Raw genomic sequence first — 210,910 nt, forward strand, 5'->3', positions numbered from 1 at the left:
AGCGGCGCAAGCCCGCAAAAAATAGGTGCGACTTATAATTAAGGTCGCTAGTGTTCTGCCGAGGGAGGAGGTCGCTTGTTGAGCGACCTCGGGAATGCGGCGGATATTTTATGTATTTTTCTGATCAGATTGACACCAAGCAGACTGTAGTTGGTTCAAAACGTGCGGAGCAGGGCCGGGTCCTCATCATTGAGGATTCCCGCGCAGTCTCGTCCGTCATGCGCCACCGATTGGAAAACGACTTTTTCTGCCAGGTTACTCAGTGTGCCTCGGCGGATGTCTTCCGAGAGGTGATGCGCGGCCCCGACACGTTCGACGTGGCGGTTGTCGATCTCAACCTGCCTGGTGCATCGGACGGCGAGATCCTCGATGCCGTGATTGCGCAGGGGATCCCGGCGGTCGTGTTCACCGCCGACTTCAATCGTGACCTGCGCGAACGTCTGCTGCAAAAGGGCGTGGCCGACTACCACGTCAAGAACAATGAAGGCGCGATCGATCTCGTCGTCTCGTCCGTCCTGCGTCTTCTCGGCAATCGACAGGTCGGCGTGCTCGTCGTCGACGACCTGCCTTCGGCCCGGGCGATGCTGGCCGACCTCTTGCGTGTGCAAAAATTCCAGGTCTACGAGGCGTCGACGGGATATCAGGCCATGGATATCCTGGTGCGTCAGCCGCATATCGAGCTCGTGATCACCGACTACAACATGCCCGACATGGACGGCTACGAACTGACACGCCGGATCCGTCGCGACCACAACAGCGACCGTCTCCGGATCATCGGTATATCCTCGTCGGCCGACCGGCTGCTTTCGGCAAGCTTCCTAAAGGCAGGCGCGAACGACTTCGTCTACCGTCCCTATGTCATCGAGGAGTTGCAGTGCCGCATCCAGCACAATATCGAGACGCTTGCGCAGCTCCGGCAGCTCCGCGTGGCCGCGTTTAGCGATTATCTCACGGGCTTGCCCAATCGCCGCTACTTCTTCGACGAGGGGCCGGCGCAAGTGGCGGGACGTCTGGAGCGCGGCGAGCCATGCTGCATCGCCATGCTCGACATCGATCACTTCAAGAAGCTCAACGATACCTATGGCCATGAAATCGGCGACCGGGTTCTGCAGGCAGTGGGTGCCAAGCTCGCCCGCCGGCTCGACGGCAGCGGTCACCTTCTGGCGCGGCTCGGGGGCGAGGAGTTCAGCGTCTTGATGTTGGGTCTCGATGTCGAGAAGGGCTCAGCCCTCTGCGAGACATTGCGGCGCGAGATCGAGAGCCTGCGGGTGGCGCTCGACGATCACGATATCAGCGTCACCATCTCGATCGGGCTTGCGGAAATCGCCGGACGGGAGAGTTTCAGCAATTATCTCGCCGCGGCCGACCAGTTGCTTTATCTCGCAAAGAGCTACGGCCGAAACCGAGTTTATTCCGAGACCATGCTTTCCTGATCTGAATTCCATTGCGCTCTGGTCGTGCCGCTGGTGCGTGCCTATATGTGTCCGACCTTCCGCAGCCCGGAGTGTCAAATGGCTCCCATTATTTCCATCAATTCTCTCTCCAAGACCTATTCCAACGGTTTCAAAGCGCTCGATAGCGTCAGTTTCGATATCGAAGAAGGCGAGATCCTCGCGCTTCTCGGTCCCAATGGCGCCGGCAAGACGACGCTGATCTCGATCATATGCGGCATGACCAATCCCAGCGGCGGTCAGGTGACCGTATCGGGCCACGACGTGGTCAAGGACTTTCGCAAGACCCGGGCCGAAATCGGTCTGGTGCCGCAGGAATTGACGACCGACATGTTCGAGACCGTCTTCAATACCGTCAGTTTTTCCCGTGGTCTGCACGGCAAGAAGCCCGATCCCGCCTATATCGAGCAGGTCCTGAAGGATCTCAGCCTTTACGAGAAACGCGACAATGCGCTTCGTGAATTGTCTGGCGGCATGAAGCGGCGGGTGCTGATCGCCAAGGCATTGTCGCACCAGCCGCGCATCCTCTTCCTCGACGAGCCCACCGCCGGCGTCGACGTGGCGTTGCGCAAGGACATGTGGCAGCTCGTCGAACGCCTGCGCAAGACGGGTGTGACCATCATTCTTACCACCCACTACATCGAGGAGGCGCAGGGGATCGCGGATCGTGTCGGCGTCATCAACCGTGGCAAGCTGCTGCTGGTCGAGGAGAAAAACGCGCTGATGCGCAAGCTCGGGCGCAAGCAGATGACGATCACACTTACCGAACCCATCCAGGCGATACCGGCAGAGCTTGCCGGCTATTCGCTGGCACTTGGCGAAGACGGGCGTGAACTCGTCTATGACTATGAACTCGGAAGCGAAGACGGAGAGATCGCACGGCTGTTGTCAGCGATCGATGCCGCGGGCCTGAAATTCGGCGATGTCTCCACGCGCCAGACGTCTCTGGAAGACATCTTCGTCTCGCTGATCGGAGAGGCTGCATGAACATCGAAGCAATCAAGTCCATCTATGTTTACGAGATGGCCCGGATGCGCCGCACCCTGTTGCAAAGCGTGATCTCGCCCGTCCTATCGACCGCACTTTACTTCATCGTCTTCGGGGCAGCCGTGGGCTCGCGCATGGAAGAGATCGGCGGCGTCTCCTATGGCGCCTTCATCACGCCTGGCCTGATCATGCTGGCGCTCATCACCCAATGCGTCTCGAACGGTTCGGCGGGCATCTATTTCCCAAAGTTCACCGGCACAATCTACGAGATCCTGTCTGCGCCGGTGGCGATGACGGAAATCCTGATCGGTTATGTCGGCGCTGCCGCCACGAAGGGCATGATGATCGGCCTCATCATCCTGGCAACGGCGATGTTATTCGTCGATCTCGACATCGCCCATCCGCTGCTCATGCTGTTCTTCATGGTGCTCACATCAATCACCTTCAGCCTGGCCGGCTTCATCATCGGGATCCTGGCGAAGAATTTCGAGCAGCTGAGCCTCGTGCCGTCGCTGGTCGTGCCGCCGCTCACCTTCCTTGGCGGCACCTTCTATTCGATCGACATGCTGCCGCCCTTCTGGCAGGCAGTCAGCCATCTCAATCCGGTGCTCTATCTGGTGAGCGGCTTCCGCTGGAGCTTCTTCGAGGTGTCGGACGTGCATCCGCTGATCAGCCTCGGCATGATCGGCATCTTCCTCGCCGCCTGCCTCGGTTTCCTCGCCTACATCTTCAAGACGGGTTACAAGCTCCGGCCTTGAACGAGGTCATCAGTCGCGCAGTCTGAGTTCGTCCGTCTGCATCTGTAGGGAACTCAGCGTCGAGAGAAAACTCATGCCGAGAAGGCTCTGGTCGAGCAGGCCTTCTTCGAGCACGACCGCATCCACGCCTCTGCGCACGATGGGCCCGAGGCGCATTTCCGGAATCCGCAAGGGGGCGGCGGAGGCGCGGCCGTTGGCGGTGAGCACCGTGCGGGTGAAGCTGAGTTCACCGGGATCGATCCCCATTCGCATCGCGTCTTCGTAACGCAGTGCGACGGAACTCGCCCCGGTGTCGATCAGGACGGGCACGGAGACGGGTCCAATGTCGACGGTGGTCTCGAAATGTCCGCCCAGAGCCTTGTGCACGATGACCTCCGTGCCGCCATCCGCGGTGGTCACGGTGACGGCCCGTCCCGGCATCAAGCCCGCGAGAACGCGCTCGCCAACGCTGCGGAAATCGCCGCGATAGAGATAGCCGGTGACAAGCACGAGAGCGATCAGCACCCAGATCGCCATCTGGCGCAGGCTCTGGCCCAGATTACGCCGACCGACCAGAATGCCGGCCGAGATCATCAGGAGGATCGGCAGCGCCACGACAAGGCGGCCGAAGGCCTCGTTGTCCAGACCGAAGCTCTGGCCGCTATCGTGGTTCATCACGAGAATGACGAGGCCGATGGCGAGAATGGCGATGCCGATAACAAACCGCATCAGCCGCCCTCGCGCTCACGCACCAGACGGGTGCGGCGGGTCTCGCGGCGGGGCTTGCGCTCGACATTTTCGAGCCGCGCCGGCAGTTCGGCCATGATGGTGCGGCGCTCGACGCCGCTATAGCTTGTCCACAGGCCGATCTCTTCGCGTGTGCGGCCGCAGCCGAAGCAGAAGCCGGTCTTGTCATCGATCGAACAGACGAGAATGCAGGGAGATTCCATCGCGAGCCCTTTGGTTTCGCCCCTATATCGGTTGCTCAGAGAATGATGGCAAGGGTGACGAGGAAGGCGATCTCGCAGAGTTGTTCACTGGCGCCGATCGTGTCGCCGGTCTGCCCCTCGATGCGCTTGCGGCAATGCCGGGTGAAAGCCGCCACCGTGCCGGCTGCGATCAGGCCGGCCGCAAACCACGCGTGAAACGGAAGAGCAAGGAGGCCGATGCCGGCGGTCAATACGCCACCGAGAACGAAGGCCATGCGCGTCGCCTCCGGATCGGGGGCGCCGGCCGATCCGGCCACACCATCAGGCCTGGCCGAGGGCAGGGCAGACCAGTGCCAGACCATCAGGCTTCGGCTGAGGATCGCCGTTGCCAGCCAGGCGAGAGCCATGGCGAGCGGTGGAAGGGTTTCGATCAGGATGGCGAGTGCTGCGACACGAAGCGCGACCGACAGGATCAGCGCCAGCGCACCATAGGTGCCGATGCGGCTGTCCTTCATGATCGCCAGGACCTTTTCGCGGCTGCGGCCGCCGCCCAATCCGTCCGCCGTGTCCGACAGGCCGTCCTCGTGCAAGGCGCCGGTCAGCATGATCTGCAGCCCGACACCCAGGAGTGCCACAAGGACTGGCGCGGCGCCGGAGGCCGAGAGGACTGCCATCATCGAGGCGGCGGGCAGGGGAATGATCAGGCCAGCCAACGGGAATCCAGCGACCGTCCGGCTGAGGCTTCCGTCATGGCCTGCAAAGAAGCGATCCGGGACCGGCAGACGGCTCAGGAAGGAAATGGCACGCGCCGTTTCCGTGATGAGGTTCTCGACGACCTGCATGGTTCCTTTCCGTTTTGTCCTCGACCGGCTGCGTCGCTTTTTTGAGTTGAGCAGCGCGGGTCCGGTCTCTATGAGAGAGGCCACAAAGCCTGATTTGCTGGAAGAATACAAGGAAGCCTGACCCATGAGCGTTACCGGCCTGCCATTCGACGATTTCCGCACGCTCTTGCGTGACCTGCCGGGACCCAGCACTGCGGCGCTCGTGGCTGCGCGCGAACGCGACAAGCAGCTCACCAAGCCGCCGGGTGCGCTTGGACGGCTCGAAGAGATTGCCATGTGGCTTGCCGCATGGAGCGGTCGCGCGCCTGCGGTTAACCGTCCGCTGGTCGCGATCTTTGCCGGCAATCATGGTGTCACCAAGCATGGCATCACCCCGTTCCCGCAGTCAGTCACCCAGCAGATGGTCGAGAATTTTGCAGCCGGCGGCGCTGCCATCAACCAGATCTGCGTGACGCATGATCTCGGCCTGAAGATCTTCGACCTGGCGCTCGACTATCCGACGGGCGATATTACCTGCGAAGCGGCACTGTCGGAGCGCGATTGCGCCGCGACCATGGCCTTCGGCATGGAAGCAATTGCCGGCGGAACCGATCTGCTTTGCATCGGTGAAATGGGGATTGGCAACACGACGATCGCAGCCGCGATCAACCTCGCTCTCTATGGCGGCGAGGCGGAGGACTGGGTCGGTCCGGGCACTGGCTCGGAAGGCGACGTGCTGGCGCGCAAGGTGGCCGCCGTCAAACAGGCGGTCGAGTTCCACCGGGAGCATCTGTCCGATCCGCTCGAAGTGCTGCGTCGTCTCGGCGGTCGCGAAATCGCGGCGATGGCCGGCGCGATCCTGGCCGCCCGCATGGAAAAGATTCCGGTCCTGATCGACGGCTATGTGGCAACGGCTGCAGCCGCAATCCTGAAAGCCGCCAACCCTTCCGCGCTCGATCACTGCCTGATCGGTCACGTCTCCGGCGAGCCGGGGCATCTGCGCGCGATCGAGCGACTCGGCAAGACGCCGCTTCTGGCGCTTGGCATGCGTCTTGGGGAGGGCACCGGTGCGGCACTTGCGGCCGGTATCGTCAAGGCTGCCGCGGCCTGCCATTCCGGCATGGCAACCTTCGAACAGGCTGGGGTATCCAACAAGTCGCATGAGTGATCGCACATCAAAGCCCGGCGATGCGGAGCCGCTCGCCTCGACCGTCATACGGAAGAAGACCGGTGTCGCGCATCTGTTTGCCGCCGCTCAGTATTCGGCTCAGGGATTTCGGCGTCTGATCCAGGAATCGGCTTTTCGGCATGAACTCCTGGGATTTGTCGGCGGCCTGGTCGTGTTCGGACTGGTCGGTGCCAGCCTCTTCGAATTTCTCGGCTTCGTCGTTTTGATGATGCTGATGTTTTCGGTGGAGGCGCTCAATACGGCGATCGAGGAACTGGTCGACCGCATCTCGCCGGAGATCTCGACGGTTGGCCGCAATGCAAAGGATCTCGGGTCCTTTGCCGTCTTCTGCCTGATCGTGGCCAATGGTGCATTTGCTGCTTACGTCGTGATCAGCCGGCTGTTTCTCGCCTGATCAGGCGAATTGCCGGCGGCGGGGCTCGACGGCCTTCACTTCCGAGACGGCCGGCAGGCTTTCGAGCACGCGGCTCGATGGCAGGATCGCAATGACTTCCGTGCCTTCCCGGAGCTTCGACTTCAGCTTGAATTCGCCGCCGTGCTTGGCGAGGATCGCCTGGACGATCGGAAGGCCAAGTCCCGTGCCCTGTTCGGCACTCTTGATCGCGATGGAGCCCTGACCGAAGGCGGAGAGGACGACGGGGATTTCGTTTTCCGGAATGCCCGGGCCATTGTCCTTGATCGAGATGTATTGTCCGCCGCCGGCAGTCCAGCCGGCCTTGACCATGATCTCGCCGCCCTGGGGCGTGAATTTCACCGCATTGGACAAGAGGTTCAGGATCACCTGGCGCAGAGCCTTTTCGTCAGCCCAGAGTGACGGCAGTGCCTTTTCGAACTGTTGGTCGATGCGGATGTTCTTCGACTTGGCGCGCAGCTGGATCATGCCGATGCAGTCTTCGGCGACCTCCAGGAGAGACACGCTTTCCTCGCTCAGTTCATACTTGCCGGCTTCAATGCGCGACAGGTCGAGGATCTCGTTGATCAGTTCGAGCAGATGGCTTCCCGAGCGGTGAATATCGCCAGCATATTCCTTGTAGAGCGGGTTGTTCAGCGGCCCGAGCACTTCCGTTGCCATGACTTCGGAGAAGCCGAGGATAGCGTTGAGTGGTGTGCGCAGTTCGTGGGACATCGAGGCGAGGAAGCGCGACTTGGCCATATTGGCTTCTTCGGCGCGACGTCTCGCTTCATCGGACAGGGACTTGGCGACTTCCAGTTCGGCGATCAGGTCGTCCTTTTCCGTCTGGAAGGACAGAAGCTTGAGATTGGCCTGATGCAGTCGGTTGGTGATGTAGATGAAGAAGATCAGCGCAGTGGTGAAGACCGCCGTCAGGCCGATGTCGAGGATGTTCCGGCCGGTGATCGACACGACAGTCAGCGCCACCACGGTAGGAAGGAACCCGAAGAGCACTGCCTGACGCAACAGCATGCTTGCCATGGCCGTGATGGAGAGGGCAACGAGGAGCACTGCGCCCTTGTAGAAGGTGAAGGCGGTGGGATTGCAGGTCGCGCAGTCCTGGAGCACGAAGATCGCCCAGGACAGCCCCATAGCCGCCTGCGCGGCCAGCAGGATGCGACGCCATTTGATCTGGTTCTCAGGCGTGATTTCGGTCTTCGATGCGCGCTTGACGATCAGGATGCCGATCGCATGCATGGTGAGCGCGAAGAGGCCCCAGATGAGGAAATGCGGCTGCGTGGTGAAATAGGCGCCGGAGGCTGCGATCAGCAAGATCGTGATCGGGATGACGGCCGCGCCCTGCAGGCAGGCGCCGACATGCATGGCGAGGATCTCTGCATCGAAGGCGGGGGAAGTGCCCGGACCCGTCTGGAGACGTTCACGAGTGGTGCGGACGGCGCGATTCGTTGCCCTGTTGCGATTGTGTCGCGTCAGGTGGAGAACGTTTTTGTCCGCCGATGTATCTACGCCGTTACTCATTGCGTTGCAGTCTTCCGCGCCTTGGTGAACCCTAGCGGCGAAATCTTAAGAAGATCCTGTCTTGGAAGGTTTTGTTTGCCATGTGTAAAAAGGTTCTGTTGTTGAAGTGGGTGGAAATGTGACGAGACACGTTCGGCGCCTGCGCGACCTGGTTCTAGGGCTTGCCATCCTGGCGCTCGCATTGCTTGTTATCGCCAAGCTCGAGAACGCACAGGCGCTGCGTTTTTCCGGCTCGTTCTCGGTGATCGATGGCGACACGCTCAGCGCAGACGGCGAACGGCTGCGCATCGAAGGGATCGACGCACCCGAACTTTCTCAGGTTTGCAAGGCGGCAGACGGGTCACCCTATGCCTGCGGCGAGGAGGCGCGCCTCGCCCTGATTGCGCTCGTATCCGGGCGTGGCTTCGAATGCAGCGGTACACGCCGTGATCGTTACGGCCGGTTGCTCGTGGTCTGCAAGCGGGGCCTCGACGATCTCGGCGATCTGCTGGTGCGGACCGGGGCTGTCGTTGCCGATGGACGTTACCTTGCGAGTGAGACAGAGGCTCGGCGGGCGGGCGAGGGGATCTGGCGGGGGGATTTCGAGCGCCCGGCCGACTGGCGGCGGCAACGACAGATCGAGGAAGCGGAACTCACGGGTTGGGTCGAGGCGTTACTGCCGCGATGGCTGACACATTGGTTTTGAGGACGAAAGAGAGCATGGCCGCTGACATTCCTTCGCCGCCGAGCATGGCCCGCGATGACTTGCCACCGACGATCGACGGCTTGTCGAGCGCAATCGCGCGCTGTCGCATCTGTCGTGATTGTCCGGCCGGTGGGCCCGAGCGGCGGATGCCACACGAGCCTCGACCGGTCGCCTGGCTTTCGGCGACGGCACGGGTGCTGATTGCCGGGCAGGCGCCGGGGCTTCGGGTGCATGATACGGGTATTCCGTTCAACGATGCCTCAGGCGACCGCCTCCGAAACTGGCTGGGCGTTGATCGCGACACCTTCTACGACCGCAGCAAACTGGCGATCGCACCGATGGGCTTCTGTTTTCCAGGTTATGACGAGAACGGACACGACCTACCGCCGCGCCGGGAATGTGCGCCGCATTGGCGGCAGACGGTGATGGATGCCATGCCGCAGGTGGAGCTCGTTCTGGCAATCGGGCAATATGCGCAGGCCTGGCATCTGGGACGCTTGCGCCGCAAGACCATGACCGAGACGGTCACCCACTGGCGAGACTTCCTTCTCGCCAATCGTAACGGCCCGCGCGTCTTGCCGCTTCCCCATCCGAGCTGGCGCAATACCGGCTGGCTGAAACGTCACCCCTGGTTCGAGGCCGATGTCGTGCCTGTGCTGCGACGAGAGGTTTCCTTGTTGATAGCTTGAAATGATTTTCCATAATTTTTATGAAATCGGCTATATCAAGAAAAATCAGTTTTTACAGGGTTTGCCATGGACCGCCTCGATCGCAAAATTCTCCGTATTCTTCAGGAAGATTCGACGCTGGCCGTTGCCGATCTCGCCAAAAAGGTCGGTCTGTCCACGACGCCTTGTTGGCGGCGCATCCAGAAGATGGAAGAGGACGGTGTCATCCGTCGGCGCGTGGCCCTGCTCGATCCGGCCAAGGTCAACACCAAGGTGACCGTGTTCGTCTCGATCCGCACGTCAAGTCATTCGATCGAATGGCTGAAGCGGTTCTCCGAGGTCGTGTCCGAGTTTCCGGAAGTGGTCGAGTTCTACCGCATGAGCGGCGATGTCGATTACCTGCTGCGCGTCGTCGTGCCTGACATCGCGGCCTATGATGCCTTCTACAAGCGGATGATCGCCAAGATCGAGATCCGCGATGTGTCTTCCGCCTTTGCCATGGAGCAGATCAAGTACACGACCGAGCTGCCTCTCGACTACATGATGATCGACAATCATAAGGCCGGCGAAGAATAGACCGCGCTGGCGATTACTTGAGCTTCGCAATCCGCTTGGGATCGCGCAGTTCCCGCAAGGCGTCATTGCCGACCCAGCGGGCTGTGGTGTCGCTCATTCCCGCCAGTTTTTCAGCCAGAAGGACCGCGCTCGTGTGGCAGGCGCGGCTGCGCTTGCCCGTGTTGCGCAGGGCCCAGTTCACGGCCTTCTTGACGAAGTTGCGGGGATCGGTCGCGTGTCGCTCAATCAGCGGCAACCATTCCAGGAAAGTCGCGTCCGGCTCATTCTTGTTGTGAACGGTCGCGCCTGCGATCATGGCAAAGGCGGTTCTGCGGATGAACTCGCGGTCATCTGCGGCGAAGTCTTCAACCAGTTTGCGCCAGCCGGGCGTCTCGGTGAGCAGGTCGGCCGCCGTGTCGACGATTTCCCAGGAATTGAATTCCTCGGCGAGCCGCCAGATGTCGTCCGATGACAGCATCCTCGGGACGAAAGTCCAGATCGCCAACAGGCGCGCCTCACGTATGCCGGATGCCCAGAGCTCTTCGGCACGCGCCTGGTTCGGGCCGATCACCTTGGCGATCTGCCGCAGGGCAGGATTGCCGATGCCAAGAGCATTGTCGGTGACAATCCCGTAGCGAGCCATGCCGGCGATGTTCTCCTCCGACCGCATCGAGCGCAGAGATGCGATGATCTCGGCTGCGGTGGAGGAGGGGCCGATCATTTTGTTTCCAGCCGCGCCAGCAGGGACGAGGTGTCCCAGCGATTGCCGCCGAGTTTCTGCACCTCGCCGTAGAACTGATCGACGAGCGCCGTGACCGGCAGGTTTGCGCCGTTGCGGCGCGCTTCCGAGAGGACGATGTCCAGATCCTTGCGCATCCAGTCGACGGCAAAGCCGAAATCGTATTTGCCCTGGTTCATGGTCTTGTGACGGTTCTCCATCTGCCAGGAGCCGGCAGCCCCCTTGGAGATGACCTCGATCACCTTTTCGATGTCGAGCCCGGCCTTCTTGCCGAAATGCACGCCCTCGGCCAGGCCCTGTACGAGGCCTGCAATGCAGATCTGGTTGACCATCTTGGTCAGTTGGCCGGCGCCGGCTGGGCCCATCAGGCCAACCATGCGGGCAAAGGAGTCGATCACGGGTTTTGCGCGGTCGAAGGTGTCCGGTTCGCCACCGCACATCACGGTGAGTACACCGTTCTCAGCACCGGCCTGGCCGCCGGAGACCGGGGCGTCGATGAAGCCGCAGCCTTTGGCAGCTGTGGCCTCGGCGAGTTCACGTGCGACCTCGGCGGAGGCGGTGGTGTTGTCGATCAGGATCGCGCCCGGCTTCATGGCGGCAATCACGCCGTTTTCGCCTGTGGTGACCGAACGCAGGTCGTCGTCATTGCCAACGCAGGTGAAGACGAAATCTGCGCCCTCTGCGGCCTCAGCCGGGGTCAAGCCATGACTACCGCCGAACTTTGCCACCCAGGCCTCTGCCTTGGCTGTCGTGCGGTTATAGACCTTCACCTCGTGGCCACCCTTGACCTTCAGGTGACCTGCCATGGGAAAACCCATCACGCCCAAACCGATGAATGCGACTTTTGCCATCTCGTCTCTCCTGCCTTGCGGTATGAGACATGCATAGTCGATGGCAGGGAAGGGTGAAAGGGCTGGGATCCCTCAATCCGTCGGGTCCTGCGCATCGGCTTTGGCGCCAATCTTGTGGTCCGGCGTCAATTCGAGGCTCAATTGTCCAAGGCGGCCTGAAATCTCGTTCCACAGGCGTCGGAGGCGGCGAACATGGAGGTCATCGCCGATCCAGTCCATCAGGTGCTCAACAGCCCGGGACGACATCGCCTTGGTCTCGCTGATGGTGGTGAGCGCCCAGATGCTGAAGTCCTTCGCGTCGACTTCCATGATCTGCCCATCTGCGCCGGGGATAAGAAATTTCGCCGTACTCTTCTCAAGGATAAGTTTCATCGGGCCGGTCGGTGCAAACAGGACGGCTGCGTAGATTCGATCGAAGGCATCGATCGCCAGTTTGTCGGCCTCGCTGTCGTCCTTGCGATTTTGCTTCAAGGCACGTTCGAGGTCGAAGATCGTGCGCACGTTGAATTGTCGCAGCAAAAGGAAGCGGTCGAGGCCGACGACGCAGCAGAGCTGTGCCTGGGCGATCCAGTCGACGGTCTGGTAGATCCCGTATGGCGTCTCGATATGCAGCATGATCGGATTGTAAGTGGCGAGCGACTGAACGTCTGAGATACCGCATTCTTCAAGGCGGAAGCGGGTGAAGAAGTCTATGCCATCGATGGCATCCAGAGGGACGACCCGGGTCATGTCGATGAACCGATTGTCCGACTGCTTGATCCAGTTGATCTGGGTGCCGATCTTGACCAGGATGAACTGCAGGACACTGCCCGGCAGCAGACCAAAGGCGAGGCCCAGAAGGATCCAGAGCGCTGGCAGGTCCCCGATCGGTGTGGTCCGGTCGATGCTCACGGCTGCCTGGAGAGCGCTCAAGTCGGGAATGGCGCGGTAGAGCGTGGCCGATGCCAGCACCGAAATCACGATCATCGCCGCCTGCCTTATCATCGTATAGCCGTTCAGGTCGAAGACGGCGAGCGCCTGGACGAGATAGCGCAAGGACGAGAGGTAGGCGCCAATGAATGTGATGGCGGCGACCGTCAGGACGTTTTCGGCAAGTTGCCTGACGTCAACTGCGGCGGTTTGATCCGAGAACTTCATGCCGCCTACCGTCAGCAGGTTGAAGGTCGTGCCATCAAGACAGGTTGCCGCCGTCTCGAAACAACCGAAACCCGAGAAGGCGAGGATGAAGCCAGTCGTGACGACGAGAAGATAGGGAATTGCAGCGGTCAGCAACCGCAGGTCGCCCCGGTTCAGAAAGACGCGGGTCCTAGAGATCGTATCATTGATCTCGCTGATGATGTCCTCCGCCGATCGGAGGTTGCCGCTCGAAGCTCTCACTTCCCGTTCGTCATCGCTGCTAACATCGGCGGCATATTTGCTGCGGACGAATTCGAAAGACGGGCTGGTGCCTTCCTCTCCCAAGTCGATGACAGGGAAGGTTTTCACATAATCGCGAATGAGACGGAGCCGTCGGAGCCTGATCTCGTATCGTCCAAAGATCAAGGCGAAGACGGTGATCAGGGATATGGCGAAGGCGACGACCACCGTCCATGTCAATGAGGGATCGGTGATCGCTTGTGCGGCAATTTCAGTTTGCATGGCTTCCCCCCCTTTTTCCGAGGGAAGCCTAAACTCTTGATGGTAGCTGACTACCAATTAGGCGCGATCTATGGTTGAAAATTCAATCCAAGATTGTCTATTTTGTCTTTTTCGCCACCACGAGATGACCTGGGGAGGGCTCACCGTCCTGCATGCGCACGTTGATGTCGGTGATCTCGACCACTTCGAAGCCAGTCGCGGCCAGCCGTTCACGCACATAGGCCTCCGCATGCACGAAGCGCTGATGCGGGCCGACCATGAAGGGACGGCCGGCCATGACGTCTTCCGGCCGCGTTTCGGAAGAGAAGACAAAGATGCCGCCGTCGGTCATGTTCTCGGCAGCACCAAAGAAGAGCGGTTCCAGCGCGCCGAGATAGGGCAGCACGTCGGTTGCCGTGACGAGGTCGAAGGGTTCGTCGTCATTGTCTTCGAGGAAGTCCTCGAGTTCCGCCACATAGAGCGTCTCGTAAAGGTCCTTCTCATGGGCGATCTCGACCATCTTTTCGGAAATGTCGATGCCCGTCATGTCGTCCACGACATCGCGCAGCGCGCCGCCTGTGAGGCCGGTGCCGCAGCCAAGGTCGAGCAGACGCTTGAACGGGCCGAGACCGAGCGTTTGCAGACGCTGGCGGACCATCATCGGCACGGTGTAGCCGAGCTGTTCGACGAGAATGTCCTCGAAGGCATCGGCGTGCTGGTCGAAGAGCGTCTCGACATAGGCGTCGGGCGCTTTCGGCGGGGCCTCGCCACGGCCAAGTGCGGCAATCCGCACCGATGCGCCGCCGTGGTCGTCGGGGTCGATCGCCAGCACTTCCTCATAGGCCTTCACGGCTGCGTCGATATCGCCGGACTTTTCGAGGGCGAGTGCGCGGTTATAGGCTTCCGCCAGGGCTTCTTCGTCGATCTTGGCCATGTGAGGCTCCTGTTCTCTCGGCCGCTCATCGGGCCTTTGCCGGTCGTCTAGCGGGTCGGGCCGGGCTTGGCAATGAAAAGGGAACCGAGCGGCGGCTCTTGGTGTTCTCCCGGCAGGGAGCCACCAATGGAACAAATGACACAAGACGAAGCCGGGATCCTGCCGTTGGAGAGCGCAACGCCCGCGCGCCTCGCGCCCGCCTTGCCGGCCAGTTCGGCTGAAAAAGCCAATATGATCATCCACTATTATCGCGGTGAGATCGGTCGGATGACGAGCTGGCGCGACCGGATAGATCGGACCACGAACTGGTCGATGACGGTGGTGGCCGGCCTGCTTTCCGTGTCACTGTCGACGCCATCGTCGCATCATGGTGTCGTGCTGTTCGCCATGCTGCTCGTCTCGGTCTTTCTTCTGATCGAGGCAAGGCGTTATCGCTTCTTTGACGTCTACCGGGCGAGGGTACGGCAGCTCGAGCGGCACTATTTCTCCCAGGCGCTGTGCCCTCAGGCGGAGCTGAAGGCCGATTGGGCCGAGGCCATCGCGGCCAGCCTTCGACGGCCGGTCTTCCTTATGGCGTACCGCGAAGCGCTTTTTCGCCGCATTCGTCGCAACTACATTTGGATGTATCTGATCCTGCTCCTTGCCTGGGCGCTCAAGATATCAAGCCCGAAGCTGCAACAGAACGAGGCGCCCGCCGAGTTCGTCAGCAGTCTGTCCCAAATCGTTCAGAACGCCCATTTAGGACCGCTGTATGGCGGGGTCGTGCTGGCGCTGGTCGGCGCCTTCTATGCCGCGTTACTCTTCACCATCCTCTATCGGAAGCCGAAAGATGGGGAAATTGCCCATGGCGAGGTGCATGTCTGAGCTCAGTGCAGGATGAACTCGCCTTTCAACGAGCGCCATTCGCTGGCCGCGATCATCTTCTTGTGCACATAGGTCACAGAGTGGAGCGGCCCCTCGATCTTGTCCTGCCAGAAGCGCAGGAAGCCACGCATCTCCGGAAAGTCGGGAGCCAGATCGTAATGCTGCCATATATAGGTCTGCAGCAGGGAAGGGTGATCGGGCAGGCGATAGAGGATCTGGGCGGTTGTCAGCCCGTAACCCTTCAGCATCAGTTCCATTTCGCTGTTCATGTGCCAGCGTTCCCCGTGTTCTCGTGGAAGACGGATCGACGCGGGCGGTGTCATCGCTTCCGCGACCGACCGGGGCCGCGACCGACGCGGGCCCTGACATGATGGAAACACCTGATGGTGAAGGAAGTGCTAATGAAGGTGGGCGGTGACCCAAGAGAGGGCCGCCGTCCCCAGGGTCAGCGTTTTAGGTGACGGGTCAGGCGAGCCTCGATCGCACCCCATGTGTGACGCAGGGCCTCGACAATGGCGAGATAGAAGATCGCCGCCCAGAGATAGGTCTGATAGTCGAAGGTGCGCGAGAATGCGTAGCGCGTCTGGCCCATGAGATCGAGAACGGTGACGACCGCGACGACGGCCGAGCCCTTGATCATGAAGATGATCTCGTTGCCATAGGGGCGAAGGGCGACGATCAGGGCCTGCGGCAGAATGATCTTCCAGAAGGTGACCGAGGTGGGCAGTCCAAGCGACTTGGCGCCTTCCGTCTGGCCGCGCGGGACGCTCTCGATTGCACCGCGCAGGATTTCGGCCTGATAGGCGGCCGTGTTCAGCGTCATGGCAAACAGCGCGCAATACCAGGCCTCGCGGAAGAACCACCAGAGGCCGATCGCCTCGATCTGCGGGCGGAAGGAGCCGAGGCCATAATAGATGAGGAAGATCTGCAGCAGCATCGGCGTGCTGCGGAAGACGTAAACATAGGCATAGGCGATCGTGTTCAGGATCGGGTTGCGTGCCATGCGCGCGAATGTGACGGGGACGGAGAGGAGGGCGCCGAGCGTGATCGACCCGAAGGTCAGGATCAAGGTCGTGGCGAGACCGTCCAGATACCGCCAGCCATAGCGCTCGATCTTTGCCGGGTCCCAGCTCGATGCGAGGTACCAGACCAGGGCAAGCCCGAGAACAGCCCAGAGAGTGAGGATGGCGTAGCCGGCGACGCGCGCCAGGTTGATGCGGCTTGCCTTTGTCGGCGGCGCGGGGCGGGCGGGGATCATGTCCAGCGCGTGGCTCATCGGCTTGCCTCCGCGCGGTTCGCCCAGCGTGCGATGGCGTTGAGGCCAATCGAGGAGACGGTGGCAAGCACGAGATAGAGAAGGCAGGCGATCCCGTAGAACATGAAGGCCTCCTTGGTGACGCGTGCCGCAACACCCGTTTGCCGCACGATGTCGGCAAGGCCGATGACCGAGACGAGAGCCGTATCCTTGAGGAGCACCAGCCAGAGATTGCTGAGGCCCGGAAGCGCGATGCGGATCAACTGGGGCACGATGATCAGCCACATGGTCTTGCGCTTCGACAGACCGACCGCACTGCCGGCCTCGTACTGGCCGCGCGGGATGGCTTGGAACGCCGAGAGCAGAACTTCCGAGGCATAGGACGAGAAGACGACGGAGAGCGCGATCATGCCCGCGACGAAGGCGTTGATCTCGACGCGCTGGTCGATGCCGAGCGAGGACAAGACGGACTGGACGAGAATCTGGAAGCCGAAATAGACGATGAACAGGGTCAGCAGTTCCGGCAGCCCGCGAAAGATGGTCGTGTAGACGCCGGTCGCAGCCCGCAGGCTCCATTCACCCGATTGGCGCGCCAGCGCAATCAGGAAGCCGAGGGCAAGACCGACGGGCAGGGTGGCAAGTGCTAGCGAGATCGTCACCTTGACGCCGAAAGCGATCTCGTCGCCCCAGCCGGTGTCGCCGCAGCCGACGAGCGTGTCCGCTGCAAACAGCCGGAAGAGCCCGATCGGTCCACAGAGCGGATCGAACGCGTAGTTGATCCAGTCCCAGATCGAGCCGAGCGCGGAAGACAATCCGCCCATGCCATTCCCCCTTGGCGGTTTTTTCCGCCTTTTTCGATGTCGTTGCAGTTCAAATGCAAAATGGCGGAAGTGTTCGACTTCCGCCACCTGGTTCTATTGGTTTATGCCGGGATCACTCGCCGTAGACGTCGAAATCGAAATACTTCTTGTTGATTTCGGCATATTTGCCGTTTGCGCGGATGGCCTCGATCGCAGCAGACAGCTTGTCTGCGAGTTCGGTTTCACCCTTGCGCACTGCAATGCCTGCGCCTTCACCATTGATCTCGACATCCACCTCCAGCGGGGTCAGGATTTTGCAGCAGGTGCCGGCGTCTGACTTCAGCCATTCCGACAACACGACGATGTCATCGACCACGGCGTCAACGCGGCCGCCTTCGAGGTCGAGCTTGTATTCATCAGCAGTCGGATAGAGCTTCAGCTCGCTGTCCGCCATGTGCTTTTCGGCATAGTTGGCATGGGTCGTGGAGGACTGCGCGCCAATTGCCTTGCCCTTCAGGCCGGCCAGATCGGTGATCGGGGAGTCCTTCGGAACGGCGACGGCCGGCGGCGTGTTGTAATACTTCTTCGAGAAGTCGACCTTCTCCAGGCGCTCTGGGGTGATCGACATGGACGCGATGATCGCGTCGAACTTCTTGGCTTGCAGGGCCGGAATGATGCCATCCCAATCCTGTGTGACGAATTCGCAGGAGACCTTCATTTCTTCGCAAAGCGCATTGGCGATATCGATGTCGAAGCCAACCAGGGTGCCATCGGCTTCCAGATTGTTGAAGGGCGGGTAAGCGCCTTCAGTGCCGATGATCAGCTTCTCTTGAGCCATCGTCGAGCCGGCAAAGAGCGACAGGGCAGCGATGGAAGCTGCGGCCAGAAAACGTGTCGGAATACGCATGAGATCCTCTCTGTTGGGTGGACGCCGTTTGTTGTTGTGAGGCGGCTGTCCGTGATCGTGTGGCATGGTCGACCACACTTGGGCCCAATATTCGTCCGGTTTTACAGCCGAAATCAACAACAAACCGCGTGATCGACAAAATTTGCCCCCTTAAATCCGCCGGGGGCTACGAAAGACATTTTTTTGTTCCATTCAGCCTTGTTCGTTGGAGCAAAAGCCGTTCCAACTCGTTCAGCCACGGTTAATTATGCGAAATCTAGTTTGGCCGCAGCTTCGGTTCGCACAATCGAGCATGCATTCAACAGCACGGACCCGGATGACACTGTCACCCACCCGTGCGTAGGGAAGGAAACGCAAGGTATGTTCAAGAAGAGATTGCTCAACACGGTGGCAATCCCGGTCCTGTCCGTCGCGGTACTGGCAAAACCGGTCGCTGCGTCAGTCACCGGACACCCAGAACGCCAGACGCAAACGCGGCAGGCTGAAGAACAGCTGATCCAGCTGGCCCAGGCCGTCACCTGCAATGACGGCTCGGAAGCGCCTGATGCCGAGACTTGTGCTGCCCGCGACGCGCAGGCGGCGGCCGAGGAAGAGGCGCGCCGCCAGGCGGAAGCCGAAGCGCAGCGTGCGGCCGAAGAGGAAGCCCAGCGCGCCGCTGAAGCTGAAGCTCAGGCCGCCGCAGAAGCGGAGGCACAGCGTCAGGCAGAAGCCGAGGCTCAGGCAGCCGCCGAGGCGGAAGCCCAGCGCGCCGCTGATGCTGAAGCTCAGGCTGCCGCAGAAGCGGAGGCACAGCGCCAGGCAGAAGCCGAGGCTCAGGCCGCTGCCGAAGCAGAAGCCCAGCGAGCCGCGGAAGCCGAAGCTCAGGCTGCAGCAGATGCAGAAGCGCAACGCGCTGCCGAGGCGGAAGCCGAAGCCCAGCGTGCCGCGGAAGCAGAAGCACAGCAGCAGGCAGAAGCCGAAGCCCAGCGTGCAGCAGAGGCCGAAGCCCAGCGCGCAGCCGAAGAGGCTCAGCAGGCCGAGCCGGCCGTCGAAGAACAGCCAGCCGTCGTTACCTGCGCCGATGGATCGCAGGCCGCTTCTGAAGCAGAATGCGCTGCACCTGCCCAGCCGGAAGAACAGCCGGTGGAAGAGCAGCCTGCGGAAGAGGTGCAGCCCACTCCGGATGCGGCTGCCCCGGAACAGACCGAAGAGCTGCAGGCCGAAGAGCAGCAGCAGACTGGCGAACAGCCTGTTGATCAGCAGCCGACCGAAGAGCAGGCAACCGGAGAAGAGGTCCCGGCCGAAGCCCAGCCGGAAGGCGAGCAGGTTCTCGTGCCCGCAGTCGAGCCTACGGAGAATCAGCCGGTTCAGCAGATCACCGATACCCGGACTGCCGAGGAGAAGGAGGCTATCGCCGAAGACCCGTCGCAGACGTCTGAAACCGTCGTGCTTCCGGTCGACAACGGTGCTGCCGTCCTCGACAGCGACAAGGATGCCGACAACAGCGGTGGCGAGAATGTCCGTCAGCAGCGCAGCGAGCTGAGGGCCCAGGAAGAGGTGGCTCCTGCACCGGAGACGGACGCCGACGCGCAGTCCGAGGCCGTGGCCTTCGATCCGCAGACGTTGCAGGCAACGGTTACTGAGCAAGGCACCACCATGGATGCCGCGCCGACCTTCGAAGTGCCGACCACGGTTACCAACGTGACTAACAGCACCGTGACCAATAACGTCACCAACAATGTCACGAACAACAACGTGACCAACAACACGGTCATCCAGAACAACGTGGTCAATCAGGTCACGGAAGTCCGGGTCATCGAGCAGATCGACAACCGTACCGTCATCAATGTCGGCAACCAGATCGTCGTGCGTGGCGATGATCGCCAACGCCTGCGCTACGATGCTCAGCAGACCTATTACGAGCAGCTGTCGCGTGGCCGCACGCGTGAGACCATCGAACGTGCCGATGGCAGCAAGCTGGTAACGGTCTACAACCGTTACGGCGACATCATCATCCGGTCGCGGATTTCGCCGGGCGGACGCGAATATGTCCTGATGTATTCGCCGGAAGCCGATGGTCAGCGCCCTGCCGTCTATGTCGACGTCGGGCTGTCTCTGCCGCCGATGCGTCTGACCATCCCGGTCGACGATTACATCGTCAGCACGACGCGTTCGCCCGATCGTGACTACTACGACTTCCTCGCCCGCCCGCCGGTCGAGCGTGTCGAGCGCGTCTACTCGATCGACGAAGTCAAGTCGTCGGCGCGTATTCGCGACAAGGTCCGTCGTATCGACCTCGATACGATCACCTTCCCGTCGGGTTCGGCGGAAGTCCCTCTCGAACAGGCCCGTACCCTGCGTCGCGTGGCCCAGGCCATGGAAAAGCTGCTTGAAAACGATCCGGGCGAAGTCTTCCTGATCGAGGGCCACACGGATGCCGTCGGTTCGGATCGCTCGAACCTCGTCCTTTCGGACAAGCGTGCAGAAACAGTCGCCAACCTGCTTACCGAAGTCTACGGCATCCCGCCGGAAAACATGTCGGTCCAGGGGTACGGCGAGCGCTTCCTGAAGATCCGCACGGAAGCCGCCGAGCAGCAGAACCGTCGCGTCGCGATCCGCCGCGTCACCACGCTGGTTCGCCCAGCAAACGTGTCGAGCAACAACTGATCGACCACGCACGAATAGATGAAGGCCACCGGAGCGATCCGGCGGCCTTTTCTTTTGGGGAGATGTCAGGTGTGGGGTGGGAGCTTCGTGACCGCGGCGATGAAGTCCGCAATCGCCTGGGTATCATCAAGGTCGAAGACCGGCAGATCGGTGTCCTCAATGCGGTGATCGGCCGCGATGGCGCGGATGTGCGGATCGGATGGCGCCAAGGCTTCTCGATTGGCGGATGCTTCCCGCCGCGCTTCGATTTTCGGCACGGGCTCACGCTTGTAGCCCTCGATCAGCACGAGGTCGCAGGGGCCGATACGGCCTAGGATTTCCTCGAAGCTCGGTTCTGGAGCGCCGCGCAGTTCGTGCATGATGGCATAACGGGTACCGGACACGATGACGACCTCATGGGCGCCGGCCTCCCGGTGCCGGTAGCTGTCGGCGCCGACCTTGTCGATGTCGAAGTCATGATGGGCGTGCTTGATGGTCGAGATCTTGTAGCCGCGGCGAGTGAATTCCTCGACGAGCCGCACGGCAAGCCCGGTTTTTCCGGAATTCTTCCAGCCGGCAATGCCGAAGATGCGCGGAGCGTTCGTCATACTGTACCCTGTTCGATGATGGCCTCGGCCATCGCGAGGTCCTCGGGCGTGTTGATGTTGAAGAAGGGATCGACGGGACCGAATGGTCCTTCGAGGGGTGCGAACTCCACTGTCTCGTTTGGGTGGCGGGCGACGAAGTCGAAGACGCGGCGGTGGTCCGGGTCATCAAGCCAGCGTTCGAGATCCTCCGCCAGCGTGACCGGCCAGAGCGCCGTAATCGGATGGGTGCGGCCGTTGCAGGCAGCCAGCATGATCGCGTCGCCTCTCACCCCGTCTTGCAGGCGCTTTAACAGATCGCGCGGCAGAAAGGGGGTGTCGCAGGGCGTGGTCAGAACATGTGCGGGGCCACCAGGCAATTCGGTAAATAGCTTCAAGCCTGCCAGCACGCCAGCGAGGGGTCCGGGTCGGTCTGGCCTCGTATCCTGCAGGAGTGGAAGGTGTGCGGCCAGCGGATGACCTTCGGACGCGTTGAGGTAGACCGCCGAAGTCTGCAGCCGCAATCGTTCGGCAGTCCTCAGGGCAAGCGGCGTCGTGCCCAGTATCAGTTCCGCCTTGTCCCGGCCCATTCGGCGCGACAGTCCGCCTGCGAGAATGACGGCCGGGGGGCGGGTGTCCTGGGTCATGGGGTCACCGCTCTTCGCCTGGGGCATAGCGCAGGAAAACCACTGCGACGAGGGCGAGAATGCAGCAGGCGAGCATGACGAGCAGCAAGGGCATGGCGCCGGTTTCGACCGACAGGATTCGGGATGCAAGCCACGAGACGAAAGCGCCGCCACCCATGGTGATTGCGCCGCCGAGGCCGGAGGCGGAGCCTGCGAGTTCCGGCCGGACGCTGACGATGCCGGCATTGGTGCTCGGCAGGGAGAGGCCATTGCCGAAGCCGACCACGACCTGTGGGGCGAAGAAGGCGAGCGACGAGTCGTATCCCTGAAGGAAGAGAACGATCGGGATGGCGGCGCCGACAAGCGCAACCACGCCGCCGACCAGCATCATCATGTCGATCCCGGCACGGCGGGCGAAACGTCCGGACAGATAGTTTCCGGCGATGTAGCCGGCTGCGATGAACATAAACTGCAGGCCGAGCATGCTGGGTGTCAGGCCCATCAGCGTACCGCCGACAAAGGGCGCGCCCCCGAGAAAGGCGAAGAAAGCGCCCGAGGTGAAGGTGCCCGCCATGGTGTAGCCCCAGAAGCGGGGAGAGGCGAGAAGTCTCGGCCAAGCCCGGAACTGCTCGGAAAAACTGCCGCTCTTTTGCCGGTTGGTCTCGCCGAGATCGCGATAGACAAGCAACAGGACGGCCAGTGCTGCAATCAGGATGGCGGCGAAGTTCGAGCGCCAGCCGAAATTGTCGCTGAGCACCCCGCCGAGCGTCGGGCCGATCATCGGGATCAGCGTCATGCCCATGGTGACATAACCGATCATCGATGCGGCTTCGTCCATCGGGACCATGTCGCGGATGATGGCGCGGGAGAGAACGAGACCGGCCACCACGGCCGTCTGGATCATTCGGGCGAAGGTCAGGACTTCGATCGAGCTTGCGATGAGGCAGACCAGCGAGGAGACGATCAGGATCAGCAGAGCGCCAATCATCACCGGACGCCGGCCGTAGCGGTCGGACAGAGGGCCGATGACCAACTGCACGAGGGCGGTCATCGCAATATAGCCGGAGACGAGGACCTGCACCCGGTCGTAATCGACGCGCAAGTCGAGCGCCATGGCCGGCAGCGCCGGCAGAAAGATGTTCATCGTCAAAGCCGACAGTCCGGCCACCGCCACGAGACTGACGATATGCGGGGCCGTGGTCCTGTCGAGAAACCGAGACTGCTGCTGCACGCTCAAATGTCCTTGCACTGCAAACGTGATCAGCCCGGAGAGGCTGGATCGGCGCGGCGGGCCAGAGCCGCCTTCCGCTTGCTCTCGCGATAGAATGTGTAAAGTCCGGAGCCGATGACAATAGAGGCGCCAACGACCATCCAGATATCAGGCACTTCGCCGAAGAAGAGCATGCCGAGCAGAACCGCCCAGAGGAGGCTGGTGTAGCGGAAGGGTGCGATGAAGGAGATCTCGCCGGTGCGCATGGCCATGATGATCGCCTGGTAGCCGGCAAACAGGAAGATCGAGGCAAAGGCGAGCTTGCCGAGCGCGCCGCCGGACATGGGTTGCCAGCCGCCAAAGACAGGAATGAGCAGCAGGCCGGCAAATGAAATCGAGGCTGCAGTGAACAGCGTGACCGAGAGCGACGAGATGCTCGGATCGATCCGGCGCGTCACGAGATCACGGCCGGCTGCCGTGATGACGCAGAAGACGATGTAGAGCGAGGCGAGCGTGAAGCCTTCCGGGCCGGGCTGGATGATCACAAGCACCCCAATGAAGCCAAGGCCGATCGCCGTCCATCGGCGCCATCCCACCGGCTCCTTGTAGAAGAGCGCGGCGCCAAGGGTCACGGCCAGCGGCAGGGACTGCAGGATTGCCGAGGCATTGGCGAGCGGCACCTGGCCGAGTGCGGCCAGGAAGGCGACCGCTGCGACCGTTTCGAAGGCGATGCGGATCAGGATCAGGGGCTGCAGGATGTTCCTGATGTGGTCGAGCGCGCCCATGCGACGCGCAACGATATAGACCAGAACGGCGGTAAAAGCGCCGCGCACGAACATTATCTGCGCCACGGTCAGTTCCGCGGTAACCGATTTCGTCAGAGCGTCGTTGAAGGTGAAGCCCGCCATCGAGATCGCCATCAAAAGGGCGCCTCGGGTGTTCTCGGATAATGCCATGCTCGATTCCCGTGCGTACCCGCTGGTTCTAAACCAAGCAGCACGCGCGAGAAACCTTATTCCCACTGTAATGCCCCTGAAACGATGCTGCAGTGCCAAAAACGCGGTGCCCGGTTAACCTTTGCTCAAACTCCGGAAGACAAGCTCCCCGATGGAACTGCATGAGGCGGCTCCTTTCCTTCGATCCTGCGCGATGAGCTCGCGGGATTTCGGCCTTTCCGAGGGTCTCATGAGTTTTATTGATCGCCTCCTGCAAAGTCGCAGGATCGTCACCAAAGTTTTGCTTTTTGTCGTTCCTCTTGTTCTGCTCATGGCCGGTGTCGGCCTTCTGGGCTATTGGACTGCCACCACCCTCAACGGTCATATGACCGTCACGCGTGCCACGATCGGCAATATCAGCGACCTGGAAAAGCTGCAGCAGGGCCTGCAGGAGTTCAGCCTTGATCCGACAGAGGAGAGCAGGACAGCTCTTCTTTCGGCCATCGACGGCCAGGACAGGGGGCTCGGCGTTCTGAACGGCGTGCTCGCCAAGCAGGCTCAAACGGCCGATCTCTCGGCGCTGACGCAGTTGCCGGCGCAGATGCGGGTTCAGACGTCGACGCTTTGGGACAACAAGACCGCGCGAGAACAACTGGATGCCGGCCTGAATGCGGCCGTAGCCGCATTGCAGGCGGAGAGCCAGCAGATCGTCAAGCAGGTCGATTTCGTCCGCAATGATCTCGCCGGCAAGGAGCGCTTCGCCAAGGAGTTGCTGTTCGACGCCTCTGCCTTCAAGACTCTGCTTGACCGCCTCGGCAAATTGCGTGTCGGCGTGCAGATGGCTTTCACTCCCGAAGAGCAGCTGGACGAAGCGAAACTCTATCTCGCACCGATGCAGAAGGATCTGGCCAAGGCCAACGAGATCGCTTCCGAAAAGGGCAAGGTTCTGGTCGGCGAAGTCGGTACCGCGATCGGCAAGATCGAAACGATCCTCGGGCAGACTAGCCCAGTTGATGCCAGGGCCCGGGAACTCGGCCTTGTGCTTTCGGAACTCGTCGAGATCGAGCAGAAGATTACGTTGCAGGCCGCCAAGAACAGCGATGTCGCGGCCGACCGCTTCGTCAGCCTCGACCGGCTCGTCGCGGAGCAGAAGGAGCTGATGGCCCTGGTCGATACCGCTGCACTCGGTGTGGCGACCATCGAATTGCGGGTGCAGCAGATGCTGGGATCGCTGGACGACGCACGCCGTGTGGTGGTCATCGGCGAGATGGAAGCACTCCAGACAGTGGCTGGGCGCATCTCCGAACTCGGTGCCAAGAACAGTGCACTTCGCGACTTCCCGCAGAAGATTGCGCCGCATCTGCTTGCGATCACCGAAAAGTCCCAGGCGATGCTCGACGCAGGACGGAGCTGGCAGAACGAACGGCTGGCCGCCAATGCGGCCGTGTCGGCCGCCATGGAATCGCTTCGCAATTTCGTCGCCCAAGCGCAGGAAATCGGCCGCGAGGACAGCGAAAGGTCCGCGACGATCTCCGTCATCACCATGGTCGTCGGGACGCTGCTTGCGATCATCGGCGGTCTGATGCTGGTCGAGACGTTGCGTGCGCCGCTGAAGCGGATCACCGGCGTGATGTCGAGACTGGCGAGTGGCGACCTCTCGGTTCCGATCGAGGGCCGCAATCGCGGTGACGAGATCGGCGACATGGTGCGCTCGGTTACCGTCTTCCGTGATGCGGCGCTCGAAAATCGGCGCCTGGAAGAAGAAGCGGACGCTGCTCGCGCGCGCTCGGAGGAGGAAAGCGCGCAACGTGCCCAGGAGCGGGCCCGCGTCGAGGCAGACCAGCGGTCTGCGCTCGAAGCTCTGTCCTCAGTGCTCGAGGCGCTGGCCAACGGCCAGCTCAACGTCTCCATGCGTGACGACCTGCCGGCCGATTTCGTCGCCATGGCCTCGACCTACAATCAGGCGGTGGAAGCCCTACGTGCGACGCTCGAAGAGGTGCGCGCGGCAAGCGTCGATATCAATGCCGGAACCGAGAATCTTGCTGTCTCCGCCGATGATCTCGCGCGCCGGACCGAACAGCAGGCGGCGGCACTGGAGGAGAGTGTACGAGCGCTCTCGCATCTGAGCGACGTCGTTCGCTCGACGGCCGATGGGGCAGGGCGCACCGCACAATCCGTGCAGTCAGCCCGCGATCACGCCCGCCAGTCCGGCGTGGTGGTCAGGAAGGCGGTCGAGGCCATGGCTGAAATCAGCCGTTCCTCCGAGAAGATCTCGACCATCATCGGCGTCATCGACGAGATCGCCTTCCAGACGAATCTGCTGGCACTGAATGCGGGTGTCGAAGCCGCCCGAGCCGGCGAGGCCGGTCGTGGTTTTGCCGTCGTTGCCCAAGAGGTGCGTGACCTTGCGCAGCGCTGCGCCAATGCGGCGAAGGAGATCAAGACGCTGATCTCGGTCAGCGGCAACCAGGTCAAATCGGGTGTCGAACTGGTCGAAAATACAGGCGTCGCGCTGCAATCGATCATCGATCAGGTCGAAGAAGTGCAGTCGCTGGTCGAGCGCATTTCGGCTGCGACCCGCGAGCAGTCGACAGGGATCAGCGAGGTGACCTCCGCTGTTCGTGATGTCGAGCTGATCACGCAGCAGAATGCCGCCATGGTTGAGGAAAACAATGCCGAGATCCAGGGCCTGCGTCAGCGCGTCGATATTCTGATGCACAAGATCTCGCGCTTCCGCACCGACACGGAGCGGGGCCAGCCGCAGGCCTATCGGCGGTCGGCGTAAGTGTGAAGAACTAGCCGGCGGCACTCAGCCGCCGGTGACGCTCATGTGGCGGGCCACCGCAGGTTTGCGGTGGTTGCGATCGATGATGAAGTCGTGGCCCTTGGGCTTGCGCGAAATCGCCTCATCGATCGCGGCAGAGAGATAAGCGTCGTCGTCAGAGGCGCGCAGTGCGGTACGGAGATCCGCTGCATCATCCTGGCCCAGGCACATGTAGAGCGTGCCGGTGCAGGTGAGACGGACGCGGTTGCAGCTTTCACAGAAATTGTGCGTGAGCGGCGTGATGAAGCCGAGACGTCCGCCGGTTTCCTTCACCTCGACATAACGGGCTGGGCCGCCGGTGCGGTAGGGAATTTCGTCGAGGGTAAACTGCTCTTCGAGCTTCTGACGCACGAGCGAGAGCGGCAGATACTGGTCGGTGCGATCTTCGCCGGTCTCGCCCATGGGCATGGTTTCGATCAGTGTCAGATCCATGCCTTCGCCATGGGCGAAGCGCAACAGCTCCGGGATTTCGTGCTCGTTGAAATCCTTCAGAGCGACGGCATTGAGCTTGATGCCGATGCCGGCTGCCTGCGCAGCACGGATGCCTTCGAGCACCTTCTCCAATTCGCCCCAGCGGGTGATTTCCTTGAACTTTGCAGGGTCAAGTGTGTCGATAGACACGTTGATGCGACGAACGCCGCAATCCGCAAGCTCTGCGGCATGGCGGACGAGTTGCGAGCCGTTGGTGGTCAGGGTCAGTTCGTCCAGACCGCTGCCGAGATGGCGGGAGAGGCCGCGTACGAGATGCATGATGTTCTTGCGCACCAGCGGTTCGCCACCCGTCAGGCGCAGCTTGCGCACGCCCTTGGCGATGAAGGCGGAACAGAGCCGGTCGAGCTCTTCCAGCGTCAGGAGATCCTTCTTCGGCAGGAAGGTCATGTTTTCCGCCATGCAATAGGTGCAGCGGAAATCGCATCGATCGGTAACGGAGACGCGCAGGTAGGTGACCGCGCGCCCGAAGGGGTCGATCATCGGGCTTGCTCGATCGACAAGCGGTTCTGCATGGCGCCAATCGGCGGGGCTATGATCCAAAAAACTCTCCCGGGTGTTTTGGTCAATGTGGTGCCAAGGCTAGCAGGCGTCAAGTTGACACCGCCTCGTCCCATCAATTCGGATTGCAAACGGCGCGGGATCGACCTAGGTCTGCGCCAACCGCCTGGAACACTGCGAGGACTGCATGACCGAGATCTGGCCGACCGAACTGAAGGTGTCCAAGGACAGGCGCCTGCTGACCGTGAGCTTCAATGACGGTGTCGTCGCCGCTCTTCCTGCCGAGATGCTGCGCGTGCTGTCTCCCTCCGCAGAAGTGCAGGGCCACGGACCTGGCCAGAAGGTCACCGTTCCGGGCAAGCGCAATGTCGGGATCCGGCAGATGGTGCCGACCGGCAATTATGCCGTCCGCATCGCCTTTGACGACGGCCATGATACCGGCATCTTCACCTGGAACTACCTGCGCGAACTTGGCGCGACCGGCGACGAAAAGTTCGCGGCTTACGAACAGGAACTGGCGGAGAAGAAACTCAGCCGCGATCCTCGCTAAGGTCAGGATCGACGAGCCCGTCCGAGGAAAGCATACGCTGGATCAGTAGATCCATCGTCTCGGCGAGGTGTTGGCACTCGTCGAGCGGCGTTGCAGAGAGCGTCCGCTCGATGAGCTCCGTCTGGATGCGCATCGCGTGTTCGCTGAGGCTCCGGCCTTCTTCCGTCAAGAAAAGTCTGAGCACTCGCTTGTCCCGCTGGTCAGCCCTGCGCTCGAGAAGCCCGCGCTTTTCCATCTGCGGCAGCAGCATGCTCATGTTGGAACGCCCGACAAGCAGCTTGCGGGCAAGTTCCTGCTGGGAAATCCCCTCGAACCGATAGAGATTGACCAGGATATCCAGGTGCGGTGGCTTGATGTCGAGGGGTGCCAGCGCGCGTGCGAGCGCCTGCTGCATCAGCTGGCAGGCGCGCGCCACCGATATCCAACTGCGAAAACGAGGATGGTCCCAGGGGAAGGCTTGCTTTTCGTTCATTCTTGTACTTTATTGTTCAGCATTGAACATTATGATGGGACTCTGACTATGCCATCCTTTCCTCTCAAGGTCACCCGCTTGGCTTTCGCGCAGCTGGAGAAGGTTTCGCCGACCGTCGCCGGGCGGATCGCCTTCGAGCTCTTCTGTCGAACCCCGAGCCGCCGCCCGAAAGGCGACAAAGCCAAACAGGTCTTCATCGTCGGACGCAGTCGGTTGAGGCAGGCTTCGACCGTCCGGCTGGCGCTGTCGCGCGGCATGGCGGCCGCCCATCACCTCAGCTCGGGACCGGAAAGCGGCAACGGCGCTCGGTTTCTCGTTGTTCACGGCTGGGGCTCGCGTGCGGAATATCTCTCCGACATGGCGCTCGGATTGCGCCAGACGGGGGCCGACGTGGTGGTCCTCGATCTGCCGGGGCACGGCGCCTCCAGCGGGCGGCGGCTCGACCTGAAGATCGCGGCCGAAGCCATCGTTGCCGCCGAGCGGCATTTCGGGCGATTCGACGGTGTTGTCGGCCACTCCTTCGGTGGCGCTGCCGTCATGATGGCGGCAGGGCGTGTCTTTCCCGATCAGCATCCATTGAATGCGCCCCGGATCGCCCTGATTGGCTCGCCCTCCAGCATGGGCGAGGTGTTCAATGGCTTTGCCTCCATGGTGGGGCTCGGGCGTGGCAGCGTCGGCGCGATGCGCAATCGGGCCATGGATCTCGTCGGAGCGCAGGTCGAAGATCTGGATGGCGTCGCGGTGGCGCGGCGTATCGATCGGCCGCTGCTCGTCGTTCATGCCGAGGACGACAAGGAGGTCAATGTCGGCCATGCGCAGCGCTATATCGGCGTGTCGCCGCATGTCCGCCATCTCTGGGCGAATGGTCACGGACACCGCAGGATCGTCAGCGCGCCTGAGGTGATCTCTGCTGTCGCCTCTTTCCTGGCTGGCGCCGAGGGTGTGTCGAGGGCCGGGAACCGCATGGTGTCATAGTGCCGTCATGGCTCTTGCCTAACCCGGGGCCGCCGCTAGGCTTGGCGGTCGGAGTGAGGAGTTCGGCATGACAGTGATAACGACGATCGAGGATCTGAAGGCCATCTACGGCGAGGCAGGCGAGGCATCGACCGCCAAGGTCACCGAATTCCTGACGCCCGCCTACAGGACGATGATCGAGCGCTCGCCCTTCGTGGCGCTCGCGACGGTCGGTCCGGAGGGCCTTGATTGCTCGCCCCGCGGTGATCGCGGCGCGGTGGTGCGCATCGAAGACGACCGGACGCTCGCGCTGCCGGACTGGCGCGGCAATAACCGCATCGATTCGCTTCTGAACATAGTGCGCGACCCACGCGTGGCGCTGATGTTCCTCATTCCGGGCTCGAACAGCGTCATGCGGATCAACGGCCGGGCGGTGGTCTCGGTCGCGCCTGAACTTCTGGAAAGCTTCAAGATGGATGGACGCCATCCGCGAAGCGTCGTCGTGCTGACGATCGAGGAGGTATACTTCCAATGTGCGCGGGCCGTGATGCGGGCGGAGTTGTGGAATGTCGAAAGACAGGTTGCTGCGCACGACCTGCCGACGCCCGGCGACATGCTGAAGGCTGCAAAGCAGGACTTCGATCGCGAAACCTATGATCGCGAATGGCCGGAGCGTGCGGCAAAGACGATGTGGTGATCTCCCACGGGGATTACCGCTTGTAGATCAGCCAGCTCTTGGTGAAGTCTTTCTTCATCCCGTCTTCATAGGGCTTCGTCCGGTTCCTGCCGGCATTCTTGGCGCAGTAGAGAGCAATGTCGGACTTCGCGTAGAGTTCGCCCGCATCTTCGGAATCAGCGGCCATGGCGAAGCCCAGCGAGATGGTGATCGGGCCGTAATTGACGCCGGTCTTGGAATTCTTGAACGGCGTCGTTTCCAGCGCGATGCGGATACGCTCGCAGGTCTGGTAGATTTCCTCTGCCGTGTTGCCCTCGACGATGATGGCAAACTCTTCACCGCCTGTGCGGGCAACGAAGCAGTCCTTTCGGACATTGCTGCGGATCACGGTTGCGACGGTCGCGAGGATCTTGTCGCCGACCGGATGGCCATAGGCGTCGTTGATCTTCTTGAAGTTGTCGATATCGGCGAGGACGAGGCCGGCCAGCGGTCTGGCGTCGCTCGAGTAGACGGCGGCAAGCTTCTCGTCGAAGGCGCGACGATTGGCAATGCGCGTCAGGGAATCGGTGTTGGCAATCCGCTTGTATTCATCGAGTTCGCGACGGACTTCGTCCATCTCCTTTGAACGCTCGGACATCTGTACGACGGTCTGTTCGCCGTGCGCCATGGTCGAGCCAGTGGCTTCCGTCAGGATGTTGATGGCGCTGCGCAGGATGTCGGCGCTGTTCGTGCTCTTCGAGTTGATCCGGTGATAGGTCTCGCCGAGGAGCCGGTTATAGCTTTGCAGCGATGTCTGTTCCTGCTGCAAAAGACGCAGCAATCCATCCAGTTCGCCGATCAGCTTGGAATGGGCATTCTCGATGGCGCGGCCCTGATGGCTGCCGAAATACTGCTCTCCGAGCGCGTCGAGTTCGTCCTGGTTGGCGCGACTGCCGAGCGCTGCCAGCTCGCGGGTGAGAGACGGGTTGGAGCCGATATAGGCTTCGTAGAACAGCTCGTAATTACGCGGGATCGGGGCGACCCCCATCGAGCGCATCGCATATGTGATCTGTGCCGCGACGTCAGGTGCCTGCGTCTTTGGCGGTGTTGCCGTGCTCATTCGGCCAACTCCAATGGTCGTCACTCGAGACATTCAAGGGTCCAAAGATTCAATTAGCGGCAAATGATTTGAAAATGTTTAATCTTCTCGCCATGAGAAGTGATGGGCGCGAAATGAGCATTTAGCGTCCACATGCGCAACCTCTTGTAAAACAAGAGGTAATTTGCTGTTGCGGAGGTTTCCCTCCGCAACGTGCGAGCATTATTTTCGACGAGTTTCAGCCGAGATTGAATTCCTGGAAGAAATCGTTGCCCTTGTCGTCGGTGACGATGAAGGCCGGGAAGTCTTCGACCTCGATCTTCCAGACAGCTTCCATTCCCAGTTCTGGGTACTCCAAGACTTCGACCTTCTTGATGCAATCCTGGGCGAGACGGGCGGCCGGGCCGCCGATCGAGCCGAGATAGAAGCCGCCATGGGTCTTGCAGGCCTCACGCACGGCGCGCGAGCGGTTGCCCTTGGCCAGCATCACCATCGAGCCGCCGAAAGACTGGAACTGGTCGACATAACTGTCCATACGGCCGGCGGTGGTCGGTCCAAAGGAGCCTGAGGCATAACCCGTTGGCGTCTTGGCCGGACCGGCGTAATAGACCGGATGGTTCTTCATGTAGTCCGGCATGCCTTCGCCCTTTTCCAGGCGATCGCGGATCTTCGAATGGGCGAGGTCGCGGGCAACGATGATCGTGCCGGTCAACGACAGGCGGGTCTTGACCGGGTGTTTGGTGAGTTCGGCCAGAATACCGCTCATCGGCTGGTTGAGGTCGATCTTGACCACCGAAGACGACAGGGCGGTATCGTCGATCTCGGGCATGTATTTCGACGGATCGGTTTCCAGCTGCTCGATATAGATGCCGTCCTTGGTGATCTTGCCCTTGGCCTGGCGGTCGGCGGAACAGCTAACACCGAGGCCGATCGGCAGCGATGCGCCGTGGCGGGGGAGGCGGATGACGCGCACGTCATGACAGAAATACTTGCCGCCGAACTGCGCGCCGACGCCCATCGACTGGGTCAGCTTGTGAATTTCCTTCTCCATCTCGATGTCCCGGAAGGCGTGGCCGCTTTCGGAGCCTTCGGTCGGGAGGTCGTCGAGATAGCGCGCCGAGGCGAGCTTGACGGTCTTCAGCGTCATCTCGGCGGAAAGGCCGCCGATGACGATCGCCAGATGGTAGGGAGGACAGGCTGCCGTCCCTAACGTGAGGATCTTCTCCTTGAGGAAGTCGATCATCCGGTCATGGGTCAGAAGCGACGGTGTGCCCTGGTAGAGGAAAGTCTTGTTTGCTGAACCGCCACCCTTCGCCATGAACAGAAACTTGTAGGCGTCCTCGCCCTCTTCGTAGAGGTCGATCTGGGCGGGGAGGTTGGTTTTGGTGTTCTTTTCCTCGAACATCTTGATCGGGGCGAGCTGCGAGTAACGCAGATTGCGGCGCTCATAGGCGTCGCGCACGCCTTTGGCCAGTGCAGCGTAGTCCTGACCATCGGTCCAGACGCGGCGACCCTTCTTGCCCATGACGATTGCAGTACCCGTGTCCTGACACATCGGCAGGATGCCGCCGGCGGCGATGTTGGCGTTCTTCAGGAGGTCGAAGGCGACAAAGCGATCATTGTCGGTCGCCTCGGGGTCTTCGAGGATCGAGGCAAGCTGTTTCAAGTGGCCGGGACGCAGCAGGTGATTGATGTCCGAAAGGGCGGTCTCCGCGAGTAGGCGCAGGCCCTCAGGCTCGACGGTCAGGATCTCCTGACCCTTGAAAGTTTCGACCGAAACATAATCGGATGTGATCTTGCGATAGGGGGTGAGGTCTTCGCCTAGGGGAAAGAGATCGTCTGCCATCACAGGGCCTTTCGTGGCATCAGCTTGGAGTTTGCGGTGGTTTAAGCGCAAGCCCTTAAGATTTCAATGCGGCGAAAGCCGAAGGCTCAAGCGTTGACAGGGCAGCCGCGTATCTGAAAAACCCCGGCTCGGACACGCGTCGCGTGCGATGGATTCGGAGGTGCATCATGAGCTTGAATGTGGCGAAGGGAACGAACTGGCGCCGATCGATCGTCGTCAAGATTTTTCTGGTCTGCTTCGTCTGCATCCATATCCCGCTGATCGCCTTGCTGTTGAACTTCGGTACGGGAGCCAGTTCAAACCCGCTGTCCGTCGGTCTTGTCGTTCTGGTGGCTACGCTGATCGGTACTGTCGCCTGCCTAGCGACAATGTGGTGGCTGACGCTCCCCTTGCGCAACCTGGCAAAGGCCATCAGCCAATATCGCGCCGGAGGCACCTTCGCCGAGGAGCAGTTGAGCAAATATGGCGAAGACGAAATTGCGGTGGTTACGCGCGCCGTCTGCGGGATGGTCGGGGAGATTTCGGCGCTTGCGGAACGGGTGAACGGAGAGCCGGGACTTGATCCGCTCACCGGTCTCATGAACGCCAGCGCCGTCTATGGCGTGCCGTTGCCGAGGCTTCCCGCACAAGCCGAGGGCGGCATCGACATCTATGTCGCCGTTTTCGAGTTGGAAACGATCGAGGCCGTAAGTGCCCGGCATGGCCGCGAGGTGGCCGATATGGTGCTCGTTGCCGTCGGAGATCTGGTGCGCCTGCACTTTGCGCCTCGACAGATTGCAGCACGCATGTCGGGAACGACCTTCATGCTGCTTTTTGCCGATGATCCGATCGCCGTCATCCACTCATGCTGTGACGCCATCCGAAAAAACGTGGAGCAACTCGAGGTTGGCCCCCTTGCGGCAGGCAGCCTTCGGCTGACCTTCGGCCTTGCTCCGCGTCGGACCGACGAAGCGATGGCCGACCTGCTGCACAGGGCAGACATGGCGCTTTTCAGGGCCAAGGATACGCTTCGCACCGGGTTGGAAACGCTGAAGCCCTGAGGGCGAGGGGCTCGCACCCCTCGCGTCTCGCGGACCTGATGACAGGCGTCACTGCGGTCCGATCATTAGTTCCGGCCGGACATATTGGTCGAATTCCTCGTTTGTGAGGTAGCCGCCGCCGACCGCTTCTTCGCGCAGAGTGGTGCCGTTCTTGTGCGCGGTCTTGGCGATCTTGGCGCAGGTGTCATAGCCGAGGCGGCTGTTGAGCGCCGTCACCAGCATCAGCGAAGTCTCCACTCCCTTGCGGATGTTGTCCTCGCGGGCCTCGATGCCGACGACACAATTGTCGGTGAAGGACACGGCGGCGTCGCCCAGAAGCTGGACCGACTGCAAGAAATTATAGGCCATCATCGGATTGTAGACATTGAGCTCGAAATGGCCCTGGCTGCCGGCAAAGGTGATGGCCGCCTGATTGCCGAAGATGTGGGCGCAGACCTGGGTCAGCGCCTCCGACTGGGTCGGATTGACCTTGCCCGGCATGATCGACGAGCCGGGCTCGTTTTCCGGCAGCGCCAGTTCGCCGAGGCCCGCGCGGGGACCGGAGCCAAGGAAGCGGATGTCATTGGCGATCTTGAAGAGGGCCGCTGCCGTCGCATTGATCGCGCCGTGGGCAAAGACCATGGCGTCATGGGCGGCCAGCGCCTCGAACTTGTTTGGCGCGGTGACGAATGGCAGGCCGGTGATCTTGGCGATTTCCTCGGCCACCTTTTCGGCAAAGCCGACCGGGGCATTGAGGCCGGTGCCGACGGCTGTACCGCCTTGGGCGAGTTCGTAGAGGCCGGGCAGGGTGATTTCGATGCGCTTGATCGATGAGGCGACCTGGGCGGCATAGCCACCGAACTCCTGGCCAAGCGTCAGCGGCGTCGCATCCTGCGTGTGCGTGCGACCGATCTTGATGATGTGTGCGAAGGCTTTCGCCTTGGCATCCAGCGCCGCATGAAGGTGCTTCAGGGCCGGGAGCAGATGATGGACGACATGCTCTGACGCCGCGATATGCATGGCCGTTGGATAAGTGTCGTTCGACGACTGGCTCATGTTGACGTGGTCGTTAGGATGGACAGGCTTTTTTGAGCCCATCTCGCCGCCCAGCATCTCGATAGCGCGGTTCGAGATCACCTCATTGGCATTCATGTTCGACTGTGTGCCAGAGCCCGTCTGCCACACCACCAGAGGAAAGTGATCGTTGAGCTTGCCGTCAATCACCTCCTGGGCCGCAGTGACGATCGCATCGCCGAGTGCCGGATCGAGCTTGCCGAGCGCCATATTGGCGCGGGCGGCGGCCTGCTTGACGATCCCCAGCGCTCGCACCACCGGCAGCGGCTGCTTTTCCCAGCCGATCTTGAAGTTGCCGAGCGACCGCTCGGCCTGTGCGCCCCAATAGCGGTCGGAGGCGACCTCGATCGGGCCGAAAGTGTCGGTTTCTGTGCGATGGGTCATAGGATTTCCTGCCTGTGGGATGGTGGATCTGGCTGGTCGTGAAGCGGTGCTTTGCATTTAGGGAGTGACGCATGCGATACAAGCCGATGAACAGAAGTCGATAATTTTGTTCAAGTATTTCTCGCGCCGTGGACGCTCGCCTCGTGTCGGGTGCCTGTGTCCTTTGCGGCACGTCTCACGACTATTTGTCCGCGGCTGGAAACGGTTCGCCCGCCGACGCTGTGCAGGATTTGTTAACGTCAATCAAAATTTAACGAATATTTCCATTTAGTTTGCGCGGAGGCGATGGCGGACATCGCCGGTCGGGTCACGCAAAGTTGAGGCCGACGGGTGAGCCCGCATGACATTGTCCAACTTTTCAATGAAATGCCGATCCGCTAGTGATCCGCGCATGACCAAACGTGCTTCGAGTCCGTTTGTGACTCGGACCGGGAAATGGAACAGAGAATGACGAGAAACAGGAAATTCGTAGTCACCGCGCTCCTCGCTGCGACGACTGCGGTCGGAACTCTTCCGGGCGATGCTGCCGCCACGACGCTTCTCGATCTTCTCCGGGGCGGACCAGGACGCCAGGCAAAACAGCAGGCGGCTCCCGCCTCTCTCGAAAGTCAGGCACGCGGTGGGCTCGAAATGGGCGATCCCGAGCCACTGCCGAAAGTCGCCGGCCCCCGTTACTATACCTACAAGCCCGAGGCGCAGCGCGCGATCAAGATCAAGCTGCCGGTGACGGAAGCCGCAGCCGAATCGACCGAAGCCGCCGCCACTGAAGTGCTGGGCGCCCGCCGCTTTCTGTCCGACGTTTCCGTGCGGGCCACGGACGAGGTCGCAAAGACCGTCGAGGGCTATTACGGCGATCCCAACAAGCCGCTGATCTGGACCAGCGAGGACGGCATTTCCGAGCGTGGTCGCGCCATGATCTCGGCGCTCGCAAGCGCCGACACGGTCGGTCTGTCGCCAGACGACTATCTTGTGGCGATGCCAACCGAGACCGCCGACCCCACGGATCCGGAAAAGGGTCAGCGCGAACTCATGGCCTTCGAGGTTGCTCTCTCCGCCAAGGTCCTCACTTACGTGCAGGACACGGTTCGCGGCCGTATCGATCCGAACAAGATCTCCGGATACTACGACTTCAAGCGCAAGGGCGTGAACATTGCCCCCGTGCTCGACATGTTGCGCAAGAGCCCTGATGTTGCGGCCTATCTGCGCAACCGCGATCCGAAGAGCCCGCAATTCGTGGCGCTGCGCGAAGAGTTGGCACGGCTGAAGGCCGAGGATGCCGAAGCTGGGACGCAGGCGATCACGATTGCGCCTGGCACACTGCTGAAGCCTGGCCAGAGCAAGCCGGAGACGGCACAGGTCATTGGTGCCCTGAAGCAGGTGGCGTCGGAAGCGGTGCTCACGCAGCATTCGGCGACGCTGACCGCCTATACCGGCACGCCGGACTACACGCCTGAACTCGTCGCTGTGGTCGAACAGTTCCAGGAAGAAAAGGGCCTGAAGCCGGATGGCGTCGTCGGTCCTGCAACAATCCGTGCGATGACCGGTCACAGCAATGCCGAGAAGATTGCCAAGCTCGAAGTCGCCATGGAGGCCCTGCGCTGGCTGCCGGCCGATCTCGGTTCGCGTTATGTCTTCATCAACGCACCGGCCTTTGAGGCGACCTACGTCAACGACGGCAAGGAGCAGTTCTCGATGCGGGTGGTCGTCGGCTCCAAGGCAAACCAGACCTACTTCTTCCAGGATCAGATCCAGACCGTCGAATTCAATCCGTATTGGGGCGTGCCGAAGTCGATCATCGTCAACGAAATGCTGCCGAAGCTCAGGGCCGATCCGTCCTATCTCGATCGCCTCGGCTACGAGGTTTCCTATGGCGGTCGCAAGGTGGCCTCGAGCCAGGTCAACTGGAACGCCACCCATGCCGTCGACGTTCGCCAGCCGCCAGGCGGCGACAATGCGCTGGGCGAGTTGAAGATCCTCTTCCCCAACGAACATGCGATCTACATGCATGACACGCCGTCTAAGAGCTACTTTAACAGGGATATGCGCGCGCTGAGCCATGGTTGCGTGCGTCTGGCCGAGCCGCGCGTAATGGCGGCCGCCGTCATGGGCACGACGGTCGAGGAGATCGGCAAGCAGATCGCATCGGGCCAGAACCGCGCCGTGCAGGTTCCGCAGAAGCTCCCGGTTTACGTCTCCTACTTTACGGCCTGGCCGAACAAGGATGGCGTGATCGAATATTTCGATGATGTCTATAGCCGCGATGACCATACAGCCAAGGCGTTCAAGGCGACGACCGATGCACGGGCGCCGCGGGTCTAAGTCGGCGATCAGATTGATGACATGACGGATGGCGGACCTTTGGTCCGCCATTTGAATTTTGTCGTGTCAGCCGACCAGCTGCTCGACGAGTTCGACTGTGAGCTCATCGAAATGCCCGATGATGTGCGAGGCGCCAAGCTCTTCGACGGCGACGTCTGAATAGCCGAAGGGCACAGCAATCGAGGGGATGCTGCCGTTGCGGGCGGCGAGGATGTCGTTGATGCTGTCGCCGATCATCAGGACCTTGCCAGCCTTGCCACCGGCCCGCTCGGCGGTTGCGAGGATATGCGCCGGATCCGGCTTGCGAAAGGCGAAGGTGTCACCGCCGGCAATCGCGGTGAAATAGCCGGTCAGATGGAGACGCTCGAGAAGCGGGAGGGCCAGCCTTTCCATCTTGTTGGTGCAGACAGCGAGAATATAGCCGGCAGCCTTCAGCCGCTCGAGTGCTTCGATCAGCCCGGGATAGGGGCGGCTCTTGCCTGGCATGCCGGCTTCGTAGTGGGTGATGAAGCGGTCGAGCAGGGCAGGGATCTCATCATCTGTAATCGGTGCGCCGCGCAGCGCAAAGGCACGCTGGATCATGACACGCGCGCCCTGGCCGACGAGATGCGTCAGGTCCTCGTAGCTCACGGGTGCGAGATCGCGGGCCGCGATCGTGTGGTTCAGGCTTTCCACGAGATCGGGTGCGGTGTCGATCAGGGTGCCGTCGAGGTCGAAAACGATGGTCGTGGTGGTCAAGCCGGTTCTCCCGAGGCAGTTCCAAGGTGTCGTCGGGTTATGGGAAATCCTTTGAAAACGCAATGTCGCATGGCGATGCAGGGCTTCCGCTCGGTCGAGGAGGCGTGTAAACAGCTTCCAACGAAACGGACGGGAGCTTTCGGCGCATGGACGCCCGCGAAATGAAGATCAAGGCCGCAGCTGCGGCGCTGGAGCATGTTGAAGACGGCATGCGCCTTGGGATCGGAACCGGCTCGACGGCAGAGGAATTCGTTCGCCTGCTGGCCGAAAGGGTCGCCGGTGGACTGAAGGTGCAGGGCGTACCCACTTCCGAGCGTACGGCGCGGCTCTGCCTCGAACTCGGTGTTCCCTTGAAGTCGCTCGATGAGCTGCCGGAACTCGATCTGACCATCGACGGCGCGGACGAGATCGATCCGCAGTTCCGTCTGGTCAAGGGTGGCGGTGGTGCACTGCTGCGCGAGAAGATCGTCGCTGCGGCCTCAACGCGCATGATCGTGATTGCCGACGAAACCAAGCTCGTCGAGACGCTCGGCGCGTTCCCGCTGCCGATCGAGATCAACACGTTCGGCCAGGCTTCCACGCGCTTGGCGATCGAGCGGCTCGCATCCGAACTGGGGCTTTCCGGCTCGATGAAGCTCAGGACCCGGTCGGACGAGAGCCTGTTCATGACCGATGGCGGACACCTCATTTTCGACGCATCTTTTGGCCGCATTCCTGATGCAGACGCACTGGCAAGCCGGCTCAATCAAATCCCCGGCGTGGTGGAACACGGCCTCTTCATAAACTTGGCATCGCTCGCGATCATCGCCGGACCGGCAGGTGCGCGTGTGATGGAGCCGAAGAACTAACAGGAGCATAGAATTTCATGATCAGCTTTACGCGTATGGGCCGCTTCGCCTCGATCGCCGTGATTGCCGGTAGCGTCATGCTGGGTGCGGTCTCCGCCAAGGCGCAGGATGTGCCGGCAGAGCATCTGCAGGCTGCTCGCGAGGCGATCAGCGCGCTCGGCGTCACCAATCGTTTCGACGCTATCCTGCCGAACATCGTCGACCGCCTGGCTGCCCAGCTCATTCAGGCCTATCCGAACCTGCAGGACGTCATCTCGGCGAAGGTCGAAGAGGAAGCCCTGAAGCTTGCTGCGCGCCGCGCCGATCTGGAGCGTGAAGCCGCGGTCGTCTATGCCAAGGCCTTCACCGCCGCGGAATTGAACGAGATCACTGCCTTCTACGGCAGCGAGACGGGCAAGAAGCTCCTCAAGGACGGTCCGATCGCCACCCGCGAACTGCTGAAGGCCGCTGATATCTGGACCGCAGGGATCGCACGCGATTTGGAGCAACAGGCGAACGAGTCGCTGCTTGCAGAGGTTCAGGCGGAACAGCCTGCGCCCGAAGCAGCGCAGCCTTAAGTCTATCAATGTTGATTTTTAAGCCCGGGCAAACACCCGGGCTTTTCTTTTTGTGCTCCCGCCTCCTATATCAGGCGCAGTTGCAAGCAGAGCCCGAACGGGCAGGAGATCCCCCATGAGCCAATTCGACTATGACCTCTTCGTCATCGGTGGTGGCTCTGGCGGGGTGCGCAGTGCGCGGGTGGCGGCCTCCCTTGGGAAGAAGGTTGCCATCGCCGAAGAATATCGGTTTGGCGGCACTTGCGTCATCCGCGGGTGCGTGCCGAAGAAGCTGTTCGTCTACGCGTCGCAGTTCCACGAACATTTCGAAGATGCCGCCGGCTACGGCTGGACCGTCGGAGAAAGCCGGTTCGACTGGCCTTCGCTGATTGCTGCCAAGGATAGGGAGATTGCGCGCCTCGAAGGCCTTTACCGCAAGGGGCTGGAGACTGCAGGCGTCGAGATCCTGGAGACGCGTGCCGAGCTGACCGGGCCACATGGTGTCCGCCTGGTGAAGTCCGGCAAGGAAGTCACGGCCGAGCGCATTGTCGTGGCGGTTGGCGGTGCTGCCAATCCGCATGCCGCACTTCCTGGTCACGAGCTCTGCATTTCCTCCAACGAAGCGTTCCATTTGGAAAAGTTGCCGCAATCGATCCTGATTGCCGGCGGCGGTTACATCGCCGTGGAGTTTGCCAACATCTTTCACGGGCTCGGCGTCGAGACGACGCTGATCTATCGGGGCACCGAAATCCTGAGCCGCTTCGACCAGGACATGCGGCGCGGCTTGCACGAGGCGATGGTCGCCAAGGGTATCCGTATCGTCTGCCAGGACCACATTCAGAAGGTGACGAAGTCGGCGGCCGGCAATCTCGAGGTCGAGACGATCAACAATGGTCGGCTTGTTGTCGAGCAGGTCATGCTGGCGCTTGGCCGCGATCCGAACACGACAGGTCTTGGGCTCGAGGCAGCAGGCGTCGAGACCAACGAGCGCGGTGCGATCGTTGTCGACAGCTATTCCCGCACCAATGTGCCGAGCATCTTCGCGCTTGGCGACGTCACCGATCGTGTCCAGCTGACCCCCGTCGCCATTCACGAAGCAATGTGTTTCATCGAGACGGAGTACAAGAACAATGCGACGTCCCCGGACCATGACCTGATTGCGACGGCTGTCTTTTCTCAGCCTGAAATCGGCACGGTTGGATTGTCCGAAGAGGCAGCGGCGAAAAAGTTCGAGGAGATCGAGGTCTATCGCGCGCAGTTCCGACCGATGAAGGCGACACTCTCCGGTCGCGCCGAGAAAATGATCATGAAGCTGATCGTCAATGCGGCCGATCGCAAGGTTGTTGGCGCACACATTCTGGGACACGATGCAGGCGAGATGGCCCAGTTGCTCGGCATCACGCTGAAGGCCGGCTGCACCAAGGACGACTTCGACCGGACCATGGCCGTTCATCCGACGGCGGCGGAAGAACTTGTGACGATGTATACGCCGAGCTATCGGATCAGGAACGGCGAACGGGTCTGATCCGTCGCTTCTTCCGACGATGAACGAGGCAGGGCGGGCCTCGACAAGGCCCGCCTGCGGCACTCAGAATTTCGAGATGAGGTCCAGGCCCAGAACGGGTGCCGACAGTGCGGCCAGGGTCAGGAGAGAGAGCAGGAGAATCCGGAGCCTGCGGGTCTTTCGGGTTTGTACGCCAGTCCAATCATACGCCATCACACGATCCTCATGATCAACGCGGGAAGCCTAAACTTCCCGAACACCACGCTACGCCCCCGGAGGCCGGGGTAGAGGTCGAGGCTTGCGTGAAGCTTGCCTCCGACCGGATCCATGAACGACTGCTTAGCTCACAGTGCCTTCAGACGTTGCATGCTGGCATCAATCATTTGCTTTGCAAGGAAATGCTGATGCGGCTGCGGGGTTGCCCCTGTGAATCATGTGGGTAACGATGATGCACCGCAACAGTTGCTCATTGCTTCAACCAGTCGATCGCAGGTTGCCACAGGGTATCCCTGAAGGCTGAACGAAAGAAGCCAAGGTGCCCGACGCTGCCGCCTGCGTCCTCCGGCGAAATCCAGCGGATCTCCTTGGGCGCGCGGTTGTAATATTTCAACAGCGCTTGCTGCGCCTTTGGCGTGCCCCAGGGGTCGTCCGTCAGGCCGATCGCGAGGATCGGGGTCTCGACCTCCGAAAAACGGCGGGCGGCATCCATCGTCGGGTCGGCGAAGAAGTATTCGGGATGACGGCCCCAGCGCGCCCATTCCCGGAAGATGGTGCCCGGTAATGTCTGGCCAAGGCCGATCCGCCCCGGCACTCTGCCGAGCAGTGTTGCCAGGGGAACGCCGACAAGGTTCATCTGGCTGAAGACACGAAAGCGCGGCTTGGTATTGCCCCAGTAGCCGGTCATCGTCGCCACCATCAGGTAGCGGTAGAAGCGCTCGGAGCGTCCGCCAAGGGCAAGCACCTGTCCGCCGAAGGATTGGCCGATGCCGACAAGCCGGTGGTCAGGCGCTTCCAGTTCAAGGCGATGCAGGGCGGCGGGCATGTCGAAATGCGCCCAGTCGCGCATCAGCAACGGACGCCTCCAGTGGCGCGGAGCCTGTGAGCCGGCGACCCCGCGATAGTCGTAAATGAGTGCCGCTCTGAAACCGTGCTGGGTCACGAGATGCTCGGCAAAGCGGGCATAGAAACCGCGGGGGACCGCGGCAGCCGACGAAATCAGGGCCAGCGGCCCATCACCGCTGCCGCGCATCAATGTGCCGTGCAGGGGAAAATGATCCGTCGTTTCGAACTGGATCTCGAATTTTTCCATCACGTGTTGCGTCATGCCGAACCTCCCGCTCCGGATGCCAACTCCGATCTTACGTTTACGTTCATGTCATATCAAGCACCGCGCGAGGTTCGTTCGGGTGAGGTCCCTTTTTGCCCATGTGGACGGTGCCCGTTCCCGGCGTCCCACCCTTCGAAAGTCCCTAAACTACGGCTTTGCAAGCGGTGATTAACCGTTTATAAGCCCCCATCCGATGCGGCCGGGAGGTTGCCGCAGTTAGTTTCAGACAGGTGAAGACCATGGCGCAGAATTGGACCCCGAGCAGCTGGAGACAGAAGCCCATCAAGCAGGTTCCGGCTTATCCGGACCTCGATGCATTGAAGGCTGCGGAGCAGCAGCTCTTGACCTATCCGCCGCTGGTCTTTGCGGGTGAAGCCCGTCGCCTGAAGAAGTCGCTTGCCCAGGTCGCCGAAGGCGAGGCATTCCTGCTCCAGGGCGGCGATTGTGCCGAGAGCTTTGCCGAGCATGGCGCGGACAACATCCGCGACTTCTTCCGCGCCTTCCTGCAGATGGCCGTCGTGCTGACCTTTGGTGCGCAGCTGCCGGTGGTCAAGGTTGGCCGTATCGCCGGTCAGTTCGCCAAGCCGCGCTCGTCCGACATGGAAAAGATCGGCGACGTGGAGCTTCCGAGCTACCGTGGCGACATCATCAACGGCATCGAATTCACCGAGGACGCGCGCATTCCGAGCCCGGAACGCCAGCTGATGGCCTATCGCCAGTCGGCGGCGACGCTCAACCTGCTGCGCGCTTTCGCCATGGGTGGCTATGCCAACCTCGAGAACGTGCATCAGTGGATGCTGGGCTTCGTCAAGGATAGCCCGCAGGCCGAGCGCTACCGCAAGCTCGCCGACCGCATTTCCGAAACCATGGATTTCATGAAGGCTGTCGGCATCACCTCGGAAAACAATCCGAGCCTGCGTGAGACCGATTTCTTCACCAGCCACGAGGCCCTGCTTCTCGGTTACGAAGAGGCGCTGACGCGCGTCGATTCCACTTCGGGTGACTGGTATGCCACGTCCGGCCACATGATCTGGATCGGTGACCGTACCCGCCAGGCCGACCATGCGCATCTGGAATACTGCCGCGGGATCAAGAACCCGATCGGTCTGAAATGCGGTCCGTCGCTGCAGGCGGACGATCTCTTGAACCTGATCGACATTCTGAACCCGCAGAACGAAGCCGGTCGCCTGACCCTGATCTGCCGTTTCGGTCACGACAAGGTTGCCGAACACCTGCCTCGCCTTATCCGTGCCGTCGAGCGCGAGGGCCGCAAGGTGGTGTGGTCCTGCGATCCGATGCATGGCAACACGATCACGCTCAACAACTACAAGACCCGTCCCTTCGAGCGGATCCTGTCGGAAGTCGAGAGCTTCTTCCAGATCCACCGTGCGGAGGGTTCGCATCCGGGTGGTATCCATATCGAGATGACCGGCAAGGACGTCACCGAATGCACCGGCGGTGCGCGTGCCGTCACAGGCAACGATCTCGCCGACCGCTACCACACCCATTGCGATCCGCGTCTCAATGCCGACCAGGCTCTGGAACTTGCCTTCCTGCTTGCCGAGCGGATGAAGAGCGGCCGCGACGAAAAGCGGATGATGGTTGCGAACGGCTGAAACATAGGTTCAACTTTCCGAGTTTGACGACCGGGCGGGCTTCTATGAAGCTCGCCCGGTTCGCGTTTCGGAGGTGACATCATGCAAGACAAGACGGGGCGCTGCCTGTGCGGCGCGGTGACGATCACCGTTCGGGGAAAACTCGGTCCGGTCAGCTATTGTCACTGCTCGCAGTGCCGTCGGCAGACCGGGCTCTATTATGCGACGACGGATGCCGCGATCTCCGATGTCGAGATTACGGTGCGCGACAGCATCGGGACCTTTCGCGCAAGCGCGGACGCTGAGCGTGCCTTTTGCCGCCAATGCGGCTCCGCGCTCTATTGGAAGGGGGACGGCGAGGGCCGGATCTCGCTGATGGCCGGGCTCTTCCCGAACCCGACGGAGCTTGAAAGCGGCTACCACATCTTTTGCGCCGACAAGGGCGACTTCTACGAGATCAATGACGGACTGCCGCAATATGCCGCGAGCCGCGACTGAGATCGGTCAGGCGGCGGCGGCGTTCGAGGTCTTGATCCCGAGTTCCGCCAAGGCTTTCTCGTAGGAGAGGTCGATGGCGGCGAACTTGGCGGACTGCCAGCCGAAATAGTCCTCGACGAAGGGGCTGCTGAGCATCAGGTCGCCCCGGCGTCGCGGCTGTTCCCAGTGCAGCAGGTTCTCGGTCTCGGCCTTCTTGAACATGCGCTTCAGATTGGTGGTCGAAACCTGGTAGGTGTCGCTGAGATCTGTCAGGCTGACCGGGCCGCAGGAATGCGCCTCGGCCGCCCGGTTCACGTCATCAAGCCGTGCGATCAGGTCGTGCAGGATAATGCCGCCGAGATCCGACCAGAGGAAATGGCCGATGGTGTCAGGCGGATCGCGCCACATTGGGTCGCCCACCATAATTTCAGCGCCAATCGGCTGAGCGATCAGGAAGATCCGCTCTTCCGCAAGCGAGGTCATTTCCCGGTTGCCGCCATCGAGGCGGTCGAGACAGGCAAGGTGGCCATTGAACCAGCTTCGAAGCCCGTTCAGGCTGAGTTCGGTGGGCTCCAGCACGCGCACGCGCTTGTCGGGCACTTCAGGGACATCTCGCAGGAACTTGTAGGCGACCAGCTCGGCGAGATAGCCTGTTGCGGTATTGCGGCTGGCTGCGCCGAGGCGCATGACCGTGTCGACGAAGCGGGTGGCCGTCAGGCCCGACAGCGGATCATCGGGCGTGCGGCGCAGCGCCAGCGCAAAGACCGACTGCGTCATCAGCCATTTGCGATGCGATGCCTTGAGGCGCGACATGCGCGGTGTGCGCATGTGGATCGCAATCAGGTGTTGGGCAATCTGTTTTTCGATGGCCGGGTAAAGCGGATGTGCAAATATTTCGGCGCGCGTCAAAAACGGCATGGCAATGGCTCGTCTCTAAACTTTGAGTGCCAGCAGAGGGGCCGGCTGCAAACACAGTCGGGCCATGACAGTGTTCGCAATACTGTCAAGAACTCTGATTTGTCGAACAAAAAAAGTCTATGGCCGAAATTGTGGTACGCTGCAATAGCAGCGTCCGGTCAAAATCTCTTTATGGATAATTGTGATCGCAAGTAACGGCGGGCTCAACTGCTCGGCTGAAGTCTACCCGATTGTTCCGGAAAGAAACGTTCCATCCCGTAGCCTTCGCCGAACATCACGTCATGCTGAAGCAGGCGGTAGTCACGGATGAGCGGATCGATCCGGCCGGACAGCGCCCAGTCAGCCTGGGCCTTGTTGTTACGGGCAATCAGCTGGTGGCGGTCGATGACTGCGTAACGTTCGGCCACGCGACCGAGCATGCCCGTGTAATAGGGGTGACGGTAGCCGGCCATATGGACGATATAGTAGGGCAGCTGCGATGGGCTGACCGAGCCGATATCCTTCTGCGTTCCCCGCTTCGATGACCAGATGACGAGCGGCGTTTCATGCTCGCGCTTCATCGTCTCGACCGAGGCCTTGCGGGTGGCGACCACGCTGGCCATGTAGCCGCTTTCTGTATAGACCTCGTTCAGCGGCGGCAGATGGTCGCCGAAGAGCACGATGATCGTTTCGCGGCGCCGCTTCTTGGCCCAGTCCATCAGATCCTTGAGGCTCTGGTCGGCTTCCTTCACCCCTTGCGTATAGGTCTCCAGCGCGCTGACGCTGCGATCGGACAGGGTGGGGGCATCAACGCCGATGGTGTTCTTCACATAGCGGTTGCGCTCGTAGGGTCCGTGGCCCTGCAGCGTGACGGCGAAGAAGAAGAAGGGCTCGTCCGTGTTGTCGGCCTCCTTGATGATGTATCGGGTGAGCGCGTCGTCGGAGGCAAAGATGCCGCGCTTGTCCATGGCCGGCATGGTCTCTTCCGAATGGAACTGCCGGAAACCGAGCGACTGGTAGACATTGTTACGGTTCCAGAACCAGCCCTGGAAGGGATGGAAGGCCTTCGTCACATAGCCCTTCGATTCAAAGAAAGTCGCAAGCGAGGGGACCGGACGGCGGATATACTGCTGATAGGGGATGCTGCCATAGGGCAGGAACGCGTTCGAGAAACCGGTCAGGGCCTCGAATTCGACATTGGCGGTCATGCCGCCGAATTCCGGCGAGAAGACGTGGCCGGACTGGCTCGCCCGGATGGTCGGCATCGGATCCGCCGAATAGCGGATGCTGCTCATGCGGGTCGGGTCCCACAGAGACTCGCTCATCACGACGATGACATCGGCCCGACGGCCGGAGAAGATGGAGGCAGGCAGCAGATCGGTCTGCATGTCGGTGATTGCGACATTGCTGTAGCCATCGGGTGCCGCGACATTGGCCATCGGCACATTGAATGCGAAGGCGAGCAGGAAGCCGTTGTGGCGATAGTTTTCGTTCTGGTCCCACATCATCGGCAGGATTTTCAGCCGATCGCGCACCGCCGAGAAGGCCATGGGATCCATGAGCGAGGCGAAGCCGACGAGCAGCGGAATGGAAAGCGCAGCGCGGAGGCCACGGCCCGTCAGGTTGAGGCGGGGAAACACCTTGCGGCTCTTCCAGATCAGCGCAATGAAGGCCGCAACGGCAACGAGGCCGCCAATCGCGAGAGCGACTGCCTTCATCGGTTCGGCGGCCACCATGGCTGGCAGGAGCTGCAGGATCTGGCGACCGAAAAGCAAATCGCTGGGATAAAGCGGATCCGAAAGGAAAAGCTGCTTCTGGCCTGAGAAGAAGGCGGGCAGGAGGGTCAGCGGGGCGATGAGAAGTGTCGACTGATAGGCCTTGCCAATGATCGCATCGGCAAAGGCGAGCAGCAGGAATACGACACCGACCGCCACCAGTCCGGGACGGTTCGAGGACGTCATGTATTCGACCACGTCGACCATGGTGCCGCGCGCCAGGATCTCGCTCAGCAGGACGATGGCTGCAGCGATCAGTCCGATATTGATCAGCTGTATCGCGAGCTGGACGATCGACGAGTTGCCGAGTTCGCGCTCGCGGACGCTGCCGAAGGCGCTGACAACATTCGCGATTCGCGATTTCGGGCTGGTTTGGACCACGTCGAACTCCAGATCATGGGGGGGTGTCATGAAAGGTTCGCATAGGTGTCACATAAACGTCATGAATGCTACATGAACCGCGGCGTATCAGCCTTTGTTCCCATCATTTCCTGCGCTTTGGTTCGTGCTGGGGTTGGTGCTGGCGCACCCAGCCGGTGGGGTCGCGAAGAAGCAGCGTTGCGAACCGTCCGGCGAGCCGCTAAATCGGTGTTATGAGCGAAGCAAAGAAGATCTCCGACGTCCTGCGCATAGCGGTGGCACAGTTCAATCCTGTCGTCGGCGATGTCGCTGGCAATCTGGCCAAGGCTCGCGCAGCGCGGGCGGATGCGGCCGGGCAGGGCGCTGACCTCCTCTTGCTGACGGAGCTCTTCATTTCCGGTTACCCGCCCGAAGATCTCGTCCTGAAGCCCTCCTTCCTGAAAGCCTGCCTGCAGGCTGTGGAAGCGCTTGCGGCTGACACCGCCGATGGTGGCCCGGGTGTCATCGTCGGTTTCCCACGTCAGGGCGAGGCGGGGCGGCACAATTCTGTCGCGATCCTCGATGGCGGCAAGATCCTCGCCTTTCGTGACAAGATCGATCTGCCGAATTATGGCGAATTCGACGAGAAGCGGGTGTTTACCGAAGGCGAGATGCCGGGACCGGTCAATTTCCGCGGTGTGCGTATCGGCGTGCCGATCTGCGAGGAGATCTGGAACGATCTCGGGGTCTGCGAGACGCTTGCCGAGACGGGCGCCGAAATCCTGCTCGTGCCGAACGGCTCGCCCTATTATCGCGGCAAGGTCGATGTCCGCCATCAGGTGGCGCTGCGCCAGGTGATCGAGACCGGTCTGCCGCTGATCTTCGCCAACCAGCTCGGCGGTCAGGACGAACTGGTCTTCGACGGTGCGAGCTTCGCCTTCAACGGTGACAAATCGCTCGCCTTCCAGATGAGCCAGTTCGAAGAGACGCTGTCGGTCACGACCTGGAAACGGACCGCGGATGGCTGGCGCTGCGATCAGGGGCCTATGTCTCGCATTCCCGAGAGAGAGGAGGCGGATTACCGCGCCTGCGTGCTCGGCTTCCGCGACTACGTCAACAAGAACGGTTTCAAGAGCGTCGTGCTCGGCCTCTCCGGTGGTATCGATTCCGCCATCTGTGCATCGATCGCGGTGGACGCGCTTGGCGAGGAGCGGGTTCGCACGATCATGCTGCCTTATCGCTATACCTCGCAGGAGAGCTTCGCCGATGCCGAAGCCTGCGCCAAGGCGCTCGGCTGCCACTACGACATCGTGCCGATCCAGGACCCGGTCGAAGGGTTTCTCTCGTCGCTGTCCGACATGTTCGAGGGCACCGAGAGCGGCATCACCGAAGAAAACCTGCAGAGCCGGACGCGTGGCACGATCCTGATGGCGATCTCCAATAAGTTCGGCTCCATGGTCGTGACCACCGGCAACAAGTCCGAGATGTCGGTGGGTTATGCCACGCTCTACGGCGACATGAACGGCGGTTTCAATCCGATCAAGGACCTCTACAAGATGCAGGTCTATGCGCTTTCGGCCTGGCGCAATGCGAATGTGCCCCCTGGGGCGCTGGGGCCGTCAGGCGAGGTGATCCCGGCCAATATCCTGTCGAAGGCGCCGTCGGCGGAGCTTCGCCCGAACCAGACCGACCAGGACTCGCTGCCGCCTTACCCCGTGCTTGACGACATTCTCGAATGCCTTGTCGAGAAGGAAATGGGTGTCGATGAGATCGTCGCGCGTGGCCATGACATCGCGACCGTTCACCGGGTCGAGCATCTGCTCTACCTCGCCGAATACAAGCGGCGGCAGTCGGCACCGGGTGTGAAGATCACCAAGAAGAATTTCGGACGCGATCGCCGCTATCCGATCACGAACCGTTTCCGGGATCGATAACAGTGTCGATAGATAGCCGCGACGCCCGGGCTGCTTTGCCTGATTTCACGACGGAAGAGCGCAGCTACATCTTTGCTGTTGGAGCGCATGACAATCAGGATAGCGGTGTTTACCGGACGCTCTCAAGTGCAGCCTACTTCCTGCCTTCGATGGCGATCGGCTGTTACGGTCTGTGGGAGGGGAGCTTCAAGATGCTCGGCATCGGCTTCCTCACGCTGATCGTCAGCTTGATCTGGGGTTTCTACACCGAATGGCGCAATGCTCACATTGAGCAGACGGGCCGGGCGATCTTCGCCAAACTGCGCCAGGCGATGGAAAATCGCTCCGGTGCTGACTGATTATTCCAAGGAGACCATGATGCGCAGTTCGGTCGAGATCTACGATATGGCGACCCGCGAATGCGAGGTCGTCTGGCAGACGGATGACCTCGTCGAGGCGCCCAACTGGTCGCGCGACGGCGAGTTCCTCGTCATCAACGGCGACGGTCTGCTCTATGCGCTGCCGCTCGACGAAGACGATCCCGAACCGGAGCTGATCGACACGGGTTTTGCCGTTCGTCTCAACAACGATCACGGGATTTCACCTGATGGCGCCTCGATCGCCTTTTCCGACCATACGCTTTTCGGCAAGTCCTGCATCTATATGCTGGGCGATGGTGACGACGAGCCGCGCCAGGTCACCGACAAAATGCCGTCCTACTGGCACGGCTGGTCGCCGGACGGTAAGGAGCTTGCCTATTGCGGCGAGCGCAACGGCGCCTTCGATATCTATACCATCTCGACCAAGGGCGGGTCCGAGCGGCGGCTGACGAACGGCGAAGGGCACAATGATGGTCCCGATTACACGCCTGATGGACAGTGGATCTATTTCAACTCCAGCCGTACCGGCACCATGCAGATCTGGCGCATGCGCATCGATGGCAGCGACCTGCAGCAGCTGACTTCCGACGGGTATGGTGACTGGTTCCCGCATCCGTCGCCGGATGGGAAGAAGATCCTCTTCCTCTCCTATGACGCCGATGTCGAAGGTCATCCGCGCGACAAGCAGGTGCGGCTTCGGCTGATGGACGCCGATGGCGGCAATGTCGAAACGCTGATCGAATTCTTCGGCGGTCAGGGCTCGATCAATGTACCGAACTGGGCTCCGGACGGATCGGCTTTCGCCTTTGTCCGCTACTTCCCGGTCGAGGCTTGAGCCTGTCGCATTCCACTCTGTCCTGCTGCTGGTTCTTGCGGTATTGATCCAGCGTCAGGTGCTTGCCGTTAGGTGAGAGAATCGGGAAGCCGGCGAAAATCCGGCACGTGCCCAACGCTGTGAGGCGGACTTGATGCGCAAGGGGAAACCCGGCCACTGGAGCGATCCGGGAAGGCGCGCGTCCTGGATGATGCCCAGTCAGAAGACCGGCCTGGCGAGATAGACCTTTCCCGCGTGGACGGCGGGTGGTTGCGCATTGTGGGGATTACGATGCACGACAGACCGAACGAGTTCCTCGTCCGGACGGCGCCTTTCGCCGATCAGGACAAACAGGCCGTCTACCGGGCCATCCACACACGGCGCGATGTCCGCGACCAGTTCCTTTCCGATCCGCTGCCGGACGATCTGGTGCGCCGGCTGCTTGAGGCAGCCCATGCCGCACCCTCCGTGGGCTTCATGCAGCCATGGAGTTTCCTGCTGATCCGCTCTGCGCGAAAGCGCGAGGCGATCTGGCAGGCGTTTCTGCGGGCGAACGAGGAGGCGGAGGCAATGTTTCCGGTCGAGCAGCGCGACGCCTATCGATCCCTGAAGCTGGAAGGCATCCGCAAGGCGCCGCTCAACATCTGCGTCACCTGCGATCCGGATCGTGCGGGGCCTGTCGTGCTTGGACGGACCCATGATCCCAGAATGGACGCGTTCTCGACTGTCTGCGCCATCCAGAACCTCTGGCTTACCGCCCGTGCGGAAGGGGTCGGGCTTGGCTGGGTCAGCATTTTTCACGAAGCCGAGGTGAAGGCGATCCTCGGCATTCCGGAGCGTGTCCAGATCATCGGCTATCTGTGCCTTGGCTTTGTCGAGGAGCTCTATGCGACGCCAGAGCTCGAGGTGAAGGGATGGCGCAAGCGATTGCCGCTCGACGATCTGATCTACGAGGAAAGTTGGGGGCAGGTCGGCGAAGGTCCCATCACTCTTGCAACGGCTGAGGACCTGACGTTGCCGGGTTCCTGAGGTCGATCGTGCCTTTGTCCGAAGGGAGGAAGGCAGGGCCAACGCGGCGAACGTTGAGGCTGGCCTCATCCAATACGCGCTCCGTGTCAGGTACAGTCGCTGACGCAGCCTCTCGTTTTCTCGGTGCAACTTCGATGACGGACGACTGATAGTCCGGCACGGCCGGACGCGGCGTCATGCGCTGGTAGTATTGCTGCAGGTTACAGGCGCAGGCGGGTTCCGCATCGCTGCGCCGATTGCGATAGAGAAAGGCGTTCGGCAGATCGCGATAGGGTTGGCCGGTGACTGCCGAGATCATGTCCACGGTCTCGCTGCGCTCTGGTGCGTGAAAAAACAGTTCCGTCTCCGTGCCCGGGCACATCTGCTGACATTGCGCGGCATCGCGGGCGAAGTTCATTGCCGAGGTTTGCGAGGAGATCGGGAAGAAACCGCCATCGCAGGTGCGGACACACAGCGTGCGCACATTGCCGCTGGGCATCATGCTGATCTGCGGGGGCGGTGCGGAATAGGCGGCTTCGGCTGCCCGGTCCGGGCGATAGGGTTCCGTCAGAGTGTCGAGGTAAGGAATGCGCTCGGCCTCCTCCGGGTAAGCCGCTTGATCCGGTCCACAGCCATTCGCCTCAAGTGCTGTGACAAGGGCTGCTCGCGCATCTTCTGCGCGGCTTTCGCGCAGATCCGAAAGCCTTGCTGCCAGGATGTCGCGATTGGCCTCCATGCGGGGGATTGCCGATGCCAGATCGCTGCAGTCATTGCCGCCATCGGGGCGGATCTGGACGATGGAGGAGGTCAGGCAGCGGAGCCGCCGCTGATCCTGGCGCGCCTTGCGCAGTTCGAGGTTCTGCTGGGCTATGGCACTGGCATAGCTGTTGATTTCAGGCGACTGTCCGCCCTGTTCGACCAGAACCAGCCTGTCGCGCAGTCGCTCGCAGAGCGCCGAGGCCTCAGCCCCGTTCGGCAGCGCGCTGCCGAGGGCGATCAGCAAGGCAATGGAACTGACTATCCTGCTCGGCACATCCGGATCCCAGTTGTCGTTTGCAAGGCATATGACGACCCTTGTGATCTGAAGATAGCCGAGTGACGGCCAAATGAAAATGACGGATGACGTGGCGGAAGCACGAGCGGCCATCCGCCACGTCTCGCGTCAGGCGGCCTGCGCTGCCGTCAGGGTGATCGGCGCTTCGAGCACGCTGCCGTCGATGGCGGCCACAGCCTTCATCCGCTCGAGCAGATCCTGCGACACCTCCCAGGAGACCGCCACCGCCTGGACCACGCCGATCCGCTGGGGCGCGCCGATCCGGATGCCGGGGCAGCCCATGCGCTTGAACATGCGCTCCAGGAAGACGTCAGTGACGGTAACGATGTGGCTGAGGCCGGATGCGAGGCCCAATTCGCCCACGCCACACATCAGTTCGGCTGCCGCAATCGTCACCTGGTTGCTCGCCCGGTCCTGGGAAATCTCCGGATCGATGCAGAAGCGACTGGATTCCCAGACTGCGGCGCTACGGATTTGCGGTCCATCACCGAGGAGGACGGGAAAGGTGTCGTCGAGCATGTTGGGGCCGAGCGTCGGCAGGAGGCGCAATGACCCTCGCAGTTTTCCCCCGTCGCCATAGGAGAGGACATAGAGAGGGTTGGCTCGGTCGTAGTCGTCGATCTCCCAGGCGTCACGCACCTGGACTTCCCAGCCCAAAAGGTCATGGAAGACCCGCTTTCGCAGCCTGTGCATGGCGTCGATATCGGCGGGAAACTGATTGCGACGCGTGCCGTTGATGATCCTGATCATGCTTTGCTCCTTCTTGCAGAACGGAACAGGCAGCATGCGTTACAGGGGAACGCGCTAAAACTGGCGGTGGCGCCAGCTTCCTGGAATACAATCTATGATATCGTGATGCGATTTGCCCTAATCACGGGAATTTGGCTCCACGAGCCGCGGGATCAGACCGCGCCAGACAGCTTCTGCGACGGCCTGGGCATTGTTGACGACGTCGAGCTTCTGACGCGCATTGGCCATGAAATGGCGGATGGTTCGTTCGGAGATACCGAGGATGACGGCCGTTTCCCAATAGCTCTTGCCAGCGGCGATCCAGGCCAGCGTTTCCCGTTCGCGGCGGGTGAGAGGACGGGCGCGAGCCGCCTCCAATTGTGCGTCGGTCGACGCTCTGGCCAGGCGCGCATTGAGCAGGGTGCCGAGGCTGAGCATGTCGCGGTCATAGGCGCGGCGCCAGGCGGACAGAGCCTCCGGAGTAGAGGTGAACTCGACCAACAGGCAGCTTTGGCGTCCCGGCAGCGGATAGCCGACAATCCGCTGGTGGCGATTGACGCTTCGCTGCCATGACGTAAGCTCGATGGGTTCGAGCCCGGCAAGGAGGCTGGCAACCTGTTGGAAAGCCACCCTACGGTTGAGCAAGCGCGCCAGGTGATGCGGGTTTCTTCGGTGACTATCTGAAACGTTGTGAGGGCGCACGCGTGCGCTTGCGATCATTCCATTGAGATAGGTGATCCGTCCCGTCCGGTAAGCGCTCTGAAGCCTCGATAGGAAGTCTCCGGGATCAGGCGTCTCCTGCCGATCCAGCCACTCCAGGAGATCGAAATACGCGTCTGACAGCCCCATCAACAATACCCAGCATTTCAAGGGCGCAGTGTCGGGGCTACAGCTTTGGCTTGTCCAGATGGCAAATTTCGCGAAAGCGAGCGGCAAACCGTTTGCCGCTCGCAAAAGCTTCGTCAGACTGCCGGCTGCGAGGCTTCCACGACGGCAAGCGCCGCCATGTTGACGACGCCGCGCGAGGTGACCGAGGTCGACAGCACGTGGGCGGGCAGGGCTGCACCGAGGAGGATCGGGCCGACATGCAGCGCGTCCATCATCATGCGGACGATGCCGAGCGAGATGTTCGCGGCATCGAGGTTCGGGAAGACGAGGAGGTTCGCTTCGCCGGTCAGCGTGCTGTCTGGCATGGCGCGCTTGCGCAGAACTTCCGACAGCGCCGAACCGCCCTGCATCTCACCGTCGACCTCGAGGTCAGGCGCGCCAGCGCGGATGATTTCGAGCGCCCGGCGCATCTTCGAGGCGCTGGCCGACGGCCGCGAGCCGAAGTTCGAATGCGACAGCAGCGCTGCCTTCGGCGCGATACCGAAGCGGCGGATTTCCTGGGCCGCCAGCATCGTCATTTCGGCGATCTCTTCGGCACTCGGGTCGTCGGTAACGAAGGTGTCGGTGAAGAAGATCGCACCGCGCTGCGAGATCAGAAGGCTCAGGCCCGAATAGTCGCGCACGCCGGCGCGCTTTCCGATGATCTGGCGAACGTCGCGCACGTGGCGGTCGAAACGGCCTTCGACGCCGCAGATCAATGCATCGGCGTCACCGCGCTTCACGGCCAGCGCGCCGATTACGGTCGTGTTGGTGCGGACGATCGTGCGTGCCGCTTCCGGGTTGATACCGGCGCGGCCGACGAGGGCGAAATAATCGTCGACATAGTCGCGGTAGCGCGGATCGTCTTCTGGGTTGACCAGCTGGAAATCGGTGCCCGGGCGGATGCGCAGGCCATAGCGCTTCAGGCGGGTCTCGATGATCTGCGGGCGGCCGATCAGGATCGGTTCGCCGATGCCGTCTTCAAGCAGCACCTGGGCGGCACGCAGCACGCGCTCGTCTTCACCTTCCGAGAAGATCACACGCTTCTTGGTTGCCGTCTTCGCGGCGGCGAAGATCGGCTTCATCACGAAGCCGGAGCGGAAGACGAAGCGGTTCAGCTGGTCGAGATAGGTGTCGAAATCGGCGATGGGGCGGCGGGCGACGCCGCTGTCGGCCGCAGCCTTGGCGACAGCCGGTGCGATGCGCAGGATGAGGCGCGGATCGAAAGGCGAGGGGATGAGATAATCGGGGCCGAAGGTCGGCGTTTCGCCGGTATAGGCCTTGGCCGCGACTTCCGAGACTTCTTCGCGGGCGAGCGCTGCAATCGCGCGCACTGCCGCCATCTTCATTTCTTCGTTGATCGTGGTTGCGCCACAGTCGAGCGCGCCGCGGAAGATGTAGGGGAAGCAGAGGACGTTGTTGACCTGGTTCGGGAAGTCGGAGCGTCCGGTGCAGATCATCGCGTCGGGACGGGCGGCGCGTGCCTCTTCCGGCATGATTTCCGGCTTCGGATTGGCAAGCGCCATGATCAGCGGCTTCGGCGCCATGCGGGCCAGCAGTTCCGGCTTCAGGACGCCGGCGGCCGAGAGGCCGAGGAAGACGTCGGCATCGTCGATGCTTTCGGAGAGCGCGCGCTTGTCGGTTTCCTGGGCGTAGACTTCCTTCCAGGGATCCATCAGCTCGTTGCGGCCCTTGTAGACGAGGCCCTCGATGTCGTGCACCCAGATGTTCTTGCGCTTGGCGCCGAGAATGACGAGCAGGTTGAGGCAGGCAAGGGCGGCAGCACCAGCGCCGGAGGCGACGATCTTGACGTCCTCGATCTGCTTGCCGGCGAGTTCGAGGCCGTTCAGGATGGCGGCTGCAACAATGATCGCCGTGCCGTGCTGGTCATCGTGGAAGACCGGGATGTTCATCTTCTCGCGAAGCTGATCCTCGACCTGGAAACATTCAGGCGCCTTGATGTCTTCAAGGTTGATGCCGCCAAAGGTCGGCTCCAACGCCGAGATGGTCGAAACCATCTGATCGACGCCGGGAGCATCGATCTCGATGTCGAAAACGTCGATCCCCGCAAACTTCTTGAAGAGAACGGCCTTGCCTTCCATGACGGGCTTGGAGGCGAGCGGTCCGATATTGCCGAGGCCGAGAACGGCCGTGCCGTTGGAGATGACGGCGACGAGGTTGGAGCGTGCCGTGTAGTCGTCGGCGGCTGCCGGATCGTCCTTGATGGCGAGACAGGGAGCGGCGACGCCGGGCGAATAGGCAAGCGCCAGATCGCGCTGGTTGCCGAGCGGCTTGGTGGCCTGAATCTCCAGTTTCCCGGGACGGGGATAGCGGTGATAGAAAAGCGCCTGTTCGTCGAGATCAGCGGTCGGGTTTGCAACTTGCGGCTTGTTCTTGTCCTGAGAAGTCATCGGTTCACCGGCAATTCCTGTCTTCACTTACTCCTTGTCGTCATACACGAATTGGCCGCGAGTGGTAGACTTTAGTTCCGTGATCCCCTGTCCGCGCGGAATGCATGGGCGAACCGGCGATCCACCGCAAATCTTCCGATGTCATCTTCCTGAAACACGAGTCTGATTTAGCGCTGATCAGACAGCGAAGAGGACCGTGCCGTGGAAGACGCCAGCGAAACACGCCATTTCAGGACCCTGTTTATCTCGGACGTCCACCTCGGATCGAAAGCCGCCAAGACCGACTTTCTCCTGGATTTCCTGCGCACCCACGAGGCCGACACCATCATTCTGGTCGGGGACATCGTCGACGGTTGGCGCTTGAAGCGCAGCTGGTACTGGCCGCAGTCCTGCAATGACGTGGTCCAGAAGCTGCTGCGCAAGGCGCGCAAGGGTACGCGTATCGTTTACATCCCCGGCAATCACGATGAATTCATGCGCGACTTCCCGGGCATTCACTTCGGCGGCATCGAAGTCGCGCAGCGCATCGTGCACGAGATGGCTGATGGCAAGAAGTATCTGGTTTTGCACGGCGACGAGTTCGACGTCGTCGTCCGCAATGCCCGCCTGCTCGCCTATCTCGGGGACTGGGCCTATGACACGGCGATTGCCATCAATGTCATTCTGGCAGCCGTCCGCCGCCGGCTCGGCATGCCCTACTGGTCGTTCTCGGCCTGGGCCAAGCTGCAGGTCAAGCATGCGGTGAACTTCATCGGCGAATTCCAGCGTGTGGTGGCCGACGAGGCCCGTCGCGCCGAAGTGGATGGTGTCATCTGCGGCCACATCCATCACGCCGTCATGGAAGACATCGACGGGATCCACTACGTCAACACCGGCGACTGGGTCGAGAGCTGCACGGCGATTGCCGAGCACCCGGATGGCCGTCTGGAACTGATCTCGTGGAGCCACAAGGTCAGCGAGGCGCCGGCCGGCAAGCGGGCGAGCAAGCTGGTACCGATTCTCTTGCCGAAGCCCCTTTCGGAACCGTCCCAGGACGACGGCGTGCGCGCCGCCTGACGCGATCTCTGTTGCAAAGCGGTCATGGCTGCGTGCAATCGGGCGGGAAAACGCAATTAACATTTCGCAAAGGATTTCTTCGCGGACACCGATGGTTATAGTGTGCAGCCATCTGTCACGTGATTTGCGGATCCGGATCATCCCGGCGCGAATTTGGAAGTAGTCGCCACTTTGAGTCCGGTTGAGCCCGAAAACGCCCGTATCGAGATCGAGGAACAGCCGGACGGCAACGGTCGGACGATCCGACTCGCCGGTCGCTGGAAAAACAACAGCCTGAGCTCGATGATCAAATCGGCCGGTCCGCTGGTGGATTCCGGTGCGACGGGCCGTGAGACGATCGATCTCGACGGCGTTTCCGACATGGATACCGCGGGTGCTTGGCTGATCCGTCGTTTCGTTACGGAGCGGCGCGCCGGCGGAGGCTCGGTCGAGATCGTCGGCGGCACGCCCGGTATGCGCGAGCTGATCGAATCGCTTCCCGAAAGAGTGACCGCACCCGAAAAGCCCGTCGACCATCGCAGCCGCTTCGAGCGGATCTTCGAACCAGTTGGGCGCGTGACGGTCAGCCTCTGGGGCGATACGGTCGCCATGATGTTCGTTCTGGGCTCCGCCGTGCGTGGCGCGCAGACCAAGCTTGGACGCGGTTCCGGCGTGTCGCCGGCCTCCGTCGTCAACCAGCTCGACCATATGGGGGTGAGGGCGGTGCCGATCATCGTCCTCATGTCCTTCCTGATCGGCGCGATCATTGCGCAACAGGGCGCCTTCCAGCTTCGCTATTTCGGCGCAGAAGTCTTCGTCGTCGATCTCGTCGGCATCCTGCAATTGCGCGAAATCGGCGTGCTCCTGACCGCGATCATGATCGCCGGCCGTTCCGGCAGCGCGATCACTGCGGAAATCGGATCGATGAAGATGCGCGAGGAAATCGACGCGCTGAAGGTCATCGGCCTCAACCCGATCGGCGTCCTCGTCTTTCCGCGGCTCGTGGCGCTGACCATCGCCCTGCCGCTCTTGACGATCGTTGCCAACTTTTCGGCGCTGTATGGTGCCGCCGTCGTCGCCTGGGCCTATTCCGGAATCACCTTCGACGTCTTCATCACGCGCCTGCATGAAGCGGTCGACTATTCGACGCTCGCGACCGGGATGATCAAAGCGCCGTTCATGGCGCTGATCATCGGCATCATTGCGGCCGTTGAGGGGATGAAGGTCGGCGGCAGCGCCGAATCGCTCGGCCGGCATGTCACCGCCTCGGTGGTCAAATCCATCTTTGTCGTCATTCTCGTGGACGGGCTCTTTGCCATGTTCTACGCAGCCATCGATTTCTAAGGGAGGGCCAGATGATTTTCACGTCCTCCGAAAAGCGCGAAGCCATCCTGTCGGTGAAGGATCTCACCGTCGGCTTTGGCGACAAGATCGTTCTCGACAAACTCAATCTGGACATTTACCGGGGCGAAATCCTAGGCTTCGTCGGGGCATCGGGTGCTGGCAAGTCGGTCCTGATGCGCACCGTTCTTCGGCTTCTGCCGCGGCGCTCCGGCACAATCGAGATCCTCGGTGCGGATTACGATGCGGTCGATGACGCACAACGCATGGCGCTCGACACACGCCTGGGGGTTCTTTTTCAGCACGGCGCCCTATTTTCTTCATTGACCGTGAAGGAGAATATCCAGCTGCCGATGCGAGAATATCTGGACCTGCCGCAATGGCTGATGGATGAGCTCGCTTATCTGAAAATCGAACTGGTCGGCCTCCATCCCGATGCGGCAGACAAGTATCCATCCGAACTGTCCGGCGGCATGATCAAGCGCGCAGCACTTGCGCGTGCCCTGGCGCTTGATCCTGATCTCGTCTTTCTCGACGAGCCGACATCCGGTCTCGACCCGATCGGGGCCGCCGAATTCGATGAACTGATCGCACAACTGCGCGATACGCTCGGATTGACCGTCTATATGGTGACCCACGATCTCGACAGCCTCTTCTCCGTCTGCGACCGTATCGCAGTGCTCGGTCAGAAGAAGGTTCTGGTCGAGGGCACGCTGGACGACATGCTCGCCTTCGATGATGCGTGGGTTCAATCCTATTTCCGGGGCAAGCGTGCCCGTTCCATTCCCCGGCCGGAGCAATCCGCCGGACATCCGGTAGAGTGAGCCATGGAAACCAAAGCCAATTACGCGATCGTCGGTTTTTTCACGATGCTGGTCATCGGGGCCGCCTTCGGGTTTGTCTATTGGATGGCCGAATACGGAAGGGGCGGAGAGATGGCGCCGCTTGCGATCCGCATCCCGGGCTCTGCGAATGGTCTCAGCATCGGTTCGCCGGTGCGCTTCAACGGCATCTCCGTCGGTTCGGTCCGCAATCTCTACATCGACAACGAGGACCCGAACTTCTCCGTCGCCTTCACGGAGGTGCGCGCTGATGCACCCGTGACGTCGGGGACGCGAGCCGTTCTTGAGATTCAGGGTCTGACCGGTGCGGCTTATGTCGAGCTTTCCGGCGGTGGCCCGGGTTCCGGCGACGCAATTTTGCAGCGGGCGCTCGATACCGGCGAGCCAGCCATTCTGACCGCCGACCAGTCCAGCGTGACGAATCTTCTCTCCACTGCTGACCGCATCTTGCAGCGCGCCGATGGCGCCGTGGCAGAGTTGCAGGGCTTTATCGAGGATGCGCGGACACCGCTGACGAACACCGTGCGCAACGCCGAGACCTTTTCGAAGTCGCTCGCCGACAATGCCCAGGGTATCGATCAATTCCTGCAGAGTGTCAGCGCCCTTTCCGATTCCGTTTCCGGCCTGTCCGGCCGCCTCGACTCGACATTGTCAGCCGCTGAAGATCTGTTCAGGGCGCTCAACTCCGACAAGATCGATCAGATCCTTACCAATACCGAGCAGGCAACCGCGAGCTTCGCGGAAGCATCGAAGAGCATCGGACCTGCGATCGACAGCTTCCGCGAGACGGCCGACACGTTCCAGCGCTTCGGCAACAATGCCGATCAGACGCTTGAGAAGGTCTCCAGTCTGATCGATGCTGTGGATAGCCAGAAGATTGGCCGGGTGGTTGACGATGTCTCTGTTGCAACGGCTGATGCGCGTGAGGCGATTGCCGGCTTCCGGGATCTGTCCACCAGCATCACCGGCCGCAAGGACGATATCGACCGTGCGATCGACGATTTCACGCAGCTTGCCAACCGCCTGAACACCTCGTCCGAGCAGGTTGACGGGATCCTTAGGAAGGTTGATGCGTTCCTTGGCTCCGGGGACGCAAATTCGCTCAGCGTCGAAGCCCGAAAGACGCTCGAGGCCATCCGTTTGACCGCCGAAAACCTCAACTCCCAGATCGGACCGATCGCCGCCAACCTGCAGCGCTTCTCGGCGACGGGCCTGCGCGATATCCAGACCCTGGTCAACGATACGCGCAACACCGTTCGCGGATTGAACGATGCGATCACCAATTTCGACCAGGATCCGCAGCGCCTGCTCTTCGGCGGCGATACGGTCAAGGAATTCGACGGACGGACACGCCGATGACGAGCAGCACCGAAAAGGACGACAGCATGGACAGGATCGGCGTGAAGCGGGTGGCGGGCGTGGCACGGTTCCGGCGGCTGCTTCTGGCCTCGGTGCTCGTGCCGGGTCTTGGCCTTGGCCTTGCGGCCTGTGGCTCGAAAGCGAACAACGACACATTCGATCTGACCGCTTCCGTGAGCGAGGTGGCGACATCTGCCAGCGCCCGCAACCGGCAGCTTCTGGTGGCCGATCCGTCGGCCCTCAAGGCGCTCGACAGCGAGCAGATCCTGGTGCGCGTATCGGGCGCCGAGATCCGCTATCTGTCCCAGTCGCAGTGGAGCGACCGGCTGACGCGGGTTGTTCAGTCGAAACTCGTGGTCGCCTTCGAAAACACCGGACGCCTCGGTGGCGTCGGACGGCCGGGGCAGGGACTGGCGATCGACTTCCAGCTGATCACCGACGTGCGTGCCTTCGAAATCTCTGCCGAGGGAACGGATCGTGGTGTCGTCGAGATCTCGGCGAAGCTGCTCAACGACCGCAATGGCACCGTCAAGGCGCAGCGCGTCTTCCGCGCCGAAGTCCCGTCCTCCGGCTCGGACAATGCTGCTTACGTCGCGGCACTCGACCGTGCTTTCGCCCGCGTGACGGCCGACATCGTTGCCTGGACGCTGCAATCGATCTGACCGACGGCAATTCCAATTCAGTCGAGCAAAAGAAAACCCCGGATCAATGATCCGGGGTTTTTCTGTTCGTCAGGTCGTAGCCGGATAACCGGCTCCTGGATCGATGGCTATCAGCTGAAACGGCCTGCCGCATGGGCGAGCATGGTGTAAACCTTGCCCGTGTCCGAGGTCAGGTAGGACTGGGTGATCGACTTGTCGCGGTCGGTGCGTGCCACGTCCGAAAGCAATTTCTCGAAATCGGCGATATAGCGATCCACGGCGACGCGGAATTCAGGCTCGCGGTCGTACTTGCGCTTGATCTCGTCGAAGGTCTGCTGGCCCTTCAGCGTGTAGAGGCGACGGGTGAAGATGTCGCGCTCGCCGCGCTGGTAGCGGCGCCACAGGTCGACCGAGGCGTCGTGGTCGATGGCACGGGCGATGTCGACCGAGAGCGAGTTCAGCGATTCGACCATGTGACGCGGATTGCGGGTGTCACCCTGGCGGGCCGGCTGGCTTTCGGCGACCGGGCGCTGCGGGGCAGGGGCCGGGCGGGTCGGAGCAGCTTCCGGCGGCTCTTCACGCGAGGCACCGCGCAGCAGATCGCTGATCCAGCCACCGCCTTCGGCGCGTGTCGTGGCCGTGCTCTGCTGGCCATAGGCTTCGGTTGCCAGGCTGCCGCGCAGGCCGAGGGTCTCGGTCTGGCGCACCGGCGGCTGTGGCTGCGGTGCGGGTGCTGCAGCTGGCTGGCGACGGACCGGTTCAGGCTGGGCTTCGGCCAGGCGGCGGGCGACCGGCTCGGAGATTTCCAGCGTCTGGCTGGTCCGGCCGACGAGCTGCGAGATGTCCTGCAGCGCCTTGATCTGCTCGGCCACGGCGCGGCGCATCTGGGCGGCACTTTCCTTGGCTTCCTCGGGCAGGTCGAAGGCACCGCGCTTCAGCTCGTTGCGCGTCAGGTCGAGTTCCTTGCGGATGTCGACGGCCGAGCGACGGATCTCGTCGGTGGCACCGGTGAAGCGGGAAACGGCCTCGGTGACGGCTTCCTGCATGGCCTGGCGCAGGGCAGCGGCTGCCCCTTCCGACTTGCGGCCGGCTTCGCCGAGCAGGTGGTCGATGTCGTTGAGCGAGACTGCCAGACCGCCGCGCAGGCGGTTTGCGAGTTCGCCCGAACGCTTCTCGGCCTCGGTCAGCGTCTTGTCGATGGAAACCTGCGCTTCCTGTTCGGCAGACAGCAAAGCGTTGCGCATGTTGGCGGCGGTCATCTGCGCCTTCTTCTCGGTCTCGCCGAGCATCTGGCCGACGTCGGAGAACGAGGCCTGGACGCTGTCGCGCATGGTGGCTGCCGTCGACTGGGCGCGCTTTTCGGTCTCGCCAAGGATCTGGCCGATATCGGAGAAGGAGGCCTGGACACTCTGGCGAAGGTTGCCGGCCATCTGCCCGGAGCGCTCTTCGGCGCGATCGAAGGCGGTTTCGACCATCTTGCCGAGGGTCTGCATCGTCGTCTCGATTTCTTCCGAGCGCTTGACGAGGCCGATCGATAGATCGCGGAGAGCCTGCTGGCGTTCTTCGAGCGTGCCCACGAGGTTCGACTGGGCGGCCGACAGAAGTTCGGAGGCCTTGCCCAGCACCTGGGTGTGGTCGCCGAAGCGGCTGACGATCGACGATACCTGCTGCAGCGTCTCGCCGGAGACGGCGGTTAGGCGGCCGAGCTTGTCGTCGAGCAGGCGGTTCGAGGTCGAAAGCATGTCGGTCGCCTGGTTCGCCGTTTCGCTGAAACGGTTTGCCGTTGCGCCGAGGCGGCTGTCGAGCGAGCCGATGCTCTGAACCGCCTGGTCGATCATCGTGGACAGGCCGACATTGCTGTCGCCGAGACGCTCGATGAGCTGCGAGGCACTGGCAACGAGGTTCTGTTCGGCGTTGCCGAGCGTCGCGACTGCGCGGTCTGTGCGCTGGTTGATCGCGTCGACGAGGGCTGCGTTTTCACTGCGCAGGCGCTCGGCGCTCTGTTCGGCTGCCGCAGCGATCTGCTCGGCGGCTGCGCGGCCGGTCTCGGCATAGGAGGCGACCACGGGCGCTGCCTTCTCGTCGATGAGGCGAGACAGTTCAGCCGAGCGTGTCGAGAGCATGGAGTTCAGCTCGCGGGTGCGATCATCAAGCACCGAGCGGATCGAATTGCCGCGGGCTTCCAGCGCCTTCTCCACCGCGTTCATGGTGGTGGCGAGCTCCTGCGTATTGCCCGAAATCGCGTCGCGGATGGAGTTGCCGCGAGCCTCGAGTGCCTTCTCTGCCTCGTTCATGGCAGCGGCCAGTTCCTGCGTGTTGCCGGAAATCGCGTCACGGATGGCGGCTGCGCGTTGTTCCAGCGTGGTGCTGACTTCGCCAAGAGTCCCCGAAAGGTTGGCCACCTGGGCGCTGACCAGCGCTTCTGCCTGGTTCACCTTGTTGCTGATGACATCGCCGGCCTGCGAGAAGGTTTCGGCGATCGTCGCGGCCTGTCCGGCGAGGCGGTTCTGGGTGTCGGTGATGCGTCGGGCGAGGTCCTCCGAGCGCTCCTCGACCGTACGGTTGAGTTCGGCGCTGCGTTCGCCGATCTGCTCGGCAAACTGCGAGGTGGTGGCGGCCAAGCGATCGACCGAGCGCTGTGCTTCGGCATCGAGGTCGCGGGCAGCATCGGTAACGGCACTGCGCAGTGCGGTTGCGAGACCGGCTGCCTTGCCTTCGATGGTGCGATTGACGTTTTCGAGGCCGATGTTGAGGGCACGGTCCATGGTCGCCAGGCGCTCTTCGATGACCGGCGTGCGGCTGTCGAAGGTTTCGGCGACACGGGTGGTGCCTTCATCGAGGACCTGAGCGACGCGCATGCTGGCTTCGGCGCCGACACGTTCGATCGTCGCAACCTTGTCGTCGAGGCGGGCAGCGAACTTTTCGCCGGCATCGTTGACGCGGGCATCGACGCCGTCGAGGCCGTTGCGTAGACGGTCTTCCAGCGTGCCGAGGCTCTGTTCGATGCGGGTGCTGGTTTCATCGAGGCGGCTGGTCATGCCGGAGACGGACTGTTCGACCGTGCCCGAGAAGCCCTGCGCCGAACGGGTGATGTCATCGGCGGCGTCGCGGATCTGTTCCGTCAAGGCGCCGGCGGTGCCACGCAGGCGCTCGTCCAGGGCACGGCTCGATTCGTCGATCGCCTTGCGCAGACTTTCCTCATGATCTTCGAGCGACATTTCGAGCATGCCGGCGCTCGCGGCGACGGAGGCGCCGATCGAAGTTGCATGTTCGCCGAGGCTCAAATCGAGCGCATCGCGCGCCTCGCCTATGGCTGCCGTGATCGCCTGTGTCCGGTCGTCGAGGGTAGCGCGGATCCGGTCATGGGTGTTGACCAGACGGTCGTCGATCGCGTTGACGCCCTGGTCGATCGTCTGGGCGATCCGGTCGGTGTTTTCGCCAAGTGTGGTTGCCAGAGCGCCGGTTGCGGCATCCAGGCTGGAGCGCAGATAGGCGCCGGTCTCGGCGATACGGCCGTCAATGTCGTTGACGCCGGATTTCAGCGTCTCGGCGATCTGGCTGGCATTGTCGGCAACGGTGTTCGAAATCGAACTCGATGCCGTGGTGAGCAGGGTATCCAGCTGCTGCTGGCTCGCGCCCAGTCGGGTTTCGAGCTCGGAGATGCCGTTGGCGACAGTTTCCGCGATATGGCCGGAGGCTTGGCCAAGGCTACGCTCGATGTCGCCGGTGGCATCTTCGAGCGTCGAAGTGAGATAGGAGGTGTGGCTGGCGAGCGAAAGCTCCAGTCGTTCCTGGTTTTCGCCATAGGCGCTGCGGATCGCTTCGGCCTTTTCGCTGAAGGCCGCATCGATGCGACGATCTGCATCGGCGACGGTGTCGATGATGGCGGAGGCGCGCTGGGTCAAAGTTTCGTCGATCCGGCGCTGGCTGTCGTTCAGCGTCTCGGAGAGATCCTGGGTTCGGGCGGTCAGCGTCAGGTCGAGTTCGAGGCTCTTGGTGTTGAGAGCGTCGATCAACTGCTCGCTCTGACCTTCGACCAGGCTCGCGATGCCACGGGCCTTGGTGTCGAGGGTTTCGGCGAAACGGTCCTGATTGGTTTCAAGCGCGTTGACGATGTGCTCGGCGCGGGACGAGAGCGTCTGCTCGAAACGCGACTGGTTGTCGGTCAGCGCATTGTAGAGCGAGCCACTGCGCTCTTCCATGACCTGGTCGATCCGCTTCTGGGCGCTTTCCAGGCTCTCGGTCAGAGCCGCCGCGCGTGCCGACATCGCTTCCGCGATTTCCTGGGCGCGGTCGGACATCGAGCCATCAAGCATTTCCTGGCTGGTGCTCAGAGTCATCGCAAGCGCCAGCGACTGGTCGGTTAGCGTCGACCCGAGACGCTCGATGCTCGAACTCAGGATGCCGCTGATCGAATCCGTTCCGCCGTTCACCGTTTCATTGATGCGGGCGAGGCTTTCCATCAGCTTGGAGTCGAGCGAGCCCGAGCGCTGATCGAAGGCGCTGGCAAACTCGGCGACCCGCTGGTCGAAGGTCGCGTTGATCTGGCCGATGGTGGTCTGGAAGCGATCCTCGAACAGGCCCGAACGGAGGTCGAGATCGACGATCGCGTCGTCGGCGCTTGCCTGGAGGCTCTGGCGGAAGCTGCGGCCACGCTCGTCGAGCGAGCTGTTGAGGCGTCCCAGCACGTCGTCGAGCGACGAGGTGATCGCGCTTTCGCTGCCCTTGAGGGTTTCGGCGATATCACGCGTACGCTCGACAAGCGTTTCGTTCAGCTGGCGGGCACGCTCGTTGAGGGCGGCGTTCAGCTTTTCCGTGTTGGCATCGAGGGTCGAGGCCCGGGTCTCGAATTCACCGAGGAGTTCGCGGCCGCGCTCACTGAGCGTCGAGGTCAGCGACTGCAGCTGCGTGTCGAACTCGTTCGACAGTGACATGCCGGACGCGGCCAGCGTCTGGACCATGCTCTCCGTCTTGTGCGCGAGCAGAGAGCCGAGTGCGGTCACGGCCGCGTCGGACTTCTCCATGATTGTTGCTGCGCGCGTGTCGATCATCGAGGCGAAGGCTTCGCCGGAGGTCTGCAGGCGGACGGAGATCTCTTCGGTGGCCAGAGACAGCTCTTCCTTGAGCTGTTCATGGGCGCCAACGATCGACGAACGGATGCGCTCGGCGTGGTTGACGATCGCGTCGCGCTCGGCGCCAAGTTCGTGAACCAGACCGCGGACGCGCAGTTCGTTGTCGGTGTAGCTGCGTTCGAGCGCGGTCACCTCGGAGTGAACGAGCGTTTCAAGTTCGGTGGCGCGCGCAATGGTGCGCTCGATGCCTTCGTTCATCGCCGACACTTCGCGACGGACGGCCTGACCGACGGTCATGATGCGTTCGGAGGCAATCGTTTCGGGTTCTGCCAGACGAAGGGCCACTTCCGCCATCGAGCGGGCGGCATTGCGCAGGTCATGGGCGCGGGCCATCATGATCGCGAAGGCGAAGAACAGCATGATCGGCAGGAAGGTGCCGATGACGATCGCGACCACGCCCGGCATGGCGACAATGTCGGCAATCGATCCAGCCTGCCAGATCGTGCCGCCGTAAAGAAGTTGGGTGAGGCCGAGGGCGCCAAGGACCCAGAGCGTCGACACGACGGCGGCATTGCGCAAAGCAGATGTCAGCGATGCACCATCCAGCGACTTTAGAATGGCGGATGGTGTGCGGCGAGAGCCGTCATTGGCCGGTGCGAAGGCGGGTGCCTTGGGGGCCGGTTCAGGATTGAGCTCGCCGGCGCGGGCGGATCGCCGCTCAATCGTCTTCTTTGCGGCGGAACGCGGAATACTATCGGACACATTTGCCTCCGGGGCGCGTGCTTGAGACCGTGCCTTGGGTGGCGCGGCGGCTTCCTCACCGTCGAAATCGATGCTCAGGGCCGCCTCGAGAGCCTGAAACGCGTTCTCGTCAATCGAGTCGGTCTTCTTGTTCGCCATAGGGTTACGCCTCGTTACCGCTTACTCTCGGGAGGACGGACTGAAGCGGCGATGCCGCTCATCGCCATGCCGTATCCGGACCTCACCGTTTACCTGAAACCCCGCCTGCCGCCACGCCAGACGAAATTCCTTCTTCTACAGTGCGGCCGCTGACAGCCGGCGTTCCCGCCGGAAGATCTAGCACCGACTGGCTTGCGGGCAAAGTTCACGCACTTTTGCCCAATCAACCGTATCGTACTGACACATTTGGTCATCCGATACAATTAATGCGCTTTCGCGGTGCGTGGTCCCGTGGCTCTTGTTAACAGTATTTCAATCAAGGTTGCGGCTGAAAAGCCAATCCCAGCCGGGGTTTAATTTCTGTTAACCATACCTTCAGCTTTTTGCCGCCATCCTCAGCATTTTTAACGCGATGCCCATAGGGCGGCCGCAAACTGGCGGCAGCAAAGAGCAAGAAATCAGGATCAAGGGCATGGCAGCAGCAGTCAATATCGCATTCGAGGCTCCGGACAACCTGCATGGCCTCACTCCCGCGCAACAGCGGCCGATCGATCTCGTTCATCTGGCGACCCAGACCAAGGGCGACAAGGCTGTGGAGAGCGAGATCCTGCAGATCTTCGCGCGTCAGGCTCGCGGTTGCCTGGTGGTGCTCACCGGTGATCGGAGCAAGGTAGAGGTGAAGGCCGCCGCCAACCGGCTTCGCAATGCCGCCATGGCCGTCGGTGCGCTGCGCGTTGCCGCTGCAGCCGATCTCGTCGAGACCAAGGGTGCCAATCCAGATGCACTCGCATCCGTTGCGGCTGCCGTGCTCGAAGCCGAACACTTCATTCTCAAGCTCGCCCGCTGAGCTGGAAACGATAGCGACGAGTAGCGATCCCATGATCGCTTCGCCGTGAGTTGACTGACTTTCCGATTTGGGAGATGACTTCGCCGGTTTTCACAAGGCGAAGTCTGGACAGGAACTCATGGCAAACATTAGCATCATCGCATTCGACGGCACACGTTTCGACATCGCGGCAGCCGACGGCTCCACGGTCATGGAAAACGCGGTCCGCAACTCGGTCCCCGGGATCGATGCCGAATGTGGCGGTGCCTGCGCCTGTGCCACCTGTCATGTCTATGTCGATGATGCATGGTCCGAAAAGGTCGGCCAGCCGTCGGCGATGGAAGAGGACATGCTGGATTTCGCCGTCGACGTCCGCCCGACCTCGCGGCTTTCCTGTCAGATCAAGGTGACGGCGGCTCTGGAGGGACTGGTCGTCCACGTACCCGAGCGCCAGGGCTAAGCGCGCCTGTCAGCGCTACCCCGCGCAAAAAAAGCCCCGCTTTCGTTTTCACGAAAGCGGGGCAAGCGGGCGCATCGCCAACCAGGCGAGGGAGGAAACACCTGTGGCACCAGGACGCGCCGGGAGAACGGGGAAATCGGTTACGCTCATGCAACGTATTCGATGACACTTATATTTCAGATTTGTATCAAGGGCCACGCCCAGAAATCGCCGGTTATTCACAGGCCATGACGCAAGCTTCGTGCAAGCCGAAGCGTCGCGGCAACACTTCCCCTCGGAATTCAGGGGTGATTTCTACTGATTTTCCTGGGATTCGCGGCGGTAGCGCAGGATCCGCTGCATGCGATCCTGAAAATTCTTTGCCTCTACACGATCGAATCGCATCTGCGCCGTGTCATGGGCTGCTGTCACTTCGTCGGTGACGACCGCGACCCGATCCTGCAGGATCTCGCAATTGCGCTCCGGCCGCAGCTTCATCAGCCTCTGTTCGAGCAGTTTTGCATGCTGGCGCGCGATTTCGGCATGACGCTCTTCATGCCGCTTGATGTCGGCCGACAGGGCATCCCACAAGAGCGCCATCTCGGTCGAGGCGCGTTTGCGGTTCTTCCAGCGCGGCAAGATGAGCTTTGTTTCGACAGTGACGCGCACGTCGTCGATCGCGCAACGGGTCCCGCGGCGCGTGTAGGTCAGGTCGCCGCCGAAGCGGATCTGGGTGGCACCAGGATGGCGACTGCCGCTTGACTGGGTGAAGGGCCCCTTGCGCGACAGTTCCGCATCGAGTTCGGCTGCCGTGCGTCCGCCGATCTGAAAGTAGGTGATGGACTTCTGGACGACGACGTCCGCGCTGGCCGAAAGCGGCAAGGATAGGCCGGTCAGGACTGCCATGATCACGGCGGCCCGAAGACGGCGGGAGTGCTTCATTCTTTTTTCCGCAATGTTGTATTCGCCGCGCCCTTGGGGCATAGCCAACCCGGTCTGCACTATCGCAGCTTCATGCTTTTCCGTCGAGGGGTCCGAAGGTCTGGTGGCCAGAGTTGAGCATACAATTTGGCGTGTAGGACACGGGCGCACGCTCGACCTCGCCGCGCGTGGCGCACTGATGGCCATCGTCAATGTGACGCCGGATTCCTTTTCCGATGGCGGTCTGCACAATTCCGTCGATGCGGCCGTCCGGCACGCACTGGCTTGCGTCGATCAGGGTGCCGAGATTCTCGACATCGGTGGTGAATCGACGCGCCCGGGTGCGGCTGAAGTCAGCGTCGAGGACGAGATCGGTCGCGTTGTACCGGTGATCGCGGCGCTCCGTGAAAAAACCGACGCGCTGATCTCAATCGATACTTATAGAGCAGCCACCGCGAAAGCGGCCGTCGACGCCGGCGCGCATGTCATCAATGACGTGCATGGCCTGCAGCGGGAGCCCGGCATCGCGAAGGTCGCTGCAGAGCATGGCTCCGGGCTTTGCATCATGCATACCGGCCGCGGCCGCGAGAAACTGGCCGATCCGATTGCCGACCAGCGGCAATTTCTCGAGCGCTCGCTTGCGATCGCCGAGCGGGCTGGCGTGGTGCGCGAAACAATCATGCTCGACCCGGGTTTCGGTTTCGCCAAGGAAAGCCCGGAGGAGAACATGGAGCTCATCGCGCGCTTCGAGGAATTGCACGACTTCGGTCTGCCACTCCTGGCCGGCACGTCGCGCAAACGCTTTCTCGGCGCGCTGACCGGTCGGGATGTCGCCGACCGGGATGTGGCAACTGCTGCGACAACCGTTGCGCTTCGCTTGAAGGGCGCCTCCGTTTTCCGGGTGCACAATGTCGCGATCAACCGGGATGCCCTGGTCATGGCCGATGCTATGCTCGCAACCGAGCGGCGGATCGCTGCCAGGAAGGATAAGACTGCATGAGCGGTGTTTTCACCATCACCCTGAAGAACTGTGCCTTTTTCGCCCATCACGGCGTTTTCCCGGAGGAGGGGGTGCTCGGTCAGCGCTTTTTCGTCGATGCGGAGTTCGACGTTGATGCGCTTGCTGCCGCAGAGACCGATACGCTCGATGGGACCGTGCATTACGGTATCGCTTTCGAGGTGATCCGCGACATCGTCACCGGCAGCCGACGGCAGTTGATCGAGGCGCTGGCGCTCGCCATTGCGCGCGGACTGCTCGATCGTTTCCCCGAAATGCTGCGCTGCCGGATCACGGTGCGCAAGCCGAGTGCGCCGATCGCCGGCATCCTCGACCATGTGCAGGTGAGCATTGAGCAATTCAGAAACTAAGCGCTGGCAGGCCGCCACACTTGGGCTCGGCGGCAATGTCGGTGATCCCGTCACAGCGATGGCCGAAGCGCTGCGCCGTCTCGACCAGCGGTCAGATTGTCGCGTGACCTCCGCGTCGCGTCTCTATCGTACGCCGCCCTGGGGCAAGACGGATCAGGCCGATTTCTACAATGCCTGTGCGGCGGTCGAGACGCTTCTCGAACCGCAGGAACTGCTGGCTGCCTGTCTCGAGATCGAGCGGACGATGAAGCGTGTGCGCGTCGAGCGCTGGGGGCCGCGGACCATCGACATTGACATTCTGACCTTTGCCGGGCGCATGATCGATGCCGAGCATCTGAAGATCCCGCATCCGCGCATGACGGAGCGCGCCTTTGTTCTGATGCCGCTCGCAGACATCGATCCGCAGCTTCCGGTCAAGGATCGGGCGGTCGCCGACTGGCTCGCGGAGGTCGATCAGACCGGCATTGCCGTCGCAAACGAAAACCGCGCCTGGTGGCGCGGTTGAGCTTCTAGCCGAAGGGTAACAGGCAGATCAGTCGTTCTCGGCCATGGCGGTTGCCTGGCGGTTCAGCTTGAGGCCGATCACAGGAATCATCCGGTCTTCGACCTTCACCGAAATTGTGATGTTCATCGCATCGCCCTCTTCGAGGCGCGCGACCATGGCGCCGTTCAGCTTGGCGCGATTGATGCCCATGACCGCACGGTTGCCGGTGACCTGGCCCGAGACGATGTCGAGGCCCTTGCCGTCTGCGCCATCCAGGAACTGGCCCTTGTAGCTGCCGCCGGCCTGAGAAATCACCGCTGACATCGGCTGGCTGAACATGCCAACGCGGCAGGTGCCGTCCAACTTCAGGCCGGTTTCCTTGCCCTCGGCCGGCAGGCCGATGAGATTGCAGGTGAACTTGGTGCCCTTGTATTTGCCGGCAACGATCTCGCCCGGGCCCTTCCAGGATCCGGCGACGGATTCGAAGAAGCGCTTGTCGCGCGAAGCAGCATCAGCGACCGTGACCGGCATCAATGCGGCAACGGCAAGGATCGCGGCGCAACGGCCGAATGTCGAAGAGCGAGAGAACATCGATTTGCCTTGGTACGAGAAACCAGAAACCCCGCGAAGACCCTAGCGGAAAAATGGTTAATGCATCCTTGCCAATACCCTCAAATCGGGTCTTCGACAATCGGCAAAACTCACTGGTTTCGCGGGTGTGGCCCGTCTGCCTCACCCGGTCTTTGTTCCATCCTTGCCCGCCATCGATGGCGTCAGGTCACCGATGAAGTCGCCGATGCCGGGGCGCTTGGCCGCGCGGAATGGCAGCGGCCGGCAGAGATCCATGGCGGCGATGCCGATTCTGGCTGTCATCAGGCCGTTGATCACCCCTTCTCCGAGGCGGGTCGAGAGGCGCGCCGCCAGGCCATGGCCCAGCACCTGCTGGGCAAGGCCATCGCCAATGGCAATCGAACCGGTGACCGCGAGATGGGCAAAGACGTCGCGGAGTAGCCGCAGCATTCCAAGAGAGCCGGGGCGGCCGCCATAGAGATCGGCCATGCTGCGGACGAGGCGCACCACCTCGAAAAGGACATAGGCGAGGTCGACCACTGCGCGAGGACTGACGGCGGTGACGACCGAAACCCGCTTGGCCGAATTCAAGATCAGGGCGCGTGCCTTGGCATCGAGCGGCGACAGCAATTCCCGTTCGGCAAGCTCGATCAGCTGCGGTGCATCGATGATATCGTCTTCGACAGCCGCGAGCGTCTTCTGACCACGCGCGGTCTCGGGACGATGCGCAACGAGTGCGGTCAGTTTCTTCACAACCGTGGCCGCCTGCTTCCGCTTGCCGCTCTCGGCCGCTGCTTCCGCCTCAACCTTGAGGTCTTGAACGGTATCGAGGCGCCAGAGCCCGACGAGCTCGCGCCCGACCGCGACCATCAACGCCAGAAGCCCGATGGCCAGAGCGCCAATCGCGAGGTAGCCGAGCCAGTCGGCCCGGGCGAAGAGATCCGAGATCAGACGGTCGACCCAGAGACCGAAGGCCAGCGAAAGGAGGATACCGAAGGCACCGGTCGCAAGCTTGGCGAAGGAGAAACGTCTGCGGCGCGGTTCAGCGACGGGCACTTCGGGCAGGGCCTCGGTTGCGGCGATGAAAGGGTCCTGGTCGTCGGGGACGATCACGATATCGCCGGCAAAGCTTCGCGGCGCGCGATTTTCGGCCGGACGGGTCCGCGGTGCCTCTGGCTCCACGGTGAAGGCTGCCGGCCGCCTCTGGGGATCAGAGTTGGCTGACGGAGATGGGCCGGTCGGAGGTACGGTCGGTTTCTTCATGCGAGACGGTCTCCGAGCAGGAATTGCAGCGCCCGGTCGAGGCGGATATGCGGCACGGACAGAGTGATGCCCTGCTTCTCGTCGAGCTCGGGCGGCCTGAAACGCACGATGCTGAGATCCGGCAGGGCAGCGGAGGCGTCGTTTTCGTCAACCGAGCGGAAATAGGCTTCCGGATCGCGCGGCAGATCGCCGGGGAATACCGCCGTTTTGCGCTTGCCGTCGAAGAGTTCGTCGCCGATCCGTTCGCCTACCATCGGGGTCCCGACGATGACCGGCAGGTCGTGGCCATCCTGTTTCACATTGGCTTCGCGGGTCGCCCGCACGGAGGCGAGCGCCATGACTTCGATGCCGGCGCCGCTCATGCCGATCGTCTTGATCGCGCGGTTGACGAGGCGTCGGGTGAGGATCTCCAGCCGGTCATGGCTTTCGTGGTGCAGATGGTCCGCCTTGGTGGCGGCAACCAGCACCCGGTCGATCCGGCGGCGCACGAGCGCCGTCAAAACACTGGTGGAGCCGGCACGGAAGCAGGCGAGCACGTCGCCGAGCGCCCGTTCGAGATCCTGGACCGCTTCCGGCCCGCGGTTGATTGCCTGCAGGGCATCGACCAGCACGATCTGGCGATCGAGCCGGGCAAAGTGTTCGCGGAAAAAGGGTTTGACCACGACGGACTTGTAGGCCTCGAAGCGACGCTCCATCATCGCCCGCAGCGACCCCTTGGGCGCGCGGCCTTCGGGCAGGATGGGAAGAGGAGCAAACGTCAGCGCCGGCGAGCCGTCGAGGTCGCCCGGCATCAAGAAGCGCCCCGGCGGCAGCGTCGACAGGGACCGCTCGTCCGACTTGCAGAGCCGCAGATAGGTGGTGAAGGCTTCGGCGAGGCGCTTTGCCGTCATCTCGTCGGCCGGCCCATCGGGATCCACTGCCGCTGCGAGCGCCAGCCACTCCCGCGCCAGTTCCGCGCGAACGCCCGAGCCCGCGAGGTTCACGGTGTTTTCGGAGAAGGTCCGATAATCCTGGCCCAGCAAGGGCAGGTCGAGAAGCCATTCGCCGGGATAGTCGACGATGTCGATCGACAGCTTTCCCGAGGACAGCATCCGGTTCCAGGTGCTGGCGCTCTTGTATTCGATCGTCAGCCGCAATTCCGAGATCGCACGGGTCGAGTCCGGCCACACCCGCTCCTCGACAAGCGCTCGGATGTGATCCTCGTACTGGAAGCGCGGCACGGCGTCATCGGGTTGCTCCTGAAGTGTTGCACCGGTCATGCGTCCGGAACGGAGCGGCTCGAACAGCGGCAGGCGACCGCCATGCAGGAGATTGTGCACCAGCGACGAGATGAAGACCGTCTTGCCCGCCCGCGACAGTCCGGTCACGCCGAGCCGGATGGTCGGATTGACCAGATGGGCGGCGCGGTCGGCGAGATTGTCGAATGCGATCGCGGCTTCGTCGGTCAGGCTGGTGAGGGAAGGGGGCAATGCATCGTCCTGCGGAGACTGTGGCGGGTCTGGCTCGTCGGCAGCACGCGGCCGTCAACGCCATTTCTCTACATATAGGCGGGGCGTGCAGCGCAAAAAAGAGGCGAGCCAACCGTCTCGGATGATCCGGTCAGCCGACGAGGAAATCGCGAAGCACATAGGCTTCTTCGCTGACGGCGTCGATCACCGCGAGGCCTGAGGTCGGATAGCCCTCTGGCACGGTCCGTGCCATGACGTCGTTTCCGCACAGCCGTGCGAAGACTTCCTCGATGGCAGGGTTGTGACCGACGAGCATCAGCGCCTCGACGCCGCGGATCGAACTGACGATCTCGAGATAGGCCTCGGCAGGGGCGTTGTAGAGTGCGTCGACATAGCGGAACTCGACGAGGCCGGAGAAGACGCGATTGATCGCCTCTGCCGTCTGTCGGCAACGCTTGGCCGTTGAGCATACCACTAGATCGGGGCGATACCCCCTGTCGGCTGCGGTTTCTGCCAGGATTTCCGCTTCGGCGAAGCCGGCATCCGAAAGGCTGCGGTCAAAATCGCGACCGCCGGGCTCGGCCCAACCGGATTTCGCGTGGCGCAGCAGATAGATGCGCTGGGGAAGCTGAATGGAGGGCGTCATCCTTGAAGGTATCCACATGCGATGGAGCTTGAGAATTGACGTACCGGTTCTTGGGCCTTGCCGTCAACCATGCCGCATCGAAGCCAGCATCAACCTATCGCGGTGGAGGTGTATGTATCGTTCGTCGGGATGAAAGCAATTTATGCTTAAAAAATAGAAGTTTAGATGAAAAATGTAACAGATTTAAAAATGGCTTGGAAACAGTCAGAAGGCTTGAACCGGTTGCCTTGAAAGGATATACAGCCGCCCATTGAGATGTTCTTCAGGAGAATCGCGTTGAGTGAGAAGATCAATCTTAGCAATTATGTGCTCTCGGAAGACGAAGAGTTCATGAACGCCAATCAGCGGGCCTATTTCAGGGCAAAGCTGATCGCCTGGAAAAACGACATCCTGCGCGAGGCGCGCGAGACGCTCGACCACCTGGCTGAAGAGAGCGCCAATCATCCTGATCTTGCAGACCGGGCTTCCTCAGAAACCGACAGAGCCATCGAACTTCGTGCCCGTGACCGGCAGCGCAAGCTGATCTCGAAGATCGACGCGGCACTGCAGCGGATCGACGACGGGACTTACGGCTACTGCGAAGAGACTGGCGAGCCGATCGGCCTCAAGCGTCTGGATGCCCGCCCGATTGCAACACTGTCGATCGAGGCACAAGAACGGCACGAGCGCCGCGAAAAGGTCTATCGCGACGAGTGAGGGCGAGATCTCAGCTCAGTCTTATGAACGAATTCAGACCCGCTCCGGCGGGTTTTTTCTTTTTGCGGCAAGCCGTCGCGACAGGTGCCCCGACCCGTCACGGATTGCGGCTGGCGGACATTTCGCCAAAGATCCGGGCGATTTCGTTCTGCAGATTGGGTTCCGGAGCCGGCTGCGGGGCGTTGGGCGAAGCTGGCGTTGCGCGGTTTGTTTCCGGCAAGATGGCGGCAATAGGCGGCCGCGGACGGTCGGCACGGGTTTCAGGTAGGATCTGGGGCGTCTGAGGCGCAGGCTGCGGCGCCGGCGCAGGGTCTGTCGCCAGATGCAGTGCCATCTCTTCTTCGAGGACGCGCTCGAAGTCGCTCATGTCACGCGCATCGGGTTCGCTCGGCCCGGCTGAGGGCTGGCTTTCCACCTGCGGGTCGATGCGTTGCGGTTCCACGAGACGCGCGCTGGCGGTTGGTTGAACCGGCACGAGCACCCGTTGGCGTGCCGCTTCCAGCAGATCTTCTGCAGCAGGCGCATCGATGACGCTGGGCGTTGCAACTTGTGGTTCGACCCTGACCTCCTCGATCTTCCGGGCATCGAGCTCGTTCCGCATGATCGGCTCGACAGGCTCGATCCTGAAAGCTTCAATCGGCGGCGTGCCGCTCGTCTTGGCCTCCATAGGGCTCTCATCCACGCCCATCATCGGCTCATTGCGGCGCATGACCGGTTCGATGTCGACCGGGGCGGTCGCGGTCGACGCTGATGCGACCATCATCGGTTCGAGGCTTGCAGTCGGCTGGACAGGCGGCTGCTCGACAGGCGGTTCGCGACGCGCGACCGGTTCGACTGCGGGCGCCTGGACCCGGACCTGAGGCGCCACTTCCGGGCGTGCAGTCATGGCCGCTGCTGCCACGGGGGCCGCTGCGGCGGTCGCAATTGCTGCCACCGGGGCGGCTGTCACCACGTTTTCGACAGCAGGTTCCGGGCCACGCATCGATGCGGCTTGCTGACGACGCGGCTCGGCGATCGGCGCATGCATGGGCTGAGGATCGACCTGCGGTGAAACGGCGGCTGGCCGGGGCGTTTCCGCGGCCATCGGGCGCCTGGCCGGCGCTTCTGCTGGTGCACTGGCCATAATGGCAGGGGACGCGATTGCCGGGGATGCAATCGGCGGTGAGGCCGGTTCGGTTGCGGCAAGGGCGGGTCGAACAGTCGTCTCGGCAAGATCCTGCTTATCCGCCAAAGCCTGGGGCTGGATCGGCCTTGCGCTGAGATAGGGGCGCTCATCGCCAATGCCGCTTTCGATCACGATGTCGGTCGGGCCGCCGATCATGACCAGATGTTCGACATTGTCGCGGCGCACCAGCACGATCCGGCGACGGGTATCGACGGCAGCAGCATCCAGCACCTGCAGACGTGGCTGGCGGTTGCGCCCGCCACGCACGAAAGGCGAGGGCGCCCGGTTGCGCAGGATCCAGAGCACGATGAACAGGCAGAGCAAAGCGAGGCTGACGCCGAGTGCCGCCACGAGAAAACGATTGCCATAGGCCGAGATCAGGTCATCCAGCATGTGCGTGCTCCTTTTGACAGGCTTTCTGGCAGAAGACGGCTCCTTCCGCAATCTTGCGTGCGACCGCGCCCTCGTCGCCGGGGGTGAAAGGTCGGGCAAGATCGGTCAGGATTGCGGCATTCCTGTGGGGGAGCGGCCGGGCGGGGCCGTCTGGCCTTTTCTTTGCTTTTTGCAGCTACGGCATATTGATAAACAGGTGGAAGCGCCGATTCTCGCTAGGTCGGATCTTCCGTGCGCTTAGGCAAGAGGCATCAATGACACGAAAGCAGTATGATCGAGATGGAGACGGCCCGCTGGTCGATCGCCGTAATGGCGTCGGCATGGCGTTGCGCATCCTGCTGCTGGCCCTTGCCCTGATCGCCGCATCCGCCGCCTTCATCTTTTTCCGCGACCAGCTCGACAATCAGGTCGTGCTTGGCGTTCTCGGTATCCTGGCGATGATGGGGATCTTCTTCATCGTCTCGGCAGTGATCGGTTTCATCGAGGTGATGCCGCAGTCGAACAGCGACACGCTGGCCCGCCGTTTCCTGTCTAGCCAGCCGGATGGCACGCTGATCACCGATAGCGAAGGCCGCATCGTCTTCGCCAATGTGGCCTATGGCACGATGACAGGTGCGCGCAAGGCAACCGAGGTGCAGACGCTCGAAGCGCTGCTCTCGCGCTACCGCGAATCGAGCGAGGCGCTCTACCGTCTGACCAATGGTCTGCGGGAAGGTCGCGACAGCTACGAGGAATTCCGGCTGCTGAAGCCGCTCGGCAATCAGACGGGCAACGGCTCGGGTGCCCACTGGTACCGGCTGAAGGCGCGGTTGTTGCCCGGCGAGGGACGCGGCAAGCCGCTGCATGTCTGGCAGATATCGGACATCACCGCCGAGCGTGACGATCAGGAGCGCTTCTTCAAGGAATTGCAGCACGCGATCGACTATCTCGATCATGCGCCGGCCGGTTTCTTCTCCGCCGGTCGCAAGGGCGAGATCTACTATCTGAACGCGACGCTTGCCGAGTGGCTCGGGGTCGATCTCACACAGTTCAATCCGGGATCGATGACGATCTCGGATCTCGTGGCCGGGGAAGGCATGGCGCTGATCGATTCGGTGCAGGCCGAACCGGGCCAGGCCCGCACGGAAACCCTCGACCTCGATCTCAGGCGCGTGAACGGCCAGAGCCTGCCCGTGCGCCTCGTTCACCGCGTCCGGGCCGCCCGCGACGGGGCGCCGGGCGAGAGCCGTTCGATCGTACTCGCGCGGAGCCAGAGCGAGAACGGCGACCAATCCGATTCGGTCGCCTCAATGCGGTTCACCCGCTTCTTTAACAATACGCCGATGGCGATCGCCTCCGTCGACGGCGAGGGCCGGATCCTCAGGACCAACGCCCCGTTCATGAAGCTCTTTGCCGATATCATCTCGCGCGACGAGATCGAACGGCACGGGCTGATCGAGGTGGTGCTTCACGAAAGCGAACGCGAGGGCTTCCGGGGCGCGCTCGCTGCCGCCATGGACCGCCAGGTCGACATTTCGCCGATCGACAGCCGTCATCCGACGAATGACGTCAGGCATTTCCGCTTCTACGTGAACGCCGTCATCGACCAGAGCGATGAGGCGCCGGAAGAGGCGGCGATCGTCTATGCCGTCGATGTGACCGACCAAAAGGCGCTCGAGGCGCAGATGGCGCAGACGCAGAAGATGAATGCGGTTGGCACACTCGCCGGCGGCATCGCGCATGACTTCAACAACGTGCTGACGGCGATCCTTCTGTCTTCCGACCACCTGCTTCTGCAGGCGCGGCCATCGGATGCGAGCTTTGCCGACCTCATGGAGATCAAGCGCAATGCCAATCGTGCCGCCGTGCTGGTGCGGCAATTGCTCGCCTTCTCGCGCAAGCAGACGATGCGCCCGAGCGTCTTGAACCTCACCGACGTGATCGGCGACTTGAGAATGCTGGTCGATCGCTTGATTTCGGGCACGAATGTCAAGCTCAAGGTCGATTACGGCCGCGATCTCTGGCCGGTGAAAACAGACCTGTCGCAGTTCGAGCAGGTGCTCATCAATCTCTGCGTCAATGCGCGCGATGCGATGCCCGATGGTGGTTCGATCACCGTGTCGACCCACAACATCACTGCCGAGCAGGCCGAAGGCTTCGGTTATCGCGGTCTGCCGCCGGAAGACATGGTGCTGGTCGAGGTTGCCGACAATGGCACCGGTATTGCGCCCGAGATCATGGACAAGATCTTCGAGCCCTTCTTCACGACGAAGGAAGTCGGCAAGGGTACGGGCCTTGGGCTTGCCATGGTCTACGGCATCGTCAAGCAGTCCGGCGGCTACATCTATCCCGAGTCCGAGGTGGGCAAGGGGACGACCTTCCGCATCTTCCTGCCGCGCCATGTGCCCGAGGTGCAGCCGGTTGCTGAAGGGCAAGCCGTCAACGCGACCGTCAATGGTGACACCATCACGGTCGCCCCGGCTAAAGGGGCAGCCGAGGCCCAGGAGACGCCGGATCTCACCGGCAAGTCTGCCGTCGTTCTGCTCGTCGAAGACGAAGAGGCGGTGCGGCGTGGCGGCAAACGCATGCTGGAGACGCGCGGCTACACTGTTCACGAGGCTGGATCCGGTGTCGAGGCGCTCGACATCATGGAAGAGCTGGATGGCGAGGTGGACATCGTGGTCTCCGACGTCGTCATGCCGGAAATGGACGGCCCCACCCTTCTCACCGAACTGCGCAAAAAATATCCGGATCTGAAGTTCATCTTCGTCTCGGGTTATGCCGAGGACGCCTTTGCCCGCAATCTGCCGGCTGATGCCAAGTTCGGCTTCCTGCCCAAGCCCTTCTCGCTGAAGCAGCTGGCTGTGGCAGTCCGCGAAATGCTGGATGGCGAGAGCTGAGGCTTTTCGTGACTGTCCATCAACAAAGAAGCCCGCCGGAGCGATCCGGCGGGCTTCTTTGTTTGACGTGAGTTTGGCCGATCAGCCGTTCATGGCAACCGCTATCTCGGCGGCCAGACGGGCATTGTTCTCGACCAGTGCGATATTGGTCTTCAGCGAGCGACCACCTGTCAGGTGGAAGATGTTGTCGAGCAGATAAGGCGTCACTGCTTTGCCGGCGATCTCGTCGCGTTCGGCATTGGCAAGCGCCCGGCTGATATAGATTTCCATTTCCTCGCGCGGGATCTCGTCGGCTTCCGGAACCGGGTTGGCAATCAGCATCCCGCCATCGATGCCGAGCTGGTCGCGCATCTTCTGGAAGTTTGCGATCGCAGCCGGGCTCTGCAGGTTGAGGAGGCTCTTCAGGCCCGAGCTGCGCGACCAGAATGCAGGGAAGTCTTCGCTGTCATAGGTGACGACGGGCACGCCACGCGTTTCCAGCACTTCCAAGGTCTTCGGAATGTCGAGGATCGCCTTCGGGCCCGCCGAAACGACGATCACTGCCGTGCGCGCCAGTTCTTCGAGGTCGGCGGAGATGTCGAAGCTTTCTTCGGCGCCACGATGCACGCCGCCAATGCCGCCTGTCGCAAAGACATGGATGCCGGCGCGGTAGGCAGCGATCATCGTTGCCGCGACAGTGGTCGCGCCGTTGCGGCGCTCGGCAATCGCAAAGGCGAGATCGGCGCGCGAGAGCTTCATCACATGCTCCATCTGCGCCAGCGCCTCGAGCTCTGCCGGTTCCAGTCCGATATGCAGCACGCCCTTGATGACGGCGATCGTGGCGGGCACGGCGCCCTGCTGGCGGACGATGTCCTCGACGCTGCGGGCCATCTCCAGATTGCCCGGATAGGGCATCCCATGGGTGATGATGGTGGATTCGAGAGCCACGATCGGTGCGCCGCGCTGTTTGGCGGCGCTGACTTCGCTCGAATAGGTGATGGGCAGAAGTGGCGATATGGAACGGGTCATGGGGGGATCTTCCGTTAGAAATTCAGGGTCTCATGACAGGAAACGGGCCGGCGGGACAAGAGCCATTTGACGTGCAAGCTTCTCGCATGAGAGATTTTCATCCGTCGCATTGGGGCAGGCGAGGGTGATCGCAGCACTTGCCGTGCCCTGGCGCAGTGCCACGTCCAATGTCGCGCCGGACAGGCGGGCATGCAGGAAACCGGCGGCGAAGGCATCGCCGGCCCCGGTGACATCGGCGATCTGCTCGAGCGGTTCAGGCACGATCAGGGCTATGTCCTTTTCATCGAAGACGACGGTGGGACCACCGCCGCTCGTGACGCTGCCGCCGCGCAAGCCCTTGGCGCGCAACAGATCCGGCCAGTCTTCAGGCCGTTGGGGGCGCTGGCCGGCAATCGCTTCGGCCTCCGTGCCATTCATGAAAAGATGGGTGAGAAAGGGCAGGGCGCGCGCGAATTTCACCACCTTGGCCGGCGAAATCGCGATCGCCGACAGTCCCTTGCCGGCCGCATGGCAGGTCGCCGCCAGAGCGGTCAAGGTGTCCGCCGGCAGGTTGGCGTCGGCCAGAACGTGATCTGCCTCGGTGAGGCTGTCGCGCATTGACCGCGCCCGCATCCGCCGTGCCGAGAACGCGTCGTAAAGCGCCATGTCGGCGAGGGCGATGACCAGATTGCCGTCCCGCTCGAGGACGGCCGTATAGCTCGGGGTGGCGCGATCGAGAAACATCACGGGCTGGTCGTCGAGACCGGCGCGTTCGGCTGCATCCGCCACCGTCTGACCTGCGGCATCGCCGCCGCGCGGCGCAATCAGGCGGACCGAGCGGCCTAGGCGGGAGAGATTGCATGCCGCGTTGAAGACGCCGCCTCCGACTTCCTCGAACCATTGGCCGGGATTGCTCGCACCCGGCTTCGTGTCGCCGAATATGCGGCCGCGCCGGTCGATATGGGCGCCCCCGATCGCCAGAATTTCAGTCGTCATGGGCATGCCTCCAGCATTGGCGAAACACGAATCGAACCGGCGCTTGCCAGGGTCTGCCTTGGATGTGCGCCCCGCACAGCCGTGCTCGCACTGCGGCGCGGAACATCATTCGAACACGCGCTCGAAAACGATTGAGATTCAACCGCTTCGCCTGCTCTTGCAAAATGAGAACAAAAAGAGTACATATTCCCCATCGGCGGCTTCATTGCCTATGCGGCCTCAATAACCTAAAGGTGGATCAAATGGCACAGAATTCTTTGCGGCTGGTAGAGGACAAATCGGTGGATAAAAGCAAGGCATTGGAAGCGGCGCTCTCGCAGATCGAACGGTCGTTCGGCAAGGGCTCGATCATGAAACTCGGCGCGAACGAGAGCGTGGTCGAAGTCGAGACGGTCTCGACGGGGTCGCTCAGCCTCGACATCGCGCTCGGCATTGGCGGCCTGCCGAAGGGGCGCATCATTGAAATTTACGGGCCTGAAAGCTCGGGTAAGACGACGCTTGCGCTGCAAACCATTGCCGAAGCGCAGAAAAAGGGCGGCATCTGCGCCTTCGTCGACGCCGAACATGCCCTCGATCCGGTCTATGCCCGCAAGCTCGGCGTCGATCTGCAGAACCTTCTGATCTCGCAGCCGGATACCGGCGAGCAGGCACTCGAAATCACCGACACGCTAGTGCGCTCGGGCGCGATCGACGTGCTCGTCGTCGACTCGGTTGCGGCGCTCACCCCGCGCGCCGAAATCGAAGGCGAAATGGGCGACAGCCTGCCGGGCATGCAGGCCCGCCTGATGAGCCAGGCGCTGCGCAAGCTGACCGCCTCGATCTCCAAGTCGAAGACGATGGTCATCTTCATCAACCAGATCCGCATGAAGATCGGCGTCATGTTCGGCTCGCCGGAAACGACGACCGGCGGTAACGCTCTGAAGTTCTACGCTTCCGTGCGTCTCGACATTCGCCGCATCGGCGCGGTCAAGGATCGCGAAGAGGTCGTCGGCAACCAGACCCGCGTCAAGGTCGTCAAGAACAAGATGGCACCGCCCTTCAAGCAGGTCGAATTCGACATCATGTATGGCGAAGGCGTCTCGAAGACCGGTGAGCTCGTCGATCTCGGCGTCAAGGCCGGCATCGTCGAGAAGTCCGGGGCCTGGTTCTCCTACAACAGCCAGCGTCTCGGCCAGGGGCGTGAAAACGCCAAGCTCTTCCTGCGCGACAATCCTGCCGTGTCTCAGGAGATCGAGATGGCACTGCGCCAGAATGCCGGTCTGATCGCCGAGAAGTTCCTGCAGAATGGCGGGCCCGATGCCAATGACGCTGACGGTGCCGACGACGCGTAAACTGCCGTCCATCTTCGACTGATTTGTCGGCCGCGTTTCCTTCGAGACGCGGCCGGTTTTCGTTTCGGCTGCTGGACAGGGATGAAGCCGGGCGATAAAAGCCATTGATTTTGCAAATTGGCCGGGTTCCGGCCTGAATGAAGGGCGTGACATGAGCGGTGTAAACGACATCCGGTCGACTTTTCTCGATTACTTCAAGACGAACGGTCACGAGGTCGTTTCCTCCAGCCCGCTGGTGCCGCGCAACGACCCAACGCTGATGTTCACCAATGCCGGCATGGTGCAGTTCAAGAACGTCTTTACCGGTCTCGAACAGCGGCCGTATACGACGGCTGCGACGGCGCAGAAATGCGTGCGCGCCGGCGGCAAGCACAACGACCTCGACAATGTCGGCTATACCGCCCGCCACCACACCTTCTTTGAAATGCTCGGCAATTTCTCCTTCGGCGACTACTTCAAGGAACGCGCCATCGAGCTTGCCTGGAACCTGATCACCAAGGAATTCGGCATCGACCGCAACCGCCTTCTGGTCACCGTCTACCATACGGATGACGAGGCGCATGGACTGTGGAAGAAGATCGCCGGCCTCTCCGACGACAAGATCATTCGCATCCCGACCAGCGACAATTTCTGGGCGATGGGTGACACCGGCCCCTGCGGTCCATGCTCGGAAATCTTCTACGATCACGGCGATCACATCTGGGGCGGCCCTCCGGGCTCGCCGGAAGAAGACGGTGACCGGTTCATCGAGATCTGGAACCTCGTCTTCATGCAGTACGAGCAGGTGACCAAGGAAGAGCGCATCGACCTGCCGCGGCCGTCGATCGACACCGGCATGGGGCTCGAGCGCGTCGCGGCCCTCCTGCAGGGCAAGCACGACAACTACGACATCGACCTGTTCCGCGCGCTGATCGACGCCTCCGTCGATCTCACCGGTGTCAAGGCCGAAGGCGAGCGTCGCGCAAGTCACCGCGTCATCGCTGACCACCTGCGCTCGTCTGCCTTCCTGATCGCCGACGGTGTCTTGCCGTCGAATGAAGGTCGGGGCTATGTGCTGCGCCGCATCATGCGCCGCGCGATGCGTCACGCGCAGCTGCTCGGTGCGAAGGACCCGGTCATCTACAAGCTGCTGCCGGTCCTCGTGCAGCAGATGGGCCGCGCCTATCCCGAGCTCGTCCGGGCGGAATCCCTGATCTCCGAGACGCTCAAGCTCGAGGAAACCCGCTTCCGCAAGACGCTGGAGCGCGGGCTGACCCTGCTCTCGGATGCAACTGCAACGCTCGACAAGGGCGACAGCCTCGACGGCGAGACCGCCTTCAAGCTCTACGACACCTATGGCTTCCCGCTCGATCTGACACAGGATGCGCTGCGTGGTCGCGGTATCGGCGTCGACCTCACCGGCTTCAACGACGCGATGCAGCGCCAGAAGGCCGAAGCCCGTGCCAACTGGGCGGGCTCTGGCGACAAGGCGCAGGAAACCGTGTGGTTCGAACTCAAGGAAAAGTTCGGTGCGACCGAATTTCTTGGCTACAGCTCGGAGACCGCCGAAGGTCAGGTTCTGGCCGTGGTCAAGGATGGCAAGGTCATCGAGCAGGCAAGTGCCGGTGAAGAGGTCCAGATTGTCGTCAACCAGACGCCGTTCTATGGCGAGTCCGGTGGCCAGATGGGCGATACCGGCGAGATTGTCGGCGAAGGCTTCTCGCTTGCCGTGAACGACACCCAGAAGAAGGGTGAAGGCGTCTTCGTGCATGTCGCGACCGTCCAGAACGGCGTGGTCAAGGCCGGCGGCGCGGTGCAGCTGAATGTCGATCATGCCCGCCGCTCGCGGCTGCGTTCGAACCATTCCGCCACCCACCTTCTTCACGAGGCCCTGCGCGAAGTGCTCGGCACCCATGTCGCCCAGAAGGGTTCGCTGGTCGCGCCCGAGCGTCTGCGCTTCGACATCTCCCATCCGAAGCCGATCTCGGCCGAGGAGTTGAAGGTGGTCGAGGAGATGGCAAACGAGATCATCATTCAGAATGCGCCGGTCACCACCCGCCTGATGGCGGTGGACGATGCGATTGCCGAGGGTGCCATGGCGCTGTTCGGTGAAAAGTATGGTGACGAGGTGCGCGTTGTGTCCATGGGGACGGCGCTGCGTGGCGAAAAGGCCGGCAAGTCCTATTCGACCGAGCTTTGCGGCGGCACGCATGTGTCGGCGACTGGCGATATCGGGCTTGTTCGTCTGGTCGGCGAAAGCGCCGTCGGTGCCGGCGTGCGCCGCATCGAGGCGCTGACGGGAGAGGCGGCGCGCGCCTATCTCGCCGAGCAGGACGAGCGCGTGAAGACGCTCGCTTCGACACTCAAGGTTCAACCGACCGACGTGGTTGCTCGGGTCGAGGCCCTCTTCGACGAGCGCCGCAAGCTCGAAAAGGAACTTGCGGATGCCAAGCGCAAGCTCGCCATGGGCGGTGGTACCACCGGCGGTGCCGAGGCGCCGAAGCAGGTGAATGGCGTCAACTTCATCGGCCGCGTGCTGGCCGGCATCGATGCCAAGGATTTGAAGGGCATGGCCGATGAGGCGAAGGCCGATCTGGCCACTGCCGTCGTCGTCCTGATCGCGGTTGCCGACGATGGCAAGGCGAGCGCCGTGGTCTCCGTCACGCCTGACCTTGTGGACCGTTTCAGCGCCGTCGATCTGGTGCGTGTCGCCTCGGCAGCGCTCGGCGGCAAGGGCGGCGGCGGACGTCCTGATATGGCCCAGGCCGGTGGTCCTGATGGTGCCGAGGCCGAGGCCGCAATTGCGGCAGTCGAGGCGGCACTTGCCTGATCTGCCTACGTTCTCAGACAATCCAGGCCGGGCTTTGCCCGGCCTTTTTTGTTTGAGGTTATCGAGATTTGCCGATTCCTTTTGAATTTTCTTCAGTCTTGTGTGCTATCTCACAGCCCTCTCTGAGGTTGTCGATTTGGCCCAAGTTTTCCACATTCCTACGCTCACCGTTTGCCTGGCGGGAACGTTGATCCTGCTGTCCGGTTTTCTGACCCTTCTCTGGGTACAGGAGCGGGACAACCGCGCTTTGGGTCTCTGGTCTCTGGGCTTTTCCGCGGGCGCGCTCGGCATGGTGCTTGTGAGCGTTCGCGAAGTGGCTCCGCCGATCGTCGCGTTCGGTCTCGGCAATGGCCTGGGTATCTCCTGTCTCGGCTTGATCTGGCTCGGTTGCCTTGCTTTCGAGGGCGAGACCAGAAAGGGAGCCGGATTGGTCGCGGCGGCGGGCGGTGTCGTCTGGCTGGCGCTTTTTGCTTTTCCGTCCTTTGCGGCGGACCTTGGCGCGCGCATATTTGCCGCCTCCATACTCTTCGCGGGCTATTCCTTTCTGATCATCCCGGTGCTGTTTCTCGGTCAGCGGCGCGAGCCTCTGCCCGCCCGCATGGTTGCGATCGTCGCCTTCGGTACCCACGGTGTTGCCCATCTCATCCGTATCCCGATGCAATTCATCGAGCCGGTGCAACTCGTCGCGGGGCATGCGCCACTCTGGTACGGAGCAATGATGTTCGCTTTCTTCCTCCAGGGGTTGGCTTCTGCATTGGCGATCTTTGCCATGGTGCATGAACGGGCCACCCGGCGGTACAAGGTCGCTTCCGAGACCGATGCCCTGACCCTTTTGCGGAACCGGCGCGCCTTCATCGACGCCATCGCTCGGGCGCGCGCCGATGCGGGCGGGGCCGCACCGGGTGCCGTTCTTGCGCTTGTCGATGCGGATCACTTCAAGCAGGTCAACGATACCTACGGCCATGCAGCGGGCGACACGGTTCTGGTGGAACTCGGCCGTCTGTTGACCCGTGAGGTGCCCGAGACCGCAATTGTGGGGCGCCTCGGCGGCGAAGAGTTCGGCGTCTATCTGCCGGCCAGTGTCGTGTTGCGCCAGCCTGATCTTCTGGATGATCTGCGTATCAGGGTCAGCACTATGCTTGTCGAGCATGAGGGCCAGCTGCCGGCGATTACCGTCAGCATCGGTGCAGCGTCGCTGCCGTCTGGGCCGCTCGACTTTCCCCTTGCTCTGGCGCGCGCCGACAAGGCGCTCTACGCTTCAAAGAAGGCCGGGCGTAACCGGGTGACCTGGGGTGGTCTGGATCTTCCTGCGGAGAGCCTGGATCCTTCGCGTATGATGGACGTGTCTTCCGACCTTGCTTCCGCTGCGCCAAGGTCTGCTGCCTGAACCGTTCATGCTTTGCCGCATGGGGCTCCATGGGCAAGATCGTCCCGTGCCTCGGCAAGTGTTCGCACGAAATGAACGCCCTCTTCGGGGACTTCCTGATGGAGCAGCATCGTCCTCAACTCGCTGCGTTCCGTGACGACATAGACCTGGACGCCGTGACGAACTGCCTTGCGGATGACGCTCGCCAGAAGATTGACGCCTGAGGTGTCGACGAAGCGGATCCCGGTGCAATCGAGCACGAGGTTGCGGTGGTCATCGCCGATGCGATCGAGCACGGCGCCGGCCGCTGCCACGGCACCGAAGAAGAAGGCGCCATCCAGGCGATAGGTGACCGTCGCCGTGTCTGTTGCGTCCAGCGGTTTTTCCGGCCCTTCGGCGGTTACGCGAATGTTCTTCGACATGTGGTGGATGAACTGCAGCGCGGCCAGCGAAAAGCCGACGACGATGCCTTCGGTCAGGTCGCGGAAAACGACGAGCAGGAAGGTGACGGCGAGGATCAGAGTTTCGCCGCGCGATGAGCGGACGAGGGCTGCAATCGCCGACTTCTCCACCATGTTCCAGGAGACGACGGCGAGCACGCCCGCGAGTGCTGCGAGCGGGATATAGGCGGCAAGCGGGGCGGCAACCAGCATGAAGGCAAGCAGGAACGCCGCATGCAGCATGCCGGACACAGGGCTCGTGGCGCCAGCCCTCACATTGGTCGCGGTGCGCGCGATCGTGCCTGTCACGCAGATGCCGCCGAAAAGGGCCGAGCCGATATTGGCGACGCCCTGAGCGAGCAATTCCGTGTTCGATCGATGGCGCCGTCCGGTCATGCCGTCCGCGACGACGGCGGAGAGGAGCGATTCGATTGCGCCGAGGAGCGCAAAGGCTATGGCATCGGGGAGAACGGCGAGCGCGAGCTCGGGGGTGATGCTTGGCAGGGACGGCAAAGGTAGCCCTGAGGGAATGCCGCCGAATTTCGAGCCGATCGTGGCGACCGGTAGCTGCAACAGTGCAGCGGCGAGCGAGGCTGCGATCACCGCAATCAGCAGACCCGGCCATGTCGGACGCAGGTGGCGCAGGACAAGGATGAGGGTGATGGTGAGCGCTGCGATCGCAGCGGCGGAGGGTGAAAACGCCGGTAGGGCAGCTACGATCGCTCCGAGTTTGTCGGCCAGCGGGCCTGGTTCGCCACCGGGGAACGTCAGGCCCAAGAGTTCGCCGATCTGGCTTGCGAAGATGATCACGGCAATGCCGGCCGTGAAGCCGACGGTCACCGGATAGGGTATGAACTTGATGTAGTCGCCGAGCCTCAGCAGGCCGCAGGCGATCAGCATCAGCCCTGCCATTGCGGTTGCGAGCAGCAGGCCGTCGACGCCGTGTGTGGCGACGGTCGTGCTCACCAGAACGATGAAGGCGCCGGCCGGTCCACCGATCTGGTGGCGACTGCCGCCCAGAAGCGAGACGAGAAAACCACCGATGATCGCCGTATAGAGCCCGCGGTCCGGCGTCACGCCCGAGGCGATGGCGATGGCCATGGACAACGGCAGGGCAACGATGGCAACGGTCAATCCCGCCAGTGCATCTGCCTTGAAGCGGCCGAGGCCGTAGCCTTCGCGAAATACGCTGACGGATTTGGGCAGGATGACGTCGGTCATGGTGATCGCGCTTGCCGGGTGGGGTGCGTGGCCGGCTCCTCCCGCCACACCTGTCAGGCCATTGGAGCCTGAGTCCCGACTTTTGACAACATGGCCAAAGGGATAGTGTCGGCGTCTTGCCGAGGTGCCCGCAAGTGGCGGTCGCCGACAGGGCTGCCGACCCCTCCCTGTTCGCGGTCGCGAATCTTGCCTATGGTGATCTTCAATGAAGACCGAGACCACTTATCCCACCCTGATTGTCTATCCACGCCGGGGCTTAGCCGTCCTCTGGGCCACGACGTCAGCCATCGTCCTGTCCGTTGCCTTCGGCGGGCTTCTGGCCAGCCTGCTTGGCGGTGGCTGGGCCAGTCCCATGACGCTGCTCTATCTCGCGCTCCTGACGCTTGCCCTTTTCGGCCTTCGCAAGGGGTGGCAAGGCATCGCCACGGCGATGCGGCTTCTGGTCGAGCTCAACAATGAAGAACTGATCGATTATCGCAGCGGTCGGCGGATCGCCTGGGCGTCCATGGTGGAACTGGCGCAGCGGCGCGTCGACGGGCTTTGGGTGATCGACATCGATCATATTGACGAGGATGACCCCGACCGTCTGGAGACCTATGCGCTTCCGCTTTCGGGCTATCACATGACCGGCCGGCGACTTGGCGCGGAGATCCGCAAGCGCTTTGCCGAGGTCGATCAGGGCGAGGATCTTCCGGATGAAGAATTGAAAAACCCGGCCACGTTGCCGTGACCGGGTTTTGAATTTTCAAACCGTGGCTGCCGTTCAGGCGGCCATGGCCTTCTTCAGGTTCTCGTCGACCTTGTCGAGGAAGGCGGTCGTGGAAAGCCATGGCTGATCCGGGCCGATGAGCAGCGCCAGGTCCTTGGTCATGAAGCCTGCCTCAACCGTGTCGATGCAGACCTTTTCCAGCGTGGTGGCGAAGTTGGCGAGTTCAGCATTGTCGTCGAGCTTGGCGCGGTGGGCGAGGCCACGCGTCCAGGCGAAGATCGAGGCGATCGAGTTGGTCGAGGTTTCCTGACCCTTCTGGTGCTGACGGTAGTGGCGGGTAACCGTACCGTGCGCAGCTTCGGCTTCAACCGTGCGGCCATCCGGCGACAGCAGAACCGAGGTCATCAGACCGAGCGAGCCGAAGCCCTGCGCGACCGTATCCGACTGCACGTCGCCGTCGTAGTTCTTGCAGGCCCAGACATAGCCGCCGGACCACTTGAGCGCCGAGGCGACCATGTCGTCGATCAGGCGATGTTCGTATACGATTCCGGCTTCGTCGAACTTTTCCTTGAATTCTGCCTGGTAGACTTCTTCGAAGATATCCTTGAAGCGGCCGTCATAGGCCTTGAGGATGGTGTTCTTCGTCGACAGGTAGACCGGCCACTTGCGCATCAGGCCGTACATCATCGAGGCACGGGCGAATTCGCGGATCGATTCGTCGAGGTTGTACATGGCGAGTGCCACGCCGGCGCCCGGTGCGTTGTAGACTTCCTTCTCGATCACTTCGCCGTCTTCACCGACGAACTTGATAGTGAGCTTGCCCTTGCCGGGGAACTTGAAGTCGGTTGCCTTGTACTGGTCGCCGAAGGCGTGACGGCCGACAACGATCGGCTTGGTCCAGCCGGGAACGAGGCGGGGCACGTTCTTGCAGATGATCGGTTCGCGGAAGATGACGCCGCCGAGGATGTTGCGGATCGTGCCGTTCGGGCTCTTCCACATTTCCTTGAGGTTGAATTCCTTCACGCGGGCTTCGTCCGGGGTGATGGTCGCGCACTTGATGCCGACGCCGTGCTTCTTGATGGCGTGGGCGGCGTCGATGGTCACCTGGTCGTTGGTGGCGTCGCGGTTCTCGACGGACAGGTCGTAATATTCAATGTCGAGATCCAGGTAGGGAAGGATCAGCTTGTCCTTGATGAACTGCCAGATGATGCGGGTCATCTCGTCGCCGTCGAGATCGACGACCGGGTTGGCTACCTTGATCTTGGTCATGAATATCCTCACGAGTTTTTGCCTGACGCGCAGGCGCGGGGAGGGCGCTCTGCCGATGGCCTGCCTATAACATTCTCTCGTTACAAGGCAAACAGCAGAGGCCGCCTTGAAGGAAAAACTCGCTCAGACTTTCGGCGAGCGCTTTCGCCCCAAACTTGGTCCGGATGGCATGACCGCTTTCGGCTAGAACGCCAACAGAGAGAGCCTCGGGAGAGTTTTTGATGAAGAGCACCTGGATCGCAATGCTGATCATGCTGTGGTCGGGCACCGCCATGGCAGCGGATGTGACGGCGCCTGTACGCGAAGTGGTGGAGGCGACCGCCCGGAATTGGGCCGAGGGCTCAACCGGGCAGGAAGAGGAGGTCTTCTCAACGGATCGCCTGACGCGCCTATTCAGCAAGGACTTCGCATCGGCCTTCGAAGCGGCTTCGAAGAACCCGCCCTACGATATTGCCGAAGGCGAGACGACGGGCTTTCCTTTCGATTACGATCCGATCGCGCAGGGACAGGATGGTTGCCCCTTTGAAGACATCAGGATCGAGGATGACGGCGACGGGCAGGTGACCGCCCTCTTCGACAACCACTCCTGTTTCGGGGGCGCCGAAGCGCCCGATACCGTCTTGATCTTCCACCTCGTCGAGGAGGGTGGTCGCCCTGTCATCGACGACATCTATCCCGTCGAGGACGGACAGTCCGGGACTTCGATCAAGCAGGACCTGAAACGGCAGGGTGGCCTGTGAACCGCGTCCACCGTCCCGTCGCCATCACTGCTGTTGCCGCAGCCGTCGCTTTATTCCCGGCAACGGCCGTCTTCGCGGCCGATCCGCTCGAGCCTGTGCGGATCGTGATGAGCGTCGCCGGATGGAAAGACAAGGATGCGCCCAAGGTGGAGGCGTCCGGCTATTTCGATGGTCGCCTGCTCGGGACGATCTACAGCGCAAGCTTTGCCGACATCTATCGTCTCGCCGAGAAGACGGACGAACTGCAGGATGGCAGTGGCTACATGCTGGGCTATGACGCGGTCATCGGGGGGCAGGACAGCTGCGAATTGAAGGATGTGCGCCTCGAGGCCCGGCCGAAGAAGGATGGCGTCACACCCGTAAACGTCTATTTCGATGCCATCTCCTGCTTCGGCCATTCACCGGATCTCATGCAGCCGCAGACGGTCTTCCATGTCATCGAGGAAGACGGTCGCCATGTGATCGACAATCTGTGGAGCGAGGACTACCGCGAGGGTGCACTCGAAAGCTCGGTCAAGGCGCAGTTCGCCGCCTTGACCAAGGCCTATCTCGGTTTTCGGCTGACGGGAGCCTGGCCCAAAGAGTGAGCCCTCCTCTTTGCCTGACGGTCATTTTGTGCCAAGGGGTGCGCAAAATCTCTCTGAAGGAAACGCAATGGCAGGGACGAACAGCGAGCGCGTCATGCTGGCCGAAGGGCCGGCCATCATTCTGGTGGAGCCGCAACTCGGCGAAAACATCGGCATGGTGGCACGCGCCATGGCCAATTTCGGCCTTGTGGAACTGCGTCTCGTCAATCCCCGTGACGGTTGGCCGTCCGACAAGGCCCGTGCTGCGGCATCCAAGGCGGATCATGTCATCGACGGCACCGTCGTTTATGACACGCTTGAGGAGGCTATCGCCGACCTCAACTTCGTCTATGCGACGACTGCGCGCTACCGTGACGGATTCAAGCCTGTTCGTTCACCGGTGACAGCGGCGGAGACGCTCCGCGCCAAGTTCCGCACCGGCGAAAAGACAGGCATCCTCTTCGGTCGGGAAAAGTCCGGCCTGTCGAACGAGGAAGTGGCGCTTGCCGACGAGATTGTCACCTTCCCGGTCAATCCTGCCTTTGCCTCGCTGAACATTGCCCAGGCCGTTCTGCTCATGTCCTATGAGTGGATGAAATCCGGCATGGAGGATGTGCATGGTGTGCCCTTCGACGCGCCGGAACAGCCGGCCGCGACCAAGGAGCAGGTCATCGGTCTGTTCGAACATCTGGAAGAAGCGCTCGATGCGCGCAACTACTTCCATCCGCCCCATAAAAAGGCCAGGATGATCGAGAACCTGCGAGCCGTGTTCAGCAGACGCGCTTTCACCGGCCCGGAGATCCATGTGGTCCGTGGTGTGATCAGTTCGCTCGACCGTTTTGCACGCCCGGGCCAGAGACCGCCCGCGGGAAAGAGCGAGAGCGAGGCTGAGGCGACGCATGACGACGACCGGGATGCCTGACCTCAAGCCGATCCTCGTCTTCGATTCCGGGATCGGCGGTCTCACAGTCTTGCGTGAGGCGCGGCTCTTGATGCCGGAACGCGGCTTCATCTATGTCGCCGACGATGCCGGCTTCCCCTATGGGGGCTGGGAGGAAGAGCCGCTCAAGGCACGCATCGCCCGTCTCTTCGAAGAGCTGTTCGACCGCTACGATCCGGAAGCCGTGATCGTCGCCTGCAATACGGCGTTTACACTTGCCGGCGCCGATCTCAGGCATCGCTTTCCCGACATGCGTTTCATCGGCACTGTCCCGGCGATCAAACCGGCTGCGGAACGCACGCGATCCGGGCTTGTCTCGGTTCTGGCGACGCCAGGTACCGTCAAGCGGGCCTATACGCGCGATCTGATCCAGTCCTTTGCCTCGCAATGCCATGTGCGCCTCGTCGGTTCCGAAAATCTCGCGCGCATGGCGGAAGCCTATATCCGCGGCGAAACCCTGGATGACGCGGCAATTCTTGCTGAAATTGCGCCGTGTTTTGTCGACAAGGACGGTGCGCGGACCGACATCGTGGTGCTTGCCTGCACGCATTATCCCTTCCTCGCCAATGTCTTTCGAAAGCTTGCCCCCTGGCCGGTCGACTGGCTCGATCCGGCCGAAGCGATCGCTCGGCAGGCGCGGCGCCTGGTCCCGCTGGTCGAGGGGGCCGAGCACCCCGATAATTTCGATTTTGCCGTTTTCACATCCGGCAGCCAGGATTTCTCCACCCGGCGCCTGATGCAGGGCATGGGATTGGCCGTGAAGCCGGTCGACACGCCATTTTTCGGCTGATCTCCCTTTTGGGGTCTTGGGTGCCATGTTACCTATGAGGCGTTGCCGGACGCTCAGCCGGTGTAGAGGAGCTCAGCCCCTTACTTGTTTACCGAAATTGCGATTGTTCTCTTTCTGATCGTGCTCAACGGCGTTCTTGCCATGTCGGAGCTTGCGGTCGTTTCAGCCCGTCCTGCGCGCCTCAAGGTGCTTGCGGAACAGGGCAGCCGGGGAGCCGAAACGGCGCTCAAGCTACAGAGTGACCCCGGCCGTTTTCTGTCCACTGTCCAGATCGGCATCACGCTCGTCGGCGTGCTTTCCGGCGCGTTCTCAGGCGCCACACTCGGTGCGCGGCTATCCGGCTGGCTTCAGGTACAGGGATTGTCGGTCGCCGCATCCGATGCGCTCGGCGTCGGCACGGTGGTCGTTCTCATCACCTATCTGTCGCTGATCGTCGGCGAGCTGGTCCCCAAACAGGTCGCATTGCGCAATGCCGAGGGTGTCGCGGCCCGCGTCGCCATTCCGATGTCGGTTCTGTCAAGGGTGGCCGCGCCGCTCGTCTGGCTGCTGGACGGTTCGGGCAAGCTGGTCCTTTCCCTTCTCGGCCAGAGCGGTGCAGGAGGTGGCAAGGTGACGGATGAGGAAATCCGTACAGTGTTGGCCGAGGCCCACAGTGCCGGTGTCATCGAACCCCGCGAATCCGCTATGCTCTCTGGCGTCATGCGCCTTGCCGACCGGCAGGCGCGCGGTCTGATGACGCCGCGTCGCGACGTGCAGATCCTCGACATCGAGGACACGGTGGAGGAAGTCCGCCAGAAGCTACGTGGGATTCCCCATTCGCGCATCCCGGTGCGCAGTGGCGATTCCGACGAGATTGTCGGCGTGCTCTTCACCAAGAAACTCTACGAGCAGATTGCCGAAGGCGGCACGCTCAACCTTGCGGACCTGGTCAGCGAGGTGCCTGTCGTCTCGGACCTCGCCAAGGCGACCGACATTATCGAATCCCTGCGCCGCACCTCGCTGCATATGGTGCTCGTCTATGACGAATACGGCCATTTCGAAGGCATCATCACCTCCGGTGACATTCTCGAAGCCATCACCGGCGCCTTCAGTCAGGACGAGACGGAAGAGCAGGCGATGGTGCGACGCGAGGACGGCTCCTATCTGGTGGCTGGCTGGACGCCGGTCGACGAGTTCGTCGACATCATCCGGGTACCGATCGATCCGGATCGGGACTACACGACCGTTGCCGGCTTCGTGCTGGATGAATTGAAGCGGATCCCCGAACTCGGCGAGAGTTTCGTCAAAGGCGACTGGCGCTTCGAAGTGGTGGACCTCGATGGCCGCCGGATCGACAAACTTATCGTTTCCCGCGCTGACGAGACATGAAGTCGCCGCACACCCTGCGACAATTTGTTGCATAAGTGCAACGGCGCGCCGCAAGTTCTGCAATCTCGAATTGCGCGCTTGCGGCGCCCTTTTTGTCGTGGCATGTTCCCATCATCCGCAACACGAATAACAGGAGGCGACAGATGACTCATTTTTTCATGCGCATGCGCCTCTCTGGCGGATCGGTGCCATCGGCTTTCGTGGGATTTTCTGCGACCTGCCGCTACACCCGATGACTGTCTGATCAGTCATTTTCCCTGCCTTTTTCGGCGTTTTCCACCATCTGACGTGACTTGCCGCCTGCGCGTATGAATGCGTTCGCGTGCCTGCATCACGTCGCTTTTCCTCATCGAAAGGACCTGGGCGCTTGCGCGTTCCGGGACGGACAAGTCATGCACAAAAATCAATCTTTAGTTGAACTGCCGCTGGCCGAGCGGATGGACGAACTTCTCGAGCGTTTCGGCTCCTGGCGGCTGTTGGCCGCTCTGGTCGGGGCGAGCTGGAGGCGGCGGCAGATCCGCAATCTGGCATCTCATCTGTCGCCCCAGCTGCGGCGCGACATCGGGCTCCCTGAAGAGGAGGTCATCTATCCCCGTCGCCTGACGGCGCTGGATATGTCCCTGTGGCACATCCGGAAGTGACCGCGGATGGGGTGCGCGGGCAGTGTGGCGCCGCGCGGATATTTCGACAGGAGGCAGACCACTCGAAGCGGTGGTCTGCTTCCCATCTCGTGTCGGCTGGGGGACATTTGGGCTTCGCTTGATTCCTCCCTTCCATCCCCCGGATCGTTCATGTCTCCCAAGCTCATCATCATGGCAGCCTTCTTTCTGCAGCCGATCGCTTTCGGCAGCTGGTTGCCGCAGATCCCTGGCGTTCAGGAGCGGCTGTCGCTCGGTCCGGCCGAACTCGCCATGGCATTGCTCGGTCTGCCAACCGGCATCCTGCTGATGCTGCCCTTTGCCGGACAGCTTGTCGGCCGAGTCGGCAGCCGAAATACCCTGATCTTCGGGTTTCCGGTCTTTCTGGCGCTCGTGCCGCTGCCTGTGGCGGCCCCCGGTCTCGTCTCCTTGTTCTTTCTGCTCGTGCTTCTCGGGATCGGCCTCTCGACGATCGAGCTCGGGCTCAATGTCGAGGCGGATGTGATCGAAAAGCGCGGCACGGCATCGATCATGAACCGTTGCCACGGTTTCTGGAGCCTCGGCATCATGACGGGCAGCCTCATCGGCGCCGGCTTTCTTGTTCTCGACACATCTCCCTTTGTCATGATCGGTCTGCTGTCGCTCGTTCTAGTCCCGATCTCGGTTGCGGTCTGTCGGGCGCTGCCTGCCCACGAAGCTCCGGTGGCCGACACGCTGCCCCGCTCATCCTGGCGGCCACCGAGCCCCGGTATTCTCGGTATCAGTCTCTTTGTCTTCGGGATCACGATGACGGAAGGCGCGGTCGCCGATTGGTCCGCCGTCTATCTGAAGGACGTGTTTGCGACGTCGGGCATGGCAACCGGCATGGGTTATGTCGTCTTCGCCATGATGGTTTCGCTCGGGCGATTTGTCGGTGATGCGGCAAAGGAGCGGTTCGGGTCGGTCATGCTTGCCCGGGTTTGCCTCGTCTTTGCCCTTTCCGGCATGGTTGTCGTGGTTTTCGCGCCGGTCACGCCGCTTGTTTATCTGGGGCTCGTCTGCGTCGGGCTCGGCGTGTCGGTCGGTTTCCCACTTGCGGTGACGGCGGCAGCGGATCTCGGCGATCGTCCGGCGGCGGAGAATGTTGCAATCTTGAGCTTCATTGCGCTTCTCGGCTTCCTGGTCGGGCCGCCAATGATCGGTTTCGTCGCCGAGGTGCTCGATCTTCGCAGCGGGCTTGCCACGCTTCTGCCGACCCTGTTACTCAGCATCCTGCTTGCCGGGCTTCTGCGTCGGCGTCAGCGGGCCTGAGGGCCGCACTTCCCTGTGGGTTTCGCTTATGCGGCACACACGGGGGCGCCCAAGTCTGTTAGGGACTTGAGATCAACACATGATTTGAGGATGCCGCCATTGAAGGTCGGAATCGATATGGGAACGGTGCAGGGGGGACAGCCTGCCAAGCTCGATATCGAGGAGCTTCTCGCCACGCGCCTTTTGGTGCAGGGCAATTCGGGCTCGGGCAAGTCGCATCTGCTGCGCCGCCTGTTGGAGCAGTCTGCCCAGTGGGTGCAGCAGGTGATCATCGACCCCGAGGGTGATTTCGTCACGCTTTCCGACAAGTATGGCCATGTGGTCGTCGACGGCGAGCGCACCGAAGCCGAGCTTGCCGGCATTGCCGACCGCATCCGCCGCCACCGTGTTTCCTGCGTGCTGACGCTGGAAGGTCTCGATGTCGAGCAGCAGATGCGTGCGGCCGGTGCCTTCCTGAACGGTCTCTTCGATGCCGATCGCGAATTCTGGTATCCGGTGCTTGTTGTCGTCGACGAAGCGCAGATGTTTGCGCCGGCCGTCGGCGGTGACGTCTCGGAAGACGCGCGCAAGATGTCGCTTGGCGCGATGACCAACCTGATGTGCCGCGGCCGAAAGCGCGGGCTTGCGGGTGTCATCGCCACGCAGCGTTTGGCAAAGCTTGCGAAGAACGTCGCGGCCGAAGCCTCCAACTTCCTGATGGGCCGCACCTTCCTCGATATCGACATGGCGCGTGCAGCCGACCTGCTCGGCATGGACCGTCGCCAGGCGGAGATGTTCCGCGATCTGCAGCGCGGCAATTTCGTGGCGCTTGGTCCTGCCATGTCGCGTCGTCCGCTGCCGATCGTCATTGGGGCGGTAGAAACGTCGGCGCGTTCGTCATCGCCGATGCTGATGCCACTGCCGGATGCACTGCCGGATGTCGAAGACCTGATCTTCACGCCGGATCCGGAAGAGTTCACACGGCCGATCGTGCGGCGTGCACCACCGGCGCCGCGTCCGACGACGGATATTCTGGCCGAACTCTCCCGCTCGACGCCGGCTTCACTGGCTCCCTCCTCGAGTGAGGCGCCTAGCCGTGGCGCGGAAATGTCGGCCGAGGAGCGTGAGGACCGGCTATCCGCCGTGCTTTCCGAAATCCTCGGCGATCCGCAGGCGGCCTATCGGACCGACAGCGTGCTCTACCAGGAGTTCCTGGTGCGCGCCCGCATGCGCCGCGTGTCCGGCCCGCCGATGCCGATGGGAGAATTCCGCCGTCGTGTCGCAATCGCCCGTGCCGGTGTGGACGAGGAGACAGCGGCAAGCGAGGGCTGGCAGACGGCGCTGTCGCTGTCCGTCCGCGTTTCCGACGATTTGCAGGGCGTGTTCCTGCTGCTTGCCAAGGCGGCGCTTCGCCATGAGGAGTGCCCCTCGGACCAACGCATTGCGAGAGCCTACGGCACCCATTCGGCGCGCCGTGCCCGGCGTCTTCTCGGCTATTTCGAGGAGCAGGGACTGGTCGTCGTGCACACCGACTTTTCCGGCAAGCGCATCGTCGCCTTCCCTGATCTCGAAGCCGAGACGCAGCCCGGCGATCCGAACCAGGTGGATGCCGAGGAGCGGACGCCATCGGCTGCCGAGTGAGAGCCTGGCGGCTCTTTACCGGGCGGCTTACGCCGCCGGCTCTTCCCAGACCTTGACCAGAGCGACGATCGTCTCGACGGCCTTTTCCATGTCCTGAACGCTCACCCATTCGAGCGGTGAGTGATAGGCATGGCCACCGGTATAGATGTTGGGGCAGGGCAGGCCCATGAAGGAAAGCCGCGAGCCGTCGGTGCCGCCGCGAATGCTGTGGCGGACGGGTTCCAGCCCGACGCGACGGACGGCTTCCTCAAGGTTCTCCATGATCTCCGGATGGCGATCGAGGACTTGCCGCATGTTGCGGTACTGGTGTTTGACCGTGAGCGTGTGGCTCGAGCCCGGATAGGTCGCCATGACCTCCTGGGTGATCTTCTCCAGAAGCTCTTCCTTCTCTTTCAGGCCCGCTTCGGTGAAGTCTCTGACAATCAGCTGCAGCTTGGCACTTTCCATGCTGCCGGAAATATCGACCGGATGGATAAAACCGTCACGTCCGTCCGTGGTCTCCGGTGCGATGTCGCGCGGCAGGCGGGCGACGATGTCGCTAGCGGCCTTGATGGCATTCTCCATCTTGCCCTTGGCATAGCCCGGATGCATGGCGACGCCGGTGATCTCGATCACGACGCCGTCGGCGGAAAAGGTCTCGTTCTCGATCTCGCCGACGGTCGAGCCATCAAGCGTATAGGCGAAACGGGCGCCGAGCTTTTCAAGATCCACCTTGTCCGCACCGCGGCCGATTTCCTCGTCGGTCGTGAAGAGGACCTTGATGGTGCCGTGCTTGATGTCCGGGTTCGACATCAGATGCGCGGCAGCCGTCATGATCTCGGCCACACCCGCCTTGTCGTCCGCGCCGAGCAGGGTTGTGCCGTCGGTCGTGACGATATCGTTGCCGATCTGGTTGTTCAGCTGCGGATGGGAGGCAACGCGGATCACCTGGCTGGTGTCGCCGGTCAGCGTGATGTCGCCGCCCTGATAGTTGCGTACCAGCTGCGGTTTGACGTTGGTACCGGTGAAGTCGGGTGCGGTGTCCATGTGGCTGCAGAAGCAGATGACCGGCACCTCCCTGTCCGTATTGGACGGGATGGTCGCATAGACGTTGCCGTGTTCGTCGAGATGGGCGTCGGTAAGGCCAAGCGCCAGAAGTTCTGCCACCAGCAGGCGTCCGAGATCCTTCTGCTTCTCCGTCGAAGGCTGGCTCTGCGAGGCTGGATCAGACTGGGTGTCAATGACGACATAGCGGAGGAAGCGGTCGAGAACGGTGTCGGTCATGGCAATGGCTTTCTCGGGGGGGGCTTTCTTGCGGCTTCCTGCCGTCACTGGCTGACTTTGGTGCCAAAATGACGGTCGAACAGCATGATCATTTCCTGTGTGCGGGCATTGGCGCTTTCGGCACCCAGAACCACGCCGATCAGGCGGCGGTCACCCTGGCTTGCTGAGGTCACGATGTTGTAGCCCGATGCATTGGTGAAGCCGGTCTTGATCCCTTCGGCGCCCGGATACTGCACGAGGAAGGCGTTGTGACCGCGAAATTTCATGCTGCGGAAGGTCATGCCGCGCGAGGCGAACAGCTTGTACTCTTCGGGGAAATCCCGCAGCAGCGCCAGACCCAAACGCGCCATGTCGGTGGCGGTCGTCACCTGACGTGGATCGGGAAGGCCTGAAGGGTTGGTGAAGACCGTGCTGGTCATGCCGAGTTCGCGGGCTTTCGCCGTCATCATCCGGCCAAAGGCTTCCTCGGAGCCTGCCAGCGTTTCCGCAACCGCGGTCGCTGCGTCATTGGTCGACAGTACGACCATGCCCATGACAGCTTCCTGCACGCTGATCGTGTTGCCGGCGCCGACTGCGAATTTGTAGGGCTCCTTGCCATTTGCATTCTCAGACATGACGAGGCGCTGGGCCCACTTGAATTGTCCCGAATGCAGCGCCTCGAAGGTGAGATAGAGCGTCATCATCTTCGTCAGCGATGCCGGATAGAGGACCATATCGGCATTCTCGGCCTCGAGGATTGCGCCGGTGCCAGCGTCGATCAGGATATGGGCATGGCCGGGTTTCTGGATCTCGGCCGCTGCCGGCGCAAACATTGAGAGCGTTACAGCGAAGGCGAGCAGCATACGGCGGGACAGGTCTGTCATCATCGAAGGAGAGACTTCTTTCATGGAGGATGGTATGGGGGATAGCGAACTTATGCCCGTCTGTCAGCCTTTGCAGGCCTTATCGCCTGGTTTTCCGCCAGAGAATGGCGGATACTCAAGTCACTCTTTCGTCACACACGTCCCTGATGACGTGTTGACTTTTCTCACACACCCCACTAATGACGCCCCAACGCCGGGCCACAAAGCCCGGTGTTTGTTTTGACATGTCCCGTGGTTTTCTCCGTTCGCTGACGTGAGAATCCTGTCGGAGCCTCGGAAACGGGGGCTCAGAGGAGGGCGTGTTTCCTTAAGCGGCTTGGTAACAAACCGCTGTAACCTGTTGAGAGGAAATACGGATGAGCAAGCGCGCATCTTCCAAGTACAAAATTGACCGCCGTATGGGCGAAAACATCTGGGGCCGTCCGAAGTCCCCGGTGAACCGCCGCGAATACGGCCCCGGCCAGCACGGCCAGCGCCGCAAGGGCAAGCTTTCGGACTTCGGCGTGCAGCTGCGCGCCAAGCAGAAGCTCAAGGGCTACTACGGCGATATCCGCGAGAAGCAGTTCCGCGCCACCTACGACGAAGCCAACCGTCGCAAGGGTGACACCGGCGAAAACCTGATCGGCCTGCTCGAGTCGCGTCTGGACGCCATCGTCTACCGCGCCAAGTTCGTACCGACGGTCTTTGCTGCCCGCCAGTTCGTCAACCACGGCCACGTCACCGTCAACGGCGTTCGCGTCAACATCGGTTCGTACCGCTGCAAGGCCGGCGACGTCATCGAAGTTCGCCAGAAGTCGAAGCAGATGGTCACGGTTCTGGAATCGGTATCGCTCGCTGAGCGTGACGTTCCTGACTACATCGAAGTCGACCACAACAAGATGGTTGCCACCTTCGTTCGCGTTCCTGGCCTTTCGGATGTTCCGTATGCGGTCATCATGGAACCGAACCTGGTCGTCGAATTCTACTCGCGCTAATTGCTCGCGAGACGGATTTGTGGAAAGCCGCCCTTCGGGGCGGCTTTTTCTGTTTGCAGTGCAGCGTTCACCGGGAAAGATGACTGGGTACGAACGCGGGTAAGGGGTATGACATGGATCTGCAGCTGATCGCCGACGAGATTGTCAGTGCGCTCGAACCGCGCCTTGGCGAGGGCAAGGTGGCCGACTACATTCCGGAACTCGCCCGTGTCGATCCAAAGCAGTTCGGTATCGCGATCACCACTGTCGACGGTCAGACCTACAAGGCCGGCCATGCCGATACGGCCTTCTCGATCCAGAGCATTTCCAAGGTGTTCATGCTGACGCTTGCGCTCGGCAAGGCGGGCGAGTCGATCTGGAAGCGGGTGGGGCGCGAGCCGTCCGGCTCGTCGTTCAATTCCATCGTCCAGCTCGAACACGAGCATGGCATCCCGCGCAATCCCTTCATCAATGCCGGTGCGATCGTCGTCACCGACATGGTGCTTGCGGGCCATGCGCCACGCGAGGCGATCGGCGAATATCTGCGTTTCATGCGCTATCTCGCCGATGACGAGACGCTGTCGATCGACGAGAAGGTGGCGCAGTCAGAGCAGCGCACCGGCTATCGGAATTTTGCGCTGGCGAATTTCATGCGCGGCTTCGGCAATCTGCAGCATCCGGTCGAACACACGCTTGGGGTCTATTTCCACCAATGTGCGCTGGCGCTGTCCTGCGTCCAGCTTTCCCATGCCGGCCTCTTTCTCGCCAACAGGGGCACCAATCCGCTGAGTGGTTTTTCCGTCGTCTCGCCGAAGCGGGCGCGGCGTATCAATGCCTTGATGCTGATGTGCGGCCACTACGATGGCTCGGGCGATTTCGCCTATCATGTCGGTCTGCCGGGCAAATCGGGCGTGGGCGGTGGCATTCTCGCGGTTGCGCCTGGCAAGGCGTCGATCGCCGTCTGGTCGCCGGGGCTCAACAAGGTCGGCAATTCGGCTCTCGGCTCCGTGGCGCTTGAAATGCTCGCCACCCGCACGGGCTGGTCTGTCTTCGGGACTTGATCTTGCTGGTCGCACAGGGCATTGGAGAGCCGAACAGCCGCCGAGGCCGGAGCCGAAGATGAACCTCGTCAACATGATCGACAGCCAGAATGCCGCCGCGCTCGACGGCGAGGACGAGCTTGATCTGTCGACGGTGCACCCCGTCTTCGCTAGGGCACCGCGCTCGGTCTCCTTCAACAAGCTGCGCAAACGGCTTATCCGGCAGGTGCGCCAGGCAATGTCTGACTTCGACATGCTGAAGGGACAGCAGCGCTGGCTGGTCGGGCTTTCCGGCGGCAAGGACAGCTATGGCCTGCTCGCCATCCTCCTTGACCTGCAATGGCGCGGGCTCTTGCCGGTGGAGCTGGTGGCCTGCAATCTTGACCAGGGCCAGCCGAACTTTCCGAAGCACGTCCTGCCGGAATACCTGGCTTCGATCGGGGTGAAACATCGGATCGAGTATCGGGACACCTATTCCATCGTGAAGGAAAAGGTACCGAGCGGCGGCACATACTGCTCGCTCTGTTCCCGGCTTCGTCGTGGCAATCTCTACCGGATCGCCCGCGAAGAAGGCTGTGATGCGCTGGTGCTCGGCCATCACCGCGAGGATATCCTTGAAACCTTCTTCATGAACTTCTTCCATGGTGGCCGCCTCTCGGCGATGCCGGCGAAACTGTTGAACGACGACAAGGATCTCTTCGTCCTGCGTCCGCTGGCTTACGCGGCCGAAGAGGACATGGCCCGCTTTGCCCAGGCCATGGAATTCCCGATCATCCCTTGCGACCTCTGCGGCTCGCAGGACGGTCTGCAGCGCAATGCGATGAAGGAGATGCTGGCCGGAATCGAGGCGAAGATGCCGGGACGCAAGGATGCGATGCTCAGGGCGCTTGCGCATGTCGATCCCTCGCATCTCCTCGACCCGAAGCTCTTCGATTTCGCCGGGCTCGCTGTCACGACGCCGTCACAGACGGACGGCTAAGAACGACCACCTTCAACCTCAAGGCCCCAAGACAGATGTTCATGTATGGGCTCGAAGGAACGCCAAGTCGCGATCCTGGAGAGCTCGACTGAAGTCTGTCTTCGTTGCGTCCAGGCAGTGCAAGACGGACCACGTGCATGATTTTTCGCGACAGTGATCTCTTCGATATCCTCGATCTCGTCAGGACGGCCGGGCAAAGGGAGATCCTTCCGAGGTTCCGCCGCTTCGATGCGCCCGATGTCGTCGAAAAGAAGTCGTCGATCGATCTCGTAACCGACGCGGATCTCGAGACCGAGGCCTACCTCACGGCAGAGCTTCTGAAGCAGTGGCCGGAGGCGCTGGTCGTCGGAGAGGAGGCCTGTGAAAGCAATCCGGCGCTTGTTTCGGCTCTTGCCGATGCGGACCTGGCGTTTGTCATCGATCCCGTGGACGGGACCTTCAATTTTCAGGCGGGATTGCCGGTCTTCGGGACCAACCTTGCTGTGGTCAAGGGTGGCGAGACCATCGCGGCATTAATCCATGACAGCGTCCTCGGTGACACGCTGATTGCGACCAAGGCTGCGGGCGCTCGCTGGCTGAGGGCCGACGGCATTGAGGCCGCGATCCGGGTTGCGGCGGCGACGGACCTGTCGATGATGGTGGGCACGATTTCGATCAATGACATCAGCCGGGAGGAGCGTCGGCGTATCGCCGGCAATCTGGCGCAAACCAAGATGGCCTTTGCCTATAACTGCTCGGCGTACGAATACTGGCTTGTCGCGACAGGAAAGGTCCATTTCATCGGCCACCACAAACTCATGCCCTGGGATCATCTTGCCGGCGTTCTCCTGCATGAGGAAGCCGGTGGCGTGACGAGGAGGTTTGACGGCTCGCCCTATCTGCCCGGGCAAACGACCGGTGGCATTCTCAGCGCACCGGACGCCGATAGCTGGGAGATGATCCTATCGAGAGTGGTTCTTGCGAGCTAGGGGGATTTGCGAAGGGCCGTTGGCGGGCTACCGCCGGATGGCTCGATCGGTAGGTTGCAGGTCTGGCGCAAACAAGACACAGGAAATGTCTGTATTTCCGGAAGTGCTTCTGACTTTGGCTGGACTGTGCCGGAGCCTTCTTGCACATTGCGGATCAACGAAGATCCTTGAGCCTTGCTCTAGGTTTCGAGCAGTGCGTAGGAGTAGGAATGTCTGAGGTCGCTCAGCCTTCGGTGTCGAGGCGTGCCGTCTTTCTCGTCGGGGGATATGAACGCAACGATGCAGCCGGCTTTTTTCGGCGAATCGGCCGCGAAATGGAGCGCTTCTGCAAGTGCTGGTCGGTCGAGGCGACACTCGGGGTACCGGTCGAGGCGGCGGACGCCTCCGCGACGACGGCGGTCGCCGACTATCGAGGTCCCGACGGCGTCTGCCGATCCGAGATTACCTTTTTGAGCTTCGACGATATCGTCAAGCATGACGGTGCCAGACCGTTTGTCTCGCGGCTTCTTGCATATCTCATTGCCTTTTTCGACTATGTCGTCTCCGGCACGATGTTCCGCTTCTTTGCCACCAATTGGCGCTTCGCTCTCTATTTCCTCTATCCCCTTGTCATGCTGGGACTGTTCGTCTGGTTCGGCACGATCACCTATCGTCTCGTGCACTGGATTGAACTTCCCGGTGGCCCGCTTCTGCCGGGACTTGCCGGGCTTGCTGTCACCTATGCTCTCGGTCGTTCTGTCGGCCGACGCTATTTCGTTTTCCACCTCATGGATCTCTGGTCGTTCAGCCGCGAGCATCTTCATTGCCGGCGCCCGGTCATGGATCAGAGGATAGAGGCCTGGGCTGCGTTGATTTCGCAGCGCATGGCGCAATCGGCCCATGACGAAGTCCTGCTCGTCGGCCATTCGACAGGGGGCGCGCTGATCCTCGACGTCGCTCACCAACTGGCCGACCGGCTGGCAGCCGAGGGACGGCCCGTCGCCTTTCAGCTGGTCACGGTCGGTTCGACATCGCTGAAGGTTGCGCTGCACCCCGCGGCATCGCGCGCACGATCGCGCCTGGAGGCCCTTGCCAGTCATCCCGGCATTCGCTGGACCGAGTTCCAGTCGCTCACTGACATCATCAACTTCTACAAGTGCGACCCTTACGCCCGTGCAGGGCTTGCCCATCAGCGCAGCGACGCCTTTCCGCGGCAGTTCCAGGTCCGCATCCGTGACATGCTGGAACGGGAGACCTACAGGCGGATAAAGAAGAACTTCTTCCGCGTTCACTATCAGTTTATCTCGGCCAACAGCCGCCGCTATTTCTATGATTTCTTCATGATCTGCTGTGGTACCCGGCCGATCGACGCCGTAAGAGGCGACAGGCTGTCGCTCTCGGCAGAAGCAGACAAGACCGCAGAGGCGACTTCATGATCCGCATTTCCTTCATCCTCTGGGCCCTGATGCTGGTGACCTGGTGCGCCATGCGTTATCCGGCCATGCGCCGGGCGCGGCGTCAGAAGACGGCGATCGACAAGCGCACGCCGCTCGATATTTCACTGCTTGTCCTTTGCACGCTCGGGCTGGTCGCGATGCCTGTTCTCTGGCGGCTGGATGTCTTCGGAGGACTGGCCGATCGCGGGCAGGGCATTGTGACCCTCGTGCTCGGGACGCTCTCCGGCATCGCCTTTCTCTGGCTCTTCCGCCGCAGCCACAAGGATCTCGGCAAGAACTGGTCGGTAACGCTTGAAGTGCGAGAGGGACATCAGCTGGTCACCGGCGGTGTCTACGCCTATGTGCGTCACCCGATGTATGCCTCCTTCCTCCTCTGGGGCGTGACCCAGGCGCTGCTCATTCCCAACTGGATTGCAGGCCTTGCCGGTCTTGTTGCTGTCTTTGCCCTCTATGCCGTGCGTCAGTCGCGCGAGGAGGCGATGATGCGGGACACCTTCGGCGCCGAATATGACGCCTATTGCGCCCGCACCAAGCGGTTGGTTCCCGGCATCTTCTGAGCGCCTCAGCGGCGACGTAGCGCTTGCTTGATTTCCTTGATCGACCGCTCGTGCAGCTTCGGGTTCTTGTCGATGTTGAAATGGCCGATGCCGCTGATCGCCGTTTCGCCCTGACGCAGGTTGATATTGGCGAGTTCGCCCTTGAAGCCGGGGGCCGGCAGGACGGGTGACCAGAGGTTCTCTCCGCCCGTGTAGAAGTTCAGCGTCTTCTTGACGTTGCCCGGCACAGGGCCCTTGCCGGTCGGATCGAAACTCAGGATCAGAGCGACCGGGATCTTCATCGGTTGCAAGGCTCGTGCGACCGAGAATGTCATGTCGGCCCCCAACGAATGTCCGACGAGTACAATCGGACGTGCGTCCTTCGATGCGCGGTAGCGCTCGGCGATCCTGCGGGCAAAGGTCTGGGCATTCGGCAGTGACATCACCTGCGCATCCACCCCATCCGCCTTCAACTGTTGCCCCAGGGTATTCAGACCCGTCGAGAAAATGTCGGCAAAGCCGCGAAACAGGTAGACCTGCCCATTTGGTGGCTGCGGCTTACGGGGCTTTGCCGCTTCGGCGGGCAGGACGGAGGCTGCTAGAAAAAGGGATGCCTGGGAGAGGAGGGCGCGCCTGGAAATCATGTGGGGAGGACATCCTCGAAAATGGAGTAGTTTCGGATTCATGCATGATTTGTCGAGCCTGACAACCGACTTGCTGGGCCAATGGCCCTGTACTTCGCCACTGTCGACAGGCTAGAACGGGCGCATCCCGAACGGCGCCCGTTTTCGCGCCTCTTTCACGGAACAGAAAGGCCTCTCATGACCGCGACCATCGATATCGCCGCCCTTGCCAATCTCCTGCAAGAGGCTGCCGTCGAAGAGATCCTGCCGCGCTTTCGCAATCTCGGTGACGGTGATGTCAGGATGAAATCCGAGGCAATCGATCTCGTGACGGAAGCAGACGAGGCCGCCGAGCGCTTCATTCGCAAGGGGATCGAGGCGCTGATGCCCGATGCCCTGTTCGTCGGTGAGGAGTCGGTCGCAGCCGATCCGGCGCTTCTCGATCGTCTTGAGGGCGCCGAGCTTGCCGTCGTCGTCGATCCGATCGACGGTACCTTCAACTTCGCATCGGGCCTGACGTTGTTCGGCATGATCCTCGCCGTGGTGTCCAAGGGCGAAACCATCGGCGGCGTCATCTACGACCCGATCGGCAATGACTGGGCGCTGGTGGAGAAGGGCTCGGGTGCATGGATCTACCGGCCGGATGGCAGCCAGGAGCAGATGCAGGTGCGGCCCAGCGGGCCGCTCGAACAGATGATCGGGATCGCCAATACAGGTTTCTTTGACATCGAGACCCGCCGAAAGATCCTCTCCAACCTCGCCGAGGTCCGCCTCTTCACAAGTTACCGCTGTGCGGCCCATGAATACCGGCTGCTCGGCCAGGGGCATATGGACTTTGCGATGTACAACAAGCTGATGCCCTGGGATCACTTGGCTGGTGCGCTGATGATGCAGGAAGCGGGCGCGCACGTCGCGCGCTTCGACGGTTCACCCTATCTGCCGCATCACACCTCGGGTGGGCTGCTGGTGGCCTCCGACGTTGACGCCTGGCAGGAATTGCGGGAACGCATCTTCACCGTCGACTGATCAGCAAAAAGGCCCGGCATCGACCGGGCCTTTCGCATTTCAGTGGATTGCCTCGGATCAGACCGGCTTATTGTGTGCCTGGAACAGCCGGCCCTTCTCGCCGATCAGCACGAAGACGAGGCCGATCACCGAGACCACGAAGAAGCCGGCGACCATCGGCAACGCCGTGCCATTGAAGGCCTGGCCGATGGCAGCACCGATGATCGAGCCGCCGATCGTGCCCATGAAGCCGAGAACCGACGATGCGGTGCCTGCCACATGGCCCAAGGGCTCCATGGCCAGCGAGTTGAAGTTCGAACCGATCCAGCCGAACTGGAACATCGCCAGCGAGAAGAAGGTGATGAACAGGAAGAACGGCATCGGCTGAGGCCCGAGCACCTGCACCACCAGCCAGATCAGGTTGATCGCGATGAAGCCGAGCAGCGAGCCATGCGAGAGCTTGCGCATCCCGAAGCGGCCGACCAGCTTGGCATTGACGAAGGACGACAGCGCCATGAACAGGGCAACTGCCGCGAAGGCGACCGGGAACCAGACGCCGAGCTGATAGATGCCGACATAGACCTGCTGGGCCGAATTGATGAAGCCGAACAGCGCACCGAAGATGAAGGTGCTGGCGACCGTGTAACACAGGGCCACACGGTCGGTGAGCACGATACGGAAGCCGTCGAAGATCACCTTCACGGTGAAGGGACGAACATCCGCCGGCGCCAGCGTCTCGGGCAGTCGGATATACATCCACACGCCGACGATCACTGCGATTACCGCCATGAACACGAAGATCCAGTGCCAATCGCCGAAGAGCATGATCACCTGACCGGTGCCGGGAGCTACGACCGGAATGACCATGAAGACCATCATGATCAGCGACATCACTTCTGCCATTTGTCGGCCGCCGAACACGTCACGAACGATCGAGACCGTAATGACGCGCGTTGCAGCCGAGCCGATGCCCTGGATGAAGCGCAGCAGGAGCAGCGATTCGAAGGAGGGCACGAAGACGACGGCGAGTGAGGATACGACATAGACCGCGAGACCGAAGATCATCGGGAGCCGGCGCCCGAAGCGGTCGGCGATCGGGCCGTAGAAGAGCTGCGCGAAGCCGAAGCCGATCAGATAGGCGGAAACGACATACTGGCGATGGTTTTCGTTTTCGACATTCAGGGCTGCACCGATTTCCTGCAGACCCGGCAGCATGATGTCGATCGCAAGCGCATTGAGCGCCATGAGGAATGCCATCATTGCGATGAATTCGGCACGTCCCATTCCCCCAAGCGTCTTGGGAGAGGACTGTAATGAATCTGACATGAATTATGACCTTAGAACGGCATGAAGGCGTTGCTTGGGACAACGCCTTCATCGCCTGGAGATTTATAAAGCCTTGCGGCAGAGTTTGTCAGGCAGCGCCGCGGACGGCGATGCCCTGATCTTCGAAATGCTTCTGCAGTTCACCGGCCTGGAACATCTCGCGGACGATGTCACAACCGCCGACGAACTCGCCCTTGATGTAGAGCTGCGGAATGGTCGGCCAGTTGGAATACTGCTTGATTCCGTCGCGGATTTCCATGTCGGCGAGTACGTTCACGCCCTTGTAGTCCACGCCGAGGTAGTCGAGGATCTGAACCACCTGACCGGAGAAACCACACTGCGGAAATTGCGGGCTGCCCTTCATGAACAGGACGACATCGTTGGTCTTGACTTCGTTGTCGATGAATTCGTGGGCGCTCATGGCATTCTTCCTTTTCACATGCCGTTCAAGGCGGCAGCTTCGATCTGCCGTAGAAATAGCAATACGGCTTTACTTTTGCCAGTGGCGACTTTGCGACAGCGCCGGAATTAACGGCTGCGCTGGCGGCTTCGCTTGGCAGCCGTGCGGCGGCGGCTCACTTGTTTGCGGGCAGGGGCTTTGACACGCTTCGTCGTCTTGCGCACGTAGCGGCCCGTGGACGCGGAGCGGGTCTGGCGCTTGCGCCGGCGCGTGGTGCCCTTGCGCGTCGACTTCTTGAGAATCTCCTTCAGCACGCCTTCCACGACGTCCTTGACGATATTGCCGATCAGATCTGCCATCTTTGCTCCCCCATACCCTCGAATTTAGAGGGTTTTGTTCCCTTCGCTCTTTAAATCAGCGCAATTCTCGTCTAGCAAGCGCCACCTGCGGCGGCCTGCCGTCAATGAAGTGACCGACTTGATGATCCAAAGCCGCATCGTGCTGCATTTTCCGGGTTTCGAACCGCTCGACGCCGAAGCTCACCGTCAGCGCTACAAGCGTTCGGCCGCTCAGGCCTCGGCCGTCTGGCGGGCGCAGTTCAACGTCGATAATCTCACGCTCGATGCGCAGGGCGCTCATTTTTCGGTCGATTCCCATGGTGAGGGCTGGGCGACGCGATCACAGATCCATGTCTTCGACCACAATGCCCTGATTTCTACCATGCGGGCAGAGCCGCTCTGGATGCAGATTGCTAAAGGCTTCAAGGCGGGTTCCGACGTGGTGTGGCAGGGCGGTGCCTGGGGCTATTTCCGCCATGCCTGGCGCTTTGGTCTTTTCTTCCTTTTCCCATTCCTGTTCCTGGCCGCTGGCCTGGCTCTGGCGGTGAACATCGCAGCCATTCCCTCTGCGTTCGATCTCTCTTCCTGGTGGTTGCTGCTGTCCTTGCCTTCCGGCTGTCTCGTCTTCCGCCACGGGGTCATTCCGTTTTCGGAGAGGTACCACGTCATGCATCTGCTTGCCGATTGGCGCCTGGCGGTGGCCGTTGCGGAAAACCGGCAGGAGGTGGATGCCTTCATCGAACTGGCGGCAGGTGAGGCGGCTGCGGCCTTGGAAGGCCCTGCCGACGAGATTCTCGTCACCTCGCACAGCATGGGTGCGAACTTCGCCATTTCCGTCATTGCACGACTTCTCGAAAAGTCACCGGACGCGCTCGAGGGACGAAGGCTTGTCTTCGTCACGCTTGGCGGTGCCGCCCTGCAGTGCAGCCTGCTGTCATCCGCATCCCTACTCAGGCAGCGGATCGGGGCGCTCGCGCGTCATCCATCCATCGACTGGTTCGATATTCAGTGTCTCACGGACCCGATCCATCTCTACAAGTGCCACACCGTGGCTCTTTCGGGCCACGCGGAAGCGCCTCAGCCGAAGCTGGTCTTCATCCGCTTCAAACATGCACTGTCTGCGGAGCGCTATCAGAAGAACCGCCGCGACTTCTTGAGAATGCATCGGCAATATGTGCTGGGACCGGATCAGCCGAGCGGTTTCGACTTCACGCTGATGACGGCGGGGCCGTTGCCGGCGCTATCGTTCAAGACGCTGGATTCGGTGACGGCCCCGAAGCTTCAAGCCCCATCATGATAAAGGCCCGCCACTGATAGGGCAGGCCTTCTCGCGTCTCGATATCGATGCATCCTTGGTCAGTCGGGGATGCTTGTCTGCAATGCCAGTGCATGCAGAACGCCACCCATGTTGCCCTTCAGGGCATCGTAGACCATCTGGTGCTGCTGGACCCGGCTCTTGCCGCGGAAGGCTTCGGCGACGACCTCGGCGGCGTAGTGATCGCCGTCTCCCGCGAGGTCACGGATCACGACCCTCGCTCCCGGAATGCCGGCCTTGATCATGTCTTCAATGTCGCCTGGTTTCATCGGCATGTAATGGATCCCTCATGCAAATCAGCAATGTGAGAACTATCGTGCATTCGCTGAGGCGTTTCAATGGGGCAGGCAGCGCCTACCCCATGCTCCACAGGCATGTGATCAAGAACTCAGGCGAGCTCGCCTTCCATGAGGGCTGGGAACCAGCCTTCGTGGGCCGTCTTGAGATCTTCGACTGCAACGGGCTTGGCATCGCCGAGCACGACGTTCGATCCACCGGTACGGCCGATCCACGGGCAGAAGACGCCAGCGGCTTCAGCACGGACCTGCACCTGATCGACATTGGCTTCGGTGACGGTCAGGACGTAGCGGCCCTGGTCTTCGCCATAGAAGACGGCGATCGGGTTGGTATCGTTCAGGGCGTTGATATGCGCGCCGATGCCCGACGCCATGGCCATTTCGGCAACGGCAAGGGCCAGACCACCCGACGAGCAGTCGTGAACGGCGGTCGCGAGGCCATCCTGAATGAGCCCGCGAACGAAGTCGCCGACTTTCTTCTCGTGTTCGAGATCCACATGCGGTGCTGGGCCGTCGGTGCGTCCGTGAATGTCGCGCAGGTAGCAGGACTGGCCGAGATGCGTGCCCCAGCCGGACGGCGCGCCAGCCAGCAGGATGGCTTCGCCCTGGGCCGCAAAGCGGATGCGGGCCATCTTCTTCCAGTCCGTCATCAGGCCGACGCCGGCAATCGTCGGGGTCGGCAGGATGCCCTGACCATTGGTCTCGTTGTAGAGCGAGACATTGCCGGAGACGATCGGGAAGTCGAGCGCGAGGCAGGCTTCGCCGATCCCCTTGATGGCAAAGACGAGCTGGCCCATGATCTCGGGGCGCTCGGGATTGCCGAAGTTCAGGTTATCGGTCGCGGCGAGCGGCAGTGCGCCGGTCGCGGTGATGTTGCGCCAGCATTCGGCAACCGCCTGCTTGCCGCCTTCAAACGGGTCGGCTTCGACGTAACGCGGGGTAACGTCAGACGAGAAGGCGAGCGCCTTGGAGGCATGGCCTTCGACGCGGATGACGCCAGCATCGCCGCCCGGCAGCTGTAGGGAATTGCCCTGGATCAGCGTGTCATACTGTTCATAGACCCAGCGGCGCGAGGAGTTGTTGGCCGAACCCACGAGCTTTAGGAGAACGTCTGCGACGTCGCCAGCCGGGATGTCGCTTTCAGCCAGCGGGGCGGGCTTCTTCGGCTCGATCCACGGACGGTCGTATTCCGGGGCCTCGTCGCCCAGTTCCTTGATCGGCAGGTTAGCGACTTCCTCGCCCTGATGGAGAACGCGGAAGCGCAGGTCGTCGGTGGTGTAGCCGACGATGGCGAAGTCGAGACCCCATTTGACGAAGATTGCCTTGGCAACCTCTTCCTTGGAAGGCTCGAGCACCATGAGCATGCGCTCCTGGCTTTCCGACAGCATCATTTCATAGGCCGTCATGCGCTCTTCGCGCACCGGCACCTTGTCGAGATGCAGCTCGATGCCGAGGTCGCCCTTGGCGCCCATTTCGACCGCCGAGCAGGTGAGGCCAGCGGCGCCCATGTCCTGAATGGCGATGACGGCGCCGGTCTTCATCAGCTCAAGGCAGGCTTCGAGCAGGCATTTTTCGGTGAAGGGGTCGCCGACCTGAACGGTCGGGCGCTTCTCTTCGATCGACTCGTCGAATTCGGCCGACGCCATGGTTGCGCCGCCGACGCCATCACGGCCGGTCTTGGCGCCGAGATAGACGACGGGAAGGCCGACGCCCTTGGCCTCCGACAGGAAGATGCCGTCTGCCTTGGCAAGGCCGGCTGCAAAAGCATTGACCAGGATGTTGCCGTTGTAGCGGGCGTCGAACTCGACTTCACCGCCAACGGTGGGCACGCCGAAGGAATTGCCGTAACCGCCGACACCGGCCACGACGCCAGCCACCAGATGCTTGGTCTTCGGATGGTCAGGCGCACCGAAGCGCAGAGCGTTCATGGCAGCAACAGGACGCGCACCCATGGTGAAGACGTCGCGGAGAATGCCGCCAACGCCGGTTGCCGCTCCCTGATAGGGCTCGATATAGGACGGGTGATTGTGGCTTTCCATCTTGAAGACGACGACGTCGCCATCATCGATGTCAACGACGCCTGCGTTTTCGCCCGGACCCTGGATGACGCGCGGACCCTTGGTCGGCAGCGTCTTCAGCCACTTCTTCGAAGACTTGTAGGAGCAGTGCTCGTTCCACATCGCCGAGAAGATCCCGAGCTCGGTGAAGGTCGGCTCGCGTCCGATCAGGTTCAGGATGCGATCGTATTCATCCGGCTTCAGGCCGTGGCTTGCGATCAATTCTGCGGTGATGGGACGGGAGTTGGAAACGGTCATCTGGCTCTCAGGGCAATGGGAGATCTGGGGGAGATCGGTTTCGAGGCAGGCTATAACCCAAGCACGCGCCCGGCGCACTTGAAAAATGCGCGCAATCAAGCCTTTCCTGCCGGTTTCGGCGCCTTACGTCTGGAGCTTTCCCGATGGGTCAGACGATGGCGCTGGTGCCAAGCGGCGACTGGTCCAGGATGCGGCGGACCGTCTTCAGCCCTTCGATGGAAATCGAGCGATCGCGACCTTCACTGAAGCCAACGCGGACATGGTGATAGACCCGCGACGAACGGGCCGGCTTGAACTCATCCTCGTCGTCGATCAGGACATCGGCGTCGAGTACGGCCTGCTTGAAGGTGCCGGACATCCAGGGCTCTGGAAGCTTCAGCCAGAAGAAGGGCAGACGGGGATGGGAGCGGAAGTCCTTGCCGGCAAAAAGCTCGCGGACGACCGCTTCGCGCGCGCCGATTTCCGTCAGAACCTTGCTCCTGATTTCGCCGGCAGCACCCGACAGCACCATCCGGGCGGAGAGTTCCGCTAGAAGGAAGGGGAGGCCGCCGCTTACCATCTTCTGGGTGACGCGCACGCGCTGGCTCATATGCGGCGGGCAGGCGACCCAGCCGCCGCGCACGCCGGCTGCGACGCATTTCGACAAGCCGTTCAGCAGAAATGTCCGATCCGGTGCCAGTTCTGCCAAAAGCGGGATCCCGTCTGCGATCATGCCGCCGTAAAGATAGTCCTCGATCAGCCAGACATTGTATTTGCGAGCGATGTCGACGATGTCCTTTCGGCGGGATAGCGGCAGGCAGGCGAGCGTCGGGTTCTGGCCCGAGGACATGATGAAGGCTGCCTTCGGATGCTCGCGGGCGCAGACGCGCTCGAAGTCCTCGGGCAGGATGCCATCCTGGTCCGAATCGACCAGCGCGATCTGACGCCCCATCAGGTTGGCGCTGCGCGACACCTGGGAATAGGTGAGATGCTCGCAGACGATCCGGTCGCCAGCACCACTGACCGCGGCGACGACGGCATTGATGCCGGCATGCACGCCAAGCTGCGGCAGGACCTGCTCGGCCTCCGGCTGCCAGCTACCCGAAGCGAGCCAGAGCCGACCGGCCTCCAGCCAATCGGGAGAGAGTGTTCGGGTATAGCTCGAGATCTCGCCCGGATGAGCTGTTGCGATCTCCGCCATGATCCGACCGACCGTCTCGGCCTGACCGACATCGATCGCCGCCGTCGTGTCGAAGCGCAGTTTGCCCGGCGGCGGAACCATTGCCCGGGTGCCCCCATAGTTGATCGTCACGGGATCCCGGGCCGGGAGATCGTTGCCCTCGCTGCTTGCCTGAACGTAAGTGCCGCGGCCAACCTCGCCGGTCACCAGTCCGCGCTCTCGGAGCAATGCGTAAGCACGCGAGATTGTCCCTATTGTCACCCCAACATCATAGGCGAGATCACGCTGCGGCGGCAGCTTCGCTCCATGGGGCAGGGCACCTGATTTGATGGCGCTTTCCGCATCATCCGCGATTCGGATGTAAAGCGGGCCGGTGCCGGTGTCGAGTGAAGGGAGCCAATTTGTCATGAGGACAATTCTATAGATTGTCACCCTTGTTGAGTCAATTCATAGAGGGGCCGTAGAAATGAAAACACTAGGAATTGCCGCTATGGTGACAATGGAGACAATCGGACCAAAGGCTGGCTGTGACGGGATCGCTGTAGAGGTGCGTGGAGACCTGTCCTCTCCCGTGCGGAGCTTCGGAGAGAGGCTCAAGTTGTGGTGGCGGAGACGCAAGACGCGTGCGCACCTTTCGCAACTGACGGAAGAGCAATTGCTAGATGTCGGACTGTCGCCTGAGATGGCTTCGCGTGAAATAAGCAAATCTCGGCTCTTGCTGCTCGATCGGCCGGTCCAGCCGCCGTTCTGATCAGCAGTCTTTTCCGCCATTGGCCCAGCGAACGACGTCCTGGCGAATCCGTGGCGCCACATCCTCGTTCAGGAGGGGGCCGAATGCGTCCAGCCGAGGGGGCTTTCCTTCCGCTTGAACCACCAGCACGGGGCGGTCGTCGCGTGAGCCCTTGCGCACCAGGAGGATGCGTGGACGACCGGAGAAGGAGCTGAGTTCAGGGGAAAGCTGGTAGGCCTTGAATGCGGCGTCGCCCGACTTGAACCAGCAGGTGTTCGCAGCGACGGCGACCTTTTCCATGATGTCGAGGGCCGATTGTCCGTTCGCAGGAGGACGCGGAGCCTCAGGCTTGCAGGCCGCGAGGCCGGCTGCTGCGACGAGAATGGCTGGGAGGGCAAGGCGGCGCATGGGCGAACTTTCGGCTGATGGCCGCCTTCCCTTAAAGGTCTGTGTTTAAGCGAAGCTTACCTCAGGCAGCAATCACGTCCAGCGCGGAGGCGAAGATGCCGCGACCGTCATTGCCGCCATGCGCGGCTTCGATTAGATTTTCCGGATGCGGCATCATGCCGAGAACGTTGCCGCGTCCGTTGACGACGCCGGCGATGTCGTTCATCGAGCCGTTCGGATTGGTGCCCTCGGCATAGCGGAAGACGATCTGGCCGTTGCCTTCGATCGTCTTCAGCGTCTCGGCGTCGGCGAAATAGTTACCGTCGTGGTGAGCGACCGGGCAGCGGATGATCTGGCCCTTGGCATAGGCGCGGGTGAAGTCGGTATCGGCGTTGACGACCTCGAGCTTGATTTCCTTGCAGACGAATTTCAGCGAGGTGTTGCGCATCAGGGCGCCTGGCAGCATCCCGGCTTCGACCAGGATCTGGAAGCCGTTGCAGACGCCGATGACCTTGACGCCCTTTTCGGCCTTTTCCTTGATCGCCTGCATGACCGGCATGCGGGCGGCAATCGCGCCGCAGCGCAGGTAGTCGCCATAGGAGAAGCCGCCGGGGATGACGATCAGGTCGACATCCGGGATCTCGGTCTCCGTCTGCCAGATCGTGACAGGCGCATGGCCGGAGATCTTGGTGAGCGCCGCGATCATGTCGCGGTCACGGTTGAGGCCTGGGAGCTGGACGACGGCTGATTTCATGGCTGTGGCTCGAACCTTGCTTGGGCTTCCTGGAACTCGCGCAGTTCCAGACGATTATCGATCCGGTCTAACCGGCTTTCGAAGTGTCCGACGGTTGCTCGCAGGTTGTTCACGTCACCCTGCAGTGCATGCAATTGCGCGCGTATTGTCTGATTATCCGCGCGCAACTCGCTGATGGCGAAGTCGACCCTGTCAAGTTTCTGGTGGAGCTTCTTCAGAAGCTCGAACATCAATTCGCTGGTGACTTCAGCCATCGCGCATCTCCTACAACCCTCAGGCGATGGAGATAGTATATTTCTCGATGACCGTGTTGGCGAGGAGCTTTTCACACATGGCCTTGAGGTCGCTTTCCGCCTTCGCCTTGTCGGTGCCTTCGACTTCGAGGTCGAAGACCTTGCCCTGGCGCACCTGGCCGACGCCGTCGAAGCCAAGTGCGCCGAGGGCGCCTTCGATGGCCTTGCCCTGGGGGTCAAGAACGCCGTTCTTCAGGGTGACGGTGACGCGTGCCTTGATCACTGATCTCTTCTCCAAAGCTTACTTGACGAGAACCGGGCCTGTGCCACGGATCGGTTCGTTTTCATTCATGATGCCGAGACGACGGGCGACTTCCTGATAGGCTTCGAGCAGTCCGCCCAGGTCCTGACGGAAGCGGTCCTTGTCGAGCTTCTCGCGGGTCTCGATGTCCCACAGACGGCAGCTGTCCGGAGAGATTTCGTCGGCGAGGATGATGCGCATCATGTCGCCTTCATAGAGGCGGCCGCATTCGATCTTGAAGTCGACGAGCTGGATGCCGATGCCGAGGAAGAGGCCGGAGAGGAAGTCGTTGACACGGATGGCAAGCGCCATGATGTCGTCGAGTTCTGCAGGGTTCGCCCAGCCGAAGGCGGTGATGTGCTCTTCAGAGACCATCGGGTCACCGAGCGTGTCCGACTTGTAGTAGAATTCGATGATCGAGCGCGGCAAAACGATGCCTTCCTCGATGCCGAGGCGGGTCGAGAGCGAGCCGGCTGCGACATTGCGCACGACGATCTCGAGCGGAATGATCTCGACTTCCTTGATCAGTTGCTCGCGCATATTCATGCGGCGGATGAAATGGGTCGGAATGCCGATCTTGTTCAGATGCGTGAAGACGTATTCGGAGATGCGGTTGTTCAGAACCCCTTTCCCGTCGATGACTTCATGCTTCTTCTTGTTGAATGCCGTTGCATCATCCTTGAAGAACTGGATCAGCGTGCCGGGCTCGGGACCTTCATAGAGGATCTTTGCCTTGCCCTCGTAAACGCGGCGGCGACGGTTCATGGGTGGTTTTCTCTATTGTTGGCATCCCGGCGCCAGTTGCGCGGATGCAGTGGATCGGTCTTTGAAGCGGTCCCTTAACGGAAAACCTCGGTTTTCACAATGCGCAGATCACCCCTTCCTGCCAAAACGTCGCGCCATCGGAGACTCAGTTGGAATCGCGGAAGTTTGCATTGCACTTTGTACTCCCTTTTGATTAATGGGGAAACCAAACCGCGTTATGACGGGACAGAACGGGAGATCGATATGAGCGGCATGAGTGATCGCGAAAAGGCCTTCGAAAACAAGTTCGCACACGACCAGGAGCTTCGCTTCAAGGCGGAAGCCCGCCGCAACAAGCTGGTTGGCCTCTGGGCAGCCGGCCTGCTCGGTAAGGCTGACCCGGACGCCTATGCGAAGGAAGTCATCGCTGCCGATTTCGAAGAGGCTGGCGACGAGGACGTGATCCGCAAGGTCATGGGTGATCTGACCGCCGGCGGCGTGTCGATCACTGACGAAGAGCTGCGCGCTAAAATGATCGAGTTCCTCGGCCAGGCCATCGAGCAGATCCAGAACAGCTAATCCAGCGATCGAGTTCTGAAAGACAATCCGCCCGGGCTCAGCCTTGGGCGGATTTTTTGTTTCTGAGGTGTTCGGAAACGTCACTGAAGCCGGCCGGGCGGGCAAGGCCGTAACCCTGTAGGACGTCGCAGCCGAGCCGGGCGAGAATGCGGGCATGCTCTTCTGTCTCCACGCCCTCGGCCGTCACCTTGATCCCGAGCGAGCGCGCGATCTGGATGATCGATTTCACCAGGATCCGCTGCTCCTGGCTGTCGGGCACGTCCTCTATCAGCTGCCGATCGATCTTCAGGGTGGTCGGCTTGAGGTTCAAAAGCCCAACGATCGATGCATGGCCGGTGCCGAAGTCGTCGATCTCGATGTCGATCGCGAGACGTCGCAACATGTCGAGATTGCTCATGACGGCTGCGTCCTGACGATCCAGGAAGACGCTCTCCAGAAGTTCGAATGACACCGTGCCCGGCTTGATGTGGAGATCGGCGAGGCCTCGTGCGAGCTCCGGATCCGTCAAGCGCCGGGCCGAGACGTTCACGGAGATCTTCGGCGGCGCAATGCCTTCCTCGCGCCAGACTTCGAGGTCGCGAAGCGCCTTTTCGAGGATCAGGCCGTCGATCTGGGCCAGGACACCATACTCTTCGGCAATCGGAAGGAACTTGTCGGGCCCCAGGATGCCGCGCGTCGGATGGCGCCAGCGTGCGAGGCATTCCGCGCCGACAACGGCGCGTGTGCGCGCGTCGAACTGCAGCTGGTAGTGCGGGAAGATCTCGTCGTTCTCCAGGGCGCGCAGAAGTTCGCTGGACAGGCGGTTGGTGTCGGCAAGCAACGTCCGGCTTGCCTGCTTGTAAAATTCGAACCGGTTGCGACCGAGATTTTTCGCCTTGTAGAGGGCGATATCGGCATTCTGCAGCAACTGTTTCGGATCGATGTCGCGGGCCAGCGTATGGGCGATGCCAATGCTCGCCCCAAATCGACATTCCTGGCCGTTGTACCAGGCCGGCTGGCGCATCTGGTCGATGATGCGGCTGGCGATGGCGGCAAGGGTGGCGGTTGCGCCATCGTGGTCGATCAGGACGACAAACTCGTCTCCGCCGATTCGCGCGGCAAAGTCGCTGACGCGGATGTTGTCGCGCAAGATGCGGGCCGCCAGTGTCAGCATGGCGTCGCCGGCGCCGTGGCCCAGCGTATCGTTGATCTGCTTGAAGCGGTCGAGGTCGATGTGCAGGATCGCGATGCCGGAACCGAGCGTACCCTTGCCGACGCGCCATTCTTCGAGCTTTTCCTCCAGATAGCGCCGGTTCGGCAAACCCGTGAGGTAGTCGTGCAGGGCGGACTGCTCGGCCTCGAGCCGGGTCCGCTCGAGTTCCGCGTTGCGCGCTTCGGCCAGCATCTTCTGCTGCTCGAGTTCCTGTCGCAGGCGCTGATCCTCGGTGACGTCCCAGTTTACGCCGATCATCTTCAGGCGGCCGTCGTGGTCCATGAAGGGGAGGCTGTTGGAACGGATGTAGCGCGTGCTGCCGTCCCGGGCGATGATCCGGTAATTGTCGGTGAAGGGCTTCAGTTCGGCGATTTTAGTCGCAACGTAAGCCAGGGTCCGGGCTCGGTCTTCCGGATGCAGTTTGCTCTCCCAGAAGCCGCCGATCTGCACTTCACAATCGTTGTCGACCTCGAAGATGCGGCGCATCCCTTCGTCCCATTCGCTCGTGCCAGCGTCGAAATCCGTCTCGAAGATGCCGATCCCGGAAATGTCGATGGCGAGCTTCAGACGGCGAGAGAGGCCCTCCAGCCATTCTTCCTGCTGCTTGCGGGCGCTGATGTCGGTGTCGGTGCCGATGATGCGGGCGGGCTTGCCGTCTTCGTCGCGCTCCACGCAGGCGCCTCGGCACTCGATCCAGACATAGTGTCCGTCCCGGTGAAGCTCCCTGTACTGGAAGACGCTATAATCCGGGTCGCCCGCATTCTGCCGTTCGATGCAATGTAAGACGCGCTCGCGATCCTGAGGATGCACGAGTTCCAGCCAATCCTCCATGGTCGGTGGAAAGGTGTCGTTCGGTCCCATTCCCCGGATCTCGCGCCAGACGTCGGAGTAATAGAGTTCGCCCGAGCTGCGTTGATCCCAGACGCCCAAGAGCGAGCCGACGAGCGCGTGGTTCCAGCGGCTTTCGCGCTCCTGTACGTCATTCAACTGGCGACGAAGGTATGTCACATCCGTCATCTGGAGGAGGACTGAACCGTCCAGAGAGCCTGCGGTAGCATGGCCCGCCAGAGTGACGACGAAATGCCTTGCGTCACTGCCCGGCGTCGATATTTCCAGTGTCGACGGAGCCCCGTCCATCAACCGACCAAGGGCGAGCACCAGTTTGGCGGCGTCGGCGCCCTGCAGGTGGCCGGCCAAATTGTCGCCGGGCACAATAGTCTCCCCAAGGGCCGCCCCCAAAGCCTTGTTCATCGTGCGGATGATGCCGTCGGGATTGAGCCACGCCGCCGGCCAGGGGAGGCAGGCGATGTCGATGCCACCCGCGCCGGGGGTGGATGGAGAGGCCGCTTGTGGGCGCAAAATCAGGCTCCTCACTTCACATGGTTGCGCGGAGTCTATGAGTACCCGCTTAAGAAGGACTTAAATTAGCCCTCACAATGCCGGGATTAACGCGTTGTTTGCAGCTCATCCGAAGTGGGCGACTGCTCCCGGCTCAACCCTGCAGACGGCCGAGAAACTGGGCGAAAACCATTGTGCCTTCCGGCCAGGGGCCGTGTCCGGATTCGGCGTTGATGTGACCCGATTCGCCGGCGTCGATGAGGAATGAACCCCAGGCATTGGCGATGTCCTCGGCATGGACATATTTGCCGAAGGGGTCATTCCGGCTCGCGATCAGGAGCGATGGAAAGGGCAGGGTCAGGCGCGGATAGGGGCCGAAGGTCATCAGATGCTTCGGCCGGATCTCGGGATTGGAGACATCGGGTGGGGCGACCAGAAAGGCGCCGGCGACCTTTTTCTTCATCTCCGGGATGGCGTGCACGATCGCGGGGACGCCGAGCGAATGACCGACGAGCACGACCGGCTTGGTGGCCGCGTTGACCTCTTCGGCAACGCGGGCGACCCAGTCATCGCGCACGGGCTTCGACCATTCTGCCTGTTCCACGCGCCGCGCCGTCGACAGCTTGCCCTCCCACCGGGTTTGCCAGTGGTCGGGGCCGGAATTGGTATAGCCGGGAACGATCAGGATTTCTGCATCTGAAACTTTCATGGCCCCTATCTGCTGTCCCGCATGGTCCTCGTCAAGATTGGGGCAGCCTGCAGGATCGTAAAAAAATAATACGCAACACATACTAGTTCGAGTTTGGCGTCGATGTTAAGATCGCGTCGTGCCCGGATCGGGAGGAGATCGATCAGGGCCGTTACCGGGAGGAATTTCATGAAGCACGTCCATTTGACGGCGGCGGCACTGCTGCTGCTCGGCCTTGATCCGTCTGCCGCGAAGGCGGCCATCGCTTGCGCCGACCTCGCCAAGTCAGAGAACCAACCATCCGATGTGACGATCACCGAGGCTGTTGAGACGCCGCCGGGCGACGAGGTTTCCGTCGCTCATTGCCTGGTCAGGGGCAAAACGCCCGACAGGCAGGGGATCGATGGGAAGACCTATACGATCCGCTTCGAGTTGCGGTTGCCGGTCGAATGGAACGAGCGTTTCGTCCATCAGTTCAACGGCGGAAATGACGGCGCGGTCGTGCCGGCGCTCGGTCCGCTTCTCGGTGGTCGCAAGAGTGACACGGCACTGGGACGCGGCTACGCCGTTGTTTCGAGCGATGCCGGCCATGACGGCAATACCAATCCAGACCGAGGGCTGGCTGGCGGTGCGGCCTTCGGCTTTGATCCACAGGCGCGCCGTGACTATGGCTACGGCGCCGTTGCGACCCTGCAGCCGCTCGCCGAACAGATCGTCGAGACACACTACGGCAAGCCGATCGCCTATCGCTACGGGATTGGCAGCTCCAATGGCGGCCGGCACGGCATGATGGCGGCGGAGCGTATGCCCGAGGTCTTCGACGGATTGCTGGTCGGCTATCCCGGTTTTAATCTGCCGAAGGCGGCGATCCAGCATGCGCTCGATATCCAGGCCTGGTCGAAGGTCGATGCCGACATTGCAAAGGCGTTCAGTCGGGATGACCTGAAGCTGGTGGCGGATGGCGTTCTGGCCGCCTGCGACAGCCTCGATGGTGTCTCGGACGGCATGGTTGCGGATGCCGACGCTTGCGAAGCGACTTTCAAGATCGAGACCCTTGCCTGCGAGAGCGGGGCAAACACCGGCTGCCTTCGTCCGGAACAGATCGAGGCGCTCAAGACATCCGTCGCCGGTCCCAAAGACGCCAAGGGCAGGGCGCTCTATACGAACTGGATCTTCGATACCGGCATTGCCTCTGGTAACTGGCGCACCTGGAAGCTCGAAAGCCCGATCGAACCCTGGGGTAACAGGCCGATCATCGGGGTGATGGGGGCAGCGTCGCTGGCCCAGGTCTTCACGACACCGCCAACGGAAGTGGGTGGCACGCCGGACGAGCTGATCGCCTTCCTGCGCGACTTCGACGTTGTGCGCGACGGTGCGAAGATTGCAGCCACCGACGACACCTTTACCGAGTCGGCCATGGACTTCATGGTGCCGCCCGGTGCCGATGATCCGCGGCTCGATGCCTTCCGGGAGGCGGGCAACAAGATGCTCGTCTTCCACGGCAATTCCGATCCGGTCTTCTCGGTCGTCGATACGGTTGACTGGTACAAGAAGCTCGATGCCAACCATGATGGCAAGGCGTCGGATTTCGTGAAGCTCTACCGCATCCCCGGAATGCCGCATGGGGCCAGTGGTCCGAGCTTCAACGACTTCGATTTCTTCACGCCACTCGTCGACTGGGTGGAGCAGGGCAAGGCGCCCTCCGGCGTTGCGGCAGGGATCACGCAAGACAATGCGGAAGCGGCCACGCTCGGCGGGACGCGCTTCCTTTATTGCCCCTATCCCGCCGTGACGCGTGCCGCGGACGATCCCTCCGCCGAAGGCGAGGGCCGCTATATCTGCCGTTGACGGTCCAGCCCCGGCAGCGGCACTGCCGATCTGCCGGGGCTTTCACGGCTTCGTGCGTAACTTGCGCACGACATGACAAATGTTAGCTGATACACTAATTAGCTCAGGACAAAGCGTGTCGCATGTTCCTTAGGCATGCGGCGGCCCTGTTGACGGCGCGTTGTTGCGACCGATCCGGCCCGACGCCGCCCGCATTTCACTTTGCAGCTTACAGACCCTGTTGCTCGAGGAGGAAGTGAGAATGTCGACATTTCATGTGATGACCGGTGCCACCGGCACGATTGTCAGGCCTGCGGTACGGCAGATCGCCGTGTCCGACGTCTTCGCAGCCTTGCGCGAAGGTTATGAGGATTTTCGCGAAAAGCCTTCCCACTATGCCTTCGTCGCGCTGATTTATCCGATTGCCGGCGCAATCATGACCGGCTGGAGCGCCGGCGTCGAACTGCTGCCGATGATCTATCCGCTCCTGGCCGGCTTTGCGCTTGTCGGCCCGCTTCTGGCGCTTGGGCTCATGGAAATCAGCCGTCGCCGCGAACTCGGCCAGCCTGCCGACTGGTCCGACGTGCTCAACCTCTTCAAGTCGCCATCCTTGCCCGCTCTCTTGATGATGAGCCTCTACCTGTTGACGCTCTTCATGGTCTGGTTGGTCGTGTCGCGCGGGCTGTATCTCTCGCTGATCGGTGACTATCCGTCGCCGGGCCTCTTTGCCTTTGCGAGCGGAATTCTCGACCATCCCAATGCCCTGGCCTTCCTGTTCTGGAGCAACGCCTTCGGCTTCGTTCTTGCGCTGGTCGCGCTCGTCATCAGCATTGTCGCCTTTCCGATGCTGCTCGACCGCGACTGCGGGGCAGCCTCCGCGGTTTCGACCTCGGTCCGGGCAAGCCTTGCCAATCCGGTGCCGGTCGCCGTCTGGGGGCTGACGGTGGCCGCGCTGCTGGCGATCGGGATGGCGACGCTGATGGTCGGGCTGGTGGTGATCGTGCCGGTGCTCGGCCATGCGACCTGGCACTTCTATCGCCGGCTGGTGGTCTAGTTCTGGTGGCCGTCAGGCGGCGCTGAAGACATAGGCGGCCAATGCCAGCACAGACAAGACGAGGGGCAGCATTCGTGCGCCTCTCGTCTTCGCGCCGATCGCCATCAGTGCCGAGGCCCCGAGCACTGCGGTAAGCAGAAGATTGCGGACGAGTGCGCGGCTGCCATCCGTCTCGATCATTGAGGGATCGATGCCCGGGTCGAGTTCGGCCATCCAGTCGTAACCGCTTCCATCGAGGAGCAAGAGGCCGAAGATGGCCAGAGCAGCGATCGCCAACAGCAGAAGGCTTGATAGGCTCGGCATGCTTCACTTCCCTCGAATCAAAACGGGCGCGAATGTCTCCGCGCCCGTCTCGTTATGTCCCATGTCCGTTCGCCGGGTATCAGCCGAAGACGCGGGCAAAGATCGTGTCGACATGCTTGGTATGGTAACCGAGGTCGAACTTTTCGCGGATGTCTTCTTCCGAAAGGGCGGCGCGAACCTCTTCGTCGCCGAGTAGCTCTTCCAGGAAGTCGGCACCCTTTTCCCACACCTTCATCGCGTTGCGCTGGACGAGGCGATAGCTGTCCTCGCGCGAGACGCCGGCCTGCGTGAGCGCCAGAAGCACGCGCTGGCTCATGACCAGGCCCTTAAACTTGTTCATGTTCTTCAACATGTTCTCGGGGTAGATCACGAGCTTCTCGATGACGCCGGCCAGACGATTGAGGGCAAAGTCGAGAGTGATCGTGGTGTCGGGGCCGATCGCGCGTTCGACGCTCGAATGGCTGATGTCGCGCTCGTGCCAGAGGGCGACGTTTTCCATGGCCGGGACCACCGACATGCGCACGAGGCGGGCAAGGCCGGTAAGGTTTTCGGTCAGAACCGGGTTGCGCTTGTGCGGCATGGCCGACGAGCCTTTCTGGCCCGGCGAGAAGAATTCCTCCGCTTCCAGCACTTCGGTGCGCTGCATGTGGCGGATTTCGATCGCGACGTTTTCGATCGAGGACGCGATGACGCCGAGGGTGGCAAAGAACATCGCGTGACGGTCGCGCGGGATGACCTGGGTCGAGATCGGCTCCGGTGCGAGACCGAGCTTTGCGCAGACGTGCTCTTCGACGCGCGGGTCGATATTGGCAAACGTGCCGACGGCGCCGGAGATCGCGCCGGTTGCCACTTCCGCACGGGCATTGACCAGACGGTCACGGTTGCGGGCCATTTCGGCATAAAAGCGGGCAAAGGTCAGACCCATGGTCGTCGGCTCGGCATGGATCCCGTGGCTGCGACCGATGCGGACCGTGTCCTTGTGTTCGAAGGCGCGGGCCTTCAGTGCTGCCAGAACGCGGTCCATGTCGGCGATCAGAATGTCGGCAGCGCGAACCAGCTGGATGTTGAGCGTCGTGTCGAGAACGTCGGACGAGGTCATGCCCTGATGGACGAAGCGCGAGTCAGGGCCGATGAACTCGGCGAGATGCGTCAGGAAGGCGATGACGTCATGCTTGGTGACGGCCTCGATCTCGTCGATGCGGGCGACGTCAAATTGGGCAGGACCACCCTTTTCCCAGATGGTGCGGGCGGATTCCTGCGGGATCACGCCGAGATCGGCGAGCGCGTCGCAGGCATGGGCCTCGATCTCGAACCAGATGCGGAACTTGGTTTCGGGGGACCAGATGGCGACCATTTCCGGCCGGGAGTAACGCGGGATCATCGGGCTCGTCTTTCGTTGGACATGGGAAAATGCTGGCCCCCCTTAGCAAAGTGGGGCGGCAAGCTCAACGGCTGCGGCGGGCCATCACCATGCTGAGCACCAGAAGCATGGCCAATCCGGCCGGCATAAGGTGACGCATCCCGAGCACGGCAAACTGGTAGAGGGCAGATGCGGTGGTGAAAATCTGCTGATAGACCCAGATGCGCGAGAGGAATGGTGCGTGCCAATGGGCATAGAAGGTTCGATATTGCAGGGCGTAGATCCCGGCGATTGCCCCAACGGTGACGATGCCGAGCAGCAAGAGCCATGCTGCAAGAGCGGTCTCAGGCCCTCCGCGTTTCCTGATCCTGTGGATCAGGGGCAGGGCGGCGAGCCAGCCGATAATGCCGCCAGCCGCGTAGATTGCGGTCAAAGCCAGGTCATGGCTGCTCGTGGCGCGTCCGAAGAGATGAACGGATAGCTGAAAGCTTGTCGCCATCGCCAGCCCCCAGGCAAGCGAACCGCCCATCCACAACAGGACCGACGGCAGGGGGCTGCGCGGCATCAGGGCTTCACCGGAACGGCGAGCCAACGCAAATTGTTGCCCTCGAAGCCGAGGGTGGCCATCTGAACCATGATCATGTGCGGCCCGTTTGAGCGATAGCCGGGTGTGACAACACCGCCGATGGCGTAGGCGCTCGGGCAATTGCGGCTCTTCGGAATGGACTTGTCGCGGTAGACCTCGCGCCGGGCTTCGGGTTTCGCATCATCGGCGATCGAGAGCGCGAAGCCACGCACATTGACGTTCAGGTTGACACAGAGGTCCTCACCCTTGGCCTCGAAATCTTCGATGCTGACGCGGTACACCCCTTCCGACACGTAGAAGCTCGGAACAGCCTGATAGCGTAGTTCATCGACTTTGCCCGCGAGCTCGCCGATCGGTGTCATGGCCACCAGATATCCGGGATCGTCGCCGATCTTCCGTTCATCGAGGATGGCTTTTGCCTGCTTCAGGCTTTCACGCCGCGCTTCGCCGATGGAAGCTTCTTCCCGCCTGATCAGAACGCTCACGGGCGTGCCCGGAACATACTGGTCCGTTTCGGTGTCGATCACCTGGATTTCGGCATAGGCGAAGCCGGAGCCATCCTGCTCGCCGAACTGCTCGAAGGCGAAGAACTTGCCATCAGGCGAAAAACCCAGGGGCCGCATCTCCGCCACGTCTCCTGCGTAGGCCGCGGAGGCCGTCAGAAGCGCAAGCGCGATGGCGGATAGCTGCAGTTTCAAGCCCGACCTCCCTCGGCTGCCTTGCGCAGAGTGTCGACCGTCTTGCGGTAGTCGTCAACGCCCTTGCCCTTGAAGATCGCGGAGCCCGCGACCAGCGCATTGGCACCGGCCTTGGCGATTTCGGCGGCATTGTCGGCGGTGACGCCGCCATCGACTTCGAGGTCGATCGGGCGGTTGCCGATCAGGGCCTTGGCCTTGGCGATCTTGTCGGTCATCGCCGGAATATACTTCTGGCCGCCGAAGCCCGGATTGACGCTCATGATCAGGATCAGGTCGAGATCATCCATCACATGCTCGAGCACCGAAAGCGGCGTTGCCGGATTGAGGGACACGCCGGCCTTTTTGCCGAGCGCCCGGATGGTCTGCAGCGAGCGGTGCAAATGCGGACCAGCTTCCGCGTGCACGGTGATGATGTCGCAGCCGGCATCGGCGAAGGCGCCGAGATAGGGATCGGCTGGCGCGATCATCAGATGGCAGTCGAAGACCGCCTTGGTCCAGGGGCGCAGCGCCTTGATGATCGCGGGGCCGAAGGAGATGTTCGGGACGAAATGGCCGTCCATCACGTCGAGATGCACCCATTCGGCGCCAGCGTCGACGACGTCGCGGACTTCCTCGCCGAGGCGGGAGAAGTCGGCAGCCAGAATGGAAGGCGAGATCAGGAGAGGGCGGGTCATCGGGAGCTCCTCGCGGGCCAGGGATCGATCGATGCCGTCGCGAACGAGAGGCGCGGGCATCAGCTGTTGATGGCGGTCCGCATAGCATCGGTGCCCTTGAGCGGCAACCATGCCTTCGGATGAGACGCGTATCATCGCCAGGGCTGGCCTTGACGATTGCCGCCCGGCGCTGCATCCCTCGGCAAAAGCATAGTCATCCGGGAGGACAACATGGCCAAGTTCGCAATCATCACCGGCGGAAGCTCCGGCATCGGCCGCCATCTGGTCTCGTCCTTCGTGCGCGAAGGGTATGACGTCGCCTTCACCCATCTCGGTCAGCCGGATGCGGCAGCCGACGTCGAGAAGGAAGTGGCGGCCCTTGGGGGACGCGCGATCGGGCGGGAATGCGAGGTGGCCAACAGCACTGCCATCGAGGCGTTTCTGGACGACGTCATCGCCTGGGCGGGACAGGTGCCTGGTGTGCTCGTCAACAATGCCGGCATCCAGACCTGGGCTTCCATGCTCGAACTTTCCGAAGAGCGTTGGGACGCCGTCATCAGCACCAATCTCAAGGGCACTTTTCTCAATACCCAGCGCGTGGCGCGCCGGATGGTCGAGGCGGGCAAGGGCGGCTCGATCATCAATCTCGGCTCCGGCTGCAACAAGCACGCCTTCCCGAAACTGGTCGACTACACCGCGTCGAAGGGTGGCATCGAACAACTAACCAAGGTTTCGGCCGTCGAGCTCGGGCCACATCAGATCCGCGTCAATTGTGTGGCACCCGGTGCGATCGAGACGGCACGCACCCAGGCCGAGGCACCCGATTATGCCAAGACCTGGGGCGATGTGACGCCTCTGCGTCGTGTCGGCACGCCGGAGGATATCGCAGGGCCGATCCTCTTCCTTGCCGGTCCGCAATCGGCGTTTGTCACCGGCCAGACGATCTGGGTGGATGGCGGCGTGTTCAGCCAGGCCTTCTGGCCCTACCGCGACTGACCGCGGTTACTGCGATGGTTCGGGCACGGGCACGAAGGCGTTGTCCTGCCATTGCAGCAAGCGATAGGGGTTTTCGGTCAGCTCGTGATCCTCACCGAAGGTGATCGGACCGATCGCCGTCTCGAAGGTCGTGCCGATCAGGGCATCCGTGACGGGGGTGCCCATGGCAGACGAGATGCCCCAGGAATCCGCAAGCATGGTGACCGCCGCATGGGCCGGCAGAACATAGGCTTCTGGAAAGACGCCTGCGGCTTCGAACTCGCCCATCAGCGCCGGTGCCGATGGACCTTGCGGTGACTCCACGAGACCGACCGCAAGCACGCCATCTTCCAGAGGGACCGGTTCGTCTGCCGCCCGCAGGGCTTCACCGCCGAGCAGCGTCAGCGACAAGCCCTCCGCTTTGGCATCCCGGGCGATGATCGAGACATCGTTGCGATCGCCACCGACGAAGGCGTGGGTGATGCCGGCCGTCTTCAGCCGTCGGATCAGCGTCAGTTGCTGTTCCTGTCCCGGCCGGAAGGTGTCGACGAAGGCGGGCTTGAGGCCGCGCTCCTCGAGCGTGATCCGGATGGCCTCTGTCAGTTCACGGCCGCGGATCGTGCCGTCTTCCAGCAGAGCGACCGGTTCGCCTGGCCAATCGCGCAGGATGACTTCGGAGAGCTTGGCGGATTCCTGATCGCCATTCGGTGCGAGACGGAAAAGCGGCCAGCCAGCCTTTAACGCATCCTCCATCAATCCCGTCCAGCGAACCGACAGCGTCACTGCAGGCAGATCAGCGTCTGCCAGTACGGGCAGTCCTTCCTTCAGGGTTTCGCTGCAGAGAAAGCCGACCGCTGCCGTCGCCCCGGCCGACGTGATCGCTTCCGCGACCGCCTGGCCGCTGCCTTCCGTGCAGGGTTCATCGATCTCGACGAGGCTGATCGACAGGCCCTCGGCGGCGAGCGTCGCGCCCTTTCGCACCTGATCGCCGAGCACGGCGAAGCTACCGGTCGTGGGGGCGACCACGGCAAGTTTCAGCTCCGCTGCCGATGCTCCGGGCATGCCGGAAATCAGGAGCAGTGGAAGCGAGAGCCAGGTTGGGAGCAAGCGCGATTGGGTCATGCCGCGATCCTAGCCGAAAGCGCAGGCAATTGGAAATGCTGGCTTTCCGCCCGCTAAATTGGCGCGTCATCGAAATCGTGATGCCATTGTGGAAAAGGTAAGGGCTGCGGCCCATATTCCGATATCGACGGGGAGCATACCGAGGGGAGTTTCGAGTTTGAGCATGCAAGTTCTGGATCCGGTCGTCTATCGCGAGGCCATGAGCCGTTATGCGGGGCATGTGCAGATCGTTACGACGGAGCATCAAGGCATCCGGCGCGGGGTCACCATCACCGCCGCCTGCTCGGTGTCAGACAGCCCGCCCATGGTGCTTGCCTGCCTCAACAACAGCAATCCGAGCAATGCCGTGCTTTTCGAGAGTGGGCATTTCGCCTTGAATACGCTGGGCGCCCATCACCAGGATCTGGCGAATGCCTTTGCAGGTTTCGGCAAACTCTCGACCGAAGACCGTTTCGCCCAGGCCGAATGGCAGGTGATGGAGACCGGCTCGCCGGTGCTTGTCGAGGCGATCGTCGCCTTCGACTGCGTCGTGACCGACCGCAAGGTAACGAATACCCATACGGTGCTCTTCGGCGAGGTGAAGGCGGTGCATTTCGGTGAGCGTGAGCCGTCTCTCATCTATCTGGACCGGGGCTATCACACGCTATAGACTTTCCCTCGAACATGGGAGGAGACATGGCAGAGACCTCGGGAAAGGCGCTGCCGGAGACGATCGATGGCATCATCGATCTGCTTTCGGCTGAGGATTATCTGGCGGGCCGACCGCTCGCGACGGTGCTGTTTTTGGCTCTGAAGATGAAGCGGCCGCTTTTCCTTGAAGGGGAAGCCGGTGTCGGCAAAACCGAAGTCGCCAAGGTGCTGGCCAAGGCGCTCGACCGCCCGCTGATCCGCTTGCAGTGTTACGAAGGCCTTGACGTGGCCTCCGCCGTCTACGAGTGGAACTATCCGGCGCAGATGCTGGAAATCCGCATGGCCGAAGCGTCGGGTGTATCGGATCGAACCCGGCTCGAACACGATATCTTTTCCGAACGCTATCTGATCCGCCGGCCCGTTCTCCAGGTGTTGCAAGGCGAACCGGGACGCGCGCCGGTCTTCCTGATCGACGAACTCGACCGCACAGACGAGGCCTTCGAGGCTTTCCTGCTGGAAGTCCTCTCGGATTTCCAGGTGACCATCCCCGAATTCGGCACGGTGAAGGCCGCCGAGCCGCCCATCGTCATCGTCACGTCGAATCGCACCCGCGAGGTGCATGATGCGCTAAAGCGCCGTTGCCTCTATCACTGGGTCGACTATCCGGCCGCTGCCGACGAACTGGCGATCATCCGCCGCAAGGTGAAGGGCTGCAACGAGCAGCTCTCCCGGCAGATCGTCGCCTATGTCCAGAAGCTGAGGACCATCGACCTCTTCAAGAATCCCGGCATTGCCGAGACCATCGACTGGGCGACGGCACTGACCGAGCTCGACCGCCTGGCGCTCGATCCCGAGACGATTGCCGACACGCTGGGCACGCTTCTGAAATATCAGGAGGACATTGCCCGCATTCAGGGTGGCGAGGGCCAGAAGCTGCTCTCCGAGGTCAAGGCCGAGCTGCTGGCAAAGGCCGGCTGATATGGAGAGCTTCGGGCCGCACCCTGCCAGTGGACACGACGGCATCCTGGTGCCGCCGCCGGTGCAGGGCGATGGGCGGCTGGCGGACAATATCGTGCATTTCGCCCGGGTTCTGCGCAAGGCGGATCTCAAGCCCGGGCCCGGTGCCGTGATCGACGCTATCGAGGCTATCGACGCAATCGGCATCGGCTCGCGCGTCGAGTTCCACGCGGCGCTGTCCGCCATCTTCGTCAAGCGGCATGAAGACCAGCCTGTCTTCGACGAGGCCTTTTCGATCTTCTGGCGCTCGCGCGATCTCGTCAGCAAGATGATCCAGCTGATGTCGCCGGTGGCGGCGATCGGGGAACGTCAGAAGCCTAAGGCAGGTGGTGCTCGGGTCAGCGATGCGCTGTTTGCCGACAGAAAACGCGAGCCGAAGCCTCGCGACGAGCCGGATGTCGAGGTCGATGCCCGGCTCACGGTTTCTGGCCAGGAGGTGTTTCGTCGGCTTGATTTCGGGCAGATGACGGCAAGAGAGTTGAAGGAGGCACGGTGCGCGATCGTGCGTTTGGCTATGCCGCTTGATCTCGTTCAAACGCGCCGTTATCGGCTTTCTCCGCGCGGGCGCCTCATAGATCAGCGCGCCAGCATGCGCCAGTCGCTGCGAACAGGCGGCGACCTGATGCTGCCGAAGTTTCGCGCGCGTCGCTTTCAGCCCCCGCCGCTCGTCATCCTTGCCGACATTTCCGGTTCGATGAGCCAGTACACGCGGATCTTCCTGCATTTCCTGCATGTTCTGACCGAACGTCGCCGCCGGGTGCATACCTTCCTCTTCGGGACGCGGCTTACCAATGTGACGCGGCAACTCCGTCACCGCGATCCGGACGAGGCGATCGCGCAATGCACAGACGCCGTTGCCGACTGGTCGGGCGGTACGCGGATCGGCGAGACGCTGAGGCTCTTCAACCGGCACTGGGGCCGTCGCGTGCTGGGGCAGGGTGCCGTCGTGCTGCTGATCACCGACGGACTGGAGCGAGACGAGGTCGATATGCTTGCCCGTGAGACGGACCGGCTGCATCGCTCCTGCAGACGCCTCGTCTGGCTCAATCCACTGCTGCGCTTTGCCGGTTTCGAGGCGCGCGCGCGCGGCGTGCGGGCCATGCTGCCGCATGTGGATGAACTCAGGTCTGTTCACAATCTGGAAGCGCTGTCGGATCTCGTGCAATCTTTGTCCGGTGCGGCGGATCGGAACTGCGATCCGAGGCGTTACCTCGCTTCAGACAGGAGCCAGCCATGACCACCGATGCCACTTTGCGCGATCCGCTCGATATTGCCGAAAGCTGGTTCGCCGAGGGCCGATCCGTCGCGATCGCGACTGTGATCGAGACCTGGGGCTCGGCGCCGCGCCCGGTCGGCAGCCATCTCGTCATCGACGGCGAGGGCAATTTCGAGGGCTCGGTCTCCGGTGGCTGCGTCGAGGGGGCTGTCATCTCCGAGGCGCTCGACGTGATCGAGAGCGGTACGGCGAAAATGCTGGAATTCGGCGTGGCCGACGAAACCGCCTGGCGGGTCGGCCTCTCCTGCGGCGGCCGCATCCGCGTGCAGGTCGAGAGGCTCGGCTGATGGATATTTCGACGCTCAAGGCTCTGAACGCCGCGAAACGCGACCGTCTCGGCGCCGTGCTGGTGAGTGACCTGGCTGCCGGCACTTCGCATCTGGTGACCGAGGATCAGGTTGCTGCGGATCCACTCGGCGACGAAATCCGCGCGCGGCTTCTGTCTGGCAAATCGGGAATCGTTGATCTCGGGGGCAAGAGCCTGTTTCTCAACGTCCATTTGCCACCGCCCCGGATCTTGGTCGTCGGTGCCGTGCATATCAGCCAGGCACTGGCGCCCATGGCAGCACTATGCGGCTTTGCGGTGACCATCATCGACCCGCGCACGGCCTTTGCAACGCCCGAGCGCTTCGCCGGCATCGATCTGCGTGCGGAATGGCCGGACGAGGTCTTCGCCACGATGCCGCTTGATCGCTATTCGGCCATGGTTGCCGTGACCCATGATCCGAAGATCGACGATCCCGGCCTCATCGCGGCCCTCCATGCCGGCTGCTTCTATGTCGGCGCGCTCGGCTCGCGCAAGACGCATGCGAAGCGGGTCGAGCGGTTGACCGCCGCCGGTATCGACCCCGAGACCATCTCGCGCATTCACGCCCCGATCGGCCTCGATATAGGGGCTGCCACGCCGGCTGAAATCGCGGTCGCGATCCTCGCCGATATCATCCAGTCGCTGCGCCGGCGCAGTCTTGGGGCTCTTCGCGGCGCCCGAGAGGACAGATCGTGAAGTTTGGGCCAATCCCGACATCCGAAGCTCGTGATGCGATCCTCGCCCATTCCCAGCCACTCGCCTCCGGCAAGCTGTCCAAGGGACACCGGCTTCAGGCAGACGATCTCGCCCGCTTGCAGGCAGAGGAGGTAACCACCGTCATTGTCTGCCGCCTGGAACCCGGCGACCTGATGGAAGATGAAGCGGCCGACCGGTTGAGCGCCGCGATTGATCGTCGTGGGCTCATCCGAAGTCCGGCCTCGACCGGGCGGGTCAATTTCTATGCTTCGGCGAATGGTCTCTTTCGTGCGAACAAGACCTTGGTCGACCGCTTCAACGCCGTCGATCCCGCGATTACGCTCGCCTGTCTCGCCGATCGGCGGGACGTTAGGGCCGGCGATCTCGTCGCGACCGTCAAGATCATTCCGCTGGCCGTGGCCGGTGCATGTGTTTCAGAAGCCTTGGCCATCCTGCAGGAGGGCATCGCCTTCGAGGTCACGCCCTATCGGCCCCACCGGGTACATCTTGTCGCCACCGAGCTGCCGTCCCTGAAGCCGTCCGTCCTGGACAAGACGGCCCGCGTGCTCGAAGCCCGGCTTTCGCCCTCGGGGAGCCGGCTCGCATCGGAACAGCGCGTCCCGCATCGGGCGGACGCCGTGGCGGACGCCATCCGCGCCTCGCTTAAAGACCGAGCCGCCGAAGACGGTCCGCCGCTCATTATCGTCTTCGGTGCTTCGGCCGTGGCCGATGCCGATGATGTCATACCCTCTGCCATCCGGCTTGCCGGCGGCGTGGTCGATCAGGTCGGGCTGCCCGTGGACCCGGGCAATCTGCTGGTGCTGGGGCATGTGGAGGGTGTACCCGTCATCGGCGCGCCGGGCTGCGCCCGCTCGCCGAAGGAAAACGGTTTCGACTGGGTTCTGAACGGCATTCTCGCCGGTCATACGCCCGATCGTGTCGAGATGACCGGCTGGGGCGTCGGTGGTCTCCTGATGGAAATCCCGAGCCGTCCGCTGCCGCGCCAGAGCGCTACGAAGGATGTCGATCCGGCGGCCCTTGGCCTCGTGGTGCTTGCCGCCGGTCGGGCAAGCCGGATGGGCGAGGGTGGTCGCCACAAGCTGCTTGCCGAATTCGAGGGCGAACCATTGGTAAGACGTTCGGTACGTCAGGCGATCGAGGCCGGTGTTGGTCCCGTTACCGTCATCACCGGGCACCGGAGCGACGAAGTTACTGCTGCGCTATCGGGCCTTGCCGCGGAGGTTACCGAGAACACAGAATTTGCCTCCGGCATGGCGACATCGCTGAAGGCTGGCCTTGCTGCCGTCGAGGCCAAGGGCTTGCCCGGCATGATGGTGCTCCTTGCCGACATGCCCAACGTCTCCAGTGCTGATATCGCAGCACTTACCCGTGCCTATGCCAAGTCCGGCGGCAAGGCGATCGTGCGCGCCGTCTCCGATGGCCAGCGCGGCAATCCCGTCATTTTGCCCGCAGCAACCTTCGAGGCCTTGAAGGCACTGGAAGGTGATATCGGAGCCCGCCCAGTGATCGAAAGCGCGGGCCTTGCCGTCATCGATGTCGAAATCGGCCCGGCTGCTCGTCTTGATGTCGATACGCCCGAGGCTATTCTGGCGGCCGGCGGGATCTTGAAGGGCTGACCATGGACAATGCAGCGATCGAGGAGATGTTCGAGGCGGTCGGGCCGGTGTCCATCCGGAGGATGTTCGGCGGCAAGGGCATCTATGCGCGTGGCATCATCTTTGCACTCGAACTGCGCGGCGAACTGATGCTGAAGGGTGACGACGAGAGTGCACCCTTGCTCGAAGAAGCCGGCGCGAAGCGCTGGAGCTATGAGGGCCGGAGCGGCAAGCCTGTCGCCATGCCCTATTGGACGATCCCCGACGAAGCGCTCGACGACCCCGACATGATGGCGAAATGGGCGCGGATCGCGCTCGATGCCGCGATACGGGTTAGCGAGCGTGAGTCCGCTCAGCGCAGATAGGTCAGAACCGTCTGGGTGAAAACGGAAAGCGGCTGCGGCGGGTCATCCAGATCAAACCAGCCGATTTCCGATAGCTTGTCCGGTTCGGTCAGTTGCGGATCGCCGGATGTGTCGTCGGTGATGTAAAGCAGCGAAATCCAGTGCTGACGGTCCGCCTCGATCAACTGTTCGGTGATGCCGAGATAGCGGATCGGACCGATCGAGAGCCCCGTTTCTTCCTCTGCCTCACGGCGCGCGGCGATCTCTGCCGGCTCCATATGGTCGACCTTGCCACCGACGATGTTCCAGTGGCCGGCCTCCGGTGCCTTCATGCGCCTGCACAAAAGCAGTTTGCCATCCCGAAGGATGGCAAGACCAACCCCGAGACCGGGGAAATCGATACCGGGCTGCCCCACAGGGATCAGGCCTTGGCGGCAGCGACGATCAGCATGAAGGCGGGGATGTCGTCGCCAAAGCCGACTGGCGTCGGGCCGTCGTCATGGTCGTGATGGCGGTTGCGACGGCGATCACGATTGTCGTCGTTTGCAGGGTAAGGATTGTTGCGGTTGTTGCGCGGGTTCTGATCGCGGCGCTTGTCCGTTTTGCGTTCTGTCGCCACCGGCTCCACCTTGATCGCTTCCATCACCTGAACTTCCTCTGCCGCTTTGACTGGTTCGACGCTTGCCTCGACGGGCTTTACGTACTCGCTGCGCGTATCGGATTTATGACCACCGCGCCGCTCGCGACCCTTGTCGCGACCGCGTTTTCCACGGCTTTCGTCGTGGCTTTCCGCCGGCGCCGGAAGGGCCGACAGGTCGCCATCAAGCCATTCGATCTTCTGATCGATCAGCTTTTCGATGGCATCGAGGAACTTGGTGTCGCTGCGCGTCACCAGAGTGAAGGCAGCACCCGAGCGACCGGCACGGCCGGTACGTCCGATGCGGTGAACATAGTCTTCGGCGTGAATCGGAACGTCGAAGTTGAAGACGTGGCTGACATCGGGGATGTCGAGGCCGCGGGCTGCGACGTCAGAGGCGACGAGCAGCGTGATGGCATTCGCCTTGAAATTCGCCAGCATGGTCGTCCGCGAGCGCTGATCCATGTCGCCATGCAGCGCGCCGACGGAGAAGCCGTGGCGATCAAGCGAACGGAAGAGGTCGGCGACATCCTTCTTACGGTTGCAGAAGATAATCGCGTTCTTCAGATCGTCCTGGGCGCGTATCAGATCACGCAGCGTCGAACGCTTTTCGTAATCCTTGTTATGGCAGGCGACGAGGCGCTGGGTCACCGTCTTTGCCGTCGACGACGGCGGGGCGACTTCGATGCGCTCGGGATTCTGCAGGAACTGATCGGCCAGCTTCTGAATTTCCGGCGGCATGGTCGCCGAGAAGAATAGGGTCTGGCGCGTGAACGGGATCATCTTGGCGATGCGCTCGATATCCGGGATGAAGCCCATGTCGAGCATGCGGTCGGCTTCGTCGATGACGAGGATCTCGACGCCGGTCATCAAGAGCTTGCCGCGCTCGCAATGGTCGAGCAGGCGGCCCGGCGTGCAGATCAGGACGTCGGCACCACGTTCGAGCTTGCGGTCCTGCTCATCGAAGGACACGCCACCGATCAGCAGCGCCACGTTCAGCTTGTGATTCCGTCCGTACTTCTCGAAGTTTTCGGCAACTTGGGCTGCCAATTCGCGCGTCGGCTCGAGAATGAGGGTGCGCGGCATGCGAGCCCGGGCGCGGCCCTTTTCGAGCAGCGTCAACATCGGGAGCACGAAGCCAGCCGTCTTGCCGGTGCCTGTCTGTGCAATGCCGAGAATGTCCCGCCGCTGCAGGGCCGGCGGAATTGCGCCTGCCTGGATCGGGGTCGGAATGGTGTAGCCGGCATCGGTGACGGCAGAAAGGACTTTTTGGCTCAGGCCAAGGTCAGCAAAAGTGGTCAAAGGGAAGTAGTTTCCGTTCCTGTTCTCGCGAACATCGCTCAATAGCCCGTCTGATCGGGCGCCAATGGTTGCGGCGAATAGAAGGAAACTGCCGGAAAGTCAAGGAAACGGGCGGATTTACCCCTACAAAGGCTTAATGATCACGATTAATTGGCTTGCAACGTCAAGGTCATCAACAAACCAGAGCCACATTGACGAAAAAGCTGCTTCGAATCGTCGCTCTGCCGTCAGTTGATCAGCGGCGTCAGCTTCATTCCGGCATTGAGGAAGCGCATGGGATCGACGGCGTCGCCATTGCGCCGGACCTCGTAATGGAGGTGGGGTCCTGTCGATCGTCCCGTCGAGCCTGAGAGCCCTAGGATCTGCCCGGTTTCGACCGTGTCGCCTTCGCTCACCAGGATGCGGGACATGTGGCCATAGCGGGTGGTGAGGCCGAGGCCGTGATCGATTTCGACCATGTTTCCATAGCCGCCCGAAAAGCTTGCCGTCACGACCTTGCCAACGCCGGTGGAGCGAATTTCCGTGCCTGTCGGTGCGCGGAAGTCGATGCCGGCATGCATGGCAAGCCCGCCGAAAAAGGGATCCGGGCGGTTGCCGAATCGGCTGGTGATTTCCCGGCCAGGGGCGGGGTTGGCGAAGGGCAGGCGCTTGGCCGTGTCACGGACCGTCTCCAGCCGGGTGAGCGCAACATCCAGAGCGTTCAGCGAGGCGTTGAAGTCCCGGTCCGACTGTGGTGCGAGATAAGGACCGCCCACAGCGTCGATGGTTGGCAGTGCGGCTTGCTCGTCGATCGGCACGCCCTGGCGCCGGAGGATCGCGGCAATTTCGTCGGCGGTCTGGGATGCGCCGCTCGCCAGTTCGTCGATGCGCTGCAGCTGTTCTGCCTCGATCTCTTTCAGCGACAAGGTCATGTGCGAGAAGAGGCGGTCGGCACGGTCTGCGACATTTTCGCCGGTCATCGGCACGTAGCCGAGGGCGAGTGCCGGCCGGTGCGGGACTGCGGATTTCGGTTGTAGTGCTGTTTCCCCGAGCAAGGCGGCGAAGGCTTGCGTGCCGGTCGAGAGAGAAGCCCGATCCTTGCTGTCGACAACAGGCTTTTCGGCGGGCAGTGGACCATCGGTGGGCAAGGCGTCCGACGCATTGCCGGTCTGCAGCAGCGCGTCGATCCGGCCGTGGCGGGAGGTCAGAGCCATCTGCTGCTCGAGAAGTTTCTCGACCTTTTCCTCGACCACCTGCTGGTCGAGCAGCTGGCGCGAGGTGACGCGGTCGACCTGGGCGCGGAGTGCTGCGATCCGGTCTTCATATTCATGCTGCATGCGCGCCTGGCGCGCCATGGTGGCACCGATCAGGTTGTCGCGCAGAACGAGGTAGGTCGTGGCGCCGAGATAACCGATCGCCATGGTGCCGAGAAAGCAGACGGTGAGCGCCACCATCCACGGACGGATCGTCATGTGGCGGATGCGATCACCGCTCGCCAGAATGATGATGTGCTGTTCCCGGCGCTTTCCGAAGACCTGGTTATTCGAACCCGTCGTCACGCTGACCCCCATTTTCATGCCGGGCAGGCCGCCGTCACGCGATTGCCCGATGCGGCGAGTCGCCTGTCCGATCCGCCGTTAGCAATTACGCATAATTAGGGTTAATGAAGCGTTAGGCGCTTGGAATTGCGTGTCAAACCGACGAGTTGTTCTTCGACGACAAGGATCGGTAGAAGGACGGCGTCAACCCGGCTTCGGCGCGGGCGACGTCGTTGAAAGGGGCCTTGAGCTGGCCGCGAAAATTGGCCCGAACCAGATCCTGGAAGGCTTTCGCCGGATCGCGCTTCTCGCGGGCGCAGAGGAAGCGGAACCATTTCGCACCGACAGCGACATGGCCTTTCTCGTCGTCGTAGATGACCTTCAGGACATCCGCGCTTTCGATGTCGCCCGTTTCGCGCATCTTGTCCTGCAGCGACGGTGTCACGTCGAGCCCGCGGGCTTCGAGGATGAGCGGCACGACGGCGAGGCGGGCAGTTAGGTTGTTCTTCGTCGAGTGAGCCGCCTGCCAAAGCCCGTCATGGGCGGGCATGTCGCCATAATCGGCGCCCAGTTCCCGCAGGCGGTCGCGCACCAGCCGGAAATGCTTGGCCTCCTCATAGGCCACCTTCATCCACCCATCGAAGAAGGAATGCGGCACCGGTTCGGTGGCGAAGCGGGCGACGATGTCGAGGGCGAGATCGACCGCATTGAGCTCGATATGGGCAAGGGCATGCAGCAGGGCGATGCGGCCGGGCAGGGTGTGCAGCGACCGCTTTCCGACGGCTTTAGGCGGCACGAGCTCGGGTTTTGCCGGGCGGCCCGGCCGATCGGGAAGCGGCGGATCGAGCGGCGAGCGCAGCGACAGGCGGCGCTCGTGCCAGCGGATCGCAGCGGTCTGGGCGAGCGCCGTCTTCTCGTCGAGGTCGGCGCTCTGGATTGCGAGGGTGGCAGCGCCGCGAAGGGAGTGAAAAGCCGTCTCGGGCTGCGTTGTCTCCAGCATGTCAGAGGGCCTGTGTCGCCTTCAGCACAGCCTCGGCATGGCCGGGAACCTTCACCTTGCGCCAGACCTCGGCAACCTTGCCGGATTTGTCGATCAGGAAGGTGGAGCGTTCGACACCCATATAGGTCTTGCCGTACATGCTCTTTTCTTTCCAGACGCCATAGGCTTCCAGTGCCTTGTGCTCCTCGTCTGCTGCCAGCACCACCGAGAGGTTATGCTTGGCGGCAAATTTGTCGTGGCTCTTCACCGAATCAGGGGAGACGCCGATGACGGTCGCGCCGAGCTTCGCGAATTCCTCTGTCAGGCCTGAGAAGTCGACGGCTTCGGTCGTGCAGCCGCTCGTGTCGTCCTTGGGGTAGAAATAGAGAATCACCGACTTTCCGGCGAAATCGGAAAGCGAAACGGTGCCGCCGCCATTGCGGGGCAGGGAGAAATCGGGGGCCATGTCCCCGGCAGCCAAATCCGTCATGGGATAACCTTTCTTTTGCCCGTTTTGTGGGTGATCGTGGGCGACTTCGATATATAGTCCGCTCCGCAGTCGTCCAGAGCGACTTGTTAGCGGCATCGATCGACGGAGACAATCACCAGGACATGTCGGAGATCCGGGGCGAAAAGCTACGGTTTCGCAAGCGGGACATTGTGCCGCTGCATGCTCTTCCGTCTGCCCAGGCCGAGGATCCCCTCATCGTGCATTGTCCGCCGCCGAAGCGATCGCTGTTTCGGCGCCTGGTGCGGGTGTTGGCCGGCTTCGCCGGGCTCTGGGTCGTGGTGTTCTTTGCTGTCTATGCCGTGGTCGAAAGCGGCACCCTCGATGCCGCCCTTGCGCAACGGGCCCAGGCTGTCCTCAACAATGCCCTCGGACCGCAGTTCACCGCCAAAATTGGCGGCACGGAAGTGCGCTTTTCCAATGGGATGGAATTGTCCGTCGAGGCGCGGGATGTCACGTTGCACGAACAGGCGGGCGGCGAGCGGGTTGCCCTGACGAATTCGGTCCGCTTCATCCTCGAACCATTGGCGCTTCTGGGCGGTCGGTTCTCCATCCGCGAGATCGTCAGCGAGGGCATCGATCTCGATGCGACGGTGCTGCCGAAGGGGGAGCCTGTCGACATCTCGGATTGGCGGATAGATCATATTCCGGCCCGGTTGGCAGATGCCTTTGCCGAACTCGACCGGCTGCAGGGCTTCATCGCCCGCGGCGGTCTCGACCGCATGCGCCTTGCCGGACTGGAGATCGCCTCCACCAGTGCGAGCGGCCGGCCAATGACGCTTGCGATCGACGACATCGTCCTGGAGCGGGGCGATGACGGTTCGCTTTCGATCTTCGGTGCGGTCGCGGTCAACGGACAACAAACGGAACTGACGGCGCTTACGACGAATGTCGATGGTCGGGCCGAATCGCTGACGATGCGCGTTGCCGATATGCGGGTGACCCCGTTCCTGCTGCGACGTTCCAGCACGGGCGAGGCGCGCCAGGGGATCGAAGGTTCGGCCGAATTGCTGCTCAATGCTCGGCGCGAGGCGCCGGATCAGGGTGCCAGCGTCTCGCTTGGCATCAACATGCAGAAAGCCGGCTTCTACTCCGACGGCCAACGGCAGGAGATTACCGATGCCCGTCTCAAGCTCTCCTACGACTTCGCCAAGGGCACGATCGAGCTTGCCGACTCGACCGCCCGTTTCGATCAAACCATCTTTCCACTGTCCGGCGGCCTCATCGATCTCGACCGGTTGCCTGAAGGCAGCAGTTTCGGCAAGGGTTTCGGCATCGATCTCGTGGTCACCGATGGCCGAGCGAATGTGCCGAGCGCCGGCGAAACTCCGTTCCCCTTTTTCCTGAAGGGCTACGGCCGCTACCTCGTTGAGGAAAACCGCCTGCAACTCGACACGCTCGACGTTTCCACGCCGTCAGGCAACATGCGCGGCAAGCTGCAGGTAGGCTTCGGTGGAACGGGGCCGGAGATCCGGTTCAACGCCGTGGTCGAGAACATGCGCACCACTGTGGTGAAGCAATTGTGGCCCTACTGGATTGCCTCCAAGCCGCGGCAGTGGGTTCTCGAAAACCTCTATGGCGGCATGATCCCCAAGGGTACGATCGATGTCTTCATTCCTCAGAACCGCCTGTCGATCGATCCGACGCCGGTGCGGCTCAATGCCGACGAACTGAAGATCGGGTTTGATCTGGAAGATGCGCGTCTCAATCTCACAGGCGAACTGCCGCCGCTGCGTGACGTCTATGGCCGCTTCGATATGGTCGGCGAGCGGGTCGACGTCGCCATTCGCTCGGCCGGGTCCTTCTTCCCGTCAGGCCGCATGGTCAAGCTGGAGAGCGGTCGCCTGGTGCTGCAGGACGCCTATGAGAAGCCGCTTATGGCGGATATCGACCTCGATATCGCAGGTGCTGCGGATGCGGTGGCCGAACTCGTTTCCTTCAAGCCGATCGAAGCGCTGAAGGTTGTGGACCTCCAGCCTTCGGACTTTTCCGGCAAGGTTCGCGGGAAGGCGAAGATCCGCCTCGGTCTGGTGCCCGATCAATCGCCACCCGAACCGAGCTGGACGGCGGAGGTCGCGCTCGACGACGTGGATGTGGCCAAACCCTTTGACGGGCGTCTCATCGCCGATGTCACCGGATCCCTGTCGGTCGATCGCGACAAGGCCAAGCTCGCTGCATCGGCGAAAATCGATGACGTCCCCATGGAGGTGAACCTCACCGAACCGGTGCGTCGCGGCGAAGGCGCTGTTCTCCGGGAACGGGTGGTCACCGCGACGCTCGACAATGTGGCCCGCGAAAAGCTTGCGCCGGGCCTCGGTGAGATCGTCAATGGAGCGATCAAGCTGGAACTTCGCCGGATCAATGAAACGACCCAGGCCGTCTCCGTTGATCTCCGATCCGCGACGCTGACCATTCCCTGGGTGGGGTGGTCGAAGGGGCAAGGCATCGGCGCAACCGCCAAGTTCGAGTTGGCCAAGGACGGAAAGCTGTCGCTGATCCGCAAGTTCGCTCTGGATGGTGAGGGCTTCGGCGCCTCCGGCGACATGACCGCGGATGATACCGGGCTTGTCGCCGCCAATCTGTCTCGCGTCCGCCTGTCGCCGGAAGACGAGGTGGCGCTGACCGTTCGTCTCAGCAAGGGCGTTTATTCGGTCGTGGCCAATGGCCGCGCCTTCGACGCTCGCTCGCTAATCTCCACCTTGCAACAGCCGTCCAGCGATAGCGGCGACACAAAGTCCTCGCGAACTTCGCTCAAGATCGAAGGGCGCTTCGACCGCGTGGTCGGGTTCAGCGGCGAGCAGTTGTCGGGTGTTTCAATCATCTATGGAGCGAGTAAAGGCCGGATCAGTGCCGTCGACTTTTCCGGCGTCACGGGAAGCGGTCAGGCGCTGGTCGCTAAACTGCGTCAGCCTGAAGGCTTGAGAGAACTTTCCGTCACCACCAGCGATGCCGGTGCCGTCTTGCGTTTTCTCGACGCCTACAAACGCCTCGGCGGCGGTCTTGCCAACCTGCGCCTGACGGAAACCCGCGACGGCGCCTGGAGCGGCAATCTCGATCTGCGCAACTTCCAGGTTGAAAACGAAGAGCGGCTCCAGACGATCGTCTCCGCGCCGACCGGTGCCGACGGACGCAGCCTCAACAATGCCGTTCGCAGCGATATCGACGTGAGTTCCGCCCGCTTCCAGCGTGCCTTTGCCCGTCTGTCCCTAGTCGGCGGTACGCTCAGCGTCGAAAACGGCATCGTGCGCGGCGAGCAGGTGGGCGCGACCTTCCAGGGGATCGTGCGCGATCAATCCGGACGCATCGACCTGACCGGTACCTTCATGCCGGCCTATGGGCTGAACCGATTGTTCGGCGAATTGCCTGTGATCGGTGCCATTCTCGGCAATGGGCGTGACCGCGGCCTGCTCGGCATCACCTTCAAGCTGACTGGGCCGACGATGAAGCCCAATCTGGTGATCAACCCCCTGTCGATCATCGCGCCGGGTGTGTTCCGCCAAATTTTCGAGTTCCGCTGAACGGGCTGACCTTCAGTCGCGCTCGAGCATCACGACCGGCAGGGCAAGACGTCGCGCCGCGAGGATCTTGGCGTAACCTGCTGGACCTCCCGAATTGCGACAAACCAGATGCGTGACCCCATATGCCGTGAAGAGGTCTGCCTCACGGTCGGGATCGCTTGCCGGTTTGCCGAGGACGAGGGTGTAATCCGCGAAGGCGAGTGGCATCTCCGGCGCATCGACCATGCGGACCACGAAGCGGCAATCGTCGCGCCCGACGAAGGCGTCCAGATATTGCCGGCCAAGGGCGAGGAACACCGTCGCGCCCGACGGCAAGACCTCGGCCGCCGCCTCGAGCGTTGTCACGCTCCTCCAGCGGTCTCCCGGTTGCTTCTGCCAGCGCGGGCGCAGCCGCTGTTCGAGCGGCACGCCTGATATCGCCGCGGCTTTGATGGCGTTTTCGCTGATCCGCCGCGCAAAGGGATGCGTGGCGTCGATCATCCGGTCGAAGCCCTCCGTTCGCAGATAGACAGCCAGACCTTCCGCCCCTCCGAAGCCTCCTATCCGAACGGCGCCCGCAGGCAGGATCGGGTCATTCGTCCGCCCAGCAAGTGAGGTGGTGACAAGATGGCCTTCGGCGATGAGCCTTTCCGCCAGAAGACGGGCCTCGGCCGTGCCGCCGAGGATCAGGACTTTCTGCGGTGCATGCTCTGTGTCAGGTGGCATGGGCGATGATCGTTCCCTTGCGATCGGTGACGATGATGTCGACCGCCACGCCGCTGTCGCGCAACACACCTTCGGCCGTCCGCTTTGCCGCCTGGGCAACGGCAGGGGCGATGGCGGTGCCCTCTCGCGTCATGATTTCAAGCACTTCGAGCGCAGTATTCGCATTTTCGACAGTTCGCCGGGCAGAGTCTGTGAGAATATCGGTGCAAGGCATTGAAAGAAAGAAATGATTGTCAATCTGACTGCGTGAGGAATGCAGGTCGAGGGCGCCCTGGGCCAGTTTCGTCATCTTGGCGAAGCCGCCGGCAATCGTCAGCCGCGGGACAGGATGGGCACGCAGGTATTTCAGCAATCCGCCGGCGAAGTCGCCCATGTCGATCAGGGCGCCGTCCGGCAGCTTGTGAAAGATCTGAGCTGCTTTTTCCGAGGTCGAACCGGTCGCACCGAGCAGATGGGTGAGACCTTCGGCCCGTGCCACGTCGATCCCGCGGTGGATCGAGTGTATCCAGGCGGCGCAGGAGAAGGGATGCACAATGCCCGTTGTGCCGAGAATGGAGATCCCGCCGAGAATGCCGAGCCTCGGGTTCCAGGTGCTTTCTGCGATCTGTGCGCCGCTGGGAACGGAGATCTTCACTTCGAGATCCGGGGTGACCTCATGGGCTGCAGCAATCGCTTCGATCTCCGCGGTCATCATGGCGCGGGGCACTGGATTGATCGCCGGCTCTCCGACGGCAATCGGCAGACCCGCTTTGGTGACCGTGCCGACCCCGTCGCCAGCCACAAAGCGGATGCCGCTTCCGGGGGGTAGGCGCGTCACGGTCGCGATTACGGTGGCACCATGGGTCACATCCGGATCATCACCGGCATCCTTGACGATGCCCGCAAAAGCGCTCTCACCGTGGAAGCCTTCACGGGCGAGCGAAAAGGCAGGCGTTTCGCCTTTCGGCAGGGTGATCGAGACCGGGTCCGGAAAGTTGCGCGTCAGGAGGGCCGTGAAGGCGGCCTTGGTCGCAGCCGTCGCGCAGGTGCCCGTAGTCCAACCATTGCGCAAGGGGGCGCCTTCCGGCTTTTCAAGCCGGTTGCCCTCGGTCGCATTGCTGGCAGCCTGTTTCTCGACGTCACTCATGGCTCGCTTATAGGCGAGCCGGTGGTCTTGAGGAAGGCATGTGGCCGAAGGTTTGGGGCGGAAAGAGCCATGGCGGAATTGCATTTTTGCCGCACGAGGCCTAGACCATGACCATGAGTGACACGACGCGTCTAGCCCTGCCCACGAGCCTGCCGGCCATCGAGCCCGGTCACGTGTGGCTGGCCGGCGCCGGCCCCGGCGATCCGGGCCTCTTGACGCTGCTCGCGGCCAAGGCACTGTCGGAAGCCGATATCATCGTGCACGACGCTCTGGTGAACGACGACTGCCTCAAACTCGCGCGCAGCGGTGCCATTCTCGAATATGCCGGCAAACGCGGCGGGAAACCCTCCGCCAAGCAGCGCGACATCTCGCTGCGCCTCGTCGAACTCGCCAAAGCCGGTCACCGTGTACTGAGGCTGAAAGGCGGCGATCCCTTCGTTTTCGGGCGTGGCGGCGAAGAGGCGCTGATGCTCATCGAACATGGCGTGCCCTTCCGGATCGTTCCCGGCATCACGGCCGGGATCGGTGGTCTCGCCTATGCCGGGATCCCGGTCACCCACCGCGAAGTGAACCACGCGGTGACATTCCTTACCGGACACGATTCCTCCGGTGTCGTGCCCGATCGAATCGACTGGGCCGCCATCGGTCGCGGTTCGCCCGTCATCGTTATGTATATGGCGATGAAACACATGGGCCAGATCGCCGCCAATCTGATGGCCGCCGGACGCCGGGCAGACGAGGCCGTGGCCTTTGTTTGCAATGCCGCGACCCAGGAACAGACGGTGCTGGAAACCACGCTCGGTCGTGCCGAGGCCGACATGATTGCTGCGGGAATCGAACCGCCGGCCATCGTCGTCATCGGTGAGGTGGTCCGCCTCCGGCCGTCACTCGACTGGCTGGGCGCGCTTTCGGGCCGCACGCTTCTGCCCGATCCCTTCGCCGTGGAGCGGAAAGACACGGCATGAGCGGATTGCTGATCGCCGCGCCGGCTTCCGGTTCGGGCAAGACAGTGGTGACGCTTGGCCTGATGCGGGCGCTGAAGCGGCGCGGTGTAGCTGTGGCGCCCGGCAAGGCAGGCCCCGATTACATCGATCCCGCCTTTCATACGGCGGCCAGTGGCACGGCCTGCCTCAACTTCGATCCCTGGGCCATGCGCCCGTCGTTTCTCCGCGCACAGGCGGCTCAGACATCGCCTGATGCCTTGCTGGTCATTGAGGCGATGATGGGCTTGTTCGATGGCGCGGCCGACGGGAGGGGAAGTGCGGGGGATCTCGCAAGCCTCCTGTCCCTGCCGGTCGTGTTGGTGGTCGATTGCGCCCGCACGTCGCAATCCGTCGCGGCTGTCGCAACCGGGTTCGCCGGTTTTCGGGCTGACGTGCGGATCGCCGGAGTCATCCTCAACCGCGTCGGCAGCGATCGTCACGAGGCGATGCTGCGCGCCGCCATGGCAAAGACCGAGGTGCCGGTTCTCGGCTGCCTCAGGAGTGACCCGCAGCTTTCCCTGCCGGAGCGGCATCTCGGCCTGGTGCAGGCCGGCGAGCATGCGGCGCTCGAGAGCTTCATCGAGCGAGCGGCCGGTGCCATCGATGCGGGTGTTGATATCGATGCACTGCTTTCAATCGCCCAGGCCGCGCCTCGCAGAGAAACCGCGCCGGTGCGCGGCATCGCCCCGCTCGGTCAGCACATCGCTGTTGCCCGCGATCTCGCCTTTGCCTTTTCCTACGCTCATCTCCTGGAAGGCTGGCGGGCACAAGGCGCGACGCTTTCGTTCTTTTCGCCGCTCGCCGACGAAGGGCCATCGCCAGATGCCGATGCGATCTATCTGCCTGGTGGCTATCCGGAACTCCATGCCGGGCGACTGGCCACTGCTGACGGCTTCCATTCGGCAATGGTTGGGGCGGCGGACCGGGGAGCTCGGATCTATGGTGAGTGCGGCGGCTATATGGTGCTGGGCGAGGGGCTCGTCGATGCGGACGGTCATCGCCACGCCATGCTCGGGCTCTTGCCGCTGGTGACGAGCTACGCGACACGCAAACGGCATCTCGGTTATCGGCAGCTGAGATCGCTCGCGCCGGATCTGTTCGCGGGCAGCTACACCGGCCACGAATTCCATTATTCCACGGTTGTTTCAGAAGGCGCGGCGGACCGCTTGTTCGAGGCCGAAGACGCCTTGGGCGAACCGCTTGGTGCCATCGGGCTGAGACGCGGGTCCGTTGCCGGCTCATACATGCACCTCATCGATGTCGCGGGCGAGGGCGCATGAGCGGGCCGATTCAGCATGGTGGCGGTCTCGCTGCCGCTTCAGCCCTCTATGGCGGGCGCATCGAAGACTGGCTCGACCTCTCGACCGGCATCAATCCCTATCCGCCTGATCTGCCCGAGATCCCGATGCGGGCCTGGCATCGCTTGCCCGATCAGGAACGGGAGATGGCTTCCCGGCAGGCGGCGCAGCGCTTCTATCGCGCGGGCCATCGGCTGCCACTTCCGGTGCCGGGTACGCAATCGGTCATCCAGTTGTTGCCGCGGCTGGTGCCATCAGGCGCGCGGGTTGCCGTGATGTCGCCGACCTATGGCGAGTATGCGCGCGCCTTCACGCTTGCCGGTCTTACGGTCGATGCGGTCAGTGATCTCAATCTGGTCAGCACGGCGCACGGTCTTGTCGTGGTGGTCAATCCGAACAATCCGGACGGACGGCTCCACACACCGAGCGAGCTTCGAGCGCTGGCCGCCGATCTCGCAAACCGTGGTGGCGTACTGGTGGTCGACGAGGCCTTTGGCGACATGCAGCCAGAGCAGAGCCTTGCAGGCGATGACAGTGCAAACCTCATCGTCTTCCGCTCCTTCGGAAAATTCTTCGGCCTTGCCGGCATTCGCCTCGGATTCGTCGTTGCGTCCGACGAAGTCGCAGCTCAGTTCTCGGAATGGCTCGGCCCTTGGGCCGTCTCCGGCCCGGCGCTCGTGCTTGCCGAGCATTTGATGTCTTCCGATACCAGCTTCGTTGCCCAGCAGATCCGACAGCGCGGAGTCGCGCTCCAAGAGGTGCTGTCCGAAGCTGGTCTCGCGGTCCGAGGCGGCACCGATCTCTTCCAACTGGTCGAAGATGCGAGCGCCGGCGAATTGCACCGGCATCTCTGCAGCCGCCAGATCCTGACGCGCAAGTTCGACTATCGGTCGGACTGGCTGCGTTTCGGCCTTGCGCCGGATGAGGCGGGTTATGCGCGTCTCCGCGAGGCGCTCGAAACATTCCGGAGTTCGTCAGCATGAACCACTTGCTGCTCCTTCTCGCAGCCATCGTTCTCGACCGGATCGTCGGCGATCCCCCATGGCTCTGGCAGCGCGTGCCGCATCCGGTGGTGATCTTCGGCAAGGCGATCGATCTCTTCGAGAAGTGCCTGAACAGCTCCAGCTTCACGGCCGAGGGCCGGCGGCTGAATGGTGTTATCACGATCCTTGCGCTGCTCGCCGGCTCGGCGACCGTCGGCATGCTGCTTTCTACCCTGTTCCGCCATCTCGGATTTGTCGGCATCATTCTCGAAGTGATCGTCGTCGCCGTCTTCCTCGCCCAAAAGAGCCTTGGCGATCATGTCCAGGCGGTGGCCGACGGTCTCTTGCGTGATGGTCTCGAGGGAGGTCGGCAAGCGGTTGCGATGATCGTCGGTCGCGATCCGAAGACGCTGGACCAGGCCGGCGTTTCGCGCGCGGCGATCGAAAGCCTATCCGAAAACTTTGCCGATGGTGTCGTTGCGCCGGTCTTCTGGTACGCGGTTGCCGGCCTACCCGGCATCCTTGCCTACAAGATGCTGAACACGGCTGATTCGATGATCGGTCACAAGAATGAGCGCTTTCTGCAATTCGGCTGGGCCTCAGCCAGGCTCGATGATCTCGCGAACTGGCCGGCCGCACGTCTCTCCGCCGGCTTTATTGCTCTGGCTACAGTCTTGAAGCGCGGGACAGGGGCAGGCCGTCGCTCGTTGTCTGCGGCCCTGCGCGATAGCGGATTGCATCGCTCGCCGAATTCCGGCTGGCCGGAGGCGGCGATGGCGGGAGCCCTCGATCTGCAGCTTGCCGGCCCCCGCATTTATGGCGGTGTCAGGGTGAGCGAACCGATGATGCATGCATCCGGCCGCAGCGATGCCGGGCCTGGTGACATCCTTGCGGGTATTGGAGTCTTTTACGCAGCCTGCACCGTCATGGCGGCATTAATCGCACTGATCTGGGCGATCTCGAAAATCATCTGACGTTTCGACTGACAACTTGCTCGGGATCCGGCCTGGCCTGGCCTGGCCTCGGACAGGAGAACGGGCGCCTGGTCAGTCGATCCCGGCTCCGTCGCGCAGTCGATCGAGCTTCGGCACGATGACGTGGCGGTTGTTCTCGATCACGATGATGCCGTCCTTGCGCAGTTTGGTCATCTGGCGGCTGACGGTCTCGATGGTGAGACCAAGGAAGTCGGCGATGTCGGCACGCGACAGCGGCAGATCGAAGGTCTGAGTATCATCGCTTTCCGGGTCGATATGGGTCGCGATCAGGTAGAGGAAGCTCGCGACCTTCTCTTGGGCGGTCTTGCGGCCGAGCGTCAGCATCCAGTCACGGGCCTCGTCGAGCTCTTTCAGTGACTGGGCATGCAGCTTGCGCTCCATGTCGGGTACTTCGCCGACCATGCGGTCGACGATGTTGCGCGGGAAGGTGCAGATTTCCGTATCGGTCGCAGCTTCCGCCGTGATCGTGCTTTCGCCAAGGAAGGGGCGGCCAAGGAAGTCGGGCGCAAATTGCAGGCCGACGATCTGCTGGCGGCCGTCCGCCATCATCTTCGACAGCTTGATAACGCCCTTCAGGATATTGCTGTAGCTGCCGACCTGTTCGCCCTGGCCGATCACCTCGTTGCCGCTGTCGATCCGGCGGCGTATCGAATGCTTGTTCAGTTCGGTCAGCTGGGCGGCGGTGAGGACGGAGCAGAGGCCGCCATGGCGCGCCTCGCAGGATCGACAGACAGCAGGAGCCTCACATTCCGGAAAATGTTTTCTGAAAGTATCCATGGTCTTGCCATCCCGTCAGACCGGCTCCGGACGCCATGCGTCGCCTGCGGTCAGTGCCCAATTCGGGCTTCTGAGTTTCAATAAACTCTACGTGAGAAATGTATCAGCAAATTGATCGAAGTCAAAGGTCAGGACAGTTGACGGCGCTATCTTTGGTCGTAGCTCGACACTTCTCAAGGCAGCGTAAAACCATGCAAAATTCCCTCCTGGCCAAGTATTCAGGCGCTGTCCCTCGTTACACGAGCTATCCCACGGCGCCACACTTTCACGAAGGCATCGACTGCGGCAAATATGCGCAATGGCTCGAGGCGATCACCGCACAGGAGCGGATCTCACTCTACATTCATATTCCTTATTGTGACCGGCTCTGTTGGTTCTGTGCCTGCCATACCAAGCATACGCTGAAGTACGAACCGATCTCGATCTATCTGGAATCGTTGAAGAAGGAGATTGCGGCCGTCGGCGCGCTGGTCAGCCGCAACGCTGCCGTGACGGCGGTTCATTTCGGTGGGGGGTCTCCCACGATGGTCCGGCCGGACGACATGATCGATCTGATGGCAGCACTACGCTCGGCCTTCACCTTTGCCGAGGATGTCGAGATCAGCGTCGAGATGGATCCAAACGACCTCGACGAACCGCGCTACGATGCGCTGGCGACCATCGGCATGACGCGCGCCAGCCTCGGCGTTCAGGATTTCCACCCTGAGGTGCAGAAGGCGATCAACCGTATCCAGACGTTCGAACACACGAAGTCGGTTGTCGAGGCCGTCCGGGCGCGAGGGGTGCATTCCGTCAATTGCGACATCCTCTACGGACTTCCGCACCAGACGGAGGCGACGGTGGCAGAAACCGTGAAGGACATCCTGTCTCTCGCGCCCGATCGGATCGCGCTCTTCGGCTATGCGCATGTGCCGTGGATGAAGAAGCACCAGACGATGATCAAGGACGAGATGCTGCCAGGTCTTGAGGAACGATATGCGCAGATGAGTCTTGCCGCCTCGATGCTGGTTGCTGCCGGCTATGAGCCGATCGGCATCGACCATTTCGCGCTGCCCGACGACCGGATGGCGATCGCCTCCAGGGAAGGGCGGCTCAGGCGGAATTTCCAGGGCTATACCGATGATGCAGCCGAAGCTCTGATCGGGCTCGGTGCCTCCTCGATCGGGCAGCTGCCGCAAGGTTATGTCCAGAACATGCCGGCCACCGGCGAGTATCAGCGCATGGCCGACGCGGGCGGACTGGCAGCCGTGCGCGGCGTCGAGGTCAGCGATGACGACAGGCTGCGGCGTCGGGTGATCGAGGAAATCATGTGCCGCTTTGCCATCTCCTTCTCCGAGCTGCGGCAGGAATTCGGCGATGCGGTCGATGCGATTGCCGCCGAGGCGAAGAGCTTTGCACAGTCCAACCAGGACCGGATCTGCCTCATCGAGGGGGATCGCTTCGTCATCACGGATGCCGGCCGGCCCTTCGCCCGGACCATCGCCGCCGTCTTCGACAGCTATCTCGCCAACGGCAAGGGACGGCATTCGATTGCTGTTTAAGCAACACTTCGGCTCCAAATTTGGATGCCGCACAAAACCACCATTGGCATTTGACCGTGTTTTCCTTATGTGGAACCCAGAATTTAAGACACATGAGGTACTGGCGTGACCGCTACATTCGACAAAGTTGCCGACATCATTGCTGAGACCAGCGAAATCGACCGCGAAACGATTACGCCGGAAAGCCACACCATCGATGACCTCGGCATCGACAGCCTCGACTTCCTCGACATCGTCTTTGCGATCGACAAGGAATTCGGCATCAAGATCCCGCTCGAGCAGTGGACGCAGGAAGTCAACGAAGGCAAGGTTTCGACCGAAGAATATTTCGTGTTGAAGAACCTCTGCGCCAAGATCGACGAACTTCGCGCCGCCAAGGGCTGACCCGTCTCCAAAGGAGCGGACATCGTCATGCTGCTTGAATATTTCCAGATGATTGACAAGGTCGAGAGCGTTGATCTCGGCCTTGGTCGTTTGAAGGCCACGTCGACCGTGCCGATGGAAAGCCCTGTCTTCGAAGGGCATTTCCCCGGCATGCCGCTCGTTCCCGGCGTTCTCTTGATCGAGACCATGGCGCAGGCTTCCGGCATGCTGCTGCTCGCCGTCAAGGACTTCGAGGCCATGCCTTTCCTGATGTCGGTCGATGGCGCCAAGATGCGCACCTTCGTCGAGCCGGGTGCCGTTCTCGATATCGAGGCGGAACTCGAGCATGACGGATCGGGCTTTGCCGTCACCAAGGCGAGGATCACGAGCGGCGGCAAGAAGGTCTGCGACGCGCAGCTGAAGCTTCGCACCATGCCATTCTCCGAGGTGCCGCTCGCTCCGATCGTGCGCAAACGCGCCGAGGAAGTCGGCCTGATGGCCGCGATGGCGGCCCAAGGCTGAGACGCTTTCGGCCGCAAGGGCGCAATTGCTATTGACCTTGGGGCCTTATTCGGGAAAACCCGCATTTTACGCCGGTGAGCCTGCCGGCGAGAGGATTGCATATGGTCAAACAACCGAATGATGTGGTGATCACCGGCGTCGGGATCGTCACCTGCCACGGCACCGGCAAGGACGCGCATCTCGCGCTGCTCTCCGCAAAGACCGCTCCAGAACCGGTGCTCGAGACCGAAAAATTCGCGCCCTACGTGGTGCACAAGCTGCCGGAGATCGACTGGTCGCAGCAGATCGCCAAGCGTGGCGACCAGCGCCAGATGGAAAACTGGCAGCGGCTCGGCGTCTTTGCCGCGGGGCTCGCGCTCGACGATGCCGGCATGAAGGATGATGCAGACGCTTGCGGCACCATGGACCTGATCGTTGCGGCCGGTGGCGGCGAGCGTGACATCGCTGTCGACAGCCTGATCGTCGACGAGGCCCTGAAGCGCAACGACCGCGAAAAATTCCTGATCGAGAAGCTGAAGACGGAGCTTCGCCCGACGCTTTTCCTGGCGCAGCTTTCCAACCTGCTCGCCGGCAATATCTCGATCGTGCACAAGGTCACCGGTTCCTCGCGCACCTTCATGGGCGAAGAGGCGGCCGGTATCTCGGCGATCGCCACCGCCTTTGCCCGGATCAAGGCCGGTCAGTCGACCCACACGCTCGTTGGCGGCGCCTTCGTCTCCGAGCGTCCCGATATCCTGCTGCTGGTCGAAGGCATTCGCGCCCATCAGACCGGACCCTGGCAGCCGCTCTGGTCGCGTGACGGCTCGTCGGGCGGTGGCATGATCCTCGGCACGGTCGGCGCCTTCCTGGTGCTGGAATCGCGCGAACATGCCGAAGCGCGTGGCGCGCATATCTATGCCGTGCTTGACGCTGTCGAAGGCGACCGCGGCAAGCGCGAGGATGGAAAGCTCGAAGCTCGCCTCGGTGGCATGGTGCCGGAGGCGGCCGCCTTGTCTGCAGCTGACACCATCATCTTCTCCGGCGCGTCCGGCCTCGCCGACCTTACGCAACGGGAGAAGGCTCACCTTACGGAACGTTTCGACGGCATGCCGGTGCGTGGCTATGCCGGTTCGATCGGCCACTCCGTGGAAGCCCAGTTCCCGGCAGGGCTGGCCCTTGCAGCACTTACGATCGATGCCGGCGCCACGGTGCCTGCCTTCGATGCTGCAAACGAAGCGGCCCAGGCCGGACCGGCGAAACATGCCATCATCTCCACCGTCGGCTATGTGCGGGGCGAAGGCCTTGCCGTGCTGTCGGCGAATGCGTGAGGAACTAGATCCATGACCGACAGCCGTTTCAAGGATCATCTCGGCCGCCCGATCATCGCCGTCACCGGCATGGGCGTCATCACCTCGCTCGGCCAAGGGCTTTCCGACAACTGGTCGAAGCTGACCTCGGGCAAGTCCGGCATCCACTACATCAAGCGGTTCGATACCGAGGGCATGTCGACCCGCATCGGCGGCACCGTCGATTTCATCGCGGTGCCCGCCAACAATGCCGTCGAGCGCTCCTATGCGCTGGCCCGCGAAACGACCATCGAGGCGCTCGCCCAGGCCGGCATCAATGGCGACTTCAACGGCCCGCTGTTTCTAGCAGCCCCACCGGTCGAGCCGGAATGGCATGACCGCTTTGCGCTCGCCGAGCGTGCACCGGCCTCGACCCAGCCGGGCGATGCCTATGATCGCTTCCTCGCCGCCATGCGCGAAAAGCCGGACCCGGTCTTCCTCGAAGCCGTGCAGTTCGGCTCGATTTCCGAGCGTCTGTCCGACAAGTTCGGCACGCGAGGCCTGCCCGTGACGCTGTCGACGGCCTGCGCCTCGGGTGCGACCGCGATCCAGCTCGGCGTCGAAGCGATCCGCCAGGGCCGCACGGAGCGTGCGCTGACGGTTGCGACCGACGGCTCGATCAGCCCGGAAGCCGTGATCCGCTTCTCGCTGCTCTCAGCACTGTCCACCCAGAACGATCCGCCGGAAAAGGCGTCGAAGCCTTTCAGCAAGGAGCGCGACGGCTTCGTGATTGCCGAGGGTGCGGCCACGCTCGTGCTGGAATCTCTGGAATCGGCGGTTGCCCGTGGCGCCAAGGTGCTCGGCATCATCAAGGGCTGCGGCGAAAAGGCCGACCATTTCCACCGCACGCGCTCTTCGCCGGATGGCGGCCCTGCGATCGCGACGATCAAGGCAGCGCTTGCTGATGCGGGCCTGTCGGAACAGGCGATCGGCTACATCAACGCCCACGGCACATCGACGCCCGAAAACGACAAGATGGAATATGGCGCCATGCTGTCCGTCTTCGGTGACCGGCTGAAGGACGCGATCCCTTGCTCGTCGAACAAGTCGATGATCGGCCACACCCTAACGGCCGCCGGTGCGGTGGAGGCGGTGTTCTCGATCCAGACCATGCTGACCGGCACCTTGCCCCCGACCATCAACTACACCAATCCCGATCCTTCGATCGTGCTGGATGTGGTGCCGAACACCAAGCGGGAGGGCTCCGTTTCGGCGGTTCTCTCCAACTCCTTCGGCTTCGGTGGTCAGAACGCCAGCCTTGTCATGACGCGGGAACCGGTCTAAGGCCAGCGCCAACAATTCGGGACGTCATCCTCGGCCTTCGGCCGGGGATCCACGAACCCTGCGAGAACAACGAAGGTCGGCAGATGCCATGGACGAACCCTGGCATGACGATGGGAGCGTGACGACGCCTCATCTGCCCCACAGGCCCTGAAGGAAACATGTCATGCGCGCATTGCAACTCGTCGAAGACCGCAAGCTCGAAATCGTCGATCTGCCGGAGCCGGATGCACCGGGTCCTGGAGAGGTTACGCTGCGCGTCAAGGCGGTTGCGCTGAACCATATCGACGTCTGGGGCTGGCGCGGCATGGCGTTTGCCAAGCGCAAGATGCCGCTCGTCATCGGTGCGGAAGCCTCCGGTGTCGTCGAGGCGATCGGCCCCGGTGTCGGCAATATCCTCCCGGGCCAGCTTGCAGCCGTTTACGGCGCGCGCACCTGCGGTCTCTGCAAGCCATGCCGCGAAGGCCGTGACAATCTTTGCGAAAACGTCTCGGGCGTGCATGGCTTCCATCTCGACGGCTTTGCCCAGGAAAAGATCAATCTCCCAGCCCGCCTTCTCGTGCCGGCGCCTCCCGGCGTCGATGCGGTTGCCGCGGCACTTGCCCCCGTCACCTTTGGCACGGTCGAGCACATGCTGTTCGACAATGCCAAGCTCCAGCCGGGTGAAACCATCCTCATCCATGCCGGCGGTTCCGGTATCGGCACGGCAGCGATCCAGCTTGCCAAGAAGATCGGCTGCACCGTCATCACCACCGTCGGATCCGACGACAAGATCGAGCCTGCCAAGGCACTCGGCGCCGATCACGTCATCAACTATCGCACCGACCGATTCGAAGGCATGGTCCGCAAGATCACCAAGAAGAAGGGCGTCGATGTCGTCTTCGAACATGTCGGCAAGGATACGTTCGCGGCCTCGATGTTCTGCCTGAAGCGTGGTGGTCGTCTCGTGACCTGCGGTTCGACCTCGGGCGTCTCGACGGAAGTCAACCTGATGATGCTCTTCCAGCAGCAACTGAAGCTCTTTGGCTCCTTCGGTTGCCGCATGGAAAACATGGCGGACGCCATGCAGAAGATGGCGCGCGGCCTCGTGCATCCGGTCATCGATACGCAGGTGTCCTTCGATGATATCGACAAGGCCCTTGCCCGCATGGAAGGCCGTCAGGTCTTCGGCAAGATCATCCTGAAGATGGACTGACCGCGTGCGGATGCTCGTCACCCGCATCGTTCTGGCGCTGCGCAAGTTCTATCAGTGGTCGGTCGCCCAGGCGGCCTTCGGCTTCCTTACGGCATTGAAGATCCTGCCGGCGGACGCCGCGATCAATTTTGCCGATCGGCTGATGCGCTGGGTGGGGCCGAAGACGAAGCGCCACCGGCTGATGCAGGTGAATCTGCGCAATGCCTTCCCGGAAAAGTCCGAGGCCGAGCGCGAGGAGATTGCGCTTGCGAGTTGGGGCCATATGGGCCGGCTTGCCGCCGAATATGTCTTCCTCGACCGTCTGTTCGACTTCGATCCGGAAAAGCCTGATGAGGGCAGGGTAGAGGTCTCCGGCGTCGAGCAGTTTCTCGACCTGCGCGACAATCCGCGTCCCTTCATCGTCTTTACCGGTCACACCGCGAATTTCGAGCTGCTGCCGGTTGCGGGGGCTGCCTTCGGGCTTTACGTCACCGTACTCTTCCGCCCGCCGAACAATCCCTATATCGCCGAAAAGGTCTTCGACTTCCGCCGCAAGCGCATGGGCAAGCTCGTGCCGTCGCATGCGGGGTCCTCCTTCGCACTGGCCCGGCAGCTTGAGCAGGGCGGCGGCGTCGGGGTGCTCGTTGATCAGAAGTTCTGGAAGGGCGTCGAGACCCAGTTCTTCGGACAGCCGGTGAAGACCAATCCGCTGCTCGCCAAGCTGACGCGCCAGTTCGATTGCGAAGTCTATCCGGCCCGCTGCATCCGCCTGCCCGGCAACCGTTTCCGTCTGGAGATCGAGCCGCGCACCACGGTGCCGCGCAACGAGCGCGGTCAGGTGGACGTGAACGCCACCGCCCAGCTACTCAACGACAAGGTCGAGGCCTGGGTAAGGGAATATCCGGAGCAGTGGCTCTGGTATCACGATCGCTGGGCGATCAAGGACAAAATCTGACCGCCTAAGCTGCCGGCCATCCTGTGCGATCAAGCACGATTCGTGCCGTTCATCACATCCATTCGTTTCACCTGATACTGCGGATATTTTTTGGGCTGCGATGCGCGTGAGTGCCCGTAGCGATTGAAGGTGACGCAACCTCATGTTACGGACCCCGAAAGTGGTGTGACGTAGTTCTTCCTTTTGTCACACCTGAGGGATGAGGTTGCTGATGTCTTTTGGCGAATTCCGTGATTCGAATCTGCGCGCGATGTTCGAAGCGGTTTCGTTGAAGAATCTTCAATTGCAGCAGGCCATTCGCAATGGCGACGACCATCTCGTGCGGATGCTCGATCGCGAGATCGACCCGATGATCGCAACGCTGATCAGCTATCGCGCCACCGATCTCGATGATGTCTACCTGCAGATGCGGCTTCTGACGAAGCTGCTGCGGGAGGACGCCGATGACGGGGCATGCGTGCTGCGCCACGCCTCCATGCTGTCTCTGCTCATCGAACGGTATTTCGGTCCGAAACGCAGCGACCAGAGCCCCGCACCGGGCGCCTTCGACAAACGTCAGCCGCGCGAGGGTGACGATGAGCAGCTGAACGAGGCGATCCTCAACAATTTGCCGGAACGTGTGGCCGTGGTCACCCGCGATTACCGCTATCTTTTCGCCAATACGGCCATGGCCAGCATGCTCGGCATGGGGCAGATCGAGCTGATCGGACGCAGCGTCTTTGACCTCGGCCTTGCCGCCGGTGGGCATGACTGGCTTCAGGACGCGCTCGATTCGGCTTTTGCCGGCCGTTCGGGATCCTTTGTCGCGCGGATGTCGGCCGCAACCGTGAGCGGCGACATGCCCGCTCGCTTCAGCCCGCTTCGTGCAGCAGACGGAAGCATCAGCGGCGCCATCCTGACGCTTGGCGAATGCGAGCCGGTCTATGGTGGCGTTGCCGCCTGATTTTGACCGAGACTGAAAGCTCCGGTCTGGCGGGGTCGGATGCCGACCCCATTTCTCAATCCGTGACGCCCTGAAGCAGATGCTCGCGCTCGAAGGCGATATGGCGTCTGATGCCCTCGAAAAAGCCGCGCAACATGTAGCCGACGGCCTCCATGTTCACCTGATCTCCGGATCCCAGCTTCAGCAGCGCATCCGTCAGTTCCTCTGCGAAACACTCATCCTCGCAATGCTCGAACTTCAGACGTTCCAGCGTCGGTCCTAAGGCGTCCGTCGCGTCGGGGCTCGACTGTAGCTGCGGAAACAGCACCGTCTCTTCGTAGTGATGGATGCCCTTGATGAGCGGGCCGAGCGCCTTGGCTGCATAGATGCATTTCTGCCGGTTGATGCTGGCCGGCAGTGAGTCGGCGATGTCTTCCAGTTCCCGGCAGAGCGCGAGCTGTTCGGCGTGAGCGCGGTAGAGCCAGGCAAGGTCACGTTTGCCCGCATCGAGCAGGCGATTGCCCGTCCACGTGTCGCTCGCACTTATCTTGCTGTTTTCGATATTCGTCAGCATGTCCGTTTTCTCCAACGGGGCTTTCCGCCGCGCGCAACCCCAGTGCTCCAAGACACGCGCGAGCGGGCCTTGGCCCATGCGATGTGTCGGCCTTGGTGTCCGAAGGTCGCAAACCCGATTGCAGCCTCAAACCTCGCGAATTTTAGAGAGAGTTGCATTGACTTGGATCAAGGTGGCTGGGCGGCCCCAATGCGATTGGTGCATTCGACGCGGGAGGAATCTCCTGAGGGCGAGGCCCCCGCGATGAGATCAGCAAGCGTTGGGGGATTCCAACAATGAACTATACGTTAGAGACACTGGTGATGGCGGGACTCGCCTTCGCCGCGCTGCTCGGGGTGGCTTTCACCCAGGACAGCCTCTTTGCAGCCCATATGTGGGTTGCCTTCTTCGTGCTCACCGCGGGCACGATCGTCATGCTGCGCCGGATGCAGTTTGCACCTTCCGCGGCATCCTCCACCGCATCCAAGCCCAAGGCGCCGCAGTCCGAATACTTCGACGAAGTCGTTCGCTACGGCGTGATCGCCACCGTCTTCTGGGGCGTTGTCGGCTTCCTGGTCGGCGTCGTTGTCGCCCTGCAGCTCGCTTATCCCGATCTCAACATCGAGCCCTGGCTGAACTTCGGACGCCTGCGTCCGTTGCACACGTCCGCCGTCATCTTCGCTTTCGGCGGCAACGCCCTGATCGCAACCTCCTTCTATGTCGTGCAGCGTACCTCGCGTGCACGCCTCTTCGGCGGCAATCTCGGCTGGTTCGTTTTCTGGGGCTACCAGTTCTTCATCGTCATGGCAGCCACCGGCTATCTCCTGGGCATCACCCAGGGCCGTGAATATGCCGAGCCGGAATGGTACGTCGATCTGTGGCTGACCGTGGTCTGGGTCGCCTACCTCATCACCTTCATGGGCACGATCATGACCCGGAAGGAGAGCCATATCTATGTGGCCAACTGGTTCTACCTGTCCTTCATCATCACCATCGCGATGCTCCACATCGTCAACAATCTGGCGATTCCGGTCTCGTTCTTAGGCGTCAAGAGCTACTCGGCCTTTGCCGGTGTCCAGGATGCACTGACCCAGTGGTGGTATGGCCACAACGCCGTCGGCTTCTTCCTGACCGCAGGCTTCCTCGGCATGATGTATTACTTCGTGCCCAAGCAGGCCGGCCGTCCGGTCTATTCCTACCGCCTGTCGATCATCCACTTCTGGGCTCTGATCTTCATGTATATCTGGGCCGGTCCCCACCACCTGCACTACACGGCTCTGCCCGACTGGGCACAGACGCTCGGCATGGTGTTCTCGGTAATGCTCTGGATGCCCTCCTGGGGCGGCATGATCAACGGTCTGATGACGCTGTCGGGCGCCTGGGACAAGATCCGTACCGACCCGATCATCCGCATGATGGTGATTGCGATTGCCTTCTACGGCATGTCGACCTTCGAAGGCCCGATGATGTCGATCAAGGCCGTCAACTCGCTCAGCCACTATACCGAATGGACCATCGGTCACGTTCACTCGGGCGCCCTCGGCTGGGTCGGCATGATCACCTTCGGTGCCATCTATTACCTGACGCCGAAGCTGTGGAACCGCAACCGCCTCTACTCGCTGCGCCTGGTCAACTGGCACTTCTGGCTCGCTACGCTCGGCATCGTCGTCTACGCCGCCGTGCTGTGGGTTGCCGGTATCCAGCAGGGTCTGATGTGGCGTGAATACGACAGCCAGGGCTTCCTAGTCTACTCGTTCGCCGAATCGGTCGCTGCCATGCACCCCTACTTCGTGCTGCGTGCAATCGGCGGTGCCATGTATCTGCTCGGCGGGTTCATCATGGCCTACAACGTCCTGATGACCATCCTCGGCTATGAACGGCAGGAAGCTCCGATCCCCGGATCGGTCGCGCCCGCCGCCATGCAGCCGGCTGAATGAAAGGAAGGCACCCATGTCTATTCTTGATAAACACGCAATCCTCGAGAAGAACACGAGCCTTCTTTTCCTCGGTTCGCTTCTGGTCGTGACCATAGGCGGCATCGTCGAGATCGCTCCGCTCTTCTACCTCGAGAACACCATCGAAAAGGTAGAGGGCATGCGCCCCTACTCGCCGCTCGAACTGGCCGGCCGCAACATCTATATCCGTGAAGGCTGCTATGTCTGTCACAGTCAGATGATCCGGCCGTTCAAGGACGAGGTCGAGCGCTACGGTCACTATTCGCTGGCGGCGGAGTCGATGTACGACCATCCGTTCCAGTGGGGATCGAAGCGCACAGGCCCGGATCTCGCCCGCGTCGGCGATCGCTATTCCAACGAGTGGCACGTCCAGCACCTGATGGAGCCGCGCGACGTCGTGCCTGAATCGATCATGCCCAGCTATTCCTACCTGAAGACGACGCCGCTCAAGGTGACGAGCGTCAAGATGGACCTGAAGGCCAACAGCCTCGTCGGTGTGCCCTATACCGAGGACATGATGGCCCAGGCGGAAGCGGATCTGGTTGCCCAGGCCGATCCGAACGCCGATACCTCGGGCCTTCTGGAGCGCTATCCGAAGGCCAAGGTCGGCGATTTCGACGGCGATCCGACGAAGCTGACCGAGATGGACGCGCTCGTCGCCTATCTGCAGATGCTCGGCACGCTGGTCGACTTCTCCACCTATGACGACGCTAGCGGTTACCGCTGAGGAGGACACCATGGAAACCTATACCGCCATGCGCCACTTCGCCGACAGCTGGGCCCTGCTCGCCATGACCCTGTTCTTCGTCGGAGTCGTCCTCTTCACATTCCGCCCGGGCGGCAAGAAGCCTGCCGACGACGCGGCCAGCATCCCTCTCAAGGAGGATTGAACAATGGCAGACAAGAAACACATCGACGAGATCAGCGGCGTCGAGACCACCGGCCATGAGTGGGACGGCATTCGCGAGCTGAACAACCCGATGCCGCGTTGGTGGGTCTATACCTTCTACGCAACCATCGTCTGGGCGATCGGCTACACGATCATGTACCCGGCCTGGCCGCTGCTCACCGACAATACCAAGGGTCTGCTCGGCTATTCGAGCCGTGCCGAAGTGGCGGCCGAATTGACGGCGGCGAAGAGCTCCCAGGCGGTCTATCTCGACAGGATCGCGACCCTGCCGCTCGAAGAGATCGTCGCCGACAAGGAACTGACCCAGTTTGCCGTTGCTGGCGGTGCTGCCGCCTTCAAGGTCAACTGCTCGCCTTGCCATGGTTCGGGTGCTGCCGGCGGTGCCGGTTACCCGAACCTCAACGACGACGACTGGCTGTGGGGCGGCGATCTCGAAGCGATCCATACCACGATCGCACATGGTATCCGCTTCGATCAGGATCCGGACACGCGCGTCTCTGAAATGCCGGCCTATGCCGACATTCTCGATGGCGATCAGATCAAGCAGGTGGCCGCTTACGTCGTCAGCCTGACCGGCACTCCGCTCAATGCCTCCATGGTCGAGCCCGGCCAGCAGATCTTTGCGGAGAACTGCGCATCCTGCCATGGCGAAGATGCCAAGGGCGGGCGTGATTTCGGTGCGCCGAACCTCGCCGACGCCATCTGGCTGAAGGTCGATGGCGAAGCGCAGATCGCAGCTCAGATCCGCCAGCCGCGTCACGGCGCGATGCCGGGCTGGGCCCAGCGCCTGGGCGATACTACGGTCAAGCAGCTGACCGTCTACGTGCATCAGCTCGGCGGCGGCGAATAATCGACGTTTCCTCCCAGAGCTTGGGCCGCATCACGCGATGCGGCCCTTTTTTCGTTTTGATAGGAAAAAACCTATGCTTTGCGACGCTTCGCCGCTGCTTGACTTAAGTCAAGGCGGGCTTGGCCCCGAGATGGGACAAGGCGAGCATCAGAAGAAGGTTCTCGTCCCATGAACATACATGCCGATCAAACCCGTAGCCCGGACGCGCCTGAGGTCGAGAGACACGAAGCCGAAGCCGTGATGTCGGCCAAGATCCGCAAGCCGCTCTACGAAGCCCGCAAGAAGATTTTTCCGAAGCGTGCCGAGGGAGCGTTTCGCCGCTTCAAGTGGATCATCATGGCGATTACGCTCGGCATTTACTACCTGACGCCGTGGCTGCGCTGGGATCGCGGTGAGTTCGCCCCGGATCAGGCGGTTCTGATCGATATCGCCCATCGTCGCTTCTATTTCTTCTTCATCGAGATCTGGCCGCAGGAGTTTTTCTTCGTCGCGGGCCTGCTCGTCATGGCCGGTTTCGGCCTGTTTCTGGTCACCTCCGCCGTTGGCCGCGCCTGGTGCGGCTATACCTGTCCGCAGACGGTCTGGGTCGATCTCTTCCTCGTCGTCGAACGCTTCATCGAGGGCGACCGCAATGCCCGGATCAAGCTCGAGTCGGCTCGCTGGTCTTTCGACAAGATCTGGAAGCGGGTCAGCAAACACGCCATCTGGATCCTGATCGGTGTGCTGACGGGTGGTGCCTGGATCTTCTATTTCGCCGACGCGCCCTCGCTTGCCATGGATTTCCTCACTGGCAATGCCGCTCCGGTCGCCTACATGACCGTCGCCATCCTGACCGCCACCACTTACGTCTTCGGCGGCCTGATGCGCGAGCAGGTCTGCATCTACATGTGCCCGTGGCCACGCATCCAGGCCGCCATGCTCGACGAGAATTCGCTGGTCGTCACCTACAATGACTGGCGCGGCGAACCTCGCACCCGGCATGCCAAGAAGGCGATTGCCGCGGGCGAGTCGGTTGGCGACTGTGTCGACTGCAATGCCTGTGTCGCTGTCTGTCCCATGGGCATCGACATCCGGGACGGCCAGCAGCTCGAATGCATCACCTGTGCGCTGTGCATCGATGCCTGTGACGGCGTCATGGACAAGGTCGGCAAGCCGCGCGGGTTGATCGCCTATGCGACGCTCGACGAGTATCAGTCCAATATGGCGCTTGCCACCGGTGGCGGCACCTGTTCCATCGATCCTGCCAAGGTTCGCAATGCCGATGGCAGCTTCTCCGACAAGATCCGCCATTTCGACTGGCGCGTGATCTTCCGTGCCCGCACGCTACTCTACATGGGTGTCTGGACGGCCGTCGGTGTCGCCATGCTGATTGCGCTGCTTGGTCGTGACCGCCTAGAGGTCAACGTGCTGCACGACCGCAATCCGCAATTCGTGCTCGAATCCGATGGATCGATCCGCAACGGCTATACCCTGCGCATTCTCAACATGATTGCCTCTCCGCGCGACATCGAAGTGTCGATCGAGGGACTGCCGGATGCGACGATGAAGATCAACGGGTTCAACCAGCCGCCATCGCGTGCCTTGACCGTTTCGGTCGAGCCTGACGAGGCCACGACACTCAAGGTCTTCGTGACCCTCGCCGGTGACAAGGTCACCGATGCCAACCAGAATTTCCAGTTCATCGCCAAGGATACCGGCAGCGACGAGCAGGACGTCTACGATGCAGTCTTCATGGGTCCGGGAGCCAGGAAATGACCACTGACACGAAGAAACTCTTCACCTTCACCGGCTGGCACATGCTGGCGATCATGCTGGCCTTCTTTGGCACGATCATCACGGTCAATTTCACTATGGCCTATCTCGCGACGTCGAGCTGGAGCGGCCTGGTGGTGAAGAACACCTATGTCGCGAGCCAGCAGTTCAACGGCAAGACCGCCGCGATCCGCGAGATGCTGGCGACCGGTATTGCCGGTGATCTCACCGTCGATGCCAAGGGCATGCGCTACCGGCTGACGCTTCCCGGCAATACGCCCGTCGTCGCCGATGCCGTCACCGCCCATTTCAAGCGGCCGGTCGGCATTGCCCAGGATTTCGAGCTTCAGCTGACGCCCGCCGGTGACGGACTCTATCTCGCCGAGATGGACGTGCTCGCAGGCAGCTGGATCGTCGAGATGCAGGCGACCAAAGACGGCAAGATGATCATGCATGAGGCGAAGCGGGTCACCGTTTCGGGAGAATGACGATGAGTTGCTGCGCAGCAGGAACCGAAGGTGCACTGGACATGGAGCGGGCAGGGGTCTCCCTGCCGTCGGCTGAAGAGCTGAAGCTCTCCAGCCGCGCTGTTGGACCAGGTCTGTGGCAGGTCGACATGAGCGTGCCGGCCGTGCATTGCGGCACCTGCATCACGACCGTGGAAGGCGTTCTGAGAGCATTGCCGGAAGTGGAACGTGCGCGCGTCAATCTCTCGACCAAGCGCGTTTCCGTCGTCTGGAAAGAGGCAGTCGATGGCGTAGAGACCGATCCGGTGAACCTCGCGCGTGCCATTGCGACGACCGGTTATTCTGCGCATCTTTTCACGGCAGCGGAACAAGCCTCCGATGCCCTGCGCAACCAGTTGATCCGCGCGGTTGCCGTGTCGGGTTTCGCTGCCACGAACATCATGCTGCTCTCGGTGTCGGTCTGGTCGGGTGCGGATGCATCGACACGCGATCTCTTCCACTGGATCTCGGCGATGATCGCGGCCCCGGCGCTAATCTATGCCGGCCGCTTCTTCTACGAATGGGCCTGGAATGCGCTGAAACATGGGCGCACCAACATGGATGTGCCAATCGCCATCGGCATCACGCTCTCCTATTTCGCGTCGCTATGGGAAACCATCCATCACGGCGAACACGCCTATTTCGATGCGACCGCGTCGCTGCTCTTTTTCCTATTGATCGGCCGCACGCTCGATCACATCATGCGTGACAGGGCGCGCTCCGCCATCAGCGGGCTTGCCCGCCTCAATCCGCGTGGCGCTATGGTTCTGTCCGATGATGGCTCGCGGGAGTATCGCGCCGTCGATGAAATCCGGGTCGGTGATCAGGTGTCCATTGCTGCCGGAGACCGTATCCCGGTCGACTGTGTCGTGGTTGCCGGTGAGAGCGATCTCGATATGTCGATCGTCAACGGCGAAAGCGCGCCGGTCTCGGTTCGCCCAGGCTCCGACGTCCAGGCGGGCACGCTCAGCCTGACCGGCTCGCTGACCGTGCGTGCAACGGCGACGGCGCAGAACTCCTTCCTCTCCGAAATCATCCATCTCATGGAGGCTGCCGAAGGGGGAAGGGCGCGTTACCGGCGCATTGCCGACCGTGCCGCGCAGTATTATTCGCCGGCCGTCCATCTTCTTGCCATCAGCTCCTTCATCGCCTGGGGCCTTTATGACGGCGACTGGAAACATGCGATGATGGTCGCGATCGCGGTCCTCATCATCACCTGCCCCTGCGCTCTCGGTCTTGCAGTCCCGGTCGTGCAGGTCGTCGCAGCCGGCCGCCTGTTCAAGGCGGGCGTGATGGTCAAGGACGGTTCTGCCATGGAGCGGCTCGCCGAAATCGAGGCTGTTGCCTTCGACAAGACTGGCACGCTGACGCTGGGGCGCCCGAAGCTCGTTGATGTGGCGAAGATCGAGCCTGTAAGTTTTGCCGCCGCCGCCGGTCTTGCCGCCCATTCTCGCCATCCGCTGTCGCGGGCGCTCTGGGCTGCCTATGGTGGCCAGCCGCGCGGCTTCGACACGGTGCGTGAAGTGCCAGGCGCCGGTGTCGAGGCGGAGACGGAAGAGGGCGTCTGGCGTCTCGGCAATCGCCGCTTCGCCTGTGCCACGCCGATGGCGACCAGCGAAGATAAACCCTATTCCGAGGTCGTTCTGTCTCTCGACGGCATCGAGCGTGCCACCTTCCTCTTCGAAGATACCCTTCGTCCGCGGGCCCGCGCCTCGATCGAGACGCTGAGGAAAGACGGTCTCGAGCTCGGCATTCTCTCGGGCGACCGCGCGCCTGTCGTCGCCAAGCTCGCTGCCGATCTCGGCATCGACAAGTGGCGGGCAGGGCTTAGCCCACGCGACAAGGCTGAAGCCTGTGCCGAGGCGTCTGCCCGGGGCCGTCTCGTGCTGATGGTCGGTGACGGCATCAACGATGCCCCGGCGCTCTCGGCAGCGCATGTCTCCATGGCGCCTGCCACTGCCGCCGATGTTGGGCGCCAGGCTGCCGATTTCGTCTTCATGCGCGATGGTCTCGAAGCCGTGCCCTTCGCCATCGAGGCCTCGCGCCGGGCCGGGCGCCTGATCCGTGAAAACTTCGCGCTTGCTATCGGCTACAATGTCATTGCCGTGCCGATCGCGCTGCTCGGCTATGCCACGCCGCTGATTGCCGCAGTCGCCATGTCGACCTCTTCGATCATCGTGGTTGCCAATGCGCTGAGGCTGAACCGCCTTTCGCTCGATGAGCGGACATTGACCGAGCGTCCGGCCGCTGGGCTCTCGACGGTCGCCTCGGACAATGCGAGGATCGCCGCATGAACATGCTGATCTACTTGATCCCGATCGCGCTCTTTCTCGGCGGCCTCGGTCTGTTCGCCTTCCTCTGGTCGCTGAAGAGCGGCCAGTACGAAGACCTCGACGGGGCGGCCTGGCGGGTGATCTCCGAGAAGGACGATCAGCCGGACGCTTGATACAGCGTTTACCGAACGGTCAAATTTCAGTCTTGCCGCATCCCTTCGCGAATGCGAGAAAGCCCGCATCCATGAAATTGCATGCGGAGGCTTCATCGTGCAGCAGGCGGAAATCGGACTGATCGGTCTCGGAGTCATGGGCTCCAATCTGGCGCTCAACATTGCCGAGAAAGGCAATCGCATCGCGGTCTTCAACCGGACGCCTTCGCGTACGGATGAATTCCTCGGGGAGGCTGGCGGTCTGGCCGGCCAGATCATCGGTTGTCATACGATCGAAGAGTTCGTTGCCGCCATCCGTCCGCCGCGTCCGATCATCATCATGATCAAGGCCGGCGAGGCCGTCGATCAGCAGATGGCGGCGCTTCTGCCGCATCTCGCCAAGAACGACATCATGATCGATGCCGGCAATGCGAATTTCCGCGACACGGTTGCACGCTTCGAGCGGCTCGCCGGAACCGACGTGACCTTCATCGGCATGGGTGTGTCCGGTGGTGAGGAAGGCGCCCGCCACGGCCCTTCGATCATGGTCGGTGGCACGGAAGAGAGCTGGAAGCGAGTCGAGCCGGTGCTGACCTCGATAGCCGCCAAGTTCAACGACGAGCCCTGCGTTGCCTGGCTCGGCACCGATGGCGCGGGTCACTTCGTCAAGACGATCCACAACGGCATCGAATATGCCGACATGCAGATGATCGCCGAGGTTTACGGCATCCTGCGCGACGGCCTCAACATGTCAGCCACCGAAATCGGCGAGATCTTCGGTCAGTGGAATAAGGGCCGCCTCAACTCCTACCTGATCGAGATCACCGAGAAGGTGCTGAAGGCCACCGATCCCGAAACCGGCAGGCCGATGGTCGACGTCATCGTCGATGCCGCCGGCCAGAAGGGCACCGGCAAGTGGTCTGCCATTGAGGCTCAGAACCTCGCGGTCGCCGCATCGGGCATCGAAGCTGCCGTCTCGGGCCGTGTGCTGTCGTCGCTGCGCGAAGAGCGCATCGCCGCTGAAAAGCTCTTCGGCCTGCCGGCGCTCGCCGAGGCGCCCAAGGACAAGGCTGCCTTCATTGCCGACCTCGAAAATGCGCTTCTCGCCGCCAAGATCGCTGCCTACGCGCAGGGCTTTGCCGTGATGTCTTCGGCCTCGGAAGAGTTCAACTGGTCGCTGCCCATGCCGACGATCGCCAAGATCTGGCGCGCCGGCTGCATCATCCGCTCGCAGTTCCTCGACGAGATCACCTCGGCCTTCACTAGGGATCCTGATGTGGCGAACCTCGTCGTAACGCCCGCCTTTGCCGCGATGGTCAAGGAAACCGACGCGGCGCTGCGCCGCGTCGTGGCCCATGCAGCACTCTCCGGCCTGCCGGTCCCGGCTCTGTCTTCGGCGCTTTCGTACTTCGACACCTATCGTCGCGGTCGCGGCACCGCGAACCTCATCCAGGCGCAGCGCGATTTCTTCGGTGCGCATGGCTTCGATCGTCTCGACGGCAAGGACGTGCATCACGGTCCCTGGGCCGGCCAGTTCTGAGCGATCCCGCACCGATATGCAGTTCGAGGCCCGATATCCCGCGATGTCGGGCCTCTTTTTCATTGGAGGCAGACCATGACAGACAGGCTTACCCTTCTCGGAACCAAAGGCGGCCCCGCGATCCGTCCCGGCGGGCCCAATCCGACATCGATGCTGCTTGACCTGTCCGGACGCCGGATCGTCATCGATTGCGGGCTTGGTGTGTCGAGGGGACTGGCCGAGACGGGCATGTCGCTCAAGGAGCTCGATCTCATCTTCATCACCCATCTGCATTCCGACCATGTGCTCGAGCTGGGGCCGCTCATCCACACGGCCTGGACAACGGGGCTCGATCACGCCGTCACCGTCCATGGTCCTGAAGGCACACGCGCCGTCTGGGCTGGCTTCCTCGCCTCGCTCGTCTATGACATCGAAATACGGATCGCCGACGAGGGACGTCCTGATCTCGCAGAGCTGGTCACAGTCGTCGAATATGGTCCGGGTGAGATCTTCCGGGACGGCGATCTGTTGGTCGAAGCCTTGCGTGTCGATCATCCGCCAGTGACGGATTGTTTTGCGCTGAAATTTTCGGGCACCGGCCACACGATCGTCTTTTCCGCCGATACCGCGCCGTTCCCGCCGCTCGTCGACTTTGCCCGCGGAGCTGACATTCTCGTGCATGAGGCAATGTTGCCGGAGGGGCTGGAGAGCATCGTCAGACGAACCGGAAACGGTGCGCGACTGCGCGAACATCTCGTCGCCTCGCACAGTTTCGCGGCGGACGCGGCTCAGATTGCAATGCAGGCTGGCGTCGGCATGCTCGTCCTCAATCATCTCATTCCGGCCGATGATCCCGCCTTTAGCGAGGACCACTGGCGGGCGGCCGTCGCGCCGCATTGGAGCGGGCCGCTGGTGATTGGCTGCGATGGCCTCGCGATTGCGTTGTGAATGAAGGCGAATGCCCGTCGATTTCGCTAAAATCCTATGCTTTCGTTTACCTTGGAGTTAACGCCTGTCGCCTAGCGTGCCGGTGCGGTTAACGAGCCCGCGCATATGTCAGGCGATTCATGATGGTATCCGTTAATTTCTCCACGCTGGCGATCGGTGCATTTGCAATTCTGGTGGTCTTTGCCGTGCTTTATGCGCGGCATTGGCGCGAGGAGCCGAAGCGAAGCGAATTCCTCCTGTTCGCCGCGGCCTCGGGCCTTGCTGCGCTTGGCGCATTGCTTTCGGCCTTCTCGGAAGGCGGCCCTGGGCTGATCATGGTCGTTCTCGCCCAGACGCTCGTGCTTTCGGGCGCTGCACTTGCCTGGCAGGGCGTGCGGGCCTTCGATCACCGGGCAGTCGATCTGAAGCTCGCGGCCGCCGGGCCGATCGCCTTTTTCCTGCTCGCGGTATCGGCGCCTCTTCTGCAGGAAGACGTCACGGCCCGTTTCCTGGTCGCCGCTGCTGTCGGTGCGATCTATACCGGGCTTGCGGCCTGGGAACTCAGGGTTTCCGAGTTCGAAGAGCGGCTTTCCAACCGTCCCTTTGCCTATCTCTGGTTTGCTGCTCTCGCCGTCGTTCTGCTGAGCGCAGTGGTCGCAGCCTATCTCCGGCCGCTCGATGCCCTCAATACTGCTGGCTCGACGCCTCTCTGGCTGACCGTCGTGGTCTTTGCGGTCTTCCTGCACGTCGTGATCGCGCCGCTCTGGATCTTCCTGCTGGTGCGCGACCGCCTGCTGGTGGAGCACCGCTGGTCGGCTGCGACCGACACGCTGACCGGCCTTGCCAACCGCTTCACCTTCCTCGACATGCTGCAGACGCTTTCGACCAAGGTGCGCGGCGAGGGGGCCTTCCTCTATGTCGACGTCGACCACGTCAAGCGAATCAACGACCAATACGGGCATTCTGGCGGTGACGAGGTCCTGAAGACCTGCGCGGAGCTCATCCTTCGCGAACTGCCCGAACATGCCTTGCTCGGCCGTCTGGCGGGTGCGGAGTTTGCGGCCTATGTGCCCTTCTGCAAGGTCGAGGATGCCGAGAAGCTCGGCCATATCATCCATGACAGTGTGGAGCAGCAGATGTTCTTCCTCGGCGGAGAACTGGTGCCGGTGACGGTCAGCGTCGGCGTCGCCCATGGCGCCATGCAGGTGACGGCAGACGAGCTCTTGAAGCGGGCGGACGCGGCTCTGCACACCGCCAAGGTCAACGGCCGCAACTCCGTCGTGGTCTGGGACGACGGCCAGCGTCCTTCCTACGCCTGAATCTCGCCCGCGTCGGGGACCGGCGCCCGTCGCTTCTTTCGTTAGGACTGCTCCCAGCGCGGCTCGGTGATGCTTTGCAGTAGCCCTGGATCGACGCCGTCGATCCTGGCGATCACCGCCTTGGCGAGCTCTCGGCCCGATTGCCGGACATCCTCATAGACGGCGATGATGTCGGGGCGAATCCAGTTCAGGATCGGCGTGCCCTGTTTGGCAACCAGGTCGATTTCAACGCCGACCCGCTTGCCTGCCGCTTCGATCCCGGCATTGGCAGCTATGGCGGCGCTGCCGGAGGAAGAGATCAGGCCGTCCGGCGCATCCGGTCCTCGCATCAGGTCTTCGACAGCCGCGCGGATCTGCCCCAGCGAAGCGTCGATGTTGATGTGTAGCGGCACTTCTTCAGCACCGAATGCCTTCAGGCCGCGCATGAAGCCGTCGAACGTATGCTGATAATAGGTCAGCTTGCTTGGTGGTGGCAGAAGCGCGATGCGCTTGCGGCCGCGCTTCACCAGCCGTTCGACTGCTTCATAGGCGAAAGTTTCGTTGTCGAAGTCGTGATAGGGGTGCTCGATGCCCATGGCGGTACGGCCGTGGGTCGCAAAGGGCATGTTCTGCTCGGTGAGAAGCCGCACCCGTGCGTCATCCGGTTCCGTGCGCGAAATGATCACGCCATCGGCCGAACCGGTCTCCAGGATGTAGCGCACCGGCAGCATCGGATCCTTGGTATGGGCATGCGGCGTCACCACGATATGATAGGGCGTGCCGGAAAGAACTTCGGATATGCCGACCACCATCTGGTTGGAAAAGCCCAGGATTTCCTCATCGATACCGAGCACCAGCGCGATCACATTGGTCTTGCCGGTTCTGAGGCGCACGCCTGCGCGGTTCGGCTGGTAGCCAAGCTGTCGTGCGACCATGCGCACCCGTTCCTTGGTCTCAGCACCGATATCAGGCGCATCTTTCAAGGCGCGAGACACCGTTGTGATGCCGAGGCCGGTCATGAAGGCGATCGTCTTGAGCGTCGGTCGCTCCTTTGTCGCCACTGGGCGGTCCATGAGGCCGCCCCCTTGCTGATCTGTCATGTCGTCCCCGCCACTCGCGCAAGCCACGCTTATAGTTGGCTTTTTCCTGCCTGCAAACCTGGAGACCGGCACCTCCTCCCGGTGCGGTGAAGGAAAAATCTGAAACGATACAGTCGATTTGTCGAGCCCTTTTCCATGCTGCACCGCAAAGCAACACAACCGATGCGGGAGCTGGTAATTTACCCCTGTTTTCGTGACCTATGGAAACGTCCGTGGACGCCTGTGCAGCAATTCATTCCTGGTTTTCCGGCAATTCATTGGAACTGAAACGATACTTCTCATGCTGCTGCGCAATATAAAACTCAACCAAAGCGTTTTGGATGCGGAGCGTGAATTGCACGCCTGCGCTGAAATTTGGATGTAATGGAAAATTTACAATCCGAAAGGTTGCGCTCCAAAAATCTTTGACATAAGTTTTTCCGGCAACGTTTCAGTGAGGGAGGAGACTCATGAATTTTCGTAGCTTTGCGGCAGCTTTGGCCGCTACCGTCGCCATGCCGTTTTCGGCAGCGCAGGCAACTGATCTCGAAGTAACCCATTGGTGGACGTCCGGCGGTGAAGCCGCGGCGGTCGCTGAACTCGCCAAGGCTTTTGATGCCACCGGCAACAAGTGGGTCGACGGCGCTATCGCCGGTTCCGGCGGCACCGCACGCCCCATCATGATCAGCCGCATCACCGGCGGCGATCCGATGGGAGCCACGCAGTTCAACCATGGCCGCCAGGCCGAGGAACTGGCTGAAGCCGGTCTGATGAAGGATCTGACGGCTGTCGCCGAAAAGGAAGGCTGGAAGGATATCATCAAGCCGGCAAGCCTGCTTGAAAGCTGCACGATCGACGGCAAGATCTATTGCGCCCCGGTCAACATCCATTCCTGGCAGTGGCTGTGGCTGTCCAATGCTGCCTTCGAGCAGGCCGGCGTTGCTGTCCCGGCCAACTGGGACGAATTCGTCGCAGCAGCACCTGCGCTTGAAGCCAAGGGCATCATTCCGCTCGCCGTCGGTGGTCAGCCGTGGCAGTCTGCCGGTGCCTTCGACGTGCTGATGGTCGCCATCGCCGGCAAGGAGACCTTCGAGAAGGTGTTCAAGGACAAGGATGCGGACGTCGCAGCCGGCCCCGAGATCGCCAAGGTCTTCAAGGCCGCCGACGATGCCCGCCGCATGTCCAAGGGTTCCAACGTTCAGGACTGGAACCAGGCCACCAATCTGGTCATCACCGGCAAGGCCGGTGGTCAGATCATGGGTGACTGGGCGCAGGGTGAGTTCGCACTCGCCGGTCAGGTTGCGGGCCAGGACTACACCTGCCTTCCGGGCCTCGGCGTGAACGAGATCATCTCCACCGGTGGTGACGCCTTCTACTTCCCCGTCATCAACGATGAAGCGAAGTCTGCAGCGCAGGACGTTCTCGCAGCCACCCTGGTTGCGCCTGCAACGCAAGTCGCTTTCAACCTGAAAAAGGGTTCGCTGCCGGTTCGCGGTGACGTCGATCTCGCTGCTGCCAACGACTGCATGAAGAAGGGCCTCGACATTCTCGCCAAGGGCAATGTCATTCAGGGCACCGACCAGCTGCTTTCGGCCGACAGCCAGAAGCAGAAGGAAGACCTCTTCTCCGAGTTCTTCGCCAATCCGTCCATGACCGTCGAAGATGCGCAGAAGCGCTTCGCCGACATCATCGCTTCCGCTGACTAATCGCGGGTGACCTGTCCAGCCAGGGGTGACCCTGGCTGGACATAGGCCATTTTTGAACCGGGGTAGGGCGTCATGCCCGTGTGCCGGCTGCGTGCGGGAAGCGTGTGCGTTTCAGCGTGACGGCCTTGGTACGAGCACCCGTGTCCAGGACGAGGAGGACTGACCCATGGCGAGCTCGTCGCATACCGGTCGACCCAACAAGCTGTTTCGCAATCTGAACGCCAAGATCGCGTCCATTCCCATGGTGCTGACCGCGATGGTCATCTTCCTTGGAGGGACCGTCTGGACGGTCGTCTATTCCTTCACCAATTCACGGCTCTTGCCGCGCGCCAATTTCATTGGCTTCGAGCAGTATGAACGTCTGTGGGACGCGCCGCGATGGATCATTTCGATCCAGAACCTGGCGATCTACGGCATCCTCTCGCTGATCTTCTCGATCGTGATCGGGTTCGTGCTGGCAGCACTGATGGATCAGAAAATTCGCTTTGAAAACGCGTTTCGCACGATCTTTCTCTATCCCTTCGCGCTGTCCTTCATCGTCACCGGCCTCGTCTGGCAATGGATCCTGAACCCGGATTTCGGGGTGCAGTCGATCGTGCGGTCGTTGGGCTGGGAGACCTTCTCCTTCAATCCGCTCTACAATTCGGACATCGTGATCTACGGCATCCTGATCGCCGGTCTCTGGCAGGGGACGGGTCTGGTGATGTGCCTATTGCTTGCGGGTCTGCGCGGCATCGACGAAGACATCTGGAAGGCCTCGCGCGTCGACGGCATTCCCATGTGGCGGACCTATCTCTTCATCATCATCCCGATGATGCGCCCGGTCTTCATCACCACGCTGGTCATCATCACATCCGGCATCGTCCGCCTCTACGACCTCGTTGTCGCCCAGACCAGCGGCGGTCCCGGCATCGCCTCCGAAGTCCCGGCCAAATACGTCTACGACTACATGTTCCAGGCGCAGAACCTCGGTCAGGGCTTTGCCGCCTCGACCATGATGCTGCTGACGGTCGCCATCGTCATCATTCCCTGGGCCTATCTCGAATTCGGAGGAAAAAAGCGTGGCTAATCCCGGTTCTCTCAACGCTGCCGCCGCCGGTTTCGATGCGGTCTCCGGTCAGGTTGGCTCCGACCATGTCGGCTCGGGCCCACGCGGGGCCAAGCCGAAGCGCACCTTCTCGGGGCGCAACATCATGCTCTACGGATCGCTGATTTTCTTTGCGATCTACTATCTGATCCCGCTCTACGTGATGATCGTGACGTCGCTGAAGGGCATGCCGGAGATTCGTCTGGGCAATATCTTCTCGCCACCGATGGAGATCACCTTCGAGCCCTGGGTCAAGGCCTGGGCGACCGCCTGCACCGGCCTCAATTGCGATGGTCTGTCGCGCGGCTTCTGGAATTCGGTGCGGATCACCGTGCCTTCGACACTGATTTCGATCCTGATCGCCTCGGTCAATGGTTATGCGCTTGCCAACTGGCGTTTCAAGGGTGCGGAACTGTTCTTCACCATCCTGATCATCGGCGCCTTCATTCCCTACCAGGTCATGATCTATCCGATCGTCATCGTGCTGCGTGAACTCGGCATCTACGGCACGCTGACCGGCCTCGTCGTCGTGCATACGATCTTCGGCATGCCGATCCTCACTCTTCTGTTCCGCAACTACTTCACCTCGCTGCCGGAAGAGCTGTTCAAGGCGGCCCGCATTGATGGGGCAGGGTTCTGGCAAATCTATCTTCGGATCATGCTGCCGATGTCGCTGCCGATCTTCGTCGTCGCCATGATCCTGCAGATCACCGGCATCTGGAACGACTTCCTGTTCGGCGTCGTGTTCACGAGGCCCGAATACTACCCGATGACGGTTCAGCTCAACAACATCGTCAATTCGGTCCAAGGCGTAAAGGAATACAACGTCAACATGGCCGCAACGTTGCTCACCGGCGCCGTGCCGCTTTTCGTCTACTTCGTTTCCGGACGTCTCTTTGTCCGGGGTATCGCCGCCGGCGCAGTCAAGGGTTAAGCTCATGTCGCATAGTGTATCGATCAAGGACCTCTCGTTGAGCTTCGGCGCCGTCAAGGTGCTGGAAAACCTCAATCTCGACATTGTCGACGGTGAGTTCATCGTTCTCCTGGGCTCATCCGGTTGCGGCAAGTCCACGCTCTTGAACTGCATCGCTGGACTGCTCGAGCCGACCGACGGGCAGATCTTCATCAAGGGCAAGAACGTCACCTGGGAAGAGCCCAAGGACCGCGGCATCGGCATGGTGTTCCAGTCCTATGCGCTCTATCCGCAGATGTCGGTGAAGAAGAACCTCTCCTTCGGCCTGCAGGTCGCCAAGATGCCGAAGGACGAAATCGAAAAGCGCGTCCAGCGCGCGGCCGACATCCTGCAGATCGGGCCGCTGCTCGACCGCAAGCCGTCGGCATTGTCCGGTGGTCAACGTCAGCGCGTGGCGATCGGGCGCGCGCTGGTCCGCGACGTCGACGTCTTCCTCTTCGACGAGCCGCTGTCGAACCTCGACGCCAAGCTGCGCTCGGAGCTGCGCGTCGAGATCAAGCGCCTGCACCAGAACCTCAAGAACACGATGATCTACGTCACCCATGACCAGATCGAGGCCCTGACGCTCGCAGACCGTATCGCGATCATGAAGAGCGGCGAGATCCAGCAGCTTGCCGATTCGAACACGATCTACAACCAGCCGCGAAACCTCTTCGTTGCCGGCTTCATCGGTTCTCCGTCGATGAACTTCCTGCATGGCGATCTAGTCAATGAAGGCGGCGAGATCTTCTTCCGCACCCATGACGTGCTCTTCTCGCTGAAGGGGTACCGCTCGCAAGAGACCCTGACGGGTGGGCGCAAGGTCGTGCTGGGCGTGCGTCCGGAGCATATCAAGGTCGATGAAGAGGCCGGCATCGGCGAGTTGCACGAGGCGATCGTCGACATCGAGGAGCCGATGGGCGCCGACAATCTGCTCTGGCTGAAGCATGCTGGCCACACGATGTCGGTCCGCATCGGCGGCACCCGCCGCTATGCGCCGGGCGCCAAGGTTCGCCTCGGCTTCGACATGGAAGTTGCTTCCCTTTTTGATGCGCAGACCGAAGAGCGCATCTGAAACGTTCCCCCCTGCGTCCCGGCCTGTGACCGGGGCGCCTTTTTCTTCTGCAGGACTGATGTCATGAACCAGAATGCGACCAGCGGCGTCATCGATCTTCACGGCGAATGGCAGCTTGCCTCCGTCGATGGCGACCACCAAGCGGCGATCACGCTGCCCGGCGACGTGCATTCGGCGCTCCATGCTGCGGGCCTGATCCCCGATCCCTATTTCGGCCGCAACGAAGAGGCGGTGCAATGGGTTGCCGAGCGTGACTGGGCGGTGGAACGCCAAGTGGTGGTGCCCGACATTTCCGGTAGCTGGTATCTCGACATAGACTATCTCGACACGGTCGCCGTCGTCTTCGTCAATGACGTGCCGGTTCTTTCAGCCGACAACTGCTTCCGCCGCTATCGGCCCGATGTCAGCCATGCGCTTCAGCCGGGCGAGAACACCATCCGCATCGTCTTCCATTCGAGCATCACGGCCGGCGCCGAGCGCCAGGCGCGCCAGCCCTTCTACATTCCCTATTCGACCGCCAATTCTCCGATCCCAAACGGCAACATGCTGCGCAAGCCGCAATGCCATTTCGGCTGGGACTGGAACATCGCGATCGCCCCCCTCGGGATCTACGGCACACTCGCGCTGAAGAAGCTCGACCCTGCCCGCATCGAGCATGTGGAGACCGAGCAACTCCACCATGCCGACGGTCATGTCGAGCTCAAGGTTACCGCTACCATCCACTCGGTGGAGCCTGCCGTCGTGCCGGTGCATTTCGACCTGGATGGTGAGCGTGTGCGCCTGGACGTCGGCATTGCCGCCGGCGAAACGAAAGTCGTGCATGTCTTCGAAATCGAAAACCCGCGCCTCTGGTGGCCGGCCGGCTCTGGCGAGCAGGCTCTCTATGCGCTGACGGTCGACCTGCCGACGGAAAGCGTCACCCGTCAGATCGGTTTGCGCACCGTCGAGCTGATCACCGATCCGGACGAGGCCGGCAGCCGCTTTGCGCTCAAGGTCAACGGCCGCGAGATCTTCTGCCGTGGCGCCAACTGGATCCCGGCGGATGCGCTTTTCTCGCGTTCGTCGGAAGAGAAGACCACGGACCTGCTGCAGTCCGCCGCCGACGCCCACATGAACATGATCCGTATCTGGGGCGGTGGTTTCTACGAGGCCGACTGGTTCTACGATCTCTGCGACCGGCTGGGCCTGATGGTCTGGCAGGATTTCATGTTCGCCTGCAACCTCTACCCTTGCACCGAAGACTTCCTCGACAATGTCGCCCATGAGGTCGAATACCAGGTCAAACGCCTGTCGAGCCACGCCTCCATCGTCATCTGGTGCGGCGACAATGAGCTTGTCGGTGCGCTCACATGGTTCAAGGAATCGATCGACAACCGCGACCGCTATCTCGTCGCCTATGACCGCCTCAATCGCGTCATCGAACAGGGGGTCAAGAAGTCGTTCCCGCAAGGCATCTGGTGGCCGTCGAGCCCGGCCTCGGGCTATCTCGACTATGGCGACGCCTGGCATGCCGATGGCTCCGGTGACATGCATTATTGGTCGGTCTGGCACGAGAACAAGAGCTTCGATAATTACCGAACTATCAAACCGCGCTTCTGCTCGGAATTCGGCTTCCAGTCCTATACCTCGCTGCCGGTCATCGAGAGCTTTGCCGACAAGACCGACATGAACATCGCTTCGCCGGTGATCGAGCTGCATCAGAAGAATGCCGGCGGCAACGAGCGGATCGCAGGCACCATGTTCCGCTATTTCCGCTTCCCCAAGGATTTCGCCAATTTCGTCTATCTGAGCCAGATCCAGCAGGGCCTCGCGATCAAGACCGCCGTCGAATATTGGCGGTCGCTGAAGCCCCATTGCATGGGCACAATCTATTGGCAGCTCAACGACACATGGCCGGTCGCCTCGTGGTCCAGCCTCGATTACGGTGGCAGCTGGAAGGCTATGCACTACATGGTGCGCCGCTTCTTCCAGCCGGTCGCGGTCGCTGCCATTCCATCCGAGGACGGCGCGAGCATCGCGCTCTCCATGGTGAACGACACGCTCGCCACCGTCACCATCGACGCCAATCTTTTCGTCCTGACGCTGTCGGGCGAGCGCATTCCGCTCAAAAGCGTGCAGGGCGATTGCGGTCCGGATGCCGCGGATGTGCTGGTGACACTCGATGCCAACGAGATCCCGGCCGATGGCCTGCTCGCCTGGAACTTCAGTGCTTCCAACGGCATGAGCGGGGAGGGGCATTTCATCAATGGCACCTATAAGGCACTCGATCTCGAACCGTCACGGCTTGAAACCTCGGTCACGCCGACCGGCGACGGTGCGTTCGAGGTGACGGTCTCCGCGCGGGGTCTTGCACTCTTCGTCATGCTCGAAAGCGCAACCCCCGGCCGCTATTCGGACAACGCCTTCGACCTTTCGGCAGGCGAGAGCTGTCGCATCATCTTCACACCCGAGACCGCGCTTCCCGCCGGCACCGTGCCTGACTTCCGCATCTACGATCTCTACAGCTGCCAGTCGGCGGACTGACAGCCATTATATCAAAGGTTCTGGGCGCCCGATCCAGGACTAAACGAGGAGGAGACTATCCCCATGACCAAACTCGGTTTCCAGCTTTACAGCGCCCGCAATTTCCAGCCCTTCAGCGGCATCTATCCGAAGCTCCAGGCCGCCGGCTACAGTGAGGTCGAGGGTTACGGCGCGCTCTACGCATCGCTTGCCGACGGCGAGCTTGACGCTTTCCGTAAGGAGCTCGATGACAGCGGCCTGACCATGCCGACCGCCCATTTCGGCCTCGACATGATCGAGAACGATCCTGCCCGTGTCATCAAGATCGCCAACACGCTCGGCATCGAGGCGGTCTACTGCCCCTATCTGATGCCCGACCAGCGCCCGACGGATGCGAGCGGCTGGTTCGCCTTTGGTCAACGCCTGCAGGCCGCCGGCAAGCCGCTGCGCGATGCCGGCCTCGTTTTCGGCTGGCACAATCACGACTTCGAATTCGCGGCGCTTCCCGACGGATCCACACCTCAGGAGCAGATCTTCGCCGGTGGCCCGGAACTCGACTGGGAAGCCGATATCGCCTGGGTCATCCGCGGCGGCGCCGATCCCTTCGCCTGGATCGAAAGCTACGGCAAGCGCATCAGCGCCGTGCACGTCAAGGATATCGCGCCAGCAGGCGAGAATACTGACGAAGACGGCTGGGCTGATGTTGGCCATGGCACAGTCGACTGGAAGGGTCTGATCGCGGCGCTCAAATCCACCCGCGTCAAGCATTTCGTCGTCGAGCACGATAATCCTAGGGATATCGACCGGCTGATCACCCGCTCGATCGCCTCCTTCAACACCTATTGAACTCATCGCAGCAAGCAGGACATTTCCATGGCACGCGAACTTGGCGTCGGCATCATCGGATGCGGCAATATCTCCACCACCTACTTCTCGTTGGCGCCGCTGTTTCGCGGTCTCAAGGTTGTCGCCTGCGCGGATATCAATCCGGCAGCGGCGGAATCCCGGGCCACCGAATACGGCGTCAAGGCCCAGACCATCGATGAACTCCTCGCCAATCCCGAGGTTGATATCGTCGTCAATCTGACGATCCCGGACGCGCATTATCCGGTGTCGAAGCAGATCCTTGAAGCCGGCAAACACGTCTATTCGGAAAAGCCGCTGGTTCTCTCGCTCGAACAGGGCGAGGACCTGCGTGCCATCGCCAAGGCCAAGGGCCTGTCGGTCGGCTGCGCGCCCGACACCTTCCTCGGCGGCGCCCACCAGCTGGCGCGCGCCTATATCGACAAGGGCGGCATCGGCCGCGTCACGTCGGGCACTTGCCACGTGATGAGCCCCGGCATGGAGATGTGGCATCCGAACCCGGACTTCTTCTTCCTGCCCGGCGGCGGCCCGATCCTCGATCTCGGCCCTTACTACATCGCCAACCTGATCAATCTGATCGGCCCGGTCAAGCGGGTCGCGGCGCTTACCTCCATGGCGAACGAGACCCGGACCATCACCAGCCAGCCCCGCAACGGCGAGACGATCCCGGTGAAGACGCCCACCAACATCCATGCGCTTCTGGAATTCCAGAATGGTGCGACGATCACGCTCTCGGCCAGCTGGGATGTCTGGAGTCACCGCCACGCCAATATGGAACTCTACGGCACGGATGGCTCGCTCTATGTCCCGGACCCGAACTTCTTCGGTGGTGTCGTCGAAGCCTCCGGTCGCGACAAGAACATCCAGCCGCTCGAAGCCTGGGACCATCCCTTTGGTCGCAACAACCAGGAAAGCCCGCAAGGCCCGCGCGCCAATTACCGCACGGCAGGCCTTGCCGACATGGCAGTGGCGATCCTCGAAGGCCGCGATGCCCGCTGCTCGCTCGACCGCACCCTGCACGGCGTTGATGTGATGGTGTCGATTCTGAAGTCGGGTGAAACGGGTGAATTCGTAACCCTGTCGACAACCTGCACTCAACCGGCTGCCCTGGGTATCGACGAAGCTCAGGCTCTGCTGCGCTGATTTCCCCACCCCAACCCCTCCCCACAAGGGGGAGGGGCTTTTCCGCGTCTGCCTCTGGGATTCTGCTTCGTCTCCGCTAAGTTGCGGCTGGCGGAGAGCGGGAGGCGTCCCCGATTGGTCTCCCCCCTTGTGGGGGAGATGGCCGGCAGGCCAGAGGGGGGGCTTCGCATCGCTGAGCTATTGCATCTGGGAGAGAACCATCCATGACCTATACCCCCGCCGAAAACCGCTATGAGCGGATGACCTATAATCGCTGCGGCAAGAGCGGGCTGAAGCTGCCGGCGATTTCGCTCGGCCTCTGGCACAATTTCGGCAACGACACACCGCATTCCACCAAGCAGGCGATATGCCGCAGGGCTTTCGACCTCGGCATCACCCATTTCGACCTCGCCAACAATTACGGCCCGCCGGCAGGCTCGGCGGAAGAAGCCTTCGGCGAGATCCTCAAGACCGATTTTTGCGGTTACCGCGACGAGCTGATCATCTCTTCCAAGGCCGGCTACAACATGTGGCCTGGTCCTTACGGCGAATGGGGCAGCCGCAAGTATTTGATCGCTTCCTGCGACCAGAGCCTGAAGCGGATGGGCCTCGATTATGTCGATATCTTCTACTCGCACCGCTTCGATCCGGATACGCCGCTTGAGGAAACCTGCGGCGCGCTCGATCACATCGTCCGGTCGGGCAGGGCGCAGTATGTCGGCATTTCCTCCTACAATTCGAAGCGCACCCGCGAAGCCTACGAGATCCTCAAGAGCCTCGGCACACCGCTTCTGATCCACCAGCCGAGCTATTCGATGATCAATCGCTGGATCGAGGAAGACGGATTGATCGACACCTTGGAAGAGCTCGGCGTCGGCTCGATCGTCTTCTCGCCGCTCGCGCAGGGCATGCTGACCTCGAAATACCTCAACGGCATTCCCGAGGGCACCCGCGCGACGCAGGACAAGTCGCTCGACCCGGGCTTCCTCAACGAGCGCAATCTCGAAAACATCCGTGGTCTCAACAAGATCGCGGAAAAGCGCGGCCAGACGCTGGCGCAGATGGCGCTGTCCTGGGTGCTGCGTGGCGGCCACATCACCACCGCCCTGATCGGCGCGTCGAAGCCCTCCCAGGTCGAGGACTGCGTCAAGGCAATCGAGACGCCGGACTTTACTACCGAGGAGCTCGCTGAAATCGACGTCTTCGCCAAGGACGCCGACATCAACATCTGGGCGGCCTCTGCCGAGCGCAAGGGCCCGCCGCGGAAGAAGAAGTAGAAACCCATCTCCTCCCTTGCGGGGGAGAACGGGATTTCGGCAGCTTAGCGTCAGCTAAGTGCTAGAAATCCCAAGAGAGGGGCTTGTCAGTCAGGCAGCCCCTCTCCTGAAAAGTCTAGGGCTTTAGCCGAAGGCTCAAGCCCTGATTTTTCTTCCTCTCCCGCAGGGGGAGAGGTAAGTGCGGAGGAGAAAACACGCCATGATCATCAACCCCATCCTGCCCGGCTTCAATCCTGATCCGTCGATCTGCCGCGTGGGCGACGACTATTACATCGCCACCTCCACCTTCGAATGGTTCCCGGGCGTGCAGATCCATCATTCGCGCGACCTCGCGAACTGGGAGCTCGTGACCCGTCCACTCAATCGCGCGAGCCAGCTCGACATGCGCGGCAATCCCGACAGCTGTGGCGTCTGGGCGCCATGTCTCTCCTATGCCGACGGCCTCTTCTGGCTCGTCTATACCGACGTCAAACGCTTCGAAGGCTCGTTCAAGGACGCGCACAATAACATCGTCACGGCCCCCGCGATCGAAGGCCCCTGGTCCGATCCGATCTATGTCAATTCCTCCGGCTTCGACCCCTCGCTGTTCCATGACGATGACGGCCGCAAGTGGTTCACAAACATGCAGTGGAACCACCGCCCCGAGGCGCGCAACACCATCGGCCATGCCAAGTTCGACGGTATCCTGCTTCAGGAATGGGACCCGAAGACGAAGCGCCTCACTGGCCCGATCAAGAACATCTTCGAGGGCAGTAAACAGGGTCTCGTCGAAGGCCCGCATGTCTTCAAGCGCAATGGCTGGTATTATCTCACCACTGCCGAGGGTGGCACCGGTTACGACCATGTCGTGACCATGGCCCGCTCGCGCGCGATCGACGGCCCTTACGAGATGCATCCGAACACGCATCTCATCACCTCGAAGGATGCCCCCGAAGCCGTGCTGCAGCGTGCCGGTCACGGCCAATATGTGGAGACGGCGGATGGCGCGGCCTACCACACCCATCTCTGCGGTCGTCCCATGCAGCCCAAGCGTCGCTGCACGCTCGGCCGCGAAACGGGCCTGCAGAAAGGCGTCTGGAAGGAGGATGGCTGGCTCTATCTCGAGCAGGGCGGCGTCGTGCCCGCGGTCGAGGTGCCGGCACCTCATGGTGCCGTCAAACGCGAGGAGCCGGTCGAGACCGTCAGGACATTCGACAGTGCAGACTTACCGAAAGAATTCCAGTGGCTGCGAACGCCGCATCCCGAGCGCCTGTTCAGCCTGACCGAGAGGGCAGGGCGTTTGCGCCTTTTCGGTCGAGAAAGCATCGGTTCCTGGTTCGAACAGTCGCTGGTCGCCCGCCGCCAGGAGCATCACCGCTTCCGCGCCGAAACGCGGCTGGAATATTCGCCCGAAACCTATCAACAGGTCGCGGGCCTTACCCATTACTACAACCGCTTCAAGTTCTACGCGCTGGGTGTCTCGACGGACGAGAAGCTCGGCCGCTCGCTGATCATCCTGTCCTGCCCGGGTAACTATCCTTCCGGCGATCTCACCTTCCCAATCGGCATGGGCCAGTCGATCCCCGAGGGTGCCATCGATCTCGCCATGGAGATCACCGACAACGACCTGCAATTCTTCTGGCGCCCGGTGGGCGAGGGTGCTTGGCAGGCGATCGGCCCCGTCCTTGATGCTGGCGTCATTTCCGACGAAGGCGGTTTCGGCGAACACGGCTCGTTTACCGGCGCCTTTGCCGGCATGTTCTGTTTCGACATCACGGGGCAGGGCCGACCGGCAGATTTCGAGCGGTTTGTGTATCGGCGGGGGTGAGGGGCGCGCTGATATACGCCGCCGTCATCCTCGGGCTCGTCCCGAGGATCTATTCACGTCGCAGTCAATTCAACGGTCGCGAAAGCTCGGGACAAGCCCGAGCATGACGTCCTGATAGGTTGGCCTCAGCCCAACCGTTCCGCATGCCACTTCAGATGATCCTCCATGAAGGTCGAGATGAAGTAGTAGGAATGGTCGTAGCGCTCATGCATGCGCAGCGTCAGGCCGATATCGGTGTCCTTCACCGCCTCTTCGAATTTCCAGGGCGCAAGACCCGTCTCCAGGAAGCTGTCAGCCTTGCCCTGGTCGATCAGGAATTCGGGGAAGCGGGCGCCGTCTTCCACCAATGCGCAGGCATCGTATTCGCGCCACTTCGCCCTGTCAGGCCCCAGATATTTCTCGAAAGCGTCCTGCGTCCAATCGGCGGTCAGCGGGTTGACGATGGGCGCGAAGGCCGAGCAGCTCTTGAAGCGATCAGGGTTCTTCAGCGCAATCGTCATGGCGCCATGGCCGCCCATGGAATGGCCGAAAATGCCCTGGCGGCTCATATCGGCGCGGAACTGCTCGGCAATCAGGGCAGGCAGTTCCTCCGTGATGTAGGAATACATCTGGTAGTGCTCGGCCCAGGGTTTTTCCGTGGCGTTCAAATACATGCCCGCACCCTTGCCCATCTTCCAGTTGGTCAGCTCATCAGGCACATCATTACCGCGCGGGCTGGTGTCGGGGCAGACGATGATCAGGCCGAGCTCGGCCGCCATGCGGCGGTATTCGCCCTTTTCCATGACATTGACATGGGTGCAGGTGAGCCCTGAGAGATACCAGAGCACGGGCCGCTTTTCGGTGATCGCCTGGGGCGGCACGAAGACCGCGAAGGTCATCTCGGTGCCAGTAGCTTCCGACTGGTGCGAAAAGACGCCCTGCATGCCGCCGAAGGCGGTGTTCTGGGAGAGGATATTCATGGGGAGGTTCCTTGTTCCTGGCCCTCTAGGGCTCATTTCTTCACACGCCGGCAGAGCCGGTCGAGTGTTTCGAGGAATGCCGAGCGGTCGCGCGGCGAAAAGGCGGCGTTGTAGCCCTTGCTTTCTCCGGTTTCGCGCAGATGTGCGCCGAGATCGCGCATGGCCGTCGCCATGCCGATATTCGCGGTGTCGAAGATACGCCCCGTCGGCCCGGTCACCAGCGCGCCGGCTGCCACACAGCGACCCGCAAGCGGCACGTCGGCGGTGATAACGATATCACCCTCGCCACAGCGCTCGGCAATCCAGTCGTCCGCCGCATCGAAGGCGCCCGAGACGATGACATTCTTGACCATCGGGTCGCGCGAAGGGCGAAGACCGGAATTCGCGACAAAGGTGACCGGCAGATCATGCCGCTCGGCCACTTTCAGGATCTCCGGCTTTACCGGACAGGCATCGGCATCGACATAGATTTCAGGCATGATTCATTCGTCAAAGAATTTGCGATAGTCTCCCGCCGTGTGCAGGAGACGGACAAGCTCGATGCCGTCGCCGGTATCGAGCGGTTGGTAGATAATCAAGTAGCGGCGAAACGGGAATAGTCGCATCGCCGGATAGCGGCTGAAACGTCTGCTGCCGAGCTGCGGACGCTCCGACAGCAACCGGTAGCGCTCCTCCAATTCGTGCAGCAGGCGGTTGGCTGTGGCTTCGTTATCGGCAGCTACATAAGTCCAGATTGCCTTGATGTCCTCGACGAAGAGAGGACGCCTCAGGATGAGAGGCATCAGTCAGCGCCGCTCGCGAAATTGCGCGATCAACTCCTCGGCTGTCTCCATGCCCGACGCCGGACCACTGTCCAGCCCGCGTGTCACCTCTTGTTCGAGGTCAGACAAAAACCGATCAGCATCAGCTTCGCGTTGCTCGAGCAGGTCCAGACTGTAGCCGATCACCTCGGTCGTTGAGTTGAAACGCCCGGATCGAACCAGTCGCTCGATCATATCAGTTTGCCTGTCATCCAGGACGATGCGGTCATGCTTCATGGTCGAAACTCCTGAAGATGGTCCCATTGTAGCAGCTTCTCGCATGAGCAGCCAGCAAGTGACGCCGCGTCAAGACCTATCCCTTCCGCAGCATATCCATATGCGGGATGCCATCCTCCAGATACTCTTCCGAGATCACCTCAAACCCAAGCGAGCCATAGAATTTCTGCAGATGGCTTTGCGCCGAAATCTCGATCGGTTCACCCGGGTAGCGCTTCTCGACCTCAGCAATCGCCTCGCGCATCAGCGCCTCGCCCAACCGCTTGCCGCGATGGTTCGGCGAGACCGCCACACGTCCGATGCGGGGCTGATGCTTCGGCGTCGGGCGCCAGAGCCTTGCGCAGGCGAGCAGTTCCTCGCCATCGAGCAGCCGCAGATGCAGGCAGTCAATATCGTTGCCGTCGAGTTCCGAATAAGGGCAATGCTGCTCGACGACGAAGACGTCGACGCGCAACTTCAGCATGGCGTAGAGATCGACGGCGGAGAACGCATCGAGCCTCCGCACATCGACAGTGTAAGCCACAGACATCAATAGACCACGACGCCGCGGATCGATTCGCCCTTATGCATCAGGTCAAAACCCTTGTTGATGTCTTCGAGCGGCATGGTGTGGGTGATCATTGGGTCGATCTGGATCTTGCCCTCCATGTACCAGTCGACGATCTTCGGCACGTCGGTACGGCCGCGTGCGCCGCCAAAAGCTGTGCCCATCCAGTTGCGGCCGGTGACCAGCTGGAAGGGACGCGTCGAGATTTCCTGGCCAGCGCCTGCGACGCCGATGATGACGGATTTGCCCCAGCCGCGATGCGAGCTTTCGAGTGCCTGGCGCATCACCTTGGTGTTGCCGGTGCAGTCGAAGGTGTAGTCGGCTCCGCCGATCAGGTCGTTGCCGCGCTTCGTCATGTTGACGAGATACGGCACGATGTCGTCGCCGACTTCCTTCGGATTGACGAAATGCGTCATGCCGAATTTTTCGCCCCATTCCTTACGGTCCGGGTTGATGTCGACGCCGATGATCATGTCGGCACCGGCCAGGCGCAGGCCCTGCAGCACGTTCAGACCAATGCCGCCGAGACCGAAGACGATGGCCGTCGAGCCGATCTCGACCTTGGCGGTGTTGATAACGGCGCCGATGCCGGTCGTCACGCCGCAGCCGATGTAGCAGATCTTGTCGAAGGGCGCGTCCGGGTTGACCTTGGCAACGGCAATCTCCGGCAGCACCGTAAAGTTCGAGAAGGTCGAGCAACCCATGTAGTGGTGGATCTTGTCCTTGCCGATCGAGAAACGGCTCGTGCCGTCAGGCATCACGCCCTGGCCCTGGGTTGCCCGGATCGACGTGCAGAGATTGGTCTTGCGCGAGGTGCAGGAATAGCATTCGCGGCATTCCGGCGTGTAGAGCGGAATGACATGGTCACCCTTCTTCACCGAGGTGACACCCGGGCCGACATCGACGACGATGCCTGCACCTTCATGGCCAAGAATGGCCGGGAAGAGACCTTCCGGGTCGGCACCCGAGAGCGTGAAATCATCGGTGTGACAGATACCTGTGGCCTTCACCTCGATCAGCACTTCGCCGGCGCGCGGGCCTTCGAGCTGAACGGTCATGACCTCGAGCGGCTTTCCAGCCTGGGTGGCGACGGCGGCGCGAACATCCATGGTTTTTCTCCTGACAAATCGTTGGTGGCGACTTTCGCACGGCTTTAGCATCCGGCTCAAGGGCTGAGCCGGATTTTCTCAAAAGTCTGATTCTTCTCGTCTATTCCGCCTGCAGAACGGGGAAATGCGGCGCGGCGTCGGCGCGGAGCTTGCCCGTTTGGCGGGGGTCTTCGAAGATCTCGACCATGCGCTTATAGGGCCGGAAACCGGAGCGCTGGTAGAAGGCGAGTGCCGCCGGATGATCGAGATGGCAGGTGTGAACCCAGAAGCGCGAGATCGGCTTGTCCCATGCCTTGTCGATCGCGACATTCATCAGGATACGCCCAGCGCCCGATCCGATCAGGCTCTGGTCGAGGCCGAAAAAGGCAAGTTCGCATTCCCCGGCCTGGCGGAAGTCGAGCTCCAGAAGTCCGAGCCTTTCGCCATTGCGCATCAGCGAAAAAATCTCGACGGCGGGATCTTCAATGATCGCCGCCAGCTCGTCACCCTCCATCACGGCGCGCGAGACCCAGAGCCAGTCTTCTCCGACGCGGCGGTAGAGCGCGCGGTAATCCTCAAGTGCCGGCGCGTTCCAGCGCTCGACCGTCAGCCCATCGGTCGGCGGATTGGCGCGAGGTGCAGGTCTGGCGGTCATTTCCAGGCAGGTGACGATGGTCGCGAGCATGTTCGGCGCGACGTCGTGATAGCCGGCGGGGAGGTGCTTTTGATCGGAATCCATGCGGTCTTTTGGAGCTTGAGGGTGGCCGCATGTCAAGCGGGTGGAGTGGCGACGCGATCAGCGAAACAATCTGTCGCAAGCATAGATCACCGCGTAGACGTGGATGGCGAGCGCCGCATAGTAGCCGAAGCCGGTCATCAGTCGTTCCGGACCGTTCATCGGCACCAGGGCTTCGCGCGGCTTGGCCGATTTCGTCCTGATCATGCCGAGCAGGGTGAAGAGCGCCACGCCGACCGTCAAGACGGGTGCCGCAAGCCCGATTCGCCAGCCGGTCCAGGCGACCACGCCGGTGACGAGGAAACTGGTGAACGCGAGAATGCGTGGGCCTTGAAACACCTGCCGCAGCACCTGGCCGCCGTCGAAACGGTAAGTGGGCAGAAGGTTGAGAAGGTTGAAGGCACCGAGAATGACGAGAAAGACCAGGATCGGGCCATCCATTGCCATCGAGTGGGGAATGTCCATCGCCGATTGATGGGCTGCCACGAGGATCGGGACAAGCAGCGCCGAGAAACCTGCCCCCATCAGGGCACAGGTCGCGACCTCGAAATGGGTATTGTAGGGCCGACCGCCGATCGCCACGCCGCCCAGCAGCGGCACGAACAGCATGCGTGTCGTCGGGTGCCCGAAGGCACGATAGGCCACCATGTGGCCGAGTTCATGCAGAAGAATGACGAGGGTCAGGAACACCGAGATCATCAGGCCCTGCGCCGTCAAGCCAAAGAACGGCCAGAGCAGGACGGTCGAGAGAATCACGAGCACGGTCTGCCACAGGGGGTGTTCGAAATGCAGAAGGCCCGAGGCCGGACTTTCCTCCACATGGTTTTGCAGTGCGGAGAGTTCGCGGGCCAGCGCTATGCGCCGGAAGAGATAGAAGGCAAGTCCGCGATAGTTGTCCGTCTGCTCGAAGGTTACCCGGCTGCCCAGCGGTGCCCGTTCGACCTTGCGGCGTTCGCGATAGCCTTCCCAGAAGGTGTGGTCGAGCGTTGTATCATTGACCACCCGCAGTTCGCAGGAGAAGCAGCCGGCTGACGTCATCGCGGTGCGATCGACGATCATGGTCCGTCTGCTCGGATGGCCGTGACGATCGCTTTGCCGATAGGCGAATTCTACGAGATCCGGTTTGCCGTCGACCGGTTCGACGGCAATGACATTGGGATGCCAGGATGTTTGATCGCCGGCGGGGCGGGTGATGTTCCACAGTTCTTCCGGGCGCTCGCGGATGATCCGGCTCACCCGGATGGTTCGCCGCCCAAGCGGTGCGGCCATCAGGAGCCAGAGCAGGCCGAGATTAAAGGCGGCCAGAAACACTGCGGCCTGATACGTCGCCAAGAAGCTCTCCCGATACTGCGGATGGATGCTCGAAACCTAGGCGAGAACCCTTAGAATCTCGTGAGCGAATTCGTTAAAATGCTTCTGAGCTGTCGGACATTCAGGCGACGTCAGAGGCAGTCCGTGCCGGCGTCGCGCGTCTTTGTTCGCGCCAGAGAATGAAGAGCCCCGATGCGACGATGATCAGGATGCCGAGCCATTTCGACGGTGTCGGAAACTCGTCGAAGAGCAGGTAACCCAAGGCGACGGCGGCGATGATTTCGAAATACTGGAAGGGCGCGAGCACGGACAGCGTCGCCATGCGGAAGGCGCGGACGACCAGAAGATGGATGTAGCCGGAGATCGCGCCGAGCAGGATGACCAGTCCGAGGCCGAGCGACGACGCTGGCAGTGATATCTCGAAGTCGATGTCGCCGGCAGCGGTGCCGATGACCAGCGCACCGCCCATGAAAAGGGTTCCGCCGATGCCGGCCATGGTCTGCATGGTCATGGGCGTATCGGCCTCACCGATCGCCCGGTTCAGGAACATGTAGAGCGCATAGAGAAAGGCGCAGGCAACCGGCAGCAGGGCCGTCATGCCGAAGACTTCGTAGCTGGGCTGGATGACGATCATCGCACCACCGAAGCCGACCGCGATCGCCAGCCAACGTCGCCAGCCGACTTTCTCCTTGAGGAAGATGGCGGACATCGCGGTCAGGATGAAGGGCTCGACGAAGTAGATGGCGAAGACATCGGCGAGCGGCATGTATTTGACCGCCATGAAGAACATCAGGCTCGCGGCGCCATGAATGGCGCCTCGCAACAGGTTCATCCAGGGCCGCTTCGCCGAAAAGGCTGCCAGACCATTGAGTGCGACCAGGACCGGCAGGACCGAGGCCAGCTGGAAGAAGAAGCGATAGAAGGTTACCTGTCCCGGAGACATGCCCTCGACTGTCGCCATGTATTTCGCGATGGCATCCATGATCGGCAGCACGAGCATGCAACCCGCCATGAGGACCATGCCGCGAAAGGGACTGGAGGGCGTGGAACTCATTGTCGGGACTCATCGGAAGAACGCGGGCTTGAGAGAACAAGCATGATGCGCTCGTCGGGATCAAGCCAAGAAAGTCTGGAACAAAAACTCGCTTGCGTCGTTTACGCTGCGTTTGTACGCATCCTGCGGATGTCGTCGCGTGGCGGGTTTGCACCTGTTGGTGGCGCCCGCGGAAAGATCCGGGATCTTCATGTCGTCTAATGTAGTGATGTGAGATCGGAGTAGAAAGGAAAGTCGGCACAGTGTCCGACCTTCCCCGACGGTCAGGAGAAGTCGCATGCCCGCACGCAAGGTCTATCCCCGGATGACGGATTCGAGTGATGATACGCTTGGGGGACGCCTGTCGGCTGCGCGCGACGCTTCTGGCCTCTCGCTGGCCGACGTTGCAAATCGCATCGGCGTGAAACGGGAAAGCCTGCTGGCCTGGGAAGCGGACCGTGCCGAACCGAGACCGTCGAGCCTGATCGATCTCGCAGGCATTCTCGGTGTTTCGCCCATGTGGCTGATGACCGGAGTCGGTTCGGGACCCATCCAGGAGACCAGCGATCTGCCGCTTGAAGCCCTCAAGCTCGATCTCCAGCGCCTGACCGAAGCGCATCTCGAATGCGGTCGGCTGATTGAAAAGATTGCCCGACAGATCGAGACCTACGAGGAACGCCACGACCGTCGCCGTGATGCCGGCGATCTCGACGGTCCCGTGATGGGACGCGCCTGAGGTTTCAGCTTTCGTTGGCCGTCGGGCCGAAGACGTCTTCGAATGCTTCGCGCAGCCGCATGTCTACATCCGCCATCATCACTGGCAGCCCGAGATCGACGAGGCTCGTCACCCCATAGGCGGAGATCCCGCAGGGCACGATCCCGGTGAAGTGCGAGAGATCGGGATCGACATTGATCGACAGGCCGTGAAAACTGACCCAGCGCCGCAGGCGAATGCCAAGCGCTGCGATCTTGTCCTCGCTCATCGTGCCATCGGGCAGAACAGGCTTTTCCGGACGACGCACCCAGACGCCGACGCGGTCCTCGCGGCGCTCGCCCTTGACGTTCATGCTGTCGAGCGTGCGGATCACCACTTCCTCGAGGGCCGCCACATAGGCGCGCACATCCTGGCGCCGGCGCTTCAGATCGAGCATCACATAGGCCACTCGCTGGCCGGGACCATGATAGGTGTATTCGCCGCCTCGACCCGTCGCGAAAACGGGGAATCGTTCGGGCTCGATGAGATCCTTGGAAACAGCACTGGTGCCGGCAGTATAAAGGGGAGGGTGCTCCACCAGCCAGACCAGTTCATCGGCCTTTCCGTCGGCAATCAGAGCGACCTGATGCTCCATTTCGGCAACCGCATCTTCATAACCCACGAGCCCGTCGGAGACTCGCCACCTCACGGCCCGTGAGCCTTCACGAGGGTGCATGGCATGGTCGAGATCTGTGCGAAGCATGAAAAGCGCCTTGGGCTGTGGATTGGCGAAAAGCCTTGTTTTCCCTGTATTTGGCAATAAAAGCCCTGGAGTTCAAGGGCGCCGGCCTCCCCCATGCAGGGGGCTTATCCACCGGCCGTGACGAATTTTCAAAAATCTGTCACGGCGGGCTTGTGGACCCCCAAGGCTTTTGCTACATGCAGCCCCGCCGGAGCAATTCGGCGCCTACCACGATGCGGTCGTGGCGGAATTGGTAGACGCGCAGCGTTGAGGTCGCTGTGGGGCAACCCGTGGAAGTTCGAGTCTTCTCGACCGCACCAAAAAAGAACCCGGCCTTCGAGCCGGGTTTTTTGTTGCTGATTTTTCAACGACTTCTCAGTCGCCATCATTAGGAATGTGGCTGTCGACGCCGAGCGTGGTGACGAAGTTCTTCACGTCGCTGACGCCCTTCACACCCAGTACCTTGAGCTCGACCATCCGGCGCTCCTCCGGCGTGTCGACCGACCCGCGCAGCGTCACGACATGGCCGTCCACATGGATATCGAGACCGGCGAGGAGGGTGTCATCGAGAGCCTCGAGGGCGGTCGCGATGTCGGATTCGAGCTGGTCGTCGTCTTCCCGGCCATCGGTCGTCGGCAGCACCGGCGTCGCCGGCTCTGGCTCGAAGCCGTCGGCATTGACCGCATCGATCCGGAAGCCCTCGTTGCGGTCACGATCGAAATTGGCGCCGGTCTCGCCGTAGCCACGATTCTCGACCGGTGTCGCCGTCGCACCCGCCCCATCGGCATAGGGCCAGCCTTCGCCAATATTGCGCTGGTCGTAATCGCGGTAATCGTCTTCGCGGGAAAACTCGGTCTTGCGGTCGTCCTTGGCCATGGGAAGGCTCCTTGTTCATCTCGTCTGACGGAGATAACGCCCGGCCACTGGCTTTGTTCGATACGGTCAGCGCGTCGCCTTGTCCCACTTCTTCAATAGGCGTTCGCGCTTCAGCCGCGACAGCTTCATGATCCAGAAGATCCCGTCGAGCTGGTCGATTTCGTGCTGCATGCAGATTGCCGCAAAACCCGCCATCTCCTCCTCGACGACCGCCCCGTCCAATGTCTGGTAGCGGATCCTGACGGCCTTTGGCCGTGTCACCTCGTCGGTCATTCCCGGCATCGAGACGCTGCCTTCGGTATGCGTCATCATCTCATCGGAGGCCCAGAGGATTTCCGGGTTCACATAGTCGCGCCGCCCGCCGATCTCCGGGAGGTCGATCACCGTCAGTCGCTTCAGAATTCCGCAATGGGGTGCCGTGATGCCGACACCGGGAGCTGCCTTCATCGTCTCGTAGAGATCGTCGGCCAGGGTGGTGAGCTCAGGCCCGAAGTCGCTGACAGGCTCGGCAGGCGTTTTCAGGGCGGGATCGGGATAGCGGCGGATGGCGAGGCGGGTCACGAAAGGCTCATGTCTTGAGGTGTGGTGCGGTTACCGGCTGTGGCGGTCCGGCCACGCTAGCAGGCTCAGCGACGCTTTGCACAGACATCCGCCGATTTCCGCTATCTGCTTGTTGACTTGAGGGTTTTTGCGGCCATTCTCCGGGGCGTCGAGGCATGGTGTCGCGTATGAGAGGTCCGGATGACAGAGAACGAAGACGAATTTCTCAACCGTCCCGCGGCCGAGGATAGCCACGACGACATCTATGACGACGAAGGATCGATTCGGCACGATTTCCTGACCATGGTCGGGGCGGCGATCGCCGATCGTGACGTGCTCTTTCTCCGGCAGAATGTCGCGCGATTGCACGAATCCGAACTCGGCGACCTGATCGAGGCGATCCAGCCCGACCAGCGTCTGTCGATGATCCGACTGCTCGGCGCCGACTTCGACATGACGGCGCTGACCGAGGTCGATGAAACGATCCGCATGCAGATCGTCGACCAGATGCCGAACGAGCAGATTGCCGCGGCCATCGGCGATCTCGATTCGGACGATGCCGTCTACATTCTCGAAGACCTCGACGACGAGGACCGAGAGGAGATCCTTGCCCAGCTGCCGTTTACCGAGCGGGTGCGTCTGCGTCGCGCGCTCGACTATCCGGAAAGCTCGGCCGGCCGGCGCATGCAGACCGAGTTCGTCGCCGTGCCGCCTTTCTGGACGGTTGGCCAGACGATCGACTACATGCGCGACGAGGAGGATCTGCCGGAGAGCTTCACCCAGATCTTCGTCATCGACCCCACCTTCAAGCTGCTCGGTGCGGTCAATCTCGATGCGATCCTGCGCACCAAGCGTGCGGTGAAGATCGAGACCATCATGCATGCGACCAACCACCCGATCCCGGCCGAGATGGACCAGGAAGAGGCGGCGCAGCTCTTCGAGCAATATGACCTTCTGTCGGCCGCCGTCGTCGATGAGAACGAGCGTCTTGTCGGTGTGCTCACCATCGACGACGTGGTCGACGTCATCCAGGAAGAGGCGGAAGAAGACCTCTTGCGCCTCGGCGGCGTCGGTGACGAAGAACTGTCCGACAGCATTGCCGAGACGTCACGCTCGCGCGTGCCCTGGCTTGCCGTCAATCTGGTGACCGCCTTCATGGCGGCCTCGGTCATTTCGCTGTTCGAGGCGACGATCGAGGAGATCGTCGCGCTTGCCGTTCTGATGCCGATCGTGGCCGGCATGGGCGGCAATGCCGGCTCGCAGACGATGACGGTAACGGTGCGGGCGCTGGCAACCCGCAATCTCGACATCCACAATGCCTTCCGCGTCGTGCGGCGCGAGGCGGGCGTCGGTCTGCTCAACGGTCTGATTTTCGGCGTCTCGATTGGCGTCGTGGCGGGCTTCTGGTTTCAGGATCCCAATATCGGCGGCATCATCGCGACGGCCATGCTGATCAACATGATGGCGGCCGCCATCGCCGGCATCCTCATACCCCTGTCGCTGGATCGCTTCGGCGCCGACCCGGCCGTCGCCTCAGCGGTCTTCGTGACAACCGTGACTGATATCACCGGCTTCTTCGCGTTTCTGGGGCTTGCGACCTGGTGGTTCATGTGACCGGCGATACAGGCAAGATGAGCTGATCTCGCAAGGGGCGATCCGGGCAGCGCCGAAAAATTGACTTGTACGTAAAAGTCAATATCATGGTCCTCCCTAGAGGAACGGATGGCCGTGAAGAAATACTATAGCATAACAGAGCTCACGCGTGAATTCGGTGTGTCGACGCGCACCCTACGTTTCTACGAAGACGAGGGCCTGCTGCATCCGGAACGCCGTGGCCGGACCCGCCTCTACCGTGCCGCTGACCGTCGCTTCCTGCAGGAGATCCTGCGCGGCCGCCGAATCGGCTTTACGATCGCTGAAATCCGCGAAATCGTTCATGTCTACAAGGAGCCGCCGGGCGAGATCGGGCAGCTCAAGCTGATGATGAAGAAGATCGATGAGAAGCGCGACGAACTTCGTCAGAAGCGCCGTGATATCGACGAGACGCTCTCGGAACTCGATCAGGCCGAAGAAGCCTGTCTCACCCGCCTGGTGGAAATCGGCGTCGGCACCTGAGCCCCGGCTGAAAATCTTCCCGAATCAGATCCAGCGCCGCGTCCGCTTGCGGTAGCTTTCATAGTCGAAGCCGAAGCGGGCTTCGAGATGACGCTCTTCGTTCGGTATGGCGAGCAGCCGTGTGACGATGAGCGCCGTGGTGGCTGCAATCAAGAACCAGACATTGCCGGTGATGAAGCCGAGCGCCACCGTGAACAGCGTATAGGCGAGATAGATCGGATTGCGGCTGAAGCGAAACGGCCCGCAGGTCACGAGATGGCGCGCACAACCCGTGTCGAATACTGGCGTCTGGCGCTCCATTAGGGTTCGCACGGCCCAGATATCGAGGGTAACGGCCAAGAGGCCGATGCTGAAGCCGATCGACGGCAGAAGATAGGGAAGCGGCGAGGGGATCGGCCCCAGGGCCGCTAACCTGCCGGCCATGATCGCGCCGATGATGCCCGCCAGATAAAGCACGGGCGGCCAGGGGTATCGCAGAGGCTTCGCGCGGTAGGCATTCATCGGAGAATTCCCCCTTACGGCGCTGGCTGACTCCTGATGGTGCATTCCTCGGCCAGCGTCTGGATGCGGGCATTCTGCTCGTCCAAGTTTGCGCCAGACTGGAGGGGATCGAGGAGGTTCTCCGCCTGCAGGCGTTCCAGCGTGCAGCTGCAGAAGCGCTCGCAGAGGCCTGAATCGTTGCCCTGCTGCAAACAGCTCGCCTCGCAGCTCCCGATATAGGATGCGACCGGATCCAAAGCGGGTGCCGGAATGACGAAGCTCGCCAGATAGAGCCCGGCGATCAGCACTGGTTGGTGCAGCAGATAGACGGTCAGCGAGTGGCGGCCGCCCCAGCGCAGCCAGCGCGGCCCCGCCGGCAGTCGGGCAATCCAGCCGAGCCTGTCGCCGTCCACGAGGAACCGCGCTACTGCGATGCCGGTCAGCAAGGCCCCGATCCAGGGCAGCAGCGGCACATAGTCATTCGACCGCGGCAGGGTTTCGGAAAGCCCCAGGAACCAGAAATACCAGGCGTCGAAGGCGGGCGAGCGCAAGATGGCGGGCAGGGCGAAGGCGAGGCCGGCGGCAAGGAGCGTGACGAGCGGCGGGGCCTTGAGGAAGAGGAGTCCGATGACGCTGGACAGCGCGATGGCGTGCAGGATGCCGAAGAAGATCCAACTGTCGGGCGTGAACCAGTATGTCGCGACGGAGATCGCGGCGGCCGCAGCGACAATGACGCCGAGCCGGCGCAGGAATGGCTCCAGGCGCCATGTCGGATATTGCGCGAGCACGAGGCTGAAGCCGGCCAGGAAGAGGAATGTCGATGCGATCAGACGGGCATAAATTCGCAGGAAGCCCTGCGTGGACGTCCCCGGCGCCAGATAGCCGAAGAATTCCAGGTCCCAGCTGAAGTGATAGGTGGCCATGGCGATCAAAGCGAGCCCGCGCGCCGCATCGAGCGCCAAAAGGCGCGGTCTTGTCGGGGCGATGGGGCGCTCGGTCGGATCTGCCACTTGCTCTTCCTTAAGCTCTTCGACGACGGTGCTCACCATCGTCATTATGCTTCGGCGGGGTCGGCATCAAAGACGGCGAATTCAAGGCCTTTGCCGCTGATATCCTGCCGTCACCTATCGCTCGCGTTGAGGAGGGCAAGGCGTGCTTCCGAGAAAAATTGCCGGCGCAACAGCACGATGAAGACGAGAACAGTAGCGATCATGAAGACCCAGGGGCTGACGAACCAGCCGAGATAGCCGATCGAGTAGAAGATCGCCCTCAGGCCCATGTTGAAGTGACTGGCCGCGATGATGTTCATGCGAATCGTGCGCTCGGCGGCCTGCATCGCCCGTTCCGGGTCCTTCGCTGCTTCGTCCGCCATCGGGATCGCGCCGAAGAGAATGGTGCAATAGTTGAACAGGCGATAGGACCAGCCGAACTTGAAGAAGGAATAGGCAAACAGCGCGATCAGGCCACAGACCTTCAGCTCGAAGGTCGCGCGTCCGCCCTGCACGATGTAGGGGATGTCCTTCAAGATGGCATCGACCTGTTCGGTCGCGCCGAGAAGCGCGAAGCAGCCCCCGATCGCAAAGATCGTCGTGGAGGCAAAGAAGGCCGTGCCGTTCTGCAATCCGCCCATGATCTGCGTGTCGATCATCTTCAGATCACGCTTCATTGAGTTCATGATCCATTCGCGCCGGCGCTCGGCCATAGCCTTGGTCAGGCTCGTTCTCGACAGGATCTGCTGGTCGCCGGTTATCCGAGCATAAGCGAGCCAGAGCAGCAGAAAGAGCGCCATGGCGCAGTAGTCGACAACGGTCATATCGAGCGAATCCCAGGGGCGTGATCGGTGGGCGCATTATCCCGCCGATCGGTCCATCCACAACGGAAATTAACCACGCGAAAGATATTGGCCTAAATTGGGGCAGGGTGGTTGGCATCCTGATAACTGAACAATACTGCTATCCCATTGAAATTTCGACAATCCATGCAAGCCGTGCATGTCTGCCTCCCATTTGAAGCCTTCCTTTCGCCATTTTTGCAGTTGCGAACCCGCTCCGATTTTAATAGATCAGGCGTCAGAAAGCGGTCGGGGGACGGCTTTCCCTGTGAATGTGATCTCACTCGGAGTTTTCATGGAAGGTAGTTTCCATAAGTCGTGCTGGGGTGTCACATTTCGTGCCTTGATGGGTTTCGCCGGCTTCATGTGCCTGGCTTACCTTTTTGGTTCGATCTGACACCCGACACAGTCGATTGATCAAACAGCGCGGTCCTCACGGCCGCGCTGTTTGTGTTTCTGCAGTTCCGATCCCATCTCTGGTCATGTCGCGGCGGTGAAAGCCGATGTCGATTGCAAGGAGCATTCGTGTTACGCGATGCTCTAGCCTTTGTGCTTTCAGTCCCGCATGCGAGGAGCCTCATGTTTCTTTCGGTTTTCGACGTGTTCAAGATCGGCGTCGGCCCCTCGAGTTCCCACACCATGGGCCCGATGACGGCGGCCAACCGGTTCCTCGACCTCATTCTTTCCGACCAGTGGCCGCGTCCGGCAGGCGCGCATGTGGCGGCACTCAAGGCCAGCCTGCATGGATCGCTCGCCTATACCGGGATTGGCCACGGAACCGGCAATGCCGTCATCATCGGTCTGATGGGGGAGGCGCCTGACAGTGTCGATCCGGATCGCATGGAGGCGATCATCGCCGACGTCGAGCGCACGGGACGCGTCACCCCTCCTGGTCACCCATCGTATTTCTTCCAGCCGAAGGATGACCTCGTCTACGACAAGAAGACGCCGCTTACGGGCCATGCCAATGGCATGCGGCTCTCGGCTCTCGACAAGGACGGCCGGGTGCTGCTCACCCAGATCTATTACTCGATCGGCGGCGGTTTCGTCGTCACCGATACCGAGCTTCTCGCCATGCAGAAACAGAAGAAGCAGGCCTCCAGCCAGAAGGTGCCATATCCCTTTGCCTCGGCGAAGGAAATGCTCGCCATGGCCGCGTCATCAGGCCTGTCGATCGCCCAGATGAAACGGGCAAACGAGGAAGCGGTCCGCTCGCGCGAAGACCTCGATGCCGGGCTCGACAGGCTCTGGGAGGCGATGTCCAGCTGCATCGATCGCGGCCTGCGCCAGGAGGGCCAGCTGCCGGGCGGCTTGAAGGTGCGCCGACGGGCCAAGTCGATCCATGACCAGCTGCAGGAAGAATGGCGCTCCAACCGCCTCAATCCCGTGCTGGCCAATGACTGGCTCTCCGTTTATGCGATGGCCGTCAATGAAGAGAACGCGGCCGGCGGTCGCGTCGTGACCTCGCCAACCAACGGGGCGGCCGGCGTCGTGCCTGCCACGATCCGCTACTACCTGCATTTTCACCCCGACGCCGATCAGGAAGGCATTCGCGACTACCTGCTGACGGCGGCGGCCATCGGCGGGATCATCAAGCACAATGCCTCGATCTCGGGCGCGGAAGTCGGCTGTCAGGGCGAAGTCGGCTCTGCCTCGGCCATGGCCGCCGCAGGTCTTGCTGCCGTCATGGGCGGCACGCCGGAGCAGATCGAGAATGCTGCAGAAATCGCCCTCGAGCACCATCTCGGCATGACCTGCGATCCCGTCGCCGGTCTCGTCCAGGTGCCCTGCATCGAGCGCAACGCGCTCGGCGCCGTCAAGGCCGTCACCGCCGCCTCGCTGGCGCTGAAAGGCGATGGCGTTCATTTCGTACCGCTCGACGCCTGTATCGAAACCATGCGCCAGACCGGCAACGACATGAACGAGAAATACAAGGAAACCTCGCTCGGCGGCCTCGCGGTCAACGTCGTCGAATGTTGATGCGGGCAGGGGGGCGTAACGGCGCATGTCTCGACACCTTCCCTTCGTCATCCTCGGGCTTGTCCCGAGGATCTGCTGCCGTTGCGATCTGCTCGACGTCAACTCTGATTTCCCGCTGAACATTCGTTTTTCGGTCTCCCTCAATAGATCCTCGGGACAAGCCCGAGGATGACGACGCAGCGGCTGAACCAGTCCGAGGGTGATGTTGCGCCACCCTTAATCCACCGAAACTGTTGAGCACATCACCCCTGCGACACCCCGGCCCTTGACCCGCCAGTGGGACCGTCTATCTCGAATGCCATGGCACTGCATCTCCTCAAGCTCTGCGTCGGAGCCGACTCCATCGACGATCTGCGCGACTGGGTCGCTGAACGCTGCCTTGTCGCCGTTGCAGCGGGCCTCGAGCCTCACTCCACGCATGTCACCCGCATGGTGCCGAAGCGCGTCGAGGAACTGCTCGATGGCGGATCGCTCTACTGGATCATCAAGGGGCAATTGTCTGCACGGCAGAAGCTCCTTGATATCAAGACCTTCACCGGCGGCGACGGGATTACGCGTTGCGAGTTGATCCTCGGCCCCGAGGTCATCGAGGTGGCACCGGCGCCGCGGCGCCCGTTCCAGGGCTGGCGCTATCTCGACGCAGATGCCGCCCCGCGCGACCTTGCTGCCTCCGGCGCGAATATCGAAGATATGCCTGACGATCTGAAGCGGGAACTCGCCGAGCTCGGGCTGCTGTAAAAGGCATACCCGTCTTCGCTGACCGCTTCAACGCGTGCGCGCCGATGGTCGATCAGACGGGTACCGCCGCCGGCCTGCGGCGCTCCAGTTCTCGTCATGAATCGCTCAGATTCTGCGCGTCTTCAGCCTCGCTCGGAGAGGCCGCGTGGCGATCGGGTGGTACAAAAATCACGCCGTATCTTTTCTCTACCTGCGCGGCAAACCCTCCATAGATTCGCTCACGATGCTCCGGTGATATGAAATGCCGGGCTGAGCTATGGTAGAGATAACTCACCAATGCGAGCACGCCGCGGGTGCCAAGCGAATCCAGATAGGCTGCGTGCTGTGGTCTGAAGGGGTCGTCGGGCTTACCGATGAACAAGCCTACGGTGTCGATCGTCTCTGGATACAATTCGAACAACGCCTGTGCGTCCCGATCGAGTTCCTGCCGCCGTCCTGCAGCGAGAAGCGCTTTTAGTCTGAGGACCGACACGTAGAGCTCGAATTTTGATCCGGTCTCAGCCACATGCAAGGCGTGATCAAAGTATCGAATGGCTTCGTCGAAATGGCCGCGAGCAGCCTTGAGTTGCCCAAGTAGCGGATACACGGATGAGAAGCTTATCTCCTGTTCGTAGACTTCGCTCACTAGGCTTTCGACCAACTCCATATGTCCACGGTCGATGAAAAACAGCAGCTTGGCAATGCAGATGCGAAGAATGGCATGACCTTGCACCCGCGGCAGATGGTTCAGGCACAGAGCTTCGATTTCCAGCTCGGTTTCAGCGCGCTTCTCGTCGTTGAGGTCGCCGAGCAACGGCGCGAATAGAATTGTCGCATAGAGGTGGGATGCCCACATGATCGCATACTTGGAATCCTCAGGATCTTCTGCCCGCTTTTTCGCGATCATCTCGCCGCTTTTCAGCCAGGCGGTGTCGGCTAGCGCGAGAAGCCGGGAGGCCTCGTGCATGCTGAGCTCAAGGGGTATTTCATTCCTCTGGGTGCCATTTTCCGACTTGTGCAGGACAATGCACTCCACGATCTCAGCCGCGAGGCCTTCGACCGTACTCTCCTGGGGCTCCGCGAATGGCCAATCCAGGGCAAATTTTCGGATGGATATGATCTGCGTGTTGCTCGCGAGCCGTAAGATTGAGCGGCCATGAATTCGCCCCGCCTCCTGCAGGAAGGCGAATTCTAGACTGTATTCACAGTTCAAACGGTCGCCGTTGGTGCCAGGACCCGTCGTGATGCTCACCTTCCGATCAGGCCTGATCCGGCTTGCAATGGCTTGTCGCAAGTCCTGTAAAAGTTCTCTCACAGGACGCTCGAATGTTTCGTCGTTCAATCCATAGCAAGGCCCGATGAGCACGAAAGCCTTATCCGGTTCTGCCTCCTGGGGTGCGACCAGCCACACGTAACCTTCGCCATATCGAGTGGCTAGGAACCGGGGGGACTTTACATCATCCTTCAGCTTTTGCCGCAGTCTGTTGATGACGTAGTCGATACTCCGATCGGATCGGTCATCATCAGCTGCAGACGCCGCGTTGAGCAGCGCGTCCCTGCTCATCAGTCGGCCATGATTTTTCGTGAGCGCCAGGAGCAGAATCCGTTCGCTCTTGCTGAAACGGATTGTTTCCTCTCCGCGCTTAGCAATCTTCATCTCGTCATCAAATGCGAGGTCGAGAAAACGTTTCATACAGCGCCTCCCCAAATTTTTCAAAAGCCAAATATTACTGCGAGAATTATTAGTCAAACTCAATCCCGGTTACGAACGTCTGCATCATTATTCAAAAGTGTTCGTTCCTCTGTGAAACGTCCAGGTTTGTGCTGGCTGCACTTGTGCGGCCTGGAATTTTATTCTTATCGGAGGAGGGGAAATGACATCTGTACGTATCTGTCTTGCAGTGGGTCTTTCGTGCTTATTGTCATCTACTGCCGTGGGGAAGTCGCCGACGACGGTCAGTGCGGCAATCGTTTTCGCAGTGGACCGGTCCAGCTCCATATCGACCGAGGAAATGGCGGCCCAGGTGAGTGCCCACGTCAAACTATTGCGTTCTCCGGAGTTCCTCGACAAAGCGCTGGGTGGAGATCGCTGCCTCGGGCTCCACTATTTTGAATGGTCCGGTGTTGGTGATGTGCATGAGGTGCTTCCGTGGATGACCGTCTGCTCGGCGAGCAAGGCGGAAGTTGCGGCCGCGAAGATCGAGGCGAAAGCCGGTTTGCCGCCTCCAAGCGGGACTTCCAGGCGCAGCTCTCTGGCCTTTGCGATCGATTCCGGGCTAGCGGCCATCAAGGTCATGCCCTTCCGGGCATCGCGGAAAATCATCAGCATTTCCACCGACGGGATCAGCAATGATGGCGTGCCGCCCTCCGAGGCGCGGGACAGGGCTGCGAAGGAGAACTGCATCGTCAATGCGATTGCACTCACCGAGGGGGAGCCGGGCCTGGAAGCCGATATGAAGGCCTATCTCAGGCGGAACGTGATTACCGGCGACGGCTCCTTCGCGCTCGCTGCTCGTGACCTGGATGCCTATGAACAACTGGTTCTGCAGAAAACACTTCTGGAGGCCAGGGGGCAGGAACGCCGGCGGGTCAACTATCCGCCAAAATAACCGGTTTGCGGCCCGGGATGGAGGAGGGGCGAGGCAGAGACTGTCGCGCCCCCAGTCTCTCTCCATCTTTTGGGCGCAGTGTCCTTCTGTGGCAAAGCATGCTATCTGCGCCGCCATGACGACACGACCTGACTTTTTGACCCGCGCCATCCCCGGTCTCGCCCCCTATGGGCGGCCGGTGTTTGCGGTTGCGCCGATGATCGACTGGACGGATCGGCGCTATTTCTTCTTTTATAACAAATGAATACGCAGATTTGGTGTGTACCAAGTACCAACTTTTTGTTGAATAATGAAATAACGAGTTTTGATCGTCGCATTTTTGGGCAGACAGGGGGCATAGCGACGGGTGTCTCGATGACCACGGTATCGTACCGCCTACTCAAAGCTCCGTACTTCTAGTCCGCTTGACCGTTGAGGCCATCATTGACGCCACAAGAGCATAGGCGAAACATCCGAGTGCTTGGCTCTCCAGCGAAACGCCAGCATCAATCAGCAGACCCATGATGATCGGGGAAGCGCCGCTGGCAAGGACGGTACCTGCCTCGACAAAGGAACGCACCCTTGCCAATTCCAACGGGCCGAACAGGTCGACCCACAACGCGGTGGCAAGGGTCGAGGCAAGTGCCATCGAAGTTGCCATGAGCAGCATGTAGACAGGCGCGATCCATGGCGCGCTGATGTATCCGAGCAACAGCATGGCGAGCGCCTGCGGCAGGAGGAAGAACGGCAGCAGCCTCCTGGGGCCGACCTTATCTATGACTGGGCCGACGACCACTGAAGCGATCGCCTGGACGATCGCGAACACCGCGAAACTTGCGGCAACCGTTGCCAGATCCCAGCCTTTCTGTTCGGCGAGACGGGCCTGGTGGAAAAAGAAGCCGGTGACGATGAAGGGTCCGGCCAATATCGCTGGAAGGGTGAGAAGAAGGCGTGAATCGCGCCAGACCGCCGGGCTAACAGATCCTGTGCCTTCAGAGCGGTCTTTCCGGCTTCGTATCGGCCTGTCTCCCTGACGCGGCAGGAACACCAGAGCGAGCGCTACGCCTCCGATAACCAGAACAGCATTGATCCCCCAGGCCGTGCGCCAGCCTAGATGTTCCATCATCGTCAATCCGGCGATTGGGAACAGACCCTGCGCTACGGAGAGACCGAGCGCGATCACCCCGAGTGCCTTGCCAGCATCCTGCGGAAACGCCCGTGCCGTCGCAGTCAGCGCTGTGTGCGTCATGAGCCCCTGTCCACCGAGGCGGAGGAAACAGAAGGCGACGGCCAACATCACGAAGTTGGCGCTGATGGCAACCAGCAGGCAAGCGGTCGCCAACAGCAGCGCCACAGCCCAGGTGAAGCGGCGAACGCTCGTATAGTCGATCAGCCGGCCTGCCCATGTCAGCGTCAGCGCACTGGCAAAGGTTCCAGCGGCATAGGTAGCTCCGAGCCCACCATCGGTCAGATTGAAGGCATCGCGGAAATATGAGCCGGATACAGAAACGAAGTAGGTCTGGCCGAAGCTTGAAAGGGCCATCAGCAGCGCACCGAAGAGAAGCTGTTGCCAGTTGGCGCTGGCGAATTTTGTGTAGGCTTTGAGCATATCGATTTCCAAGACGATTTGCGCCCGAGGCAAAAGCCGGGACGTTGAATAGACCGCAGTGATTGGGAACTGTTGCTCGAATAAGCAGTGAAGCTATAGCGCGGGATCTCGGCCCGCGCTACCCAAAAGATCTCGCTTGGACTTATCTCGGATCGGATTTCTCGACGGCCAGCTCGCCTACAAGAGAAGCAAGGTCGATGAATGTGTGGGCCGCTTCAACGAGGATCGCTGGCGGTGCGATTGTGTCAGGAGCATTGAGCGTCGAAACCAAAGTCACCTTGATGTCGTATTCTCGCAGGGCCTCAAGCATCGGCACAAGCTTCGCGTCCGCCGCGACGACAATCACGTGGTCGCCGGGTTCAGCCAGAAGGATCGCATCGACTGCGATCTGCACAAGGTTGGTGCCATAACGCTCGCGCGGCTCACCCTTCTTGTGGGTACGCCCCCTCACAGAAAAGCCGTTATGTTCCAACCAACCGAACAGAGAGCGAAGGCGCTCGGCTTCATTGTCGTCACGGGCGTCACGATAGTAGTTCGATTGGCTGATCGTGGATCCGCCGCTCACCATCTGCGCCAGTTTGTTCAGATCAAGGGGTGTTTCAAACACTGACCGCAAACGGTCGTAGTGGCTTCCGTCAATCAGAAAGAGTGTCTGTTGTTCACGCGACATGGATCGCTCCTTTCTCTCGCCATGGCTTGCGCCAGCTAGGGCGCACAGCGCACGCAGGCCTCAAATGTGGGATCTATTTCCAGCCGTTTCACGGCAATCGGTTCGCCGCATCCGGCGCAATAACCAAATTCACCATCGCGGATTCGGTTCAAGGCCCGGTCGATTGCTATCTTTCGGTGCTGTCGGCGACGATTGATATCCTGGGCCATGGCTTGTTGTTGCATGGCGTCCATGCGGGACAATCGCCCAACGCTCTGTTGGTCCAGCTCGACGGGAGCTCGATATTCCCGGCTTTCGTCAATCAGCCGAATGGTCTCGATTAGTTCGCGTTCGAGACTGTTCTTGAACAGCGCGACGATTTCGGGATCCTCGATGGTCTTCATGTTTCTCCTCCGGGTAAGAGGGCGGGCAACATGCCCGCCCGTCTTATCTTCAGCGGAAGATGACGACCGGCACCTTGCAGGAGCGGATCATTTCCGTCGTCGTCGAGCCGATGAAGAGGGAGCGCAGCCGTGAATGGCTGTAGGCTCCCATGGCGAGAAGGTCGAAGCCTTCCTTCTCAACCATGTCCGAGATCACCTTATCGGCCGCGCCCTGCAGGAGTGCGACTTCCGGGGCATAGCCCGCGGCCTTCAGTATGATCGCAGCGTCATCGAGCTTCTTGCGGTTCTCGGTGGTGTCCGTCCCAGCCATCACGACCTTGCAGCCGAGACCGTCAAGGATCGGGCTGCGGGAGACCTGATCGACCGTCTTCATCGCCATGGTGCCGCCGTCATAGGCAATCAGCAGCTTGGTAACCGGCTTGAAGGCGCGTGAGGCAATGACGATCGCCTTGTGGGTCGAGCGCACGACACGTTCCAGGTTAGAGCCGAGATGGCCCTTGGCGAAGT

Annotated in this window: 201 protein-coding genes, 1 tRNA gene and 1 riboswitch (1 of these 203 only partly in view); of the genes, 110 read left to right on the forward strand and 92 right to left on the reverse strand. The window is 61.7% G+C overall.

Annotation, left to right across the window (positions count from 1 at the left end; all coding sequences use genetic code 11):
• The 4 genes from QWE_RS10185 to QWE_RS10200 form a co-directional block, all read left to right on the forward strand.
• Positions 1-25 carry the 3' portion of a response regulator gene (locus QWE_RS10185; RefSeq protein WP_006726030.1) on the forward strand. It extends 800 nt beyond the left edge of the window, so only the last 25 of its 825 coding nucleotides appear in the window; its start codon lies off the left edge, out of view; its stop codon occupies positions 23-25.
• Positions 26-110: 85 nt separating this feature from the next.
• Positions 111-1,433, forward strand: a complete 1,323-nt coding sequence (locus QWE_RS10190) for a response regulator (RefSeq protein WP_006726031.1) — start codon at positions 111-113, stop codon at positions 1,431-1,433.
• 78 nt (positions 1,434-1,511) lie between these two features.
• Positions 1,512-2,438 carry an ABC transporter ATP-binding protein gene (locus QWE_RS10195; protein WP_006726032.1) on the forward strand — a complete coding sequence of 309 codons (927 nt, stop codon included), beginning with the start codon at positions 1,512-1,514 and terminating at the stop codon, positions 2,436-2,438.
• The gene (locus QWE_RS10200) at positions 2,435-3,196 is read left to right on the forward strand and encodes an ABC transporter permease (RefSeq protein WP_006726033.1); all 762 of its coding nucleotides are present in this window, start codon (positions 2,435-2,437) and stop codon (positions 3,194-3,196) included. Before QWE_RS10195 ends, QWE_RS10200 begins: the two co-directional genes overlap by 4 nt.
• 9 nt (positions 3,197-3,205) lie before the next feature.
• Here the strand turns inward: QWE_RS10200 and QWE_RS10205 are convergent, their stop codons facing one another.
• Genes QWE_RS10205 through QWE_RS10215 form a run of 3 tightly spaced genes read right to left on the reverse strand, consistent with a single transcriptional unit; the run spans position 3,206 to position 4,946 of the window.
• Positions 3,206-3,907: a TIGR02281 family clan AA aspartic protease gene (locus QWE_RS10205; protein ID WP_040299936.1), complete on the reverse strand. Its 702-nt coding sequence runs from the start codon at positions 3,905-3,907 to the stop codon at positions 3,206-3,208.
• Positions 3,904-4,125: a DUF1289 domain-containing protein gene (locus QWE_RS10210; protein WP_006726035.1), complete on the reverse strand. Its 222-nt coding sequence runs from the start codon at positions 4,123-4,125 to the stop codon at positions 3,904-3,906. Before QWE_RS10210 ends, QWE_RS10205 begins: the two co-directional genes overlap by 4 nt.
• A 35-nt stretch (positions 4,126-4,160) precedes the next feature.
• Positions 4,161-4,946: an adenosylcobinamide-GDP ribazoletransferase gene (locus QWE_RS10215; protein ID WP_006726036.1), complete on the reverse strand. Its 786-nt coding sequence runs from the start codon at positions 4,944-4,946 to the stop codon at positions 4,161-4,163.
• 124 nt (positions 4,947-5,070) lie between these two features.
• Between QWE_RS10215 and cobT the strand changes: the two genes are divergently transcribed.
• Both cobT and QWE_RS10225 read left to right on the forward strand, forming a co-directional pair.
• Entirely contained in the window at positions 5,071-6,093 is a 1,023-nt protein-coding gene (gene cobT / locus QWE_RS10220; RefSeq protein ID WP_006726037.1) for a nicotinate-nucleotide--dimethylbenzimidazole phosphoribosyltransferase, read from the forward strand.
• Entirely contained in the window at positions 6,086-6,508 is a 423-nt protein-coding gene (locus tag QWE_RS10225) for a diacylglycerol kinase (protein WP_006726038.1), read from the forward strand. The genes cobT and QWE_RS10225 overlap by 8 nt, the downstream gene beginning before the upstream one ends.
• Here the strand turns inward: QWE_RS10225 and QWE_RS10230 are convergent, their stop codons facing one another.
• Positions 6,509-8,044, reverse strand: coding sequence for a sensor histidine kinase (locus tag QWE_RS10230; protein WP_006726039.1), 1,536 nt, complete (start codon positions 8,042-8,044; stop codon positions 6,509-6,511).
• A 118-nt stretch (positions 8,045-8,162) separates the two neighbouring features.
• Between QWE_RS10230 and QWE_RS10235 the strand changes: the two genes are divergently transcribed.
• The 3 genes from QWE_RS10235 to QWE_RS10245 all read left to right on the forward strand — a co-directional run bounded on the left by QWE_RS10235 (position 8,163) and on the right by QWE_RS10245 (position 9,973).
• On the forward strand, positions 8,163-8,729 hold the full coding sequence (locus QWE_RS10235) for a thermonuclease family protein (RefSeq protein WP_006726040.1): 567 nt from the start codon (positions 8,163-8,165) through the stop codon (positions 8,727-8,729).
• Between the two features lie 44 nt (positions 8,730-8,773).
• On the forward strand, positions 8,774-9,418 hold the full coding sequence (locus QWE_RS10240) for a uracil-DNA glycosylase family protein (protein ID WP_040299982.1): 645 nt from the start codon (positions 8,774-8,776) through the stop codon (positions 9,416-9,418).
• A 66-nt stretch (positions 9,419-9,484) separates the two neighbouring features.
• Positions 9,485-9,973, forward strand: a complete 489-nt coding sequence (locus QWE_RS10245; protein WP_006726042.1) for an Lrp/AsnC family transcriptional regulator — start codon at positions 9,485-9,487, stop codon at positions 9,971-9,973.
• A 13-nt stretch (positions 9,974-9,986) separates the two neighbouring features.
• On the opposite strand, the gene QWE_RS10250 is transcribed toward QWE_RS10245, so the two are convergent.
• The 4 genes from QWE_RS10250 to QWE_RS10265 all read right to left on the reverse strand — a co-directional run bounded on the left by QWE_RS10250 (position 9,987) and on the right by QWE_RS10265 (position 14,093).
• The gene (locus QWE_RS10250) at positions 9,987-10,673 is read right to left on the reverse strand and encodes a DNA alkylation repair protein (protein WP_006726043.1); all 687 of its coding nucleotides are present in this window, start codon (positions 10,671-10,673) and stop codon (positions 9,987-9,989) included.
• Positions 10,670-11,542 (reverse strand): NAD(P)-dependent oxidoreductase, encoded by an 873-nt coding sequence (locus QWE_RS10255; RefSeq protein WP_006726044.1) that lies wholly within the window; start codon positions 11,540-11,542, stop codon positions 10,670-10,672. Before QWE_RS10255 ends, QWE_RS10250 begins: the two co-directional genes overlap by 4 nt.
• A gap of 72 nt (positions 11,543-11,614) precedes the next feature.
• Positions 11,615-13,180 (reverse strand): hypothetical protein, encoded by a 1,566-nt coding sequence (locus QWE_RS10260; RefSeq protein ID WP_006726045.1) that lies wholly within the window; start codon positions 13,178-13,180, stop codon positions 11,615-11,617.
• Positions 13,181-13,277: 97 nt separating this feature from the next.
• Positions 13,278-14,093 carry a class I SAM-dependent methyltransferase gene (locus QWE_RS10265; protein ID WP_006726046.1) on the reverse strand — a complete coding sequence of 272 codons (816 nt, stop codon included), beginning with the start codon at positions 14,091-14,093 and terminating at the stop codon, positions 13,278-13,280.
• A gap of 135 nt (positions 14,094-14,228) precedes the next feature.
• Between QWE_RS10265 and QWE_RS10270 the strand changes: the two genes are divergently transcribed.
• The gene (locus QWE_RS10270; RefSeq protein WP_052018147.1) at positions 14,229-14,957 is read left to right on the forward strand and encodes a DUF2270 domain-containing protein; all 729 of its coding nucleotides are present in this window, start codon (positions 14,229-14,231) and stop codon (positions 14,955-14,957) included.
• A 2-nt stretch (positions 14,958-14,959) separates the two neighbouring features.
• On the opposite strand, the gene QWE_RS10275 is transcribed toward QWE_RS10270, so the two are convergent.
• The 4 genes from QWE_RS10275 to QWE_RS10290 form a co-directional block, all read right to left on the reverse strand.
• The gene (locus QWE_RS10275) at positions 14,960-15,226 is read right to left on the reverse strand and encodes an usg protein (protein ID WP_006726048.1); all 267 of its coding nucleotides are present in this window, start codon (positions 15,224-15,226) and stop codon (positions 14,960-14,962) included.
• Between the two features lie 176 nt (positions 15,227-15,402).
• On the reverse strand, positions 15,403-16,233 hold the full coding sequence (locus tag QWE_RS10280) for an ABC transporter permease (protein ID WP_006726049.1): 831 nt from the start codon (positions 16,231-16,233) through the stop codon (positions 15,403-15,405).
• The gene (locus tag QWE_RS10285) at positions 16,230-17,033 is read right to left on the reverse strand and encodes an ABC transporter permease (RefSeq protein WP_006726050.1); all 804 of its coding nucleotides are present in this window, start codon (positions 17,031-17,033) and stop codon (positions 16,230-16,232) included. Before QWE_RS10285 ends, QWE_RS10280 begins: the two co-directional genes overlap by 4 nt.
• Positions 17,034-17,145: 112 nt before the next feature.
• Positions 17,146-17,919: an ABC transporter substrate-binding protein gene (locus QWE_RS10290; RefSeq protein WP_006726051.1), complete on the reverse strand. Its 774-nt coding sequence runs from the start codon at positions 17,917-17,919 to the stop codon at positions 17,146-17,148.
• Between the two features lie 360 nt (positions 17,920-18,279).
• Here QWE_RS10290 and QWE_RS10295 point away from each other — a divergent pair, with 360 nt between their 5' ends.
• Positions 18,280-20,565, forward strand: coding sequence for an OmpA family protein (locus QWE_RS10295; RefSeq protein WP_006726052.1), 2,286 nt, complete (start codon positions 18,280-18,282; stop codon positions 20,563-20,565).
• A gap of 65 nt (positions 20,566-20,630) precedes the next feature.
• On the opposite strand, the gene mobB is transcribed toward QWE_RS10295, so the two are convergent.
• Genes mobB through QWE_RS10315 form a run of 4 tightly spaced genes read right to left on the reverse strand, consistent with a single transcriptional unit; the run spans position 20,631 to position 23,920 of the window.
• Positions 20,631-21,152, reverse strand: a complete 522-nt coding sequence (gene mobB, locus QWE_RS10300) for a molybdopterin-guanine dinucleotide biosynthesis protein B (RefSeq protein WP_006726053.1) — start codon at positions 21,150-21,152, stop codon at positions 20,631-20,633.
• Positions 21,149-21,775 (reverse strand): molybdenum cofactor guanylyltransferase MobA, encoded by a 627-nt coding sequence (gene mobA / locus QWE_RS10305; RefSeq protein ID WP_006726054.1) that lies wholly within the window; start codon positions 21,773-21,775, stop codon positions 21,149-21,151. Before mobA ends, mobB begins: the two co-directional genes overlap by 4 nt.
• Positions 21,776-21,779: 4 nt before the next feature.
• A complete protein-coding gene (locus tag QWE_RS10310; RefSeq protein ID WP_006726055.1) occupies positions 21,780-22,985 on the reverse strand; it encodes a multidrug effflux MFS transporter in 1,206 nt (401 codons plus the stop codon).
• Between the two features lie 29 nt (positions 22,986-23,014).
• Positions 23,015-23,920 (reverse strand): DMT family transporter, encoded by a 906-nt coding sequence (locus tag QWE_RS10315; protein WP_040299938.1) that lies wholly within the window; start codon positions 23,918-23,920, stop codon positions 23,015-23,017.
• Positions 23,921-24,149: 229 nt separating this feature from the next.
• Between QWE_RS10315 and QWE_RS10320 the strand changes: the two genes are divergently transcribed.
• On the forward strand, positions 24,150-26,684 hold the full coding sequence (locus QWE_RS10320; RefSeq protein ID WP_040299986.1) for a methyl-accepting chemotaxis protein: 2,535 nt from the start codon (positions 24,150-24,152) through the stop codon (positions 26,682-26,684).
• Between the two features lie 24 nt (positions 26,685-26,708).
• On the opposite strand, the gene moaA is transcribed toward QWE_RS10320, so the two are convergent.
• Positions 26,709-27,695: a GTP 3',8-cyclase MoaA gene (gene moaA, locus QWE_RS10325; protein ID WP_052018150.1), complete on the reverse strand. Its 987-nt coding sequence runs from the start codon at positions 27,693-27,695 to the stop codon at positions 26,709-26,711.
• 205 nt (positions 27,696-27,900) lie between these two features.
• Here moaA and QWE_RS10330 point away from each other — a divergent pair, with 205 nt between their 5' ends.
• The gene (locus QWE_RS10330) at positions 27,901-28,263 is read left to right on the forward strand and encodes a gamma-butyrobetaine hydroxylase family protein (RefSeq protein ID WP_006726059.1); all 363 of its coding nucleotides are present in this window, start codon (positions 27,901-27,903) and stop codon (positions 28,261-28,263) included.
• Here QWE_RS10330 and QWE_RS10335 read toward each other — a convergent pair.
• Positions 28,244-28,735, reverse strand: coding sequence for a MarR family winged helix-turn-helix transcriptional regulator (locus QWE_RS10335; RefSeq protein ID WP_006726060.1), 492 nt, complete (start codon positions 28,733-28,735; stop codon positions 28,244-28,246). The genes QWE_RS10330 and QWE_RS10335 overlap by 20 nt on opposite strands.
• A gap of 48 nt (positions 28,736-28,783) precedes the next feature.
• Here QWE_RS10335 and QWE_RS10340 point away from each other — a divergent pair, with 48 nt between their 5' ends.
• Together QWE_RS10340 and QWE_RS10345 are read left to right on the forward strand one after the other, a co-directional pair.
• Positions 28,784-29,710, forward strand: a complete 927-nt coding sequence (locus QWE_RS10340; RefSeq protein ID WP_006726061.1) for an alpha/beta hydrolase — start codon at positions 28,784-28,786, stop codon at positions 29,708-29,710.
• Positions 29,711-29,777: 67 nt separating this feature from the next.
• Positions 29,778-30,386 carry a pyridoxamine 5'-phosphate oxidase family protein gene (locus QWE_RS10345; RefSeq protein ID WP_006726062.1) on the forward strand — a complete coding sequence of 203 codons (609 nt, stop codon included), beginning with the start codon at positions 29,778-29,780 and terminating at the stop codon, positions 30,384-30,386.
• A gap of 13 nt (positions 30,387-30,399) precedes the next feature.
• Here QWE_RS10345 and QWE_RS10350 read toward each other — a convergent pair whose 3' ends face one another.
• Both QWE_RS10350 and QWE_RS10355 read right to left on the reverse strand, forming a co-directional pair.
• Entirely contained in the window at positions 30,400-31,464 is a 1,065-nt protein-coding gene (locus QWE_RS10350; protein ID WP_006726063.1) for a GGDEF domain-containing protein, read from the reverse strand.
• Positions 31,465-31,681: 217 nt separating this feature from the next.
• Positions 31,682-33,289: a fumarate hydratase gene (locus QWE_RS10355; RefSeq protein ID WP_006726064.1), complete on the reverse strand. Its 1,608-nt coding sequence runs from the start codon at positions 33,287-33,289 to the stop codon at positions 31,682-31,684.
• A 167-nt stretch (positions 33,290-33,456) separates the two neighbouring features.
• Between QWE_RS10355 and QWE_RS10360 the strand changes: the two genes are divergently transcribed.
• Positions 33,457-34,329, forward strand: a complete 873-nt coding sequence (locus QWE_RS10360) for a GGDEF domain-containing protein (protein ID WP_006726065.1) — start codon at positions 33,457-33,459, stop codon at positions 34,327-34,329.
• 48 nt (positions 34,330-34,377) lie between these two features.
• On the opposite strand, the gene fumC is transcribed toward QWE_RS10360, so the two are convergent.
• Entirely contained in the window at positions 34,378-35,766 is a 1,389-nt protein-coding gene (fumC, locus tag QWE_RS10365) for a class II fumarate hydratase (RefSeq protein WP_006726066.1), read from the reverse strand.
• A 447-nt stretch (positions 35,767-36,213) separates the two neighbouring features.
• Here fumC and QWE_RS10370 point away from each other — a divergent pair, with 447 nt between their 5' ends.
• The gene (locus QWE_RS10370; RefSeq protein ID WP_006726067.1) at positions 36,214-38,085 is read left to right on the forward strand and encodes a L,D-transpeptidase family protein; all 1,872 of its coding nucleotides are present in this window, start codon (positions 36,214-36,216) and stop codon (positions 38,083-38,085) included.
• Positions 38,086-38,151: 66 nt separating this feature from the next.
• Here QWE_RS10370 and QWE_RS10375 read toward each other — a convergent pair whose 3' ends face one another.
• On the reverse strand, positions 38,152-38,823 hold the full coding sequence (locus QWE_RS10375; RefSeq protein WP_006726068.1) for an HAD family hydrolase: 672 nt from the start codon (positions 38,821-38,823) through the stop codon (positions 38,152-38,154).
• 146 nt (positions 38,824-38,969) lie between these two features.
• Between QWE_RS10375 and rpiA the strand changes: the two genes are divergently transcribed.
• The 3 genes from rpiA (at position 38,970) to gor (ending at position 41,732) form a co-directional block, all read left to right on the forward strand.
• Positions 38,970-39,671, forward strand: a complete 702-nt coding sequence (gene rpiA, locus QWE_RS10380; RefSeq protein WP_006726069.1) for a ribose-5-phosphate isomerase RpiA — start codon at positions 38,970-38,972, stop codon at positions 39,669-39,671.
• 17 nt (positions 39,672-39,688) lie between these two features.
• On the forward strand, positions 39,689-40,228 hold the full coding sequence (locus tag QWE_RS10385) for a DUF2059 domain-containing protein (protein ID WP_006726070.1): 540 nt from the start codon (positions 39,689-39,691) through the stop codon (positions 40,226-40,228).
• Between the two features lie 115 nt (positions 40,229-40,343).
• Positions 40,344-41,732 (forward strand): glutathione-disulfide reductase, encoded by a 1,389-nt coding sequence (gene gor / locus QWE_RS10390; protein WP_006726071.1) that lies wholly within the window; start codon positions 40,344-40,346, stop codon positions 41,730-41,732.
• Between the two features lie 445 nt (positions 41,733-42,177).
• Here the strand turns inward: gor and QWE_RS10395 are convergent, their stop codons facing one another.
• Positions 42,178-43,035, reverse strand: a complete 858-nt coding sequence (locus tag QWE_RS10395; protein ID WP_006726072.1) for an alpha/beta hydrolase family protein — start codon at positions 43,033-43,035, stop codon at positions 42,178-42,180.
• A 242-nt stretch (positions 43,036-43,277) separates the two neighbouring features.
• Here QWE_RS10395 and QWE_RS10400 point away from each other — a divergent pair, with 242 nt between their 5' ends.
• Positions 43,278-44,654 (forward strand): class II 3-deoxy-7-phosphoheptulonate synthase, encoded by a 1,377-nt coding sequence (locus QWE_RS10400; RefSeq protein WP_006726073.1) that lies wholly within the window; start codon positions 43,278-43,280, stop codon positions 44,652-44,654.
• Between the two features lie 81 nt (positions 44,655-44,735).
• Positions 44,736-45,131 (forward strand): GFA family protein, encoded by a 396-nt coding sequence (locus QWE_RS10405; protein WP_006726074.1) that lies wholly within the window; start codon positions 44,736-44,738, stop codon positions 45,129-45,131.
• 6 nt (positions 45,132-45,137) lie between these two features.
• Here the strand turns inward: QWE_RS10405 and QWE_RS10410 are convergent, their stop codons facing one another.
• Together QWE_RS10410 and QWE_RS10415 are read right to left on the reverse strand one after the other, a co-directional pair.
• Positions 45,138-46,028 (reverse strand): hypothetical protein, encoded by an 891-nt coding sequence (locus QWE_RS10410; RefSeq protein ID WP_006726075.1) that lies wholly within the window; start codon positions 46,026-46,028, stop codon positions 45,138-45,140.
• Between the two features lie 203 nt (positions 46,029-46,231).
• Positions 46,232-48,193, reverse strand: coding sequence for an LTA synthase family protein (locus QWE_RS10415; RefSeq protein WP_006726076.1), 1,962 nt, complete (start codon positions 48,191-48,193; stop codon positions 46,232-46,234).
• Between the two features lie 182 nt (positions 48,194-48,375).
• Between QWE_RS10415 and QWE_RS10420 the strand changes: the two genes are divergently transcribed.
• From QWE_RS10420 to bluB, 4 genes are all read left to right on the forward strand, one after another.
• Positions 48,376-50,055 carry an NAD+ synthase gene (locus QWE_RS10420; RefSeq protein ID WP_006726077.1) on the forward strand — a complete coding sequence of 560 codons (1,680 nt, stop codon included), beginning with the start codon at positions 48,376-48,378 and terminating at the stop codon, positions 50,053-50,055.
• A 2-nt stretch (positions 50,056-50,057) separates the two neighbouring features.
• Positions 50,058-50,393: a hypothetical protein gene (locus QWE_RS10425; RefSeq protein WP_040299940.1), complete on the forward strand. Its 336-nt coding sequence runs from the start codon at positions 50,058-50,060 to the stop codon at positions 50,391-50,393.
• A gap of 19 nt (positions 50,394-50,412) precedes the next feature.
• Positions 50,413-51,249 (forward strand): TolB family protein, encoded by an 837-nt coding sequence (locus tag QWE_RS10430; protein ID WP_006726079.1) that lies wholly within the window; start codon positions 50,413-50,415, stop codon positions 51,247-51,249.
• Between the two features lie 39 nt (positions 51,250-51,288).
• A riboswitch (cobalamin riboswitch) is annotated at positions 51,289-51,478 on the forward strand.
• A 41-nt stretch (positions 51,479-51,519) separates the two neighbouring features.
• Positions 51,520-52,257: a 5,6-dimethylbenzimidazole synthase gene (gene bluB / locus QWE_RS10435; protein ID WP_006726080.1), complete on the forward strand. Its 738-nt coding sequence runs from the start codon at positions 51,520-51,522 to the stop codon at positions 52,255-52,257.
• Here bluB and QWE_RS10440 read toward each other — a convergent pair.
• The 4 genes from QWE_RS10440 to QWE_RS10455 all read right to left on the reverse strand — a co-directional run bounded on the left by QWE_RS10440 (position 52,214) and on the right by QWE_RS10455 (position 57,297).
• Positions 52,214-53,269: a DUF2865 domain-containing protein gene (locus QWE_RS10440; protein WP_157790697.1), complete on the reverse strand. Its 1,056-nt coding sequence runs from the start codon at positions 53,267-53,269 to the stop codon at positions 52,214-52,216. The two genes, bluB and QWE_RS10440, sit on opposite strands and share 44 nt — an antisense overlap.
• Before the next feature lie 129 nt (positions 53,270-53,398).
• Positions 53,399-54,040: an acyl-homoserine-lactone synthase gene (locus QWE_RS10445; protein ID WP_006726082.1), complete on the reverse strand. Its 642-nt coding sequence runs from the start codon at positions 54,038-54,040 to the stop codon at positions 53,399-53,401.
• A gap of 117 nt (positions 54,041-54,157) precedes the next feature.
• Positions 54,158-54,649 (reverse strand): helix-turn-helix transcriptional regulator, encoded by a 492-nt coding sequence (locus QWE_RS24970; RefSeq protein WP_240532530.1) that lies wholly within the window; start codon positions 54,647-54,649, stop codon positions 54,158-54,160.
• Between the two features lie 332 nt (positions 54,650-54,981).
• Entirely contained in the window at positions 54,982-57,297 is a 2,316-nt protein-coding gene (locus QWE_RS10455; RefSeq protein WP_006726084.1) for an NADP-dependent malic enzyme, read from the reverse strand.
• 201 nt (positions 57,298-57,498) lie between these two features.
• Here QWE_RS10455 and QWE_RS10460 point away from each other — a divergent pair, with 201 nt between their 5' ends.
• From QWE_RS10460 to QWE_RS10480, 5 genes are all read left to right on the forward strand, one after another.
• Positions 57,499-58,353 (forward strand): UDP-2,3-diacylglucosamine diphosphatase, encoded by an 855-nt coding sequence (locus QWE_RS10460; protein ID WP_006726085.1) that lies wholly within the window; start codon positions 57,499-57,501, stop codon positions 58,351-58,353.
• A 171-nt stretch (positions 58,354-58,524) separates the two neighbouring features.
• Complete coding sequence (locus QWE_RS10465) at positions 58,525-59,676, forward strand: ABC transporter permease (RefSeq protein WP_006726086.1); 1,152 nt, start codon at positions 58,525-58,527, stop codon at positions 59,674-59,676.
• Positions 59,677-59,687: 11 nt separating this feature from the next.
• Entirely contained in the window at positions 59,688-60,497 is an 810-nt protein-coding gene (locus tag QWE_RS10470) for an ABC transporter ATP-binding protein (protein ID WP_006726087.1), read from the forward strand.
• Positions 60,498-60,500: 3 nt separating this feature from the next.
• Complete coding sequence (locus QWE_RS10475; RefSeq protein WP_006726088.1) at positions 60,501-61,874, forward strand: MlaD family protein; 1,374 nt, start codon at positions 60,501-60,503, stop codon at positions 61,872-61,874.
• Positions 61,875-61,900: 26 nt separating this feature from the next.
• Positions 61,901-62,536, forward strand: coding sequence for an ABC-type transport auxiliary lipoprotein family protein (locus tag QWE_RS10480; RefSeq protein WP_040299995.1), 636 nt, complete (start codon positions 61,901-61,903; stop codon positions 62,534-62,536).
• Between the two features lie 110 nt (positions 62,537-62,646).
• Here QWE_RS10480 and QWE_RS10485 read toward each other — a convergent pair whose 3' ends face one another.
• Positions 62,647-68,487 (reverse strand): apolipoprotein A-IV repeat region-like domain-containing protein, encoded by a 5,841-nt coding sequence (locus QWE_RS10485; protein WP_006726090.1) that lies wholly within the window; start codon positions 68,485-68,487, stop codon positions 62,647-62,649.
• 472 nt (positions 68,488-68,959) lie between these two features.
• On the opposite strand from QWE_RS10485, the gene QWE_RS10490 reads away from it, so the two are divergent.
• Together QWE_RS10490 and QWE_RS10495 are read left to right on the forward strand one after the other, a co-directional pair.
• Positions 68,960-69,334 (forward strand): hypothetical protein, encoded by a 375-nt coding sequence (locus QWE_RS10490; RefSeq protein ID WP_006726091.1) that lies wholly within the window; start codon positions 68,960-68,962, stop codon positions 69,332-69,334.
• Between the two features lie 118 nt (positions 69,335-69,452).
• The gene (locus tag QWE_RS10495; protein ID WP_006726092.1) at positions 69,453-69,773 is read left to right on the forward strand and encodes a 2Fe-2S iron-sulfur cluster-binding protein; all 321 of its coding nucleotides are present in this window, start codon (positions 69,453-69,455) and stop codon (positions 69,771-69,773) included.
• 294 nt (positions 69,774-70,067) lie between these two features.
• Here the strand turns inward: QWE_RS10495 and QWE_RS10500 are convergent, their stop codons facing one another.
• Complete coding sequence (locus tag QWE_RS10500; RefSeq protein ID WP_006726093.1) at positions 70,068-70,694, reverse strand: DUF922 domain-containing Zn-dependent protease; 627 nt, start codon at positions 70,692-70,694, stop codon at positions 70,068-70,070.
• Between the two features lie 13 nt (positions 70,695-70,707).
• Between QWE_RS10500 and folP the strand changes: the two genes are divergently transcribed.
• Genes folP through folK form a run of 3 tightly spaced genes read left to right on the forward strand, consistent with a single transcriptional unit; the run spans position 70,708 to position 72,546 of the window.
• Positions 70,708-71,673 (forward strand): dihydropteroate synthase, encoded by a 966-nt coding sequence (gene folP, locus QWE_RS10505; RefSeq protein ID WP_476692169.1) that lies wholly within the window; start codon positions 70,708-70,710, stop codon positions 71,671-71,673.
• The gene (gene folB / locus QWE_RS10510) at positions 71,670-72,041 is read left to right on the forward strand and encodes a dihydroneopterin aldolase (RefSeq protein WP_006726095.1); all 372 of its coding nucleotides are present in this window, start codon (positions 71,670-71,672) and stop codon (positions 72,039-72,041) included. Before folP ends, folB begins: the two co-directional genes overlap by 4 nt.
• Positions 72,022-72,546: a 2-amino-4-hydroxy-6-hydroxymethyldihydropteridine diphosphokinase gene (gene folK, locus QWE_RS10515; protein WP_040299942.1), complete on the forward strand. Its 525-nt coding sequence runs from the start codon at positions 72,022-72,024 to the stop codon at positions 72,544-72,546. The genes folB and folK overlap by 20 nt, the downstream gene beginning before the upstream one ends.
• A gap of 27 nt (positions 72,547-72,573) precedes the next feature.
• Here folK and QWE_RS10520 read toward each other — a convergent pair whose 3' ends face one another.
• The 4 genes from QWE_RS10520 to QWE_RS10535 all read right to left on the reverse strand — a co-directional run bounded on the left by QWE_RS10520 (position 72,574) and on the right by QWE_RS10535 (position 76,452).
• Positions 72,574-73,116, reverse strand: a complete 543-nt coding sequence (locus QWE_RS10520) for a hypothetical protein (RefSeq protein ID WP_006726097.1) — start codon at positions 73,114-73,116, stop codon at positions 72,574-72,576.
• A 141-nt stretch (positions 73,117-73,257) separates the two neighbouring features.
• Entirely contained in the window at positions 73,258-74,358 is a 1,101-nt protein-coding gene (locus tag QWE_RS10525; protein WP_040299944.1) for a YcjF family protein, read from the reverse strand.
• Entirely contained in the window at positions 74,355-75,827 is a 1,473-nt protein-coding gene (locus QWE_RS10530; RefSeq protein ID WP_006726099.1) for a YcjX family GTP-binding protein, read from the reverse strand. Before QWE_RS10530 ends, QWE_RS10525 begins: the two co-directional genes overlap by 4 nt.
• Positions 75,828-75,957: 130 nt before the next feature.
• Entirely contained in the window at positions 75,958-76,452 is a 495-nt protein-coding gene (locus QWE_RS10535; RefSeq protein WP_006726100.1) for a SixA phosphatase family protein, read from the reverse strand.
• A gap of 276 nt (positions 76,453-76,728) precedes the next feature.
• On the opposite strand from QWE_RS10535, the gene dksA reads away from it, so the two are divergent.
• Positions 76,729-77,148, forward strand: coding sequence for an RNA polymerase-binding protein DksA (dksA, locus tag QWE_RS10540; protein ID WP_006726101.1), 420 nt, complete (start codon positions 76,729-76,731; stop codon positions 77,146-77,148).
• Positions 77,149-77,245: 97 nt separating this feature from the next.
• Here the strand turns inward: dksA and QWE_RS25735 are convergent, their stop codons facing one another.
• Complete coding sequence (locus QWE_RS25735; RefSeq protein WP_006726102.1) at positions 77,246-78,706, reverse strand: flagellar biosynthetic protein FliO; 1,461 nt, start codon at positions 78,704-78,706, stop codon at positions 77,246-77,248.
• 254 nt (positions 78,707-78,960) lie between these two features.
• Between QWE_RS25735 and cckA the strand changes: the two genes are divergently transcribed.
• Positions 78,961-81,585, forward strand: coding sequence for a cell cycle histidine kinase CckA (cckA, locus tag QWE_RS10555; protein ID WP_006726104.1), 2,625 nt, complete (start codon positions 78,961-78,963; stop codon positions 81,583-81,585).
• 81 nt (positions 81,586-81,666) lie between these two features.
• On the opposite strand, the gene QWE_RS10560 is transcribed toward cckA, so the two are convergent.
• Positions 81,667-82,593 (reverse strand): pseudouridine-5'-phosphate glycosidase, encoded by a 927-nt coding sequence (locus QWE_RS10560; protein WP_006726105.1) that lies wholly within the window; start codon positions 82,591-82,593, stop codon positions 81,667-81,669.
• Positions 82,594-82,623: 30 nt separating this feature from the next.
• Positions 82,624-83,568, reverse strand: coding sequence for a carbohydrate kinase family protein (locus tag QWE_RS10565; RefSeq protein ID WP_006726106.1), 945 nt, complete (start codon positions 83,566-83,568; stop codon positions 82,624-82,626).
• 242 nt (positions 83,569-83,810) lie between these two features.
• On the opposite strand from QWE_RS10565, the gene recA reads away from it, so the two are divergent.
• The 3 genes from recA (at position 83,811) to QWE_RS10580 (ending at position 89,095) form a co-directional block, all read left to right on the forward strand.
• Entirely contained in the window at positions 83,811-84,899 is a 1,089-nt protein-coding gene (recA, locus tag QWE_RS10570; RefSeq protein WP_006726107.1) for a recombinase RecA, read from the forward strand.
• A 151-nt stretch (positions 84,900-85,050) separates the two neighbouring features.
• Positions 85,051-87,708, forward strand: a complete 2,658-nt coding sequence (gene alaS / locus QWE_RS10575) for an alanine--tRNA ligase (protein ID WP_006726108.1) — start codon at positions 85,051-85,053, stop codon at positions 87,706-87,708.
• 136 nt (positions 87,709-87,844) lie between these two features.
• Complete coding sequence (locus QWE_RS10580; RefSeq protein ID WP_157790698.1) at positions 87,845-89,095, forward strand: GGDEF domain-containing protein; 1,251 nt, start codon at positions 87,845-87,847, stop codon at positions 89,093-89,095.
• A gap of 5 nt (positions 89,096-89,100) precedes the next feature.
• On the opposite strand, the gene QWE_RS10585 is transcribed toward QWE_RS10580, so the two are convergent.
• Positions 89,101-90,735, reverse strand: coding sequence for a SulP family inorganic anion transporter (locus tag QWE_RS10585; RefSeq protein WP_006726110.1), 1,635 nt, complete (start codon positions 90,733-90,735; stop codon positions 89,101-89,103).
• 205 nt (positions 90,736-90,940) lie between these two features.
• On the opposite strand from QWE_RS10585, the gene QWE_RS10590 reads away from it, so the two are divergent.
• Positions 90,941-91,465: a hypothetical protein gene (locus QWE_RS10590; protein WP_006726111.1), complete on the forward strand. Its 525-nt coding sequence runs from the start codon at positions 90,941-90,943 to the stop codon at positions 91,463-91,465.
• Between the two features lie 33 nt (positions 91,466-91,498).
• On the opposite strand, the gene QWE_RS10595 is transcribed toward QWE_RS10590, so the two are convergent.
• Entirely contained in the window at positions 91,499-92,713 is a 1,215-nt protein-coding gene (locus QWE_RS10595) for an NADP-dependent isocitrate dehydrogenase (RefSeq protein ID WP_006726112.1), read from the reverse strand.
• 221 nt (positions 92,714-92,934) lie between these two features.
• On the opposite strand from QWE_RS10595, the gene QWE_RS10600 reads away from it, so the two are divergent.
• From QWE_RS10600 to QWE_RS10635, 8 genes are all read left to right on the forward strand, one after another.
• Positions 92,935-93,453, forward strand: a complete 519-nt coding sequence (locus QWE_RS10600) for a hypothetical protein (RefSeq protein ID WP_006726113.1) — start codon at positions 92,935-92,937, stop codon at positions 93,451-93,453.
• On the forward strand, positions 93,450-94,040 hold the full coding sequence (locus QWE_RS24395) for a hypothetical protein (RefSeq protein ID WP_006726115.1): 591 nt from the start codon (positions 93,450-93,452) through the stop codon (positions 94,038-94,040). The genes QWE_RS10600 and QWE_RS24395 overlap by 4 nt, the downstream gene beginning before the upstream one ends.
• A gap of 67 nt (positions 94,041-94,107) precedes the next feature.
• Positions 94,108-94,941 (forward strand): RNA methyltransferase, encoded by an 834-nt coding sequence (locus tag QWE_RS10610; RefSeq protein WP_006726116.1) that lies wholly within the window; start codon positions 94,108-94,110, stop codon positions 94,939-94,941.
• Positions 94,919-95,749 (forward strand): glutamate racemase, encoded by an 831-nt coding sequence (murI, locus tag QWE_RS10615; protein ID WP_006726117.1) that lies wholly within the window; start codon positions 94,919-94,921, stop codon positions 95,747-95,749. The genes QWE_RS10610 and murI overlap by 23 nt, the downstream gene beginning before the upstream one ends.
• Positions 95,750-95,833: 84 nt before the next feature.
• The gene (locus tag QWE_RS10620) at positions 95,834-97,117 is read left to right on the forward strand and encodes a hemolysin family protein (protein WP_006726118.1); all 1,284 of its coding nucleotides are present in this window, start codon (positions 95,834-95,836) and stop codon (positions 97,115-97,117) included.
• Positions 97,118-97,509: 392 nt separating this feature from the next.
• The gene (locus QWE_RS10625; RefSeq protein WP_006726119.1) at positions 97,510-97,758 is read left to right on the forward strand and encodes a hypothetical protein; all 249 of its coding nucleotides are present in this window, start codon (positions 97,510-97,512) and stop codon (positions 97,756-97,758) included.
• Positions 97,759-97,908: 150 nt separating this feature from the next.
• A complete protein-coding gene (locus QWE_RS10630; RefSeq protein WP_006726120.1) occupies positions 97,909-99,045 on the forward strand; it encodes an MFS transporter in 1,137 nt (378 codons plus the stop codon).
• A gap of 99 nt (positions 99,046-99,144) precedes the next feature.
• A complete protein-coding gene (locus QWE_RS10635; RefSeq protein ID WP_006726121.1) occupies positions 99,145-100,665 on the forward strand; it encodes a helicase HerA domain-containing protein in 1,521 nt (506 codons plus the stop codon).
• A gap of 27 nt (positions 100,666-100,692) precedes the next feature.
• Here QWE_RS10635 and pepT read toward each other — a convergent pair whose 3' ends face one another.
• Both pepT and QWE_RS10645 read right to left on the reverse strand, forming a co-directional pair.
• A complete protein-coding gene (gene pepT / locus QWE_RS10640) occupies positions 100,693-101,928 on the reverse strand; it encodes a peptidase T (RefSeq protein WP_006726122.1) in 1,236 nt (411 codons plus the stop codon).
• Positions 101,929-101,972: 44 nt separating this feature from the next.
• A complete protein-coding gene (locus QWE_RS10645; protein ID WP_006726123.1) occupies positions 101,973-102,794 on the reverse strand; it encodes a D-alanyl-D-alanine carboxypeptidase family protein in 822 nt (273 codons plus the stop codon).
• A 353-nt stretch (positions 102,795-103,147) separates the two neighbouring features.
• On the opposite strand from QWE_RS10645, the gene rpsD reads away from it, so the two are divergent.
• The 6 genes from rpsD to QWE_RS10675 all read left to right on the forward strand — a co-directional run bounded on the left by rpsD (position 103,148) and on the right by QWE_RS10675 (position 108,724).
• A complete protein-coding gene (gene rpsD, locus QWE_RS10650) occupies positions 103,148-103,765 on the forward strand; it encodes a 30S ribosomal protein S4 (protein ID WP_006726124.1) in 618 nt (205 codons plus the stop codon).
• A 113-nt stretch (positions 103,766-103,878) separates the two neighbouring features.
• The gene (locus tag QWE_RS10655) at positions 103,879-104,805 is read left to right on the forward strand and encodes a glutaminase (RefSeq protein ID WP_006726125.1); all 927 of its coding nucleotides are present in this window, start codon (positions 103,879-103,881) and stop codon (positions 104,803-104,805) included.
• Between the two features lie 73 nt (positions 104,806-104,878).
• On the forward strand, positions 104,879-105,763 hold the full coding sequence (ttcA, locus tag QWE_RS10660; protein WP_052018152.1) for a tRNA 2-thiocytidine(32) synthetase TtcA: 885 nt from the start codon (positions 104,879-104,881) through the stop codon (positions 105,761-105,763).
• Positions 105,764-105,900: 137 nt separating this feature from the next.
• Entirely contained in the window at positions 105,901-106,731 is an 831-nt protein-coding gene (locus QWE_RS10665; protein WP_006726127.1) for an inositol monophosphatase family protein, read from the forward strand.
• Positions 106,732-106,940: 209 nt separating this feature from the next.
• Complete coding sequence (locus QWE_RS10670) at positions 106,941-108,146, forward strand: alpha/beta fold hydrolase (protein ID WP_006726128.1); 1,206 nt, start codon at positions 106,941-106,943, stop codon at positions 108,144-108,146.
• Positions 108,143-108,724 carry a protein-S-isoprenylcysteine O-methyltransferase gene (locus QWE_RS10675; protein ID WP_006726129.1) on the forward strand — a complete coding sequence of 194 codons (582 nt, stop codon included), beginning with the start codon at positions 108,143-108,145 and terminating at the stop codon, positions 108,722-108,724. Before QWE_RS10670 ends, QWE_RS10675 begins: the two co-directional genes overlap by 4 nt.
• Before the next feature lie 5 nt (positions 108,725-108,729).
• Here QWE_RS10675 and QWE_RS10680 read toward each other — a convergent pair whose 3' ends face one another.
• Positions 108,730-109,347 (reverse strand): thioesterase domain-containing protein, encoded by a 618-nt coding sequence (locus tag QWE_RS10680; protein ID WP_006726130.1) that lies wholly within the window; start codon positions 109,345-109,347, stop codon positions 108,730-108,732.
• A 177-nt stretch (positions 109,348-109,524) separates the two neighbouring features.
• On the opposite strand from QWE_RS10680, the gene QWE_RS10685 reads away from it, so the two are divergent.
• Complete coding sequence (locus tag QWE_RS10685) at positions 109,525-110,352, forward strand: inositol monophosphatase family protein (RefSeq protein ID WP_006726131.1); 828 nt, start codon at positions 109,525-109,527, stop codon at positions 110,350-110,352.
• Positions 110,353-110,409: 57 nt separating this feature from the next.
• On the opposite strand, the gene QWE_RS10690 is transcribed toward QWE_RS10685, so the two are convergent.
• From QWE_RS10690 to QWE_RS10700, 3 genes are all read right to left on the reverse strand, one after another.
• On the reverse strand, positions 110,410-111,615 hold the full coding sequence (locus QWE_RS10690; protein WP_006726132.1) for a multidrug effflux MFS transporter: 1,206 nt from the start codon (positions 111,613-111,615) through the stop codon (positions 110,410-110,412).
• 130 nt (positions 111,616-111,745) lie between these two features.
• Positions 111,746-112,078: a Grx4 family monothiol glutaredoxin gene (gene grxD / locus QWE_RS10695; RefSeq protein ID WP_006726133.1), complete on the reverse strand. Its 333-nt coding sequence runs from the start codon at positions 112,076-112,078 to the stop codon at positions 111,746-111,748.
• Between the two features lie 107 nt (positions 112,079-112,185).
• The gene (locus QWE_RS10700; protein WP_006726134.1) at positions 112,186-112,416 is read right to left on the reverse strand and encodes a hypothetical protein; all 231 of its coding nucleotides are present in this window, start codon (positions 112,414-112,416) and stop codon (positions 112,186-112,188) included.
• Positions 112,417-112,537: 121 nt separating this feature from the next.
• On the opposite strand from QWE_RS10700, the gene QWE_RS10705 reads away from it, so the two are divergent.
• Positions 112,538-113,692 carry a hypothetical protein gene (locus QWE_RS10705; RefSeq protein ID WP_006726135.1) on the forward strand — a complete coding sequence of 385 codons (1,155 nt, stop codon included), beginning with the start codon at positions 112,538-112,540 and terminating at the stop codon, positions 113,690-113,692.
• Between the two features lie 59 nt (positions 113,693-113,751).
• Here the strand turns inward: QWE_RS10705 and QWE_RS10710 are convergent, their stop codons facing one another.
• The 3 genes from QWE_RS10710 to QWE_RS10720 form a co-directional block, all read right to left on the reverse strand.
• A complete protein-coding gene (locus tag QWE_RS10710; RefSeq protein WP_006726136.1) occupies positions 113,752-113,985 on the reverse strand; it encodes a BolA/IbaG family iron-sulfur metabolism protein in 234 nt (77 codons plus the stop codon).
• A 113-nt stretch (positions 113,986-114,098) separates the two neighbouring features.
• The gene (gene purL, locus QWE_RS10715; protein WP_006726137.1) at positions 114,099-116,321 is read right to left on the reverse strand and encodes a phosphoribosylformylglycinamidine synthase subunit PurL; all 2,223 of its coding nucleotides are present in this window, start codon (positions 116,319-116,321) and stop codon (positions 114,099-114,101) included.
• Positions 116,322-116,469: 148 nt separating this feature from the next.
• A complete protein-coding gene (locus tag QWE_RS10720) occupies positions 116,470-117,888 on the reverse strand; it encodes an aminotransferase-like domain-containing protein (RefSeq protein WP_006726138.1) in 1,419 nt (472 codons plus the stop codon).
• A 91-nt stretch (positions 117,889-117,979) separates the two neighbouring features.
• On the opposite strand from QWE_RS10720, the gene QWE_RS10725 reads away from it, so the two are divergent.
• Positions 117,980-118,231, forward strand: coding sequence for a DUF1127 domain-containing protein (locus QWE_RS10725; RefSeq protein WP_100220887.1), 252 nt, complete (start codon positions 117,980-117,982; stop codon positions 118,229-118,231).
• Here QWE_RS10725 and QWE_RS10730 read toward each other — a convergent pair whose 3' ends face one another.
• The 5 genes from QWE_RS10730 to purC all read right to left on the reverse strand — a co-directional run bounded on the left by QWE_RS10730 (position 118,232) and on the right by purC (position 120,650).
• Positions 118,232-118,618 carry a hypothetical protein gene (locus QWE_RS10730; protein ID WP_006726140.1) on the reverse strand — a complete coding sequence of 129 codons (387 nt, stop codon included), beginning with the start codon at positions 118,616-118,618 and terminating at the stop codon, positions 118,232-118,234.
• 61 nt (positions 118,619-118,679) lie between these two features.
• Positions 118,680-119,351 carry a phosphoribosylformylglycinamidine synthase subunit PurQ gene (purQ, locus tag QWE_RS10735; protein ID WP_006726141.1) on the reverse strand — a complete coding sequence of 224 codons (672 nt, stop codon included), beginning with the start codon at positions 119,349-119,351 and terminating at the stop codon, positions 118,680-118,682.
• Entirely contained in the window at positions 119,348-119,605 is a 258-nt protein-coding gene (locus QWE_RS10740; protein ID WP_006726142.1) for a hypothetical protein, read from the reverse strand. The genes purQ and QWE_RS10740 overlap by 4 nt, the downstream gene beginning before the upstream one ends.
• 19 nt (positions 119,606-119,624) lie before the next feature.
• Positions 119,625-119,867, reverse strand: a complete 243-nt coding sequence (gene purS / locus QWE_RS10745; RefSeq protein WP_006726143.1) for a phosphoribosylformylglycinamidine synthase subunit PurS — start codon at positions 119,865-119,867, stop codon at positions 119,625-119,627.
• 18 nt (positions 119,868-119,885) lie between these two features.
• The gene (purC, locus tag QWE_RS10750) at positions 119,886-120,650 is read right to left on the reverse strand and encodes a phosphoribosylaminoimidazolesuccinocarboxamide synthase (protein WP_006726144.1); all 765 of its coding nucleotides are present in this window, start codon (positions 120,648-120,650) and stop codon (positions 119,886-119,888) included.
• A 243-nt stretch (positions 120,651-120,893) separates the two neighbouring features.
• Between purC and QWE_RS10755 the strand changes: the two genes are divergently transcribed.
• Entirely contained in the window at positions 120,894-121,208 is a 315-nt protein-coding gene (locus tag QWE_RS10755) for a DUF1476 domain-containing protein (RefSeq protein WP_006726145.1), read from the forward strand.
• Positions 121,209-121,245: 37 nt separating this feature from the next.
• On the opposite strand, the gene QWE_RS10760 is transcribed toward QWE_RS10755, so the two are convergent.
• On the reverse strand, positions 121,246-123,759 hold the full coding sequence (locus tag QWE_RS10760) for a sensor domain-containing protein (protein ID WP_006726146.1): 2,514 nt from the start codon (positions 123,757-123,759) through the stop codon (positions 121,246-121,248).
• 133 nt (positions 123,760-123,892) lie between these two features.
• Positions 123,893-124,447: an RBBP9/YdeN family alpha/beta hydrolase gene (locus QWE_RS10765; protein WP_006726147.1), complete on the reverse strand. Its 555-nt coding sequence runs from the start codon at positions 124,445-124,447 to the stop codon at positions 123,893-123,895.
• A gap of 168 nt (positions 124,448-124,615) precedes the next feature.
• Here QWE_RS10765 and QWE_RS10770 point away from each other — a divergent pair, with 168 nt between their 5' ends.
• Together QWE_RS10770 and QWE_RS10775 are read left to right on the forward strand one after the other, a co-directional pair.
• Complete coding sequence (locus QWE_RS10770) at positions 124,616-126,274, forward strand: tannase/feruloyl esterase family alpha/beta hydrolase (RefSeq protein WP_006726148.1); 1,659 nt, start codon at positions 124,616-124,618, stop codon at positions 126,272-126,274.
• Between the two features lie 241 nt (positions 126,275-126,515).
• The gene (locus tag QWE_RS10775; protein ID WP_006726149.1) at positions 126,516-127,307 is read left to right on the forward strand and encodes a DUF2189 domain-containing protein; all 792 of its coding nucleotides are present in this window, start codon (positions 126,516-126,518) and stop codon (positions 127,305-127,307) included.
• 12 nt (positions 127,308-127,319) lie between these two features.
• Here the strand turns inward: QWE_RS10775 and QWE_RS10780 are convergent, their stop codons facing one another.
• The 5 genes from QWE_RS10780 to rpe all read right to left on the reverse strand — a co-directional run bounded on the left by QWE_RS10780 (position 127,320) and on the right by rpe (position 130,928).
• Entirely contained in the window at positions 127,320-127,610 is a 291-nt protein-coding gene (locus tag QWE_RS10780) for a hypothetical protein (RefSeq protein ID WP_006726150.1), read from the reverse strand.
• A gap of 79 nt (positions 127,611-127,689) precedes the next feature.
• Positions 127,690-128,991, reverse strand: a complete 1,302-nt coding sequence (gene purB, locus QWE_RS10785) for an adenylosuccinate lyase (protein ID WP_006726151.1) — start codon at positions 128,989-128,991, stop codon at positions 127,690-127,692.
• Positions 128,992-129,055: 64 nt separating this feature from the next.
• Positions 129,056-129,535, reverse strand: a complete 480-nt coding sequence (locus QWE_RS10790; protein ID WP_006726152.1) for a hypothetical protein — start codon at positions 129,533-129,535, stop codon at positions 129,056-129,058.
• Positions 129,535-130,254: a DUF2259 domain-containing protein gene (locus QWE_RS10795; protein ID WP_006726153.1), complete on the reverse strand. Its 720-nt coding sequence runs from the start codon at positions 130,252-130,254 to the stop codon at positions 129,535-129,537. The genes QWE_RS10790 and QWE_RS10795 overlap by 1 nt, the downstream gene beginning before the upstream one ends.
• Entirely contained in the window at positions 130,251-130,928 is a 678-nt protein-coding gene (rpe, locus tag QWE_RS10800; protein WP_006726154.1) for a ribulose-phosphate 3-epimerase, read from the reverse strand. Before rpe ends, QWE_RS10795 begins: the two co-directional genes overlap by 4 nt.
• 210 nt (positions 130,929-131,138) lie before the next feature.
• Here rpe and QWE_RS10805 point away from each other — a divergent pair, with 210 nt between their 5' ends.
• Positions 131,139-131,903 (forward strand): SDR family NAD(P)-dependent oxidoreductase, encoded by a 765-nt coding sequence (locus QWE_RS10805; RefSeq protein ID WP_006726155.1) that lies wholly within the window; start codon positions 131,139-131,141, stop codon positions 131,901-131,903.
• Between the two features lie 6 nt (positions 131,904-131,909).
• Here QWE_RS10805 and QWE_RS10810 read toward each other — a convergent pair whose 3' ends face one another.
• Positions 131,910-133,004, reverse strand: a complete 1,095-nt coding sequence (locus tag QWE_RS10810; protein WP_006726156.1) for a branched-chain amino acid ABC transporter substrate-binding protein — start codon at positions 133,002-133,004, stop codon at positions 131,910-131,912.
• A 163-nt stretch (positions 133,005-133,167) separates the two neighbouring features.
• Here QWE_RS10810 and QWE_RS10815 point away from each other — a divergent pair, with 163 nt between their 5' ends.
• Genes QWE_RS10815 through QWE_RS10845 form a run of 7 tightly spaced genes read left to right on the forward strand, consistent with a single transcriptional unit; the run spans position 133,168 to position 138,911 of the window.
• A complete protein-coding gene (locus QWE_RS10815; RefSeq protein ID WP_006726157.1) occupies positions 133,168-133,653 on the forward strand; it encodes a flavin reductase in 486 nt (161 codons plus the stop codon).
• A 26-nt stretch (positions 133,654-133,679) separates the two neighbouring features.
• Complete coding sequence (locus QWE_RS10820; protein ID WP_006726158.1) at positions 133,680-134,612, forward strand: AAA family ATPase; 933 nt, start codon at positions 133,680-133,682, stop codon at positions 134,610-134,612.
• Between the two features lies 1 nt (position 134,613).
• Entirely contained in the window at positions 134,614-135,888 is a 1,275-nt protein-coding gene (locus QWE_RS10825; RefSeq protein ID WP_006726159.1) for a vWA domain-containing protein, read from the forward strand.
• The gene (locus QWE_RS10830) at positions 135,885-136,214 is read left to right on the forward strand and encodes an XdhC family protein (protein WP_006726160.1); all 330 of its coding nucleotides are present in this window, start codon (positions 135,885-135,887) and stop codon (positions 136,212-136,214) included. Before QWE_RS10825 ends, QWE_RS10830 begins: the two co-directional genes overlap by 4 nt.
• Complete coding sequence (locus tag QWE_RS10835) at positions 136,214-136,930, forward strand: XdhC family protein (RefSeq protein WP_006726161.1); 717 nt, start codon at positions 136,214-136,216, stop codon at positions 136,928-136,930. The genes QWE_RS10830 and QWE_RS10835 overlap by 1 nt, the downstream gene beginning before the upstream one ends.
• Positions 136,927-138,567 (forward strand): NTP transferase domain-containing protein, encoded by a 1,641-nt coding sequence (locus QWE_RS10840; RefSeq protein WP_006726162.1) that lies wholly within the window; start codon positions 136,927-136,929, stop codon positions 138,565-138,567. Before QWE_RS10835 ends, QWE_RS10840 begins: the two co-directional genes overlap by 4 nt.
• Before the next feature lie 2 nt (positions 138,568-138,569).
• Positions 138,570-138,911, forward strand: a complete 342-nt coding sequence (locus QWE_RS10845) for a TfoX/Sxy family protein (RefSeq protein WP_006726163.1) — start codon at positions 138,570-138,572, stop codon at positions 138,909-138,911.
• On the opposite strand, the gene QWE_RS10850 is transcribed toward QWE_RS10845, so the two are convergent.
• The 5 genes from QWE_RS10850 to bcp all read right to left on the reverse strand — a co-directional run bounded on the left by QWE_RS10850 (position 138,899) and on the right by bcp (position 143,815).
• The gene (locus QWE_RS10850) at positions 138,899-139,306 is read right to left on the reverse strand and encodes an NUDIX domain-containing protein (protein WP_006726164.1); all 408 of its coding nucleotides are present in this window, start codon (positions 139,304-139,306) and stop codon (positions 138,899-138,901) included. The two genes, QWE_RS10845 and QWE_RS10850, sit on opposite strands and share 13 nt — an antisense overlap.
• Positions 139,307-139,311: 5 nt before the next feature.
• Complete coding sequence (locus QWE_RS10855) at positions 139,312-140,829, reverse strand: DEAD/DEAH box helicase (RefSeq protein WP_006726165.1); 1,518 nt, start codon at positions 140,827-140,829, stop codon at positions 139,312-139,314.
• Positions 140,830-141,056: 227 nt separating this feature from the next.
• Positions 141,057-142,367 carry a M23 family metallopeptidase gene (locus QWE_RS10860; protein ID WP_040300009.1) on the reverse strand — a complete coding sequence of 437 codons (1,311 nt, stop codon included), beginning with the start codon at positions 142,365-142,367 and terminating at the stop codon, positions 141,057-141,059.
• 133 nt (positions 142,368-142,500) lie between these two features.
• On the reverse strand, positions 142,501-143,346 hold the full coding sequence (locus QWE_RS10865; protein ID WP_006726167.1) for a ferritin-like domain-containing protein: 846 nt from the start codon (positions 143,344-143,346) through the stop codon (positions 142,501-142,503).
• Between the two features lies 1 nt (position 143,347).
• A complete protein-coding gene (gene bcp, locus QWE_RS10870; RefSeq protein ID WP_006726168.1) occupies positions 143,348-143,815 on the reverse strand; it encodes a thioredoxin-dependent thiol peroxidase in 468 nt (155 codons plus the stop codon).
• A gap of 122 nt (positions 143,816-143,937) precedes the next feature.
• Here bcp and QWE_RS10875 point away from each other — a divergent pair, with 122 nt between their 5' ends.
• Positions 143,938-147,351: a YhdP family protein gene (locus QWE_RS10875; RefSeq protein WP_006726169.1), complete on the forward strand. Its 3,414-nt coding sequence runs from the start codon at positions 143,938-143,940 to the stop codon at positions 147,349-147,351.
• A gap of 12 nt (positions 147,352-147,363) precedes the next feature.
• Here QWE_RS10875 and QWE_RS10880 read toward each other — a convergent pair whose 3' ends face one another.
• Positions 147,364-148,056: a cobalt-precorrin-6A reductase gene (locus tag QWE_RS10880; protein WP_006726170.1), complete on the reverse strand. Its 693-nt coding sequence runs from the start codon at positions 148,054-148,056 to the stop codon at positions 147,364-147,366.
• Positions 148,046-149,182, reverse strand: coding sequence for a cobalt-precorrin-5B (C(1))-methyltransferase (locus tag QWE_RS10885; RefSeq protein WP_006726171.1), 1,137 nt, complete (start codon positions 149,180-149,182; stop codon positions 148,046-148,048). The genes QWE_RS10880 and QWE_RS10885 overlap by 11 nt, the downstream gene beginning before the upstream one ends.
• 107 nt (positions 149,183-149,289) lie before the next feature.
• Here QWE_RS10885 and cobA point away from each other — a divergent pair, with 107 nt between their 5' ends.
• From cobA to cbiB, 4 genes are read left to right on the forward strand one after another with little or no spacing between them, the layout of a single operon-like run.
• Positions 149,290-150,147: a uroporphyrinogen-III C-methyltransferase gene (gene cobA / locus QWE_RS10890; protein ID WP_006726172.1), complete on the forward strand. Its 858-nt coding sequence runs from the start codon at positions 149,290-149,292 to the stop codon at positions 150,145-150,147.
• Positions 150,144-151,445 (forward strand): cobyrinic acid a,c-diamide synthase CobB, encoded by a 1,302-nt coding sequence (locus tag QWE_RS10895; RefSeq protein WP_006726173.1) that lies wholly within the window; start codon positions 150,144-150,146, stop codon positions 151,443-151,445. The genes cobA and QWE_RS10895 overlap by 4 nt, the downstream gene beginning before the upstream one ends.
• On the forward strand, positions 151,442-152,446 hold the full coding sequence (cobD, locus tag QWE_RS10900) for a threonine-phosphate decarboxylase CobD (protein WP_006726174.1): 1,005 nt from the start codon (positions 151,442-151,444) through the stop codon (positions 152,444-152,446). Before QWE_RS10895 ends, cobD begins: the two co-directional genes overlap by 4 nt.
• On the forward strand, positions 152,443-153,420 hold the full coding sequence (cbiB, locus tag QWE_RS10905) for an adenosylcobinamide-phosphate synthase CbiB (protein ID WP_006726175.1): 978 nt from the start codon (positions 152,443-152,445) through the stop codon (positions 153,418-153,420). Before cobD ends, cbiB begins: the two co-directional genes overlap by 4 nt.
• Before the next feature lie 72 nt (positions 153,421-153,492).
• On the opposite strand, the gene QWE_RS10910 is transcribed toward cbiB, so the two are convergent.
• A complete protein-coding gene (locus QWE_RS10910) occupies positions 153,493-154,218 on the reverse strand; it encodes a Crp/Fnr family transcriptional regulator (protein ID WP_006726176.1) in 726 nt (241 codons plus the stop codon).
• Positions 154,219-154,409: 191 nt separating this feature from the next.
• Here QWE_RS10910 and hemN point away from each other — a divergent pair, with 191 nt between their 5' ends.
• From hemN to QWE_RS10950, 8 genes are all read left to right on the forward strand, one after another.
• Positions 154,410-155,759, forward strand: coding sequence for an oxygen-independent coproporphyrinogen III oxidase (hemN, locus tag QWE_RS10915; protein ID WP_006726177.1), 1,350 nt, complete (start codon positions 154,410-154,412; stop codon positions 155,757-155,759).
• Between the two features lie 105 nt (positions 155,760-155,864).
• Positions 155,865-156,143: an acyl carrier protein gene (locus QWE_RS10920; protein ID WP_003502893.1), complete on the forward strand. Its 279-nt coding sequence runs from the start codon at positions 155,865-155,867 to the stop codon at positions 156,141-156,143.
• A 27-nt stretch (positions 156,144-156,170) separates the two neighbouring features.
• Positions 156,171-156,644, forward strand: a complete 474-nt coding sequence (locus QWE_RS10925; protein ID WP_006726178.1) for a 3-hydroxyacyl-ACP dehydratase FabZ family protein — start codon at positions 156,171-156,173, stop codon at positions 156,642-156,644.
• A gap of 101 nt (positions 156,645-156,745) precedes the next feature.
• Positions 156,746-157,951, forward strand: coding sequence for a beta-ketoacyl-ACP synthase (locus QWE_RS10930; RefSeq protein ID WP_006726179.1), 1,206 nt, complete (start codon positions 156,746-156,748; stop codon positions 157,949-157,951).
• 12 nt (positions 157,952-157,963) lie between these two features.
• Entirely contained in the window at positions 157,964-159,253 is a 1,290-nt protein-coding gene (locus tag QWE_RS10935; RefSeq protein ID WP_006726180.1) for a beta-ketoacyl-ACP synthase, read from the forward strand.
• Between the two features lie 163 nt (positions 159,254-159,416).
• A complete protein-coding gene (locus tag QWE_RS10940) occupies positions 159,417-160,445 on the forward strand; it encodes a zinc-binding dehydrogenase (RefSeq protein WP_006726181.1) in 1,029 nt (342 codons plus the stop codon).
• Between the two features lie 10 nt (positions 160,446-160,455).
• Positions 160,456-161,379: a lipid A biosynthesis lauroyl acyltransferase gene (locus QWE_RS10945; RefSeq protein WP_420804554.1), complete on the forward strand. Its 924-nt coding sequence runs from the start codon at positions 160,456-160,458 to the stop codon at positions 161,377-161,379.
• A 211-nt stretch (positions 161,380-161,590) separates the two neighbouring features.
• Positions 161,591-162,322, forward strand: coding sequence for a PAS domain-containing protein (locus tag QWE_RS10950; protein WP_006726183.1), 732 nt, complete (start codon positions 161,591-161,593; stop codon positions 162,320-162,322).
• A 55-nt stretch (positions 162,323-162,377) separates the two neighbouring features.
• Here the strand turns inward: QWE_RS10950 and QWE_RS10955 are convergent, their stop codons facing one another.
• A complete protein-coding gene (locus tag QWE_RS10955; protein ID WP_006726184.1) occupies positions 162,378-162,875 on the reverse strand; it encodes a hemerythrin domain-containing protein in 498 nt (165 codons plus the stop codon).
• Between the two features lie 275 nt (positions 162,876-163,150).
• Between QWE_RS10955 and ccoN the strand changes: the two genes are divergently transcribed.
• The 11 genes from ccoN to QWE_RS11010 all read left to right on the forward strand — a co-directional run bounded on the left by ccoN (position 163,151) and on the right by QWE_RS11010 (position 175,017).
• A complete protein-coding gene (gene ccoN / locus QWE_RS10960) occupies positions 163,151-164,791 on the forward strand; it encodes a cytochrome-c oxidase, cbb3-type subunit I (RefSeq protein ID WP_006726185.1) in 1,641 nt (546 codons plus the stop codon).
• A 13-nt stretch (positions 164,792-164,804) separates the two neighbouring features.
• Positions 164,805-165,536, forward strand: a complete 732-nt coding sequence (ccoO, locus tag QWE_RS10965; RefSeq protein ID WP_006726186.1) for a cytochrome-c oxidase, cbb3-type subunit II — start codon at positions 164,805-164,807, stop codon at positions 165,534-165,536.
• 10 nt (positions 165,537-165,546) lie between these two features.
• Positions 165,547-165,699 (forward strand): CcoQ/FixQ family Cbb3-type cytochrome c oxidase assembly chaperone, encoded by a 153-nt coding sequence (locus tag QWE_RS10970; RefSeq protein ID WP_006726187.1) that lies wholly within the window; start codon positions 165,547-165,549, stop codon positions 165,697-165,699.
• Between the two features lie 3 nt (positions 165,700-165,702).
• Positions 165,703-166,569 (forward strand): cytochrome-c oxidase, cbb3-type subunit III, encoded by an 867-nt coding sequence (ccoP, locus tag QWE_RS10975; protein WP_006726188.1) that lies wholly within the window; start codon positions 165,703-165,705, stop codon positions 166,567-166,569.
• Between the two features lie 168 nt (positions 166,570-166,737).
• Positions 166,738-168,324, forward strand: a complete 1,587-nt coding sequence (gene ccoG / locus QWE_RS10980; RefSeq protein ID WP_006726189.1) for a cytochrome c oxidase accessory protein CcoG — start codon at positions 166,738-166,740, stop codon at positions 168,322-168,324.
• Positions 168,321-168,809, forward strand: coding sequence for a FixH family protein (locus QWE_RS10985; protein WP_006726190.1), 489 nt, complete (start codon positions 168,321-168,323; stop codon positions 168,807-168,809). Before ccoG ends, QWE_RS10985 begins: the two co-directional genes overlap by 4 nt.
• A 2-nt stretch (positions 168,810-168,811) precedes the next feature.
• Positions 168,812-171,121, forward strand: a complete 2,310-nt coding sequence (locus QWE_RS10990; RefSeq protein WP_040299951.1) for a cation-translocating P-type ATPase — start codon at positions 168,812-168,814, stop codon at positions 171,119-171,121.
• Positions 171,118-171,273, forward strand: a complete 156-nt coding sequence (ccoS, locus tag QWE_RS10995) for a cbb3-type cytochrome oxidase assembly protein CcoS (protein WP_006726192.1) — start codon at positions 171,118-171,120, stop codon at positions 171,271-171,273. Before QWE_RS10990 ends, ccoS begins: the two co-directional genes overlap by 4 nt.
• A 97-nt stretch (positions 171,274-171,370) precedes the next feature.
• The gene (gene gndA / locus QWE_RS11000; RefSeq protein WP_006726193.1) at positions 171,371-172,792 is read left to right on the forward strand and encodes an NADP-dependent phosphogluconate dehydrogenase; all 1,422 of its coding nucleotides are present in this window, start codon (positions 171,371-171,373) and stop codon (positions 172,790-172,792) included.
• A gap of 75 nt (positions 172,793-172,867) precedes the next feature.
• The gene (locus tag QWE_RS11005; protein WP_006726194.1) at positions 172,868-173,719 is read left to right on the forward strand and encodes an MBL fold metallo-hydrolase; all 852 of its coding nucleotides are present in this window, start codon (positions 172,868-172,870) and stop codon (positions 173,717-173,719) included.
• A 119-nt stretch (positions 173,720-173,838) separates the two neighbouring features.
• Positions 173,839-175,017: a GGDEF domain-containing protein gene (locus QWE_RS11010; protein WP_040299953.1), complete on the forward strand. Its 1,179-nt coding sequence runs from the start codon at positions 173,839-173,841 to the stop codon at positions 175,015-175,017.
• Positions 175,018-175,058: 41 nt separating this feature from the next.
• Here the strand turns inward: QWE_RS11010 and QWE_RS11015 are convergent, their stop codons facing one another.
• A complete protein-coding gene (locus tag QWE_RS11015) occupies positions 175,059-176,069 on the reverse strand; it encodes a LacI family transcriptional regulator (RefSeq protein ID WP_006726196.1) in 1,011 nt (336 codons plus the stop codon).
• Positions 176,070-176,545: 476 nt separating this feature from the next.
• Here QWE_RS11015 and QWE_RS11020 point away from each other — a divergent pair, with 476 nt between their 5' ends.
• From QWE_RS11020 to QWE_RS11060, 9 genes are all read left to right on the forward strand, one after another.
• Positions 176,546-177,781: an ABC transporter substrate-binding protein gene (locus QWE_RS11020; RefSeq protein WP_006726197.1), complete on the forward strand. Its 1,236-nt coding sequence runs from the start codon at positions 176,546-176,548 to the stop codon at positions 177,779-177,781.
• 166 nt (positions 177,782-177,947) lie between these two features.
• The gene (locus QWE_RS11025; protein WP_006726198.1) at positions 177,948-178,850 is read left to right on the forward strand and encodes a carbohydrate ABC transporter permease; all 903 of its coding nucleotides are present in this window, start codon (positions 177,948-177,950) and stop codon (positions 178,848-178,850) included.
• A complete protein-coding gene (locus QWE_RS11030; RefSeq protein WP_006726199.1) occupies positions 178,843-179,802 on the forward strand; it encodes a carbohydrate ABC transporter permease in 960 nt (319 codons plus the stop codon). Before QWE_RS11025 ends, QWE_RS11030 begins: the two co-directional genes overlap by 8 nt.
• A 4-nt stretch (positions 179,803-179,806) precedes the next feature.
• Positions 179,807-180,895 carry an ABC transporter ATP-binding protein gene (locus QWE_RS11035; RefSeq protein ID WP_006726200.1) on the forward strand — a complete coding sequence of 363 codons (1,089 nt, stop codon included), beginning with the start codon at positions 179,807-179,809 and terminating at the stop codon, positions 180,893-180,895.
• 63 nt (positions 180,896-180,958) lie between these two features.
• Entirely contained in the window at positions 180,959-183,418 is a 2,460-nt protein-coding gene (locus QWE_RS11040) for a beta-mannosidase (RefSeq protein ID WP_006726201.1), read from the forward strand.
• Between the two features lie 63 nt (positions 183,419-183,481).
• Positions 183,482-184,243: a sugar phosphate isomerase/epimerase family protein gene (locus QWE_RS11045; protein ID WP_006726202.1), complete on the forward strand. Its 762-nt coding sequence runs from the start codon at positions 183,482-183,484 to the stop codon at positions 184,241-184,243.
• Between the two features lie 27 nt (positions 184,244-184,270).
• Positions 184,271-185,404 carry a Gfo/Idh/MocA family protein gene (locus QWE_RS11050; RefSeq protein WP_006726203.1) on the forward strand — a complete coding sequence of 378 codons (1,134 nt, stop codon included), beginning with the start codon at positions 184,271-184,273 and terminating at the stop codon, positions 185,402-185,404.
• Positions 185,405-185,607: 203 nt separating this feature from the next.
• Positions 185,608-186,660, forward strand: a complete 1,053-nt coding sequence (gene mgrA / locus QWE_RS11055; RefSeq protein WP_006726204.1) for an L-glyceraldehyde 3-phosphate reductase — start codon at positions 185,608-185,610, stop codon at positions 186,658-186,660.
• A gap of 199 nt (positions 186,661-186,859) precedes the next feature.
• Positions 186,860-188,467: a glycoside hydrolase family 43 protein gene (locus QWE_RS11060; RefSeq protein ID WP_006726205.1), complete on the forward strand. Its 1,608-nt coding sequence runs from the start codon at positions 186,860-186,862 to the stop codon at positions 188,465-188,467.
• A gap of 125 nt (positions 188,468-188,592) precedes the next feature.
• Here the strand turns inward: QWE_RS11060 and fghA are convergent, their stop codons facing one another.
• The 9 genes from fghA to QWE_RS11105 all read right to left on the reverse strand — a co-directional run bounded on the left by fghA (position 188,593) and on the right by QWE_RS11105 (position 195,199).
• Entirely contained in the window at positions 188,593-189,426 is an 834-nt protein-coding gene (gene fghA, locus QWE_RS11065) for an S-formylglutathione hydrolase (protein WP_006726206.1), read from the reverse strand.
• Between the two features lie 32 nt (positions 189,427-189,458).
• Entirely contained in the window at positions 189,459-189,905 is a 447-nt protein-coding gene (locus QWE_RS11070; protein WP_006726207.1) for a YaiI/YqxD family protein, read from the reverse strand.
• Positions 189,906-189,908: 3 nt separating this feature from the next.
• Complete coding sequence (locus QWE_RS11075) at positions 189,909-190,208, reverse strand: type II toxin-antitoxin system RelE/ParE family toxin (protein ID WP_006726208.1); 300 nt, start codon at positions 190,206-190,208, stop codon at positions 189,909-189,911.
• A 3-nt stretch (positions 190,209-190,211) separates the two neighbouring features.
• Complete coding sequence (locus QWE_RS11080; RefSeq protein ID WP_006726209.1) at positions 190,212-190,463, reverse strand: ribbon-helix-helix domain-containing protein; 252 nt, start codon at positions 190,461-190,463, stop codon at positions 190,212-190,214.
• Between the two features lie 76 nt (positions 190,464-190,539).
• Positions 190,540-190,992 (reverse strand): GNAT family N-acetyltransferase, encoded by a 453-nt coding sequence (locus QWE_RS11085; protein WP_006726210.1) that lies wholly within the window; start codon positions 190,990-190,992, stop codon positions 190,540-190,542.
• Positions 190,992-192,119 (reverse strand): S-(hydroxymethyl)glutathione dehydrogenase/class III alcohol dehydrogenase, encoded by a 1,128-nt coding sequence (locus QWE_RS11090; RefSeq protein WP_006726211.1) that lies wholly within the window; start codon positions 192,117-192,119, stop codon positions 190,992-190,994. Before QWE_RS11090 ends, QWE_RS11085 begins: the two co-directional genes overlap by 1 nt.
• 100 nt (positions 192,120-192,219) lie before the next feature.
• A complete protein-coding gene (locus tag QWE_RS11095; RefSeq protein WP_006726212.1) occupies positions 192,220-192,837 on the reverse strand; it encodes a GNAT family N-acetyltransferase in 618 nt (205 codons plus the stop codon).
• 57 nt (positions 192,838-192,894) lie between these two features.
• Positions 192,895-194,166 (reverse strand): zinc metalloprotease, encoded by a 1,272-nt coding sequence (locus QWE_RS11100; protein WP_006726213.1) that lies wholly within the window; start codon positions 194,164-194,166, stop codon positions 192,895-192,897.
• A 100-nt stretch (positions 194,167-194,266) separates the two neighbouring features.
• Positions 194,267-195,199 (reverse strand): DMT family transporter, encoded by a 933-nt coding sequence (locus QWE_RS11105; protein ID WP_006726214.1) that lies wholly within the window; start codon positions 195,197-195,199, stop codon positions 194,267-194,269.
• 277 nt (positions 195,200-195,476) lie between these two features.
• Here QWE_RS11105 and QWE_RS11110 point away from each other — a divergent pair, with 277 nt between their 5' ends.
• The gene (locus QWE_RS11110) at positions 195,477-195,914 is read left to right on the forward strand and encodes a helix-turn-helix domain-containing protein (RefSeq protein ID WP_006726215.1); all 438 of its coding nucleotides are present in this window, start codon (positions 195,477-195,479) and stop codon (positions 195,912-195,914) included.
• Between the two features lie 4 nt (positions 195,915-195,918).
• On the opposite strand, the gene lipB is transcribed toward QWE_RS11110, so the two are convergent.
• Positions 195,919-196,635 carry a lipoyl(octanoyl) transferase LipB gene (gene lipB / locus QWE_RS11115; protein WP_006726216.1) on the reverse strand — a complete coding sequence of 239 codons (717 nt, stop codon included), beginning with the start codon at positions 196,633-196,635 and terminating at the stop codon, positions 195,919-195,921.
• A gap of 214 nt (positions 196,636-196,849) precedes the next feature.
• Between lipB and QWE_RS11120 the strand changes: the two genes are divergently transcribed.
• Positions 196,850-196,934 (forward strand) — tRNA-Leu (locus tag QWE_RS11120).
• Between the two features lie 55 nt (positions 196,935-196,989).
• Here the strand turns inward: QWE_RS11120 and QWE_RS11125 are convergent.
• Complete coding sequence (locus QWE_RS11125) at positions 196,990-197,490, reverse strand: BON domain-containing protein (protein WP_006726217.1); 501 nt, start codon at positions 197,488-197,490, stop codon at positions 196,990-196,992.
• A gap of 66 nt (positions 197,491-197,556) precedes the next feature.
• A complete protein-coding gene (locus QWE_RS11130) occupies positions 197,557-198,051 on the reverse strand; it encodes a peptide deformylase (protein ID WP_006726218.1) in 495 nt (164 codons plus the stop codon).
• A 180-nt stretch (positions 198,052-198,231) separates the two neighbouring features.
• Here QWE_RS11130 and mgtE point away from each other — a divergent pair, with 180 nt between their 5' ends.
• Entirely contained in the window at positions 198,232-199,644 is a 1,413-nt protein-coding gene (gene mgtE, locus QWE_RS11135; protein ID WP_006726219.1) for a magnesium transporter, read from the forward strand.
• A 108-nt stretch (positions 199,645-199,752) separates the two neighbouring features.
• Positions 199,753-200,145, forward strand: a complete 393-nt coding sequence (locus tag QWE_RS11140; protein WP_040299962.1) for a MerR family transcriptional regulator — start codon at positions 199,753-199,755, stop codon at positions 200,143-200,145.
• Between the two features lie 24 nt (positions 200,146-200,169).
• Here QWE_RS11140 and QWE_RS11145 read toward each other — a convergent pair whose 3' ends face one another.
• The 3 genes from QWE_RS11145 to QWE_RS11155 all read right to left on the reverse strand — a co-directional run bounded on the left by QWE_RS11145 (position 200,170) and on the right by QWE_RS11155 (position 202,438).
• Positions 200,170-200,646, reverse strand: coding sequence for a methyltransferase family protein (locus QWE_RS11145; RefSeq protein ID WP_006726221.1), 477 nt, complete (start codon positions 200,644-200,646; stop codon positions 200,170-200,172).
• A gap of 14 nt (positions 200,647-200,660) precedes the next feature.
• Positions 200,661-201,674 (reverse strand): heparan-alpha-glucosaminide N-acetyltransferase, encoded by a 1,014-nt coding sequence (locus QWE_RS11150; protein ID WP_006726222.1) that lies wholly within the window; start codon positions 201,672-201,674, stop codon positions 200,661-200,663.
• A gap of 71 nt (positions 201,675-201,745) precedes the next feature.
• Positions 201,746-202,438, reverse strand: coding sequence for a DUF599 domain-containing protein (locus QWE_RS11155; protein WP_006726223.1), 693 nt, complete (start codon positions 202,436-202,438; stop codon positions 201,746-201,748).
• Between the two features lie 597 nt (positions 202,439-203,035).
• On the opposite strand from QWE_RS11155, the gene QWE_RS11160 reads away from it, so the two are divergent.
• Both QWE_RS11160 and QWE_RS11165 read left to right on the forward strand, forming a co-directional pair.
• Complete coding sequence (locus tag QWE_RS11160; RefSeq protein WP_006726224.1) at positions 203,036-204,436, forward strand: L-serine ammonia-lyase; 1,401 nt, start codon at positions 203,036-203,038, stop codon at positions 204,434-204,436.
• Between the two features lie 300 nt (positions 204,437-204,736).
• A complete protein-coding gene (locus QWE_RS11165) occupies positions 204,737-205,174 on the forward strand; it encodes a DUF1489 family protein (protein WP_006726225.1) in 438 nt (145 codons plus the stop codon).
• Between the two features lie 94 nt (positions 205,175-205,268).
• On the opposite strand, the gene QWE_RS24400 is transcribed toward QWE_RS11165, so the two are convergent.
• Positions 205,269-206,846: a winged helix-turn-helix domain-containing protein gene (locus tag QWE_RS24400; RefSeq protein ID WP_006726226.1), complete on the reverse strand. Its 1,578-nt coding sequence runs from the start codon at positions 206,844-206,846 to the stop codon at positions 205,269-205,271.
• Between the two features lie 181 nt (positions 206,847-207,027).
• On the opposite strand from QWE_RS24400, the gene QWE_RS11175 reads away from it, so the two are divergent.
• Positions 207,028-207,762 (forward strand): DUF1194 domain-containing protein, encoded by a 735-nt coding sequence (locus tag QWE_RS11175; RefSeq protein ID WP_083872891.1) that lies wholly within the window; start codon positions 207,028-207,030, stop codon positions 207,760-207,762.
• A 379-nt stretch (positions 207,763-208,141) separates the two neighbouring features.
• Here QWE_RS11175 and QWE_RS11180 read toward each other — a convergent pair whose 3' ends face one another.
• The 4 genes from QWE_RS11180 to QWE_RS11195 all read right to left on the reverse strand — a co-directional run.
• Positions 208,142-209,350 (reverse strand): MFS transporter, encoded by a 1,209-nt coding sequence (locus QWE_RS11180; protein WP_006726229.1) that lies wholly within the window; start codon positions 209,348-209,350, stop codon positions 208,142-208,144.
• 142 nt (positions 209,351-209,492) lie between these two features.
• Positions 209,493-210,020 carry an NYN domain-containing protein gene (locus QWE_RS11185; RefSeq protein ID WP_006726230.1) on the reverse strand — a complete coding sequence of 176 codons (528 nt, stop codon included), beginning with the start codon at positions 210,018-210,020 and terminating at the stop codon, positions 209,493-209,495.
• A 35-nt stretch (positions 210,021-210,055) separates the two neighbouring features.
• A complete protein-coding gene (locus tag QWE_RS11190; RefSeq protein WP_006726231.1) occupies positions 210,056-210,403 on the reverse strand; it encodes a TraR/DksA family transcriptional regulator in 348 nt (115 codons plus the stop codon).
• A gap of 49 nt (positions 210,404-210,452) precedes the next feature.
• The coding region (locus QWE_RS11195) for a universal stress protein (RefSeq protein ID WP_006726232.1) at positions 210,453-210,910 on the reverse strand (458 nt) is incomplete at its 5' end.

It is taken from the genome of Agrobacterium albertimagni AOL15 (genome assembly GCF_000300855.1).
GTDB lineage: Bacteria > Pseudomonadota > Alphaproteobacteria > Rhizobiales > Rhizobiaceae > Allorhizobium > Allorhizobium albertimagni.

Coding starts and splice junctions, on each gene's coding strand:
- QWE_RS10190 (WP_006726031.1), top strand. CDS start 111: ATGTATTTTTCTGATCAGATTGACACCAAGCAGACTGTAGTTGGTTCA.
- QWE_RS10195 (WP_006726032.1), top strand. CDS start 1,512: ATGGCTCCCATTATTTCCATCAATTCTCTCTCCAAGACCTATTCCAAC.
- QWE_RS10200 (WP_006726033.1), top strand. CDS start 2,435: ATGAACATCGAAGCAATCAAGTCCATCTATGTTTACGAGATGGCCCGG.
- QWE_RS10210 (WP_006726035.1), bottom strand. CDS start 4,125: ATGGAATCTCCCTGCATTCTCGTCTGTTCGATCGATGACAAGACCGGC.
- QWE_RS10215 (WP_006726036.1), bottom strand. CDS start 4,946: ATGCAGGTCGTCGAGAACCTCATCACGGAAACGGCGCGTGCCATTTCC.
- cobT (WP_006726037.1), top strand. CDS start 5,071: ATGAGCGTTACCGGCCTGCCATTCGACGATTTCCGCACGCTCTTGCGT.
- QWE_RS10225 (WP_006726038.1), top strand. CDS start 6,086: ATGAGTGATCGCACATCAAAGCCCGGCGATGCGGAGCCGCTCGCCTCG.
- QWE_RS10230 (WP_006726039.1), bottom strand. CDS start 8,044: ATGAGTAACGGCGTAGATACATCGGCGGACAAAAACGTTCTCCACCTG.
- QWE_RS10240 (WP_040299982.1), top strand. CDS start 8,774: ATGGCCCGCGATGACTTGCCACCGACGATCGACGGCTTGTCGAGCGCA.
- QWE_RS10245 (WP_006726042.1), top strand. CDS start 9,485: ATGGACCGCCTCGATCGCAAAATTCTCCGTATTCTTCAGGAAGATTCG.
- QWE_RS10250 (WP_006726043.1), bottom strand. CDS start 10,673: ATGATCGGCCCCTCCTCCACCGCAGCCGAGATCATCGCATCTCTGCGC.
- QWE_RS10255 (WP_006726044.1), bottom strand. CDS start 11,542: ATGGCAAAAGTCGCATTCATCGGTTTGGGCGTGATGGGTTTTCCCATG.
- QWE_RS10260 (WP_006726045.1), bottom strand. CDS start 13,180: ATGCAAACTGAAATTGCCGCACAAGCGATCACCGATCCCTCATTGACA.
- QWE_RS10265 (WP_006726046.1), bottom strand. CDS start 14,093: ATGGCCAAGATCGACGAAGAAGCCCTGGCGGAAGCCTATAACCGCGCA.
- QWE_RS10270 (WP_052018147.1), top strand. CDS start 14,229: ATGACACAAGACGAAGCCGGGATCCTGCCGTTGGAGAGCGCAACGCCC.
- QWE_RS10275 (WP_006726048.1), bottom strand. CDS start 15,226: ATGAACAGCGAAATGGAACTGATGCTGAAGGGTTACGGGCTGACAACC.
- QWE_RS10280 (WP_006726049.1), bottom strand. CDS start 16,233: ATGAGCCACGCGCTGGACATGATCCCCGCCCGCCCCGCGCCGCCGACA.
- QWE_RS10285 (WP_006726050.1), bottom strand. CDS start 17,033: ATGGGCGGATTGTCTTCCGCGCTCGGCTCGATCTGGGACTGGATCAAC.
- QWE_RS10290 (WP_006726051.1), bottom strand. CDS start 17,919: ATGCGTATTCCGACACGTTTTCTGGCCGCAGCTTCCATCGCTGCCCTG.
- QWE_RS10295 (WP_006726052.1), top strand. CDS start 18,280: ATGTTCAAGAAGAGATTGCTCAACACGGTGGCAATCCCGGTCCTGTCC.
- mobB (WP_006726053.1), bottom strand. CDS start 21,152: ATGACGAACGCTCCGCGCATCTTCGGCATTGCCGGCTGGAAGAATTCC.
- mobA (WP_006726054.1), bottom strand. CDS start 21,775: ATGACCCAGGACACCCGCCCCCCGGCCGTCATTCTCGCAGGCGGACTG.
- QWE_RS10315 (WP_040299938.1), bottom strand. CDS start 23,920: ATGGCATTATCCGAGAACACCCGAGGCGCCCTTTTGATGGCGATCTCG.
- QWE_RS10320 (WP_040299986.1), top strand. CDS start 24,150: ATGAGTTTTATTGATCGCCTCCTGCAAAGTCGCAGGATCGTCACCAAA.
- moaA (WP_052018150.1), bottom strand. CDS start 27,695: ATGATCGACCCCTTCGGGCGCGCGGTCACCTACCTGCGCGTCTCCGTT.
- QWE_RS10330 (WP_006726059.1), top strand. CDS start 27,901: ATGACCGAGATCTGGCCGACCGAACTGAAGGTGTCCAAGGACAGGCGC.
- QWE_RS10335 (WP_006726060.1), bottom strand. CDS start 28,735: ATGAACGAAAAGCAAGCCTTCCCCTGGGACCATCCTCGTTTTCGCAGT.
- QWE_RS10340 (WP_006726061.1), top strand. CDS start 28,784: ATGCCATCCTTTCCTCTCAAGGTCACCCGCTTGGCTTTCGCGCAGCTG.
- QWE_RS10345 (WP_006726062.1), top strand. CDS start 29,778: ATGACAGTGATAACGACGATCGAGGATCTGAAGGCCATCTACGGCGAG.
- QWE_RS10350 (WP_006726063.1), bottom strand. CDS start 31,464: ATGAGCACGGCAACACCGCCAAAGACGCAGGCACCTGACGTCGCGGCA.
- QWE_RS10355 (WP_006726064.1), bottom strand. CDS start 33,289: ATGGCAGACGATCTCTTTCCCCTAGGCGAAGACCTCACCCCCTATCGC.
- QWE_RS10360 (WP_006726065.1), top strand. CDS start 33,457: ATGAGCTTGAATGTGGCGAAGGGAACGAACTGGCGCCGATCGATCGTC.
- fumC (WP_006726066.1), bottom strand. CDS start 35,766: ATGACCCATCGCACAGAAACCGACACTTTCGGCCCGATCGAGGTCGCC.
- QWE_RS10370 (WP_006726067.1), top strand. CDS start 36,214: ATGACGAGAAACAGGAAATTCGTAGTCACCGCGCTCCTCGCTGCGACG.
- rpiA (WP_006726069.1), top strand. CDS start 38,970: ATGGACGCCCGCGAAATGAAGATCAAGGCCGCAGCTGCGGCGCTGGAG.
- QWE_RS10385 (WP_006726070.1), top strand. CDS start 39,689: ATGATCAGCTTTACGCGTATGGGCCGCTTCGCCTCGATCGCCGTGATT.
- gor (WP_006726071.1), top strand. CDS start 40,344: ATGAGCCAATTCGACTATGACCTCTTCGTCATCGGTGGTGGCTCTGGC.
- QWE_RS10395 (WP_006726072.1), bottom strand. CDS start 43,035: ATGACGCAACACGTGATGGAAAAATTCGAGATCCAGTTCGAAACGACG.
- QWE_RS10400 (WP_006726073.1), top strand. CDS start 43,278: ATGGCGCAGAATTGGACCCCGAGCAGCTGGAGACAGAAGCCCATCAAG.
- QWE_RS10405 (WP_006726074.1), top strand. CDS start 44,736: ATGCAAGACAAGACGGGGCGCTGCCTGTGCGGCGCGGTGACGATCACC.
- QWE_RS10410 (WP_006726075.1), bottom strand. CDS start 46,028: ATGCCGTTTTTGACGCGCGCCGAAATATTTGCACATCCGCTTTACCCG.
- QWE_RS10415 (WP_006726076.1), bottom strand. CDS start 48,193: ATGACACCCCCCCATGATCTGGAGTTCGACGTGGTCCAAACCAGCCCG.
- QWE_RS10420 (WP_006726077.1), top strand. CDS start 48,376: ATGAGCGAAGCAAAGAAGATCTCCGACGTCCTGCGCATAGCGGTGGCA.
- QWE_RS10430 (WP_006726079.1), top strand. CDS start 50,413: ATGCGCAGTTCGGTCGAGATCTACGATATGGCGACCCGCGAATGCGAG.
- bluB (WP_006726080.1), top strand. CDS start 51,520: ATGCACGACAGACCGAACGAGTTCCTCGTCCGGACGGCGCCTTTCGCC.
- QWE_RS10445 (WP_006726082.1), bottom strand. CDS start 54,040: ATGATCAGGATCATCAACGGCACGCGTCGCAATCAGTTTCCCGCCGAT.
- QWE_RS10455 (WP_006726084.1), bottom strand. CDS start 57,297: ATGACTTCTCAGGACAAGAACAAGCCGCAAGTTGCAAACCCGACCGCT.
- QWE_RS10470 (WP_006726087.1), top strand. CDS start 59,688: ATGATTTTCACGTCCTCCGAAAAGCGCGAAGCCATCCTGTCGGTGAAG.
- QWE_RS10475 (WP_006726088.1), top strand. CDS start 60,501: ATGGAAACCAAAGCCAATTACGCGATCGTCGGTTTTTTCACGATGCTG.
- QWE_RS10480 (WP_040299995.1), top strand. CDS start 61,901: ATGGACAGGATCGGCGTGAAGCGGGTGGCGGGCGTGGCACGGTTCCGG.
- QWE_RS10485 (WP_006726090.1), bottom strand. CDS start 68,487: ATGGCGAACAAGAAGACCGACTCGATTGACGAGAACGCGTTTCAGGCT.
- QWE_RS10490 (WP_006726091.1), top strand. CDS start 68,960: ATGGCAGCAGCAGTCAATATCGCATTCGAGGCTCCGGACAACCTGCAT.
- QWE_RS10495 (WP_006726092.1), top strand. CDS start 69,453: ATGGCAAACATTAGCATCATCGCATTCGACGGCACACGTTTCGACATC.
- QWE_RS10500 (WP_006726093.1), bottom strand. CDS start 70,694: ATGAAGCACTCCCGCCGTCTTCGGGCCGCCGTGATCATGGCAGTCCTG.
- folP (WP_476692169.1), top strand. CDS start 70,708: ATGTTGTATTCGCCGCGCCCTTGGGGCATAGCCAACCCGGTCTGCACT.
- folB (WP_006726095.1), top strand. CDS start 71,670: ATGAGCGGTGTTTTCACCATCACCCTGAAGAACTGTGCCTTTTTCGCC.
- QWE_RS10520 (WP_006726097.1), bottom strand. CDS start 73,116: ATGTTCTCTCGCTCTTCGACATTCGGCCGTTGCGCCGCGATCCTTGCC.
- QWE_RS10525 (WP_040299944.1), bottom strand. CDS start 74,358: ATGAAGAAACCGACCGTACCTCCGACCGGCCCATCTCCGTCAGCCAAC.
- QWE_RS10535 (WP_006726100.1), bottom strand. CDS start 76,452: ATGACGCCCTCCATTCAGCTTCCCCAGCGCATCTATCTGCTGCGCCAC.
- QWE_RS25735 (WP_006726102.1), bottom strand. CDS start 78,706: ATGCTGGATGACCTGATCTCGGCCTATGGCAATCGTTTTCTCGTGGCG.
- cckA (WP_006726104.1), top strand. CDS start 78,961: ATGACACGAAAGCAGTATGATCGAGATGGAGACGGCCCGCTGGTCGAT.
- QWE_RS10560 (WP_006726105.1), bottom strand. CDS start 82,593: ATGACCCGTTCCATATCGCCACTTCTGCCCATCACCTATTCGAGCGAA.
- QWE_RS10565 (WP_006726106.1), bottom strand. CDS start 83,568: ATGACGACTGAAATTCTGGCGATCGGGGGCGCCCATATCGACCGGCGC.
- recA (WP_006726107.1), top strand. CDS start 83,811: ATGGCACAGAATTCTTTGCGGCTGGTAGAGGACAAATCGGTGGATAAA.
- alaS (WP_006726108.1), top strand. CDS start 85,051: ATGAGCGGTGTAAACGACATCCGGTCGACTTTTCTCGATTACTTCAAG.
- QWE_RS10585 (WP_006726110.1), bottom strand. CDS start 90,735: ATGACCGACGTCATCCTGCCCAAATCCGTCAGCGTATTTCGCGAAGGC.
- QWE_RS10590 (WP_006726111.1), top strand. CDS start 90,941: ATGAAGACCGAGACCACTTATCCCACCCTGATTGTCTATCCACGCCGG.
- QWE_RS10595 (WP_006726112.1), bottom strand. CDS start 92,713: ATGACCAAGATCAAGGTAGCCAACCCGGTCGTCGATCTCGACGGCGAC.
- QWE_RS10600 (WP_006726113.1), top strand. CDS start 92,935: ATGAAGAGCACCTGGATCGCAATGCTGATCATGCTGTGGTCGGGCACC.
- QWE_RS10610 (WP_006726116.1), top strand. CDS start 94,108: ATGGCAGGGACGAACAGCGAGCGCGTCATGCTGGCCGAAGGGCCGGCC.
- murI (WP_006726117.1), top strand. CDS start 94,919: ATGACGACGACCGGGATGCCTGACCTCAAGCCGATCCTCGTCTTCGAT.
- QWE_RS10625 (WP_006726119.1), top strand. CDS start 97,510: ATGCACAAAAATCAATCTTTAGTTGAACTGCCGCTGGCCGAGCGGATG.
- QWE_RS10630 (WP_006726120.1), top strand. CDS start 97,909: ATGTCTCCCAAGCTCATCATCATGGCAGCCTTCTTTCTGCAGCCGATC.
- pepT (WP_006726122.1), bottom strand. CDS start 101,928: ATGACCGACACCGTTCTCGACCGCTTCCTCCGCTATGTCGTCATTGAC.
- QWE_RS10645 (WP_006726123.1), bottom strand. CDS start 102,794: ATGATGACAGACCTGTCCCGCCGTATGCTGCTCGCCTTCGCTGTAACG.
- rpsD (WP_006726124.1), top strand. CDS start 103,148: ATGAGCAAGCGCGCATCTTCCAAGTACAAAATTGACCGCCGTATGGGC.
- QWE_RS10655 (WP_006726125.1), top strand. CDS start 103,879: ATGGATCTGCAGCTGATCGCCGACGAGATTGTCAGTGCGCTCGAACCG.
- ttcA (WP_052018152.1), top strand. CDS start 104,879: ATGATCGACAGCCAGAATGCCGCCGCGCTCGACGGCGAGGACGAGCTT.
- QWE_RS10665 (WP_006726127.1), top strand. CDS start 105,901: ATGATTTTTCGCGACAGTGATCTCTTCGATATCCTCGATCTCGTCAGG.
- QWE_RS10670 (WP_006726128.1), top strand. CDS start 106,941: ATGTCTGAGGTCGCTCAGCCTTCGGTGTCGAGGCGTGCCGTCTTTCTC.
- QWE_RS10675 (WP_006726129.1), top strand. CDS start 108,143: ATGATCCGCATTTCCTTCATCCTCTGGGCCCTGATGCTGGTGACCTGG.
- QWE_RS10680 (WP_006726130.1), bottom strand. CDS start 109,347: ATGATTTCCAGGCGCGCCCTCCTCTCCCAGGCATCCCTTTTTCTAGCA.
- QWE_RS10685 (WP_006726131.1), top strand. CDS start 109,525: ATGACCGCGACCATCGATATCGCCGCCCTTGCCAATCTCCTGCAAGAG.
- QWE_RS10690 (WP_006726132.1), bottom strand. CDS start 111,615: ATGGGACGTGCCGAATTCATCGCAATGATGGCATTCCTCATGGCGCTC.
- grxD (WP_006726133.1), bottom strand. CDS start 112,078: ATGAGCGCCCACGAATTCATCGACAACGAAGTCAAGACCAACGATGTC.
- QWE_RS10700 (WP_006726134.1), bottom strand. CDS start 112,416: ATGGCAGATCTGATCGGCAATATCGTCAAGGACGTCGTGGAAGGCGTG.
- QWE_RS10705 (WP_006726135.1), top strand. CDS start 112,538: ATGATCCAAAGCCGCATCGTGCTGCATTTTCCGGGTTTCGAACCGCTC.
- QWE_RS10710 (WP_006726136.1), bottom strand. CDS start 113,985: ATGCCGATGAAACCAGGCGACATTGAAGACATGATCAAGGCCGGCATT.
- purL (WP_006726137.1), bottom strand. CDS start 116,321: ATGACCGTTTCCAACTCCCGTCCCATCACCGCAGAATTGATCGCAAGC.
- QWE_RS10720 (WP_006726138.1), bottom strand. CDS start 117,888: ATGACAAATTGGCTCCCTTCACTCGACACCGGCACCGGCCCGCTTTAC.
- QWE_RS10725 (WP_100220887.1), top strand. CDS start 117,980: ATGGAGACAATCGGACCAAAGGCTGGCTGTGACGGGATCGCTGTAGAG.
- QWE_RS10730 (WP_006726140.1), bottom strand. CDS start 118,618: ATGCGCCGCCTTGCCCTCCCAGCCATTCTCGTCGCAGCAGCCGGCCTC.
- purQ (WP_006726141.1), bottom strand. CDS start 119,351: ATGAAATCAGCCGTCGTCCAGCTCCCAGGCCTCAACCGTGACCGCGAC.
- QWE_RS10740 (WP_006726142.1), bottom strand. CDS start 119,605: ATGGCTGAAGTCACCAGCGAATTGATGTTCGAGCTTCTGAAGAAGCTC.
- purC (WP_006726144.1), bottom strand. CDS start 120,650: ATGAACCGTCGCCGCCGCGTTTACGAGGGCAAGGCAAAGATCCTCTAT.
- QWE_RS10755 (WP_006726145.1), top strand. CDS start 120,894: ATGAGCGGCATGAGTGATCGCGAAAAGGCCTTCGAAAACAAGTTCGCA.
- QWE_RS10765 (WP_006726147.1), bottom strand. CDS start 124,447: ATGAAAGTTTCAGATGCAGAAATCCTGATCGTTCCCGGCTATACCAAT.
- QWE_RS10770 (WP_006726148.1), top strand. CDS start 124,616: ATGAAGCACGTCCATTTGACGGCGGCGGCACTGCTGCTGCTCGGCCTT.
- QWE_RS10775 (WP_006726149.1), top strand. CDS start 126,516: ATGTCGACATTTCATGTGATGACCGGTGCCACCGGCACGATTGTCAGG.
- QWE_RS10780 (WP_006726150.1), bottom strand. CDS start 127,610: ATGCCGAGCCTATCAAGCCTTCTGCTGTTGGCGATCGCTGCTCTGGCC.
- purB (WP_006726151.1), bottom strand. CDS start 128,991: ATGATCCCGCGTTACTCCCGGCCGGAAATGGTCGCCATCTGGTCCCCC.
- QWE_RS10790 (WP_006726152.1), bottom strand. CDS start 129,535: ATGCCGCGCAGCCCCCTGCCGTCGGTCCTGTTGTGGATGGGCGGTTCG.
- rpe (WP_006726154.1), bottom strand. CDS start 130,928: ATGACCCGCCCTCTCCTGATCTCGCCTTCCATTCTGGCTGCCGACTTC.
- QWE_RS10805 (WP_006726155.1), top strand. CDS start 131,139: ATGGCCAAGTTCGCAATCATCACCGGCGGAAGCTCCGGCATCGGCCGC.
- QWE_RS10810 (WP_006726156.1), bottom strand. CDS start 133,004: ATGACCCAATCGCGCTTGCTCCCAACCTGGCTCTCGCTTCCACTGCTC.
- QWE_RS10815 (WP_006726157.1), top strand. CDS start 133,168: ATGCAAGTTCTGGATCCGGTCGTCTATCGCGAGGCCATGAGCCGTTAT.
- QWE_RS10820 (WP_006726158.1), top strand. CDS start 133,680: ATGGCAGAGACCTCGGGAAAGGCGCTGCCGGAGACGATCGATGGCATC.
- QWE_RS10825 (WP_006726159.1), top strand. CDS start 134,614: ATGGAGAGCTTCGGGCCGCACCCTGCCAGTGGACACGACGGCATCCTG.
- QWE_RS10830 (WP_006726160.1), top strand. CDS start 135,885: ATGACCACCGATGCCACTTTGCGCGATCCGCTCGATATTGCCGAAAGC.
- QWE_RS10835 (WP_006726161.1), top strand. CDS start 136,214: ATGGATATTTCGACGCTCAAGGCTCTGAACGCCGCGAAACGCGACCGT.
- QWE_RS10845 (WP_006726163.1), top strand. CDS start 138,570: ATGGACAATGCAGCGATCGAGGAGATGTTCGAGGCGGTCGGGCCGGTG.
- QWE_RS10865 (WP_006726167.1), bottom strand. CDS start 143,346: ATGCTGGAGACAACGCAGCCCGAGACGGCTTTTCACTCCCTTCGCGGC.
- bcp (WP_006726168.1), bottom strand. CDS start 143,815: ATGACGGATTTGGCTGCCGGGGACATGGCCCCCGATTTCTCCCTGCCC.
- QWE_RS10875 (WP_006726169.1), top strand. CDS start 143,938: ATGTCGGAGATCCGGGGCGAAAAGCTACGGTTTCGCAAGCGGGACATT.
- QWE_RS10880 (WP_006726170.1), bottom strand. CDS start 148,056: ATGCCACCTGACACAGAGCATGCACCGCAGAAAGTCCTGATCCTCGGC.
- QWE_RS10885 (WP_006726171.1), bottom strand. CDS start 149,182: ATGAGTGACGTCGAGAAACAGGCTGCCAGCAATGCGACCGAGGGCAAC.
- cobA (WP_006726172.1), top strand. CDS start 149,290: ATGACCATGAGTGACACGACGCGTCTAGCCCTGCCCACGAGCCTGCCG.
- QWE_RS10895 (WP_006726173.1), top strand. CDS start 150,144: ATGAGCGGATTGCTGATCGCCGCGCCGGCTTCCGGTTCGGGCAAGACA.
- cobD (WP_006726174.1), top strand. CDS start 151,442: ATGAGCGGGCCGATTCAGCATGGTGGCGGTCTCGCTGCCGCTTCAGCC.
- cbiB (WP_006726175.1), top strand. CDS start 152,443: ATGAACCACTTGCTGCTCCTTCTCGCAGCCATCGTTCTCGACCGGATC.
- QWE_RS10910 (WP_006726176.1), bottom strand. CDS start 154,218: ATGGATACTTTCAGAAAACATTTTCCGGAATGTGAGGCTCCTGCTGTC.
- hemN (WP_006726177.1), top strand. CDS start 154,410: ATGCAAAATTCCCTCCTGGCCAAGTATTCAGGCGCTGTCCCTCGTTAC.
- QWE_RS10925 (WP_006726178.1), top strand. CDS start 156,171: ATGCTGCTTGAATATTTCCAGATGATTGACAAGGTCGAGAGCGTTGAT.
- QWE_RS10930 (WP_006726179.1), top strand. CDS start 156,746: ATGGTCAAACAACCGAATGATGTGGTGATCACCGGCGTCGGGATCGTC.
- QWE_RS10935 (WP_006726180.1), top strand. CDS start 157,964: ATGACCGACAGCCGTTTCAAGGATCATCTCGGCCGCCCGATCATCGCC.
- QWE_RS10940 (WP_006726181.1), top strand. CDS start 159,417: ATGCGCGCATTGCAACTCGTCGAAGACCGCAAGCTCGAAATCGTCGAT.
- QWE_RS10945 (WP_420804554.1), top strand. CDS start 160,456: ATGCTCGTCACCCGCATCGTTCTGGCGCTGCGCAAGTTCTATCAGTGG.
- QWE_RS10950 (WP_006726183.1), top strand. CDS start 161,591: ATGTCTTTTGGCGAATTCCGTGATTCGAATCTGCGCGCGATGTTCGAA.
- QWE_RS10955 (WP_006726184.1), bottom strand. CDS start 162,875: ATGCTGACGAATATCGAAAACAGCAAGATAAGTGCGAGCGACACGTGG.
- ccoN (WP_006726185.1), top strand. CDS start 163,151: ATGAACTATACGTTAGAGACACTGGTGATGGCGGGACTCGCCTTCGCC.
- ccoO (WP_006726186.1), top strand. CDS start 164,805: ATGTCTATTCTTGATAAACACGCAATCCTCGAGAAGAACACGAGCCTT.
- QWE_RS10970 (WP_006726187.1), top strand. CDS start 165,547: ATGGAAACCTATACCGCCATGCGCCACTTCGCCGACAGCTGGGCCCTG.
- ccoP (WP_006726188.1), top strand. CDS start 165,703: ATGGCAGACAAGAAACACATCGACGAGATCAGCGGCGTCGAGACCACC.
- ccoG (WP_006726189.1), top strand. CDS start 166,738: ATGAACATACATGCCGATCAAACCCGTAGCCCGGACGCGCCTGAGGTC.
- QWE_RS10985 (WP_006726190.1), top strand. CDS start 168,321: ATGACCACTGACACGAAGAAACTCTTCACCTTCACCGGCTGGCACATG.
- QWE_RS10990 (WP_040299951.1), top strand. CDS start 168,812: ATGAGTTGCTGCGCAGCAGGAACCGAAGGTGCACTGGACATGGAGCGG.
- ccoS (WP_006726192.1), top strand. CDS start 171,118: ATGAACATGCTGATCTACTTGATCCCGATCGCGCTCTTTCTCGGCGGC.
- QWE_RS11005 (WP_006726194.1), top strand. CDS start 172,868: ATGACAGACAGGCTTACCCTTCTCGGAACCAAAGGCGGCCCCGCGATC.
- QWE_RS11010 (WP_040299953.1), top strand. CDS start 173,839: ATGATGGTATCCGTTAATTTCTCCACGCTGGCGATCGGTGCATTTGCA.
- QWE_RS11015 (WP_006726196.1), bottom strand. CDS start 176,069: ATGGACCGCCCAGTGGCGACAAAGGAGCGACCGACGCTCAAGACGATC.
- QWE_RS11020 (WP_006726197.1), top strand. CDS start 176,546: ATGAATTTTCGTAGCTTTGCGGCAGCTTTGGCCGCTACCGTCGCCATG.
- QWE_RS11025 (WP_006726198.1), top strand. CDS start 177,948: ATGGCGAGCTCGTCGCATACCGGTCGACCCAACAAGCTGTTTCGCAAT.
- QWE_RS11035 (WP_006726200.1), top strand. CDS start 179,807: ATGTCGCATAGTGTATCGATCAAGGACCTCTCGTTGAGCTTCGGCGCC.
- QWE_RS11040 (WP_006726201.1), top strand. CDS start 180,959: ATGAACCAGAATGCGACCAGCGGCGTCATCGATCTTCACGGCGAATGG.
- QWE_RS11045 (WP_006726202.1), top strand. CDS start 183,482: ATGACCAAACTCGGTTTCCAGCTTTACAGCGCCCGCAATTTCCAGCCC.
- QWE_RS11050 (WP_006726203.1), top strand. CDS start 184,271: ATGGCACGCGAACTTGGCGTCGGCATCATCGGATGCGGCAATATCTCC.
- mgrA (WP_006726204.1), top strand. CDS start 185,608: ATGACCTATACCCCCGCCGAAAACCGCTATGAGCGGATGACCTATAAT.
- QWE_RS11060 (WP_006726205.1), top strand. CDS start 186,860: ATGATCATCAACCCCATCCTGCCCGGCTTCAATCCTGATCCGTCGATC.
- fghA (WP_006726206.1), bottom strand. CDS start 189,426: ATGAATATCCTCTCCCAGAACACCGCCTTCGGCGGCATGCAGGGCGTC.
- QWE_RS11070 (WP_006726207.1), bottom strand. CDS start 189,905: ATGCCTGAAATCTATGTCGATGCCGATGCCTGTCCGGTAAAGCCGGAG.
- QWE_RS11075 (WP_006726208.1), bottom strand. CDS start 190,208: ATGCCTCTCATCCTGAGGCGTCCTCTCTTCGTCGAGGACATCAAGGCA.
- QWE_RS11080 (WP_006726209.1), bottom strand. CDS start 190,463: ATGAAGCATGACCGCATCGTCCTGGATGACAGGCAAACTGATATGATC.
- QWE_RS11085 (WP_006726210.1), bottom strand. CDS start 190,992: ATGTCTGTGGCTTACACTGTCGATGTGCGGAGGCTCGATGCGTTCTCC.
- QWE_RS11090 (WP_006726211.1), bottom strand. CDS start 192,119: ATGGATGTTCGCGCCGCCGTCGCCACCCAGGCTGGAAAGCCGCTCGAG.
- QWE_RS11095 (WP_006726212.1), bottom strand. CDS start 192,837: ATGGATTCCGATCAAAAGCACCTCCCCGCCGGCTATCACGACGTCGCG.
- QWE_RS11105 (WP_006726214.1), bottom strand. CDS start 195,199: ATGAGTTCCACGCCCTCCAGTCCCTTTCGCGGCATGGTCCTCATGGCG.
- QWE_RS11110 (WP_006726215.1), top strand. CDS start 195,477: ATGCCCGCACGCAAGGTCTATCCCCGGATGACGGATTCGAGTGATGAT.
- lipB (WP_006726216.1), bottom strand. CDS start 196,635: ATGCTTCGCACAGATCTCGACCATGCCATGCACCCTCGTGAAGGCTCA.
- QWE_RS11125 (WP_006726217.1), bottom strand. CDS start 197,490: ATGGCCAAGGACGACCGCAAGACCGAGTTTTCCCGCGAAGACGATTAC.
- mgtE (WP_006726219.1), top strand. CDS start 198,232: ATGACAGAGAACGAAGACGAATTTCTCAACCGTCCCGCGGCCGAGGAT.
- QWE_RS11140 (WP_040299962.1), top strand. CDS start 199,753: ATGGCCGTGAAGAAATACTATAGCATAACAGAGCTCACGCGTGAATTC.
- QWE_RS11145 (WP_006726221.1), bottom strand. CDS start 200,646: ATGAATGCCTACCGCGCGAAGCCTCTGCGATACCCCTGGCCGCCCGTG.
- QWE_RS11150 (WP_006726222.1), bottom strand. CDS start 201,674: ATGGTGAGCACCGTCGTCGAAGAGCTTAAGGAAGAGCAAGTGGCAGAT.
- QWE_RS11155 (WP_006726223.1), bottom strand. CDS start 202,438: ATGACCGTTGTCGACTACTGCGCCATGGCGCTCTTTCTGCTGCTCTGG.
- QWE_RS11160 (WP_006726224.1), top strand. CDS start 203,036: ATGTTTCTTTCGGTTTTCGACGTGTTCAAGATCGGCGTCGGCCCCTCG.
- QWE_RS11165 (WP_006726225.1), top strand. CDS start 204,737: ATGGCACTGCATCTCCTCAAGCTCTGCGTCGGAGCCGACTCCATCGAC.
- QWE_RS24400 (WP_006726226.1), bottom strand. CDS start 206,846: ATGAAACGTTTTCTCGACCTCGCATTTGATGACGAGATGAAGATTGCT.
- QWE_RS11175 (WP_083872891.1), top strand. CDS start 207,028: ATGACATCTGTACGTATCTGTCTTGCAGTGGGTCTTTCGTGCTTATTG.
- QWE_RS11180 (WP_006726229.1), bottom strand. CDS start 209,350: ATGCTCAAAGCCTACACAAAATTCGCCAGCGCCAACTGGCAACAGCTT.
- QWE_RS11185 (WP_006726230.1), bottom strand. CDS start 210,020: ATGTCGCGTGAACAACAGACACTCTTTCTGATTGACGGAAGCCACTAC.
- QWE_RS11190 (WP_006726231.1), bottom strand. CDS start 210,403: ATGAAGACCATCGAGGATCCCGAAATCGTCGCGCTGTTCAAGAACAGT.